This window comes from Leucobacter aridicollis (genome assembly GCF_013409595.1).
Taxonomy (GTDB): domain Bacteria; phylum Actinomycetota; class Actinomycetes; order Actinomycetales; family Microbacteriaceae; genus Leucobacter; species Leucobacter aridicollis.
On record NZ_JACCBD010000001.1, the window covers coordinates 1762800 to 1993485 of the forward strand.

A 230686-nucleotide genomic window follows, 5' to 3' on the forward strand; every position below is an offset into this window, starting at 1 on the left:
CGCCTGGCACCTGCAGCATGAGCGTCCTCACAACGTCTCCCCCAAGGCACGCCGCGCGTTCCCTAGCGGCAAGGCCCGCACCACAGACCGCGAGCATGAGGCTCGCGGTCTCCCCCGCCGACAGTGCTTCGGTGGCGTCCCTTCGGGGTGCATCGCGGATGGTGCGCATCCTCCCATCGTCGCCTGTGACCCACCCTGGCACCACCGCTGGGCGAGCCCACGCCCCATCTGGGGACGAGTGACCGCGCCCGAGGCCCTGTGGGCGGCGCTCCATAACGGCAATTCTCGCTCTGCCACGAGCGAACGACGGCGACGGTGCGCCAGCACCGCCCGAGACGCGGTACGATGGAAGGTATGGCAGAGGCGAAGCAGAAGTCCCCGGGTCGCATCAAGCAGATGGTGCAGGTGTACAAGAACACCCGCACCCAAGACAAGCTGCTGACCCCACTGATGCTGCTCTCGTTCGTCGGGCCGATCCTGATCGCCGTCCTCCTCGCCTGGCTGCTGCCAGGGAACTGGTTCAGCTGGATCCTGTGGCCCCTCACCGGCATCCTCGCCGGCCTGCTCATCGCCATGATCGTGCTCGGCCGCCGCGCCGAGGCTGTCGCGTACGCGCAGATCGAGGGCCGCCCGGGCGCCGTTGGCGCGATCGTGCAGAGCGCCCTGCGTCGCAGCTGGCGCGGCTCCGAGGTTCCCGTCGCGATGACCCGTCAGCAGGACGCCGTCTACCGCGTCATCGGTCGCGGCGGCGTCGTGCTCATCTCCGAGGGCTCGCGCCAGCGCACCCAGCGCATCGCGCACGACGAGGAGCGCAAACTGAAGCGCGCAATCTCGAACGTGCCGATCTCGCACCTCTACGTTGGCCCCGACGAGGGCGCCGTCGCGCTGCCGAAGCTCTCGAAGGAGCTGCAGAAGATGAAGCGCGTGCTCAACCGCAACGAGATCGCGGCGGTCTACAACCGACTCTCCTCGCTCCAGGCGAGCCCGGTCGGCATCCCGAAGGGCATCGACCCGAATCGCGTCCGCGCCCAGCGCCCGCGCTAAGCCATGTCCCAGAAGTTTGGTGACCTCGCCCCCAGCGAGTACCCCGGCGAGCGCCTCGGCCTCCCGGCGGACGGCCCGCGGTCAGTGGGTCGCGTCGGGCGACGGCTGGTCGCGATCTGCATCGACTGGGCGCTCGCGTCGCTCCCCGCGTACCTCCTGATCGGTGGCCCGCAGGCGATGTGGTGGCATTCGCTCATCTTTATGCTCATGCAGATCGTGTTCGTTCCGACAATCGGCGGATCGCTCGGGCATCGCATCGTCGGCCTGCAGGTCGTGCCGCTCGCCGGCGGTTGGGTCGGGATCTGGCGCCCCATCGTCCGCGCGGTCCTCGTGACGCTCGTGATCCCCGCGCTCGTGTGGGACAGCGACCAGCGCGGGTTCCACGACAAGATCGCAGGGACGGTGCTGATTCGCGCCTAGCGCGCAGTCGATTCATCATGCGAGAACTCGTTGTCACCGTCGACACCGGGGTTCGTCGCGCCGCAATACGTAACACGCCTGAAACACTGCTTCCACGCTCCCGAAATGCTGGAAGCATAGGCTTGACCTACGAAGCGGCAGACTGCCGCACCGAAAAGTGAGGATCCCGATGTTCAAGACTCCCCAGGAAGTCATCGACTATATCCGCGAAACCGACGTCAAGTTTCTTGACATCCGGTTCACCGATCTCCCCGGCGTGCAGCAGCACTTCAACATCCCGGCGAGCACGGTAGATCTCGATTTCTTCGAGGTCGGGCAGATGTTCGACGCCTCCTCGATCCGCGGCTTCGCGACGATCGCTGAGTCGGACATGCAGCTCATCCCCGATGTGACCACCGCGTACATCGACCAGTTCCGCGCCGAGCGCACGCTCATCATGGTGTTCGACATCTACAATCCGCGCACCGGCGAGATCTACTCGAAGGATCCGCGCCAGGTCGCGAAGAAGGCCGAGCAGTTCCTTGCCTCGACCGGCATCGCCGACACCGCGTTCTTCGCGCCCGAGGCCGAGTTCTACATCCTCGACTCGGTGCGCTACGAGACGACGCCGCGCCGCACGTTCTTCGAGATCGACTCGGAGGAGGCGCACTGGAACTCCGCCACCGACTACGAGGGCGGCAACCTCGGCAACACGACCCCGCTCAAGGGCGGCTACTTCCCCGTCTCGCCCGTCGACAAGCAGGCGGATCTGCGCGACGATATCTCGCTGCGCCTCATCGAGGCTGGCCTCCAGCTCGAGCGAGCCCACCACGAGGTTGGCGCGCCCGGCCAGGCCGAGATCAACTACCGGTTTGACACCATGGTCGCCGCCGCGGACGACGTGCTGAAGTTCAAGTACATCGTGAAGAACACCGCAGAGCTCTGGGGCAAGACTGCCACGTTCATGCCGAAGCCCGTGTTCGGCGATAACGGCTCGGGAATGCACACCCACATGTCCCTCTGGGCGAACGGCGAGCCGCTGTTCTACGACGAGAACGGCTACGCCGGCCTCTCGGACACCGCACGCTGGTACATCGGCGGCATCCTCAAGCACGCGGCCTCGCTGCTAGCGTTCACGAACCCGACGATCAACAGCTACCGTCGCCTCGTGAAGGGCTACGAGGCGCCCGTCAACCTCGCGTACTCGGCGGGCAACCGCTCGGCCGCGATCCGCATCCCGCTGACGGGTTCGAACCCGAAGGCGAAGCGCATCGAGTTCCGCGCCCCCGACGCGTCGGGCAACCCCTACCTGGCGTTCGCCGCGCAACTCATGGCGGGTATCGACGGTATTCGCAACCGTATCGAGCCGGGCGAGCCGATCGACAAGGATCTCTACGAGCTTCCCCCCGAGGAAGCCGCAAACATCCCGCAGGTGCCGGGCTCGCTCGGTGAGGCGCTCGCCGCGCTCGAGGCGGATCACGCGTACCTGCTCGAGGGCGGCGTCTTCACTGAGGAGCTGATCCAGACCTGGATCAACCTCAAGAACGAGACCGAGCTCCTGCCGATGGCGATTCGCCCGCACCCGTACGAGTTCGAGCTGTACTACGGCGTGTAGGCGCTTCGCACCATCACACACGAAACCGCCCAGCGAGCCGAGGAGGCCGCTGGGCGGTTTCGCGTCGTGGTGCGGTTAGGAGTTGATATCGTCCTCGATATCAGCATCCTCGCTCGAGAGGATGGCTTCGAGGAAGCTTGCCAGATAGTTCATGGTTGTCAGAGTACGCGGCAAGCGGCCCGCTGGCTAGACCCTGCACGGAACAGACATCGGGCGTTCACCGAAGCGACACAACGGACGCAGCGACGTCGCGGAAGCACCACCATGCCAGGGCGCGCGCTCGTCAGGCCTGCACCTCGGGAAACAGTTCGTCCTCGCGGTACCCGAAGAACTCGCGCTCGAACACGGCCCGCGCCCGTCGGCTGACGGTGTGCCAGCGCTCCACGAGTTCACTGGTGCGGTCGCGCGGCAACCCGAGCACACCGGCGATGCCCGCGAGGTCACGCCAGTCGCGTGGAAGCGAGTCGGTCCCCCTGCCGTTCCACAGTCGCATCGCCGAGCGCAACGTACTTGCGAGGCGCCAGGCGTCCTCGAGAGTCACCGCGTCGTCCGCGTCGATGAGTCCGAGCCGGGCAGCGCCGGACAGCGCGGCCAGCGTCGAGACGGTGCGCAGCTCCGGGTGCTCGGCACCGTGCTGGAGTTGGAGCAGCTGCACGAGCCACTCGACATCACTGATGCCGCCCGGCCCGAGCTTCAGATGCATCGCGGGGTCCTGCCCCTGCGGCAACCGCTCCCCTTCGACGCGAGCCTTCATGCGCCGCACGTCACGGAGCTGTTCCTCCCGGAACTCCGCCGGGTATCTGATCGGGTCCGCCATCGCGAAGAACTCCGCGCTCAGGCTCCCGTCGCCGGCGGCGTGGCGCGCGCGCAGCAACGCCTGCGCCTCCCAGGTGGCAGACCAGCGCTCGTAGTAGCTCCGGTACGAGTCGATGCTGCGGACGAGCGGGCCGTTCTTCCCCTCTGGGCGCAGGTCAAAGTCGAGGTCCACCGGGAACCGCGGGTCGGACACGAGGGTACGCAGTTCGGTGACGACCTTCGCGGCCGGCGAGACGGGTCCGGTGCCTGTCGCGCCGCCGCGAGCCACGGCGATGAGGTCGATGTCTGACGCGAATCCGAGTTCCCCGCCACCGAACCGGCCCATGCCGACGAGCGCGATCTCGGGCGCCTCGCTCTCTCCGCCCGCGTGCGCTCGGATCGCCGAGAGCAGTGCATCGAGCAGCGCCGTGTGTGCGCCGTCGAGCCCGCGCGCGACAGCGTCCTCGTCGAGCACGCCGACGACGCGCCCCATGGCGAGCCTGAGAATCTCCCGTCGGTGCACCCGGCGCAGCCGCTCCGCTGCGGACTGTGCTGAGGGCCTGCGAGATACGAGCGAGCGCATCTCGCTGAGCAGCGCCTCGGGCGCTGGCGGCTCGAGCAGCGCGTCCCGTTCGAGCCAGGCGACCCCCTCGGGATACCCCTCGAGGAGCCCGGCGGCGTACTTCGAGTTCGCGAGCAGCAGCGTGAGCCGTTCGGCAGCGAGCGAGCCGTCACGGAGCAGGCGCAGGTACCAGGACGCCTCCCGGTTCGCCTCGCTCACCTTGCGGAAGGCGAGCAGACCGAAATCAGGATCGGTGCCGAGCGCGAGCCACTGCAGCAGCACGGGAGTGAGATTGCGGAGAATCTTCGCGCTCCGGGAGGGGCCGCTGGTGAGTGCAGCAAGGTGCCGCGAGGCGCCATCAGGATCGAGGAAGCCAATACTCGACAGTCGTGCCTTCGCCTCAGCGGTCCCGAGCACGAACTCCTCGTCGGGCAGCGCAGCGACGGCGCTCAGGAGCGGCGCGTAGAAGATCTTCAGGTGGAGTTCCCGTACCTCACGGCGCACCCGGTCCCAGAGCGAGCTCAGCTCCTTGGCGTCGCGGGCGAGTCCCGACGCGCGCGCGAGCACACGTCGGCCCTCGTCGTCGCTCGGCATGAGCGCGGTGCGTCGCAGGTCGCGCAGCTGGAGCCTGTGCTCAAGCACGCGCAGTGTCCGGTAGTGCTCGCTGAGCCGCTCGCCGTCCGAGCGCGCAACGTAGCCGTCCTCGACGAGCGCGCGCAGCGCCGGCAGCGTGCCGCGCAGCTGGAGCTGTTCGTCGTGCTGGCCGTGCACGAGCTGCAGCAGCTGCACGCTGAACTCGATGTCGCGCAGGCCGCCGGGCCCGAGCTTGATCTGGAGTGGCAGCTCCTCCGGGGCGATATGCTCCGTGACCCGCTCGCGCATGCGCTGCACGGAGCCGACGAAGTCCTCACGGTTCGCGGACGCCCAGACGAGCGGCCTGGTTCCCGCGACGAACTCCTCGCCGAGTGCAAGATCGCCCGCGCACGCCCGCGCTTTGATGAGCGCCTGGAACTCCCACGCCTTCGCCCACCTGTCGTAGTAGCTCAGCATGGACGACAGCGTGCGCACGAGCGGCCCCTGCCGTCCCTCAGGGCGCAGGTTCGGATCGACCTGCCAGAGCGGGAGCTCAAGCGCGGGATCCTGAATCGCTCGCATCACCTCTCGCGCGAGCGCCGTCGCCGCGCGCTCGTCGCCCTCGGCGATAAACATGACGTCAACGTCCGAGACGACGTTCAATTCCTCGGCACCGCACTTCCCCATGGCGATCACCGCGAACCTGAGGTCTGTGAACTTCTCCGGAGCGACGCGCGGCGTTGCCCCCTCGGCGAGAAGCGTGGCCCGACCGACCGCGATCGCCGCTTCAAGCGCGGCGTCGGCGAGGCTCGACAGTGCCGCGGCGACCGCTTCGAATGCCGGGCGAGGGTCGGGAGCGGCCCCGTGGGCCCCGGCGCTCGTCAGGTCGAAGAGCGCGACACCGGCGAGCAGCGCGCGGTACCCGATCCTGAGCGCGTTCCAGCCGGCCTCCCCCGCGAGCGGCGTCCCGTCCGGAGTGACGGCGGCGAGCAGCTCGTCACGCGCCTCGTCGCCGCTCGGCAGGCGGCCGTCGCGCGCGACAATCCCATCGATGAGGTCCGGGTGCCGGTACAGGAATTCGCCGAGCGCCGGCGACGCGCCAACGAGCAGGCACAGTCGGCGCCACGCAAACGCGTCGAGGGCGGCGAGCCGCGGGCCCTCCTCCTCAGCGATGCGCGTCAGCACGGCAAGCGCGGTGTCGGGGTCCGCGGCGGCGCTCAGGCCGTCGAGCAGCGCCAGCTCGTCGGCCGTGCCGAGGGCGCGCGCCAGGTCAGCGAGGCCCTCGCGCGCGGCGGTGAGGTGCTGGAACCCTGCCCGCGCGTAGCCGCCGAGTTCGCCACGCCGGCCGGGTCGGGAGACTCCAGGCTCCGTCATCGTGGCCGCTAGATCGTGTCGAGCATCGACTTGAGCTCGAACGGCGTCACCTGGCTGCGGTACTCGTCCACCTCGCGGCGGCTGTCGCGAATGAGGTACGCGAACACCTGCTCGCCGAGCGTCTCAGCGACGAGCTCCGAACGTTCCATCACCGCGAGGGCGTGCTCGAGGCTCTGCGGGAGCGGGTCGAAGCCCATCGCGCGGCGCTCACCGTCGCTCAGCGCCCAGACGTTGTTCTCGGCCTCCGGCGGTAGCTCGTACTCCTCGCGGATGCCCTTGAGACCGGCCGCGAGCAGCACCGAGAACCCGAGGTACGGGTTCACCGCGCTGTCCATGCCGCGGTACTCGATCCGCGCAGCGCCGCCCTTCCCTGGCTTGTACATGGGGACGCGGACGAGCGCCGAGCGGTTGTTGTGGCCCCAGCTCACGAACGACGGCGCCTCGTCGCCACCCCACAGCCGCTTGTACGAGTTCACGTACTGATTCGTCACGGCGGTGAGCTCTGGCGCGTGCCTGAGCACGCCGGCGACGAAGCGGCGCGCGGTGACCGACATCTGGTATTTCGCGCTGGGGTCATAGAACGCGTTCTCCTCGCCCTCGAAGAGCGAGACGTGCGTGTGCATCCCCGAGCCGGGCTGGCCGGCGAGCGGCTTCGGCATGAATGTGGCGTGGACGCCCTGCGCGATCGCGACCTCCTTCACCACAGACCTGAAGGTCATGATGTTGTCGGCGGTCGCGAGAGCGTCGGCGTATCGGAGGTCGATCTCGTTCTGACCGGGGCCCGCCTCGTGGTGGCTGAACTCGACTGAGATGCCGAGCTCCTCGAGCATGTTCACGCTCTCGCGGCGGAAGTCGTGCGCCGTCCCGCCAGGAACGTTGTCGAAGTAGCCTGCGCGGTCAACGGGGATCGGGCCCTCGGGGCCGATCTCCTTCGACTTCAGCAGGTAGAACTCGATCTCTGGGTGGGTGTAGAACGAGAAGCCCATGTCTGCCGCCTGGGCGAGCGTGCGCTTGAGCACGTTCCGCGGATCGGACACTGCCGGCTCACCGTTGGGCGTGCGAATGTCGCAGAACATGCGCCCCGTCGGCTCGGTCTCCCCGCGCCACGGCAGGATCTGGAACGTCGATGGGTCTGGCACCGCGAGCAGGTCTGACTCGTACGCGCGCGTCAGGCCCTCGATCGCCGAACCGTCGAACCCGATGCCCTCGCTGAATGCGCCCTCGACCTCGGCGGGCGCGAGCGCAACCGATTTCAGCGCACCGGCGACGTCCGTGAACCAGAGGCGCACGAAGCGCACCCCCCGTTCTTCGATCGTACGAAGCACGAAATCTCTCTGCTTGCTCACGCTGCAGCTCCTTTCGGGGCGCGGTCTTGCACCGGGTCCGGTGCGACTTTCAGCCTACCGCCCCGGCGTCCTCCCCGCGGGATGCGGGGCCCCCACCGGCTAGTACTCTTCTTCGTCCTCTTCGTTCCACTCGCGGGCGCGCTCGGCAAGAAGCTTCGGCGCGCGCTGTGCCTCCTCGCGGGTCTTGAACGGACCGATTCGATAGATGGCGAGGGATTGCGGGCCCTCCTCCACCTCCCCAGTCTTGGAGTTGAACCAGTAGGTTTCCTCGGGATCGTTGATCCCCCAGTCCTTCTTGCTCATGAGCTTCCCTTCGTCGGCTTGCTCCTAGACTAGACCCATGCCTTTCGACGATCACGGCAATCTGATCCCCGGCGTTTTGCCAGCGCCGCTCACGGTTCCTCGCGAGATTGCGAGGCCACCATACGTCGGGCTGCAGGAGCCGCCGGCGTACACGGGCGACAACACGTACACCGAGGCCGAGGTCGCGAAGATCCGCGCAGCTGGGCGCATCGCGTCGCGCGCGCTCGACGCCGTCGGCGCAGCCGTTGCTCCGGGGGTCACGACCGCCGAGCTCGACCGCATCGGGCACGACGTCGTCGTGGCGGCCGGCGCGTATCCGTCGACGCTCGGATACCGCGGCTACCCTGCCTCGTCCTGCACCTCGGTCAACGAGGTCGTGTGTCACGGCATCCCCGACGACACGGTGCTGCGGGAGGGCGACATCGTCAACGTCGATATCACGGCGTACCTCGACGGCTTCCACGGCGACACAAACCGCACCTTCCGTGTCGGCGAGGTCTCGGAGGAGGTCGACCTGCTCGTCGAGCGCACCCACGAGGCAATGATGCGCGGCATCCGGGCGGCGAAGCCCGGGCGCGAGGTGAACGTGATCGGCAGGGTCATCGAAACGTACGCGAAGCGCTTCGGCTACGGCGTGATCCGCGACTTCACCGGGCACGGGGTGGGATCGTCGTTCCACACCGGCCTGATCATCCCGCACTACGACTCCGCGCCGCGGTTCAACGACCTCATCGTGCCTGGCATGGTGTTCACGGTCGAGCCGATGCTGACGCTCGGCACGCACGAGTGGGACATGTGGGCGGATAACTGGACGGTGACGACGAAGGACAAGTCGATCACTGCACAGTTCGAGCACACCATCGTGGTGCGCGAGGACGGCTTCGAGCTCCTCACCGTTTCGGAGTAGCGCCCGCCTCCGAGGCGCTCCCATCACCTCATTTTCGCGAGAACACATCAAACTTGGGCCCAATTAGGTGTGCGCTCGCGAATTAGGTGTGCGCTCGCGAGCTCGCGGTGTGGGCCCGGCGGCGAGAAGGGAATGGGCCGGCTGTACGCCGGGTTCTGTCCAGCCGGCCGAAACCGGCTTCGACGGTTATCTATCTCGGGACGCCGTTGCCGACGCCCTCTAGCAGCCCACCCGCAGACTCGGCGGGGCGCGTCATCGTCTGCTGTCTGGCCTTGCTCCGAACGAGGTTTACCTGGCCGCCCGTGTCACCACGGACGCCGGTGGGCTCTTACCCCACCCTTTCAGCCTTACCTGCGGCGGCGAACCACTGCAGGCGGTCTACTCTCTGTTGCACTTTCTCGCGGGTTGCCCCAGGTGGACGTTATCCACCGTTCTCCCCTGCGGAGCCCGGACGTTCCTCGGCCCGCTGTCGCACGCGACACGGGACGCAACCGTCCACCGGCCCATTCCGGGTCTCAGTCTAGCCTGTCGTGGGGCACTGCATCGGCCCGGGCCAGAGCATCGGCCGCTGTTAGGCCTCGATGACGCGCACGAGGATGGCGCCGGTCTCTGGGCAGAACACGACCTCGTCGTCTGCCGCGGCCTTGATCGTGGAGAGGTCGGCGGGGCTCAACGCCATGCCGCTCGCCTCTGAAACGCCGGCCCGGAGGCGTGCAGCCCCGATCCCGACCTGCGCGCGGGTCTTCTCGTAGAGCGCGAGCAGGTCGCCCTGCACCTCGGCGGCCTTGCCTGCGCGCTCCGTGTCGGCCGCAGCGCGGTCGCGCTCGGTCTCGGCCTCTGCCGCCGCGATGCGCGCGTTGATCGCGTCGCGGCGCTCGTCGACGCCTGCGAGGACCTGCTCTGCCTCGGCGAACACGGCCTCGGCGGCCTCGGCGACCTCCATGGCTTCGAGCTGACGCTCCTCGAGTTCACCCTTGCGGCGGCCGAGGGTGTCGAGTTCGCCCTGCAGCGCCTGAGCTTCCTTCGCCGAGGTGCTGGCCGCGAGGAGTTCGTGATCCCGCTGCTCGCGCTGCTCAACGACCGCGACGTCTGCCTCGATGCGCGAGAGCTCGAGTCGCCTGGCGTCGAGCTCGCGCTGCGCCTCCATGTAGCGGTTGCGGACCTCGTCGCGCTCCGCCTCGAGTGCGGTGAGCTCGGCGCGTTCCGGCAGCTGCTCGTTCCGCTTGCGGAGCCTCGCGAGGGTGTGGTCGAGCTGCTGGAGATCGAGCAGCAACAGCTGCTGGCGCGGGGTAGCCTTCATGACTCCAGCTTACTCTGCGCTGCGGCCGTCGCCCGGGCGCGCCCCGACCGAGAAGTTCCACGGGTCGGTGCGGAGGGTGCTGACGCGAAATTCGACGCCGGGCAGCCGAGCGGCGAGCTCCTCCGCCGCGCCCTCGAGCCACAGCGACTCGCTCGCCCAGTGCGCCACGTCGACGAGCGCGGGGCCGCCCGCGACGGCCGTGAGCTCAAGCGCCTCCTGGGCCGGATGGTGCCGGAGATCCGACGTGAGGTAGACGTCCGCGCCGCGCACCGCCGGGTGATCGAGCAGGCTGTCGCCCGCGCCGCCGAGCAGCGCGATCTCGCGAACGAGGCGATCAGGATCGCCCGCGACTCGCACGCCCGAGACTGTCGCCGGCATGACACCGGCCACGAGCTCGGCGAACGTCCTGAGCGAGACCGGCTCGGCGAGCGCTCCGATCCGCCCGATGCCGATCTCCGGCCGCGCAGCATGGGGCACGATCGGCAGGGACCCCATGAGGCCGAGGCGGCGCGCGATGACGTCGGACACTCCCCCGGCCGGCTGGTCGGCGTTCGTGTGGGCGGCAATGAGCGCGCACCCGCCGCGGATCAGCGAGGCGAGGAGCGCACCCTTCGCAGTGTCCTCCGCAACCGTGTGGATCCCGCGCAGCAGCAAGGGGTGGTGCGTGATGAGCGCGTCCGTCTCCCAGGCGAGCGCCTCCTCGACTGTCGCGCCGACGGCGTCCACCGCGAGCAGCACCCGCCGGATCGGGGCATCGCCGCGGCCAGTCACGAGGCCGACGCGATCCCACGACTCGGCCGTGTCTGCCGGCCACATCTCCTCGGCGACCCGCCGGAGGTCTGCAAGGGTCTGCGCCGCGGGCGCGGAGGGGTCGGGTGCGACAGCTGCGGTGTTCGTCATGCCTCGAGGCTAGCGCCTGAGGAGCTTCCGCGCCGTCACGTTGCCGACGAGCTGTGCAATCTGCACGATCACGACGATGATGAGCACTGACGCCCATGTGACCCACGGGTTCGACTGGCGATAGCCGTACTGCAGCGCGAAGTTACCGATACCGCCCGCGCCGATGATGCCCGCCATCGCGGACATGTCGACGATCGCCACGAATGCGAACGTGTACCCGAGCACGAGCGGGCCGAGGCCCTCTGGGATGAGGACAGTGAAGATGATCCGCAGCGGGCCGGCGCCCATCGCACGGGCCGCCTCAATCTGGCCGGGCGGCACGGTGAGCAGGTTCTGCTCGACGAGGCGGGAGATCCCGAACGCGGCAGCAACGACGAGCGAGAAAATGAGGGCGGGGCCGCCGATGCCCTTACCGGTGACCATGCGCGCCAGCGGTTGTAGGAGCATCAGGATCAGCACGAACGGGATCGGGCGGAAGAAGTTCACGAGCAGGTTCAGCACCCAGAACGTTGGCGTGCTCTGCAGGATGCCGCCGCGCCGGGTCGTCGTGAGGAGGACCCCGACGATGAGACCGATGAGGCCGCCGATCGTGATCGCGAAGGCGACATAGATGAGCGTCTCGACCGTCGCATCGCCGATCTTCGGGAGGAGTTCAATCAGGCGGTCCATTACGCGAGCACCTCCAGCTCGGTCTGCTGTGCGAGGGCTGCGATGGCGTGCTCGACCTGCACGCCCTCGCCAATGAGCTCGAGCGTGAGCTTGCCGAAGGTGCGGCCGCCGACGTCAGTGATGCCGCCGTGAACGATGTTCACGCCGACGCCGCGGTCGGCGAGGGTCTGGAACACGATCGGCTGATCTGCGCCGCCGTCGCGGAAGGTGAGTGCGATGAGCTTGCCGCGGTGCTTCTCGCGCAGCGCGCGGAGGTGTGCGGGGTCCGGCTCGGTCGGGAGCGCTGTCGAGACGAAGCGCCGCGTAGTGTCGGTCTTCGGGTTCGAGAACACCTCGAACACCTCGCCCTGCTCGACAGCCTTGCCGGCCTCCATGACGGTGACGCGGTGGGCGATCTCGCGCACCACGTCCATCTCATGCGTGATGAGCAGGATCGTGACGCCGAGGTCGCGGTTGATCTTCGTGAGCAGTGCAAGCACCTCACGGGAGGTCTCGGGATCGAGCGCGCTCGTGGCCTCGTCCGCGAGGATGAGGCCGGGGTTCGTCGCGAGCGCGCGAGCGATGCCGACGCGCTGCTTCTGGCCGCCGGACAGCTGCTCGATATGTGAGGCGGCGTAGTCCGAGAGCCCGACAAAGCTGAGGAGCTCGGCCACTCTGGCCTCGCGCTCCGGGCGTGGAGTACCCGCCACAACGAGCGGATACTCCACGTTTTTCGCGATGGTGCGCGAGTGGAACAGGTTGAACTGCTGGAATATCATGCCGATGCGTGACCGGACGCTTCGCAGCTTGGCTTCGGAAAGGGCGGTGATGTCGACGCCGTCCACGAGGATCGCGCCGCTCGTCGCCCGCTCCAGGCCGTTGACGAGCCGAAGCAGGGTCGACTTGCCTGCGCCCGAGTAACCAATCACGGCGTGGATCTCGCCAGATGCGATGTCGATGGAGACATCGTCGACGGCGACCACCTCGGTGCCGGACCGGCCGCGGGCTGGATACCGTTTGCCGACCCCCTGCAGTTCAACTTTCGTCATGAAGAACGAGCTTAGCCCTTGGTCGCGCGGTAGCTGTCCTCGGCGTCCGCGAGGAGCTTCGCGAGGTCGTCCTGCGAGAGCTTCACAGAGACGGCACCCTCACCGACGTAGTCCTTCAGCGCGGCCTGGAAGGTCTCGTTGTTTTGGTAGATGTCGACGAGCTTGAGGTAGGTCTCGTTGCCCTTGTCCTCGGCGCGCGCCGCGAAGATGTTCGTGTACGGCTCCACCGCAGCGTCGTCGGCGCTATCCGAGCCGAGCGAGTCCTTGAAGTCGAGCCCGCCGAGCTCAACGAAGTCGTTGTTCACGATGCCGCCGTCGACGTCGGGCAGCGAGGCCGGGATGATGTCCGCCGCGAGCTCGGTGACCTTCACGCGCGACTTGTCGGCGACGATGTCGTCGGGGGTCGAGGTTGCGCTGCCGCCGTCCTTGAGCTCGAGCAGGCCGAGCTTCTGGAGCACGAGCAGGGCGCGGGCGCGGTTCGACTCGTCGTTCGGGATCGCGATGGTGCCGCCCTCGGGGATGACCTTCACATCCGTGTACTTGCTCGAGAACAGGTTGAGCGGGTACACGACGGTCGAGCCGAGCGCGACGAGGTCGTCGTCGGCGTCAACGTTGTGGGTCGCGAGGTAGATGATGTGCTGGAACTGATTGAGGTCGAGGTCACCGGCCGAGACTGCCGGGTTCGGCTGCGGGTACTCGCTGAAGTCGACGATCTCGACCTCGATCCCCTCCTTCTCGGCCTCCTCAACGAAGGTCTCCCAGTAGGGCTGGCCGCCAGGGACGACGCCGATGCGCACCGGGCCCTCGGTCTGTGCGTCGTCGGCGCCGGGCGCCGAGTCGCTCGCGCAGCCGGTGAGTGCGGTTGCGGCGATGGCCAGTGCCGCGACCGATGCGGCGATGAGACTGCGCTTCTTCACAGACATGATGTTCCTTTTCGTTAGGTGTGCGGAGCGTGGGTCGGTGCGGTGGCGAGAATCTTGCGCAGTGGCAAGAATCACTATGCCCCGACCGGTACTAGACAATCCTCGCCGGAACGGCGCGAATCCCCCAATCGGAGCGTCACATTGCGTCATGCGCATGGGATACTGAGGTCGAACATTCAGCGAGTCGGGGCGGAAATCATCGGCACCCGAGTACATCGGAAGGATCCGTCGGTTCACATGAATCAGCCCACAACTGACCACCTCGAGGCCTGGAACACAAAGCAGGCACTGGCTGAGCGGATGATCCCGCTCATCGGTCAGCTTTACCGCGATCACGACATCGTCATGTCCGTCCACGGCCGCAGCCTGATCGGCCGCTCTGCCATCGACATCATTCGGGCCCACAGCTACGCGCGCAAGATCGACGACGTCGAGCTCGACATCGCCGAGACCTCAGCGATCGTCGAGGCGCTCACCGCGATCCAGCCCGGGCCCGTATCGATCGATCTCGCGCTGCTCGCGAACGGCTTCCGCGCCGCGGCGACCACCGATCTCGAGGCGTACCTGCGCACCGAGCTCGCACCGGCACTCGCGGCCCAGCCCGCAACCGGCCGCGACGTCGTGCTGTACGGCTTTGGCCGCATCGGCCGTCTCCTCGCTCGCATCATGATCGAGCACGCCGGCAGCCAGAACGGCCTGAACCTGCGCGCCATCGTCGTCCGTAAGAACGGCGAGAACGATCTCCAGAAGCGCGCGAACCTCCTGCGTCGCGACTCGGTGCACGGCCCGTTCAACGGCACCATCAAGGTGCTCGAGGACGAGAACGTCATCCTCGCGAACGGCGTCCGCATCCAGGTGATCTACTCGAGCGACCCGGCAGACGTCGATTACCCGTCGTACGGCATTGAGGACGCGATCCTCGTCGACAACACGGGCCGGTGGCGCGACGCCGAGGGCCTCGGCAAGCACCTCGAGAACTCGGGCATCTCCCGCGTCATCCTCACCGCCCCGGGCAAGGGCGACCTGCTGAACGTGGTCTACGGCGTGAACAACGACAAGATCAGCGACGCAGACGCGATCCTGAGCGCGGCCTCGTGCACCACGAACGCGATCACCCCCGTGCTCAAGGTCGTGAACGACACCTTCGGCGTGAAGCAGGGCCACGTCGAGACGGTCCACTCGTACACGAACGACCAGAACCTCATCGACAACTTCCATTCGGGAGACCGCCGCGGACGCTCGGCCGCACTGAACATGGTCCTCACCGAGACCGGCGCGGCGAAGGCCGTCGCCAAGGCGCTGCCCGAGTTCGAGGGCAAGCTCACCGGCAACGCGATCCGCGTTCCGACACCCAACGTCTCGATGGCCGTCCTCAACCTGCAGCTCGAGCGCGAGACGACCACCGAGGAGCTGAATGCCCTGCTCGAGCAGGTGTCGCTCACCGGGAGCCTGCGCACGCAGATCGACTACGTTGAGTCGCCCGAGATCGTCTCGACCGACTTCGTCGGCTCGAACCGTGCCGGCATCGTCGACGGCCTCGCGACCCTCGTCACCGGCTCGAGCGCAGTGCTCTACGTCTGGTACGACAACGAGTACGGCTACAGCTGCCAGGTTGTTCGCATTATCGAGCAGCTCGCGGGCGGACACCCCCTGCAGCTTCCCGCCCTGGCCAAGTAAGCTGAAGACACAGACACCCGTACAGGAAGGAACTCGTTATGTCCGAGAAGTACCTCATCGGAGTTGACGGATCAGATCACAGCCGCGCGGCCCTGAAGTGGGGCCTGGCACGAGCGACCGAGCGTGGCGCGTCCGTCGAGCTCATCCACGTCGCCGACGACTCCTTCCTGTCCGAGAGTGTTGCGTTCCTCTCCGAGGCACAGGCCGCATCCGAGCAGATGCTCGCGCACGAGATCGAGCGGGCCCGCACCGAGCTCGGCTTCACCGGCGAGATCGCCGGTAGCGCCGTCGTCGGCCACCCGATCGCCGAGGTCGAGGCCGCGTCGAAGCACGCGGACCTCCTGGTTCTCGGGGCGCACACGGGCGGTAAGTTCGCTGGCTCGGTCTTCGGCACCCGCGCCGTGAAGATCGCCGCCGTCGCGCACTGCCCAGTCGCCGTCATCCCCGCCGAGCAGGAGGACGCCGGAAGCGGCGTCGTCGTCGGCGTTGATGGGTCCGAGGCCTCGAAGCGCGCGATCGCGTTCGCTGCTGAAGAGGCGTCGTTCCGCGGCGTTCCCCTCGTCGCCGTCTACGCGTGGATGCCGCCGCTCACGCCAGGGCTCGAGTACCTCTGGAGCGAGGAGCTCGTGACCGCGCAGCAGGCCGCTGCCGAGGAGTCCATTGCCATCGGCACCGCGGGCCTCGCCGAGCGCTATCCCGACCTCGAGGTGCGCCGCGAGATCGTGCAGGCGCCGCCGGTGACCGCGCTGCTTCAGGTCGCCGAGACTGCTGAGATGGTCGTCGTCGGCAGCCGCGGACGGGGCGGCATCTCGCGCCTGTTGCTGGGGTCGGTCAGCCACGGCGTGCTCAACGCGCTGCCGTGCACGACCGTCGTAACGCGCGCGGAGTAATCATCTATGGCTGGCGATCTTCGCATCGAGCGCGTCGTCACCTTCGGGGTACTCGGGGCAGGCCGCCCCGGGTACCCGCCGGAGGGCGTTCCGCTCGATAACAACGTCTGGATCGTCGGAGACGACGACACCGCGCTGATCATTGACGCCGCCCACGACGCAGACGCGGTCGTGACGGCCGTTGGAGACCGTGATCCGCTCGGGATCCTGCTCACCCACGGGCACGAGGACCACGTGAACGCAGCGATCGCCCTCGCGGACGCGCTGGACACGCACCTCTACCTGCACCCCGCCGACCTCTTCCTGTGGGAGGACACGCACGGCAGCGACAGGCTCCCCGATTTCGAGCTCGCCGACGGCGCGACGTTCTCTGTCGCTGGCGCCGAGCTGGTGACCCTGCACACCCCGGGGCACACGCCGGGATCGGTGAGTTTCTACGCGGGCTCGCTCGGAACGCTGCTCTCCGGCGACACGCTCTTCGAGGGCGGCCCTGGCGCCACGCGCTGGGAGTACTCGAGCTTTCCGCAGCTCATCGAGTCGATCAGCGACCGGCTCCTCACGCTCCCCGCGGTCACGACAGTGCTCCCCGGGCACGGTTCGGCGACGACGATCGGCGCCGAGGCCCCGCAGATCGCCGCGTGGGCCGCGCAGACCAAATAGCTCGGGGCTAGAGCTGCTCGCCGAGGCGCCTGAACGTGCGGTCGATGTAGCTCATCGGTTCGGCGGCCTCTCCGAAGTGAGCGTCGAGCACGCCTGCGACGACGATCACTGACGATCCGACCTCGAGCTGGTGCAGCGAGCGGCACCGCAGGGCGACGCGCACATCGCGCAGCAGCGGCTCCCCTGTCGGCAACGTGTCCCAGCCCTGCTCCGGCGTGAAGCGCTCGGTCCCCGAGACGGCAAACGTCTGAGCAATCTCGGCGTGGCGGGCGTCGAGCAGATGCACCACGAACGAATCGGCGTGCAGCACTCCCCCGGCGCTGCCTGTCGCGCGCGTCACCGAGAAGGAGAGCGCCGGCGGGTCGACTGCCACGGAGGCGACGCTCGACACGGTGAGGCCGACTGGGCCGTCGGGCGTTTGCGCGGTGATCAGCCCGACACCAGCCGGGTGATCGCGGAACGCCCGCTTCAGTGCATCGCCAGCCTCAAACTCGTTCACCGATCGTCCTCCGCGGTTCTCTCACCATTCGTGGGTGCGGCCGGAACCCCGGCCGTCCCCCGGTCCAACCCGGAAGCGGCGGGGGCTATTCCCCGCGGTTCTGCGTAGGCCGCCAATGTGCGAACGTACACGGTGAGCCACGCGAACAGCAGGCTCGCGGCCATGAACTCGGTGCCCGTGAGGTTGTAGTACCCGAACGGGACCCACAGCAGCACGGCGACGACGATGCCGACAACGACAATGAGCGAGAACACGGCGAGCTCCCGAGGCACGTCCACGATTCGCCGGAGCGAAACGAACACCAGCACCGCAAACACCACCAGCATGCCGCTCGCAGCACCAACGTGCACGACGATGTTCTCGGCGTCGGGGACGGCCCCAGCGATTGCCATGCAGATGCCGATCGCCGCAAACAACCAGGAAAGCAGCCGGACAAGCTTCGGGTCGTCCGCGTCGCGCGCCACAAGCCCGCGGCGTACGTCGTTGCCGATGTAGTTCGAAAGCGCGATGAGCACGAATCCGGTGATGATGAGCGAGACGTTGAATCTGTACCCGCTCTGCCCAGCCTCGTTGCCGAGCTGCGAGAAGTGCAGCTGCCACCAGGACGCATCGGGCGAGCTCACCATGCTCGCCATCGTGCCAGTGAACAGTTGCAGCGTCGCGAGCAGCGCGATCGACTCCGACGTCACGCGGGACCCGACGAGTGCCCCGATGTAGGTCATCGCCGCGGCCGCAGCGCCTGCGAGCACTCCGCCGCCGACTGGGTCAACCGTCAGGCCTTGAAATCCAAGCTGGAACAGGCTCGCAATCGCCATGATCGCGAGGTAGGCGAGCATGCCCGTCGCGAGGGTGAGCGCGAACGCGTCGAAGATGCGCTTAGCGCGCGGCAGCTCGCCCCGCCAGCGGTGCAGCCCACGCTTCGTCTCGACGAGGTGCGCGAGCAGGTAGGCGAGCCCGGCGCCGGCGCCCGCACACCAGGCCGTGATGTTGCCGAGCGAGCCCTCGCCTGCGAGCGGAAGCCGGAGACCAGGCATGAGCAGAGTCGTCAGGATCGCTGCAACAACGAACGCCCCGACAGCGAGCTGCGTCGCGCGGGATTCAATGGCGGCCGAGCCGCTGCCTGCCGGCCGGAAACGCCAGCCCTGGGGCGTCCCGGGCATCGCCTCTCCGTCGCCTCGAGGGTGGCCGTCCGGCTCAGGCTGAGGCATAGCGTGTGTGGTCAACTGGGGTCCGTTCAATCGGCGCGACACGCGGTCCCATCGATTTCGGTTCTCGCGCGATTCCACACTAGACTGATCGAGTTCGCTTCGGCGAACGGAGGGCCTGTAGCTCAGCTGGTAGAGCGCCACGTTTACACCGTGGATGTCGTCGGTTCGATCCCGGCCGGGCCCACCACTCCACCCCCTTCCGGTTGTTCCGGAAGGGGGTGTTCTCGTTGCGGGGAGCCCGTGGAGCAGCCAGCACCCTCTCCAGGTCCGTCGAGCCCGTCCGCCTCGATCACTCCGTCTGGGATCTGCCATTCGTCTGCCAGGCTCGGCCACTTCGGGGATTAGTACCGCCGATCCCATACCGTGGCGGCGAGTATGCGGCGAGCATGCGGCGAGCATGCGCGCGTGTCGTGGCTCGGGCCCCGCCGGAGGCCAGCACTTCAGCCAGCGGCCGGTCTGTGCAAAGATAGTTCCCTGCATCGCAAGCACCAACGAACAGCACACTCACATCAGTCGCGCAGTGGGGAAGCGTCTCGATGGCTCCCCCTGTGTCTGCTGCGACGTGCACCACGACGGAGATGATTTCGTGAGCTCCACTGAGCGCACTCCCCCCGGCCACACGCCAGAGCCCGGCCACACGCCGCCCGAGCCGCAGCCCGGCGCCGTCCCCGAGCCGCAGGACATCGCTGCCGAGGCGGCGCCAGTTCAGGAGCCGCCCGCAACCACGGGCGCGCTGCTCCTCGAGCCCGGGGATCTCGACCTGCCCGACACCGTGCACCTGCACGAGGCAGTCCAGATTAACGACGACGACAGCGACGAGCGAATCACGGCGAAGCTGCGCACTCACGGGGTCCGGATCGGCAAGGGCATGATCTCTCCCCGCGTCTTCTGGCCGGCGCTCGTCATCATCCTCGTGCTCGTGGCGTACGCCGCCTTCTGGCCGAACTCGGCCGAGGCAACGTTCAGCTCGGTGCAGGGGTGGATCGTCGAGAACCTCGGCTGGTACTACATGCTCATCGTCGCGGCGTTCATCGCGATCGCTGCGACGCTCGGGTTCTCCCGGCTGGGCCGCATCCGGCTCGGCCGCGACGACGACGAACCTGAGTTCGGGCTGCTGTCGTGGTTCTCGATGCTGTTCGCCGCGGGCATGGGCATCGGCCTCGTCTTCTACGGCGTTGGCGAGCCCCTGACCTACGCCACCGTCGACCCAAAGCCCGGCTGGGAGGGCAGCCAGGCGGAGATCGCCGGCCTCGCCATGGCCCAGACCTTCGTGCACTGGGGCATCCACCCGTGGGCGATCTACGCGATCATCGGCCTGTCGATCGCCTACGCGATCCACCGCCGCGGGCGTCCGGTCTCAATTCGCTGGGCGCTTGAGCCGCTGTTCGGCGAGCGCGTGAAGGGCTGGACCGGCGACGTCATCGACGTGCTCGCGATCCTCGGCACCGTCTTCGGCGTCGCCACGTCGCTCGGGCTCGGCGTCCAACAGATCTCGGCGGGCATGCTCGAGATCGGCATCGTCGACCGCGTCGATAACACCACCCTTGTCGTGCTCATCATCGCGGTCACCCTCGTCGCCATGTTCTCGGTGATCAGCGGGATCGGCGCCGGCATGAAGTGGCTCTCGAACATCAACCTGTCGCTCGCGGGGGCGCTCCTCATCTCACTGCTGCTGCTCGGCCCGACGCTGTTCCTGTTCCAGAACCTCACCGAGTCACTCGGCTTCTATCTCGCAAACTTCATGCAGATGACGTTTGATGTCGGGGCGTTCCAGCGCGGCGAGGGCACGAGCTGGTTCGCGAACTGGACGATCTTCTACTGGGGCTGGTGGATCTCGTGGTCCCCCTTCGTCGGGATCTTTATCGCCCGCATCTCCCGCGGGCGCACCGTGCGCGAGTTCGTCGCCGGCGTCATGCTGGTTCCGACCTTCGTCGGCATTCTTTGGTTCTCCGTGCTCGGCGGGAGCGGCCTATTCCGGCAGTTCTTCGGCGCGGGCGATCTTGTCGAGGACGGCAAGCTCGACGTCGACAGTGTGCTGTTCAAGATCCTCGGTGACCTGCCGCTCGGCACGATGTTCTCGGTCGTCGGGATCCTGCTCGTCGCGATCTTCTTCATCACCTCGTCCGACTCTGGCTCGCTTGTCGTCGACATGCTCGCCTCCGGCGGCCACCCGAACCCGCCGACGTGGTCGCGCGTGCTCTGGTCCGTGATCGAGGGGCTCGTCGCGATCGCGCTGCTGCTCGCGGGCGGGCTGAAGTCGCTGCAGGCCGCGGCGCTCGCGACCGCGCTGCCGTTCAGCGTGATCCTGCTCCTCATGGCCTTCGCGACGGTGAAGGCGCTGCGCATCGACGACAGGGTCCTCGAACGGGCGGAGCGCACCGCAAGGATCGAGCGTCTCACCGAGCACATGACGACCCAGTTCGCCGAGAGGATCGGCGACAATCAGGCGATCGAAACCTATGTTGATGACCGCATCGATTACCGGATATCCCGCACCCGGGGCGCCTTCCCAGCGAGGCGAACGACCGCCGCCCAGCCCGCCAAGGCTGGAAAGCCCGCGAAATCCGGCAAGCCGGATCGGACGGACCGGCACGGCAAGCGCTAGCGTTCCCGCGGGCCCTGGGCCCCACACGCGGTGGCGGCCCGCACCGAGCATGCTCGGTGCGGGCCGCCGTTGCGTTCCGGTTGGCAGTCCTCGCTAGGCGATAGCGGCGATAGCCTCGCGGTACGCGCCGAAGTCGCGCGCCTCGCCGGGCGCGGTCTCGAACGAGGCGAGCACCGTGCGACCCTCCCCAATCACGAGGGTGGCGCGGGTCGCGATGCCGCGCTCCTCGATAAACACGCCGTACTCCTTGGACACGGCGCCGTGCGGCCAGAAGTCTGACAGGATCGAGAACTCGTAGCCCTCGGCCTGCGCCCACGCCTTCAAGGCGAAGACCGAGTCGACGGAAACGCCGACGAGGCGAACCTTGCTGTCCTCGAACACCTGCAGGTTGTCGCGGAGCTCGCACAGCTCGCCGGTGCAGATGCCCGAGAACGCGAGCGGGAAGAACACGAGCGCAACGGGGCCTTCGGCGACGAGCTCGCTGAGCGTGAGCTCCTCGCCGTGCTGGTCAGAAAGCGTGAAATCCGGGGCGATCGCGCCGACCTCTAGAACCATTGTCAAAAACCTTTCATGCGCCGCAGCGCCGCTTAGCGGATCTTGTATGCCCAAGACTAGTGGCGGCCCAGAAGAAATATTGTTCGGGATTCACACAGACACCACTTGGATTCTGCGTTTAGTCGTGGATGTTCGCTAGTCTGGAAGGTGCCCGCTAACCTTGCGGGGAGTTTTATGAGTTGCGTGCTCACCGGGGCTAAACCCATATGCCCATGGTTTGGCGCGTGGTGGCGAATGGAGCACTTTCCGTGGCTGTGAACACACAAGATCCTTACTCGCAGGATCACGAAGACATGGATCCCGCTGAGACCGCCGAATGGCGCGAGTCGCTTGACGGCGTCGTAGACACGCACGGCCCCGGCCGCGGTCGCGAGATCATGACGAGTCTGCTCGAGCGCTCGCGCGAGCTGCACCTCAGCGTGCCGATGGTTCCGACCACCGACTACGTGAATACGATCGCGTCAGAGAACGAGCCGAGCTTCCCAGGCGATCACGACACCGAGCGCCAGTACCGCTCGTGGATCCGTTGGAACGCGGCGATGACCGTGCACCGCGCGCAGCGGCCCGGCATCGGCGTCGGCGGCCACATCTCGACCTACGGATCGGCAGCGTCGCTCTACGAGGTCGGCTTCAACCACTTCTTCCGCGGGCAGGATCACCCCGGCGGCGGCGACCAGATCTTCGTGCAGGGCCACGCCTCCCCCGGCATCTACGCCCGCGCGTTCCTCGAGGGCCGGCTCAGCGCCGACCAGCTCGACGGGTTCCGCCAGGAGAAGTCGCACGCGCCCAACGCGCTGCCGAGCTACCCGCACCCGCGCCTCGCGCCCGAGTTCTGGCAGTTCCCGACGGTGTCGATGGGTCTCGGCCCGATCAACGCGATCTACCAGGCGCAGGTCAACAAGTACCTCCACAACCGCGGCATCAAGGACACGAGCGATCAGCACGTCTGGGCGTTCCTCGGTGACGGCGAGATGGACGAGGTCGAGAGCCGCGGCCAGCTGCAGGTCGCAGCGAACGAGGGCCTCGATAACCTCACGTTCGTCGTGAACTGCAACCTGCAGCGCCTCGACGGCCCTGTCCGCGGCAACGGCAAGATCATCCAGGAGCTCGAGAGCTACTTCCGCGGCGCCGGCTGGAACGTCATCAAGGTTGTCTGGGGCCGCGAGTGGGACGACCTGCTCGCCCGCGACTCGAGCGGCGCGCTGCTCAACCTCATGAACACCACGCCGGACGGCGACTTCCAGACCTACAAGGCCGAGAGCGGCCTGTTCGTGCGCGAACACTTCTTCGGTCGCGACGAGCGCGCGCTCGACCTCGTCAAGGACTACACGGACGACCAGATCTGGGGCCTGCGCCGCGGTGGCCACGACTACCGCAAGGTCTACGCCGCCTACCAGGCAGCCATGGCGCACAAGGGCCGCCCGACAGTGATCCTCGCGAAGACAATCAAGGGCTACGGTCTCGGACCGCACTTCGAGGGCCGCAACGCGACCCACCAGATGAAGAAGATGACGCTCGAGGATCTGAAGCTCTTCCGCGACACGATGCACATCCCGATCTCGGACGCGCAGCTCGAGGAAAACCCGTACCTCCCGCCGTACTACCACCCGGGCGAGAACGATCCGACGATCCAGTACATGCACGAGCGCCGGCGCGAGCTCGGCGGCTACCTCCCCGAGCGCCGGTCGACGCACATCGATCTCGCCGTGCCCGAGGAGAAGAGCTACGCGATCGCAGCGAAGGGTTCTGGCACGCAGGAGGCCGCGACCACGATGGTCTTCGTGCGGCTGCTCAAGGACCTCATGCGCGACAAGAACATGGGTGGCCGGTTCGTGCCGATCATCCCCGACGAGGCGCGCACGTTCGGTATGGACTCGTACTTCCCTACCTCGAAGATCTACAACCCGCACGGCCAGAACTACACCTCGGTCGACCGCGAGCTGCTGCTCGCCTACAAGGAGAGCCCGCAGGGCGTGCTCATCCACGTCGGCATCAACGAGGCAGGCGCCGCCGCCGCGTTCACTAACGTCGGCACCTCGTACGCCACGCACGGCGAGCCGCTGATCCCGATCTACATCTTCTACTCGATGTTCGGCTTCCAGCGCACCGGCGACGCGATCTGGGCGGCAGGCGATCAGATGGCCCGCGGCTTCATGATCGGCGCGACCGCCGGCCGCACCACCCTGACGGGTGAGGGGCTGCAGCACGCCGACGGCCACTCGCTGCTGCTCGCGCAGACGAACCCCGCGGTCGTCTCATACGACCCCGCCTACGGCTACGAGATCGGGCACATCATGCGCTCGGGCGTCGAGCGGATGTACGGCGGAACGCACTCGGATCCGAACGTCATGTACTACCTCACGGTGTACAACGAGCCGATCATCCACCCTGCCGAGCCGGCGGATGTGGACGTGGACGGCATCGTCCGCGGCATCCACCGCGTGAGCGCCGCGTCGGCGGGCACGCACAAGGCGCAGATCCTCGCCTCGGGCGTCGCTGTGCCGTGGGCGATCGAGGCGCAGGAGCTCCTAGCGACGGACTGGGATGTCGCCGCCGACGTGTGGAGCGTCACGAGCTGGGGCGAGCTCCAGCGCGACGGCCTGGCTGCCGACCAGCACAACTTCGAGAACTTCGGCGGCGAGCAGCGCACCGCGTACCTCACCGAGAAGCTCGCTGATGCTGAGGGCCCGAAGGTCGCCGTGAGCGACTGGACGCCCGAGGTCCCCGAGCAGATTCGTCCCTACGTGCCGGGCGACTACTCGGTGCTCGGCGCGAGCGGCTTCGGCTTCTCCGACACCCGCGCCGCGGCTCGCCGCTACTTCAAGATCGACCGCGAGTCGCTCGTCGTGAAGGTGCTGCAGCGCCTCGCGCTCGAGGGCAAGATCGACGCGAGCGTTCCCGTTGCCGCCGCTGAGAAGTACAAGCTCTCCGACGTCAACGCCGGAACCACGGGCGGCGCAGGCGGAGACGCCTAACGGGCGAACGGATGAGTCCCAACAAAGCTCAGGAACTCGCCTGGCTCCGCACGATCTCGGGCGAGCTGGCAACGCTGACGGTCACGCGGCTCGAGGACACGCTCCCCTGGTACGGGAGCATGCCCCCGAGCCGCCGATCGGCGGTCGGATTGGTCGCCCAGACCGGGATCAGTTCGTTCATCCAGTGGTACGAGAACCCGGGTTCGACGCCGTGGATCGCCTCTGACGTCTTCAGTTCCGCGCCGCGCGAGCTGTTGCGCTCGATCAGCCTGCAGGAGACCCTGCAGCTCATTCGCGTGGTCGTGACCGTCGTCGAGGAGCGGGTTGCGCCGCGGAGCGATTCGCTCCGCGAGGCGATCATGCACTACTCCCGCGACGTCGCCTTCGCCGCTGCCGACGTATACGCGCGGCAGGCGGAGGCCCGTGGCCTCTGGGACGCGCGCCTCGAGGCGCTCGTCGTCGATTCGATCCTCACGGGCGAGTCCGACGACGAGCTCCCCAGCAGGATCGCCGCGCTCGGCTGGCACGGCGATGGCGAGGCTGCGGTTCTCGTCGGCAGCGCCGAGCGTTCGGTGGACGTCGACCAGATGCGGCGGACGGCGCGACACGCCGGCGCCGATGTGCTGATCGGGCTGCAGGGCACCCGCCTCGTGCTCGTGCTCGGCCGCATGGCCCCGCCGCAACCGCAGGAGCCGGGCGCCGCACCCGAGGAGCCGCAGCGAACGTTCCTCGAGATCGCCGGCCGGCTCGCGGACGGCTTCGCGGACGGGCCGCTCGTGCTCGGTCCGACCGTGGACAACCTCATCGAGGCATCCCGCAGCGCCCGCGCTGCGCTCGCAGGCGTCGCCGTGGCCCGCGCCTGGCGCCACGCGCCGCGCCCGGTGCCAGCGGACGACCTCCTCCCGGAGCGAGCGCTCGCTGGGGACGGCCTTGCACGCAGAACCCTCATCGAGCAGATCTACGAACCGCTGCTCGCACACTCCGCTGAGCTCATGGAGACGCTCTGGTGCTACCTCGACAACGGCCGTTCCCTTGAGGCGACCGCACGCGAGCTCTTTGTGCACCCGAACACCGTGCGGTACCGGCTGAAGAAGGTGTCCGAGGTGATCGGCTGGAACGCCACCGGCGCGCGCGAGTCGCTGATTCTGCAGTCCGCGCTCATCGCCGGTTCGATCGCTCAGCAGGGCGGCCGACGGCAGCCGAAGCGCGGCTCCTAGCCCGTTTTGGCCGCCAAACGGCCGAGCCTTAGGCCCACATCTACAATGATTCTTCAAATTTATCGTCGGGTATATGCAGCCAGTTCGGCTCGCATCTGAGAAACTATTTGACGTGATTGTTATCGCTTGCCCGGGTCAGGGCTCCCAAACCCCCGGTTTCCTTACCGACTGGATCGCAGACGCCGAGTCCCGTAGCTTCCTCGAGGCGGCTTCGGAGGCCTCGGGCGTCGACCTGGTGCTGCACGGAACCGAGAGCGGCGCGGACACGATTCGCGCAACCGAGATCGCCCAGCCGCTCATCGTTGCCGCCTCGATCCTCTCGTGGCGCGCGCTCGCGTCGCGGCTTGAGCTCGCGGGCGTCGACACCGCTGCGCTCGGCGTCGCCGGCCATTCGGTCGGCGAGTTCGCCGCCGCGGCCGTCGCCGGCGTCCTGAGCGAGACCGACGCGGTTCGTCTCGTGGGCGTGCGCGGCCGCGCGATGGCTGAGGCGGCTGCAGCCGAGCAGACAGGCATGTCGGCCGTCGTCGGCGGTGTCGAGGCCGACGTGCTCGCCGCGATCGAGGCCGCAGGCCTCACCCCCGCGAACCGTAACGGGGGCGGGCAGATTGTCGCTGCTGGCACGCTCTCGGGCCTCGCCGCGCTCGGCGAGAACGCGCCGCGTGGCGCCCGCGTGATCCCGCTGCAGGTGGCTGGCGCGTTCCACACCGAGTTCATGGCTTCGGCGGTGCCCGTCCTCGCGGACGCGGCAGGCACGACCGACGTGAACGACCCGACGCGGAGTCTGTGGAGCAACGCTGACGGCGGGCTTGTCACCTCGGGCGCGAGCTTCCGTGATTCGCTCGTCTCGCAGATCGCGCACCCTGTGCGCTGGGACGCCTGCATGGAATCCTTCCAGGCTGCTGGCATCACCGGCCTCATCGAACTCACCCCTGCCGGTGCCCTCACCGGCATCGCGAAGCGCGGCCTGAAGGGAATCCCTTCGGTCGCCGTAAAGACCCCGGCTGACCTTGACGCTGCCGTGCAGCTCATCACCGACGCAGCCTGATCGAAAGGATCGACTCATGGCAACCCTCGTACAGCCAACGGGCCCGGCGCACACGCGCGTGCTCTCGGTCGGCGCCTCCCGCGGCGACCTCGACGTGCCCAACGATGACCTCGTAGGCCCGATTGATTCCTCCGACGAGTGGATCCGACAGCGCACCGGCATCGTGCAGCGTCGCCGCGCACGGAAGGGCCTGAACGCCGTTGACCTCGCGGTCGAGGCTGGCCAGGAGGCGATCGAGAAGTCTGGCCTCGAGCTCGCAGACATCGACGGCGTCATCATCTCGACGATTTCGAACGTCGCGGTGACCCCCTCGATGGCCGCGCTCGCAGCGCACCGGCTCGGGCTCACCCCCGCAGCAGCCTTCGACATCTCTGCGGCCTGCGCCGGCTACGTCTACGGCGTCGGCCAGGCGGATGCGCTCGTGCGCTCCGGGGTCTGCAAGAACGTGCTCGTCATCGGCGCGGAGAAGCTGTCAGACGTCGTCGATCCGACCGACCGCTCGATCTCGTTCCTGCTGGGCGACGGTGCGGGCGCTGTCGTCGTCGGCGCGAGCGACCACACCGGCATCGGCCCCACGGTCTGGGGTTCGGACGGCGAGAAGTGGGACACGATCAGCATGACGTCCACGTTCGAGGAGTACCGCGAGGCTCCCGGCGTTGTCGCGTGGCCGACGCTGCGGCAGGACGGCCAGACCGTGTTCCGCTGGGCCGTCTGGGAGATGGCGAAGGTTGCGCGGCAGACCCTCGAGGCCTCGGGCATCGAGCCGTCTGATCTTGCGGCCTTCATCCCGCACCAGGCAAACATGCGCATCATCGACGAGCTCGCGAAGCAGCTGAAGCTGCCCGAGACCGTCGCGATCGCACGCGACATCGAGATGCAGGGAAACACCTCTGCCGCGTCGATCCCGCTCGCGATGCACGCGCTCCTCGCGGAGCGACCGGAGCTCTCGGGGGGCCTCGCGCTCACCATCGGCTTCGGTGCGGGCCTCGTCTACGGCGCGCAGATCATCGAACTTCCGTAGCTTTTCGCTCAGGGACGCACCGCGCGCCCTGTCGACTTCCCGCGGGAAGTTGCGAGAAACTACTGCACGAGGTTTACTACAAACCCCCATTAAATAAGGAGAATCCAATGGCATTCAGCAACGAAGAGGTCCTCGCAGGTCTCGCCGAGCTCGTCAACGATGAGACCGGTATTGCGGCCGACGTTGTCGCCCTCGACAAGTCGTTCACCGACGACCTCGACATCGATTCGATCTCGATGATGACCATCGTCGTCAACGCAGAAGAGAAGTTCGACGTCAAGATCCCCGACGAAGAGGTCAAGAACCTCAAGACCGTCGGCGACGCCGTCGACTTCATCGTCAAGGCTCAGGCCTAAGCGAAGCTTTCGCGGCGGGATGGGCGGCGGCCGCTATCGGTCGCCCCATCCCAGCCGCTCGCTTCATCACACAGACTTTCGGGAGAACAGCCCCACAAGGGCGACTCCCCCAGAGCCACGCGGAGAGCGCAACACATGAGCAAGAAGATCGTCGTCACCGGTATCGGTGCGAGTTCGCCCCTGGGCGGTACCGCTAGCGAGAGCTGGGAGGCACTGCTCGCAGGCGAGTCGGGCGTGCGGACCATCGAAGCCGACTGGGTTGAGAAGTACGACCTTCCCGTCTCGTTCGCCGGTCAGGCCCGCGTGCAGCCCTCGGAGGTGCTTGAGCGCCCGGTCGCGAAGCGCCTCGATCCCTCGAGCCAGTTCGCCCTCGTCGCGGCGAAGGAAGCGTTTGCTGACGCTGGCTCCCCCGAGATCCCGTCGGAGCGCCTCGGCGTCGACTGGGCCACCGGCATCGGCGGCATCTGGTCGCTGCTGGACGCGTGGGACACCCTCCGCGAGAAGGGCCCGCGTCGCGTGATGCCCCTCACGGTGCCCATGCTCATGCCCAACGCGCCCTCGGCCGCGATCTCCATGCACTTCACCGCGCGCGCGTTCGCGCGCACCGTTGCCTCCGCGTGCGCGTCGAGCACCGAGTCGATCGCGAACGCGTACGAGCACCTCCAGCTCGGGCTCGCCGACATCGTCATCGCCGGCGGCTCAGAGGCCGCCATCCACCCGGTCACGCTCGCCTCGTTCTCGTCGATGCAGGCGCTGTCGCGCCGCAACGACTCCCCGGAGACGGCGTCACGGCCGTACAACACCGACCGCGACGGCTTCGTCATGGGCGAGGGCGCCGCGGCGCTCGTGCTCGAGACCGAGGAGCACGCACTCGCGCGCGGCGCCAAGATCTACGCCGAGATCGCCGGTGGCGGCGTGACCGCGGATTCATACCACATCACGGCGAACGACCCCGAGGGGCACGGCGCGATCCGCGCGATGAAGCTCGCGCTGTCACAGGCCGGCGCCCATCCGGAGGATGTCACGCACATCAACGCGCACGCAACCTCCACCCCGGTCGGCGACATCAACGAGTACACGGCGCTGCTCGGCGTCTTCGGTGATCGTGCCCGCGAGATCCCGGTCTCCGCGACGAAAGCCGCGACCGGTCACCTGCTGGGTGGCACCGGCGCACTCGAGGCGCTGTTCTCGGTGCTCGCGGTGCACAACCGCGTCGCTCCCCCGACGATCAACCTCGTCGATCAGGATCCCGAGATCCCGCTCCAGGTCTCGAGCGAGCCGCAGCCGCTCGCCGACGGCCCGCAGCTCGCGATCTCGAACTCGTTCGGCTTTGGCGGGCACAACGCCGTCGTCGCGATCCGCTCCTACGACGCGTAGCTCGCACATAGCCATAGGCAGCGCACCCGCGCCCGCACGCGATCGCCCCTCGAGCCGACAGGTTCGAGGGGCGATCGCCGTTCACCGCGCGAACGTTGTCGCCGCGCGGTCCCGGTGCACGGGCAGCACCCCGCATTCCACTACACTGGAGCGGTAGCGCACGGGGCGTTAGCTCAGTCGGTTAGAGCACTGGACTCATAATCCATCGGTCGCGGGTTCAAGTCCCGCACGCCCTACTTCACCACGGGCTGCAGCCGGACGAATCGTTCGGTTGCAGCCCGTCTCCGCATCGGCTTCCTCGACCGAATTCCCGACGCATCACGGAACGATTACGTTCGCCTGCGCGATCTCGCAAACCGAGTAGGGTTGCCTGCAGGGCTGCTGACAACGGCGTCGCCAGTCCGCCCTCTTCACAAGCATCCGCATCGCCGAGGCGGCACGCGGCCGGCAATACACAGCCGGCGCCACAGTCCCGGCGGACGTGACTCAGCAGGCCTCAGCTAGCGACGCGACCGGCCGCTACGCTCCGTCGTCAGGCGTGACCACCGGCAACTTGCCTGTGTGATCGAGCACCGATTGGCCAGACTGCGGGTGGAAGCGGGAGATGCCGATCACACCGATCATGGCGGTCGCCCCGGTGACCGCGAACGCGATCGCGACCCACAGTGGGGCGTCGGCGGCCTCCCCGAGAATGAGAATGCCGATAAGCACGGCAACCATCGGGTCGATGACAGTGAGACCCGCGACCACCAGGTCGGGCGGGCCCGACGAGTACGCGTTCTGCACGAACAGCATGCCGAGCAGGCCGCCAGCGGCGAGGGCGGCGACGCACGTCCACGTGAGCCACTCGAAGTCGCCCTGCTGGAGGCGCGAGATGACGACCTTCGCAAACGTCGCGACGAAGCCGTACAGCACGCCTGCGCCGACGATATAGATGAGGGCCACGCCGCGATGCCGGTAGAGCACGAACATCACGAGCGCAGCGACGAGCACGACGGCGAAGGTGATGAGGATCGCGATGAGCTTCGAATCGGTGACCACTTGGTCCGCGACGTTCGTCGCCGCGACAAACACAAACACCGCGATGCTCACGACAGCGAGCGCGATCGAGGCGGTCACCCGCTTGCCGAGCTTCACCCCGGAGATCCGCGAGTTGAGCACGGACGTGATGATGAGGCCGACGACGCCGATTGGCTGCACGATCGTGATCGGCGACAGCGACAGCGACCCGATCTGGAAGACGACCGCGAGCCCGAGCAGCACGGTTCCGACGACCCACGAGGGACGCTTCAGCAGCTTCAGCATGTGCCGGATCGAGAGCCCGGCGTGCGCGCTTTCGCCCGTGAGCCGCTCGACCTTGTTCAGCCCGCGCGATTGGTACTGCGCGCCGAACGCGAGCAGCGCCGCGCCGATGAGTGCGAGCGGGATTCCCCAGAACTGCCGGGGGTCAACGGCCATCGCCTCGGTCGCAACCGCGACGATACTGTCGAGCGCCTGCGGCAGCCCTGTTGGTGAGATCACCTAGAAAGCTTAGCCGTCGCCGCGCATGAGCTCAACGAGGCGTGCGGCGGCCGTCTCGACTTCGTCGTTCACAATGATCTCGTCGAACTCGTCTGCGGCGGCGAGCTCGATCTTCGCGGTCTCGAGCCGTCGTGCACGCTCCTCTTCGCCCTCGGTGCCGCGCCCGACGAGCCGGCGCACCAGCTCGTCCCAGCTCGGTGGCGCAAGGAACACGAGCCGCGCGTCAGGCATGCTCTGCCGCACCTGGCGTGCGCCCTGCAGGTCGATCTCGAGCAGCACGACCTCGCCCCGGGCGCTCGCCTCCATGACGGGGCCGCGCGGGGTCCCGTAGCGGTACTTGTTGTGGACGGTCGCCCACTCGAGCAGCTCATCGGCGGCGAGCATGCGGTCGAAGTCCTCGTCAGTGACGAAGAAGTAGTGCACGCCGTCAATCTCGCCGGGGCGGGGGGCGCGGGTCGTTGCCGAGACCGAGAGCTTCACGTCTGGGTGGTGGTCGCGCACGTACGTCGCGACGGTCCCCTTCCCCACCGCCGTCGGGCCGGCGAGCACCGTGAGCGGCGGGCGCTCACCGCGAGGCAGCGCGCCCGAGCGCTCGCGCACGAAGGTCTCCAGCCGGTCGCGCTGCAGTGCACCGAGGCCGCCGAGTCGCTTCCGTTCGGAGATCTGCAGGTCGTCACGGATGCGCTCCGCTTTCACCTGCCCGATGGACGGGAACGAGAGCAGGTAGTCGGTGATCCGCAGGGTCGCCGCCGCGTGGCCGGGCACCTTCGAATACTCGAGCACCTTGAGCGGCGAGATCTCGCCGCCGCGCAGCTTACGCTTGAGCTCGGCGCGGGCCTGACGCGCCGCGACGGCCGCCTTGTTCGCCGCGACCCGGTCTACCTCCGGCATTCCTGCCTGCTGCTTCGTCATGATCTCCCGTAGAGCGCCTCAGTAATACGATCGGCCCGGTCTCGGACGCGGGCCGCGAGGCCTTCGCCTCCACCACTAAGGATACTGCGCGATTCGTTCGCGAGCACAGCGTGGCCGATCCCACCAAAAATCTCTGCGGCGTCCTCGATCCGCGCGCCCTGGTGTCCGAAGCCTGGAGCGAGCACGGGCAGCGCCGGCGTGGCGCGTACGGTCGTGTCGATGCCGAAGTCGGCGAGCGTGAGCGTCGCGCCAAGCACAACGCCAACGGAGCCGACGCTGTCGGCGGGGTGCTCAGCCGTGTTGAACGCGTTCGCGCTCGCAACCATGGACGCGGCGAGCGTCTGGCCGTCGCCGCGAACCGCTGTCTGGACGTCGCGCGCTTCGGGGTTCGACGTCGCCGCGAGCACGAAGAGGCCCTTGCCGTGCGAGCGCACGTAGGGGAACGCGCCGGCAAGGGTGTCGAACCCCATGTACGGCGCGACGGTCATCGCGTCTGCTTCGAGCGGCGAGCCGGGCGCGAGCCACGCCTCGGCGTAGGCGGCGAAGGTCGAGCCGATGTCGCCGCGCTTCACGTCGGCGACGATGAGCAGGCCGGCGCCGCGCGCGTCGGCAAGGACGCGCTCGAGTGCGGCGAAGCCTGCTGACCCGAAGCGCTCGTAGAAGGAGATCTGCGGCTTCACGCACGCCGCGACGCCGGCGGCGGCCGCGACGACGTCGCGGCCCATCCGCTCGGCGCCAGCGGCGGAGTCGTCAAGGCCCCACTCGGCGAGCAGCGGCGCGTGGGGGTCGATCCCCGCGCACAGGTGCCGGCTCGCGGCGAACTCCGCCGCGAGCCTGGCACCGAAGCTCTGCATCACTCCGCAGCCGCGAGCGCGGCCTGGCGGTCTGCCTCGTACTCCTGCAGCGACTTCACATCGAAGCCCTGCTGCAGGGCCGACAGCGCGCCGACGGCGGCCGAGAGCTCCGAGACCGTCGTGAAGATCGGCTTGTCGGCCGCCACGGCAGCCGCGCGGATCTCGTAGCCGTCGGCGCGAGCCGAGCTGCCCGACGGGGTGTTGACGATCATGTCGATCTCGCCGCGGTTGATGAGATCGACGATCGTGTCGCCCTCGGCCTGCAGCGAGTGCTTGCGCGCGGTCTCCGACTCGATGCCGTTGCGCGCGAGCACGACCTGCGTGCCCTGCGTCGCGAGGATCCGGTATCCGAGCTCCTGCAGGCGCAGCGCGGGCAGCACGACCGAGCGCTTGTCGCGGTCGGCGACCGAGAGGAACACGGTGCCCGACTTCGGCAGCGAGCTGCCCGCGCCGGCCTGGCTCTTCGCGAACGCGGTCGGGAAGTCGCGGTCCATGCCCATGACCTCACCCGTCGAGCGCATCTCCGGTCCGAGCAGCGAGTCGACGACGAGGCCCTCGTTGGTGCGGAAGCGCTTGAACGGGAGCACCGCCTCCTTCACAGCGATGGGGGCGTCGATCGGGGCGCGCGAGCCGTCGCGCTCGGGCAGGAAGCCCTCGCCGATGAGCTCGGCGATGGTCTCCCCCGCCATGATCCGCGACGCAGCCTTCGCGAGCGGAATGCCAAGCGCCTTCGAAACGAACGGCACCGTGCGCGATGCGCGCGGGTTGGCCTCGAGCACGTAGAGCACGCCCTGGCCGATCGCGAACTGCACGTTGAGCAGCCCGCGCACGCCAATGCCCTCGGCGATCCCGAGCGTCGCCTCGCGCACCTGCGCGATCTGGTCGTGGCCGAGCGTCACGGGCGGCAGCGTGCAGCTCGAGTCGCCCGAGTGCACGCCGGCCTCCTCGATGTGCTCCATGACGCCGCCGACGTAGAGCTGGTCGCCGTCGTAGAGCGCGTCGACGTCGATCTCGATCGCGTCGTCGAGGAAGCGATCGACGAGCAGCGGGTGGCCGGGCCCGACGAGCGCGTGGCCCTCGATCCGCTCGAAGTAGCCGTGCAGCGACTCGGTGTCGTACACGATCTCCATGCCGCGGCCGCCGAGCACGAACGAGGGGCGGACGAGCACCGGGTAGCCGATCTCCTCCGCGATCCTGATCGCGCCCTCCTTGTCGATCGCGGTCCCGTTGCGCGGGGCGGTGAGGCCCGCGCGCTCGAGGATCTGGGCGAACGCGCCGCGCTCCTCGGCGAGGTCGATCGCCTCTGGCGTGGTGCCGAGGATCGGGATCCCGGCGTCCTTCAGCGGCTGCGCGAGCCCGAGGGCAGTCTGGCCGCCGAGCTGCACGACGACGCCGAGGAGCTCGCCCGACGCCTGCTCGGCGTGGATGACCTCGAGCACGTCCTCGAGCGTGAGCGGCTCGAAGTACAGGCGGTCGGACGTGTCGTAGTCGGTCGACACTGTCTCGGGGTTGCAGTTGATCATGATTGTCTCGTAGCCAGCGTCGCTCAGCGCGAACGAGGCGTGCACGCACGAGTAGTCGAACTCGACGCCCTGACCGATACGGTTCGGGCCGGAGCCGAGGATGACGACCTTCTTGCGGTCGCTCGGGGTGACCTCCGTCTCAAGGTCGTACGACGAGTAGTGGTACGGGGTGAGCGCGGGGAACTCGCCGGCGCAGGTGTCGACGGTCTTGAAGACCGGGCGCAGGCCGAGGCCGTGACGCAGGCCGCGGACCTCCGACTCCGAGATGCCGCGGATAGCCGCGAGCTGCGCGTCCGAGAAGCCGTGATCCTTCGCCTCGCGGAGCACGTCGAGCGAGAGCTGCGGCGCAGCCTTCACCATGTCGGCGACCTCGTTGATGAGCACGATCTGGTCGAGGAACCACGGGTCGATCGAGGTCGACTCGAAGACCTGCTCGATCGACGCGCCGAGGCGGAGCGCCTGCTGCACGTCGACGATGCGGCCGTCGGTCGGGCGCTTGATCGTCTCGAGCAGCTCGGCGACGCGGGCTGCGGCGTCGCCGTCGACAGCGTCCCAGTGGAACGAGGTGCCGCGCTTCTCGAGCGAGCGGAGCGACTTCTGCAGCGCGGTCGTGAAGTTGCGGCCGATCGCCATCGCCTCGCCGACCGACTTCATGGTCGTCGTGAGCGTGTCGTCAGCCGCGGGGAACTTCTCGAAGGCGAACCGCGGGGTCTTCACGACGATGTAGTCGATCGCGGGCTCGAACGAGGCCGGCGTCTTCTGCGTGATGTCGTTCGGGATCTCGTCGAGCGTGTAGCCGATCGCGAGCTTCGCCGCGATCTTCGCGATCGGGAAGCCCGTCGCCTTCGACGCGAGCGCCGAGGAGCGCGAGACGCGCGGGTTCATCTCGATGACGACGACGCGGCCGTCGGCCGGGTCGATCGCGAACTGGATGTTGCAGCCGCCCGTGTCAACGCCAACGCGGCGGATGATGTCGATCGAGATGTCGCGCAGGTTCTGATACTCGCGGTCGGTGAGCGTGAGCGCCGGTGCGACGGTGATCGAGTCGCCGGTGTGCACGCCAACGGCGTCGACGTTCTCGATCGAGCAGACGACGACCGCATTGTCCTTGGTGTCGCGCATGAGCTCGAGCTCGTACTCCTTCCACCCGAGGATCGACTCCTCGAGCAGCACCTCGGTGGTAGGGCTGTAGTGCAGACCGTCGGTGACGATGCGCACAAGCTCCTCCTCGGTGTACGCGAAGCCCGAGCCGAGGCCGCCCATGGTGAACGAGGGGCGGACGACGAGGGGGTAGCCGAGGTCCTGGGCGTACTCCTTCGCCTGCTCGAGCGTGTTCGCGACGTACGACTTCGCGACGCCCGCGCCGGCTGCGATCGCGATGTCCTTGAAGAGCTGGCGATCCTCGCCCTTCTGGATCGCGTCGACCTTCGCGCCGATGAGCTCGACGTTGTACTTCTCGAGGATCCCCTGCTCGTGCAGTTCCATGGCCGCATTCAGCGCGGTCTGGCCGCCGAGGGTCGGGAGGATCGCGTCGGGCTTCTCCTTCTGGATGATCGTCTCGATGACCTCGGCGGTGATCGGCTCGACGTACGTCGCGTCGGCGAAGTCGGGGTCGGTCATGATCGTGGCCGGGTTCGAGTTCACGAGGATGACGCGGACGCCCTCCTCGCGCAGCACGCGGCACGCCTGGGTTCCCGAGTAGTCGAACTCGCAGGCCTGACCGATGACGATCGGGCCGGAGCCGATGACGAGGACAGAGTTAATGTCTGAACGCTTGGGCATGTCTGGTTAAGCTCCCTGAGTGGTGGTGTCGGCGGCTGCGGCGCGGTCTTGGACCAGAGCGCGGAAGCGGTCGAACAGGTAGAAGGCGTCGTGCGGGCCGGCGGCCGCCTCGGGGTGGTACTGCACGGAGAACGCGGGGATGTCGAGGCATTCGAGGCCCTCGACGACCTGGTCGTTCAGGCTGTAGTGGCTGACCTGCACGCGGCCGAAGCCCGCGGGCGATTCGAACTCGCCGTCGATCGGGGCGTCGACCGCGAAACCGTGGTTCTGCGCGGTGATCTCGACGCGGCCGGTGCGCTTGTCGAGCACGGGCTGGTTGATGCCGCGGTGGCCGAACGGCAGCTTGTACGTGTCGAGGCCGAGCGCGCGGCCGAGCAGCTGGTTACCGAAGCAGATGCCGAAGTACGGCAGACCGTCGCGCAGCAGCTGCGCGAGCAGCTCGACCTGTGCGTCGCTCGCAGCGGGATCGCCAGGGCCGTTCGAGTAGAAGACCGAGTCGGGCGCGAGCTCGCGGATCTCCTCAAGCGTGGTCTGCGCGGGCAGCACGGTGACGTCGAAGCCGTGCTCCGAGAGGTACTGCACTGTCGCGCGCTTGATGCCGAGATCGAGGACGGCGATGGAGCCGACGCGCTCGACGCCCTCGGCCGATGCGACCTCGTAGCGCTCGGGGGTCGTGACCTCGGCGGACAGGTTCTTGCCTGCCATGCCGGCCTGGTCGCGAACGAGCGCGAGCTGCTCGTCGTCCGAGAGCTCGAGGTCGGCGCCCGAGAACACGCCGGCGCGCATCGCACCCGCCGAACGAATCTTGCGGGTCACGGCGCGGGTGTCGATGCCCGAGATGCCGACGACGCCGTCGTTCTTGAGGTCCTCGTCGAGCGAGCGCTCGGCGCGGAAGTTCGAGACGCGTCGCGCCGGATCGCGGACGATGAAGCCCTCAACCCAGATCTTGCGCGACTCCATGTCGGTGTCGTTCGCGCCGGTGTTGCCGATGTGCGGTGCGGTCATGAGCACGATCTGGCCCGCGTACGACGGGTCGGTGAGGGTCTCCTGGTACCCGGTCATACCCGTCGAGAACACGATCTCGCCGAGCGAGCGGCCCGTGGCGCCGTAAGCGCGGCCGGTGTATCGCGTACCATCCTCGATCACGAGCACTGCTGCTCCTGCGGGGAGTGCGGATGCTGGCGGCACCGTCACTTCATTCGTCGTCGTGGTCACGCGTCCTCCTGGCTCGTGTGGGTGGTGTGGCTCGGTGTAAAAGTCTGTGATTTGGGGGCGGCGGGGGCGATCTCGCCGACGGCCGCCGCGAATCGTCGCTGCTCGCCCGGGGTCTGGAAGCGGAAGCTCGACTCGACGGCGCGCCCGTCGGTTCCCTCCCAGCCGAGCAGGGCCAGGCCGTCGCGCTCGACGACCTTGCCGATGCGGCCGCCCGCCGAATCGGTGCCGCGCACGCTCGCCGCGGCGAGGTGCACCGGGCGTTCGCCGGTCACGGAGATCTCGACGCCGTCGCGGCGAACCGTGACGTCGGCCCAGCCCTTGTAGCGCAGGCCGGGGATCGCGAGCCGCTCGAGGGGGGCGCCCGCCGGCGTCGTCGACACGTAGCCGACGTGCTCGAATGTCTGCACAACGTCACCGGCGAGGCCGTGGTCGGGCAGAGCGAGCCCCGCGTCGCGCCGGTTGCGTGCGCGCCAGGCGAGTGCCATGAAGGTGAGGATCCCGGAGGCGATGACGAGCCAGAGGATCAGGAACATTGTGCGGCTCATGCGCTCGCTCCGTTCTGTGCGTTCAAGTTCTGTGCGTTCAGGTGCTGTGCGGCAGCGTTCCGTGCAGCAGCATTCCGTGCCGACGCGTGCTCGGCCACGAGCTCTGTGCCGCTGAGCTCGCCGTCGGCGAGCGTCAGGTAGCCCTGCCTGATGGTGTGCGCGACCCGGCCGGGCAGCTCCATCCCGAGGAACGGCGAGTTCGTGCTGAGGCCGTGCAGGCGTGCGGTGTCGAACACGCTGACGCCCTCGGGGTCGACGAGCACGATGTCGGCCGGCTGGCCGATGTCGAGGGCGCTCGGGTGCTCCCCGTCGGCGCCAACCGCGAGCCTGCCGATCTCGGCGGGCTTCTGCGACAGCAGCGCCTCGAGCTCGGCCCAGCTGGCGTGGCCGGGCTGGATGAGCGAGAGCAGCGCGATCGGGAAGGCCGATTCGAGGCCGACCATTCCGAACGCGGCCGAGTCCCACTCGCATTCCTTGGCTTCGACGGGGTGTGGCGCGTGGTCGGTGGCAACGATGTCGATGAGCCCGTCGGCGACGGCCTGCCTGAGTGCGTGGACGTCCTCCTCGCGCCTGAGCGGCGGGTTCACCTTGTAGCGCGCGTCGTAGCTGCGCGCGAGGTCCTCGGTGAGGATCAGGTGGTGTGGCGTCACCTCCGCGGTCACCTGGATGCCGCGGGCCTTCGCCCAGCGAATCACCTCGACCGACCCGGCCGTCGACAGGTGGCAGATGTGCAGCCTGGCGCCGACGTGCTCGGCGAGCAGCACGTCGCGGGCGATGATCGATTCCTCGGCGACCGCCGGCCACCCCTTCAGGCCGAGCTCGCTCGAGAGCGCGCCCTCGTTCATCTGCGAGCCCTCGGTGAGGCGGGGATCCTGCGCGTGCTGCGCGATCACGCCGTCAAACGTCTTCACGTATTCGAGGGCGCGGCGCATGAGCAGCGGATCGTGCACGCACTTGCCGTCGTCGGAGAAGACGCGCACCTGGGCGCGGGACTGGGCCATCGCGCCGATCTCGCTCAGCCGCTCACCCGCGAGGTCCTCTGTGACGGCGCCGATGGGGCGCACCGTCGCGTAGCCTGCCGCGTCGCCGAGGGCCTGGACCTGCTCGACGACTCCGGCTGTGTCTTGCACCGGCAGCGTGTTCGCCATCGCGAACACCGTCGTGAACCCGCCGGCCGCTGCGGCGCGGGTGCCGGTGAGCACGGTCTCCGACTGCTCGAAGCCCGGCTCGCGGAGGTGGGTGTGGAGGTCAACGAAGCCGGTGAACGCGACGAGGCCATCAGCCTCGATGACGCGTTCGCCGTCGCGCGGCTCGAGCCGGGGCTCCCCCGCGACTCCGCCGCGCTCGACGATACGGCCGTCCGCGACACGCAGGTCCACCTGCGGAGCGCCGGTGATGTCGGCGCCGCGCTCGACGAGGTCGGCCGCTAGTCGCGCGCCGCGGATCAGGATCCCGTGAGTCATGAGTTTCTCCTTCAACCTTCGGTTCGTTCGCTCTGGGGCCGCTCGCCTGACAGCAGCAGGAAGAGGCAGGCCATGCGCACCGAGACGCCGTTTGCGACCTGCTCGAGCACGGTCGACCGCGGCGAGTCGGCGGCGCCCGAGGAGATCTCGAGGCCGCGGTTCATCGGGCCGGGGTGCATCACGATCGCACGCTCGCTGAGGCGGGCGAGCCGGGCGTCGTCGAGCCCCCAGTTGCGGGCGTACTCGCGTTCGTTCGGGAAGAACGCCGCGTGCATGCGCTCCGTCTGGATTCGCAGCATCATGACGACGTCGGGCTGTTCAGCGGCCAGGGCATCATCGAGCGAGTGGTAGAGCGTCACCGGCCAGTCGCGTACGCCGAAGGGCAGGAGCGTCTCGGGCGCGACGAGGCTCACCTTCGCGCCGAGCGCGTGCAGCAGCCAGAGGTTCGAGCGCGCGACGCGCGAGTGGGCGATATCGCCAACGATGACGACGGAGACGCCGTCGAGGCCCCTGCCCCGGCTCGCATCGCCGTGCAGGCGGCGGCGCATCGTGAACGCGTCGAGGAGCGCCTGCGTCGGGTGCTCGTGCATGCCGTCGCCGGCGTTGAGCACCCCGGCGTCGATCCAGCCGCTCGAGGCAAGGCGCGCTGCGGCGCCGCTCGCGGGGTGGCGGATAATGACGCCGTCGGCTCCGATCGCCTGCAGGGTCTGGGCGGTGTCCTTCAGGGATTCCCCCTTGGACACCGAGCTGCCCTTCGCGCTGAAGTTGATGACGTCTGCGGAGAGCCGCTTCGCGGCGGCCTCGAACGAGATCCGGGTGCGCGTGGAGTCCTCGAAGAACAGGTTCACGACGGTCTTGCCGCGGAGCGTCGGGAGCTTCTTCATCTCCCGCTGCTGCGTCGCCGCCATGTCCTCGGCGGTGTCGAGGATCAGGATCGCGTCCTCGCGCCTCAGCGTGCGGGTATCGAGCAGGTGCCTCATGCGGTCTCCCCCGCGTCCCGTGCGCCGCCGCTGATCGTGACCGAGTCCTCGCCGTCGTGCTCCGTGAGCTTCACCGAGATCCGCTCGTCGCGCGAGCTTGGCAGGTTCTTGCCAATGTAGTCGGCGCGGATCGGGAGTTCACGGTGCCCCCGGTCGATGAGCGCGGCGAGCCGCACCGCCTTCGGCCGGCCGTGGTCGCCGAGCGCGTCGAGCGCGGCGCGAACGGTCCGGCCGGAGAACAGCACGTCGTCGACGAGCACGACGGTCACGCCGTCGACGCTCACCGGCATGTCGGTGGGGTGCGGTGCGCGGGTGGGGTGCTGCGCGAGGTCGTCGCGGTACATCGTCGTGTCGAGGCTGCCGACGGGCACGTCGACGCCCTCGATGCGGGAGATGTTGTCCGCGATCCGCCGCGCGAGCATCGACCCGCGAGTGGGGATGCCGACGAGCACGAGGTCAGCAACTCCCTTGTTTGCCTCGATGATTTCATGCGAGATTCGGGTCAAGGCCCGCGAAATCTCGGCTCCATCGAGAACCGTTCGCGTGGTCATTCACCGCCCCCCTTCTGCGCCTCACTGGACGCCATTAAAGAAAAGCTGTAGCTCGTTCAGTCTAGCGCACTGCCGAGCGCCTTCGCGCCTACGCCCCGGCGTGCTCCGCGATCTTGCCGAGCACGCCGTTCACGAAGCGACTCGAATCGTCGGTCGAGTATTCCTTCGCGAGCGCGACGGCCTCGTTGATGGCGACGGCGGCGGGAACCTCGGGGTTGTGGAGCATCTCCCACGATGCGATTCGCAGGATCGCGCGGTCGACGTTCGGCATCCGCTCGATCGTCCAACCCTGCGCGTAGCTTGCAATCAGCTCGTCGATCTCCTCGCGGTGGTCGTTCACGCCGTCGACGATCTCGCGAGCGTACAGCCAGGAGGCGACGCGGTCGGGTTCGCCGACCGCGCGCTTCGCCTCCGCGGCGACAACATCCATGACGGACGTGTGCATCACGTCGGCCTGGAAGAGCATGTCAAGCGCGCGCTTGCGCGCCTTCGTTCGAGCAGACACGCCTAGTCGTTGACGCGGCCGAGGTAGTCACCCGTGCGGGTGTCGATCTTGACCTTGGTGCCGGCCTCGAGGAAGAGGGGAACCTGGATCTCAGCGCCGGTCTCGACAGTCGCGGGCTTCGTGCCACCGGTCGAGCGGTCGCCCTGCAGGCCGGGCTCGGTGTAGGTGACCTCAAGCACGACCGACGCGGGAAGCTCAAGGTAGAGCGGCTCGCCCTCGTGGAGGCCGATCTGCACCTGCTGGTTCTCGAGCATGAACTTGTGGGCGTCGCCAACGACGACAGCGGGAACGGTGATCTGGTCGTAGTCCGACATGTCCATGAAGACGAAGTCGGCGCCGTCCTGGTAGAGGTACTGGAAGTCGCGACGGTCAACGGTGGCGGTCTCGATCTTCGTGCCCGCGTTGTAGGTCTTGTCGATGATCTTGCCCGAGACGACGTTCTTCTGCTTGGTGCGGACGAAGGCGCCGCCCTTGCCCGGCTTCACGTGCTGGAACTCGAGGACGCTCCAGAGCTGTCCCGCCTCCTTGATAACCGTGCCGTTCTTAATGTCGTTCGAGGTTGCCATGCGGTGTTCTCCAAAACCTGAGTGAAAGTTCGTGCGCCGTGCGCGCCGATCCATCTTACACCGTGCGCACGGAGCGAGGCTGATGGCGGCGTGCTGTCGGAGCGGCGCCGGGCCTACCCGTTTCGACCGGCGCGACGTAGCATGACGGCATGGCACTGCACTGGAAACTCATTATCGACTCCGCCAGGCCGCACGCGCTCGCGGACTTCTGGGCGGCGGCCCTCGAGTACGTCGTCGAGGACCCCGGCCTGCTCGTCGCCGAGCTCGTGCGGAACGGCGACCTTCCCGAGGCCGCGACGGTCGTGCACGCCGGCACGCCACGCTTCGCCGAACTCGCCGCGGTGCGCCACCCAGACGACCCGTTCGATCCGGTCTCCGGCGCGGGCCGCGGGCGCAGGCTGCTGTTCCAGGCGGTCCCCGAGCCGAAGAGCGTGAAGAACCGGCTCCACATCGACGTCCACGACGACGCGAGAACTCTCGAGGAGCTCGCGCACCGGCTCGAACTCCTCGGGGCCACGCGCGTCGAGCGCGTCGACCAGGGGCCTGCCGGGACGTGGTGGGTCATGCGCGACCCCGAGGGCAACGAGTTCTGCGCCGTTGGCGCGTAGCCGGGTTGTATATACCTGCCAAGGACGTGCACCCGGAGTTGGCTATCTTCTAGTATCGAGGGCATGCATATGCTCCCCCGCACGCTTTGGCACAGGTGGTTTGTCGGCCCGCGCGGACCGCGCCTCGACTTCGGCGCGGTGTCGCGCTCTGACTTCAGGGTCTGGCCGACGGACCTCGACATTCTCAGGCACATGAACAACGGCAAGTACCTGTCGCTGATGGACGTCGGCCGCTTCGACCTGATGCAGCGCAACGGCGTCCTCGACCTCTTCGCGCGCGAGGCCTGGTATCCGGTCGTCGTCGGCCAGACGATTTCGTACCGCAAGTCGCTCAACCCCTGGATGAAGTTCACGATCGAGTCGCGCATCCTCGGCATCGACGACCAGGCCGTCTACATGGAGCAGCGGTTTGTGCGCCCGGCGCCGCGCGGCACCGGGATCGCGGGCGAGCCGGAGGTCTACGCCAGGGCGATCGTGCGCGCCCGCATCCTGCGCCGCGCGGGCGGGGTCGTGCCGATCGACGAGATCCTCGAAAAGTCCGGCGCCGACCCGGCGACGCTTCACGTGCCTGACGAGTACCTCGAGTGGGGCGCCACCACGAAGCTGCCGTCGACGCGCGTCGATGCCCCGAGCGTGTGGGACGCGGTTCCCGGCTCGACCCGGTAGCCCGCGCGACGCGCTAGCGTATCCGTATGGACGCGCGGATCTGGCCAGGGCTCATCGCCATTCTGTTTGGCAGCCTGTTACTCTTCGTCATCATTGTGCCGCTCATCGCCGCGAACTATCGGCGATTCGGCAGGCTCTCGCCCGGCCGCATCGTCATCTGGGGAGCGTTCACCGTGTACGCGTGTGCGCTGCTCACCTACACGATGCTGCCACTGCCGGAGCCGGGAACCTACGAGTGCGTCGCCCCGCGGTTCGCGCCGGGGGCGTCAGTCGCCGACATTGCGGACTACGACACCTCCTCGGCGCGGGCCCTCATCACTAATCCCGCGGTGTTGCAGATCGCCTTCAACGTGCTGCTCTTCATGCCGCTCGGGTTCTTCACCCGGCTCCTGTGGGGACGCGGCGTGCTCGCGACGACCATCATCGGGCTCGGGATCTCGCTCTTCATCGAGACGTCGCAGCTCACCGGGCTCTGGGGCATCTACGACTGCGCTTACCGACTGTTCGATGTCGACGACATCATCGTGAACACGACCGGTGGGCTGATCGGCGCGCTGCTCGCCGCCATGCTCAGGCTGCGGCCGGTGACCCCGCGCGGCGAGCTCGGCCCGCGCCCGGTGACGTTCGGGCGCCGCTTCCTCGGAATGCTCGGTGACCTTGTCTCCGTGGGCTTCATCGCCGTCGTCGCCGAGATCTCTCGAAACCTCGTGCAGATCAGCGTGCTCGGCCAGGACCCGGCGGTCGTGGCCGAGACCCCGTCGCCGGCGTTCGGGTGGGCCGCGGCGCTCGTGATCCAGCTCGCGCTGGTCATGCTGACGGGCCGCACGATTGGCGACTTCATTGTCAATGTGAGGTACAAGCCTGGCGCCGTCCCCGCGCTGCTCGCACGGCCGCTCCGCTTCATCGGCGGCATCGGCGGCTACCAGCTGCTGTCGGCCCCGGCCCTGACGGACGCGGGCTTCGGGTGGGCGCCGGGGCTGTTCGCGCTCATCGTGCTGGTGTGGGCGATCGCGACGCGCGACCGCTCCGGTCTCGCGGGCAACATCTCGGGTCAGCGCGTCATCGATGCGTTCAGGGCGGCCCCGGAAGCGTAGTCGTCCCTCGTACCCCGGCGGTCCGGTCGGCTACCCGATCGGCGGGCGGGCGCCCAGGTGGGGGCCCTGGTTTCCGACCTCGCGGGTGTTCACCCTGACGCTGCGCTCGCTCGTGTCGAACAGTTCACGGGCGGCGAACCTGCCGCCGCTGAGCGTGCCATGGACCCATGTGAAGCTGCTCCCGTCGAGCAGCGGCTCGCCAGCGGCGACGTGCATGAGCTGCAGCATCAGGATCTCCGGCAGCGTGGGGTGCGGCCCGTGCGAGTGGCTGAGGCCGACGAGTGGCGGCTTCGGCGTTGCGGGCACCAGCCTGAGCGTCCAAGACACCCCGTCGGCACGCACCCCGCCGGCATGCACCCCACCGGCCCGCACCGCACCAGCCTGCACTCCGCCAGCCTGCACCGCGGCGACGCCACGGGGAACGGCGTCGAGGAGGTCGAACTCTGCGGTCACCTCGGGGGCGAGAATGAGCGGCGCGGCGAGCGACAACGGACTGCCCGGCTGGCGGGCTGCGGCCCGAAACAGGGCGACCCAGCCGTCGTGCCCGAGCCCATAGACGGTCGGCACGACGACAAGGGAGGCATCGGCCATGAGCGCGCGGGCGAGCGCGGCGTGATCAGCGCCTGCCGCCCAGAACTCCTCGGGCTCGGGCACGCGCAGGTCGCGCCAGCCGGCTACCGCGCCGGCGAGCTCGAAGCCGCGGGTGAAGCGCGCTGCTTCGAGGCCGTCGATGCCGGCGAATGCCGCCCGGCCAAGATCCCCCTGCCTGGCGGCCAGCGCGGCGGCGTCCAGCATCGCCTCGGCCCCGGGTGCTGGCGCGGTCCCGCCGGCGGCCCGGCGGCCCTCGGCGTACGCGCGGTCAAGCTCGTCGGCAAGGTCTGGAAACAGCAGCCTCGCGAGGCGAGCCTCGTTCCCCGACCCCGGTGCGCCCACATCTCCTGGCATAGTGTTCCCTCCGCCCCGAGCCTATCGGGGTTCGGTCGGTCGCGCGGACGCGCCGGCTAACGCCCGAGTCCGGCCCCGGTGACGAGGCGCTCGAGCACGGCAGGCAGCTCCTCGGCCGCGTCGAGCCGCATTCCGTCGGGCGCAAAGCGCGCGGCGAGGTCGTCGGTGGTGATCCCGATCCCAAACACAGTCACCCCGAGCGCGCGGAGCCGAGCGAGCTCGCGGGCCGCCGCCTCCGCGTCGTTCGTGCCACCGTCGCTGACGAGGATCGCGACGCGTCTGCGCGACACCGCGTCGACACCCGGCCCGCCGCCCACCCCGAACTCGGCGGCTGCCGCACGGAGCGCCGCTGCGTCGTTCGTGGAGCCCTGCGGAGCGTGAATGGCGGCGTCCAGCGCGACGCGTGCGGCGTCGTCGAGCGCGCCCGCGAGCGGCTTCACCGTGAGGGGCGTGGAATCGAACACGATGAGCGCGGTGCGCAGGCTCAGCTCGAGGTCGATTCCGAGCGCGCGTTCCTCGGCCGCGATGTCGCGTTCGACGCCCGCGAGCGCTTCGAGCATGATGAGCGCTGCGGTCGCGGCCGCCGAGGCGGCCGGGCCCTGCATTGACGCGGAGCGGTCGATGAGCAGCACATAGTCGGTGCTGCCCTCCCGCCTGCTGCGCTTCGGGCGTCGCTGGCGCCGCAGGAACGCGCGCGGTCGTTCGACTCCGGCTGCGACATCCGCGACGACGCGGACGAGCGATCCGCGGTCGAGCATGTCGCCTTCGGGCTCCGCCGTGCGGGAGAACCCGCGCTCGAGGTGCACCCGCTCGGAGACGATCTGCCGCCACACGTCGCGCACGCGCTCAATGCTGCGGGCGTGCTGCGTCACCCGATCCCGATAGCTCGACAGTGCCGCCGCACCACCGCCACCGCCCGGGGTGCCGAGGTCAGTCGCGCGGTCGGGACGGTCGCGGTCGGGATCGCGGTCGGCATCGTCTGGGCGCTCGAGTTCGGGGAGCTCCATCCCCTCGGCCCAGGATCCCGAGGCCGGGAGCGGCGTCGACAGCACGGTCTCCACGAAGCCAGCCTGCTCCGCGGCGAACAGGTCTGCGCCCTCGGCGCCGTCCTGGCGGTCGCCGGCGCGCGCCTGCTCGGTGTCGTCGTCGCTTGTCGCGGTGCCGCCCGGCGCCTCGTCGCCGTCGGTCTCGCCGTCGACCCCGTCGTCACCCGCACCATCCGCACCGGCACCGTCGTCACCGGCACCGTCGTCACCGGCACCGTCGTCACCGGCACTGTCGTCGCCCTGTTCGTCACCCGCACCGACGGAATTGTCGAACGCGTCCGCGCCGGGATCCTGATCCGCGGAAGCGCCGGCGCCCGCTCGACCGTCCTGCGGCCCGCGCCCCGCCAGGTCGAGCGCGAGCAGCCGAAGATAGGCCGGAGCGAACAGGCCGTAGGCGCGTTCGAACCGTTCGATTGGCGAGCGCCGGGGGTCCGGCGAGAGCGCGAGCAGCACCGCGCCCGAGGTCAGGCCTGTCGCCCCGTCGAGCGCCGCAAGCTCCCGCTGCACCTCGGGGGCGAGGGATTCACGGTAGGGCGCGTTCCCGGCTCCCCCGCTCGCCCAGCGCGCGGCGGCGGTGTCCAGCACGAGCGACACCCACTGGAGATGCCGCGGCAGCTCGGCTGGGTTCGCCCAGCCCGCGGCCACGAGCGTCCGCACGACGGGCAGCCGCAGGTTCGGGAGCGCGGCGAGCAGCTCTGCCGCCGCGAGGAGCCGGTCGAGTGCCGCGAGCAGCGGTTCAAGCTCGGGGCGCGCTCTGCTCAACGCGAGCCGCCGGCTGCGGCGCGCCGGTGCGACCCGCACCTCGCGCACCGACTCCCAGAGCAGGAGCAGCGCGCGGGCCACCACGTCGTCGGGGTCGCCCGACTGGGTAGCCCAGCCGAGCCCGACGTGCGCGACCCCATCCCGCACGCTCCAGGCATCGCCGTCGTGCACGACGACGGGGATGCCGAGGACGGCTGCGGCAGCCGCGAGCGCGCCGCGCGTCTCGGACTCGCCCCGCTCATGCTCCATGCGCACCACATTACCGAGAACGCCAGCTGGCGGCCTCGGCTCACCGCCTGATGGTACCGTGGCAGCATGCTCTCGTACGACGCAAATCCAGTGCTCGCCGAGGCCGCAGACGTCAGCCGGGAGCTTGCGCGCACCCGCCGCGTCGCCGCCGGGGGAACCTCGCCACGCGCAGCGCTCGCCGCAGACGCGCAGCAGGCGCTCGAGGGGCGCCTCCAGGCGCTCTACGACGACCCCGAGAGCAGGGAGATCATTGACCGCGCACTGACTGAGCGCGCGGCGACGCTGCGCGCCGCGGTGACCGCCTGGCGCGCGACCCTGGCGGCGCGCGAGCTGCGGCAGCAGGCGGCTGCGGTCGCCACGGACGCCGCGCGCGACGGGCGATCGCTGATCCAGGCCGAGGCGCTCCTCGTCGCGACCCTCCACGGACGCGCAGACAGAATTGAGGCGGACCGCGAGCTCGCGTTGCAGGATCGCCTGACGACGGAAGAGGCACGCGACGGGGCGCTCGCGGCGCTCGCCGCAATCCGCGTCCGCGAGGCCCGGGCACAGCTGCGTCGCGGGCTGCTCCTCACCGGCCAGATGCGCGCGATCATCGCTGAGGCAACGCCAGCGCTCACCCGCGGAGAGCCGTTGCTGCTGCTCGGTGAGACTGGCGGCGCGAAGACCGCGCTCGCCGAGTACCTCTCGCGCGTCGAGCTCGGCAGCGAGCCGGAGCTCGTCTCCGGGTACGGGGACATCACGAGCTCGCAGCTCATCGGCAGTCACGAGCTGCGCTCCGACGGTGGCGCCACCGTGAGCGTCTTCGTGCCCGGACCGCTGCTCCGCGCAATGACCGAGGGGCGACCCGTCATCCTCGACGAGGTGAACGCGATGCCCGCCGAGTTCCTCAAGCGGCTCAACCGCATCCTGCAGCTGCGGCCGGGGCAGTCGTTCGCCGTGCAGGAGAACAATGGCGAGGCGGTCGAGATCGCCCAGGGGTTCGCCATCCTCGCGACCGCGAATGAGCAGACGCCGCACAGGTACCGCGGCATCGACCGCATGAGCGCCGAGCTTGTGAACAGGTTCGGCGCGAACAGCTACCGCGTGCACTACCCCGACGCCGGCCTCGAGTACACGGATGCCCCGCGCGAGAACGCACTCCTCGCGGCCGCCGCCATCGCCGACGCGAGCGGAAACGTCCCGCTGCCCACCGACGATCTCGAGCGCGTCGCGCGCGCCGCGTTCATCAGCCAGCAGGTGTTTGCTGGTGCGCACGGGGAGGGCTTCGGTCGCTTCGTGTCGACGGAGCGCGAGATCGATGGCCGGCCGGGCCTGGAGGAGTCCGTGCTCGCGCCGCGGACGCTCGTCGCGATCGTCCAGAAGGTTGCCGGAAGCGCCGGGCAGGTCACCCTCGACCACGCGCTCAGCCGGTTCGTCGACGGCGTGATGCACGCGGAGGATCGCCAGGTACTCAGCCTCATCCTGCGCTCACAGGGATTCCTGGCCGCAGCCCGGGTCCCCGCCAACTGACCGTGGCCGTTCGTGTGCACATCGCACATGAGAGCGTCAACAAAGTGCAATGCGCCCACTGACGGGGTTGCCGCCCGAGCATAGCCTGGCGAGGACCCACTTCCATTCCTAGGCAAGGATGCTCATGGCAAGCAGCACGCACGGCGACGATTTCGCGCTCACGAGAGTGCCCCAGTCCTCACGCAAGCACTGGTTCGGGATCGCAGTGCAGCGATTCGGCCAGGTCTCTGCGCTCTCCCAGTTCCTGCTCGGCGCGACCCTCGGCTATGCGATGACCTTCGGCGACGCTGTGCTCGCGTTCCTGCTGGGTTCGCTGATCCTCGAAGTCGTCATCGTCTTCGTCGGGCTCATCGGCCAGCGCGAGGGCCTGAACACGTCGCTGCTCGCGAAGTGGACGGGCTTCGGCGAGGTCGGCGCCTCCCTCGTCGGGCTCGCGATCGGCATCAGCCTCATCGGCTGGTTCGGGATTCAGTCCGCAATCTCCGCCCAGTCGCTCGACAACCTCATGCCAGGCATCTTCCCGGTGTGGGTGTGGAGCCTGCTCTTCGGGCTCGCGGTCACCGCAATCGTCGCATTTGGGTTCAAGGGCATGCAGCTCCTCGCGAACGTCACGGTTCCGCTGTTCCTCATCCTCGTCGGCTGGTCCGTCATTAGCGAACTCTCACGGCACGACATCGGCGAGCTCATGACCGGGCCGCCGCCCGGGCCCGCGATGAGCGTGTGGGCCGGCACCGGCATCGTCGCCGGCGGCCTCATCGTCGGCGCGATCATCTCGGCCGACATGACGCGGTTCAACCGCACCGGGCCAGACGTCGTGAAGCAGACAGTCGTCGGCGTGACCCTCGGCGAGTTCGTCATCGGGCTCTCGGGCGTGCTGCTCGCGCACGCCACGGCGAGCGGCGACATCGTCGCCATCATCACCTCCTCGGTCGGTTTCGTCGGACTGCTCATCGTGATCACCGGGACGCTGAAGATCAACGACTGGAACCTCTACTCGTCGACGCTCGGCCTCGTGAACTTCATCTCGACGGCGTTCGGCAAGAACCTCAACCGAGTCACCACGACGGTCGTGCTCGGCGTCGTCGGCTCGGTCCTTGCCGCCGCAGGCATCCTCGGCCAGCTCACCGGGTTCCTCACCCTGCTGTCCGTCGCGTTCCCGCCGATCGCCGGCATCATGGTCGCCGAGTACTTCATCGTGAAGATCTGGCGCCCCGAGCTCGAGGCCTCGCGCGCGGAGGGCCGCCTCCCGGCCACGGCACCGCGGCTCGTCCCGGCGACGATCATCATCTGGCTCGTCTCCTCGGTCGCCGGCTACTTCATCACCTGGGGCATCCCCGCCGTGTTCTCGCTGCTCATCTCGATGGTGCTCTACATCGTCGCCGGAAAGCTCGGCTGGGTGCGCCCCGTCGGCACCGTGCAGACCCGCGAGCCCGAGTCTGCAGACGGCACGGCAGGCACGGCAGACACAGCTGGCACAGCAGACACAGCTGGCACGGCCTAGCCCACATGCGCGGCCGGTTTCCGGCCGCCCCACCTCTTCCCACACACAGCGAAAGCGAGAATCATGCATATCGGGATCGACGTCGGCGGCACCAACACCGACGCAGTGCTCATGAACGGCAGCGAGACGCTCGTCGGCATCAAGCACTCCACCACCCCTGACGTGACGGCGGGCATCATCCAGGCCATCCAGGGGCTCCGCGACAAGCACAGCTTCGAGGGGGCCGACATCACGGCGGTGATGATCGGCACCACGCACTTCATCAACGCCCTCGTGCAGGCCAAGCGCCTCGCCCCCACCGCGGCGCTCCGCCTCGGCCTGCCCGCGACCCAGGCGCTGCCGCCGCTCGTCGACTGGCCAGCGGAGCTCAAGGGCGCCATCGAGGCCCGCAGCTATCTCGCACACGGCGGCTACGAGTTCGACGGGCGACCGATCAGCCCGCTCGACCCCGAGGAACTCCGCGCCCACGCCGCGGACATGCGGGAGCACGGGATCCGCTCGGTCGCGATCTCGTCGGTGTTCAGCCCCGTCAACCACGACCTCGAGGTCGAGGCCGCGCGCATCGTCTCCGAGGTGCTCGGCGACGACGTCGCGGTGTCGCTGTCGCACGAGATCGGGCGGATCGGACTGCTCGAGCGCGAGAACGCAACTGTCATCAACGCCGCGCTGCGCGAGCTTGCGTCCGAGATCGTCGACGGCCTGACCGCCGCGGTCCGCGCCGAGGGTATCGAAGCCCCGATCTTCTTGAGCCAGAACGACGGCACCCTGATGGACGAGGACTACGTGCGCCGCTACCCCGTCGCAACCTTCGCGTCGGGCCCCACCAACTCGATGCGTGGCGCCGCGCTCACGAGCGGGCTTGAGACCTGCGCGGTCATCGACGTCGGCGGCACCACGGCCGACGTCGGGCTGCTCATCAACGGGTTCCCGCGCGAGACCGCGAACGAGGTGAAGGTCGCCGGCGTGCGCACGAACTTCCGGATGCCCGACGTGCTCTCGCTCGGCATCGGCGGCGGCAGCATCGTCGACACCGAGACCGCCGAGGTCGGGCCGGAGTCGGTTGGCTACCGGCTCTCCACCGATGCGCTCGTGTTCGGCGGCGACGTGCTCACGGCGACCGACATCGCGGTCGCTGCCGGCCGCGCGAACATCGGCGACGCGTCGAAGGTCACCCACCTCGATCCGGCGTTCGTGCAGCGCGTGCTCGACCGGATTGCGGAGCGCGTCGCCGAGGCCGTCGATCGGATGCGCACGTCGCCCGAGCCGATCCCGGTCGTCGCGGTCGGCGGTGGCTCCGTGCTGCTGCCCGACGTGCTCCCGATCTTCGGCGAGGTCTCTAAGCCCGAGAACTACGCCGTCGCGAACGCGATCGGCGCTTCGATTGCGCAGGTCGGCGGCGAGATCGACAAGGTGTATTCGATCGCGCCGGGCGAGCGCGAACAGACGATCGCCGAGGTGCGCGCCGAGGCCGTCGAAAAGGCGGTCGCGGCGGGCGCAAAGCCCGACACCGTCGCCATCATCGACTTCGATGAGGTACCCATCCCGTATCTGCCCGGCAACGCCACGCGCATCCGCGTGAAGGCGGTCGGCGACCTGAGCATGGAGGGCTAACCGTGAGCTGGACGATTTCCGTCGACGACATCGACGACCTCGCGCGCGGATCCGCCGTGCTCGGCACCGGCGGGGGTGGCGACCCGTACATTGGCGGCCTGCTCGCGAAGGAGGCGCTGCGGCGGCACGGTGACGTCACCGTCGTCACGCTCGACGAGCTTCCCGACGACGCGGTCGTCGCCTGCGTCTCGATGCTGGGCGCGCCGACCGTGATGGTCGAAAAGCTTCCGAGCCTCGACGAGGTCATGCGCCCGGTGACGGAGCTCAGCGAGCACTACGGCCGGCCGATCACGCACATCATGTGCATCGAGGTCGGCGGCGTGAACTCCACGATCCCGATCGCCGCGGCCGCCGCGACCGGTCTGCCCGTGCTGGACGCTGACGGCATGGGCCGCGCCTTCCCCGAGCTGCAGATGGTGCTCCCGACGCTGTACGGCGTCACCTCATCGCCACTCGCGTACTCCGACGAGAAGGGCAACGTCGGCGTGCTCCGCACCGTTGACAACGCGTGGGGCGAACGGATCATCCGCGTCGCGGCCGTCGAGATGGGCTGCTCGATCATGCTGTCGGGCTTCCACATGTCAGGCGCGACCGCGAAGAAGGCCCTCGTCGCCGACTCGCTCTCGCTCTGCGTAAACGTCGGCAAGGGCATCGTCGACGCACGCGCGGAGAAGGTCGACGCCGTCGAGCGGGCGACCGAGATCCTCGGGGGCCGCGTACTCTACGGCGGCAAGGTCACCGATGTCGAGCGCGCGACAACCGCGGGCTTTGCTCGCGGCCGCGCGACGATCGAGGAGGACGGCCGCACCCTCACCCTCCTCTTCCAGAACGAGCATCTCATCGCGGAGCTCGACGGCGAGGTGCTCGCCACCACCCCCGACCTCATCATGGTGCTCGACCACGAGACGGGCGAGCCCGTCACCACGGAGGGCCTCCGCTACGGCCAGCGCGTGCGCGTCATCGCGGCGCCCGCCGACGAGCGTTGGCACTCGCCGGCGGCCATCGAGATGGTCGGCCCGCGGTACTTCGGGTACGACCTGGAACCGCACCGATTCGACGGTTCGGTGCGCCCGGGCAGCCCGATCGCAGACGCCGCGACCACCGCTGCTCCGGGGGTGACGGCGTGAGCTGGACCCTCACCGCGGCCGACCTCCCGGACCTCGCCCGCGGCGCCACGCTGCTTGGCACGGGCGGCGGGGGCGACCCATACATTGGGCAGATGCTCGTCCAGCAGGTCCTCGGGGGCGGCGGGATCACGATCCTCGACCCCGACGAGCTCCCCGACGACATGTTCGTGATCCCGACCGCTCAGATGGGCGCCCCGACCGTGATGGTCGAGAAGATTCCCGCCGGCACCGAGCCGCTCGCGGCGCTCCGCACGTTGGAGGCGCATCTCGGGCGGACCGCGGAGGCCACCATGCCGATCGAGTGCGGCGGCGTGAACTCGATGATCCCGCTTATCGTGGCAGCCGAGTCCGGCCTCCCGGTTGTTGACGCTGATGGCATGGGGCGCGCGTTCCCGGAGCTCTCCATGGAGACGTTCGCCGTCTACGGCGTGCAGGGGTCGCCGCTCGCACTCGCCGGTGAACGCGGGGAGCACGTCATCATCGACACCGGCAGCGACAACCGCCAGATGGAATCGTTCGCCCGGGCGATCACGATCCGGCTCGGCGGCGTCGGCCACATCGCCGAGTACGCCATGACCGGAGCGGACGTACGCCGGACGGCGATCCCGCGCACCCTCTCGATGGCGCTCGCGCTCGGGCGGGCGATCAGGATCGCGCGCGAGGAGCACCGCTCCCCCTTCGCTGCGCTCACCGACGCGCTGTCGACGACGCTGTACTCCCACGTGCGCGAGCTGCACGTTGGCAAGGTTGTCGACGTCGAGCGCCGGACGACCGAGGGCTTCGCGCGCGGCAGAGCGGTCATCGAAGCGGTGGACGGCTCCGGCGAGCCCGTGGTGATCGCCTTCCAAAACGAGAACCTCACCGCGTACCGCGGGGAGGAGCTGCTGGCGATCGTTCCCGACCTCATCTGCATCGTCGACCACGAGACCGCCGAGCCGATTACGACGGAGGGGCTGCGCTACGGCCAGCGGGTTCGCGTGCTCGGTATCTCGACGCCCGACCTCATGCGTATCCCCGAGGCGCTCGACACGTTCGGCCCGAGCGCCTTCGGGCTGTCGGAATCGTTCGTGCCCGTCGAATCGCTCTCAGGCGCTGCGATCGCGGGAGCTCCGGACGCTGGGTCCGCGGACGGTTCCGGGACTCCCGTCCGGTAGCGGCCGGGTGCGGGGTGTGAGCGTGCGTTGCGTGACAGCGCGCGCCCACACCCCGCGGAGTTCCGCGCGCGGCAGCATCATCTACGCTTGATCACATGGCTCTCACCCTCACGGCGGCCGACCTCCCGCTGCTCTCGGCGGGGGCATCGTTCTGCGGCACCGGCGGCGGCGGCTCCCCCAAGCTCACCGAGCTCATGGTCCGCTCGGCATTCTCGGAGCCGATCGAGACGTTCCTCCCGGCCGACCTCCCGCCGGAGACTCAGTGCTTCGCGCCCGCGTTCGCCGGGTCGACGCTCCTGCTGAGCGAACGACTCCCCTCACACGACGACTTCGGCCAGCTCATCGCGGTCGCCGAGCGGTGGATCGGCGCGAGGCTTGAGGCGGCATGCTCGTTCGAGGCCGGCGGGATGAACGCGCTGACGCCCTTCCTCTTCGCCGGCGAACGCCTCATCATCGACGCCGACTGCAGCGGGCGTGCCGTCCCAACGCTTGACCGCACGAGCCTCTACATCGCGCGGCTTCCCGGCCTGTTCGCCGTGTGCTCGACGGGTGCCGGCGGCGTCGCCCTCATCACCTCCGAACGCGCGAAGGACGTTGACGGCCTCATGCGGGCGGCGATGATCCAGTCCGGTGGCGCGGGCGCCGTGCTGTTTGCCGGGTTCACCACCCGCGATCTCGAGACGGCCTCGCTCCACGGGCATCTCGCGCGCTCCCTCGAGTTCGGCCGGGCGCTCCTCGAGACCGCCAGCGCCCCGGTCTCCACGCTCGCCGACAGGCTCGGTGCCACGCTCGTTGGCGAAGGAAGAATCGTGAGCCTCACGCAGGATTCGCGCGACCCACACGTGCACGCCGCCGAGGTCGCCGGGAGAAACGGCTCCGTGATCCGGCTCGTGTCGCGCTCAGAACACCTCGCTGTACTCGTCGACGGCGAGACTGTCGCGGCCGCGCCCGAGTACATCGTCGCGGTCGACGTGCTCTCGCGTGAGCTCATCGAGGTGACCGATCTGCGGCTGCACCGGCACGTGGCGATCCTGACCCGCCCCGCCGACGATTGGTGGCGCGATTTCCCCCAGCGCGCGGCGAAACTCTTTCCGTCGTCGTACGGCCTGACCGGATTGGATCCCGAATGGTAACCACCCCGCGCACCCCACAGGCCACGCTCGACCTCGCGGGCCTGCTCGCACACCCCGACAGCGGCGGCCTCACCCACATCGCCGGCCCGTCGACAGGCACGTGGCAGAACCTCACCGTCGACGAGCCCGAGAGCGCCACCGAGGGGCTGCTCGTCCTCACCACCGCGCTGCCCAGCACGAGCTGGCAGCAGGACGCACTCGTGCGGCGCGTCCGCGACCGCGGGTTCGCAGCCCTCGCGCTGCCCGGGGCCGCGCTCGCGGGCCCCGGCGCACGAAAGCTCGCCGACAGGCTCGAGCTCACGCTGCTTGGCGTGGACCGTCCGATCGCGCTCGCCCGCGCCGGCTGGCAGCTTCAGCAAGCCAGGGACGCGCTGACCATCGACTACGTGCGCAAGGTCGCGCAGGCCTTCGAATACCCCGCGGCGGACCTCGCCGACCTGCTCGGGCACCTGTGCGCGGCCATCGGCCACGGGATCGCCCTCATCGATTCCGCGCGAACAGTGCAGCAGGCCGGTGGCGTGCTCTCTCCCGAGCTGCACGCCGAACTGTCCTTCACGCCCTGGATCAGCGTCGCGCGCGTCGGCGACGCGGCCGCGGCCTCGGTGCGGGTCGACAGCTCGACACGGCGCGGATTGCGGCTCGCCGTGTTTGATGCCGGGCTCAGCGACGTGCAGTTGCGCGCGCTCTCCACGGTTGCGGAGATCATGATGCCGGCCGTGGCGGCGCGGATCCTGATCGACGAGCTCGACACAGTGAACGACGCGTCCTCCTCAGCCGACCTGCTTCGCGCGTTCATTGAGCTCCGCGGCGTCCGCGACCCGGACGTCCACCAGCGTATGGCCGAACAGGGCTGGCGGACAGCGGGCTATCACCTGGGGTTCCAATTCACGGCCCGCACCCGCGTCGATCCAGTGGGGCTGCTGCGCGCGGTCTCGCACGAACTCGCCGCCGTCTCGGTCGAGTCGCGCGTGGCGCTCAGCGGAGGTGGCGTGCTGGGCTGGCTGACCTTCACTGACCCACCAGCCTCAAGCGAGGTGGAACGGTTCGCGGGCGCCCTCAACGGCGTTCACCAGCAGCTACGCCGCACACGCGACGTGGCGCTCGGCATCGGGTCGCTGCAGAGCGGCGAGACCGGGCTCGCCCGGACGCTCAACGAAGCCGGCGATGCGGCGAAGATCGCGACGTCGCGCTCAAGCTCCGGGTATCTGGTGCGTGTCGACAGCCTCGGGCTCGAGCAGCTCCTCCTCGCATGGACGGGCACTGACACCTTTCTGCCTGCCGCCGAGTCGCTGCTCGCTCCGCTCCTCACCGAAGCGCCAGAACTTCTCGACACCCTCGCCGCGTACCTCGACCACGAGTCGGGCATCCAAGCGACTGCCGCGGCCCTCGGTCTGCATCGCAATACGGTTTCGCAGCGCGTGCAGCGCGCGCAGGAACTCGTTGGCGCGGATCTGACCTCACCGGAGACGCGGCTCGCGCTACACCTCGCGTGTCGGGCGGTGCTCGCGCCGAGGGGTTAGGGGCGCGGTCGGTGCTGTGGGCGCTGTGGGTGCTGTGGGCGCGGTCGGTGCTGTGGGTGCGGTGGGTACGGCCACTGTGCTGAGTCCAGCGGGCACTGCAGTCGCGGCGAGTCCAGCGCTTGACTACGTGGGGGGACTGCGTGGGGCGACAGCGGGGAGTCCTGCGTGGGGAGACAGCGGGAGGTATTCCGGCCGAGCACCCCCGACGCTAGTCCGCTCGCTTGAACCGCACCCGACTCGCGGGAGTGTCTCGGTGAGTTCTGCCGGTCGGGCTGGTCCATACCATCGTGCCGTTGGGTTCCTGTTCGACGCGCCAGTCCGAGTGATGCTTCAGCATGTGGTGGCCGCGGCACAGGTGCGCAAGGTTCTCGACAGCCGTCGGCCCGCCATCCTCGGCCGCGACAGTGTGGTCGACGTCGCACCGGTGGGTCGGAACTCGACAGCCCGGGGCCCGACAGTGCTGGTCGCGCGCACCGAGATATCGTCTGATCGCCGGAGTTGGCCGGTATCGGTCGACGGATCGGAGATTGCCTGCGGAGTCGACCGCGAGCAGATCCCAGGCAGTCGCTTCCGCCGCAACGCGCCGGGCGACCCCCTCTGCGAGCGGCCCGTATCCGACGAGCTCGGCGACGCGTTCACCTTCGCCCCCAGCTTCTGAGCCTTCGTCGCTCTCGGGGCCGGACCGCGGTGGCCCAGTTTCATTGGCCTCCGACGCTTCGCCGATTCCTCCGGTCTCCCAGGTTTCCACGGTTTCTCCGACCTCCGAGGTCTCCCCGGCTTCCCCGTCGTCCCGGGCCCCAGCTCCGGCTCCTGACCGCGCGACCGCTCCTGCGAAAGGCGAACGAAGCCGGAGCACCGCTTCCGAGATGAGGACCTGCACGCGACCAGCCACCCCGTCGGCCGCCGTTGCGGTGTCGTCATTGGCTCCGAGTAGCAGGTCACGGTAGACATCAACCCGTACCGCGGCGATTGGGCGCCGCGCCACGTCGACTTGCCCTGAATCGGTGCGAGGCGGCGCCTCGACTCCATGCGCACCAGGGTGTGGCTGGCCAGCGGATGCAGGCTGTGCATTCGGGCCGCCTGACGCGTTCGTCACGGCACCGCCGATAACGCTTCCCCCGGCACCGCCGATAACGCTTCCCCCGGCACCGCCTGCCACGCTTCCCCCGGCGCCGCCCGCCCGCGCCGTCTTCTTCGCGATTCGGGCGACCCGATCGTAGATCGCATGCGCGTCCACTGCGGGCAGGTGGGCGATGAGGTCGGCCATTCCGTCCTCAGCTCCAACGAGACGCAGGCACCGCTGCGCCGCCGCGCGCTCGTGCTGCTCTTCGAGTGATTCTCGCTGTTCATGCGCGGCAAGCCTCCTGGCGACCGGGCGCAGACGATTCGGGGTTTCCTGCCGGGCGACCTCGAGTACGCGCCGCTCATAGCGCTCGCGCTTCTCTACCTCGAGCTCTCCATCGCCGACGGTGAGCGGGGCACCCTCGGACGTCACCACACGGAGGTGCCCCATGGAGATCTCGCCAGCGCCAAGCGCTTGGAGGGCGGCTGGAAAGGACCGCCGCGCGTCGTAGGCGGTCTGCAGAAGTCGCTCTGCCGTGTGCTCGCTCTCGTGCATCGCCGTAGCGAGTTCCATGCGGAGAGACCGGAAGCCAAGCTCTGCCCCGCCCGACGAGCCCCCGGGAACCACCGTGTCCGCGTCGAGGGCCTCGCCGAGCACCAGCAGCTGCTCGGCCTCGATCCTCCGCCGCTGCGACTCGAGCGCCTCAAATCGCGTGATCGCGGCGTCGATCGCCTCGAGCTGCGTCTGCGAGAAGTGAGCGTCTGTGGTCATGTGTAAATCTAAACACCAACCACCGACATTTAGGCTCATGGCCGAGCACGCACGTAGCTCGAGCCGCTAGCCGACTTCCCGATAGAGCCTGCCCGCGGCCTCAACAACCGCAGGGTGCTCAGCGCTCAATGCCTGAATCCCGACAGCCTTGAGACCAGCCGGAGGCACGCCGCCCTCGCCCCAGAGCAACACGGACGTCTCCGCAGGCATCTGCGACGACCACCAGCTGATGCCGCCACGGTCACCCGACCGCTCCTCGAACACTCGTTTAGCGAGCGCCTGCGTCACGCCGAGGTCTTGCACGACGACCGTGCTCGGGCGCACTCCGAGATCGAGCAGCACGCGCGCATCATCGAAGTCGACGAGCTCCGGACCAGCGTATTCGAGCTCCACGACCGCTCGCGGCTCGCCAGCCGGAGTGAGGAACACCTCAGGGATCCACCGTCGCTTGTTGTAGAAGCTCTCCGCTATCGCGCCGACGGCAGTCTTCGAGAAGTACCACGAGTCGTACAGGTCGGCGTTGTCCCACCTGCCGTGAAACTGCGGGCGCGGCACGAACGACCAGTGGCCAGGCTTGCCCTGGCGGGCGCCCGCCACCCGCGGATAGCAGCGAAAGAGTCGCAGTGGCTCCTGCGCGTGAGGCTCCTGCATGCGCTTACGCGTACGCGCCCTCGTCCTCGGCGTCGATCGCGCCGATCACCTCGGCGACGCGGCCCAGCTTGATGCACTCGCGCGGGGTCGACCCGCGCAGAAACTGGTTGGGCGAATCGAGCCAGATCGGCACGACCTTCGTGTGCATCGTCGATTCCGCTCGGGCAATGATGTACGCGAAGTCCATGATGGATCGGGCGGACTCGGGCGAGGGGACCTGCGAACCCTGCCGCCATCGAGTCACCTGCGAAGGCTTCACGCCAAGCAACTCGGCGAGCAGCGCGCCGTTGCCGGCGGCCCCGAGCAGCATGCGGAAACCGTCGGCGAAGCCGGGCTGGTGTGTCACTGCGATGCTCATGCACCCAGTCTACGCGCAATTCTAGGATTGCGCGAGTGTCGCTAGCTCGCGATCTCCTGGTAGGCGAACTGCAGCATCGACTCGTCGACCCCGGCAAGCACGCGCGGCTTCCCAATGTCGTCAAGCACGATAAAGCGCAGCATGCCGGCGCGAGCCTTCTTGTCGCGCTGCATCGCTGCCAGCAGCCCCGGCCAGCGCCCGGCCGGGTAGGACAGCGGCAGCCCGAGCAGCGTCAGGACATTCCGGTGCCGCTCGACCGCCGCGTCCGACAGCGCGCCCGACATCCTGCCGAGCTCGGCCGCGTACGACATCCCGATCGCGATCGCGACGCCGTGGCGCCACTGGTAGCGCTCCGCATGCTCGATCGCGTGACCGAGCGTGTGGCCGTAGTTCAGGATCTCTCGGAGCCCACCCTCCTTGAAGTCCTCAGAGACGACACGAGCTTTCACACCGATCGCGAGCTCGACGACGCGCTGGAACTCCGGCGTCGTCGGGTCCGTCGCCCGGTCGACGTCGGCCTCGATAATGTCGAGGATCTCGGGCTCAGCGATGAAGCCGCACTTAGCGACCTCCGCGAACCCGGCCAGGATCTCGTTCTTCGGGAGCGTGTCAAGAACCGCAAGGTCGCAGATCACCGCGGCCGGCGGGTAAAACGCCCCCACGAGGTTCTTGCCCTCGGCCGTGTTGATACCCGTCTTGCCACCGACGGCAGCGTCGACCATGCCGAGCACCGTGGTCGGCAGTTGGACGAGCCGAACCCCTCGCAGCCACGTCGCCGCGACGAAGCCAGCGAGATCGGTCACGGCGCCCCCGCCGAGGCCGATGATCGCGTCGCTGCGCGTAAAGTCTGCCTGGCCCAGAATCTGCCAGCAGAATGCGGCGACCTCAACACGCTTCGCCGACTCCGCGTCGGGAACCTCGGCGAGGATCACCTCACCGTAGTGCTGCTGCAGCGAGGTCCGCAGGTCGTCGGCGAGCCGACCAACCGTCGACGTGTGCACGATGAGCACCTTCGCAACGCGAGAGCCGAGCGCCTCCGGCACCCGCTCAAACAGGTCGCGGCCCACGGTGATCGTGTAGTTGGTCTCCCCGGTGACAGCGATCTCAGTCACCTGCGTCGAGTTGCTCAATCTTGGTCCTCTCCAACTCCATGTGTCTCGGCCTCTGCCGGAAGATTCGCACCGGGCTCACCCGGATGGTTCGTGTCGGCCTTCGCCGGAATGCTCGTGTCGGCCTCAGCCTGGACAGTCTCGGTACCTTCCGACGCGGCTGGGCCGCGTCCGCCTGGCTGCGCCGCGGCGTGCACCGCAGCGACCTGCGCGGCGGCGCGCTCGCGCCTGGCATAGGCGCGCGCCCATTCAACAACGCGGCGGGTGAGCTGTTCCTTCCCGGCACGGTCGGTGCGGAATGTCACGTCGGCGACCTCGAGGTAGAGCGGCTTGCGCTCAGCAAGGATTCGTCCCCACGCAGAGGGGTCATCCCGCAGCAGCGGGCGCCGAGAGATGTTCGCGGTGCGCAGCACAGCCTCCTGCGTCGTCATGAGCAGGATCGTTGGGTGGCGGCGCAGCAGCTCGCGCGTCGATTCCGAGAGCACGGCTCCCCCGCCAAGCGCGAGGATCCGCGTCCCTGGCTCGGCGAGCTCGGACGCGATGATCTCTGCTTCGATGCGACGAAACTCGGGCTCGCCGTGCGCCGCAAAGAAGTCCGTGATCGCGCCGTGCTTCCGCACGAACACGACGTCGCTGTCGACGAAGGGAATGCCGAGCTCCTTCGCGACGCGCCGCCCGAGGCTCGTCTTGCCTGCGGCCATCGGCCCCACGAACACGATCGTCCGCTCCGGCAGCCGGTTTCCACCGCCCCGGCGGCGGCGCCGCCGCTTCGCAGGCCGCCGCGGCTGAGTTGCATCGCCCGACGCCTCGGCTTCACCCTGCTGGCGTCGGCCGGAGTTCGTCGCCGCGCTGGCAGACTGCCCTTCATCTGCGGACTGGGCACCGGAGCGCTGCGGGCGGCGGCGGCGCGGGGGCCGCGGCCTGCCAGCGTCCTGGCCGCGCTGGCCCGCGGGCTGACCGGGACGCTCGCCCGCAGGCTGCCCCGACTGGTCGCCCGCACGTTGCCCCGACTGCTGGCCCAACGACTGCCCAGGCAGCTCGCCCGCAGACTCGCTCGACCGCTGGCCCGGTGGCGCGGGCTTCGGCGCGGCCGCGGGAGCCCCCGCGCGCCGACCGGCCCTGCGCGCGCCGCTCACGACTCTCGTGCGGTTGCGAGCTGCTCGGGGATCGCTGCCAGGTAGCTCTCGAGGTTCCGGCGGGTCTCAGCGAGGCTGTCGCCACCAAACTTCTCGACGACGGCCTCCGCGAGCACGAGGGCAACCATCGCCTCGGCGACGACGCCAGCCGCGGGGACTGCGGACACGTCGGAACGCTGGTGGTGCGCCTTCGCCTCCTCGCCCGTCGCGATGTCAATGGTCGGCAGCGCGTGCGGCACGGTCGCGATCGGCTTCATGCCCGCGCGCACGCGGAGCACCTGGCCGGTCGTCATGCCGCCCTCGATGCCGCCGGCGCGGCCGGTGTCGCGCACGATCTCGCCGTCTCGGAGATGCAGTTCGTCGTGGGCGACCGATCCGCGCCTACGCGTCGTCTCGAAGCCGTCGCCGACCTCGACTCCCTTGATCGCCTGGATGCCCATCAGCGCACCCGCGAGCCGGGAGTCCAGGCGCCGGTCCCAGTGCACGTAGGAGCCAAGCCCGGGCGGGAGACCGTAGGCGAGCACCTCGACGATGCCACCGATCGTGTCTCCCGACTTCTTGGTGTCGTCGACCTCTTCGACCATGCGCGCGCTCGTCGCCGCGTCAAAGCAGCGCAGCGGATCGGCGTCGAGCTGAGCGACGTCCTCGGGGCGCGGCAGCGCCGTGCCAGCGGGGGCGACGATATCGCCGATCGACACGGTGTGGCTCACGAGACGGATCCCGAGCTCTGCGAGGAAGGAGCGCGCGACCGCACCCAGCGCGACGCGGGCCGCGGTCTCGCGGGCACTCGCGCGCTCGAGCACCGGGCGCGCCTCGTCGAAACCGTACTTCTGCATGCCGACGAGGTCGGCGTGGCCCGGGCGCGGGCGCGTCAGCGCTGCGCCGCGGCCGCGGGACTTCTCGGACAGCTCGGACTTCTCGGAGCTCATCACCTCGGCCCACTTCGGCCATTCGGTGTTGCCGATACGGATGGCGACGGGGCCACCGATCGTGACGCCCTGCACGACGCCGCCCGAGACGTTGAGCTCGTCCTGCTCGAACTTCATGCGCGAGCCGCGGCCATAGCCGAGCTTGCGGCGCGCGAGGTCCTCTCGGATCGCATCGAGCGAGATCGGCACGCCGGCGGGCATGCCCTCGATGACAGCAATGAGTTCAGGGCCGTGGGATTCCCCGGCAGTAAGCCAACGAAGCATAAGTTCTATCTTTCCACACTCGCGGCGCGCATGGCCGCGAGCACTGTGTCCTCATCGGCGACCGGGGCGTCGGGGTCACCGTTCACAAAAATTCTGATCTGCACGAGCGCCTGCTCGACGAGCATGTCGAGCCCCGCGTGCGACTCCGTTCCGGCGGCATCCCACCTCAGCGCGAGCGGCGAAGGCCAGGGATCGTAGGCCACGTCGAACAGCGGAACGCTCAGCAGCTCGTCGGCGATTGCGACGGCGCCACTCGCCTGCCCGGGAAGCGTCGAGATGACGAGCGAGGGCGCGAAGCCGGGCGCGTCACCGAGCGCGAGCGCGTCGATGCCGCCGCCCAGACGCGTCGCGAGATCCTGCGCAGCTTCGGGGCGCCGCGCGGCAATCGCGATGCGCTCGGCGCCGAGCGAGCGCGCCGCGAGCACCGCCGACACCGCCGTCGCGCCAGCCCCGAGCACGACTGTCGCGCGCGCGTCCAGGCCCGCGTTCTGGATCGCGCGGGCGAGCCCCGCGACGTCCGTGTTGAAGCCGGCCCAGGCGGCGCCTGACTCCCCCGGCACAACTCGCACGAGCGTGTTCACGACCCCGCTTGCAGCGGCCACAGGATCCACCGTCGCGGCGAGTCGCGCGGCCTCTTCCTTGAGCGGCATGGTGAGCGAGAGTCCCCGCCACTCCGGCCCGAGGCCCGCGAGAAAAGGCTCGAGTCCCGCCGCGTCGAGCTCGGTCCTGCCGTACTGCCACGGCAAGCCGAGCACGCCGTACGCGGCGGCGTGAATCGCGGGCGACTTCGAGTGCGAGATCGGCGATCCCAGCACGCCGAGCTGGGCAGCGCCGGGCTGGCGCGGCGCTGCGTCAGATGGCTGAGGGTCGGTCATTGCCTAGTCACAGTACTTTCCGCCCTCGGCGCGGTGCGAGGTGCACCACTCGGCGAGCTTCTCGACGTTCTGCTGGTGCTGTTCGGCGGTCTCGGCGAACTCGGTCTCGCCGCTCGACAGGTCGACGGGCATGAAGTACAGCCACGGCCCGTCGGCCGGGTTCGTCGCCGCTTCGATCGCCGTGTCGCCTGGCAGCGAGATCGGACCAGCAGGCAGGCCGGGGTTCGCATATGTGTTGTACTTGTTCGACTTGTCGGCGCGCTCCTCGTCCGTGGTCCACACCGTGTGGGTGTTCCCCGTCCCGTAAGAGACTGTCGCATCGGACTGCAACAGCATGTCGATGTCGATCCTGTTGAGGAACACTCGGGCAACCTTCGGGAAGTCCTCGAGCCGCGAGCCGGCCTCGCGCTGCACCATCGCGGCGAGCGTGAGGACGCTCCAGGCGTCCTCGGCGGCCACGCCGTGCTGGTCGAGTGCTTGCCACATGCGGTCGACCATCTTCTGGATGATCGTCTGCGCGGTGTCGCCCGGCTCGAACGTGTAGGTCGCCGGGAAGAGGAAGCCCTCGATTGAGGGGAAGTCGGCCGGCACGCCGAAGGCTGCCGGATCGGCCGCGGCGGTCTTGAAGTCCTCAAACGGGATATCGACGACGCCCGCCGTGAGCTCGAGCGCGTCGAGCGCGGCCATGCCCTCGGGGATCGTGACTGTGAGTTCCATTCGGTTTGCATCGTCGGTGAGCGCGGCTAGCGCGGCCGCGGCGCTCATCTGCTGCTTCAGGCGGTACGTTCCGACCTGGAAGCTCACCTCTTCGCTCTGTTCGAGCAGCAGGTCGTAGAACGCCTCCGAGCTCTTCACGACGTCGGCCTGCGCGAGCGCCTCGGCCACGTCGGCGCCGTACTGGCCCTCCGTGATCGTAAGCAGCACCTCGCCGTGGCCCTCGCCCTCGTAGTCGTTCGTCGACCACCCGAGCGCGAGCGAGATCTTGTCGCCGTACGAGCTCCACACCCACGCAGCGCCGCCGCCGAGCAGCAGGAGCATGACGATCAGGATCGAGGAGATGACGATCCTCCCCCGCTTTCGCGCGCGCTTGTCCTCGTCGCTCAGCTCGCTCGCCCGCCGGCGCTCCCGGCGCGTTCCATGCTCACTCACGGCGTTTCCTCGTTTCTGGGTTGTTCTTCGGACGGGGCGACGACCTCACCTGGCGCCTCGTTCCTGCCGCGCTCGACGTCGAGCGCGTGCTGCAAAATGACGACGGCAGCGGCCTGGTCGATGATTGCCCGGCTCCCCTTGGACTTTCGCCCAGCTTGGCGAAGCTGCCCCTGGGCAGACACCGTCGACAACCGTTCGTCGACAAGTCGGACCTCCGCCGCGCCGGCGAGCCGGTCGGCGAGTGTCTGCGCAAAGCCTACGGCGTCTTCCGTGGAGAGTGTGGGTTCTCCCCGGAGATTCAGCGGAAGGCCGACGATAATCTCGAACGCTTCAATCTCGGCGACGAGCGCGACGATCCGCGCGACGTCCGCGCCAGGCGCGGCCTCGCGTTGCACAGTCTCGACCGGCGTGGCGAGCATGCCGTGCATGTCGGATCGGGCGACGCCAATGCGTGCCTTGCCGACGTCGATCCCGATCCGTACCCCCGTGCGCACCGGCTACGCCTCGAGCGTGCGCCGCATCTCGGCGAGCGCCGCAGCGATCTGCGAAGGATCGGTGCCACCGCCCTGCGCGAGATCAGGCTTGCCGCCACCGCCACCGCCGAGCACCTGAGCGCCGCGCTTGGCGAGATCGCCCGCCTTGACGCCCTGTTCGCGAGCCGCGGCGGTCGTCGCCGCGATCACGACGGGCTTGCCAGCGCCGTCGCCTGCCACGGTTCCCGCGAGCAGCACGACGCCAGCCTCCGATCCGAGCTTGTCGCGCAGCTGCAGGACGAGGCCCCGGAGGTCATCGGGCGAGCCGACAGTGCCCAGGTCGGCGGAAACGAGCGTGATGTCGCCAACACGCTCGGCCGCCGCGAACAGCTCGGGAACCCGCTCGGCGAGCTTCGCGGCCTCGAGCGCCGCAATCTTCTTCTCGGCAGCTCGCAGCTGCGCGCTGAGATCCTCAACGCGCGCGACAACCTCGCCGCGCGGCACGCGCAGCCCGCCGGCGAGCTGCTGCACGATGAGCCGCTCGGCGGCGAAGCTCTGGAAGGCTTCGAGGCCAACGAGGGACTCGACGCGGCGGTTCGTCGAACCGACCGAGCTCTCGGAGACCAGGTTGATCATGCCGACCTCAGCCGCGGTTGCGACGTGCGTGCCTGCGCACAGCTCGCGCGACCACTCGCCGCCGATGTCGACGACGCGGACACGCTCGCCATACTTTTCGCCGAAGAGGGCCATCGCGCCCATTGCCTTCGCCTCGTCGAGCGCCATCTCGCGCGTCACGACCGCGTAGTTGGAGCGAATGGCGAGGTTCGAGATCTCCTCGATCTCGCTCTTCGTTTGCGCGCTAAGCGCCTCCGAATGGGTGAAGTCGAGTCGCATGTAGCCGGCCTTGTTGTAGGAGCCAGCCTGGTGCGCGTTCGGGCCCAGCACGTCGCGCAGCGCCGCGTGGACGATGTGCGTCGCCGAATGCGCCTGCGTTGCGCCGCGGCGGTAGTCGGCGTCGACGCGCGTCTCAGCGCGCGCGTCAATTCCGATCGTGCCGATCGTCACCTTCACGGTGTGCACGATGAGACCCGGCACCGGCTTCTGCACGTCGAGCACCTCGGCCTCGAAGCCGTCGCCGACGATCACGCCGTTGTCGGAATCCTGACCGCCCGACTCCGCGAACAGTGCGGTCTCGGCGAGCACGAGCTCGGCGGTCTGGCCCTCGCGCGCCTCCACCGCTGGCGCACCGTCGACGACGATGCCGAGCACCTTGCTCTCGTGCACGAGCGAGTCGTAGCCAACGAACGCGGTCTCGCCGAGGCCGCGCAGCTCCTTGTAGACGGCGAGGTCGGCGCGCTGGCCCTTCTTCGCCTTCGCGTCAGCCTTTGCGCGGTCGCGCTGTTCCTGCATGAGCGTCGCGAACACGTCGCGGTCGACCGAGACGCCAGCTTCCTCGGCGATCTCGAGCGTCAGCTCCACGGGGAACCCGTGGGTGTCGTGGAGCAGGAACGCGGTATCTCCGTCAACGCTCGCCGCAGTGCCTGTCTTCGACTCGGCCACCGCGGCCTCGATCGCGCCGTCCAGGATCTGGATGCCGCTCGCGAGCGTGCGCAGGAAGGTCTTCTCCTCGGCGTACGCGACGCGCGAGATGAAGTCGAAGTTCTCGGCGACCTCGGGGTAGGCGTCCTGCATGGCGTCGCGCGACACTGGGAACAGCTCAGCAAAGCTTGGGCCGTTCACGCCGAGCAGGCGCATTGACAGCGTCACGCGCCGCAGCAGGCGACGCAGGATGTACCCGCGGCCCTCGTTGGACGGCGTCACGCCATCAGCGATCAGCATGAGCCCGCTGCGGACGTGATCGGCGATGACGCGCAGGCGCACGTCGTCGTCAATCACCGCGCCGTAGGTCTTACCGGCGAGTTCGGCGGCGCGATCGAGCACCGGGCGAACCTGGTCGATCTCGTACATGTTCTGCACGCCCTGCTTGATGAACGCGACGCGCTCGAGGCCCATGCCCGTATCGATGTTCTGCTTCGGCAGGTCGCCCACGATCGTGAAGTCGAGCTTCGACTTCACGTCGGCGATCTGGTACTGCATGAACACGAGGTTCCAGATCTCAACGTAGCGGTCGTCGTCGGTCGCCGGGCCGCCGTCGATGCCGTACTCGGGGCCGAGGTCGAAGAAGATCTCCGAACACGGGCCCGCCGGACCGGGCTGGCCGGTCGACCAGTAGTTCGTGTCCTTGCCAAGCCGCTGGATGCGGTCGTCGGGCAGCGACGAGTGCTGCTGCCACAGCGCGAACGCCTCGTCGTCTTCCTCGTAGACAGTGACCCAGAGGTCGTCAGGCGAGAATCCGAGGCCGCCGTCGGCCTCCGACGTGGTGAGGAGCTCCCAGGCGAACCTGATCGCGCCCTCCTTGAAGTAGTCGCCGAACGAGAAGTTGCCGCACATCTGGAAGAACGTGCCGTGGCGCGGGGTCTTGCCGACCTCTTCGATGTCGTTGGTGCGGATGCACTTCTGCACGCTCGTCGCACGGTCGTAGGGCGCGGGCACCAGGCCCGACAGGTACGGCACGAACGGCACCATGCCAGCCACAGTGAACATCAGGCTCGGGTCATCACTCACGAGCGAGGCCGAGGGCACAACCGTGTGGCCTCGCTGCTCGAAGAAGTTCAGCCAGCGGCGTTGAATCTCTGCGGTCTGCATGTTCGGTGCTTCGTTCCTTTGTGATGCGTCAGTGCCGGCGCTGGGCGCCGCCACCGGCAGTCACGTGACTGCCGGTATTCAAATCGTGTGGGCCGACTCGGCCAGCGTCGGACGCCGTCTCGGACGGCGGCGGCGCTAGGAGTCCTTACGGTCGAGGCCCCTGAGCGTCCGCTCAAGATCCTCGTCAAACTGCTCGCGTTCGGCGGCCTCGTAGCCACTCGAGAACGCGGTAGACAGCTCTGTAATCCCGCGGTTCAGGCGCTCAAAGAATCGCCGTCCGCTCGGGTTCTGGTTGACGAAGTGCGCGGCGACGAAGCCCGTGGCGACTCCGAAGACGAACAAGACTAGTTTCCGCACGTGTTCCACCCTCCTGCGGTCTCGCGGCGACACTCTGCGCGCCGCGGAACTTTACGGGTCAAGCTTAACCGGTAACCCATGCCGGATACGGCTGAGGGCGCTGGATTCCGTATGGATTCCAGCGCCCTCAAGCGTTCAGGCTTAGCGTCCCGAGTAGTACTCGACCACGAGCTGCACTTCACAGGTCACGGGGACCTCAGCGCGCTTCGGGCGACGGAGGAGGCGAGCCTCCAGCTTGTCGAGCGACACCTCGAGGTAGCCGGGAACTGCGGGCAGAACCTCAGCGTGGCCGCCTGCGGCTGCAACCTGGAACGGCTCGAGAGCCTCCGAGCGCTCCTTGACGTGGATGAGCTGGCCCGGCTTCACGCGGAACGACGGGCGGTCGACGAGCTTGCCGTCGACGAGGATGTGGCGGTGCACCACGAGCTGACGAGCCTGTGCGGTGGTGCGGGCGAAGCCTGCACGCAGCACGAGCGCGTCGAGACGCATCTCGAGGAGCTCGACGAGGTTCTCACCGGTCAGGCCGTCCTGACGACGAGCCTCGTTGAAGGTGATGACGAGCTGCTTCTCGCGGATGCCGTACTGAGCGCGAAGACGCTGCTTCTCGCGGAGGCGGACTGCGTAGTCGCTGTCGCTCTTACGCTTGGTGCGGCCGTGCTGGCCGGGGCCGTAGGGGCGCTTCTCGAGGTAACGAGCGGCCTTCGGGGTGAGGGCAATGCCCAGCGAACGCGACAGACGCGTCTGCGAACGGGTACGTGACGTAGTCGACACGGGTATCCTTTCGGGTTTCTGAGGGGCATGCGCGAGTGCGCAGCCCTATGTTCTCTCGGCCACGCTGCGCCCGCATTCACAAGCTTTCGCTCGCAATGCACGCGACACAGCAAACCGTTTTCGGTGAGGGAACGACCGTTGCAGAAACCCGGCTACAGGGCACCTGCCATACGCTTCCCGCTGCAGCCTGCCGCGGGAGCAATGTTGGCCAAGGATCAGCTTAGCAGATCATGACGCGCAACCACGAGTCGACCGCCGTGAGCCTGGCTACTCGCCACGCGTGATCCGGCGGATCTTCTCGAGCCGTTCCGATACCTCGCGCTCGTTGCCGTGCGTCGTCGGCGTGTAATACGTCGCGCCAGAGATCTCGTCGGGCAGGTACTGCTGCGTGAGCACACCGCGCGGGTCCGCGTGCGGGTAGCGATAGCCCTTGCCGTGACCGAGCTTCTTCGCGCCCGGATAATGTGCGTCACGAAGCGGCTTCGGCACCGGCCCAAACCTGCCGGCCTTCACGTCGGAGATCGCCGCGTCGATCGCCGAGATGACCGCGTTTGATTTCGGGGCAGTTGCGATGTAGATCGTCGCCTCGGCGAGCGGGATGCGTGCCTCCGGTAGGCCAATGAGCTGGGTGGCTTGCGCCGCAGCGACCGCGATCGTGAGCGCCTGCGGGTCCGCGAGTCCTACGTCCTCGGCAGCGTGCACCATGAGACGGCGAGCGATGAATCGCGGATCCTCCCCCGCTTCGATCATGCGGGCGAGGTAGTGAATCGCAGCATCAGGATCGGACCCACGCATCGACTTGATGAACGCGCTCACGACGTCATAGTGCTGGTCGCCGTCTTTGTCGTAGCGCAGCAGGGCACGGTCAACGGAAATCGAGACGACCTCCGCCGTGATCTGCGGGAGGGCGGCCTCATGCGCGTCGCCGTCGGCGCCTTCAGCGAGCGCAAGCGCTGACCCTGCGGCTGCCTCGAGCCCGGTGAGCGCTCGGCGCGCGTCGCCCGATGACAGCTGGACGAGGGCATCTCGCCCCTCAGCGGTCAGCTCGACGGCGCCGCCGAGCCCTCGCGGGTCAGCAGTCGCCCGGTCAAGCAGCTTGGCGATGTCGGCATCGCTCAGCGCTTCGAGGGTGAGCAGCAGCGAACGCGAAAGCAATGGGCTAATCACGGAGAACGACGGGTTCTCGGTGGTGGCCGCAATGAGCGTCACCCAGCCGTTCTCGACACCCGGCAGGAGCGCGTCTTGCTGCGCCTTCGTAAACCTATGAATCTCGTCGAGGAACAGCACCGTCGCGATGTCGTACAGGTCACGGTCGTTGAGCGCCCGTTCCATCACCGCGCGGACGTCCTTGATGCCGGCCGTCACCGCCGAGAGCTCGACGAATCTGCGGCCGCTGGTGTGCGCGATCGCTTGCGCCATCGTCGTCTTTCCGGTGCCTGGCGGGCCCCAGAGAATAACCGAGACTGCGGACCCCTCACTATCGCTCGCAATGACGCGAAGCGGCGAGCCCTGCCCCAGGAGGTGCTGCTGCCCGACGACCTCGTCGAGCGACTGCGGGCGCATCCGCACCGCCAACGGAGCCGTCGCGGCGGCCGGGCCTTGAATCTGGGTCACGACTCAATGCTAGCGACCACCCCCGACAATCATGCTCAGCGGGGCGCACTGTGGCATAGTGGAGGGGTCTATCTAGTAACGCGGTCGGTACAGCCGATCCCACACGACAGGTGAGCAACACGGTGAGTGAAGCGACGAACGAGCAGCCCTGGGGCAGGGTCGACGAAGATCGTACGGTCTACGTACGCGAGGGAGAGGGTGAGCGTGCCGTTGGCGCCTTCCCGGATGGTACCCCCGAAGAAGCCCTGGCCTACTTCGAGCGGAAGTTCGCTGACCTCGCCGGCGCAGTGACGCTGCTCGAGGCGCGGATTGCCCGCGGCACCGCCGACGCATCTGTCGCGGGAACCGTCAAGAAGCTCGAGGAGCAGCTCGTCGAGCCCGCCGCAGTCGGCGACATCGCGTCGCTGCGTGAGCGGGTCGCGAAGCTCTCGGAGAAGGCGGCCGCCTTCGGCGAGCAGCAGCAGCAGGAGCGCGAGGCAGCTCGCGAGGAGGCCGTCGCGAAGCGCGAGGCCATCGTCGCAGAGGCTGAGCAGCTCGCCGCGCAGCCCGAGGCTTCCATCCGCTGGAAGGACACGAGCGCCGCGTTCGAACGCCTGTTCACCGAGTGGCAGAACGCCCAGCGTTCGGGCCCGCACGTGCCGAAGCCGCAGGCAGACGCGATGTGGAAGCGGTTCCGCGCCGCGCGCCAGAGCTTCGACACTGCGCGCCGCGCGCACTTCTCGCAGATGGATGCGAACAACAAGGATGTGAAGGGGCGCAAGGAGAAGCTCATTGCCTCCGCTGAGGCGCTCGCAGACCGCGGCCTCGACGGCATCCCCGCGTACCGCAACCTGCTCGAGGACTGGAAGCAGGCTGGGCGCGCAAGCCGCAAGCTTGACGACCAGCTCTGGGCGCGGTTCAAGGCCGCTGGCGACGTGCTCTACCAGGCGAAGGCCGAGGAGGTCGCGCAGACCAACGAGGAGTACCAGGCAAACCTCGTCGCGAAGCAGGCCGTCATCGCCGACGCGACCCCGATCCTCGAGCTCAGCGAGCACACCGCGGCCCGCAAGCAGCTCACCGCGATCCAGCTGCGCTGGGACGAGATCGGCCGTGTGCCCCGCGAGGCACTGCGCGAGATCGAAGGCCAGCTGCGCCGCATCGAGGATCACGTGAAGGGCCTCGAGGACGAGCACTGGCGCAAGACCAACCCGGAGACGAAGGCACGCAGCGAGGGCCTCCGCGGCCAGCTCGAGTCGTCGATCGCTGAGCTCGAAGCCGAGATCGCCGGCGCGAAGGACGCGAAGGCAAAGGCATCGGCCGAAGAGAAGCTCGCGACCCAGAAGTCCTGGCTCGCAGCCCTCGGAGACTAAGTTTTCCACAGATGAACGCCCTGCCCTGGTATCCCCGGGGCAGGGCGTTCATGCTTGAGGCATGACCTCACGCGACCCGTCCCGATCCACACCACCCAGACCTCCGCCGCCCCGGGCACTCCCCTCGCCACCACGCGTCGACCATTGGCCGCCCGCGATCCGTTCGGCGGCGCTGCTCACCGGAACGCTCGTGCGCAGCGGTCCGGGCGTCAGGCCGGTGTCGTGGCCAGACACCGCGAAGACCCGTTGCGCGGCGCTCGGCGGACTGCTCACGGACCGCTACGCGGCGGCTGAGCAGACGGCGGCGTGGATCTGGGGCGCGAGCAGGTCCCCTGGGCGCGCCGTGCGACTCATCACGCTGCGGAGCCGCGCACCGGCCCAGTTCGAGCACCTCGAACTGCGCGGGCTCGCCGAGATCAGCCAGTTCCGGCTGCGCGACGGAGACATCGCTGAGATCGACGCGTACAGCGTGACGAGCCGCTCACGAACGGTCTATGACCTGCTGCGCTCCCCCGAGCCGCTCACCCAGGCTCGCCTCGTCGCGGCGCGGCTCCTCATGCTCACCGACCCCGGCATAGCGGCAGAGGCGGTGGAGCGGGCCAGCAGCGCGAGCCCGGGTGAGCGCACCCGGGTGGCGCAGCGTCTCCCGGCGCATGAGGACGATCCTCGGACGCCGCGGACCGCTCGAGGAGTTAGTTCGTGAGCCTGTACACGTCGTAGACGCCGTCGATGCGCCGGACTGCATTCAGCACGTGATCGAGGTGTGTGGCGTTCGCCATCTCGAAGAGGAACCGGCTAATCGCGAGGCGCGAGGTCGACGTGTTCACCGACGCGGAGAGAATGTTCACGTGATGCTCGGAGAGCGTGCGTGTCACATCGGACAGCAGCCCCGAACGGTCGAGGGCCTCGACCTGGATCTGCACGAGAAACACGCTCTTCGAGGTGGGCGCCCACTCCACGTCAACGACGCGCTCCTGCTGGGACTGCAGGCTCTTGAAGTTATGGCAGTCGGTGCGATGCACAGAGACGCCCTGCCCCTTCGTGACGAAGCCGCGGATCTCGTCCCCCGGCACCGGAGTGCAGCACTTTGCGAGCTTCGCGAGCACGTCGGTGGCGCCCTTCACGACGACACCGCTCGACGTGGCGCGCGTGGGCTGGGCGCGCGGCGTGTCGACCAGCGGCACGCTCAGCGCGGCCGGCTCAGTCGACGCCTGGTCGTCGAACAACAGCGCGGCGACCTTCTCGACGACGGACTGCGCGGAGACGTTGCCCTCGCCGATGGCCGCGTACAACGTGGTGACGTCGGCGTAGTTGAGCTGCAGGGCGACCTGCTGCAGGGCCTCGGAGTTCATGACCTGGTGCAGCGGGAGGCTCTGGCGCCGCAGCGCCTTGGTGAGCTCCTGCTTACCGGTCTCGGCGGCCTCCTCGCGGCGCTCCTTGGTGAACCACTGCCGAATCTTGTTCTGGGCCCGCTTGCTCTTCACGAAGTTGAGCCAGGACTTGTTCGGTCCAGCGTGCGGGTCCTTCGAGGTGAAGACCTCAACCACGTCGCCGTTCTGCAGCGCGGTCTCGAGCGGGACCAACCGCCCGTTCACGCGCGCTCCCATGGTGCGGTGGCCTACCTCGGTGTGCACCGCGTAGGCGAAGTCGACGGTCGTGCCGCCTGCCGGCAGTCCGATCACGCGCCCCTTCGGCGTGAAGACGTACACCTCCTTCGCACCGATCTCGAAGCGGAGGGCATCGAGGAACTCGCTCGGATCCTCGGTTTCGGCCTGCCAGTCCGAAATGTGCGCGAGCCAGGCCATGTCGTTCGACGCGGTCTGCTTATCGGCTCCGGGCTGGCGCTGCTTGTACTTCCAGTGCGCCGCGACGCCGTACTCGGCGCGCTGGTGCATCTCGACAGTGCGAATCTGAATCTCAACGGCGCGGCCGTCGGGTCCGATGACCGTCGTGTGGAGCGACTGGTACAAGTTGAACTTCGGCGTCGCGATGTAGTCCTTGAACCGGCCGGGGATCGGCGTCCAGCGCGCGTGCACGGCACCGAGCACGGCATAACAGTCGCGAATCGAGTTGACGAGCACGCGAATCCCGACGAGGTCGTAAATGTCGTCGAAGTCTCGGCCGCGAACGATCATCTTCTGATAGATCGAGTAGAGCTCCTTGGGGCGCCCGGTCACCTCGCCCTTGATGCGCGACTCGCGCAGGTCGGTCTCAATCGAGCCGATCACCTTACCGACGAGCTCGTCGCGCTGCGGGTTGCGCTGCTTCACGAGGTTGTCGATCTCGGCGTAGAGCTTCGGCTTGAGCACCGCGAACGAGAGATCCTCGAGCTCGGTCTTCATCGACTGGATACCGAGTCGGTGCGCGAGCGGCGCGTAAATCTCGAGCGTCTCTTGCGCCTTGCGCTTCGCGGAGTCGCCCGAGACGAAGCCCCAGGTGCGCGCGTTGTGCAGCCTGTCGGCAAGCTTGATGACGAGCACGCGAATGTCCTTCGACATCGCGACGACCATCTTGCGCACGGTTTCGGCCTGCGCCGAGTCGCCGTACTTCACTTTGTCGAGCTTCGTGACGCCGTCGACGAGCATCGCGATCTCTTCGCCGAAGTCTCGGGTCAGCTCTTCGAGCGAGTAGTCGGTGTCCTCGACGGTATCGTGCAGCAGCGCTGCAGCGATGGCGACCGGAGCGACGCCGAGGTCGGCGAGAATCTTCGAGACCGCAATCGGGTGCGTGATGTACGGCTCGCCGCTCTTGCGCTTCTGCCCGCGGTGCGCGCGTTCGGCGACGTCGTACGCCCGCGAGATCACCGAGAGATCGGCGCGCGGGTAGTTCGCGCGCACCGTGCGCATCACCTCTTCAATCGCGCCGTGGGTGGCGCCGCGGGAGAAAATTCGCGGCACCAACCGGCGCAGCGAAGTCGTACTCGCCTGTGTCGCGTCTGAACTCACCACCGCAGCCTCCTCAACTTCTTGAACGTTACACCAGGGTGTGCGCATTCCTTGAATCGTGTGTGCGACGCCGCGCGGTTTCTACGCAGAAAGGAGCCCCTCTCAGTAAGAAGGACTCCTCTCAACGGTGACGCTCGAAGCGACTGCGACCGCTAGCTCGCGGGCACCGCCTCGCCGACCTCGGCGGAGTCGAGCTCCGCCTGCTTCGCGCGCTGGCGCAGAATGCGCTCGTCGCGCTCCCGGATCTCCTTCTCGCCAACCCGCAGGTGCGCGTAGGCGGGCGACGCGACGAAGATCGTCGAGTACGCGCCGGCGAGAATACCGATGAAGAGTGCGAGCGAGATGTCGCGCAGAGTGCCCGCGCCCAGCAGGCCGGCACCAACGAACAGGATCGACGCGACCGGAAGCAGCGCGACCACGGAGGTGTTGATCGACCGCACGAGGGTCTGGTTCACCGCAAGGTTCACCGCCTCGCCGTAGGTGCGCGAATCGCTGAGCTCGCCCGGGCTCGTGTTCTCGCGGATCTTGTCGAACACCACGACGGTGTCGTACAGCGAGTAGCCGAGGATCGTCAGGAATCCGATCATCGCGGCGGGGGTGACCTCGAACCCGGCGAGGCCATACACGCCAGCGGTGATGATGAGGTCGTGGAACAACGCGAGCATCGCCGCGAGCGACATCTTCCACGTACGGAAGTAGATCGCCATCACGAGCGCCGCCAGCAGGATGAACACGACGAGGGCGATGATCGCCTGCTTCGTGATGTCCTGCCCCCACACCGGGCCGATGAACGAGTAGGTGACCTCGTCCGCGTCGACCCCGTAGCCCTTCGCGAGGGCCTCAGTGACGGCCTTGTTCTGGGCGTCGTCGAGGGCCTCGGTCTGCACGCGGACCTCGTTCTGGCCCAGCACCGAGATACGCGGCGCGCTGCCGGGCAGCGTCTCCGCGACAGCCTTCGCGGCGACGTCAGGATCGCGATCCTGACTGTTCGCGACGTGCACCTGGAACTGGCTTCCGCCAGTGAACTCGATGCCGAGCTGGAAGCCGCCGCGCAGGAAGGGGCCGACGACCGCGATGATCAGCAGGACTGCCGAGATCGTGTACCAGAGCTTGCGCCTGCCGACGAAGTCGATCGACTTCTCACCGGTGTAGAGAGCGTTGCCGAATTCGGCGAATGAGCGAGCCATCTCAGCTCTCCTTTCCTGCGCCGGCAGACTCAGCTGCCTTGCGCTCGGCGATCGTCTGGCGACGCTCTGCCTCACCGCGACTCCGCGCGACCTTCTTGCCGCCGCCCTTCGTGGCGACGACAGGCTCACGGAACTTCGCGCGACCCTGGTAGACGGCGCCAAGCTGGCGGGGATCGAGCCCCGAGAACTTGTAGCCGCCGCTGTACACGCGGGTCCGGGCGAGCAGGGTCATCATCGGGTGAGTGAAGAGCGCAACGACGAGCACGTCGACGATCGTCGTGAGGCCGAGCGTGAACGCGAAGCCCTTCACGTTTCCAACGGCGAGCACGAACAGCACGACTGCGGCAAGCAGGTTCACGCCGTCCGACGCGAGGATCGTGCGCAGCGCGCGCTTCCAGCCGCCCTCGACCGCCGCGTTGATGCCGAAGCCGTCACGCAGCTGATCTCGAATGCGCTCGAAGTAGACGATGAACGAGTCGGCCGTGAAGCCGATCGCCACGATGATGCCGGCGACGCCGGCGAGCGACAATCGGTACCCCTGACGCCACGAGAAGAACGTGAGCAGCAGGTAGGTGAGGATCGCAGCGATCGCGAGCGACGCGATCGTCAACGTGCCGAGGAGACGGTACTGGAACAGCGAGTACACGACCACGAGCCCGAGGCCGATGAGGCCGGCGAGCAGGCCGCCGAGGAGCTGGTTCGCGCCGAGCGTCGAGGAAATATCCTCCTGGCTCTGCACCGTGAAGCTCATCGGGAGTGCGCCGAACTTCAGCTGGTCGGCGAGCACCTGAGCGCTCTCCTTCGTGAAGTTGCCCGAGATCGCGGGGCGACCGTCGAGAATCTGTGCGTTCATCGTGGGCGCGGAGATGACCTTGCCGTCGAGCACGAACGCGAACTGATTGAGCGGGGGCTGCTTGCCGAAGAGGCGGGTCGAGACCTTGCCGAACTTCTGCGAGCCCTCCTTGTTCATCGTGATTGCGACTTCCCAGCGACCGGTGGTGCCGGTGCCGCCCTGAATCGACTGCTGCTGCGAGACCGCGTCGGTGATGACGTCTCCCGTGAGCTCGACCGGGCCGACGATGTACTTCATCAGGCCGGTGTCGTCACACGTGATCAGTGGCTTGTCATCGGGAGCGTTCGCTACCTCGAGCGCCGCGTCGGAGGTACACGTAAACGACGCGAACTCCTCGAGCAGCGCGGGGGTGAGCCACGCCTGATCGGCAGGATCTGTCGGAAGCGGGTCCGGGTACAGGTCGCCGGTGTCGGCGGTCCCAGCGTCGCCCTCAGCAGCATCGCCCTCGGCGGCCGTGTCCTCGGCTGCCGCGTCACCGGCTGCCGCGTCCTCTGTCGCGGCGTCGCCAGCGGCGGCCTCGCCGTCCGCGCCCTCGACGCTTTCGCCGTCTTCCTCGGGCTGCGCCGCACCGGCGGCCGCCTCGAGGAAGACGCCGCGGAAGTCGAGCGCGGCCGACGCCTGAATGCGCTGCAGCGTCGCGTCGTCGACCTTGCCGGGGATGGCGACGGAGATGTGGTTATTGCCCTGCGTGGTGATCTCGGCCTCGGAAACGCCCGAGGCGTTCACTCGCTGACGCAGGATCTCCACGGCCTGGTCGAGCTGCTCGCCAGTGACGGCCTTGCCGTCGTTCTGGTTTGCGGCAAGCAGAATCTGCGTGCCGCCCTGCAGGTCGAGCGCAAGCTTCGGGGTCCAGGTCGCATCACTGCGGAACACCCCGAGCGTGATGAGCCCGGTGAGTCCCACAATGATCGCGAGCAGGAAGATGAGCGAGCGACGTGCGCTCCGCACCGCAGGCGCGACGGATGATTTCGCCAAGACAGCTGTCTCGCTTTCAGATAACGGTGTGAAACATCACACCGGAGGGTCCTTACTCCTTGTCGGAGTTCTTGTCGTCGCGCTTCTCGGCCGCAGTTGCGCCGTCGAGGTCCGTTGCGGCGTCGGTCGCGGCGTCAACGGTCGAGTCGACGTTCGACTCTGCCTCGGCGGCAGCGTCCTCTACGGGGGCGAACCGCTCGCCGAACTCGGGGTCGTCGTCGGGAGCGAGCGTCGCTGCTTCGCTCTCCTCAACGGGTGCGTCTGCGGGGGTCACGACCTGGCCGACAGCGTTGCGGTGCACAACGAGGGTGCTGGTGCCGCTCTGCACGGTCACGCGGTTCTCTTCCTCGTCGACCGACACGATGGTGCCGTAGATCCCCGACTGAAGCATGACCTCTGCGCCCGGCTGCATGTTGTTCTGCATCTCGGCCATCTGCGCCTGGCGCTTCTTGCTGTTGCGGAACATGAAGAAAATGAGCACGGCGACGAGGCCAAGCATGATGAGTGTCATCGGATCCATGAGGCGGAGACCCTTCCAAAGTTAGTGAGCGCGCCCTTGAACACGCACGGACCGCACAAGTCTAGCGGGGTTTCCTGCGAGCGTCAGCACCCTACGGTGAAGGTGGGACAATCCCCAGATGCGCCCACCCGAGGGAGGTGGCGATGCGGCCGCGCGGCGATCGCGCGATGAGCCCCGCGCGCATGAGGAAGGGCTCGACGACGGACTCGATCGTCTCGGCCTCCTCGCCGACGGACGCAGCGAGCGTCGACAGGCCGACCGGTCCGCCGGCGAAGCGCTCAACGATAATGCGCAGCACCTCGCGGTCGAGCCGATCCAGCCCGTGTTCGTCGACGTCGTACAGCGAGAGCGCGGCCCGGACCGAACGTTCGTCTGGCTGCGTGCCGTGCACGAGCGTGTAATCGCGCACGCGACGCAGCAGCCGGTTTGCGATGCGCGGCGTTCCGCGCGAGCGGCCCGCGATCTCGACAACCCCAGCGTCGTGGAGCGGGAAATCAAGTAGTCCCGCGGCGCGACTCAGTACGCCCTCAAGCTCTGAGGTCGCGTAGTACTCGAGGTGCGCAGTAAACCCGAACCTGTCGCGAAGCGGGTTCGGCAGGAGGCCGGCGCGTGTCGTCGCGCCGACGAGCGTGAACGGCGCGAGTTCGAGCGGCACGGACGTAGCTCCCGCGCCCTTGCCGACCATGATGTCGACCTTGAAGTCCTCCATCGCGAGGTACAGCATCTCCTCGGCGCTGCGGGCCATGCGGTGGATCTCATCGATGAACAGCACCTCGCCCGGCGTGAGCGCGGAGAGCACGGCCGCGAGGTCGCCGGCGTGCTGGATCGCCGGGCCGGACGTCTGCTGGAGCGGCACCCCGAGCTCGGTCGCGACGATCATCGACAGCGTCGTCTTGCCGAGCCCTGGCGGCCCGGCAAGCAAGATATGGTCTGGCGTGCGGCCGTCGATCTGGGCCGCGCCGAGCAGCAGGCCGAGCTGCTCGCGCACCTTCTCCTGTCCAACGAACTCGGCGAGCGAACCGGGGCGGAGCGCGCCCTCGTAGCTCACCTCCGTTGGCAGCGCCTGCGGCGAGAGCTCCCCCGACATCGGCGCGCTCATCGGCGGCCTCGCTGCAGGAGCGTGAGCGCGGCGCGCAGGAGCTGCGCGTTGGTCATCTCGGCGCCGGCATCACGGGCATCGAGCACGGCCTGCCGGGCCTCGCCCTCGCTCCAGCCGAGCCCCTGCAGACCCTCCGTCACCGCCTCGGTGAGCGCCTCGTCCGGCGCGACGGCGGCAGGCTCGTCACCCGCCTCCGCGATCGCGAGCGCGCTGAGCTTGCCCGCGAGCGAGACCGTGATGAGCTTTGCGGTCTTCGGGCCGATCCCAGACACCTTGCGAAACGGCTTGTCGTCCTCGGCAGTGACCGCCCGAACGATCTCGCTGGGCGAGAGCTCGGACAGCACGCCAAGGCCGGAGCGGGGGCCGACGCCTGAGACGCCGATCAAGAAGCCGAACGTTGCAAGCTCCGCCTCGGTTTCGAACCCATAGAGCGTCAGCGAGTCCTCGCGGACAACGAGCGACGTGTGCAGGAAGAGCTGCTCCCCCGGCGTGCGCTGCGCCATGCGCCCGCTCGGCACCTCAACGCGCATGCCGACACCGCCGACACCAAGAACGACCCAACCGGCACCCGAGGCCAGCACCTCACCGCGTAACGAAGCAATCACACGCCAAGCCTATGGGGCATCACGCAAAAACCCCGCTGCGCCACACCGCAGATTCGAACATATGTGCGAATCGAGTGGGGCAGCGGGGCCTGGCGGCGTGCGCGCTAGGCGGAGACGGCCTCGCGCTGCGCCGCTGAGTTGCGGACGGAGCGGTTCACGGCCGAGACGATCGCCTTCAGCGTCGCGCGGCTCGTGTCGGGGTCGATACCGACGCCCCACAGGCGCTGCCCGTCAACCTCGAGATCGACGTAGGCAGCGGCAACCGCGTCGCCGCCCTCGCTCATTGCGTGTTCGACGTAGTCGAACAGCGTGACCGCGTGGCCGGAGGCGTTCAGCGAGTTGATGAAGGCGTCGACCGGGCCGTTGCCCTGCGACGTCTCCTCCCGCTGCTCGTCGCCGTCGCGGTATTCCACCGTGAGGTTCGTCACGCCGTCGCCGGCGCTGACGCTCGACGTGCGGAACAGCTCGTAGCGACCCCAGCGCTCGACGCCGTCGACGCCGGTCGAGGGGAGGTACTCATCCTGGAAGATCGTCCAGATTGCGTCGCTGGAGACCTCGCCACCCTCTGAGTCGGTGACGCCCTGCACGACTGCGCTGAACTCGATCTGCAGCCTGCGCGGCAGGTCGAGCGAGTGATCGGTCTTCAGCAGGTAGGCGACGCCGCCCTTGCCCGACTGCGAGTTCACGCGGATGACCGCCTCATACGACCGACCGAGATCCTTCGGGTCGACCGGCAGGTACGGGACCGCCCACTCGACGTCGTCGATCGAGACTCCGGCCGCGTCGGCGTCGGCCTGCATGCGCTCGAAGCCCTTCTTGATCGCGTCCTGGTGCGAGCCCGAGAAGGCGGTGTAGACGAGGTCGCCGGCCCACGGGCTCCGCTCAGGTACGCGGAGCTGGTTGCAGTACTCGGCGGTGCGCCGCACCTCGTCGAGGCGCGAGAAGTCGATCTGCGGATCGATCCCCTGCGTGAACATGTTGATGCCGAGCGCGACGAGGTCGACGTTGCCGGTGCGCTCGCCGTTGCCGAACAGGCAGCCCTCGATGCGGTCTGCGCCAGCCATGTAGCCGAGCTCAGCCGCCGCGACGGCGGTGCCGCGGTCGTTGTGCGGGTGCAGCGACAGGATCACGTTCTCGCGATGGTTGAGGTTGCGGCCCATCCACTCGATCGAGTCGGCGTAGACGTTGGGGGTCGCCATTTCGACGGTCGACGGCAGGTTGATGATGACCTTGCGCTCGGGGGTCGGCTCGAACACCTCGAGCACGGCATTGCACACCTCTGCGGCGTACTCGAGCTCGGTGCCAGTGTAGGACTCCGGGGAGTACTCGTAGTAGATGTCGGTGCCCTCGCAGATGTGCTCGGCCGCGCGGCAGAGCTTCGCTCCCTCGACGGCGATCTGCTTGATGCCCTCGCGGTCCGAGCGGAACACCACATCGCGCTGCAGGATCGAGGTCGAGTTGTACAGGTGCACGATCGCCTGCTTCGCGCCAACGAGCGACTCGTAGGTTCGAGTGATGAGGTGCTCGCGCGCCTGGGTGAGCACCTGGATCGTGACGTCGTCAGGGATCGCGTTCTCTTCGATGAGCTGGCGGACGAAGTCGAAGTCGGTCTGGCTCGCGGACGGGAAGCCGACCTCGATTTCCTTGTACCCCATCTGCACGAGCAGGTCGAACATGACGCGCTTGCGCTCGGGGCTCATCGGGTCGATGAGCGCTTGGTTGCCGTCGCGAAGGTCGACCGCGCACCAGCGGGGCGCCTCGGTAATCTGCTTCGTCGGCCACGTCCGATCGGGCAGTTCAACGGGAATGATCTCGCTGTAGGGGCGGTAGCGGTGGATCGGCATACCGGAGGGCTGCTGCATGTTCTTCATGACGTTTCCTTCTTCGTTTCGTTCGCTCAGCCAAACACAAACACCGCGACGAGGAAGGCCTGAGACTGAATTAGTTCGAAGTCGAGGACTCGTCGCGGCAGCTAAGAAGAAGCGAGCCGAACAGCATGGGATCAGTTTAGCGTACGCTCGACGATATGCGAAAATTTCTCCGGACAAGCTCGCTTCTGCTCGCCGCCACCGGGCTGCTCGTTGCCCCGGCGCTGGCGGCGACCCCCGCCCTCGCTGACGTCGACGACTTCACGTACGACGCATGGCACGTCGACGCCGAAGTTGGGGTGGACGATGCGGGCCGCGCGGTGGCAACGGTGACAGAAACCATCAGCCCGCGGTTCCCCGAGACCGACCAGAACCGTGGCATCGTGCGCGGGATCCCGATCGACTACCAGCGTGCCGGCACCGACCCGCGCGACTTTACCGTGACCGACGCCGGGGGCGCGCCCGTCCCGTTCGAGGTCGATGACGAAGACGGCTTCCGCATCGTGCTCGTCGGCGATGACAGCTACGTGCACGGCCCGCAGACGTACGTGTTGAGCTACACGATCTCCGACGTCGTCCTCCCCCGCGACGACGGCGCCGCCGACGAGTTCTACTGGGATCTCCTCGACTTCGAACACGTGCAGCCCGTCGCCAAGTTCACCGCTGAGGTGTCGTTTTCCGACGCCCTTGCGCCGAAGCTCGACGGCAACGCCACGTGCTACTTCGGAGCGCCCAAGAGCACAACTGAGTGCGCCATGACGGGGGCTGGCACCGAGACCGACCCGATCCGCATCGCCGACCTGCCGCTCGGACCCCGCGAGGGCGTCACCGTGGCCGTCGGTCTCACGCCGGGGGCTGTCGTCCAGCCGCCGCAGCGCCTGCCGAACTTCGCGCTCGACGGCATGCCCCTCATCATCGGTGGCGCTGGCCTGGCGACCGCGGCGGTCGGCGGCATTAGCGTCGCCCGGTTCCGGGGCAAGCGGTCGACGGGACGGGGCACCGTCGTCCCGCAGTACGATGTGCCGACGTCGCTGCCGCCCCTCCTCGCGGCGCCCATCTTCGGCGGCGGAACCGCTGCGCCGCAGGCCGCCGAGATCATCCACCTCGCAGTGCTCGGGGCGACCCGACTCGAGGAAGACGAAGAGTCGGGCAAGAAGAAGAAACGCAAGCGCACGCAGATCGTGCGGGTGCTCGATCCGAGCCGAGCCGTCGACGAGCTCGACGCACGCATGCTGCAGGCACTCGTGCCCGGGGCTGAGCCAGGCGCGGCGAAGGCGATCCCGAAGCAAAGCACGAAGTTTGCCGAGAAGATGACGAAGCTCACGGCGGCCGGCGCCGCGGCCGCGGTGGATCGCGGCTACCTCGAGAAGGCGTACGCGCCGGGTGGGCGCGCGTTCGGCTACACGACCCTTGCGATCAGCGCTGTGCTGTTCGTCCTCGGCATCGTCGGGCTCGCGACGCGCGGCTCAGCGCTGGGCGCGCTCTTCCTCTTCGGCGGCCTGCTACTGGCCGCAGTCGGCGTGTTTTCCGTCGTCAAGCACACGGTGCACACTCGTCTCGGGGCCGAGACGCGCGAGTACCTTGCAGGCGTTCGCCTCTTCATCACTGTCGCCGAGGAGGATCGCATCAAGACGCTGCAGTCAGCGAGCGGCGCGGAGCGACGCGAGGTTGACGGCATGTCCGTGATCCACCTGTACGAGCGCCTGCTCCCCTACGCCATGCTCTTCAACCTCGAGAAGGAGTGGACGAAGACACTGCAGGTGCACTACGAACAGCACCAGAACTACGTCCCGTACTGGTACCCGGCCCTCGCCGTGCACGGCCTGGGCAGCTTCCCGAGCACGCTCGCGAGCTACACCCAGTCGCTCTCGAGCGCGGTGAGCTACACCTCGTCAAGCTCGGGCGGGTCGACCGGTGGCGGGTTCGCTGGCGGCGGCGGCGGAGGCGGCTTCAGCGGCGGCCGCTAGTGGGCTCGCGGCTGGTACCGCGCGTCGCCCAGGCCAATGATGAAGTACCCGATGATCGGGAACATCCACAGCAGGAAGACGGAGAAGCCGCCCCCCTTGCCGAAGTTGGCGCCGAGGCGGAGCGCGACGAAGATTGCGAAGATGAAGCCCACGATCGGGATCAGGTACAGCAGCGACATCCACGCCGAATAGCCGGCGATCTTGACGACGAGGATCACGTTCACAATCGGAATGAACGCGAGAATTCCGGGGTACCCGGCCTTCGAGAACATCTTCCACGCCGCGATCGCGAAGACCACGTAGAAGGCAATGACGATGAGTGAGGTCGTGCCGGAGAAGATCGCGGCGACCGCCTCGTCCATTGGCGTATTCGATGGGTTCATGCGGACAAGTCTATGCGCCGAGGGCGCCGAGACAGCCGCACGCCCCCACCGCTAGAACCCGAGTCGTCCGAGGGCCTTCGGGTCGCGCTGCCACTCCTTCATGACCTTCACGCGAAGCGAGAGGTAGATCTTTCGCCCGAGCAGGGCCTCGATCTCGCGGCGGGCGTCCTCCCCGATCTGGCGCAGCCGTGAGCCGCCCTTGCCGATCACGATGCCCTTCTGGCTGTCGCGCTCGACGTAGAGCGAGGCGTACAGCTCGAGGAGGCCGAGCTCGCCCTCGGTCTCGGGCTCGCGCTCCTCGCGGTCGTCGACTGTCACGGCGAGCGAGTGCGGCAGCTCTTCGCGCGCCTCGCGGAGCGCCGCCTCCCGGATGAGTTCGGCGATCCGATCGTCCTCAGACTCGTCGGTCGAGGATTCGTCGTCGTAGAGCGGCGGTGACAGCGGCATGAGCTGCAGCAGCTCGTCGCTGAGAATGTCGAGCTGCTCGCGGGTCACCGAAGAGATCGGTACGACGGCGTCCCACTCACGCAGCTCGCCCAGGCGGACGAGCTGGTCGAAGATCTCCGACTTCGATGCCTCGTCGACCTTGGTGAGGATCGCAACCTTCTTCGCGCGGGGGAAGTCGTTCAGCCGGTCATTGATAAACCTGTCGCCCGGGCCAAGCTTCTCGTTTGCCGGGACGCAGAAGCCGATGACGTCGACGTCACCGAGCATCGATTCAACGAGGGCGTTCAGTCGCTCTCCGAGCAGCGTGCGCGGGCGGTGGATGCCCGGGGTATCGACGATAATGAGCTGGCCGTCTGGCCTGTGGGCGATACCGCGGATCGCCCGCCGGGTGGTCTGCGGCTTCGGGCTCGTGATCGCGATCTTCTCGCCGACAAGCGCGTTGGTGAGCGTCGACTTACCCACGTTCGGCCTGCCGACAAACGAGACGAAGCCCGCGCGGAAGCCTTCGCTCGCGGGCGCGGTGCCGATCGGGTGCTCCGCCGGATCTGGGGTGTGGGTGTCCGGTGCGTTCATGCCGTGTCCTCAGTGTGCTGTGCCGCGGGCTCCGCGGGTTCGTGGATCGCGCGGGCCCGCGCGGTAATCAGTCGTTTGCGTCGGCGTTCGGTGTCGATCGCCTCGAGTTCGATGCCCTCCCCGCTCACGCGGTCTCCGACCTCGGGAAGCCTGCCGAGCCACTTCGCGAAGAGCCCGCCGACGGTGTCGACCTCCTCGTCGTCGAGCTCGATCTCGAACAGCTCGCCCAGGTCATCGATTGGCAGCATGGCGCTCACGAGGAACAGGCCCGGGGCCTCCTCGACGACCTCCGGCGTCTCGCGGTCGTGCTCGTCGCTGATGTCGCCGAGCACCTCCTCGATGAGGTCTTCAAGCGTGACGAGCCCCGAGATGCCACCGTACTCGTCGACAACGAGCGCGAGGTGGTTCGACTCCTGCTGCATGCGGCGCAGCAGCTTGTCTGCGCGCTGCACCTCGGGGACGAACATCGCGGGCTTCATGATCCGGGTGACGTGCGCTTCCTCCGCCTCCTCCGGGCGTCGCAGCACAAAGCCGCTCGCGTCGCGGAGGTACATGACTCCGAGCACCTCGTCGACGTCGTCCCCGACGACGGGCACGCGGGAGTGGCGCGAGTTCAACAGCAGCTCGAGCCCATCTCGGATCGTGACCTCGGAGTCGACCGTCACCATGTCGGTGCGTGGCACCATGACCTCGCGAACGAGCGTGTCGCCGAACTCTACGATCGAGTGGATGTAGTCCCTGTCACCCTCCTCCAGGAGGTCGAGCTCGGTCGCCTGATCCACCATCGAGAGCAGCTGCTGCTCGTCGCGCACGCGGCCGCGGCCGAGCGCGACCCGCTCGGCGATCCGCCGAACGGCCGCGCTCGCGCGCTCGAACAGCGGAGGTAGATCGTCGTCGCTCACCGAGCTCAACGTTCTCGGGTGCTGAACGCGAGCACGAGGTCACGCTGCAGGCCGAACATCTCGGCTTCCTCATCGGGGGTGCCGTGATCGAATCCCAGCAGGTGCAGCATGCCGTGCGTGACGAGCACCGTCAGCTCCTGCTCGAGGGAGTGCCCGGCGTTGTCGGCCTGCACCATCGCGACCTGCGGGCACACGACGATGTCGCCGAGGAGCCCGGCGGGGGCCTGCGCGTCGGGGCGGCCAGGACGCAGCTCGTCCATGGGGAAACTCAGCACATCGGTAGGACCCGGCTCGTCCATCCACTGAACGTGGAGCTGCTCGATCGCAGCCTCGTCGACGAACATGAGACTGAGCTCGGTGTCCGGATGCACGTACATCGACTCGAGCACAAAGCTCACGAGTCGCTGCAGTCGGTCCTCGCCGACGGCGACCCCTGATTCATTGTTGATCTCGACGCTCATCGGTCGTGCTTCCCTTCGGTGCTGTCTTGGTCTGTGGTGTCGTGGCCGCGCGGTTGCGCGCCCGCTTGGGGCGTCCCGCCCGCCTGCCGCTCATCGTACGAGGCGTAGGCGTCGACGATCCTGCCGACAAGGCTGTGGCGCACGATGTCGTCCGCGGTGAGTTCGGCGAAGTGGATGTCCTCGACGTCGCGCAGAATGCGGGTGACGACGCGCAAGCCGCTCTGCTTGACGGGCAGGTCGACCTGGGTCATGTCGCCAGTGACGACCATCTTCGAGCCGTAGCCGAGCCGTGTGAGAAACATCTTCATCTGCTCGGGCGTCGTGTTCTGCGCCTCGTCAAGCACGACGAAGGCCTCGTTCAGCGTGCGACCGCGCATGTACGCGAGGGGCGCCACCTCGATGGTGCCGTTCGCGAGCAGCTTCGGGACGAGATCCTGGTCCATCATCGAGCCGACAGCGTCGAACAGTGGCCGCAGGTACGGATCGATCTTGTCTTCGAGGCTCCCCGGGAGATACCCGAGCCGTTCGCCGGCCTCGACGGCCGGCCGGGTGAGGACGATCTTGGACACCTCGCGCCGTTGCAGCGCCTGCACCGCCTTCGCCATCGCGAGATACGTCTTGCCAGTACCCGCGGGGCCGAGCCCGAACACGATTGTGTTCGCGTCGATCGCGTTCACGTACTCGCGCTGCCCCTGCGTCTGCGGGCGAACCGAGTTGCCGCGCACGGTCAGGATCGGCTCGCTCAGGGTGATGGCCGCGCGCGGGCCGTCGCCGTCGCGCACCATCCGCGCGATCGAACGCACGTCGGTGCTTGAGACGGTGCCGCTTCTCCTGGCGAGTTCGAGGATCTCGCGGACGAGCTGCTCCGCCGCACGGACGGCGCTCGTCTCGCCGCGGATCGAGAGCACGTCGTTGCGGGCGTTGAACTGCACGTTCGGGTGCTGGGCCTCGAGGTCTGCGAGCAGCTGGTCGCGGTGGCCAAGGAACGAGGCAAGCTCGACCCCGGTCAGCGTGACGGTGCGCTCAAGCTGCGGCTCGGGCCTGTGGCCGCCCGTCGCCGTACCGTCGGCGTCGTGATCGGCCCGGTCCGGCTCGTCGGCCGGTGAGATTGGTTCAGAACCCAAGGAGGGATCGCTCCTCAAGGTTCGCGATGAGGTGCGCGTGCACGTGGAAGACGGTCTGCCCCGCGCTCGAACCATTGTTGAAGATCAGCCGGTACTCGCCGTTCGCGTGCTCGTCTGCGAGCTGCTTCGCGACCGCGACCATCTCTGCGAGGAGTTCGGGGTCGCCAGCGGCGAGCTCGGTCACGTTCTGGTACTCGGTCGTCTTCGGGATGACGAGGATGTGCACCGGCGCCTGCGGGTTGATGTCGGGGAACGCGATGACGCGCTCGGTCTCAGCGAGCAGCTTCGCCGGAATCTCGCCCGAGATGATCTTGCCAAATACTGTGTCTTCAGCCATGCCTTCAGTCTACTGTCGGGATCGGTGGGGTCACCAGCGACCGAGCGCGGCGTTCAGCACGGCGAGGGCAGCGGGCCCGGCCGACGAGGTTCGGAGGACGGTGTCGCCGAGCAACACGATCCGGCGTTCCCGAGCGCCCGGGGCGGTGAGCGCGTCGAGCTCGGCGTCGCTCAGCCCGCCCTCGGGGCCGACGACGAGGTACACGTCACGATCGTCCGCGGGCGTCCACGCGCTGAGCCGCTCGTCGCCGCGCGGGTGCAGCGCGAGCAGATGCCCGTCGACACCGGCGAGCTCGGACGTCGTCACCGGCGGGAGCACCTCAGGGATCCAGGCGCGCATCGACTGCTTCGATGCCTCCCGCGCGATCCGCGACCACTTCGCGACGCCCTTCTCGGCCTTGTCGCCACTCCAGCGGGAGATTGAGCGCTCCGCCTGCCAGGGCAGGATCGCGTCGACGCCGAACTCGGTCGCCTGCTCGACGGCGCGCTCGTCGCGATCGCCCTTGGCGAGCGCCTGGACAAGCACGATCCGGCGGGCCGGCGCGGGCGCCTCGTCGACGCGCTCAACACCGATCGTGAAGCTGTCGCGGCCGAGCTCCTCGACGGCGCCGAACGCGCGAATCCCCCTGCCGTTGCCGACGATCGTCTGCTCGCCGACGCGGAGGCGGCTCACGCGTACGGCGTGCCGCCCCTCCTCGCCCGACACGGTGAGCCGCTCCCCCGGCGCCGTGCCGGAGAGGGTCTCGTCAAAGTACAGGTTCGCCACGACTACCCGAAGAAGCGGTCGCGCAGCTTGCCAAAGAAGCTCTGCTTGAACTCGCCGAAGTGCGGCGGGTCCTCCTTACGGAGCTTCGCGAGCTGCTCAACGAGCGACTTCTCCTTGTGCGAGAGCTTCGTCGGCGTCGCGACCTGCATCGCGATCTTCAGATCGCCGCGCGAGGTCGAGCGCAGGCCCTGGATGCCGCGACCGCGGACGGAGAGGAGGTCGCCGGACTGGGTACCAGCGGGGATCTCAACCTTCACGTTACCGTCGAGCGATTCGACCTCGACCTCCGTGCCGAGGATCGCGTCGGTCATGGAGACCTGCATCGTGCTCAACAGGTCGTTGCCGTCGCGGCTGAAGACGTCGTCGTGCTCGACGCGGAACTCGATGAACAGGTCGCCGTTCGGGCCGCCGAACGGACCGACCTCGCCGCCGCCGCGCATCTGCATGCGCGTGCCCGTGTCGATGCCCGAGGGAATGTCGACCTGCATGGTGCGCCGTTCGCGCAGTCGCCCCTTCCCCGCGCACTCGACACAGGGATTCTCGATGATGGTGCCGTAGCCCTGGCAGCTCCCGCAGGGGTGCATCGTGACGACGTTCCCGAAGAGCGAGCGCACCTCACGCTGCACCTGCCCCTGTCCGCGGCACACGTCGCAGGTGACGGGATGGGTGCCCGGCTGGCAGCCGTTGCCGCCGCACGTGTTGCAGAGCACGGCGGTGTTGACGGTGATGTCACGCTGCACGCCAAAGATGACCTCCGAGAGCTTGACGTCGACGCGAATGAGCGCGTCCTCGCCGCGCTCCTCGCGGGCGCGCGGGCCTCGTGAGCCACCACCAAAGCCACCGCCGAAGAAGGTCTCGAAGATGTCGCCGAACCCGCCCGCGCCGCCCTGCTGACCGCCCATATCGTAGCGCTGCCGCTGCTCGGGATCGCTGAGCACGTCGTAGGCGTGCGTCACGCTCTTGAACTGCTCGGCCGCTTCCTCGCTCGGGTTCACGTCCGGGTGCAGCTGGCGCGCCAGCTTGCGATACGCCTTCTTGATCTCTTCGAGGCTCGCTTCGCGAGAAACGCCGAGCGTCTCGTAGTGATCCGCCACTGTTGTACTCCTAGGTGTCGTGGATGGGGTGATGGTCGTGGGCTCGACGCGCCCTCGCGCGTCGCGCCGGCGGCACTCAGCGGTCTTCGCTCAAGAGCCTGTTGAGGTATCTGGCAACCGCGCGGACCGCCTGAATATTCCCGGCGTAGTCCATGCGGAGCGGGCCGAGCACGCCAAGCCTCGACGCCCCAGCCTGCTCATAGTTCGTCGCGATGATCGACGCGTCCGACAGGCCATACGCCTCGTTCTCGCGGCCGATCGAGGCAGCGATGTCGCGCTCGTCCTGGACGAGTTCGCCGAAGAGCCGGAGCAGGGTCACCTGCTCTTCGATCGCTTCAAGCACCGTCGGCAGCGACCCGGCGAACTCCCCCGGCCTGGTGAGGTTCGCCGCGCCGGCGACGGCAATGCGGTCGCTGCGGTTCGCCTGCAGCTGCTGCGAGACTGCGCCGAGCACGAGGAGCGCGAGCGGCGCGTCGGCCGGGTCCGCCCACTCGTGCACTGTCGCGGCGAGCTCGGTGACCGCGCGATCCGCCGCGTCGATGTCCTGCCCGACGACGTTCGCGGCGATCCGCTCGCGCACGGTGGTGAGCCACGGCTCGTTCGCGCGCTCAGCGGGAAGCATGGCCGTGTGCTGCTCGACCACGCCGTTGCCGAGGATCAGCACACAGAGCACACGGTTCTCGCCGAGCGCGACAAGGTCGATATGCCTGACGGCGACGGTGCGCAGCGAGGGGTACTGCACGACGGCGACCTGGTTCGTGAGCTGCGACAGCAGCCGCACCGTGCGGGCCATCACGTCGTCGAGATCACTCGACTCCCCGAGGAACCGCTCGATCGCCGAGCGCTGCGCGGCGGTCATCGGCCGGAGCTTCGCGAGCGTGTCGACGTACAGGCGGTAGCCCTTGTCGGTGGGCACGCGGCCGGACGAGGTGTGCGTCTGCGCGATAAGGTCGTCGTCCTCAAGCAGCGCCATGTCGTTGCGAATCGTCGCGGCAGACACGCCAAACGCGTGCCGCTCCACGATCGACTTCGAACCGACGGGCTCGTTGAGTGCGACGTAGTCGCTCACGATCGCGTGCAGCACGGCGAGACTGCGCTCCGGAACCATCACGCACCGCCTTTCTGGCACTCGAACAACCTGAGTGCCAGTCTACTACCGGAGAAGTTGTCCGACGACTGTGTCCGCCAGCAGCCGACCGCGGAGCGTCGGCACGATCCTGCGCTCGGCGCCGCCGACCCCAAGCGCCGCGCGGCCATCGACGAGGCCATCGGCGATGAGCCCCGGGACCGCGGCACGGCCCTGTTCGCTGAGAGCGTCGATCGCGAAGCCGTCTGCGATCCGGGTCTCGAGCAACACGCGCTCGCTGTAGCGCGCCTCGTCCGACAGCAGTTCGCGGGCGTGCGCCGGCGACAGCCCCTGCCCCATCCGCTCGGCGTACGCGCGCGGATGCTTGACGTTCCACCACCGCAGGCCGCCCATGTGGCTGTGCGCGCCGGGGCCGGCACCCCACCAATCCTCGCCCGTCCAATACGACAGGTTGTGGCGCGAGCGCGTCTCCCTGGTGCGCGACCAGTTGCTGATCTCGTACCAGTCATACCCGGCCGCGGCGAGCCGCGCGTCGAGCAGTTCGTACATCTCGGCGTGCAGGTCGTCGTCGGGCGCTGCGACCTCGCCGCGGCGGATCTGGCCGGCAAGCTTGGTGCCGGCCTCGACGATGAGGGCGTACGCCGACAGGTGGTCGGGCTCGTTCTCAAGCGCGGCATCGAGCGACCGCCCCCAGTCAGCGATCGACTCGCCTGGCGTGCCGTAGATGAGGTCCAGGCTCACCTGGAGCCCAGCCGCGCGGGCCGCCTGCACGACGACAGGCACCCGCTCGGGGCTGTGCGTGCGATCGAGCGTGCGGAGCACGTGCGGCACGGCGGACTGCATTCCGAAGCTCACCCGAGTGAAGCCCGCCTCCGCGAGCGTCTCGAGGTAGGCCGCGTCGACCGAGTCGGGGTTCGCCTCGGTCGTCACCTCCGCGCCGGGGGCGATGCCCCACTCGTCGCGGATGCGACCAAGCACCATCGCGAGGTCGGACGCGGGCAGCAGCGTCGGGGTGCCGCCCCCGAAGAACACCGTCGAGACCTCGCGCTCGGGCAGCCCCGCAGCGCGCATGACGCCGGCGCCGAAGCTCAGCTCCGTCGCGGCCTCCGCCGCGTATCCGGCCTGGCTCGCGCCGCCGCCGAGCTCGCTCGCCGTGTACGTGTTGAAGTCACAGTACCCGCAGCGCACCCGGCAGTAGGGCACGTGAACGTAGACGCCGAACGCGCGATCCGCTGCCCCGTCGAGCACGCTCGCCGGGAGCGCCCCGTCGGCGGGAGCCGGATCGCCTTCGGGGAGCACGCTCGGCATCGTCAGTCGTCCTGCGAGGCGTCGCCGTCGGTGTGCGCCGAAGCGTCGGGCTCGGCCGGAGCATCGGTGTCGGCGGGAACGACCCCACCGCGGATCGCAGCGCCGGGCGCGAGCGCGCCGACGAGCGCCTGCGCGAGTTCGATCACATCGCGCAGCTCGCCGCGCTGTTTGATGCCAGCCATGAGCCCCGAGCTTGTCAGGAATGTGAAGCCGCGCGCGACAGCCCAGACGGTGCCGTCGGCGCGCTGCTCAACAGTCAGGAGCTGCTCACCGAAGCCGGTGACCGCCTCGCGGTCGCCCCAGGCGAACCCGAGGCGCTGCGGCTCGTCGACGGTCGAAATCACGAGGATCGGACGCGGCTGCTTCGCCTTCTCGGACGAGAGCGTGGCGGTCGTTCCCGGAAGCACGTACGCCTCACCCTCGGGGCTAAACAGTTCCTCGGGCTCCTCGCCGAGCTCCGGCGTCCCGCCGTCGTCGAACTGCACCCCGACGTAGTCGGTCTGCTCGCCGACCTCGATGTCGCTGACAACGAAGCCGGCCGCGCGGTGCGCGCCCCACGTCATCAGCTGGTTCGCCGCGGCGAGGAAACGCTCCTGCCCGCTTCCCAGCTGCAACGCCTCCTCGTAGGGGGTGCTGCCCGCGGGCGGGAACCGCATGAGGTCGGGCGCGCCGGACGCGCCGATTGCCGCGTACGCGACGGGCATGGCTGTATAGCTTGATCTGCGGGGTGCGTTCACTTCTTCGACGATTCCTTACCCTCGACGTCGCCAGAGAGCGCGGCGATGAAGGCCTCCTGCGGCACCTCGACGCGGCCGACCATCTTCATACGCTTCTTGCCCTCCTTCTGCTTCTCCAGCAGCTTGCGCTTACGGCTGATGTCGCCGCCGTAGCACTTCGCGAGGACGTCCTTGCGGATCGCGCGGATGTTCTCGCGAGCGATCACGCGGGCGCCGATGGCGGCCTGGATCGGCACCTCGAACTGCTGGCGCGGGATGAGCTTGCGCAGGCGCTCAGTCATCATCGTGCCGTAGGAGTACGCGTTGTCGCGGTGCACGATCGCGGAGAACGCGTCGACGGCCTCGCCCTGGAGCAGGATGTCGACCTTGACGAGATCCGCCTCTTGCTCGCCGCTCGGCTCGTAGTCGAGGCTCGCGTAGCCCTGCGTGCGGCTCTTCAGATGGTCGAAGAAGTCGAACACGATCTCGCCCATCGGGATGTTGTAGCGCAGCTCGACGCGTTCGCCAAGATACTCCATGCCGAGCAGGCTGCCGCGCCGCGACTGGCACAGCTCCATGATCGCGCCGACGTAGTCCTTCGGCGCGAGGATGGCCGCGCGAACCATGGGCTCGCGCACGCTGGCGATCTTGCCGTCCGGGTACTCCGAGGGGTTGGTCACCGTCACCTCGGTGCCGTCTTCCTTGGTGACCTCGTAGATCACGCTCGGGGCGGTTGTAATGAGGTCGAGGTCGAACTCGCGGCGCAGCCGCTCGGTGATGATCTCGAGGTGCAGCAGCCCGAGGAAACCGCAGCGGAAGCCGAATCCGAGCGCGACCGAGGTCTCCGGCTCGTATTGCAGGGCCGCGTCAGAAAGCTTGAGCTTGTCGAGCGCCTCACGGAGCACCGGGTAGTCGGAGCCGTCGAGCGGGTAGAGGCCCGAGAACACCATCGGCTTCGGGTCCGTGTACCCGGGCAGCGCCTCGGTGGCGCCCTTGAGCTTGCTGGTGACAGTGTCGCCCACCTTCGACTGGCGCACGTCTTTCACGCCGGTGATGAGGTAGCCGACCTCGCCGACGGCGAGCCCCTTGGTCGGGGTCGGGCCGGGCGAGGAGACACCGATCTCAAGGGCCTCGTACTCGGCGCCCGTCGACATCATCTGGACCTTCTCGCGCGGCGTCAGCTTGCCGTCGACCATCCTGACGTAGGTGACGACGCCGCGGTAGGGGTCGTAGACCGAGTCGAAGATCATCGCGCGCGCCGGCGCGTCAGTCTTGCCCACGGGCGCGGGGATGCGGGCAACGACGACGTCGAGGAGCTCCTCGACACCCGCGCCGGTCTTGCCCGACACCTTCAGCACGTCGTCGGGGTTGCCGCCGATGAGGTCGGTGATCTCGCGGGCGACGCGCTCCGGGTCGGCAGCGGGAAGGTCGATCTTGTTCAGCACGGGAATGATCTCGAGATCGTTCTCCATGGCGAGGTACAGGTTCGCGAGGGTCTGGGCCTCGATGCCCTGAGCCGCGTCGACGAGCAGGATCGCGCCCTCGCAGGCCGCGAGCGAGCGGGAGACCTCGTACGAGAAGTCGACGTGGCCCGGGGTGTCGATCATGTTGAGGGCGAACTCGCCGCCCTCGGACTGCCAGTGCATGCGCACTGCCTGCGACTTGATCGTGATCCCGCGCTCGCGCTCGATATCCATGTTGTCGAGGTACTGAGCGCGCATGTCGCGATCGGACACCGTGCCGGTGACCTGGAGCATGCGGTCGGCAAGCGTCGACTTGCCGTGGTCGATGTGCGCGATGATGCAGAAGTTGCGGATCATCGTGGGGTCGGTCGACGCCGGCACCGGTGGTTTCAGACTGCGTGGAGACATTGCCAGCCATTATCTCACGCACCGGGCGCTCCCGGCACCACACCGCTGCGGGTCGTCGCGGCGGGCAGGGCGCTCCAAGCCGGGCACCGTAGGATGGCAGCGTGTCTGCTTCACAGTTCTTTCGACGCGTTCTCGCGCCGGGACGCCCCGAGCGGGCCGTCGTGCTCGCAGTCGCGCTCGGCGCCGCGACCCTCATCGACCCGGCAAAGCTCACGACGGGCAAGCGCGCCGCCTACCGGCTCGGCCTCGCCGGACTCACTGCCGCCGATATCGCGACCGACGTCCCGCCCGGCACGAGCGCGACGGCGCGTTCCGCCGCCGCGGTCGCCGCAGGTGGCGCCGTGCTCGGGCTCTCCGAGGCCGGTGAGGCGTTCGACGCGCGGCTCCAGCGTGCGCTCGTTCGGCGCGGCGTCTCGCGGCCGCGCCTCGTCCTCGCGGCGGCGGGAGTTGCGATCTCGCTCGCTGCCGAACTCCCCTCGGTCATTCGGGCGAGCAGGATCAGGCGCGCCCTCGCCGCGCGCGGCCTGGCCGGCGTCGATCTGGGCCCCGAAACCGACTCGGCGCTTGCGGAGCTCCCCGATGGCGCACGCGCCGTCATCGCCGGGATGCTCGACTACAGCGCAGAGCCCAGCGCCGGAGCGCTGCTCGCGCAACTCGATTCCGCCCGCGAGCAGCTCTGGGAGGGGGTCTCCGGCTCGTACGACGTCATCTCGATCGACGTCGCGGACGCCGAGACGCTGCCGCGCGCCGTCCCGCACGTGCAGCGGTTCCCGGTGTCGGCCACGTTCGCGGACCCGGTATCCGGGTCGACCCGCGTGCTCCGGCTGTTCGTCGAATCAGGGATGCTCGCCCAGCTCACGATCGAGGATGCGTCGGTCACAGATGAGTGGTCCGCGGGCGACGCCAACGCGAGCGCCCTCTGGCCCGCGCAATGGCCGCAGCTTGCGGAGATCACGTTCGCGCTCGACAGTGATGCGCCGACCGATCGCCGCGGCGCCCGGATCGCGCGCATGCGGCCCGGCATCGCGAGGCCAGACCGCGCGTGACACCTGTCACGTGCATTGCGTGACACTCTCCCCTCGTTGAGGGCGCTGCTCCCCCGACAAGCTTGGGGGTATGACACAGGAACAGTCCCCCACGCAGGCGCCGCAGGCGTCGCGACCCGCCTCGCCGCCGGCGATCGAGATAGTCGGCGTCGAGCGCCGCTTCGGATCAGGCGACGCGCTCGTCCGGGCCGTCGACGGCGTTGATCTCAGCATCCAGCGCGGCGAGGTCGTCGCCCTCCTCGGCCCGAACGGCGCGGGCAAGACCACGCTCGTCGACATGGTGCTCGGCCTCAGCGAACCCGACCGGGGTGCGGTGCGCGTGCTCGGCGCGGCACCCAGGGCAGCCGTCGCGCGCAGCACGCTCTCCGCGGTGCTCCAAACCGGCGGCCTGCTCGCCGACCTCACGGTCCGCGAGACCGTCGAGGTCATCGCAAGCTTTCACGGCGCTGGCCAGCGCGTCGCCGACGTGCTCGAGCGCGCGGACCTGACAGCCATCGCGGGGCGCAGGGTGAGCAAGTGCTCTGGCGGCGAGCAGCAGCGGGTGAAGTTCGCGCTCGCGCTCCTCCCCGACCCTGACGTGCTGATCCTCGACGAGCCGACCGCTGGCATGGACGTCACCGCGCGCCGCAAGTTCTGGGACGCGATGCGCGAGGACGCAGCCTCCGGGCGCACGATCGTGTTCGCCACCCACTACCTCGAGGAAGCTGAGCAGTTCGCGGGGCGCACCGTGGTCATGAACCACGGTCGCATCGTCGCCGACGGCGCGACCGCGACGCTGCGCGCGTCGCTCGGCGGCCGCACGCTCACGGCGACGCTGCCTGCGGGCGCAGACGCGCTGCTCGCCGAGCTGCGCGCCGACGTGACCGTCTCCGAGCTGTCCGCGAGCGCCGGCCGCGTGACGCTCCGCGCCGCACACTCTGACGCGGTCGCCGCTCGTCTCCTCGCAGCCGGCGCGAGCGATCTCGAGATCGCCGCGCCGACACTCGAAACCGCCTTCACCGCCCTCACGGAGGACTAACCCATGCTCTTCACCGCAACCTTCTTTCGCGTCGAGGTCATGCGCCAGTTCCGCAACCCGTACACGCTCGTCTTCACCCTCGGCATGCCGATCGCCATGTACCTGCTCTTCGGCGCAGCCGCCGAGTACGCGACGGCAAGCGCCGGCAACGGCAACGTCGCGTTCTACGTCATGGCGTCGATGGCCGCGTTCGGCGCCGCCACCGCGATGACCTCGCTGTGCTCGCTCGCCGCCTCCGAGGTCGGGCAGGGCTGGGGCCGCCAGATCGCGCTCACGCCGCTCTCGATCCCCGGGTACGCCGTGGTGAAGCTCGCGGTCGCGCTCGCCTTCTCCGCGGTCTCGGTCGCCGGGGTGTTCCTCGTCGGAGCGCTCACCGGCGCGCGCGCCGATTCGCCCTGGGCCTGGCCACTCGTGGCCGCCATCATCCTCGCGGGCGGGCTCATCTTCGGGCTGTTCGGCCTGGGCACGGGCCTCGCGTTCAACTCCGACACCGCGGCGTCGCTCGCGTCGATCGCGATCACCCTGTTCGGGTTCGTCGGCAACGTGTTCATGCCGCTCTCGGGCGCAATGCTGACCGTCGCGCACTTCACGCCGATGTACGGCTACGCCGCGCTCGTGCGCTGGCCGATCACCGAGGGCGTACTCATCTCAGGCGGGAGCGACTCGATCTGGGTGGTGCTCGCGAACGTCGCGGCCTGGACCATCCTGTTCGCGGCACTCGTGCGCTACGGCGTGCTCCGGTCGAGGCGCCGGCGCTAGGCTTGCTGCGATGAGCGAACCGAGTCACACAGAGCCGACGAACGCCTGGGCACGCTTTGGCTGGCTCATGGGCGGTATCTGGCTCGTGTTCCTCTACTTTCCCGCAACCGCTCTCCTTCGCTCCGAGGGGCCGGTGTTGGCGGTCGCGGTCGGGTGGTTCGGCGTTGCAGCGTTTGCGGCCACCTACCTCACGGGCTTCATCGTCGGGATGCGTGCGCCGCACGGCAGGGAACGGCCGGCCACAGTGTGGCTGTTCGTCGCAGCGATCGCGAGCGCGGCGCTCACGATCCCCGCGATCGGGTGGGGCGTCACGAGCTTCACGCCGTTCCTCATGTCGTACGCGTCGTACCTGCTCAACCGGCCGACGCACTGGGTCGCGAACACCGCGGGGCCCGCGCTGATCGTGTTCGAGATCGCGACCGCGCAGGCCCGCGGCGATGTCGAGCCGTGGCCGCTGCTCTGGATCACCGTGATGATCGCGGCGGTCAACACGATCAATTCGTGGCTGATCGCGCGCTCGACGGCGGCCGACGAGCTCCGCGTCGAGCTCGCGACGAGCGAGGGGCGCGAGGCCGTCGCACGGGACGTCCATGACCTCCTCGGCCACTCGCTGACCGTCGTGAAGCTGAAGGCGGAGCTCGCGTCCCGGCTGCTGGAGCGCGACCCGGCCGCCGCGCGCGCGGAGCTCGACGAGATCGTCAGGCTCACCGGCGAGGCCATCGATGGGGTGCGCGGCACCGTCACCGGCGTGCGCTCGGAGGGTCTCGCGGAGCAGCTTGCTGCGACCGCCGACGCGCTCGCGACGGCCGGGGTGGCGCTCGAGGTGCGCGGCAGCGCCAGCTCGCTGTCCCCAGCGCAGGCGATTCCCGCCGCCTGGATCCTGCGCGAGGCGACGACGAACATTCTGCGGCACGCCGACGCGAGCCGCGCGGTCGTGAGCATCTCCCCCGGCACGCTGAGCATCTCCGACAACGGCCGCGGGCTCGCGCCCGATCCCGGGCTCGGCGGCGACGCCGGCACGCCAGCCGCCGGGACGCACACCGCCGGCGCACAGTCCACCCGTGCCACGGGGCACGGGCTGCGCGGCATGAGCGAACGTGCGGCCGAGGCCGGCGCAGAACTGCGCGTGACGGGCGCGCTGGGTCACGGAACGAAGGTGAGTCTCACATGGTGATCAACACGGGAGCTGGCCCACGTAGCGCTGGTGCCGCGGGCGACGGGCGGATCCGGCTGCTACTCGCCGACGATCAGGCGCTCGTGCGGGGCGCGCTCGGCGCCCTGCTTGGCCTCGAAGCCGACCTCGAGGTCGTCGGGTACGCTGCAGACGGCGGCGAGGCCGCGACGCGCGCGGGCGAGCTCACGCCTGACGTGTGCCTCATGGACATCCAGATGCCCGGCATGGACGGCATTGCGGCGACTGACGCCGTGCGCGCCGCGAGCCCCCAGACCCGCGTGCTCATCGTCACGACGTTCGCGCGGCCGGGATATCTTCGCGCGGCACTCGAGGCGGGTGCCAGCGGCTTCGTCGTCAAGGACGCGCCGCCCGAGGAGCTCGCCGATGCCATCCGTCGTGTCCACCGCGGCCACCGCGTCGTGGACCCCGCGCTCGCCGAGGCGTCGCTGTTTGAGGGCGCGAACCCGCTCACCGAGCGCGAGCGCCAGGTACTCCGGCGTGCCAGCGAGGGACTCACGGCCCCGGCGATCGCCGCGGAGATCTTCCTGTCGGCTGGCACCGTGCGGAACCTCCTCTCCTCGGCAATCGGCAAGGTCGGCGCGGAGAATCGCACCTCGGCCGCCAGGCTGGCGTTCGAGAAGGGGTGGCTCTAGTGTCATCGGCCGCACGGGTCGGAGCGGCGCCGCCCGCCGTTGCCTGGGCGCGGCTCCTGTTCGGCGCCATCCTGCTCGCCGTGCTCGGCTACACCTATGTGCTCGGCGTCCCGTCCGACGGGCCGAACCCGTTCAACTTCTTCGGCTACTTCACCAACCTCACCAACCTCATCGCCGGGCTCACCTTCATCGTTTCTGGCGCGCTCGGCTGGCGTGGCGGAGCCCTCCCGCAGACGCTTCACCTGCTCCGCGGGGCCATCGTCGCCTGCCTGCTTGTCGTCGGGGTCATCTACAACACGCTCATCCCAGGCACCGGTACGGCTCCCGCGTGGGTGTCGCTCATCCTGCACGCCATCGCCCCGGCCGTGGCGTTCCTCGATTGGATGTTCGTCGGGGACCGCCACCGGCTTCCGTGGCGGTCGCTGTGGGTGATCTTCCCGTACCCGGTGACCTGGCTCGCCGTCGTGCTCGTGCGCGGCGTCACGGACGGCTGGGTACCCTACGGCTTCCTGCTGCCGAGCCACGGTGCGGCCTACGTGCTCGCGCACATCGCTGGCCTGCTCGCGACGCTCACCCTCGCCGGCGTGCTCGTCTGGCTCTGCGCCCGCCTCCCCGGCGCGGCAGCGCTGACTCGACGCTGATTCGATGCTGCTTCGATGCTGCTTCGATGCTGCTTCAATGCTCGCGTGACCACCTCGGCCCCGCCGGCCCGCACGCCGACCCGACACGGCATTCCCCGCGTGCTCTCAGGCGCGGGATCTGCTAAAGTAGGTTCTTGGCTTGCGTGTGGCTCACACCACACCCCCGTTAGGTGCCCTCTCTCACCGCGCGGATCAACCCGATTGACCTCTACTGAAGGAACCAACCCAACGTGGCAAATATTAAGTCGCAGATCAAGCGCATCAAGACCAACGCCAAGGCAACTGAGCGCAACAAGGCGTACAAGAGCGAGCTCCGCACCGTCATCCGCAAGACCCGCGAGGCAGTCATTGCAGGCGACAAGGCAGCAGCAGAGTCGTCGCTGAAGGTCGCAAGCCGCAAGCTCGACAAGGCCGTTTCGAAGGGCGTGATTCACAAGAATCAGGCAGCGAACCGCAAGTCGAAGCTCGCCGCTCAGGTCGCAAAGATCTAAGCACACAGACTTCGAAGCTCGGGTCCCACACTGTGGGGCCCGAGCTTTTTTGTGCCCACTCCACGCGCGACCGGGGCGCTGCCCCCGTGGTGCCCGACGTTCACAATGGGATCGACAGCATCAATGCGAGTTCGGGCCTGAACCGGGATACCTTCTGCAGATCCCAGGGATACTGCGGGGATGAACAGGCAGCGAGGGCCGGGCTGAGTCGGGAGGGGCTGAGCTGGGCCGGGCCGGGCTGAGCCGGGCAGAGTTGTACTGGGCCCCTAGGAATCGCGGCCGCGGAGCGCCACAAACGTGACGAATCGCTCGATCGCGTAGTCCGGGTCCCTGCTGCCGCCCTTGAGCTGCCACTCGGTCTCCGCCGCGAGGTCAATGGCGCGTGCAAGGTCTTCCTCGCGCCAGCCTCGGATGTCCTTCAACGCGCGATCGACCATCCACGGCGCCATGCCAAACTGCTTGGCGAGTTGCCCCGAGGAGCCGCGCGCGCCGAAGACCCGAGCCATGCCGCGAAGCTTCATGTTCAGCACCGCGAGAATCGGAATCGGCGACGTGCCACCCAGGAGCGCCTGTCGGAGGAGCAGGAGGGCGTCGGCTCGCTTGCCTGCGACCGCGGCGTCGGCGACCTTGAACCCGCTCGCCTCGACACGGCCCTCAGTTGCCCGGTTCACGTGGTCCTCGGTGATCTCGCGGCCGACATCAGACACGAGCTGCGCGCAGGCTCCGGCGAGCTCGGTGACGCTGCCAGAGGAGTAGGCCGCGGCGAGCATGCGCACAGCTCCGGGGGTCGCGCGGGCCTGCAGTCTGCGGAACTCGGCCTGCGCGAAGGCCAGGCGATCCTGATCTTTCTTCAGCTCTGGGCACAGCACCTCGATCGCGCCCTGCGTCTTGCGCACCGCGTCGAGTAGCGCCTTGCCGCGCTGGCCGGTGGTGTGCCGCAGCACGAGCGTCGTGTCTTCTGCCGGCTCCGCGATGTACCGCTTCGCGTCCTCGATGAACGCGTCGGAGCATTTCTCGACGCCGGTGACGCGGATGAGGCGCGGCTCCGCGAAGAGCGACGGGCTCGCAATCGTGAACAGCTCCCCCGCGCCGTAGCTCGCCGCGTCGACGTCGTGGACCTCCAGCTCGGCGTGCGCCTCACGGAGCAGCTCGCGGATGCGCTGCGAGGCGCGGTCGGCAAAGAACTCCTCGGGGCCGCTCACCAGCACCACGGGCGCCGGGGTGACGTCGGTCCATTCAACCTTGGAGATCTTTGCTGTAGCCACGCACCCAGACTACCGGCAGCCACCGACACCACGCCTCCGTGGCGCCGGGTCGTCGAGGGCGCCATAACGCATCGTGCGACCGGTGGCCGCAATACATCAGATTAATGTAAGGTAAACCTAACTCACCAGATTCGCGAGGAGATCATGACGCTGCTTGACCTTCGGCCCCCGGCGGCCCCCACGTTGCGCATGGACGACGCCCCGGCTCGCCTCTCCCGCCAACGCGAGGACCCGGACGCGCAGCGCTACGTCGCGGCGCCGTATCTCCTCACGACGAGCGTGCACCGTCCCGCCGAAGCCGTCACGTGGACGCCCCACAGCCACCCCGAGCACGAGCTGCTGTGGACTGACCGGGGCGTGGTCACCATGCTCGCCGACGGTAAGCAGTGGACTGTCACACCGGGCGTCGGCCTCTGGCTTCCCGCGGGCACGCTGCACGAGGGGTCATCTCGCGAGGACACCGAGGTGCGCACCACCTACTTCGATCCGGGACTGTGGCAGAAGTCGTGGGAACGCCCCGTCGCGGTGCGGCTGCAGCCCGCCGCACGCGAGCTCCTGCTCTACCTCAAGCGCGCCACGATGTCGGTAGAACAGCGCGTCCGCGCGCAGCAGGTGTGCGTCGACATGCTCGAACTCACCGAGGGCGTGCGGCTGGACATCCCGCTCCCCGAGGATCCGCGGCTCGCGCTCCTCGTTGAGATGATCCTCAGCGATCCCGCGGACGACCGTTCCCTCGAGCAGTGGGCCTCGATGCTCAACATGACCTCCCGCACGCTCACCCGGACCTTCAGCGCCGAGGTCGCCATGAGCTTCGCGCAGTGGCGCCGGCTCGTCCGCATGCGCGCCGCCCTCGGTCAACTCTCTGACGGCAGGACCGTGAAGTCGGTCGCCCGCAGGGTCGGCTACAGCACGACGAGCGCATTCGTCACCGCGTTCCGCAAGACCGTCGGCTGCACGCCAGGGGAACTCTCCGGGCGGCTGTAGCCGTATCGAGCCCGCGCTGTCCGGAACGCAACATGAGCTGTCCCCACGCGGCAGCACCGCCGAAATAGCCTCGATGAGGGGGATCCGCGACCACGCGACCCTGCCCAGCCGCGACCTTGGAGCTCCGTCGACAGCATGACAGTCACCGCACCGAGCGTGCGGGCCGCGCGATCCGCGAACGGCCTAGCACGCACCAACCTCTCCAGGACCCTGATCCTGATCGGCATCCTTGCCGCGCTCGCGCTGATCGCGCTCACGAGCATCGTCGTTGGTTCCCGCGAGATCCCGATCGGCGTCGTCTGGGACGCCGTCTTCGCGCCCGCCGATGTCGAGGATCACTTCGTCGTGCGCGATCTCAGGATCCCGCGCACCGTCGTCGCGATCGTCGTCGCGGCGGCCCTCGGCGTCGCGGGGGCGCTCATCCAGGCACTCACCCGCAACCCGCTCGCGGACCCCGGAATCCTCGGAGTGAACGCTGGGGCCTCGTTCGCCGTGGCGGTCGGCGTCGGGGTGTTCGGCGTCGCCTCGATCTCGCAGTACATCTGGTTCGCCTTCGCCGGCGCGCTTATCGTCACGATCGCGGTCTACGCGATTGGCGCCGCGGGGCGGGGCGGCGCCGATCCGCTCCGGCTCGTGCTCGCCGGCGTGGCGCTTGGCGCCGCCCTGAGCGGCCTGACGACGGCGCTCACGCTGCTCGACCCGCAGGCGTTCGACAAGATGCGCGGCTGGGGCGCGGGGACCGTCGTCGGCCGCGGCCTCGACGTCGTCATGCCGGTGCTCCCCTTCCTCGCGGTGGGCCTCGCGATCGCACTGGCGATGGCGCGACCGCTCAATGCGATCGCGCTCGGTGAGGATCTCGCGGCCACCCTCGGCGCGAACGTGCTCCGCACGCGGATCCTCGTGATCATCGCCGTGACCCTGCTCGCTGGCGGCGCGACCGCGATCGCGGGCCCGATCGGCTTCATCGGCCTGATGGTGCCGCACGTCGCTCGCTGGATCGTCGGACCGGACCAGCGCTGGATCCTTGCCTACACCGTCGCGCTCGCGCCGATCCTGCTCCTCGTCGCGGACATCGTCGGGCGACTCATCATGCGCCCCGCGGAGCTGCCCGTCGGCATCGTCACCGCGTTCGTTGGCGCCCCCGTACTGATCGTCTTGATCCGCAGAAGAAAGATGAGCGGCCTGTGATCGACAGCACCCCTCCGACGCGCCCGTCCCCGCCCCGCATCGACTTCGGGCGGGACGTCAGGCGACTGCGGATCTTCGGCCTCTGGCTTCGCGTCGACGTCCACCTGGTCGCGGTGTGCGCGCTGCTCGCAGCGGTCGCACTCGGGATCGGGATCGCCGCGCTCGCAAACGGCGAGTACCCGCTGAGCGTCGCCGAGGTCTGGCACACGCTCGTCGCAGGGACGAGCGATTTCACACACACCGTCGTCGTCGAGTGGCGGATGCCGCGCGCGCTCGCGGCAATCACCTTCGGTGCTGCGCTCGGCGCCAGCGGCGCGGTTTTCCAGTCGCTCACCCGCAATCCGCTCGCAAGCCCCGACATTCTCGGCTTCTCATCGGGCGCGTACACCGGAGCGATCATCGTGATGATCGTCTTCACGGGCAGCTACATCGACGTCGCGATCGGCGCGTTCGTTGGCGGACTCGCCAGCGCGGCAGTCGTCTATCTGCTCGCGTTCAAGGGCGGAGTACAGGGCTTCCGGCTCATCGTCTCGGGCATCGCGGTGTCGGCCATGCTCAGCTCGTTGAACACGTGGCTGACGCTCACCGCGGACCTCGACACGGCGCTCGTCGCGGCGGTGTGGGGCGCCGGGTCACTCAACGGAATGACCTGGTCGCAGACGGGGCTCGGCAGCCTGCTCGTGCTCGTGCTGCTCATCATCACGCTCGCGTTCGCGCGGCCCCTACGCCAGCTCGAGCTCGGCGACGACGCGGCGAAGGCCCTCGGCGTGCGGGTCGAGCCGGCGCGCCTCGCGCTCATGCTCGTCTCGGTCGGACTCATCGCCGTCGTCACCGCGGCGGCCGGCCCGATCTCATTCATCGCACTTGCTGCCCCGCAGATCGCCAGGCGGGTGACCCGCTCGGCAGGCGTCTCCGTCGTCTCCTCGGCGATGATGGGTGCCGTCCTGCTGTCGGCCTCCGATTTCGTCGCGCTCCACGCACTGCCAGCCATGCTTCCCGTTGGCACCGTCACCGTTGTTATCGGCGGCGGCTACCTGATCTGGCTCCTCATCCACGAGGCGCGCCGCCGCGGCTGATCGCCTCGGCCCATCCGCGCCAGTCGCACGCCCCTCATCCGAAAGCACTGCCATGACCACTCACACGCTCTCCCCCGCCGCCCTCCGCGTCGAGCACGCCACGATCGGCTACGACCAGAAGACGATCTCGACCGACCTCTCTATCGAGATCCCCGACGGCTCGTTCACCGTGATCGTCGGGCCCAACGCCTGCGGTAAGTCCACGCTGCTTCGGGCGCTCTCTCGGCTCCTCAAACCCACCGCCGGCCGCGTGCTCCTCGACGGGAAGAGCATCTCCTCGTACCGCGCGAAGGAGGTCGCGAAGCGCCTCGGACTGCTCCCCCAGACGTCGCTCGCTCCCGACGGGATCACCGTCGCAGATCTCGTGGCGCGCGGCCGCTACCCCCACCAGGGGCTCATCAGGCAATGGTCAGACGCCGACGAGCGCGCCGTGCTCGACGCGATGACCGCGACCGGCGTGACCGAACTGTCGACGCGGCTCGTCGACGAGCTCTCCGGCGGGCAACGCCAGCGCGTCTGGGTCGCGATGGTGCTCGCGCAGCAGACCGAGCTGCTGCTGCTCGACGAGCCCACAACGTTTCTCGACATCGCCCACCAGATCGAGCTGCTCGAGCTCTTTACCGATCTCAACCTCGCCGGGAACACGCTCGTTGCGGTGCTGCACGACCTGAATCAGGCCGCGCGCTACGGGACCCATCTCGTCGCCATGAAGGACGGCCGAATCGTGGCGCAGGGCGCCCCCGAAGAGATCGTCACCGAGCAGCTGGTGTCCGAGGTCTTCGGGCTCGCCTGCCGGGTGGTGCCGGACCCGGTGGCGGGCACCCCCACCGTCGTGCCGCTGGGGCGGGACCGGTCTCGCGGAGGTGCGGCGAGTCCCGAACGCGATGCAGCGCGTCCCCCTCGCGCATCGCTGCCTGAATACCGTTAATGCTGGGCCCTCCGGGCTCGCAACATGGGCCCTCCGGGCTCGATTCAACTCAGGCCCGTCTTTCCCGGGCCACCGTCTGTTAGCAAGGACACACATGCCACTCCCGTCCACACCCACGGCTCCCGTCACCCGCAGAGCGGCGCCTCGACGTCGCGCGTACGCGCTCCTCGCGGCGGCGGTATCGGTTGGCCTCCTCGCCGGCTGCGCGAGCGCCGCACCCGCCTCCGAGGAGGAGACCCCGGCGGCATCGTCGGAGACCATCAGCTTCGAATACGAGGGCTACTCCGCCGAGATCCCGGACGACCCGAAGCGGGTCGTCGTGCTCGATAGCCGGAGCGGCCTCGAAATGGCGCTGCTCGCCGACTACCCGCTCGTCGCGACCGCGTACGGCACCGACAGCCCGCTTTCCCCGCTCATCGATGACAACGTCGCGCACCTGAAGAACACCGCGTTCGACCTGAATCGCGAGGAGATCGCCTCGTACGACCCCGACCTCATCGTCGTCGGCGTCGGCTGGTGGAACTTCTACGAGGGCGAGGACTTCAAGCTCGGCGAGATCGCGCCCGTGCTCGCCGTCAACGACGGCCTCGACGTCGAGGGTGCCTCGGCCGACAACCCGTTCGAGGCGATGACCGCGCAGCTCACGCTCCTCGGCCGCGAGGACAAAGCTGAGGACGCCATCGCGGGCTACGAGAAGGCCGTCGCGGATGCCCGTGAGCGTATCGGGGCATACACGGACGGCAAGGTGGCATCGGTCATTCATTCGCCCGTCGACAACTTCACGGTGATCTCGGACGAGTCGATCTACGAGGTCGTGCTCCCGGAGCTCGGGTTCACCATCCTCGAGAGCGACGAGATCAACGCCGCACCGCCGAACCCGAACGGCATCGGCCACATGCTGAGCTACGAGAACGCGGTCGGAGTCTTCTCCGACACCGACATGCTGCTCGTGTACAAGGACAACGTCGCCGCGGATCTCGACCCGCTCCTCAAGCGCGTACCTGCGGTGGAGCGGGGCACCTGGATCGAGGGCAACCTCGCCGAACGCTTCGGCTTCGCGCTCACCTACACGAGCTTCGTGAACGGAATCGCTGACGCCGTCGAGGCATTCCCCGACTTCTCGAAGTAGCAAGCGCACGCAGCGCGCCACTGCTCCCCGCGAGGGGACGCGCCCCGGTCCGGTGAGGGGGTTCACGGGCTCGGGGCGCTCGCGCGTTTCGTGAGCGCGACGGTGCGCCAGCGCCCGCAGACCGGCCGGTCGCGCCAGCGACCCGGGATCGGTCGCCTGCCGCCCAGAAGGTGGGCTCGCCGCTGCCGTCGCCGTTAACGCCGGGTGCGCCGCCGCCGTTCCTGCCGCCGACGACAGCGATCGACCCGAGCGCATCGGTCCGCAGCACGTCCACCCCGGCGTCCGACAGCGTCGTGAGCAGCTCCGGGTTCGGGTGTCCGTAGCGGTTCTCGGCGCCAACCGAGATGAGCGCCGCGCGGGATCCGAGCGACTCGTAGAACCCCGGGGCCTGATTGCGGGAGCCGTGGTGGGCAACCTTCACGATGTCGGCCGTGAGGCGCGGGAACGCCCGCATGAGTGGCGCTTGCTCCGCTGCGCCGGTGTCTCCGAGGAGCAGCACGGCGAGCTCCCCGATCTCGACCCGCAGCACGAGGCTCGTCGCGTTCACGTCGGGGTAGGACGTTCGCGCGGGTGGCGAGAGCACCTCCCACCGGAGATCACTGACTTCCCGGCCGCTGCCGACTCCAGGCCGCGCGCCCGCCCCTGACGCGCCCGCCACGGCCTCCACTGCGCGGATACCAAGGGCGCTCACCCGATCGTGAATCCGCTGCCGCCCCAGCTCCTCGCCGCTGTCTGGCGGGAGCAGCGCGGCGTCCACCCGGTCGCCGATCTCCTCGAGGGCCCCGACGTGATCCCAGTGATCGTGGGTTACGACAAGCAGCCCGATCCGGTCGACGCCGAACAGGTCGAGGCACGCCGCAAGCCCGTCCGGGTCGTCGCCGGTGTCGATGAGGATCACCTCGTCACGACGGCTGGGGTCGCGCAGCAGCACGGCGTCCCCCTGCCCGACGTCGCAGGCGACGACCGCCCAGTCGCGCGGCACGCCGAACCGAAGCGTGAGCGGCGCGACAACCGCCACACCCGCAGCGATCCCGGCCGCCGTCGCACCCGCCGCCCATGCGGCGGCGGTCGGCCCGACGGCTGCGCGCACCGGCCCGACCCAACCTCGCCGGTCTCGCCGACGGGCTGGGCGCGGCGCCATCGCGACACGAGTCCCCCGCTGCACCACACCGTCGGTCGACGCCGCCGGAGCGCGCTGAGCGCGTCCGCGCAGCGCGAGCGCGAGCCCAGCGAGACAGTACACCCCTGTGAGCGCCGCCGCACCGCCCCAGCCGTCCGGCCAGAACAGCCGCGCTCCCGGAAGCGCGGTGCCGACCGCGCCCGCCGCCTCGATCCACCGGGCCGGCCAGGTCGCGAGCGCGAGAGTTGCGCCGCCCAGGCTTCCCTGGAGCGGGAGAACGAGGAGAGCGAGCAGTCCAGCGGCCGTGCCTGCGGGGGCCGCGGGAGCCGCGAGCAGGTTGGCAAGGATGCCGCCGACGGAGAACCCGGGCTGCAGGAGCAGCAGGAGCGGCGCGCAGCTGACCTGAGCCACCGCCGCGACGGCGAGCGGAAGGGCGATGAATCGCGGAATCCGGGCTCGCCGACGCAGCCAGGCCGTCACCGGGGTCGCTGCGAGGACTATCCCGCCGGCAGCAACGACGGAGAGCGCAAACCCTGGCTGGATCGCCTGCCACGGGTCCGCCCAGAGCAGCACGAGCACTGCCAGGCCGAGCGCGGGCAAAGAACGCCCCTGTTTCCCGCCGAAGTTCGACGCCAGCAGCACGCCCGCCATGATCGCCGCGCGCTGCACGCTCGCGTCGGGGCCAACGATGATCACGAAGCAGACGAGCGCGCCGCCGGCGATACACACCCTGACCCGCCGGCCGGCGCCGAGTGCACGCGCACCCGCGACGGCTGCGGCGATGACGAGGGCGCAGTTCGAGCCGGAGACTGATCGCTTCCCAGATGACACCGCGCATTGCTTACACAGAGCCAAAGTTGGGCGTCGAAAGGTGAGGAATGCGAAGTGAAGAGAAGCTCGTCTGTCGAGAGTATCTCAGGGTGTCGAAAGACCGCTACGGTACCGGTCGGTCGCCTGACGAGCAGCACGCCGACAACGTCGAAGCTGTGAAGCGTAATGGGTGGAGCATGCACCCGAACCCCTACCGCGATGACGACCGAAGCGCCTCGCGGTATGCCAAGAAGTCACGCGAGGGCTTCGAGCAGCTCATGCAGGATCTCGAAGAGAATTCCTTCGGTGCTGATGCGCTCGTACTCTGGGAATCGTCGCGCGGCTCGCGTCGCGCCGGCGAGTGGGTCGATCTCCTGGATCTGCTCGCAGAGCGCGGCGTGCGCGTGCTGGTCGTCACCCACCAACGCCTCTACGATCCGGCGAACGCGCGCGACCGGCGGTCGCTGCTTGAAGACGCGGTCGATTCGGAGTACGAGAGCGCCAAGACTTCCGAGCGTCTCCGCCGCAGCGCAAAGTCTCTAGCGGAGAAAGGCCAGGTGCATGGCAAGCACCTTTACGGCTACAAGCGGATCTATGACTCTGAAACCCGGCGGCTGCTCCGCATCGAGCCGCATACCGAGCAGGCACCGGTCGTGCGCGAAGTATTCCGGCGCGCATTGGCCGGGCAGTCATACAACGGCATCGCGAAGTGGCTGAACGAGTCTGGCATCCCGCCCCGCCGGCCGCAGCAGTTCAAGACCCCGCGCACCATCACCGGCTGGAACTCATCGTCGGTACGGCAGCTGCTGAACGCGGAGGCGTACACCGGTGTGAGACTCCACCACGGCCGCGTCGCATCAACCGAGGCAGTCTGGCCTCCGCTCGTCAGCCGCGAGGACTGGGACGCTCTGCAGCAGATCAACGCGGGCCGGGTGAGTTTTGGCAGCCCGAAAGATTCACGTGCGAAAAGGCTGCTTGTCGGGATCGCCCAGTGCGACGAGTGCAGCGCATGGATGGGGATTTTCCCGCAGAACCGCGGCTCAAAGAAACTCGATTCAGAGGGCAAGCCGATCCCCCGCGAGCGCTACTGGTCGTACATCTGCCAAGGTCTCCCCGGGGTCTCCGGTTTCCACGTCGCAATGAAGCAGGATCATTTGGATCACGCCATCACTGAGCTCATCATCGCCCGCCTGTCGCGCCCGGATTTCCTGGTTGTCGTAGGCCAGCAGGAGGCTGATACGCAGGCGGAGCGGGAGCAGCTCCGGCAGGAGATCGCCGGGCACCAGCACTGGCTAGAGGAGGTGCGGGTGAAAGCCGAGGAGACTCGTGATCTAACTCTCCTCTTTGACCAGGAGGCCCGGGTGCAGCCGAAGATCAAGGCTGCCCAAGAGCGGCTGGAGCGCCTCGCTGGCCTCGATCAGCAGGTGATGGATGTCGCCGGAGCTACAAGCGTACGCGAGGCGTGGGGGAAGCTCCCTCTGGAAGATCAGCGGCGGATTGTGCGCAGCCTGATGCGCATCCGCGTGAAGCGGGTTCCGGAAGGGATGAAGGGGCACCGGGGAGTCAATCTGGATCGCATCGAGGTCGTGTGGAAGTGAGCCGACTCGTCGAGGTCAATATCGAGAAATTCGACCGCAGCCTCGATTTTCTCTCTTCTCGCACCCGCGACACCCGGGCGGTACGACATCTCCGTGCTGACTACGCCGCCCTCGCTGTCGGCCTGCACGACGATCTACATGCGCTGCCGGCGATGGAAGCTGCCGCAGGCGGGTCGTTGGTGCTCGGCACGCTGCCGGTCGCGCTTGACCCGGTGCACATCGTTGAGCCGAAGGGCCTGCAGTGGGCGCGGAGCATGAGCTACGTCCACCGGTACCTCACAACGCATCACCGTCTCCCGCTCGTTAGCCAGCACCGCCACATGACCCCGAATCCGGCAGCGTGGCTCCTGCACCTCCGTCATGAGGAAGATCTCACGCCACGTCAGCGAGAGAACATCGACCGCTACGTCCCTTGCTGGCAGCTGACACCGCAGGAGGTCGAGTGGTGGCGGAACCTGCGGCGGGCACGTCGATTCGTTGAGCTAAACGGCCGGCTACCGATCGCTACTGAAGACGACGATCGCGGGCGCCCGGTGCTGGGGCCGTGGGTTCGAACGCATGTGCTCGCTGCAAACCTAGCGCAGCACACGCAGGAGCAGTGGGAGGTGGCGCAGCATGTGCTGTGGCGGGCCGGGCGGCTGTGAGTCAGTCAAAGTCCCCGAGAAGTTTGTCCACCACTTCGTCGGGGTTCTCAGCCGAGGAGTCAGCAAGCCGGAAGAGCTCAGAAAGTGCATTGTTCACTTTGAACGCCGATGGGTCTCCGACTTCAGTCGAAGACTTGACCATTTCAGCATACGGGCGTGCACCTTCACCCTTCCGATAAACATAGAACTCGTAAGGGGCCCCCATGATGAGTCCAGTTGAAATCTCGTACGTTGCGCTGGGAGCCTGCGCACGGAGGACATTCTTGCCCATTACTGTGCTCAGGATTGATCGACTAAAGCCCGCCATCCCGTAGGTGCCTGTAGCATTTCGGCGCTCCCAAACAAGCTTTCCTTCACGTGTCGCAGTGATCAGGCCTTGAATCAGCCGCTCCCAAGTTTCGTTGTCAAGCATTCTTCGCCTCCTCTGCGGGAATTTTTCCAGGGTCGTTACGCACCGAAACAGTGGTCGTCTTGATTTGGGTCACCAAGATCTGAAGGCTATCTACGTTGACTCTGACAAGTTCATCGACAGGTGTGTCAGGAGAACCGTAGAGGCTAGACCGGGCTTCAAGCGCCTTTGTGATCTCAGATTTCATGCTTTCAATTAGCGAAGAAAAACTAGTTGAACCTGATTCGAGAAGCGGGATTGCCTCAGCGAGCCGGTATGCAAATTTCTGAAACTGAGTAGAAAGCTCTTCCCGATTTCCAGTTCGAACTGCATCGTCAATTCGATCCATCAACTCCTCAAAACCTGGCAATACTGAGAGAAGTTGATTTTTGATTAGGGTCGCCCTAGTACGTTCAAGCTCTTCACGTGCTGCATTCAAAGCGCCCTTGCTTTTCATCAGCTGATAGATCGTGAACCCGATGCCTAGCCCACCAAGCACGAATCCTGCCCAATCGAGGGGTCCAGGGATCGCCGAAAGATCAATCCACTTCCAGCTGTTGAAGATCACATGATTATGCTATCCCAGCCTTGGCTGCGGGTCGGGTCGCCGGTATCCGAAGCCTTCAGGAATGCGGTTGATCTCTGGCGGCTTTACGCCGTGATCCTGGTGCGGGCAGAATCAGCACGTCCACCCGAGTCGCTCCGCCGGGTACGCCGGCTGCAGAATGTAGCCGTCCGGTAGTTGCCCGGTGCTGAGCCAGGTGATCGCTACGTCGAGCATCTCGACGGTTTTCAGAAGCTCCTCCGGACGGCACCGAGAGATGAAATACGCGGCATCCGGCGGGAATTCATGCCAACGCCCGTCCTGAATGCGATCGTGCGAGACAACGGTTGAGCGCATCGAAAGTATGAGCCTCAAGCATGACCTGATCTCGCCGGGCGTCGCCGAGAACCTGAGCTGTGAATCGCGGATACCCGGGGGTTTCTGGCTCCTCTCCTGTGTCAACTGCTACCCAAGCCCACGGATACTCCCCCGTCACCGATGCGAGCTGGCCGCGCGCCATCGTAACTGAAGGGCATGGCCGGGGTGATAGCTGCGTTTCGGTATTAGACCACCGCCACGGCAGTGCCGGCTGCGCCTGCGTTCGTAGCTCCGGTGCGTGCCGCAGATCGTCGCGCAGGTCGAGGATCGGGAGGTCAAGAGTGAGAGTCATAACGCACCCAATGCGCGGGCGATGTTCGGCCGAAGCTCCCGCGGCCGCCAATCGGTGCCTGTGATCTCCTCTAGGTACTCGAAGGCGGCATCACGGTAAGCCGGCGGGCATGGGCCGGAGAGGTAGTAAACGTCCGCGTCGGGCGCGATTCCCGCCTGCTCAACGCACGCTGCGATGGCCTCGAGTGCCGCCCATTTTCCGGGTAGCCCGGTGTTAAGCAGCGGTGCTGCCCAGCTGCTGTCTGCTTCGGTGATTGCGAACGTGGCTTGCTCAGGCACCGTGCCCGACTGGAAGACGGCCGCGTGGGTCAGCTCATGCACCGCCAGCGCCCGAAGAGCCCTCCTGGCCTCCCACGGGACGCCGCTCACGTACTCGCGGTCGAGCTGCACAACGTCCGGGTAATCGACTGAGACGAACCCCGCCAGCGACTGGTGCGCGCCGCTCGGAAGCTCACGCCCCTCGCTAAGATCTGTCAGCTCCAACTCCGCCCTGTCGCCGAACGGCAACCGTGGCCATTGCTCGATCAACCAAACCTCGGGATCCCACTCGGGTTCAGCCGGAACCGCCGGCGCTTCCGCAGCCTCAGGCTCTACTGCCTGCGCCGGGGCACCGATACCGAGCGCCAGCGCTGCCAGGACACCGGCTCCAAGCAGCGCCCGAATTCCCCCACGCTTCACTGCGAACCCCCGAGCCGCTGCACGGTCGCCTGGTGCTCCCGCGCCAGCACAGCAACCTCTCGCTCGGCCATCGCGAGCGCGTCAACCAGCGCGGAGTAACCCGCAGCCAGCGATGGATTCCCGGCATCCGATGCGGCCGCGGCACAAAGTACTGCCTCGGCACCACGGCGACCAAGTTCATCGCGAAGGTCGGTGGTCGCCTGGTGCGCAGCCTGCACGAGGGCCAGATCATTGTCTACGAATCCCGACATGTCTCTTCTCCTATATAGAGGACGGTTATGGGTGCGGGGCGAGGTCTTCCCCGCCCCGCAGTTGTTCAGCTACTCAGCCATCTCAGGCTCTGCCTCGGCGGGCGCTTCGACGATCTCGCCGTCGGGCGTATCTGTCTGCTCCGCTTCGGTGTCGGTGTTCTCCGGTGGGTGCTTCGCGGTGAGGGCAATACCTGCGTAAGCGACGATGGATCCGAGGGCCGCGACCACGTAAGCGGGCCAAGCGAGACCGGCAATTGCGGTGACACCAATGGTGGCGGCGGCGGTTGCGAGGCCTGCACCGATGGCTACTGGACTGCGGAGGCCAGCGATGAGAGCCTCCTGTGACTCGTGTGCATGCCCGCCGCGGAGACGAGCGGCGAAGACGTAAAGCGCAGCGACGCTGAGCAGGCCAGATGCGCCGGCGAGAATCGGAGGCCAGGTCCAAGCGAACGGCGCGGTCGCGGCGGCGAAGAGCGAGATGATGAGCGCTGCCGGCGCGGTGACGAAAGCAGTCGCAGTGCGAGCGATCCCGGAGGGCGTTGTCAGTGCGAGTCCGTGGGCACGGCGGACGACGAGGGCGGCGATGGCCAGGATGGCGGCGATGACTGAAAGGATCGAGCTGCTGACCATGGCCGGGAAGGTCAAGGTTCTTGAGGATTGCTTGGTCTCGGACGCCTTCTCCTTGGCTGCTGCGGTGAGGTTCTTGCTCTTCTCCTTGGTCGCGTCCCAGGCAGCGCCGGTCTTCTCCTTGACCTTGGCCCAGGTCTCGCTCGACTCATTCCCATCGTCAATCTTGATCGCAGGCTCACGAATCCAGCCCTCGTCAGAAAGCGCCCAACCTGCCGTGAACGAGGTCGCCTGGACGGTGTCGCCCGGGGCGAGTTCTCCCCCCGCCGAGGCGCCAGTCGGTGCGTCGTAGATCTGGTATCCCGCGCTAGGCACCTTGAAGGGGCGCTTCGAATCGCCCGCGCTAGCGAGCGGCACCAGGTACTCCTGGACCGACCAGAGCACGTCGCCCGATGCCGGATCGACGACGGGCTGCCAGGTCACCTCCCCTGCCAGACCAGCGGCACCCTGGGCAGTGAGCTGCGGATCGTTCGAGCTCAGGAAAGCCGTACCACTTGCGAGTCCGTCGGACACCGGGCCGGCGCTAAATGCGCCGGTTCCGGGCATCGCGAAGAGGCCGTCGGAGGCCGATCCGATCTTGTCCCAAACTCCCCCAGGCAGGTCATCCTCCGCGGCGATGGCGAAGTACTTGCCGCTCTTTTCAAGCTGTTCGGCGCTCACAGCGGGGTAGATTGTGACGTCGTACTGCTCGACGAACCCCTGCGTGTCGGGGCGAAACTCGACCTCATAGCTACCGGGGGCGGTCGTGAACTGGGGGTGTGGAATCAGCTGGCCGGTGACGGCGCAGAGCGGTGCCTGCATCTGACCGAGCGTTGCGCCCGACGCGTCTTTGACGGTCGCGGATTGCAGCGGGCCAGCGATGCGGCCGGACTCGCAGTCAAGATCGGCAGCGTGGGCTGCTGTAGGCGCGAGCAGTGCCGCGCAGGCGATTGCTGTTGTAGCGAGGGACGCGCTGAGACGGCGGATTGGTGCGGACATCTTATACCTCCTGTGGGTGAGGGTTGTGCTTACTGGTGTGGTGGGTGCTGGCGACGGCGCGCAAGCACTGTGCTGCGGGGTTCGTCTGGAGCACAGCGAAGATATTCAAAAGCTGAATCGTCAGACTTGCCCGACAGGGCGCGCCACGCACGGATCCTGATCGTCGGTAGCGGTAGCCCGGTCTCGCGGGCGAGCTGCGCCAGCGGTATCCAGCCGTCGAACGGTGAGTCTGGCGGGGTCGTGTTAGTCATCGGGTGCTCCTAACCGAAAAGGTCATCGAAATTTGGTTTTGCTGGGTTGCTTGTGATTACGAGCGGCGCGCGCTGCGCAGCGGCTTGCGCCGGCGTAGCGCCGATTGTCTCTGCAGCCCGCGCGGCAGGTACGGGCGGTAGCTCGCCGGGCGAGGCGGTGGTGAAGGCGGCGTCACCGAGGTCAAGGTCACCCAGGTCAAACTCGCCGAGGTCGGTGTCTGCCGTGTCCTGGTTCAGGATCTGCCCGAACGCGGGCACGATCTCCGGATTCTCGGCACCTACCTGCGGCGGCAACTGACCGGCGGCGCGCAGCTCACGGAACTCGCGATCCCAGCGGTCAAGCGTCGCGTCATCGGTGTATGGGAAGCGAACACGCTGCGGCTCGGGGAAGCCTTCGACGCGGACATAGCCGATGCCCGCGCTTCGGTAGCCGTTGCCCGGTGACGCCACGGGGATGAGATGCGCTTCTGCGCCAAAGTCCGTGGCACCGGTACCGAGGACGAGGTCCGTCTCTAGAGGCGTCTCGGTGCGCAGCGCAATACGCATCGGCAAGAACGGGCGGAGCTTGCCGACCATGTCCTTCTGTGGAGCCTGAACAGCACTCACAATCAGCACGTTCATTGAGCGCCCCTGGCTGGAAAGAAGCAGCAGGTTCGACATGACCTCGTTTGCTCGCTTTGAGTCAGTGTCGAGGGCTGTCAGTGCCGAAAGCTCGTCGATGAAGAGCACGATGAGTGGCTGCTCGCGGGTCACCGGCAGACTCCGCCCCTGCCCCTTACGCGCGTTCATTTTGTCGACCACGTCGGATACGAGGGCTGCCCAATCGTCAGGCGTGGTGGCCACCTGTTGGAACATCCCTCGCAGGCTTCCATCGTCAGCAATCGCTTCCGCACCTTTTGGGTCGATGGCGTAAATTTCGGCGAGCCCTTGGCGTGCTGACGGGAGCACGCCGGAGAGGATCGACCAGATGACCGAGCCTTTGCCTGAGCCGGTTTGACCGACAGTGAGTGTATGGAAGAGGCTGAACGGTACGGCCGCGCCGTCTTCGGTAATCGCGATTTCGAACGACTTCCAGCTAGTCGCCGGGTCCGTGTCGAGCGGGTGCTTCTCACGGAAGTCATCAAGCGTCAACATCGTCATCAACGGGTCACGGCGCTCGCGCATCGCGATCGACCCGGAAGTGTCGTCTACTGTGGTACGCCAAGAAAGATCCTTCTCCCGCGGAGCCACCGAAGCCTTGAGTTCAGCAGCAATCTTGCGGCGCGACACCCGGTCGGCGGCGAGTAGCTGGGGTGCGCTGAATTCGAGCATTCGGTGTCCGAGCATGTCAGTGGTCTGCTCGATACGAAGATCGTGCGGGTACGCCTTGAGCTGCGCGGCGATACGCTCGCGCACTGTGCGCAGGTCGTCGGCGAGCTTCGCAATGACCGCACGGCTCTCGAGCGGCAACCATTCGACCAGCGATGCCCCGTCGTGCTGGGTTGCCGCATACGCAGCGACAGCTTCAGCAGCGGAGGGTGAGGTGCCAGGTGCCAGCGTAAGCACGGTTGAGCTGTTCTCTCCCGATGTCTCATCGATGACGAGTCCGCCGGATAGCGCATCGAGGTGACGGCGGCTCTGGGTCGCGAGCGTCACTGGCTGGACGATGAGCGATCCATCAGCGATGACGACCTCGTAGCCGCTGTTTATCGCGGCGATGGTGCGATCAACCTGAGTTGGGTTAGCAGAGAGGCGTGCGCTTGCAGTCGCCGGCGTAGGGCGGATCGTAAAGGTGTCGCCCCTGTGTTGGATCCGCTCCGCCTCGCGGTCGTCAACGCCGAGTGCTTCCTTCAACAGGTCTGCGATCTCGCCACGCTTGGCTCGTTTGAATCCAGCGTGGCGAGCGGAGATCAGGAGAGCGACCCAGTACAGCACGCCTCCAACAGCAATCGCCGCTGCCGGCATCCACCACATGAGCGGAACTAAATCGGCGAGGAGGCTGCGGGTCGCTGGGATAACCGGGAGGAGGGCGACAGCGAATGCAAGCAGCGTCGGGATTAGAAGCGCCGGGATCTGCCAGAAGGCGGGGACGGTGAGCCTGGTCTGTGTGGCCTGGTCGAGGTATCGCAGGCGACGGCCGATGACAGTGACCGCAACGAAGGCGAGTGTGGCGATAACGATCAGCAGTGCTCCGAAATGAGCTGCGATGCTCGGAAGGAAAGCCCAGAGCGCCGCGCCAACAACCTGCCGGGCTTCTTGGGCAGAGGTGCGCGGGCGATGGCCGGTGGCTTTTTCGTAACGGGGGCTGTCGGCGAGCACCGTAACTGCGCCGGTGAGAAGGTAGGCAGCCCAGCGGATCGGCGTGAAGACCGCGCGGAAGATCGCGCTCACGGCGGAGCGCTTGGCCTGAGCTACGGCCATCTCGCGCATTGAGACTCCCACTGACTCCTCCTGACGTTGTTATCTACTGCTACACATACGGGTCATCTGATGGCGTCACGCCGCCAGCATCCGCTCCCCTGCCAACACATCGATCAGGTCAGGTCGGTATCCGCCCCACGCCTGCGCAAGCTCGCCGGACGCGTCACGCACGAGCACGAGCGGTGCCTGGATTACGGCCCCGAGCGCCATTGCCTGCGCCCGCAGTTCGTCGGACAGAGCGTCGGCTGGGCGGAGCTCATAGGCGAAGCCGAGTGAGGAGAGGAGCTTTTCGGTCAGGCGACACTGTATGCATGACGGACCGGCGGTGAAGATTGTGATTTGTTGTGTGGGCATGAAGATCTCCTTAGATAGGTGCGGGAAGGGGCCGGGGCGGAGGACACGACCACTCCGCCCCGGCGGTCTGGGGAGAGCTAGCGGACGACCAGCTCAGTGGTGCTCGACGGGGCGTACGGAAGCTGCTGCATCGCATCCGCACTCAGTCCAACGCTTGGATGAGCAACACCGCCTCCGATGGCGGGCGAGACGGTCAGCTCGCCGCGTTCATCGGTTACGACCTCGCGGACTTCCCTTGCCTCCGTCAGCATCTCCTTCTTCTCCTTGGAGAGCGCCTGCGAAGCCGCCCGGGATTCGGCAGCGAGAGGCGTAGCGTCGTATCGGGCCTGGATCTCGCGCATCTCAGTGCCCTGGGCGGGCATCGTGGCAAGCCACTGCTGTGCGGTGCCGCTGCCGTTGATGTAGGCCTGATACGCCTGATCGTAGGCCCGCTGTGCGGGGCGGTCCTGCGCGGCGAAGTAGGCAGCGGTTTCAGCCTGCGCGCGGTCATGGCGTGCTTGCGCCTGCTGGTAGCTCGAGGCTTCAGCGTTCGACGCGAAATCCGAGCCGCCAGGAAGCAGCTCGGGCCAGGCCGCGTCAACGAGTACGGTCTCGCCGGCTGCCTGCGCACCCGCCGCGGTTACGGTGATTGAGGCCTCAGTAGTCTGCGGGCCGATTCCGGCAGCATGGGCGGTGGACGGGATGAGAAGCGCGCCGAGAACGGCGGCTCCAGCGATGGCGGTAGCGCCGATGCGGCGCGTGATCTGGGGTTTTGTCTGGGTGGACATGTAGACTCTCCTAGTCTCTCTGCTGATGGGTGGAGGGTGAGGCCGGGACTCCGGTTGTGGGACTTGAGATCCCGGCCTCGTAGGACCGCGGGTGCTTGGGCCGAAAGAGGCTCCCCAGCCTGTGTTCCCTCGCGCCCGCGGTACTTTTTATGCGCTCCGGCGGCGGATGTGGCGCAGCAGCTGGCCACTCGCGAGCACGCCGCCAGCGGCAGCGAGGATCGCGCCGAGAGTGAGCGGGGCGGTGAGATCGGTGCCGGTCTGGATCAGCGGCGTCGGTGGCTCGATAGGGTCCTCAGGCTCCTCGACCGGCTCGTTCACGACCGTCACCGTCCAGCTGCCGTCATCGAGCTGCTCGGCGGTGTGCGGCGTCTCATCGAGCCGGAACCCGGCCGGGGCCTCAATCTCGGTTACGACGGGGGCGGTGATGTGAGCGATGTCCTGGGCTCCAGTCGCTCCATTGGTGCATGAGGCGTAGCCGACGACCTCGACGGCTGCCTGCCCATCCTCATCGGTAGTGACGGTGCTATGGGTCACCTGCTCGAAAGCGTCGATCCAGATTCTCTCGGTCGCGCGAGCGGCGGTAATGGCCGCCCGATCTGCGGCGTCGTACTCGGCTGCCGCATCTTTAGCGGCTGCAGTCGCGGCGGTCAGAGACGCGTGTGCATCCGCGATCTCGTCAGCACTCGGCCCGGCGGCGATCAGCGCATCGATCTCGGCGCGGATCTCTACGAGCACGGCCTCAGCGTCGGCGACAGCCTGAGTCGCGGTTTCGACCGCTGCCTGGGCGGCTGCGATCTCGACGGAGTCGCCGCCCCACTCGGCGGCAGTGAGGTGTTCCTGTGCTGTAGCGAGTACGTCCTGCGCCTCGCTGAGCGCGACGCTCTGCGAGGACTCCTGTTCGTAGAGGGCGGCGAGCTCAGGCGGCGACTGCGCACCTGCGTCAGCCAGCAGTTCGTCGAGGATCGCTTGAGCGTCAGCCCGAGCGGCCTGAGCGTCGTGGAGGACGGTACGGGCGTCGTCTGCCGCCTGGCGGGCTTCGTCAGAGGTGGTCTGAGCAGCGGAGAATTCGCCGTAGAGCGGGTTGGCTGCGAAGCCTGGCGAAAGCGGGGAGTTAACGTCCCAATGCTGGGCGTCAACCTGGAAGGTTGCATCGGCGAGAGGCCTGCCATCCAGATCGGTCTTCGCGATGAGGAGCGTCGTTGGGGCAGCGGTGCAGCCGCCAGCAGCAGCCTGCGCGGGGAGGGGCTGAGCGATGAGCGGGATGGTGATGGCAGTCGCTGCGACTGCGAGAGTCGCGAGACCAAAAGCGGTGCGGCGGGTGCGGGTGATGATTGACACGAGGTCCTCCTCTGCGGGTCGGGTGAGTTGGTAGCTGCCGTAGACCGTCAGAGGGTGAGTGTGAAATTTTCGATTGGTGGTAGCTGCGCATTGTAAGGTTGTTACCCCGGGCGCCGGCAGCTACCACACTTGACGGCGCGCCCGGGGTGATCTATCAGGGCGCCAGCGCTGGTGGGCTGAGCAGTGCCCCGTGCTCGCGGAGGTACGCGAAGAGCTCGTCGGCGATTCGTTTGGTCTCTGGATTCTCGACCTTCGCCTCCCTGCGACCGTAATCCGGGTGCCCGGCGAGCCACTGCTCGTAGGGGGTGCCATGCGGCGTCGAGCGGTCCCCTGACCAGCCCTGCGCCCAGTCCCGCTCGTTGATCGCGCGGGCGGCGGCCTGTTGCTCGTCGAGCTTCTCGTCTACGTAGGCGGCGACCGCCTCGTCAAGCGGGAGATCAGGGAAACGGTGCTCGGCGCGGGCACGGAGCTTGTCGATCTCGTGATCCCGCACGTAGGCGTACGGGGAGGCAACGTGTGGGAGGACGAGCACGCTCCAGCGCTCGTCAATCTCGGCTGCCTCGTAGAGATGTTCGGCGCGGGGCTGCGAGAGCTCGAAAGCGGCGGCGAGCTCCTCGATAATCTCGGCGGGAGTGTCGCGGTGGTCGCGCGGTGTGAGATTCATGTGCGTGCGTGTCATAGTGTCGTCTCTCCTGATCGTGCTGGTGACCTAGGCGGCTGCGGGCTCCGGAGGGGTGGTGCCAGCCTCGAGCAACTTGTTCACGTACCAGACAGGGATCATCCACCGACCACCGATCTTCGTAGCGGGAATACTGCCTTTGCGGCTCTTCTCGTAGATGGCAGTGCGCTCGAGGCCAAGAATGTCGGCCACGTCGTCCAGCGAGTACCACGCCCGCGGTAGCTCGGTAACCTTCTTAAGCATTTTCGCCAGTTCCTTCCAAGTTCTTTAAGTAATAGCATAGCGGACGTGCACACTAACGTCTAGTTTATTTCCACGAATTTCCGAGAATATTCCCGCTTGCCGTAATAAGCACGTCCTTGATCTGCACCGCCATTGCTCGTATAAGACGAGCAAGCACGTCGTCCGCAATTTCCTCCGGACAGACCGCTACGAGCTCATCGTGAATCGGTAGGACGAGGTAGTGACCGATCCCAGCTTCGAAAGCTCGGTCTATTCCGCCGACAAGCACGTCGCGCGCGCTTGATTGAATGGCATAATTTAGAGCGGTCGTAGCGACACGCTCTTTGTCTACCGGGATGCGGCGGCCGGAGGTCGGGACGTGCACGTATCCAAGGCGGGCAGCGTCGGCGCGGATCTGGTCGCCGTATGCCCTGATCTCTGGGTATGCGATGTCGAACTCGTCGAGGACCGAGTTCGCCTGCTCCACCTCGATGTCAGCCTGCTCCGCGAGGCGTTCCGCTCCGCCGCCATACACGGTCAGAAAATTCGCTGCCTTAGCGACCCGGCGCTGCTCCTCGCTCGGCTCGATTACGTTGAACAGGAGACAGGCTGTCTGCGTGTGCAGGTCGATCCCCTCGGCGATCGCCCGCTTCATCTGCCTCACGTCCGCGAGCGCGGCGAGCACTCGCAGTTCCACCTGGTCATAGTCCGCAGAGATGACGACCTCCCCAGGGCCGGCGACCAGGCAACGCCGAATTTCTGATCCGCCTCTCTTCGGAATTTGCTGCAGCGGAGGAGCCGACACGCTCATCCGTGCCGTCCGCGCTGCCTGCGGCCTGATGGTCGCGTGGATGCGGTCGTCGGTGCCGCGGTCGGAGAGTAGAGCTTTCGTATATGAGCGCGACTTTTCAGCGCGGCGGAAATGGACCACCGCCTCTGCTAGCTCATGTCCAGTGCTCTCCAGCGTGTCGTAGCTAAGACCGCCGCTCGGCACGTCAACGCCGATCGCATTGAGCACTGCGGAGACCTGTTGGTCGGAGCCCGGCGAGTGTACGCCCCACTGCTCACAAGTCGCGAGGGCCGCATCTGCCTCGGCGGCGAGCCGTTCATCCAGATTGGTTGCGTACTCTGCATCGACACGCATGCCTCGAAGGCTCATCTGCATGACCTGCAGCGCGAGACGGTGCTCGGTGCGGATCATCTCCTGACCACCAGGCAGTCGCAAGATCGCGCGCACCAGGTGACTCGAGAGCCAGAGCGCGGTCGTCGCGTTGACCCCGACCGTCGCCGCGGGCTTTTGGCCAGGGCGCGGCTCAATTTCCTGGCCGTCCGGGGTCACGGCCTCCACGGCCATCCCCTCAGCCATCGACTGGTGCAGCTCTGGGTCGCTCACCTCCATTCTGCGCACTGCGGCGCCAATCCAGTCTTCAGCCTTTGGGTAGCAAAGACTCGGACTGACGATACGCAGCAGCGTGAGCGAGTCGAGGACACGGTCCGCGAACTCTCCGGCTGGCACACCGAGGACGGCCCAGGCGGCTCGCACGAAAGAGTCAAGGTCGTGCACCGCAAGCTGCACGGACGGCGAGGTCAGTAGGGCTCGCGCTGTGTGCAGATTCTCGGTGACATCGAGGTCGAGATAGACCGGCGTCGAGGTACCGCGCACGACGATAACCGAGTACCAACCGGCCTCATTGATCTCCATGCCGATCCGCAGGCTCTCAGGGTTCTTGATCGCTTCGAAGAGTTCAATCGAGTTCATAACTATTCCTCTCACGCAGCCCAAGCAGCGAGGTCGAGGCCCGTCGATGCGGGCGGCTGGGTAGGTACCTCAACGCTCGAGGCCGGTTCAACGGTCGGCTGCAACTCGGGCGCTGAGACGGGCGCAGTTGCGGGTGCAACCAAGTGGCTCCGAAGGCCATAGAAATAATGAGTGCCGTTGCTGGGCCTGTCGACGAAACCGCGATTTCTGAGCTCCTTAAAGAAGTGGGTTTTCGACCACTTGTGGGGCTTACTCATACCCTCTTCTTCGAACCAGTTTTCGTATACCTTGTATGCGTCGGCTCGACTGATCCTGGAGTGTTCGTCGCGAATCAAGCGGTCTGAGAATAGCGGAGTGAGTGGGTCGAGATCCTCTCGAAGCGCCGCCGTGTCTGCCTTCACGGACTCCGGATGCTCCAAGTACCCGCGCGCTCGGTATCGGCGCGCGCCTTCGATCACCCAGGCGAGGATGCCGTCGCGCTCTTCGAGCAAGGCGTCTTTGAAACCCGGCGTAGTCGGGAAGGTCTCTGACCAGCGGACGTGCTTGAACCGGCGCCAAATGCCGTTCGACCGGTCCCCGAAATTTGGGACATCGTTGATGAATAGCTGAATGATGCCTTCGACCACGAACTCGCTCATCCGCTTCTCGTGGAGCGTGCGGGCTGAGATCGGGTCGCCGCCCGACGCACGCTTCATGAAAGCCTCATCCATGCGCGCGCCAGGCTTATTCTCTGACGCGAAGATCATCTTCGCGCCGCGCAACGCCATAAGTTGTGGGTTCGGCCCGCCCGGATTACCGTTCGGCTTGGCCTCAAAAAGCTCCATCGACGGGTTCGCTGTGTAATCGCCAAAAACGCTGGCTATGATCTCGAGCATCGTGCCCTTTCCGTTGCCGCCGGAACCGAAATGACCGATGATGACTTCCTCGCGGCCCATAGCGAAGAGGCTGGCACCGAGCACCTCCTGGAGATAGCCGGGGATCTCAGGGCGGGTGCGGTGCGCCTCAGCCAAGAATTTCTCCCACCCTGGGCACTTCGCCTCAGGGTCGTAAGACGCATCGACCTGACGCGTGAGACGCAGCTCGGGGTCGTGCGGAATCAAAGCGTCGCGCCGATAGTCATAGATCCCATTTCGGCAATTCAGGAGATGGGGGTGCGCGTCGAACGAGTCGGCGCGGGTGCCAGCGATGCGCGAGGCCATATTTACGAGCGCGCTCTGGCCGGCATCGGAGTTGAGGCGCTCGGAAATCTTGACGAGGCGCCGCGCGTCAGCCAGCTTCTCCTCGGCTTCGACGCGCTCCGGCGAGCCCTCGGGAAGTTTCGCGAGCTGCGCCGCGACGGCGTTCGCACCACGAGTCACGTCCCAGGTGAAATTCTCAACCACATCGGCAAGCTCGAGGCCCATGTGGCGAACGCGAACCGACTCATCGCGCTTCCAAACACCGGAAGCGTCAGAATAGGCGAGCCACTCACCGCTTTCCACGCACGCGAGGCGCTCCCCTCGGGACTCCGCATATGCGAGGAGCTGGCGGGCAGCGCCCTTCTCGTCGGGAGCCGCTTCGTTCATGTCCCAGCGGAAATCGAAGGCCTTCGTACCGCCTACAGCAAGGTCATTTAGGTTCTGGCTACCTGGTCGGACTACAAGAAGCTCACCCTGTGCAGCGACAAGGGCAGGCGGGGCAGGCGTCTGCGCGACCGCCACGGCTTCGGTCAGCCACGCACCGAAGAGCTCCGCGCCTTTTTCAGCGAACAGCTCGGACAGGTCATAGCCATCGGGCAGTACAAGCGCCGATGCGGTACCCGGGATCTTCGCGTTGAGCGCGGCAATCAGCCCGGCGGTCATCGACTGACCGGCGCGGTCTGCGTCTCCGGCGACAACGATCTTGCGACCGGCGGTCCAGTCGAGAATGTCGGCAATCAGAACGTCGGAGCGCTGGCCTGCGCCCGCCACCGAGATTGTGTCGAGTCCGCCCATGGTCGAGGCAGTCATGGCGTCGCCGGGGCCTTCAGCGACGATAACTGGAAGCCGGGCAGCGTTCGAGTTCGTGCCTGCCATCCAGGCGAGCGGTGACCATGACTCGGATTCAGAGGGCGAGGATGCGTTCAACCACTTCGCCTGCCCGTCGTACGAAGGATCGATGGCGCGCGCCTGGTAACCGCGCGCCACGCCTCGCGGCGTACGGAACGGCACAACGACGCGCGGCGATCCTGCCTTGCTCGGAAGCAGCCCAAGGCCAAGGTTGCGGGCGCGCTCAGCATCAACGCCAAAGCGGGACTCAACGTAGGCGAGCGCTTGCTGCGCGAGTGCGGTCGGTTCCGCGAGCTGGTCGGCGAAGAGGGAGAGTTCGACCTTAAGCTTAGCGACGCTCATGCCCCCGGCCGGTGTCTTCGAGGACGACTTACCGACGGTCGCAACGGTCTCAACAGGAACAAAGATCGACTTGAATTCGGCCATCGAGACCTTGATCGCCGAGAGAATCCGGCTCAGTCCGCAACCGTCCGTCTGGCACATCACGACGACGGGCTGGGTCGCGCCGAGCGATACGAGTAGCGAAGGCTTCGTATCCGCGTGGGCCGGGCAGAGAGCGGCCCAGCCACCCTTACGCTCCTCAACTTTCTCGAGTCGCGAGAGGAATTCCGTGATGTACACGAGCCCTGCCTTCCTAGTCCTTCACCCGGTTTAACCGAATAACACCAGCATAGACGATGTGCACACTTTCGTCTACTTTAGATGACGATCGCCGCGCATTGGTTCCGAGGGCAGAGAATGGTGCCCGGATAGGATCGAGTTCATGACTTCCACCCATCGCTCCGTAGATGCGCTCGTCGCCGCGCTTAATGAGCTGCGCGAGCTCGAAGAAGCCATCGAGCAGAAGCGCGACGACGTAGAAGCCGCGGTGCGCGCGGCCCGCTTCAAGGATCAGGTTCCGTGGGAGGCGCTCGTCGAGGCGACCGGCGAAAGTCGGCATCGCCTCCGCTGGTATGCGCATCGGAGCTCCGAGGCAACCAAGCGAGCGCAGAAGACCGCGGCCGAACGCCAACGTGCCCTTCGAGAGAAGGGTGCACCCGCGGTGGGCGTCGGAGCCAGCGAGGCCGCAGCGCTTCTCGGAATCGGCCGCGCGCGCCTCTACCAGCTCGTCGGCGATGCCGAATCCGGCGAAGTCCGCGGCCTCCGCTTCGAGTTGGTCAACGGGCGGAAGCGGTTCTTCCCGCAGGACTAGCACGCGGCGCTCCCCGCGAGCCAAGCCGCGCAGTCGGCGACCTCTGCCAGGACAACGAGGTCGTGCGCCGGATAGTCGGTGGGTGGCGCGTCGAGCCATGCGTCGAGCTCGCGTAGGTTCAGTCCGGTCTCGCTTGACCAGCGCTCGAGGGTCGCGGTCGCACCGAGGAGAGTAGCGGCCTGGCAGAGATTCAGCTCAGTGGATGTCATGCACTTGTTACGAGCGGCGACCGGCCAAAGCGGCCGTTTTCGTTGAATCCCGGGCGTGTCGTAAGTTCGTGGGTTGGCCGGCGGAACCGGACTCCGAAAACCCGAAAGTGTAAAAGTGCAGAACTTTTCCAACATCTTTTTCTATATAGCTTCAGGAGGGCCTTCCGGAGGCTCTATTTTTTCTAGAAAAGAATTTGGAAATAAAGTGCACTTTTACACTTTTGGGGAATAGAACCGCGGAATCATGCGGATTTTGCAGTGCAAAAGTCAGTGTAAAAGTCGCTTTCACTTTTGCACTTTTACACTGCCGAAAGGCGATTTTGAACTCCGGTGACCGTTATCGAGCCGACGCCACGCCCGTGGTCCGACGACGAGGGCGGTCAGCGACGAGCGAAAAGTGCACCTTTCAGCCTGAAAAGTGCACTTTATAGAGGGCCGAGTGTAAAAGTTGCACTGACTTTTGCACTGCCATATCCTGCGCAATCCGGCTATCTGGATGGACACCGACGCGATCGTTAAGACCTATTTTGAGAGCCAGCGAGCGACCGTCCTGGCAAAAGTGGGATGGAAGGCGTTATGAGGCTAGATCAGCTGTCCAGCACTGCGACATCTACCCCAACCCGCTGTTCGTGAACCGGAGCTCCTCGTTAGTGTATCTGTGGATGCGAGTAACCCTCAGGCGGTCAGCTGCAAACTCCAGAGCCTCACCCTCGACCCCCAAGTGCTGCACCATTAGCAACGTCACGATCACTGCCGTTGCGTCGCGCAGCGCCCTTAGCCCTAGACCGGTCATGAATGCCCGATGAGCAGCCCTCTGCTCAGACGAATGTGCGACCAGATTCCGATGCCGCTTCAGCGACTTGATCCATGACCCACGGTCGATTCGGAGTGTCTCCCAGACTTCGCTTGGGAGGAGCTCTGAGACTGCCACGACGCGAGGTTCAAATGGCACGGTATTCGTGATCTGAAACGAATCGGGGAGTTCAAGTTCGGAAAGGGCTCCTTGTACTGCCTGGAACTGCTCCTTGGTCAACAGGTTCGGAACATCTGCCCACTCGTCTCCAAGGCGATCTAGGACCGTCGCCAAGAAAACGAAATCTGATTCCACATACCCTGGCTGCGCGATAATACCGGCCACTGTCTGTGGTAGCGGCCGGAGCTTGTCACTCATCTCCCACCACTTGGTGATTGCGTTCTGGGTATTCTCGTTCCCGAGTCGGAGCGGGAAGTCTCGGTAATCACGCTTCGGCGCGTTTCCTGGCTTCATGAACTGGCGAGCGAAGATGCTCGATTCCGCCCCACTTTCTGTTCTCCCGGTCATCGACAGCTGCGCCACGGGACGCTGCGCCGCGAACGTCAAGAGCCTACGGAACGCCTCGAGCTGTATTTCGAAATGCTCGATTGGAGCTGGGGTTTCGACCGTCAGTTGCACGGAGTCGCCCTCGAAGATAAGGGACATCTCTGGCGCGCTCTCAAGAGCAGGAAGTTTCAGTGGCGTTCTCGGTGAACGTTGAGCCCCGTCGCGGTGATACCAGCTAGAAAGTTGCTTTGCATACTGATAGGTGCACCGTACCTCGACATAGCTTTCATCGGGGTGCGAGGTGCCGACCCGCAAGTCTTGCACTCGGATGTACTGACGGCCTCCTTTCCAGAAGTCCGGACCCTTCAAGTAGATCGGCGACGATCCGTAGAAACCTCGAAACTCTTTCAGTTGCGCAGCGCTACTCCCTGGTTGTGTGCCGCCTGACCAACTTGTTTCTGACTCAAACCAGTAGTCACCCTTCTCGTCCAAGGTGATCGCTCCGTCCAGAGGCGAATCATCAATTTCACCCGTGACTACAAGAGGGAACGTGATATTAGGAGGCGCATCAAGCATGTGTTTATCCTTCCATTCCCGCTGACCCGCCGAAGTCGCCACCGGCATTCAGCCATGCGGCGGCCTCGCTGATCATTGAGTCAGCCCTGGCGCTATGTGCGGGTAGCCCGCTCGCCGTAAGAAGCTACCCACCCGGCAGAGTACTCAACGCAAGTAGTGGGGTCAGCAAAAAGCTCGCCCAATCGATCCGGCGTGATTCTGCCAGTCGCAGCTCCTTCGAGGTAATAGCCAGGCTTGCTCACTCTCGTGGAGGCTTGCAGGTACTCTCTGCGCTCGAGTTGAGGCGAATACTTGCCGCTCGTCCTGACGCTTACACCGAAGTGCTGGATTGAGCTCATTCCGCCAGCCTATCTACGGCCTTGCCGATAAAGGAGTGCAGCCCTGGATCGCCTTCGGGGAAAGGGATTCAGGGCTGCACGGGGTGCCGTCTCATGATCGAAGGTGGGGTTGTCATGACCCTGGGAGAATTCGATCAGACGGCGTTGACACCACACCTGCGACGCGGGGAAGCTTCGCGCAAGGGGGGAGTTTGCGAAGATGCGCCGCTAGGTGTGGTGAGTCTGAGGGTTTGGCCGCGAAGATATCGCGACGAGGTGGGGTGCCAGCCCCGGATCAGCATGTGAGCTGAGCGCCGGGGCTGGCACTTCACCTGATGGAGGCTAGCTCAGCTGAGCGGTCGCCTCGGTTGTTACCGCGCGGCGCTTGCGCACCAGGAGCAGCACTCCGCCGGCAAGGAGCAGGCCGGCCGCGAGGAAGCCCACGGTACCGAAGCCCTGCCCGCCGGTGACAGCGAGGGCTCCGACGGTGATCTTCTCATCGTCATCTGCCTGCACTGGGTCTCCGCTGGGCGGGTTGCCGGTGGCGGTGGCGTGGTTGTCCACATACCCGCGATCACGGTCGGCGCTGGTGAGCTTGTAGCTCGCCGCAGCTGTCACCTGCTCACCCGGAGCCAGCACGCCGGCTTCGCCCGGCCAGGAGCCGTAGGTGATCTCCGACAGGCCCTTGAGCTCATCGGTGATCTCCACCCCGGTGAGGGTGACGTTGCCGGTGTTGGTGACAGTGAAGGTGTATGCGATCTGGTCGCCGTTCAGCTTCCCGGTCTTCACGAGGGTAATAGCCGGCGCCTGGGGCAGCGGTGTGTTCTCCTCGTCCGGATCCTCTACGGGGTCGCCCGTGGGAGGCGTGCCGGTGACGAGTGCGTGGTTATCGACACTACCAGCGTCCACGTCAGCCTGCGTCAGCGTGTAGCTCGCCGTCGCAGTCACCTGCTCACCCGGAGCGAGGACACCGACTTCACCCGGCCAGGTGTACACAATCTCCGACAGGCCTTCCAGCTCGTCAGTGATCGACACATCGGTCAAGGTGACGTTGCCGGTGTTCGTAGCGGTGAAGGTGTAGTTCACCTGATCGCCCGCGACGGACCCTGCACCCTGGGGAAGGCTGCTCGACTTCAGCAGATCGATTGCCGGACCAGGGGTCACAGGTACAGTCACGTCGTCCTCGTCCTCCACCGGGTCGCCCGTGGGCGGGTTGCCAGTGGTGGTCGCGATGTTGTCGACGCTTCCTGCGTTCACGTCTGCCTGCGTCAGCACGTAGCTTGCAGTCGCGGTGACCTGCTCACCCGGAGCGAGGACACCGGCAGCACCGGGCCACTCGCCGATCGTGATCTCCGACAGGCCTTCCAGGTCGTCGGTGATCGTGACGCCGGTCAGAGTGACGTTGCCGGTGTTGGTGACGGTGAACGTGTAGTTCACGGTGTCACCTGCTGCGCCTGCGCCGTCGAGGGTCCCGGTCTTCACCAGGTCGATGACGGGCAGCTGCGGGAGCGGCACGTCCTCTTCGTCGTCGTCCTCCACCGGGTCGCCCGTGGGCGGGTTGCCAGTGGTGGTCGCCGAGTTGTGGACGTTACCTGCATCGATATCGGCCTGCGTCAGAGCGTAGTTCGCGGTCGCAGTGACCTGCTCACCCGGTGCGAGGACACCAGCTTCGTTAGGCCAGGTGTAGACGATCTCCGACAGGCCTTCCAGCTCATCGCTGATCGTGACGCCCGTGAGGGTGACATTGCCAGTGTTGGTGGCAGTGAACTCGTACTCGATCAGGTCGCCCGGAACGACGGTTGCGCCGTCTTCAAGACCGCCGGTCTTCACCAGTTCGATGCCGGGTGCGGGATCCACGGGGATGATCTCAATGTCATCGTCCTCCACCGGGTCGCCGGTGGGCGGGTTGCCCGTGGTGGTCGCGGTGTTCTCAACCTGGCCTGCGTTCACATCAGCCTGGGTCAGAACGTAGCTTGCCGTAGCAGCGACCTGCTCGCCTGGCGCGAGGACACCGGTTTCGCCCGGCCACTCACCGTAGGTGACCTCGGACAGGCCTTCGAGCTCGTCCGTGATAGACACGTCCGTGAGGGTCACGTTCCCGGTGTTGGTTGCGGTGAACGTGTATTCGACAGTGTCGCCTGCCTGGCCGGTTGCGCCCTCTGCGAGCGCACCGGTCTTGACGAGGCTGATCGCGGCCGCCGGATCAACCGGAACCGTTACGTCGTCTTCGTCTTCCACCGGGTCGCCCGTGGGCGGGTTGCCGGTCGTGGTCGCGACGTTGTCAACGCCGCCTGCGTTCACATCTGCCTGAGTGAGGACGTAGCTCGCCGTAGCCGTGACCTGCTCTCCGGGCTGAAGCACGCCAGCCTCGCCGGGCCAAGTACCGAAGACGATCTCCGAGAGCCCTTCGAGCTCGTCAATAACGGTCACATCAGTGAGGACAACATCGCCGGTGTTCGTCACCGTGAACTCGTAGTCCACCGTGTCGCCCGCAACGCCCGAACCGCGGAGCGTGCCAGTCTTCACCAGATCAATTGCCGGGTTGTCGGGAAGGACAACTTCTGCATCGTCCTCATCGGTGACCGGAGGACCCGTGGGCGGGTTACCTGACACAGTCGCCGAGTTCTGGATGATCTTGTTGTCGACGTCCGATTCGATGATCGTGTACGTCGCGGTTGCAGTCACCTGCTGACCAGGCGCAAGCACGCCGGCTTCACCGGGCCACGAGTAGATGAGATCAGACAGGCCCGGCTTCGGGTCAGTGATCACGACATCCGTCAGCGTGAGAATACCTGTGTTAGTAGCGGTGAACGAGTATTCGACCGTATCGCCCGCTACACCAGCGTCGCCTTCGGCAAGAACCCCGGTCTTAACGAGGTTGATCGCGGGAGCTGCGGCGCAATTCTCAGCAATCAATTCCAGAAGAATATCGGAAAGGCCTTCGAAGTTGGACGTCAGATAGTCGCTGCCTTCTACCGGCCCCGAGACCTGCGACATATGCTCACGGAACTCGTCCATGTTGGAGATATTGTCCGTGAGCCCAACCCCAACGATTCGTGTGCCAGCTGCCTTGAGCGAGTTCGCACTCTCTACTGCAGCAGTGATGATCGGAACGTTGGTAAAGTCGATCTCCCCTGCAGGGTTACCTGCTTGAGTCGGGGAACCGTCAGTAACAAAGAGCAGCGCATCATACGATTCAGGGGTCGCTTCAACCGCAGCGAACGCCTGGTCCCAGTTCGTAGCACGTTGATCTGACGCGCCCCTCTGGAAACCTTGCAGCCAGTTCGACATACTGTCAATTCCAGCATCATCAAGAGCCGTCAAAGGCAGTGGCGCGTTCCTCGGATCATCGCTTGCCGGCGCGTTCGAGGCAAAATTGTGTAGCGACAGCCGCACCGGATAGTCACTAAGCGATTCGGCAAGCTCGGCAACGCCATCGCGCATCAACTGAAGCTGTGGGTCCTTGACTGAGCTAGACAGGTCAAGGCTCACTGCAAGGTCGAGCGCGCATTGCGCAGGCATTGCCGGGTTCGGAGCCGGGTCAATCTCCGACTGCACCGCCTGGGCAGCCGTAACGCTGCCGAATATCATCAGCGAGGAGACCAAAGCCACTGCAGCAGACTTCTTCACCCCGCGGCCTATACCGCGTCGACGCTCCTGAGTAGCCAATGTCACCTCCTCGGGAACTTCGGAGCTCGGCGAGCCCCTCAACAATCTGTCCTCCATGTGATTCCTTTTCGCTCGTGCCGCCGGCGAGAAAGTGCCGCCAGCGACGGTGATGGTACAAACGAGAAGAGCGCTCACGCCAAAAGGGCATGACTAAGAGAGGCCTCAGGGCGCGAGCCCCAGGATCCTCCGTGTGACCACTGCCCCAGCCGTCAAGCCAGGGACAGCGGTCCGCTCCCCCATTCCCAAAGCTAGGCGTCGCGATCGCAGGCCTTCCAGCATTCAGCCCATTTGACCCCCGCCGGGGGTCATTGCTCAGGGGTCAGCAGGTTCTTCACCCGACAGCGGCGAGGTACCCGTCGTCGGCGGCGGCTTTCGCTAGATCCAGTCGAGAGTTCAGTGGACGTTGCGCGGCGGCATACTTGTTCCTCACTCGTTGCAAGTATTTCTTCACGGTGTTCGTCTTGACGCCGATGGCTGCCGCAACTTCCTCGATCGATGACCCCGACGCGTACAGAGCGAGCGCACGTTCCTCTTGCTCGCTCAAAGCTGGCCGCTTCGGATCGTCCGCGATGAGCTCAGCAAGTTCAGGAGACACCCACCACTCACCGCTCAACACCGCTCTGACGGCTTGCAGGATGTTCGCTTCGCTGTCGCGCTTTCCAATGGCCCCGTGCACGCCGACCTGGATCATTCGCCTCGCGAGCGGCGGTGACGTGAGAGCAGAAAAGAGGACCACCTTGGGTCCCGGGTAGCGGTGATGTGCGATGAGCTTCGACGCCATTCGCGGGTCTGCGTGCGGGCGCCGGTCGACCATCAGATCGAGGAGCACGAGATCTGGAAGCATGTTCCGGTCTGCGGTCTCCATCCACTCCATAAGCTCAGGCAGCTCTTCACATGCATACACGACGCGGAAATCTGGTTGGTGGTCGAGGAGCGCTGTCACGTATTTGCGCTGCATAAGATGGTCCTCCACGACCACAACCTTGTGCACGCGCACATCCGACTCCTTGATGCTCCACGCCAGAGACCCTGATGCCCCCGAGACATTCGACTCCCCCGAACCATCGAACCCCGTATTTGTTCGACGCTTGATCCGACGCAGTGCGAATGACCCCCAGTGGGGGTCACGCAGAACGTATGCGCAGCAGGCACGGCTTTGAGGACCGGGAGTCCACCGGGGTCCGGCGATCAGCAGATGCGTCAACCCTCCGCGCTACGTACTACTCATGTACGTAGCGAACGCGATGAGTGTCTAGCCGCTCAGAGCGCATCCTTCGAAACTGGCGAGTACTCAATAGCCACCACGGACGAGGTCTTACGGACCGTACCCGCGTAGATACTCCCGCTGCGCTCGACCATGTTCTGACGCTCTTCAGCCCAGTAGACGAAAACAGCGCCCGCGTCAGGCCCTACGCGAGCGCTCCACGACACGAGCTCAAGCTCCTCGCCGTCGCCATGCAGCTCGATCCCTGGTATCCCGAACTCAGGATCAGCAGGCACCTCAGCTCGCCCGCGGATCATCGTCGCCGAGCCGTCACCGGCCACCGCTACCCAGTAGACGCTGCCACTCACTGTCGTCACCGTCCAAAGCCCCGGTGCTGCCTCGCAGCCCTCGACGACCTGAATTGTCTCCGTCTCACCCATCACCCACTCCTCCCGCCGCCAGACCGTCCGGCGGCATGAGTGACCAATGCGCGGCCCTCGATCACCCCATCACCTCGCTGTTGCCGGATACTCTGATTACCATGACCACGACCGCCTTTGTTCCCGAGCGCTCGGCCACTAAATTCTGGCTCTTCGCAGGCATCGGCATCCTGGTGATAGTGTTCGCCTGGTGCTGGTACGGTCTAGCTCAGCTTGAGGCGGAGACCGATCAGGGCAAGGCGCTGACCGCAGGTACGACGATGGATGGATTCGCGCTCACGTTCGGAGGCATCCCGCTGATCATGGCGCACGTCATCGGCCTCGCAATTCTCATGCCGCTTGGATGGCAGCGCTGGCGGCTGCCTGGCCTCGCGTACGGCTTGATCGCAGTAGTCGCGGCGAGCATCATCGGAATCGGCGCGGGGCAGCTTCTCTTTGGTGGGGAGCTTTTTGAAGTCGGGCTGCAGAGGTATTACAGCGAGTAAGCAGCTGCGATCACGCCGCCATCCGTTCCTCTCGCCGCGCGCCAGTCACTCGGTCTGCCGCGACCTGCGCACGCTCGTCAGCCATCCCCGCTCCGACGAGCACCCGCCGCACGGCCTCGCGCATTGCGGCCTTCTGCGCGAGCGTCGCCCGGTCACCGATACGCTCCCACGCATCCGCCACCTGGCCAAGCCAGACCCGCGCCTCGTCGAGATCAGCCGGGCGATCGCCCACCCGCTGCAGCATAGCTACCGCCGTCTCCTCCGGCGTGCGGTAGCTGCGACCCCCGCCGGTCGCCGCATCCGCCGCTCGCCGGTTGGCACGCCTGGCCGCTGCTGCCGCCGCCTTCCTCTCGTCCGCCGCAGCAGCAGCGCCGCTCTCCTCAGCCACCTCCGCCAGCCATTCGACCATCGGCCGGTCTGCCAGGCGTTCAGCCAGCCAGGAACGTGCGGCAGCGGGGCGCGCCGGAGCGCCAATCATCTTCGGCCAGGCCAGCAGTAGGTCGAGATCGCTGGCCAGCGCACGGCGGCGGCGGGTGGCCTCCTTGGGATCCCGCAGCTCTCGGGCGATCTGCCTGGCTTCTCTGGCGCGCGGGGTCATAGCGTCACGCACAGCCGTCAGCCAGGCACCATGAACCGCCGCATTTGGGTGCGTCCAGACCGGGGAGCCGGCAGAAGCCAGCACGTCGGCGAGACTGCCCGCGGTCGGCGCCTTGCCCTGCGTTACCCACGCCACGAGTTCGTCAGCGTCGCTCGCCCATGCCAGTTCGCCGGCGATGCGCTCCGGGCGGTAGAGACTGCGCAGCCGGTAGGCGCGGGTGCGGCCGTCGCGGAGCTTCTTCTCGCCGACGAGGATGCCTTCGCGCTTGAGGATGTTGATCACGTTCAGAGCATTCTGCTGCGACGTCCCGAGCTGACTCGCGAGCCACCTGCTACTCACAATCACGTGGGTCATCGTTTCGCGCCTCGCAGCCTCAGCGACCCAGGTCAGGCCGATGGCGACGATGGCTCTACGCACGATCTCCTGGCGTCTTTGTCCTACGCCGAGGTGCGGCACCACCGCGAGCGCCACCACACGCCGCGCCGCGCGGGCCAGGGCGGGGAGAGAGTGGACGGAGCCCCGCTCCGCGGCCAGCCGGGCGACAGCAGCCCTGACGCTAGATAGGGAGAACGCATCGTTCTTCAGAACGATTTTCTGCGCGTAGTACAGATCGACAGCAGAGAGGTCAGGCATCCGAGCGCCAGCCCAAGCACAGGCGGCGTAGAGCAGCGCCTCGCGAGTGGAGTAGCGGTGCGCAGCACCAGCGAGCCAGGTGCGAAACGGTGAAGTGTCCATCGGAAGCCTCCGGGATTAGGTAGTCGCAGTTGTCGAACTCACTTTTGGCGCGTGCGGAGCGGAGCGCCAAAAGGGTTTGTTCGTATTACGTGCGGCGCTCCGCGAACCGGGTGGCGCTGCCGGGGCACGCGAGCACCACGGTCGGCAGACCGATGATCGAGCTGACGGCGAGCTCCCGGGCTCCGCCCTCCCGCTGCGCCGCTAGCGGATCGACAGACAACGGGGCGTAGGGCACAGCGGCGAGGTAGCCGTAGCCGTGTCGGCGGGCAGACCGTAGACGAAGCGCTGGACAAGCTGTGGTGGTGATCTGCGAGGCCGGGGTGACCTTGGGCCGGCGGTGACGGCGCTGAATGGTTGCCGTAGGCGCAGCTGCAGGCGGCGGAGTGACGGACATCTCGATCATCTTTCTGTTCTTCAGATAGTTCACTACTCCCCACTTTTCCTCCACTCACTCACTAATTCACCCGCCGGTCGCCGATGCCACACGGCCGCCTCTCAGAACCGCCACGCGACGGCGTGGAACCTCGCGGGCGGCTGCGGCGTCCAATGGTCGTTCGCACTCACAAGCCCGCTACCGCCGGGGTTGTTCGACTCGACGATCCGCAGCGTGCCGTCGCCGTTCACCCCGGCCACCAACACGGTGTGCACGCCGACCGCCCATGCGCCTTCAGCCCCGTCGGCGTGATACTGGATCACATCGCCAGGCACGGCCTCACCAACGCTGTGCCGCGTCGCTCCGGCGTAGTTGTCGAGGACGCTGCCTCCGCCAGTCCAGCCCCCACCACCGGCATTCACCCACCGCCTGGCACTCTCGATGCACTCGCCCGGCGCAGCCCACCCGGTAGGTCGCGACGTACCAACTTCGACGTACGCCATCTCCACTGCCGCCCGCCAGTCGTAGCTCGGCTCGACCACCGCCACGGTGGGTGCGGACAGCGGCACGCGGGCAGGCTCGGCGTCGGCCGTCACGAGAGTCTGCGGAGGCTGAATATCAAGGCATTCGATCTCGTACCGAGGGGTCGCCGCCTGCGCCGCTTCGGCCACACCGGCCACCGGCAGGAGTACGCCAGCCACGAGGGCTGCGATTGCGGGGACGGTTCTCACGAGTGCTGTTCCTCCGGTACGTCGTGCCGATGGCCGATGGCTTACGCCGCCAGCGCTGGCTGGTCGGTCTCAGTCGCAGCGCGCTGCTTGAGCCGGGTTTCGAGCTTCGACCGAGTCGTACCCGCCAGCTCGGCAGCCTTGCGTTGCCCAAAACCGTGCTCGACGTGGAGCCGAACGGCGTAGTCGAGGTCAGTCTCGTCTGCCAGCCGTTCCGGCAGATCAGCGGGTGGCTCGGGACGCGGCTTCGGTGCAGCCCCGGGCTTCGCACCGGCGGGCTTTGGTGCCTTCGCCGACGCGCTGGCCTGCGCTGCGGATGCGGGCTTCACGGCTGCGGGAGCGGTGCGGCGGCCGGCGCGCTTCGCCTTCTGGCGGGGTGGGGTCAGTGTTCTAATCGCGGCGTGGCTGGCGAGCAGGACGATCACCGGGGCGCTACCGAGGGCGGCTGCGATGATCACGGTACGTGGCTCCCACACGCCGCCTTCGATCTGCCACGCATGCACGACCTGCGCGCACACGGACACGACGACAGTGAGCAGCAGGAGCGCGGTCTCCAGAGTCGCGCGCTGACCACGGGTGTGACGCACGATTGCAGCCAGCGCCGCCGCTACTGCACCAGCATCGAGCACCACAGGCAACAGCGCAGCCACGCCGGTCGGGAGGCCCGCCCACTCTTTCGCAATTGAAATCAGCGGGAGCGCGCCGAGGACGAAAGCGCTCACGGCGACGATCATCAGCGCGACAGTCAGTGCGACCTGCACGCCACGACCGGCCTGGTCGAGCGAGAGGGTCTCGGCGGGCGGGGTGCTGCTCATATCTGACTCCTCAAACTCTGAGATATTGCAAGCGGTTACTTGCAATAATAGACCACTCCTGATTTAATTGCAAGTAAGCGCTTACTATTCCAATGGGCGCACGATCGAAAGGCATATTATGAGCACCGTCACCCGGCACGATTGCCACCCCGATTACGAGGTATACGACACAGAATCGGAAGCCGAGGCCTCAATCGTCGAGGCGCTGAGCGAGCAAGCCGACGGCCCCGATTTCGGTGCGGATTTCGACGCCGACGATCTCGACGAGCACGACCTCACCCTGTATGACGTGGTGAGCACCGCATGGGATCTTCCCTCCCTCTACGCCGACGCCATTGTCGAGCTTGAATGCGACTGCCTTGATGAGGGTGACGAGGAGTCAGTGCGCGGTGAGGAGCACGGCACGTTTTACGGCATTTTCTCCGACCTATTTCACGAGACCGAAAGCCGTCATTTCTCTCACGTACCGACCCTTGAGGAGCTGATCTGACCATGAGCACCGCCACCCACCAGACCGCGCGCGACCAGGTCGTCGATCTGCAGTGCGCCCTCGCAGACCTAATCAGCCACGAGTCGGACATCCCGGCCACCGTCGCCCGCGAGACTCTCCCCGACGCATCCACGCTTGAGACGTGGCTCCGCGACCGCGATCAGCACCCGCTCGACGAGGCGACGGCCGAGGTTTGGCTCGACCGGATCGCCGAGGCCGGGCTTATGCCGTAGAGATACACCCACCGGCACCCTCGCCGATTCACTCCGAGGTCGCCAAAACCAGAAAGCCTCCGACAGCTCGGGGGCTTTCGCAATGATGAATGACAGCCGCGGGCTACTTGTCTGACTTCGCGCGCCGGCCGCGCCTCGGGGCGAGCGCCCGAAATTCATCCTTGATGGCCCGAATTTCATCACCCCGCCAGACGAGCGAGCGGAGAAGCATCCCTATAGGGGCCGGGAGCAGCCGGGCGCGATCGGACAGCGGTAGCTTCTGTTCCCACTCACCATCGGCCCGCTTCTCCCCATAGCCGCGCCCGCCGTGAGTTTGCTCGTGCGTCAGCACATTGAGGGCGGATCGCGTGATTTCGAGCTCCCTGCAGACATCCTCGGTCGAGAGGTAATTGCCCCCAGTGAGATCACTGAGCGACATCACGAGATACTCGCGCGATTCGCCGCCGGGCGCAATTCGGGCAGGGGTGGTCATGGTGAGAGTTTCGCAGATTTACAAAACAATTACAAGCCCACGGTTGCAATTAGCAACGGGACCTGGTTGAATTTATTTACAAGCAAACGCTTACAGTTTCGCTGACACGACACCAGGAGTCACCATGAGCACCGTCACCCTCGCCGAGATTCGCCAGGCCTTCCGCTACTACGCAGGCCACCGCGTCACCCGCGGCATCACCTACGCCGCATCCGCCTCGCTGATCGCGACCGCTACCATCGGCATCCCGCAGGTTATCGACGCTCACGCCACGCAGACTAACCGCGTCGCCACAGCACACCGGCTGATCGACGGCCAGCTCGACATCACCGAGACCACCCGGTCGGAGCTGGTAGAGCAGATCACGGCAGCGGAGAAGGTGGCAGAGCAGGCGGGAGCAGAGGGTGCGCTGCCTGCAGAGAATTCACTCGCCAAACTTACCGACGCAATCGCCGGCGCTAGGACTCAGCTCGCGGCGCTCGACACTCAGACCGCAGCGACCAAGAAGGCCAACGCCTCCGATGACGTTCACAGCTGGCTCCCCCACGCGATTGGCGAGCAGGCGGACGACCTCGGCGAAAGCTTCAACGAACTACGCATTGAGACCGTGGCTGCGGGCAAGCTCGACCTCGCGGAGGCCACTGCCACCGTGGGTGCGGAGATGGATGCGAAGGCCGCTGCCGACAAGAAGGCCGCAGACGAGAAGGCAGCCGCACTGGCAGCCGAGGAGGCTGCTGCAGCCTCAGAGCAAGCGGCCAGCCAGACCACCTACTCCCCCAGCGTCGCGCCCCAGCAGCAGTCGCAGGGCACCTCCGCCCCGGCTACCGGCGGCAGCTGCCGTGCACAGGCTGAGGCACTGGTCGCATCGCTATCCGGGGCACAAGTCGTCTGGGCGGACTTGTTCGGCGTTCGCGGACAGACCACCGCAGGGATTGTCGAACTCGGAGGAACACGCGGAGTTGTTAGCCTCAGCTCCGGCTCGGATGTCAGTGCGTGGTGCACCCCCAGCGCCGGCTACACGGCGGCACATGAAAGCGCCCATTCCCGGCATAACGACCGATACAGCGCTATCGCAGACACTCACGGCTACGAGTGGCAGATCGCCCACGCCGAGAGCGCTGCCGACTGCATCGCTAACCAGTGGGGCTACGCAGGCTCCGTCTACGGCTGCACCGCAGAAGGCCAGGAGCTGGCTCGCCTGATCCTCGGCTAACGCCGATTCCCAGACCATCATCACCGCGCATTCATACATAGGAGGTATCCATGAAGACCAGAACGCTGCTGGCCGTCGCCGTAACCGGTGCGCTCATCACCGGGGCGACGGCTGGTGGCGTGATCTTCCATCAGCATGCGCAGGGCGTCGCCGCTTTCGATGAGGCGCGCGACAAGCTCGCCGCGAAGATCGAAACCATCGAGACCGCACGCGGCACCGCTGTCGCAGACCTCGCGGAGGCACAACATATCCTTGACCTCGCCAGCCAGCCCGGTGCGCTCGCCCGCACCCCTGCCCTTACCGACCTCGACGCTGCGGTCAGCCGCGCCACGGAGCGCATGTCTGCGTACGACGAACTGCTCGCCGGGCCACAGACGGCGCTGGCCGAAGCTGATTCGGAGCGCGATAGTCTCTTCTGGCGCTCAGACTTCGCCGAGGCCACCGCGGCCATGCTTTCGCAGGTCAACCTAGGCAGTGCCGCCGGGGTGCCGGAGCTTCAGCTAGAGGCGGTCGCCGCGGCCGTAGAGGAGCTAGAGCGGACCACCGAAATCGTCGCTACTGAGAAGCGGATCACCGGCACCCCCGCAGCACAAGACAGCTCCGGATCATACCGGCCCGCCGTCGAGAAGCTCATATCTGACGCCGGTTTTCACGTCCGCCGTACGACCACCGAAGCCGCAGCTTGCGGCGATCAACCGATACGCGGAGCAGCGGCCGCCTTCGTTTGCCCGGGCTCAGACGACGTTTGGATCGTCACTGGAACCATCCCCGACGACGACCTGTACCTCGACGCGGCGGTGCGCCACGAGCTCGCCCACCAGATGATTTTCAAGCGTTGCGGAACTCCGGACCCCGCCGAAGCCGGCAACCAGAGCGAGGCTGTCACCAGCTCGTACGCCGTCCTCTACCTGGGTGCTGACCGCGCTGAGCTGGCTCGCCCCGGCGAGGTGGATCCCGCTTATGCCATGACCCCCGAATCCGACGCCGCCGCCCGCGCCATTCACGACCAGGGCTGCGCAGCCTAACTGACGAGAGGACTCACTATGTGCCAAAGCAAGAAAGACGGCGGCAGACGTTGCACGCCCCACACCGCTGGCGCAGTCACCACCGCCATCTCAGCGATCCACGCGGCCATCGCTAGAGATACCGGCAGTCTCGCGCAGCGCGGTGCGGCACTCGATGCAGCCCTTGTCCGTGGGCGACTTGCCCACCGGGCGATGGCAGACCGAGAGGCGGAGATTGCAGGAGAGCTGGGTAACCTCGCGGATGCTAGCCCGGACGCAGAGCTCACGGCGCGGCAGCAAATGCTGCGCCGTCACCGCCAACTGCTCCGCGATGCGCAGGAGCCATACGAGGAGGCCGTGCGCAAGGCCGAGACTCAGTACGCGCTGCTCGTGGCACAAGCTCCGGGCGGAAAGCGGTACAACCTGCGGGATTTCTCGACTGGCATCACCGCACGGGAGGCACTGGCGCAGCGGCTGCTTGAGGAGCACCCGGAGTGGTCGAGGCCTGGCGCTAAGCCCGCGCCAAAGGTTCGCGCTGCGCAGGAGGCGGATCGGATCGCTCACGAGCGGGCGATGGCAATTGCGCCGCTCGTAAATCCTGCGAATCTGGAGGCTTTGTCCGCCGCTCTTGCCGATGCGGGAATGGTCGCTGCCGAGACCGCACCGCATGACCGCGGGATGTGGCTCCACCGGCAGACCATTGCGGCCGAGGCTGAGATCGCAAAGAGGGGCAAGCGCACGAACCATGTCGGCGCGACGTTCGTTGTTCGCCCGCCGAACGGCCAAGGCACGGTGACCCTGATCCGCAGGCCGAGCGGTTGGGCGCTCTGCGACTACTCCGCTGAATATGACTCACGCGCGCCAATCCCCGGCCTCCACCCCGCGCCGCGGTTTGAGCACCCCACGAGGGCGGAGGTGCCTGCACCCGGCTTCTTCGAGCAGCTTTTCGCCACCTAGACAAACCCCCTACAGAGAGGAGACATCTTGTCTCGATCACCCCGTCACCTACTTCCCGCAGCGGCACTCGCAGCCGGAGCCGCACTCCTGCTCGCTGGTTGCTCGTCAGCAGAAGAACCGTCCACACCACAGCCGACGGGCACGGTCAAACCGACCGAACCCTCGTCGACACCGCCCGCGCATCCCCAGGGAACCTCCGGGCGCACACTCCACACGCTCACAGCAGACGACATCGCCGCCATCGATGCCGCCGTAGCCGCGAAATTCGAGGAGTGCGGCGGCGCGTTCGACTTTGCTGGCCCCGTCGAATTCAACATCGACTGCGCTGCCGTTCCTTCGGCTGCCGATTTCGCCGCCACTCTGGCCGATGCGCCCGTTGTCACCGATGCTGGGGATGGCTCCGACGAATACTTCTCGGTTGCCCCTACCCGTGAAGCCGGCACTGAGCTTTACCTCCTAGAGCCGGATGTTGTGGGCTGGAAGGGCGGAATCTTCCTCTCGGGTGCCGGTCAGAGCGGGGAGGCAGCCGGCCTCGTAGATCTGGAATCGGGCGAACTCATCAACATTGCACTCAACTACTGAGCTTTTTCTTCCCGCATGAACCCCGCAGCTCCTCTTAAGTTGCGGGGTTCGCTGCTTCAGACCGCGGTACGGCAGGAACGCGTCATAGCGCGTGAAAGCTCTCGGCCACAGCTCCGGCTCATTACCCCAGCTAGGCTTATAGACATGATGAGTCCGTTCCTTGCTGAGGCAAGTTGTGCCCGCTGACGAGAGAATCGAGCGCGCGCTCGGCCTGCTCGCAGGTACTGTCGCAGCGGTTGCCGTGTTCCTCGCGAGCTTCTTCACCCTGTTCGGCAATGAGGCACCATCGGGCATGTTTCCGGTGTTCGTGACCGTTACCGTGCTCGTCGCATCGATCCCCGGCATCACCGCCGCCGTGCGGCTCGCAAAGGGTGTCAGCGCAGCAGAAGGAACACTCTTGGACGGGCTCGACACGTCCGCAGTTGTCACCCGGTCTGTATGGAGTGGCATCATCATCAACGCCGTTTTCGCGGGCCTCGGCATGGTCGCGTCGATGGGCATGCTCATTGTCTTCCTTTTGCCATATCTTCTCGTAGGTTCAGCGATCGTCGCTGCGGTGGCGGCGCTCCTGGGGTGGTGTGCGACACGCGCAACAGCCCGAAAGCTCGCACGCTAGCAAGAGAAGGTTGGCGAATGCGGTCGCAACGGTATTCATCGCCGGGACCGCGTTTTTGGGCGCCTGATACGGTTGATCTGTTGTTCGTGCCGGTGGTTTGAGACTTTTCTCCTACTCAGCGACGACTTTGGCGGCTGGAAACGATGTGCGTATCGTGCCCTGTGTTGCCGATCCGCTTGGCCTGAGATAGGTCCGTTCTGCCCGAAGCGAGCAACAAGCTACGAGATGAACTGAGTGAGGAATATTACTTGAGCGAAAAACAGAGAGTAGCAATTATTGGGGCCGGCCCGAGCGGTATGGCTCAGCTCCGCGCGTTTGAATCTGCGGAGCAGGCTGGCGCTGAGATCCCGGAGATCGTGTGCTTTGAGAAGCAGTCAGACTGGGGCGGCCAGTGGAACTACACCTGGCGCACCGGCCTCGACGAGCACGGCGAACCCGTGCACTCCAGCATGTACCGCAACCTGTGGTCGAACGGCCCAAAGGAGGGACTCGAGTTCGCGGACTACTCGTTCGACGAGCACTTCGGCCGACCGATCTCCTCATACCCTCCGCGCCCGGTGCTGTGGGATTACATTGCCGGCCGTCTTGAGCGCACCGACGTGCGCAAGTACGTGCGCTTCGAAACCGTGGTTCGCATGGTCACGTTCGACGAAGGCACCGCAATGTTCACGCTGATCAGCGAGCACCTGCCAACGAAAGCCACCACCACTGAAACCTTCAACCAGGTGATCGTGGCGAGTGGGCACTTCTCTTACCCGAACACTCCTGAAGTGTCGGGCATCGAAACGTTCCCGGGCGCGATCATGCACGCACACGATTTCCGCGGTGCTGAGAGCTTGAAGGATCGGAACGTGCTTGTTATCGGTTCCAGCTACTCCGCTGAGGACATCGGTAGCCAGGCCTACAAGATGGGTGCCGCGTCTGTCACCGCGTCCTACCGCACCGCACCGATGGGGTACGACTGGCCGGAAGGCTTCGAGGAACGTCCAGGCATTGACCATTTCAACGGCAGCACTGTCGTTTTCGCAGACGGTTCATCCAAGGACATCGACGCGGTCATCTTCTGCACCGGCTACCAGCACAAGTATCCTTACCTCCCGGAGAATCTCGCGCTCAGCGGGCCGAACACCGTCTACCCGGAAGGCCTCTACCGTGGCGTCGTCTGGCAGGACAACCCGTCACTGTTCTACGTAGGTGCGCAGGATCAGTGGTTCACCTTCAACATGTTCGATGTGCAGGCATGGTACGTTCGCGACCTCATCCTCGGCACCGCCCCGCTCCCCAATGCAGCGGAACGTGAGGCCTCGATCGCAGCGTGGCACGAACGGTTCCTCGCGATCCCCGATGCTGAGGCCGAGATCGCGTTCCAGGGCGACTACGTGCTCGACCTGCTGCGTCAGACCGACTACCCGGAGTTCGATGTCGCCGAGGTAGTGAACATCTTCATAGCATGGAAGCACGACAAGCAGCAGGACATCATGGGCTACCGTGACCGCTGCTACCGCTCCGTCATGACCGGCACGCTCGCCGTGCAGCACCACACTCCTTGGATCGAGGAACTCGACGACAGCCTGGAACGATACCTCTCCGAGGATGTGACTCCTACTCCAACAGCCACATCACTCTGACGGACCGCTGAGTTCTCATATCGGCAGGGCCGGTCGGCATATCTGCTGATCGGTTACGTCCGACGGGCGCTGTCTCAGTGAGTACAGCTGGGACAGCGTCCGTTAAGGCGGCGGGACGTGGGCCGCAGGACTAAGGTCGAGGTTGGAGTAGTTGAGGCGGTTCGCGACAGGTTGGAGCATCCGATGAGTTTTCGAGAAGCAAAGGGATTTGCGTTGTTCGCTGGCTCAGGTCTTGCTGCGGTTTGCCTTGGACTCGTTGCCTTCGGCGCGCTCCCGACTGGCATAAATGACCCTTCGAACAGTGCAGAGGCCTCTTCAGCCCAGGAGCAGAACCCCTGGGATTCTCCGGCTGAACCCTGCGCAAATGCATCGGTCAAGACCGCCGCGCAGGAACTCAGAGCGGCCGGGTTTGAGAGTCTCGACAACTCGACCCTGGCCCACCCCGATGAGGTATCGAGCGAGCAGAGGACCTATCAACAGGAGGCCTGGCGCTCGCTCCAACCCCACGAACGCGAGGTACAGCACTGTCTCGCCGCGCTCGGAGCAGAGGAGTAAGCGACTCGCCCCGGGTGCGGACTATGATGAGGCCATGAGGATCCGTTCAACACTTGTCGCGGTCGCCGCTATTTCGCTGTTTGCTACTCCGAGCTGCGCTGCCGCTTCTGATACGCAGCAATCGGTGGACGTGCAGCCGCGAGAGGTTGATGCGTTGATGCCGATCCTCGAAGAGAGCACAACCAACTTTGATGTTGATTCGGCTCGCCTCGTCTGGGAGGGTGCCGACGCCTCCTTCTATACAGCCACGGACGCCGATAATCCCGACTTCACTTGCCTGATCCCGGTCTCGCCCGTGGGGCAGGACATCATTGGCGGCTGCTCTACGGACACGTACTTCGCGGTCAGTATTGGTGACCGGTTCTATGCTTACGGCACTAAGCCAGACTTCGATGGCGAGGGCTGGGAAGAAGTCGCCGCAGATTTCTGGCTTCGCGACGCTTGACCAGCTCAGGTCATGACGTTGATTAAGGTTCCCGCGGCGCTCACAGCGTGCGTCCTGGCCGTTGTTGCGCTCTCGGGTTGCGCTCCTGAACCCGGAACCTCGGTTTCTTACGGCAGCGCTCAGCACCAGTCGCCGGAAAAGACCAGCTCAGTCACACCAGTGGCAGAGAACCGCACAGCAACTGGCATTCTCACCTCTGTTGATGGGCAGACGACGGGAAGGGTTAAGGTGCAGCTCGAGGATTTCACCGATGACTTCGGGATTACGACCCCGCTTGCGACGGTGGAATTCTTCGATCTCGTCACGCCATACGATCATCTGACGCCCGGCGGTGCCCTCGCTCCCCGAGGCGACGATCCTTGCTTTGACACCGGGGGCCGGTCAGGCGGTGGAATGATCACGCCAGATGAGAACGGCTTCGCGACCGCCACCATGCCTGCAGCGGACAGCGGCCATTTCCTTCACGAGATCGTGCTGCATCTCGACTGGACCCAAATCGATGCCGAGACTGAGGCGTGCATGCAGCCGGTCGTGGCCCGCGCTCCGCTAACCTGGGCTGAGTAGTCAGCCAGGAACAACTGACCGGTTTCCGCCGCAGGCGAGATTGGTACAGTACCGAGATGCGTGAGCAATTAGATTTCGTCGAGACGACGGTTGAGCGCCGGTCTTTTAGTCGGTCGAAAGTGTTGATTACCGTTGCTCTTTCAGTCGCCGCGATCCTCGCTCTGATCGGGGCGGGGAGCCTGGCCTGGAATTTCGTCGTGTATCAGCCGACCGATCGAGGTTCATGCCTCTCTTTCAACTCGCACGACTGCAAGAGCCTCACTCGTGCGGCCATCGAGGACATGGGCCAGGTCTCATTGCCCGAGGATGCGCGGGTACTTCGATCAGGTTCGGGTAAGACGCTGAAATCGGCGAGCTCGTACGCCGTCGTCGAGCTTCCCGGTGACTCGGAGCTGATCTTGAATAGCAACTATCGAGAGACCAAATCGGATGGCACCGCTCCTGCGTACGTTCGCGATGCGGGCCTTGTCTCCGTAGATACTGCTGCCGCGTTCACGGAGAGTTCGAATGTCATCCGCAAGGTGTTTGTCGGCAGCGGCGAGGGCGGGGAACGACTGGCCTACATCGAGGAATGGCGAGACTTCTGATTCTGCATGGCACCACACTCACCGAGGCGCAGTCGAGGTGTCGCGCCTCTCCGCGGGAAAATTGGCAGTCCTCTGCCCGAGCAAGTCTGGCACGCTGATCACCGAAGGAGACCTGATGACTGATCTGCCTGACGTTACCCGTCTGCCGGTGAAGCATTTGCTGCGCCTGGAGGCCAGCATCGTGACCGAACTGCGGCGCCGCGACCTCGTGCGCACCAACAATAAGCCCCTCGGAGACATCGCTGAGCACGTCGTCTGGTTGGCACGCGGCGGAGTGCTCGAGCCCAACTCTACGAAGTCGCATGACATCACGTCCGCGGCAGGTCAGCGCATACAAGTCAAAGCAATGGCCAACCGGGCAGCCGGAGCCGGGGCGCGGTTCAGCCCGTTCCGTAGCGCGGACTACCACACGGCCGTGTTCCTAGTCTTCGACGCGGAGTTCGAGATAGTAGAGGCCTACGAGGTCGTGGCTGACCACATCGAGCAGCACGTCAGGTTCGTGCCTCACGTTGCTGGACGGCAGCCAAGCCTGACGCAAGTCCGATCCCTGGGGACGGACGTAACCGCCGAGATGCATGCAGCCTATGCGCGTATCGATGGAGCATCACCCCAGCTGAACTCCCCCGCGCTGTGACGTTGACTTCACAGCTCTCTCTACTGCTTCGACGCCCGTAATCGGCACCTCACCTATGATCGCCGCCGTCACGTGCGGCAGCGTACTCCCGGTGCTCCGCCCCGCTAACCATTTCTGAGCCTGCGGCGAGCGCAGCATCTTGACCAACGCTGCCGGATCGACACCATCCCTCGGCCGAATTCGGATCACCGATGTCCCGTAGATAGCGCCTGCGTGCTTTTCGCCGACGACGGCCACCCGGTGCAGCCTCCCCCGCCGAGCGATCATCACATCCCCTTGTACGACCCGATACTTCGCTAGTCGTTCCGCATCTTCAGCAGATACCCGGCGCATCTCTCCTATAACCAGGCCGTCAAGGTTGCGTGCCTCCACGACGGCCACGCCTTCCTCGCTCTCCGGTAGCCAGTGCCGCGACCCCAGAATCTCGCCGCTCGGTGACGGCTGTACGTCCGCTACGTCGCGCAGCACCTGCTCCGCCGGTGTGTCACCCGAGTACGTTGCCGGATTCAGCTGCCATCCGCGTCCGCCGATCTCCTCAGCGCTCACAAGCACACCAGCGGGTAGCACTCCGCCTTCCCAGTTGCGCGCGTCGACCATCAGCACGCCGTCCGCCGGGACAGCGGGTTCGATCATCCAGATCACGCCAGGCGCTGCGGTGCCCCTGAATTGGTCTCGCGGGAGAGCAACGACTTGGCGGAGCAGTCCCGATGTAATGAGTTGCTTGCGATAATTTGTCCAGCCCCCCCTGCTGATCGGTGCACACGCTGGCTGGCAGCAGAAGCACCGCTCGGCCGTCGGCGGTGAGCGCAGAGAGGCAGTGCTCGACCCACGCCCTGTTCGTCAATCGTTTCCACGGCGGGTTCGCCAGCACCAGGTCCGCTGCGAGCGCTGGATGCTGCGGCTCAGAGAGAGTGTCACCTGGACGCCCGAGGTTGATCTCTATGCCTGCGAGTTCGGCGTTGATCGCAGCACACGCGTGACTCACCGGGTCGATCTCCTGCCCAACGAGGGTCACGCCGGGGTTCCGCGCGGCGGCCGCGAGCAGCAGGGCTCCGGTTCCAGCCGCAGGGTCGTACACGGTTCCTGTGACATCACCCGCGAGGTCGAGCATGAGCCGGACGAGCGCGGGCGGCGTCTGATGGGTGGTCCTATGCGCGCGCCTGCCTTCGAGAGCTTCGATCACCCAGCCCAGCGGGTCGTCGTGGGCGGCGAGCGGGTGCCGGTCGAACAGGGCGTCGAATTCTGAGCGGCAGGCTGTGGAGAGCTGCTCTGGGTGCAGGGCTGCCAACGCCGCTGGCACCGGTGCACCGAGGTCTCGAGCGAGCCGCTCAGCCACCGCGCCGATGATCTGCGCACGGGGTGCCCTATGCCGCTCAGCGAGCAGATAGAGCTTTCGCGCGGGAGACGGGGCGGGCATCTGGCCAGCGTATCGAGGGACCGCGCATTGGGTACGGCATGACACGAAAACGACGTACCCCTCACTTCACCCCGGTTAATACCAACGCCCCGCGGGAACCGCGCACCGCACCCCACGGACGACTCACCCTCGTCTCCGACGGTGGCGCAGACGTGGTGCGGTCATTCGATGACTGGCCACCGGATTACGAGCGCCTTGGTTTTGACCCAGAGGAGGTCGTACCGCCGCCGGAGCGCGCGCAGATCGTGCGCGAAGTCGTGGGTGACGACGACACAGCGTACTTCGAGGCTATGCGCGGCTGGCGCGACGACGGATGGCGGCGAGGTGATGCGCCGTTCTGAGAGTAGACACGCCCGAGAAGACCTTACGGGATAGGCCAAGATAGGAGGTATGGCCGTTTCTTTTGTCTCCACCGACGATGCTTCGAGCAATGACGCTCCGGCAACTTCCCCCGCTCGCCCGCAGGTCACGCTGTGGGATCTTCTCGACAGTATGTATTTCAGCGCGACGAGCGAGCGCGACAAAGGGACGAAGTTCGAGCGGTTCCTGAAGAGCTACCTTCAGACCGAGCCGAAGTACGTCGATCTCTTCTCTGACGTGTGGATGTGGCAGGAATGGCCCGACCGCGCCGGGCGCCCCGACACCGGCATCGACCTCGTAGCCCGCGACCGCTACACCGGCGAGCTGACGGCGATTCAGGCGAAGTTCTACGATCCGGCCGCGTCACTCCCGAAGCAAGAGATTGACTCCTTCTTCACGGAGCTGGGCAAGGAGCCTTTTGCCAACGGCATGATCGTCACCACCGCGCGCAACTGGTCCCGACACGCGGAAGCGGCACTCAATGACCAGACGAAGCCGGTGCAGCGCGTCGATCTCAACAACCTAGCCGAGTCACGCATCGACTGGTCGCTCTTCAACCCGGCGGAGCCTGAGAATCTAGTGCGCACCGCAGGCAAGGAGCCGCGCAAATACCAACGCGAGGCCATCAACGATGTGATCACCGGATTCCGAACCGGAGACCGGGGCAAGCTCATCATGGCGTGCGGCACCGGCAAGACGTTCACGTCGCTGAAGCTCGTCGAAGAGTACGTGCCTGTCGGCGGCAGCGTGCTGTTCTTGGTGCCATCTATTGCACTGCTGCAGCAGACCCTGAATGAGTGGACAGCGCAGGCTGACCAGCCGATCCGCCCGTTCGCGGTGTGCTCAGATAAGTCTGTGGGGCGTAAAGAGAACGAGGACGTGTCGATGCACGACCTCGGGTTCCCCGCGACCACCGACCCGGCGAAGCTGTTCCATCGCTTCCAGATTTCGACCGGCGCGGAAACGATCTCCGTCGTGTTCTCGACGTACCAGTCAATCGACGTGATCCATCAGGCGCAGGAGCTTGGCCTGCCGGAGTTTGATCTCATCATCTGCGACGAAGCGCACCGCACCACCGGTATCTCGCAGCCCGGAAGCGATGACAGTGCGTTCGTGCGCGTGCACGACAACAGCTATCTTGCGGCGAAGAAGCGCCTGTACATGACAGCGACCCCGCGCGTGTACGTCGAGGATTCGAAGAACAAGGCAGCCAAGGACGGCATCCTCACCTATTCGATGGATGACGAGGGGCAGTACGGCCCCGAGTTCCACCACCTCGGGTTCGGCCGCGCTGTGGAGATGGGGCACCTCTCCGACTACAAGGTGCTCATCCTCGCGGTCGATGAAGAATCCGTCGCATCCTCGTTCCAGTCACTGCTGGCGAGAGAAGGCGACATGAACCTTGACGACGTGGCTCGCATCGTCGGCTGCTGGAACGGTCTCTCCAAGCGCGGCGTCAACGGCGAACAGCTCTCCATCACCGACACCGCACCCATGCAGCGCGCGGTCGCGTTCGCCCGCAACATCAAGGAATCGAAGGCCATCGCGAACCAGCTCGACGTGATCGGGCAGGAGCTGCTGATGAACGCCAAGGAAGGCGCATCAGCTCTCCGCATGCAGGCCAAACACGTCGACGGCACATTCAACGTGCTCGAGCGCTCCGCCCGCCTCGACTGGCTGCAGGCCGGCGCAGCAGCTGACGAATGCCGCATCCTCACGAACGCGAAGTGCCTCACCGAGGGCGTGGACGTACCCAGTCTCGACGCGGTGCTGTTCCTGAACCCTCGCAACTCGCAGGTAGATGTTGTGCAGGCGGTCGGCCGCGTCATGCGCCGCGCTGAAGGCAAGGAGTACGGCTACATCATCCTGCCCATCGCCGTGCCCGCGTCGCAGGATCCCGAGACCGCGCTCAACGACAACAAGAAGTACAAGGTCGTGTGGGACGTGCTGCAGGCACTCCGCGCACACGACGACCGGTTCGAGGCCATGATCAACAAGATCGACCTCGACAAGAAAGCCAACGACCGCATCGACGTGATCGGCATTGGCGGCGGTACTGACGAGCGCGGCGGGAACACGACCGCTGCCTCCGACAAGGACACCAGCCAGGCGCTGTTCTCAATGGCGAACGCCGCCGAATGGCAGGATGCGATCTTCGCCCGCATGGTGAAGAAGGTCGGTGACCGGCGCTACTGGGAAGACTGGGCGGCAGATGTTAAGGAAATCGCCGAGCGCCAGACAATTCGCATCAAAACGATCTTGGACAGCGCTCCCGCCGCCGCGACCGAGTTCGAAGACTTCCACGAAGCGCTGCAAGCGAACCTGAACGACGGCATCACCCGCGACGACGCCGTGGACATGCTCGTACAGCACCTGATTACGAAGCCGGTATTCGACGCACTGTTCGAGGACTACGAGTTCTCTCAGCGCAACCCAGTCTCACGGGTCATGGACCGCATGCTCACCCAGATGGACAGCTACAACCTGGACTCCGAGACCGCCGGCCTCGACGAGTTCTACCGCAGCGTCCGAGTGCGCGCCGAAGGCATCACCGACGCGGCAGGTAAGCAGAAGATCATCACCGAGCTGTACGAGCGCTTCTTCAAGCTCGCGTTCCCCCGCGTCGCCGAGAGCATGGGCATCGTCTACACCCCGATGGAGGTCGTGGACTTCATTTTGCGCGCCGTTGATGACGCGCTGCGACTGCATTTCGACGCCCGCCTCAGCGACGAGGGCGTGCACGTGCTCGACCCGTTCACCGGCACCGGCACATTCATCGTGCGCCTCCTGCAGTCCGGGCTCATCGACCCGCAGGATCTGCTCCGCAAATACACCGAAGAACTCCACGCCAACGAAATCCTGCTCATGGCGTACTACATCGCCGCGATCAACATCGAGGCCACGTTCCACGGGCTCCAGAAAGAGCACGCCGGCGACGCAGAGTACCAACCGTTCGGCGGCATCGTCCTCACCGACACGTTCCAGAGCTCCGAGGCTGACGATGTCATCGACGACCGCATGTTCACCGGTAACAACGAGCGCCTCACAGAACAGAACGCCCTCGACATACGCGTCATCGTCGGCAACCCGCCGTACTCCGTCGGGCAGCGGAACGAGAATGATGATAACGCTAATCTAAACTACCCGTCCCTTGACCGCAGCATCCGAAACACCTACGTTGAAGCCTCTTCCGGCACAAGCCCGCGATCCCTATATGACTCGTATGTCAGGGCAATTCGATGGGCCTCAAATCGAATCCTGAATTCAAGCCAAGGTGGCATCGTTTGCTATGTGTCCAACGGTGGATACATTGATTCGACTTCTGCAGATGGCCTGAGAAAATCACTGAGCAGCGAGTTCCATGACATCTATGTCTACAACCTGCGAGGGAACCAACGCACTGCAGGTGAGCAGAGTCGCAAAGAAGGCGGCAAAATCTTCGACTCTGGCTCACGCAACACCGTGGCCGTGTTACTGCTCATCAAACGGCCCGGTACGGTTACCGTAGGTACTCTGCATTACAAAGACATAGGTGATTACCTCAGTCGCGATGAGAAATTGCGAATCATTGATGAGGCTACAATTCAGGGGCTCAAATGGGAACGCGTGGAACCGAATGCGAACGGTGACTGGATCAATCAAAGGTCAGACGCATTTCAGCAGTACGACCCCCTTGTAGCCACTGCTAGAGGGGTGTCCGAGGCCAACACCCTTTTTAAGCTTTCTTCCATTGGCCTGACATCAAACCGAGACGCCTGGGTCTACGGGAGCAGCGAGAGCTCGGTCAGTCAGAAGGCAGCCACGATGGCGCGCAACTTTAACGAGCTAATCAACAGCGGGTCTAAAGACCCGAATTCGCTGAGTGCCGATGAGATCAGCTGGTCAGCGAACCTGAAGAAGAGACTTACGGCTGGCCGGTCACTTAGCACCGGTGAGCCAGACATCAGGCTCGCCGCATATCGCCCTTTCAACAAGCAATACTTAAATCTAAATCCTGAGACAATCGAGCGGATCAGGAGTATGCCCTCGCTGTTCCCTCCCAACCAGTCAAACCATGGTTTTTATCTCGTCGGTGCGGGCAACGATAAGGAGTTCTCAGTGCTCGAAACCGCTCAGATTCCTGATCTCTCGTTCTGGGGCTCTGGCCAGGGCCAGTTCTTCGCCCGTTACTCGTACACTCGGCCGGACGCGAACTCGCTGTTCGATCAGCCGGAGCGCGTCGACAACATCACCGACTGGGCGTTAGGGCAGTACCAGAGTGAGTACGGACCGCAGGTCACGAAAGACGACATTTTCTTCTACGTCTACGGCCTGCTGCATTCACCGGATTACCGAGAGCGATACGCCGCCGACCTGAAGAAGCAGCTCCCACGCATCCCGTTGGTTCCCGGCACAGATCGCTTCACCGCGTTCGCCGGTGCCGGACGCAAGCTCAGCAAGCTCCACATCGGCTACGAGGACGTGGAGCCGTACCCGCTAACCGAGGTCGTCTCCGCCGCGGCGCCGGCAGAGGAGTACGACCGGTTCGCCGTGAAGAAGATGAAGTACGGCGGCAAGCCCGGTGCCTACGATAAGACCCGCATCCGTTACAACGACTTCATCGACATCGACGGCATCCCCGAGGACGCGCAGCGCTATATGCTCGGCAGCCGGTCGGCGCTCGACTGGATCGTTGAACGGTACCAGGTGAAGACCGACAAGGCCTCCGGCATCGTCAACGACCCGAACGACTGGTCACGCGAGCACAGGCAGCCCCGGTACATCATCGACCTGCTCGGCCGCATCACCGCGGTAAGCCTCGAAACGATGAAGATCGTGGACGGTTTGCCGGAGCTGGGCATTTAGATGACCGAAGGCGAGAGGACGCAGCCACTCGGCATCACTGATGATGAACAGGGCTGGGTTTCGCGCATCAACGAGACCGCAAAGACGGTTCGAATGTGGCGTGACTGGGCCAAGTCCGCTCAAAGAGCGCAGGTCGGTAGCGACCTTGACCTAGACAGGTTGGTAGGGCTAGACGTTGAGTCAGCTGCCTGGAACTCCATCGCGTCATCCATCGAACATTTAGGTTTCTTTGCTGATGTCATTCATGCGACTGGAGCCATGTACCCAACCGCCTACATGACCGTAGCCAGGACTGCATTCATGGGTGCGGTGAACGCTCACTACCTTCTCGCTCCGGAGAAGCGAACGAAGCGACAGGAGCGAGCCTTGAATATGCGGGCACAGGAACTCAAAGATCAAGTCAACAAGATCAAGGAGCTATCACGGATGCCAGCGGGCGTCACATTGAACACCCAAGGTGCTCTAGATCATGCGACCAAACAGATCGAGCTGCTGCGCGGCCCGGCGCAAACTCTCGGTAAAGCAGACCCCGTTTACCTCAGCTTCAACCAGACAAACGCTGTCACAGCTGTTGCGACCTATATGCGCAAACTGTCAAACAGCGACACCTTAGAATTAGCTCTTGCGTCAATCTGGCGCGATGGAAGCGCAGCCGCGCATGCGCAACAGCAGTATCTGTTCTCGCGTTCCAAGCAGGGCACGGTCATCGCAAGTGATCCCAGAGGCACCGTCGTCAGTATGCGCGGAGAACTTGGCGCAGATGCCGGGCCAGCATTCCTCGGATCGTTTGCCGTACTGAATGATGCCCTGCGCCTCTACAACCTACGCCGACTAAAGCACTGACCCGATCTTATCCACAGCCCCCCTCAACCTCTTGACACCCCAGAGCAGCAGCATGAGACCATCGCTCATGCCCTCCACCACCGATGCTGACCTGCTGCAGATGCACCTCGGTGCCCTCGCAACCCAGCTCGCATGGTGCATGGTCCCGCACGAACCGCCGCCCACCGACCTCACGCTGCTCGCGCGCGCCATGCTCGCCGGCGCCGCATCAGCGTTCGACGTACCGGCCGAGGAACTGCCTACGGCCTCAGACCTCATCGTCGCCGCCCAGGCTCGGGTGGTTTGGCGAGGCGATGTTGATGCCTCTGAGCTCGCTGAATGGCAGGTGGAACGGATTCAGGAGGCGTGGGGCGAACTGCTCGCGTACCGGGAGCTAGCGGAGCGGGAGTAAGACCGCGCATTGCTCACCTGGACGCGCTGAACGACGCTGCGAGCAGGAGGAGCAATCATGGCGACACGACCGACACCCGAGCAGCTGGACGCGTTAATGACCCCTAGGATCCAAGAATTGCGGCGTGACCCTCGTGGCTGGGCGTTTGATATCTCCGGCGGCTGGTATCAAATCGTCGCCGACCTCGACCGCGAGCTTGAGCCGCATGCGATGTGGTTCCGTTATGCGCAGATCAAAGAAAAATTCGGCGAGTTCCGGGTCTATCTCGACTACGCCGCGCACACCCCCGGCGCCGTGCTCGCGCAGATCCAAGCCGCGACTGCGAGGCCAAGCGTACCGCCCGCCGGTGTCAGCAGTGAGCGCCTGGCTGGGTGGCGCTCGCGGTATTCCAGCAGGGTGGCACCAGCTCGCCGAGGAGCTCGACCGCGAGCTGCTGGCGATTGCGGGCCGCACTCAGGAAAGCGGACGCATTTACACACTCTGCGAGCCCTGCGCCGCACCGCGTTCAGATCGGAACATCAAATGAGCGACAACGCCGTCCGCATAGCGTCCCGCCACCGGTCAATTCAGCGGACTACCTATACGGACACCGCACCGCGAGTCACCGGCTCAACCACATCGGCACTCCCCCATCGTCCGTTTGGCGATCGGCTTACGGACGGGGGCGAAGCATGTTGATCGGCTACGCCCGCGTCTCGACCGCTGACCAGGATCTGACGGCCCAGCGTGAAGCGCTGTTGCAGCTCGGCGTAGCTGAGGAGCACATTCACGTCGACCACGGGCTCACCGGCACGAACCGCGAACGTCCCGGTCTCGCCAAAGCGCTGGCTGCGGTGCGCGCCGGTGACACTCTGGTCGTGACCAAGCTCGACCGCTTGGCCAGATCGGTTCGCGACGCTTCCGACATCGCCGCCGAACTCGGCGGGCGAGGAGTTTCGCTATCGCTCGGTAGCGCGGTGCACGACCCGAGCGATCCCATCGGCAAACTGCTGTTCAGCGTGCTTGCCATGGTCGCTGAGTTCGAGGCCGACCTGATTCGCCAGCGCACCCGTGAGGGCATGGCGGTCGCCCGCGCGAAAGGCAAACTCCGCGGGAAGCAGACGAAACTCACTACGGCACAGGACAGACACATCGCTGAGCTGCGCGCCGGCGGGATGTCCATCACCGACGTGGCTGGGCTGTTCGGGATCGGACGGGCCTCCGTCTACAGGGCTATCGAACGAGCGGAGGCAGCAGAATGAGCACCAGCGGACGTGTCGGGGTGACCGGCGTACACCGCGCTGCTGCGGTCGCTGAGATCCTGCTGGCAACCGGGGTTCCGGCTGACGGCGTGCGCACTGGAATGGGCATCACCCACGAGCAGTTCGACCACCTACGCGAGGTTTGCGACCGGGAGACCGAGCTGGTGCAGGCTGCGCATAGGCAGCTCACCGGTGAAGAGTGACGGGAGGTAGCAGGGTGGAACAGGGCAATCGCGCTGGAGTCGGCCGAGCTTACTAATCTGCCAAAATAGAAAAGCAAAACCCCGGCCGTTTGATCGGCCCTCCGAGAAGGAGGACTACAGGGACGGTTCCGGGGTGTTCGAAGCCATACTACAAGATCGTGAGCAAGATGAGCAACTCTGAGACCTGGGGCCTCTTTCAGAGCCATTTCGGACATGCACGTCTGCGGCACTATCTCGACGAGTACGATGGCGACACAAATCAAGCAATGCAACTATACGAATGGAACGCAGAGCTGTCTGCAGCCTTCTGGGAACCTCTTGGCCACCTTGAAGTTGCTCTTCGGAACACAATCGACTGCCAGATGAGTGCGCGACACAACGCTCTGGGCCGCGCCGGGCATTGGATCTACGATGATGCACAAGAGCTCGGAAGAGATCGTGGTCGCGGGAAGCACAAGCATAAGTACCCTTATGTGGACATCAATACTGCAATCGCTCGCGTCAGGAAGAACAACAAGCCGCTCAACCCTGGGCAGGTAATCTCTGAAGTCTCTTTCGGCTTTTGGCACCAGATGGTATCGAAGTCGCAGATGTTCCTCTGGCCAGACATTGCTTCAGGGTTTCCGTATATGAAAGGCCGAAGTCAAGCGCCCGTGCGCGACATCGTTTCGTCTCTCCGAGAGTTCCGAAATCGAGTAGGGCACCATCACCGGATCTGGGCTCTCGATGTATCTCAGAAGTACGATCAAATAGTTGCGCTCGCAGGGTACATCGATCCCGCTCTTGCTGCCTGGATCGAACAGCAAAGCCGCGTTCGTGAGGTCGTCGCCCGCCGACCAAAGACATCGAGTTAGTCCGCCGGTTTATCGACACGTACTACGAGCCCAAGCAGACATCTCGCACAGACAGCTTGCTGGCGAGAATGAGTATAGGGACACTGTCATGAAGAAAATCACCATCCGCGACGCCGGTGAAGTAATCGGCTGGGTGGTTGAGGGTGGCACCTGGATTGACGCGCCAGGACATCGCTCCACCGACATCCTGCTGCGCGGCGGCACCTATGAGCAGATCGAACGCTTCTTTTATCAGCGGTCACAGTACCGGAGGCCAGCAGAGTCCGACGGGCGCACGTACCAGGACGAGTACTCGTTCCACTTCAGCAATGCTTAGCGGGGGCGGGGGCATCCAGAGGGGGCACCCGGTGATGATCTTCACCAGGTGCCCCCTCTTGCTGAGCACTTACGCCGCAAGCAGCGGCTGCAGGCCGTGCTTCTCACAGAGTTCCCGGCGCACGCGGACGAAGCGGTCGACACGGGCGGAGTCCAAGTCGAACGCCTCCAATGCGCTCTTCCAGTGCTCCGGCTCGCAGTCCACACCATCATCCACGTGGTCTACTACGTCATCGATACCGTCATAGCAGGGCACTTCGAGGTCTCGCCACTCAAGCTGGCCTCGCATTTCATCGAGCTTCTCGGATACGTTGGTGAGTTCCTCGTCAGTCATCTGAGCCACCGGGCAGTCGAAGTCGAAATCGTTCCCGCGCCCATTCTCAAGAATGACGCCGATGGCTACATCGCTGATGAGGTTACGGAGATAGTCGATGCCGCCAAAGATGTCGGTCTTAGAAGGGGTGTTGGCGTTCATGTCGAACTCCTGTCGTGTCGTGTCTGGGGCTTCGGCTCGTCCTCGGCCCTCGCCATGGCACATACGGGTCTTTTGGGGTCACCTGAGACGCCAAGCTGATAGTTACCTGTGAGGTCATCTCACATCATCCGAAGCGGCGTGACGTGGAGCCAAACCGCACCGCGCATTCGTCATCCATGAAGACAACAATTAGCCCCGCGGAAGAACCTTCGGTCGATGAGTTCCTCGCCCAAGTGCTCCCCGACTCCCCCGAGCAGGCGCTCCCGCTCGACCCGGAGACTTTCATCCTCGACCCTGTAGAGCGGTGGGCTGTGCAGCAGGCTGCCGCAGCGCCGCCGCTCCCTGCGTCCGCCGAGCGTACGGTGGTCGGGCTCATGCGCCAGCACCTCTAACCCGTCGGCCTGCTAACCTCGCTTTTGGCTGATGCAGGGTAATTCCTTGACTCATCTGTTTGGCGGTTAGTCTCCCCAGAGACTGCGGTGAGGTGCGTCAGGTTCGACTCCAGCATCAGGCGGTCGAGCGAGCTCGACACGAGGCTGGTGTCCCCGACTGCCAGTCCGGGGACGAGCTCTGCGCCGGCAACGTGCCCGGCAGCAGAGCGCAGCCCCGAGCGCAGGCTCGCGGCGGTCTCCCCCAGGCGCCCGGGCACGCCCGTCGCCGATCCTGGGCCGCCGACAGTGGACACCGAGATCTCGAATGCCGACAGCCCCTCCGGCGGCCCGCGCCCGATCGCGCCCGTCAGGCAGACCGTCGCCCCCGGATACCAGCGCTCAGGCGGTGGGCCGTCGAGCCAGAGGATCGCCGACGCGGACACCGGCGCGACGGGCCCGGGCACCGTGAGCGCCGTGGGCGGCGAGGCCTCCGCGGGCGCCGGTCCGGACCCCGGTTCATCACCGCCGCACGCCAGGGAGACTCTCTCCGCGCTGGTGGCGCCGCCGGAAGCGGCTGCCAGCGCGACGATCCGCCCGCGCACCCAGCTGCGCTCGGCGTTGTCGCCGCCGACACCCGCGGCGGGCGCCGGGAAGCCTCCGACGACGACGGTCGCAGCGACGTTCGTGCCAGCCCCGAGTACAGAGACGGTCTCACCCACCACGTCCCGGCCCTGCTCGACCGTGGCGATCCGGGCGGTCACGGCGAGCAACGCGGCGATGTACACAATCCCAACGCTCCCGGCCCAGCGGTATCGCCGGAGGCCGGGCGCGCCATGCGGGCGACGCGCGGCAATGAGGGCCGCGCCGAGACCGATCCCGAGCCCGAGCCCGAGGGCTGCGAGTACGACTGCTAGCCAGCGCGCCGCGTCTGGCACGTGCACGAGCACGGCGGCGACCGCCCAGCACCCGAGCGCCGGGGCGAGGAGCCGCCACTGGCCGTGGCGGGGCGCCCCCTCCGGCACGGTCTCCGCCGCCGACGCCGGTCGCGCGGTCCCGGCATCCGCCGTCACACCGCGACCCTGTCGCGGAACTTGTCGAGCGTCTTGCTGCCGATCCCGCTGACCTCGAGGAGCTGGTCGACGTCGGCGAACCTCCCGTTTGCCTCGCGCCAATCGATGATGCGCTGAGCGATCGCCGGCCCGACACCGGGTAGCTGGGTCAGCTCATCCGCGCCCGCGGTGTTCACGTTGATAGGTGCACCGCCAGGCGGCGTGCTGCCTGCAGCGCCACCCGGGGCTGCGCCCGCGCCCGGAGCCCCGCTTCCGAGTCGCTCGGCTCCCTCGGCGTCGACGACGAGAATCTGCTCGCCGTCCGCGACCGGCCGGGCGAGGTTGAGAGCCGCGAGCTCCGCCTTCTCGGTCGGCCCGCCGGCGGCGGTGAGCGCATCGAGCACTCGGGACCCCGGATCGAGTTCGATCACCCCTGGCGTGACGACCTCACCAACGACGTGGACCACGAGCGACTCGCCCTGGCCACCGGCACCCGCGGCACCCGCGTCCGCCGCAGCACCCGCGCCGCTCCCCCCGCCGTCGCCGGCGTCGGCCGCGGCGTCCTCCCTCGCTGGGTCGCTCTCGACCTCGGCCCCAGCCAGCGGCGGTGACGTGAACGTGCCAGTGCCGCCCAGCCCCCGGATCAGCACGGCCGCAGTGATCCCGATCGCCACGACGAACACGCCGACCGACGCGAGCACCGGCATACTCAGCGCCCGTTTCAGGCGCGCCGCCACCGACTCCGCCGCCTCCCAGCGGAGGGGCTCGGATCCGGGACGATCCCCGGGTTCCTCCCGCCAGCGGCCCGCCGCCGGTTCCTCCCACTGGTGGTCGCGCGATACTTCCAGGCGCGGTGCATCCTGGCGCGCAGCCTCCCCGCCCCGGGCAGGTTCCGGGGCGGGAGCGACGGGGTGGCGCCGGAGCGGGCCGCGGGGCGGTGGCGGGACGGGCACGGGACGAGTGTCGGGGGTCATGCCCCCACTCTTCGCTACGCCACGGCGCCGTGGAACTGCCAGCAGGAGGCTGTGGACGAGTCGGCCCGAACCACACGCACGCGGCAGGCTGTGCGCGACGGAATAGCGAGCCGGCTCACCGCAGCGGTAGTCCGCGGCGTCAGGCGATCGGCAGGCCCCGTCGCGTCTTGCTCAGACGGTGCCCGGGCGCCAGTCAGGGTTCGCGGCGCGAACGCCAGCGAAGGCGAGTTCGACGGGCAGCTGCTCCCCGTAGTGGGTCGACGCGACCCAGACGTCGCCTTCGAAGCCAAACCAGTTCGTCTGTTCCATCACTCCGTCGTTCACGGTGTGATGGAACAGCGTGATCCCCTGCGACTCGGTCTCAACGTAGTCCGAGCTCCGCAGGTCGTCGACGAGGGCGACGCGGCTCGCCGTCGGCAGCTTGGCAACGAACAGGTTCGTCGTGTGGTCTGACAGCGGGACTCCCCAGTAGCAGGGTTGCACGGCGGTCGCCGCGTCGAAGGCCGTCACCGCTGACGGACCGAGCGATGCGGTCAGATGGTCCGTGTCCTCGGGCCCCTCCCACGGCTCAAAGTTGGCCCCGAGCTTCGCCTGGACCTGCGCGAGCGGGATGATCTCGTCGCACCCGGGAATCGATACGGATTCCCCGGCCTCGCTCGGGGCTTCAGCCTCTCCCGTCGCGCCGCCGTCGGTGGCGCCGGGCGCCGGCGCGCTCTCGGAGGCTGTGGGCGCGGGATCCGGCGCGGCAGGTGCACACCCGGACAGCGTGAGCGCGATACCCGCGAACGCCGCGATCGCGAGCGCCGCGCCCGGGATCGCGGGCGTGCGCCGCGCGGTCACCCGCGCGCTCCGAGCGCCCGCTCGCCCTGCCAGGCGCTCGCCCAGCCGTGCTCCACCGTCAGCCATACGCTCAACATAGCAGCGCCCCGGCCCTCCGTGGAAGGTCGGGGCACTGCACCGACGCGGCTTGCGCGTGACGGGCTGCGGCTACGCCGCGGGCTTCGTCGCGATCGAGACGATCTTCGGCGCGCGCGCGATCACCTTCACGATCTCGCGATCGCCGATCGCGCGCTGAGCGTTCGCCGACGCGCGAGCGGCTGTCTCTGCCTCTTCGTTGGTGATCGACGCTGAGACGGTGATCTTGTCGCGGACCTTGCCGTCGACCTGCACGATCATGAGGACCTCGTCGACGACGGTGAGCGACGCGTCACCCTTCGGCCATTCGGCGAGGGCGACGGTGGCCTCGTGGCCGAGCATCGCCCACATGTCCTCAGCGGCATACGGCGCGTACATCGAGAGGATGACGGCGATCGCCTCGGCGGATTCGCGCACTGCGGGATCGGCGACGCCGACGCCCGAGTCGATTGCCTTACGGGTGACGTTCACCTGCTCCATGAGCCGCGCGACGATCACGTTGAACTTGTAGGACTCGGCGAGCTGGGGCGCGTCGATGAGCAGCTGGTGCGTGCTGCGGCGCAGCGCCTTGTCGCCGGTCGAGACGTCGGCCCCGACGGGGGCTCCGCCGACCTCGACGTCGTGCGCGATGCGCCAGGCGCGGGCGAGGAACTTCGCCGAGCCCTGCACGGAGACGTCAGCCCAGTCGATGTCGTCCTCCGGCGGGCCGGCGAACGCGAGCGTCACGCGCAGCGCGTCCGCGCCGTGCTCCTCAAGCTCCGACGCGAACTCGACAAGGTTGCCCTTCGACTTCGACATCTTCGCGCCGTCCAAGAGCACCATGCCCTGGTTGAGCATGTCCAGGAACGGCTCTTCGAAGTCGATGTACCCGAGGTCGAACATCACCTTCGTGATGAAGCGCGAGTAGAGCAGGTGCAGGATCGCGTGCTCGACCCCGCCGACGTACTGATCGACGGGCGCCCACTTCTTCGCCTCTGCGGGGTCGAACGCCTGCGTCGGATCGTTCGCCGACAGGAAGCGGAAGTAGTACCACGAGCTGTCGACGAACGTGTCCATCGTGTCGGGATCGCGGGTGAGGGTCTCGCCCGTGTCAGGGTCGACGACGGTCGACCACTCGGTCGCGGCGCCGAGCGGCGACGATCCCTTCGGCTTGAGGTCGAGGCCCGCGGCGGCAGGAAGCTCGACGGGGAGGGATGCCTCGGACACCGGGCGCATCGAGCCGTCCTCGGAGTAGAGGATCGGGATCGGGGTGCCCCAGTAGCGCTGGCGGGAGATGAGCCAGTCGCGCAGGCGGTACGTCGTGGTGGCGCGGCCGGTGCCGCGCTCCTCGAGGATCTCGATCGCCTTCGCGATCGCCGAGACCTTGTCGAGACCGTCGAGCTCGCCGGAGTTCACGACCTTGCCCTCGCCCGACGTCGCGACGCCGGACTCGCTCGGGTCGGCAAGGATCTCGCCGTCCTCGTCGCGGACCTCAACGACGACCCGCACGGGCAGGTCGAACTTCAGGGCGAAGTCGAGGTCACGCTGGTCGTGCGCGGGGACGGCCATGATCGCGCCGTGCCCGTAGTCCGCGAGCACGTAGTCGGATGCCCATACGGGAATGCGCTCGCCGTTCACGGGGTTCACCGCGAAGTGATCGAGGAAGACGCCGGTCTTCTCGCGATCCGTGCTCTGGCGCTCGATCTCGGTCTGCTTCTGCGTCGCCTCCAGGTATGCCTGGAACTGCATCCGCACCTCGGCGGACGCGCCGACCGCGAGCTCCGCCGCGAGATCGGAGTCAGGAGCGACGACCATGAAGGTCGCGCCGTGCAGCGTGTCGGGGCGGGTCGTGAAGACGGGGACCTTCGCCGAACGGCCCTCGATCTCGAACTCAACCTCGGCGCCCCTCGAGCGACCGATCCAGTTGCGCTGCATGTTCAGCACCTTGGCCGGCCAGCGGCCCTCGAGCGCGTCGAGGTCGTCGAGCAGCCGGTCCGCGTAGTCGGTGATGCGGAAGTACCACTGCGTCAGCTTCTTCTTGACGACCATCGCGCCCGAGCGCTCGGAGGTCCCGTCGGCGAGCACCTGCTCGTTCGCGAGCACGGTCTGGTCTACCGGGTCCCAGTTCACCCAGCTCGCCTTGCGGTACGCGAGACCCTTCTCGTACATCTTCAGGAAGATCCACTGGTTCCACTTGTAGTACTCGGGGTCGCTCGTATGGAGCACGCGGCTCCAGTCAAACGACGGCGCGTACACGCGGAACGAGGCCTTCTGCTGCGCGATGTTCGCGTAGGTCCACTCGCGCGGGTCAACACCGCGCTTAATCGCGGCGTTCTCGGCGGGGAGCCCGAACGAGTCCCACCCGATCGGGTGCAGCACGTCGTATCCCTGGCCGCGCCAATAGCGCGCCATGATGTCGCCGAAGCAGAACGCCTCTGCGTGGCCCATGTGCAGGTCGCCCGAGGGGTACGGGAACATGTCGAGGACGTACTTCCGCGGCCGATCTGTGTCAAGCCCTGCGGGCACCTCGAACGGCTTCAGATCCTCCCAGACGGGCAACCACCGGTCCTGAATCGCCTTGAAGTCATAGCCCTGCTCAGCATCCTGCTGGCCGGTTCCCTGCTCGCTCACTCGCACCTCAACACTCGTCGATCACTTCGGGCCGCTACGGGCCACACACATTCAGCCAGTTTATCCCGCTCAGCGTCAAAGAATTGCCAGCATCGCGGCGGCCTTCAGATCCCGCTCACGAACCTCGGCTCCGGGATCCGAATCGATCGTGATCCCGCCACCGGCGCCGACGAGCGCGACGCGTGGCGCGCGCTCGCTTCTGGCGTCCCCGGAGGGCTGGTCGGTGAGGCCCGGCCCTCGCAGCTCGACACCGCGGATTGTCATCGCGAGCTCGGCGTTCCCCGAGTCGTCGACCCAGCCGAAGCATCCCGAGTACAGCCCACGCGGCCCAGCCTCGAGCGCACCGAGAATTTCCACCGCGCTCCGCTTCGGCGCGCCCGTCATGGACCCGCCGGGAAAGCAGCTCTGGATCGCGTCGAACACGTCGCGGGCGGGCGACAGCTCCCCCGCGACGGTGCTGACGAGCTGGTGCACGCGCGGGTGGCTCTCGACCGTGAGGAACCGTTCGACCCGAACGCTCCCGGGCTCGCAAACGCGGGTGAGGTCGTTCCGCATGAGATCGACGATCATGAGGTTCTCGGCGCGCTCCTTCGGGTCGGCGGCGAGCTCTTCGGCGAGAGCCCGATCCTCAGCCGCGTCTTCCCCGCGGGGCCGGGTGCCCTTGATCGGGTGCGTGCGCACCGTCCCGTCCGCCACCGACAGGTACCGTTCGGGGCTCGCGCTCACGAGCGCGCGGTCGGCGGTGACGACGAGGCCGCCCCGCATCGCTCCGCCGCGCATCCGCGCGTAGAGCTCAAGCGGCAGCGCGTCGGTCTCCGCCTCTGCGGTGTCAGTGAGGCACAGCACGTAGGCGTCACCGCGCCGGATCGCAGCCCGGCACTCGTCGACGCGTGCAGAATAGGCTGTCCCCCGCCACGAACCAGGGCTCGCGACGCGCGACGCGTCCGTCGTGGTGGTGGCCGCGCGAGCCGATCCTGCTCCCGCAGCGAGGACCGCACGAAGCCGAGCTGCCGCGGCGGTCTCCCCGCGCACCGTGGCGGTGTCGGCGTCGTGGTCGACGACAAGCACGGCGTCGCACCGCAGCGCGAATCCTGGCGCCGCCGCGTCTGGCGCGGCCTCGGCCCCGAGCAGCCCGACGCCGAACTCGTAGCCGAGCGCGACGATCCACCCGGTGGTGAGACCGGCGCCGTGCGCCAGATCCCCGTCCGCGCGAACGCCGCATGAGCGCTCCCGGAGCGCCGCGAGGAAGGCGCGCTCGTGCCCGCGTTCGGCCGTGAGCGTGTCGGCAGCGATCCCGAGGTAGCTGACGCGCCGTTCGCCTGGCGCCGCCGCGTCGCCGTCGAGCCAGAACCACGGGCATCCGCTGCCCGCAAGTGCCTGGGCCGCCGCCATCGCGGTCGCCGCCGCTCCCCCGTGTTCCACCCTCACATCGTAGTGCTACGCTCACGCCATGAACACTCTGGACGGCGCCCCCGCTCTGCTCGTCGCGGACTCGTTTCGCGTTCGGGTGCGCGACGGCGCCGCCGAGGTGCGCGGGTTCTCCCGGCACCTTGAGCGGTTTGCGCATTCGGTCGGTGCGGCGCTCTGCACCGGCGTCGCCTCGGACCGGAACGCCGAGCTCACCGCGTTTTTCGCCGACGCACGGCGTCGCATCGCGGCGTTCGGGGAAGGGTTTCCTCGCCTCGAGCTCTGGCGCGACCCAGACGGCGCCATGCGGTACGGGTGTGCGCTTCGGCCGCTCCCCGAGCTCCGCCCCACCATCGCGCTCGCAAGCGTCTCGGTTCCGCCGCTGCCTGGCGCGCGGATCAAGGGCCCCAACATCGGCGCCTACGCCGCGCTGAATCGAGGCCTCGACGCGGAGGCGCTGCTCGTCGATCCCGATGGCCGGGTGCGCGAGGGCGCAACGACGAGCCTGCTGTTCTGGCGCGACGAGCGCGACGACAGCGGCCATGTCGTCGTTGACAGCGAGCGGGTCGCGTCGGTCACCGAAGCGATCCTGATCGCGGCCGCGCAACAGCGCCTCGTCGGCGACAAGCCGCACCGCGCGCGCGATGGAGCGCTGCGCGCGGCGCCTGCGACCGTCGCCGAACTGCAACGGTGCGAGGTGTGGGCCGTGAACGCGCTCCACGGGATCCGGCCGGTGACTCACATCGACGGCACCGAGCTGCCTCGGTTCAACGCGGCACGCCTCCGCTGGTTCGAGGACGCCCTCGACCGCGCGTGGGAGCCCGTCCTGCCGTAGCGGCGGCGCCGCCCGGCGGGACCGCCAGGCCGCGCCCCGCTACAGCGCGATCCGCGCGGAAATGGGCACGCCCTCGGGCACCGCGGTGTGCGTGATGAGGATCACCGCACGGTCCTCCGGAATCGCGCCGAGGAGGTCCCGCAACAGCCTGTCGGCGACGAGCTGGTCGACGCCCGCGGTCGGTTCGTCGAGGATCACGACGGGGAAGTCGGCGAGGATCACGCGAGCGAGCGAGATCCGCTGCATCTGGCCGCCGGAGACGAGCGCGCCGCGCTCGCCCACCAGCGCGTCGAGGCCGCCGCGCTCGCGCACCCACTCCCCAAGGCCGACGCGCTCGAGCACCGCGAGCAGTTCCTCGTCGGTGGCGTCCTCCTTCGCGAACTTCAGGTTCTGCCGGAGGTCAGTGTTGAAGAGGTGGGGCTGTTGCTCGCAGAGCCCGACGAAGCCGCGCACCGCGGCACCGCTGAATTCGCGGGCCTCGACGCCTCCGAGGCGGTAGCTGCCGCCGTAGTCGAGGAACCGGCTCAGGGCGAGGGCGAGCGTGGACTTCCCGCTGCCACTGTCCCCCGTAATGACAAGCAGCTCGGCTGGGCCGAGCGCGAACGACAGGCCCGAGATGACGGCGCGCCCGCCCGGGTGCGCGACCGAGAGATCGGTCACCTCGACGAGCGGTGCCCCTGCGACGGCAGCCGGGACCTTGGTGGCGTCGATCGCGGGATCGTCGACGGGGATCTCGCGCGGCAGCTCGCCCTCGGTGAGCTTCGCCACCCGCCGGGCACTCGTCTCGACGGTGCGGCGCGCGGTGAGCGCGGCAAACACCTGCGCAAAGACGTCAAAGACGGCGGCAGGGACGACGACGATCGCGGCGAACACGGGCACCGAGAACGACGTTCCGGCGCCGGGGGCGATGGCGAGCAGGATCGAGACCGAGGCGACCCCGGCGCCGAGCGCGACGAGCGCCCCGGTGAGGCCGGCGGCCCGCGTGCGGGTGAGCTGGACGCGGGCGAGCCGCGCCTCCGCGGCTTCGATGCGGGCGCGCTGCGTGTCGAGTGCGCCGAACGCCGCGAGCACGCTCGCCGAGCCGAAGCGATCGAGCAGGGCGTCGGTGAGCGCCGAGCGGGCGTCGGCGAGCTCGCGGTCGCTGCGCCCGGCGATCCGCTTCGAGAGCGTCGCCCCGACGATGAGGGCAACAAGGAGCACGGCCGTCAGGATCGCGGCGGCGACGGGCGACGCGATTGCGATGATCGCGATCGTGAGCACCGTCACGGTGATACTCACGATGAGCGGCTGGCGGACCCGTAGCGGGTGATCCTGAAGCTGGTCGACGTCATCAACGAACGTCGCGAGAACCTCGCCGCGGCGGGAGGACTCGATCGCGCCCGGCACGCGCGGCACGAGCGCGGTGAACGTCGAGGCGCGCAGCTGCGCCAGCTGGTGCAGCGCGGCGTCGTGGCTCGAGAGCCGCTCAACGTAGCGGAAGGCGGCGCGACCGATCGCGAGGGCGCGGACGCCGACGATCGCGAAGGTGAGGTGCAGGATCGGCGGCTGCGCCCCCGACCGCGTGATGAGCCACAGGCTGAGGGCGAGCAGCCCGACCGCTGCGCCGTCCGAGAGGATCCCGAGGAGCTGCCCTGGGAGCGCGGCCCGGCGGCTCGGGGTCGCGCGCTGCAGCACGGTTTCGACGCTCACAGCTGGGCCTCACTTTCGGTCTTCGCTGCGCGCACCGCTGGGGCTTCGCCCGGTGGCAATGCCCCCTCGGGGCGCGCGACTGTCACAATCCGATCCGCCGCGTCGAGCAGGGCGGGGCGGTGGCTCACGACGAGTACCGCGCGGCCAGCCGCCGCCTCGGCTCGCGCCGCCTCGATGACGAGGCGCTCGCTGCCCGCGTCGAGCGCGGAGCTCGGCTCGTCGAGCAGCAGCACGCCGGCGTCGAGCGCTGCGGCCCGATACAGTGCGCGTGCGAGCGAGACGCGCTGCGCCTGGCCGCCGGAGAGCCCCGAGCCGAGGGCGCCCAGCTCCCGGTCCAGCGGGAGACCAGCGAGGCCGAGCCTGTCGAGCGCGCCGCGCGCGAGCGCGGGGTCAGGATCGGCTGAGCCGAGCGCGACGTTGTCGAGGATTGAGCCCTGCACGAGGCCCGGCTGTTGGCCGGCCCAGGAGACCTCGCCGCCGACGCTGATCCGTCCGGCCGCGGGCTGGAGGAAGCCGAGAACGGCGGCGAGCAGCGACGTCTTGCCAGCTCCCGAGGGTCCGGCGAGCGCGACGAACTCGCCCGGGGCGACGTCGAAGCTCAGCGGCCCGGCGACGATCCTGTCGCCGCGCGCGATCTCGACGCCGTCGACAGCGAGCCCGCCCCCAGCAACGGTGGCGACCCGCGTCGCGGCTGCGTCGGTCTCGCCCTGGCCCTGGTGGCGCTCGCCCTCGCCCTCGATGAGCGCGAACACGTCGGCGGAGGCCGCGAGCCCCTCCGTCGAGTCATGGAACGCGGCGCCGACCTGCCGGATCGGCACGAACACCTCGGGAAGTACGAGCAACACAAACAGGCCGAGCGCGAGCGGGAACTCGCCGGCGACGAGGCGCGTGCCGACGGTCACGGCGACGAGCGCGATGGAGAAGGTACCGGCGAGATCAAGGACGAAGCCGGAGAGGAAGGTCACCCGCAGCACCTTCATGGTGCGCGAGCGGTACTCCTCGGTTTCGGCGGTGATGCGCGCCGCCTGGCGCTCCTCCCGCCGGAAGATTTTGAGCGTCGGGAGCCCCTCGACGACATCGAGGAACGACGCGGATAGCCGCTGCAGCTGATCCCACTGCTTGCCCTGCACGGACTGGGTCGCGAGGCCGATCAGCACCATGAAGAGCGGGATGACCGGGAACACGATGAGCACGGTCACGCCGCTGAGCAGGTCGGAGAAGAGGACTGTCGCGACGAGGATCGGGGTGGCAACGACCGCAAGAATGAACTGGGGCACGTAGCCCGAGAAGTACCCGTCGAGGGCGTCGAGACCGCGGCCGAGCACCGTCGCGAGCTTCGCGTCGGAGACTGCCGAGGTGGCCTCGGGGCTGCGCCCGTCGAGCGCGTCGAGCGCGGCGGCCCGAAGCTGGGTCTTCACTTTCACCGCGCCGCGTGCGGCGACGACGTCCATGCCCCACGTGCTCAGGGCGCGAACGATCGCGGCTGCGAGTGCGCCGGCCGCGAGCCAGGGCAGGCTGCTCTGGGCGTACACGCCCTCGGCAACCCGCCCGGCTCCGGCGGCGTCCCACAGCCCCTCGAACACCGGAATAGCGACAGCCGCTATCGCCTGCGCAAGGAACCAGCTCCAGGCGATGATCGCGACGGTGCGCACTACTCCGAGTAGCGCACCGAGCGCGAACACCGTGCGGGCTGCACCCGCAAAACGCAACAGGCGTGGATCGAGGGGCTTCATCAGGGACCGGGCCGCCTAGGCGGTGGCCTCGGCGGGCTGCTCGACCGGAATCATCTCGTGCGTGAGGCGCTTCCGGAAGACCCAGTACGTCCACGCCTGGTAGGCGAGCACGAGCGGCAGCGTGAACACTGCGACCCAGGTCATGAGCTCGAGCGTCTTCGGGGAGCTTGCGGCCCCCACGACGCTCATGGTGTGTTCGTCGCCGAGCGTCGAGATCATCAGGTTCGGGAAGAGCGCCGAGAAGATCGTGAGCAGCGCGAACGCGATGGTCACGGTGTTTCCGACGAACGCCCAGCCCTCACGGCCGGCAAGGTTCGCGGCCCAGCCGCCGATGAGTGCGACCGCTGCGATCGCGGCGCACGCGATGATGAGGCCGATGTTCGGGTTCGAGAGGTTCATCACGATGGTCCACACGAGGAAGGCCGCCGCGAGCACGATCGTCACGATGCCGACGTTCTTCGCGAGCTTCCGCGCGTTGTCGCGCATCTCACCGACGGTCTTCAGCGCCACGAACACGAGCCCATGGGTGAAGCAGAGCAGCATCACGACAATGCCGCCAAGCAGGCCGTACGGGTTCAGCAGCGTGAGCAGCGTTCCCTCGTAGAGCCAGCCGCCGGTCTCAACGGCGCGGATCGGTACACCCTGCACGAGGTTCGCGAACGCGACGCCCCAGAGCAGCGGCGGGAGCACTGAGCCCCAGAAGATGAACTGGTCGAACCAGCGGGTCCACTTCACGCCCTTGCGCTGGTGCCGGAACTCGAACGACACACCGCGGAGGATGAGCGCGATCAGGATCAGCAGGAGTGCAAGGTAGAAGCCGGAGAACATCGTCGCATACCACTCAGGGAATGCGGCGAACAGCGAGGCGCCGGCGACAATCAGCCACGTCTCATTGAGATCCCAGACCGGGCCGATCGTGTTGATCAGCACGCGGCGGTCGGTGTTGGTCTTTCCGAGGAAAGGCAACGACATGCCTACACCGAAGTCGAAACCGTCGAGCACGAAGTACCCGATCAGCATGACGCCGACGATGAGGAACCATACGGTAGTCAATTCCATGATTCGTCTCCTTCCCTAGTAGACAGTCGCAAGCTGGTTCTTGTCGACGGTGCCGGAACCGTCGGTCCCGTCGCCGTCGTCCGTCCGCGCGATCTCGGGCGGACCGGCCTTCACGGCCTTCACAATGAGCCCGAACTCGACAACCGCGAGCGCACCGTAGACGATCGTGAACGCGGCGAGCGAGACGAGCACGGCCCAGCCGGGCACGCCCGGCGAGATGCCTTGTTCTGTCGTCATCACTCCGAACACGATCCAGGGCTGGCGGCCCATCTCGGTGAAGACCCAGCCAACGAGCGACGCGAGCATCGGCAGCGGCGCGGTCCAGATAGCGACGGTCCACGTCCACTTGGGGAGCTTGAAGTTGTCCTTGCGGGTGAGCCAGAGGCCCACGACCGACACGAGCGCTGCAAGCGCGCCGAGCCCGATCATCCAGCGGAATGCCCAGTAGGTCACCCAGACGATCGGCACGAAGGAGCCGTCAGTCGGGCAGGTGAGCAGCGAATCTGCGCCGCCACAGTAGAGCTCCGTGTACTCCGCCTGGAGGTCGTTGATGCCCTCGACGGTGCCGTCAAGCGAGTTCGTCGCGAGGAAGGATGCCAGGTACGGAATACGAACCGAGAAGATCTCGTGTGCGCCATCCGGGGTGCCGAGGCTGAAGAGCGAGAACGATGCGTCTCGACCCGACGAGGTGTTGTACATCGCCTCAGCGGCTGCCATCTTCATGGGCTGCGTCTCGGTCATCACGAGACCGAGCGAGTGCCCGCTCAGGCCGACCGCGAGGAACGAGATGATGTTCGTCCACGCGCCGAAGCGAAGCGTGGTGCGCATCTCGTCGACGAACTGGCCACGCTTGAGGTGCCACGCCGCAACCGACACGAGCACGACGCCCGCGAACATGAGCGACGCGAAGATCGTGTGCGGGAACTGGGTCAGCGCGACCGGGTTCAGCAGCACGTCACCGATGCTCTCGAGCTCGGCGCGGCCACGCTCCTCGTTCAGCACGAACCCCTCGGGGTTCTGCATGAACGCGTTCGCCGCGAGAATGAAGTACGCGGAGAGGACCGTACCGATCCAGGTGAACCAGATCGTCATCAGGTGAATCTTCTTGGGGAGCTTGTCCCAGCCGAAGATCCACAGGCCAATAAACGTCGCCTCGAAGAAGAAGGCGATGAGGCCCTCCATCGCGAGCGGTGCACCGAAGATGTCGCCGACGAAGCGCGAATAGTTGGACCAGTTCATACCGAACTGGAACTCCTGCACGATGCCGGTCACGACGCCCATCGCGAAGTTGATCAGAAAGACCTTTCCGAACAGCTTGGTGAGGCGCAGGTACTTGTCCTTGCCAGTCCGCACCCATGCCGTCTGGAGAATGGCAACGAGCAGCGCCATTCCGATCGTCAGCGGTACGAAAATGAAGTGATACAGGGTGGTCAACCCAAATTGCCAGCGCGCGAGCGCTACCGGGTCGAGGAACTCATTCATTTGTTCTCCTATAACCAGGAGAGGAGCGCTCACCACGCGGGGGCGCATTACTCCCGTAGGAATTCCCTACGGGCGGGGGTACCCGCGGGGGGCTGGCTAAACTGCCAACTGTAGCCAGTATATTCAAGCTGGGAGTTACCTGCGAATCAATTTTGACGTCAAGATTCTTTGCTTCCGGGCGGCGCGCGATGCCCCAGGTGATTCGTCATACACTGGCTTAGTGACTTCGCCTGACGACATGCCTGACAGCCGCCCTCGGTTCGCGGCGCGGTTTGAGGATCGCATGCATCGCCGCCGCGCGAAGCAGGCAATCAAGCGGGGCAAGACGCCCTCGGTCATCCCCTACATCGGATACGGGACGACCGAGTGGGTGCGGGTGCTCGGCCGGGTGCTGTACCTCCGCCCCGACACGAGTGAGCACTCGCGCTTCCGGCCCGACGTCCAGGAGGTCTCGCGCGTGCGGGGCTGGCGCACGTTCACGAGCGTGTACGTCCCCTATCAGCGGATCACGGTGCTCGTTGACGGCGTCCCAACGGCGGAGGTCGTCGCGGACCGGGGCGGCGTGATCGACTCGATCGTGCGCGTCTCGCTCGCCCCGGGGTGGCACACGGTCACGCTGCAGGTGAGCGAGGACGAGGCCGCGCACGCCCCCGTGAAGGTGATGGACTCCGCCTCGCAGCTCGGCGTGCTCTCGGACGTGGACGACACGGTGCTCATCACGGCGCTGCCGAAGCCGTTTGTCGCGGCCTGGAACAGCTTCGTGCTCGACGAGACTGCCAGGCGGGCGACGCCGGGCATGCCCGTGCTCTACGACAGGCTCGCGCGACGCCACAAGGGCTCGCCGTTCATCTATCTCTCGACGGGCGCCTGGAACGCGGCGCCCGCGCTGAGCCGGTTCCTCGCCCGCAACCTCTACCCGATGGGCCCGCTGCTGCTCACCGATTGGGGCCCGACGCACGATCGCTGGTTCCGGAGCGGTCGCGAGCACAAGCAGCGTGAGCTCAAGCGGCTCGCGCGCGAGTTTCCCGACGTGCGCTGGATCATGTTTGGCGACGACGGTCAGCACGATGAGGCGCTGTACGCGGAGTTCGCGCGGGATCACCCGGAGAACGTCGCCGCCGTCGCGATTCGGCAGCTGTCCGTCGGACAGGCGGTGCTCGCCGGTGGCCGATCGAAGGCGAAGCAGCAGAAAGACGCGAGCGGCGTGCCGTGGGTGTACGGCCCGGACGGCGCGACGCTCAGCGAGGAACTCACGAAGCTCGGCCTGCTATGACGCACGACGCCGCACCCTGGTGGCGGCGCGCCGAGCAGCGCGTCACCGGCAGGTTCACGGTTGCGGCCAGGCCGTCGGCGCTGCAGCTCGCGAAGGCCGGTGGCGCCGCGGTGCTCAGCTGGTTCGTCTGCCTCATCTTCTTCCCGGACTCGCTGCCGATGTTCGGCGCCATCGCGGCGCTGATCGTCGTGCAGGAGAGCGTCGATCAGTCGCTCACCAAGGGCATCGAGCGCGTCGTCGGGGTGCTGTTCGGGGTGTCCGTCGCGCTCGGCGCCGGCGCGCTCTTCGGCACGAACTCGTGGCTGTTTATCGCCGCGATCGTCGTCTCGATGGGCGTGGGCTGGCTGCTCCGGATGAGCGCGACGTCGACGAACCAGATCGCCATCTCCGCGATGCTGATGATCGCGCTCGGCGGCTCCGAGATTGGGTACGGGGTCGAGCGCCTCGTCGAGACCGCGATCGGCGCCGCCATCGGCGTAGCGGTCAACGCTGTCATCGCCGCGCCGGTGCGTACCGGGCTCATGCACGACGAGATCACCTCGCTGACGGGGAACGCGGCGGCGGCGCTCGACCGGCTCGCAGATGCGCTCGACACCCCGCGGGATGACGCCTGGCTCGAGGACATGCTGGAGTCGGCGAGGGAGCTGCATGAGGAGCGCGCGCAGGTGCACGCCGAGCTCAGACGCGCCCGCGAAAGCCTGCGCCTCAACCCGCGGAGCCGGCGCCACATGCGGCAGCTGCTCGAGGACGACGCGCTGTTTCAGCGGGTGCAGCCGATCGTCACCCAGGTGATCGGCATGTCGCGCGCGCTCTACGATCTCTACGACCCCGAGCTCGTCGAGGATCCCTCCGTGATCGGCATGCGCCAGGAGATCCGGCGCGCCGCCCACGACCTCGCGCTCCTCGGCACCGCGCCGCAGGACACGGGAACGGCCCCGGAACCGCCGGCGCTGACTGCGCCATACACGATTCCGAGGCCGCCTCCGAGGCACTGGGTGCTCATCGGTTCGCTCATGGAGGATCTCCGCCGCGTGCGCGGCAGGATCACCGGTGAACTCGACTAGTTGACGAGCGCAGCCTGCACGTCGATGGTGATGGTGACGTCGTCACCGAGCAGGAAGCCGCCCTTCTCGAGGGGAGCGTTCCAGGTGAGGCCGAAGTCCTCGCGCTTGACGACCGACTTCGCCGTGAAGCCTGCCTTGTAGTTGCCGTACGGATCCTCGCCGAAGCCACCGAACTCGAAGTCGAAGGTGACGGGCTTGGTGATGCCGCGCATGGTGAGCTCGCCGTCGACCTTGAAGTCGCCGTCGACGACGCGGACGCCGTTCGACGCGAACGTGAGCTGCGGGAACTGCTCGGCCTCGAAGAAGTCGCCGGTGCGGAGGTGCCCGTCGCGGTTCTTCTCGTTCGTGTTGACCGAGGCGACCTCTGCGGTGGCGGTGACGCTCGAGTCGAGCGGGTTCTCGCCGGTGACGAAGGTCGCGTCGAAGTCCTCGAACTTGCCCTTGACCTTGCTGATCGCAAGGTGGCGGATCGAGAAACCGACCTCAGAGTGCGTGGCGTCGATCTTCCAGGTGCCTGCGCGGTAGCCGGGGATCTGATCTGCGGTGAGGGTCATAAGGATTTACCTTTCAAAACTTGTCCAGCGCCAAATGCGTGTCACTGAATTGGCTGTCCGGGATCTTGCGGACATAGAGAACAACTTACATGCAGACGCATCTATTCCCGCATTCCTGAAAATCTTTTCGGCGGGCGTGTTCGAGCGTGCCGGGCTAGCGGGGGCGGCGCTTCGCGCTCGCGCGCGCCCGCTCCGCGGTGTCGTCGACGCCGGCGCGCGGCTCGAACGAGCCGTACCGGCGCTCGGCGGCGGTACGAATGAGGAAGTCGCTGATCGCCGGGTTCTTCGGCAGGAGCGACCCGTGCAGGTAGCTGCCGAGGACGTTGCCTGTGCGGGCGCCCTCCGTGCCGTCGGTGGGGTTATTGCCCGCACCCTGCACGACGCGACCGAGCGGCTGCGATCCCTCGCCGAGCACCGTGAAGCCACTGTGGTTCTCGTAGCCGATGATCTCGCCGAACTCGTCGGATTCGACGACGACGTTGCCGATCATGCGTTCCGCGCCGCCCGTGGTCTCGACGTCGAGCACGCCGATCCCCGAGAGCGTCTGGCCGGAATGCGTGAGAAAGTGATGCCCGAACAACTGGTACAGGCCGCAGATGACGAGCATCGGTGTCCCGTCGGACGCGAGCTCACGGAACTCGTCGGCACGCCCGGCGAGATCGACCGCGACCCTCCCCTGGCCCGAGTCCTGCCCGCCGCCGCCGATCACAATGTCGACGCGTTCGGGGAGCGGATCCCCGACGTTCATGTCGATGACGCGCGGCTCATAGCCGTGCGCGCGGGCCCGGCGGGTGAGCGAGAGCAGGTTGCCCCGGTCGCCATAGATGTTCATGTCGCGCGGGTACAGCGACACGATGACGAGTTCACGCTTGTCTGGCATCAGATTTCCTCAACGTCGGTGATCTCGGACAGTCGCTTGCGCAGTCCCAGCATCGCTGTGTACGTGCAGTAGATGCGGCGCGGCCTCCCCTGGGTGCGCGATCGGAAACCTGCGAGGGCCACCCCGAGGTCCTCCTCGACGGCGCCGATCGGCACGTCATCGTGTTCGAGCCGGAGCGCCATGTCCCACGCGCGCGTGCCGGTGACGGTGTCGACGCCGCCATCGCGCAGCGTCTCAAAGTCGACGTCCCAGAGCCACGACATATCGCGGCCGTCGGCGTACTGGTCGTTCACCGCGATCATCACGGCGACGCCCTCGGCGTCGAACGAGGCGAGCCCGAGCCGGAAGCCAGCCGGGTTCTTCACGAGCACGAGTTCGAGCGGCTGACCGTCAAGCTCGAGCTTCTCGCCACGGCCGAACGCGGGGCGCACCGTTGAGAGCGCCTCAAGCACCTCGGTCGTGCGGGCGCTGGTATCCGCGCCCTCCGCAACCGCACGTTCGAGCACGGCACGGACGGTCACGAGCGCGGCGGCAGCGTTGTACGTGTTGTACAGGCCCTCGAGCTGGAGCGGCGTCGAGCGCGGTTCCACGTCGATGAGGAAGGTCGCCTCGTTCTTGCCGAGCTCCAGCAGCGTGACGTCGGCGGGCTCGCGAGTGTCCGTGGCTGCGTCGGCGGCAGCGTGGCCGGGCACGACGTGGAAGTCGTCGTCGCCGGGAAAGGTGCTCAGGAGCGCCGGGGCGAGCCCAAACTCGCGCACCTCTGGCCCACCGTCGGCGGCCCGCGCGCGGGTGCGCTCACCGATCTCGGCGATGAGGCGGTCCTCGCGGTTCACGACGAGCACGTCGGTCGTCGCATCGGCGATGCGCTGCAGGTAGCGGGCGGTCGTGTCGATCTCGCCGAACCTGTCGAGCTGATCGCGCAGCACGTTCAGCAGCAGCGTGAAGCGGGGCTTCACCCGCTCGATGAAGTACATGGCGTGAGCCTCGTCGAGCTCAAGCACCGCGACGTCGGCGTCGAGCTTGCCGCCAGCGGTGCTCTCCTGCACCATCGCGGCGACCACGCCGCGGGAAAAGTTTGATCCCGTGCGGTTCGTGAACACGGTGAGCCCCTGCGCCTCAAGCATCTCGACGATCATCTTCGTGGTCGTCGTCTTGCCGTTGGTGCCGCTCACCGCGATCACCCCGAGCGGCAGCCGCGCGAGCCCGCGGGCCATGAACCCGGGATCCAGCCGCTCGACGACCAGGCCGGGCAGCGCCGAACCTCCCCCGCGAAGACGCGCTACCGCTCGTACCGCTTTGCCGGCGCCAGCCGAGAAAAAATCACGCATGGATCAAGATTAGTCGCCAAGCAGGTCCGGCCGGACACGCCTCGTCCGTTCGACGCTCTGTTCGTGCCGCCAAGCGTCAATCGCGGCGTGGTTTCCAGACAGCAGCACGTCGGGGACGCGGCGGCCGCGCCATTCGGCTGGCTTCGTGTAGCTCGGGTACTCGAGCAGGCCCGACTCGTGCGACTCCTCGACAAGGCTGTCGGGGTTTCCGACGACGCCCGGGAGCAGCCGACCGATTGCCTCGATCATCGCGATCGACGCGACCTCTCCCCCGTTCAGCACGTAGTCGCCGATGCTCACGAGCCGCACGCGGCCACGCTCGGCGTACTCGTCGAACACGCGCTGGTCGATGCCCTCGTAGCGACCGCAGCCGAACACGAGGTGGTCCTCGGTGGCGAGCTCGCGGGCCATCGCCTGGGTGAACACGTCGCCCGCGGGCGACGGGAAGATGATGAGCGGCTCGGCCGCGGGCGCCGATTGCGCATCCGCGAGGATGCCGTCAATAGCCTGCCCCCAGGGCTCGGGCTTCATCACCATCCCGGCGCCGCCGCCAGTCGGCGTGTCGTCGACGGTGCGATGCTTGTCGTGGGCCGACTCGCGAAGGTCGTGCACGTGCAGGTCGATGAGGCCGCGGTCGCGTGCCTTCCCCATGAGCGAGAGCTCAAGTGCGTCAAAGTAGCCGGGGAAGATCGTGACGACGTCGATCCTCACGCGCCCGCCCCCGGGTTCTGGGTGCCGTCCTCGATCGCGCCGTCCCCGAACAGGCCTGCGGGCGGCGTCATCGTGACAATACCGGCCTCGAGGTCAACCGACGGCACAATCGCCTCGACGAAGGGGACGAGTACGACGCCGTTCGGGGTCTGCACAGCGAGCAGATCCTGGGCCGGGAAGTGCTGCACCTCGGCGACGGTCCCGAGTTTCTCGGTGCCGCCGTCCTCGCGGGGCTGCACGACGTCGAGGCCGACGAGCTCGTGGGCGTACCACGCGTTCTCTTCAGAGCCTGCGGCGACGGCGTCCTCATCGATCCAGAGGATTGCACGAACGATGCTTTCGACCGCGGTGCGATCGGGCAGCTCCACGAAGAACCCAACGGGCATGCTGTTGAACCAGCGCAGCTCGCGCAGCTCAATCGTCTGCCCGAACCAGGGAGAATCTTCGGGGACCTGCAGGTGAAACTTCGCGCCGGGAACAAACCGGAGATCCGGGTTGTCCGTGAACATCTCAAGTTTCACACCGCCCTTGAGCCCGTGGGGCTTCGTCAGGCGTCCGACACGCAAACTCCCCGCCCCGCTAGCGGGACGGGGAGCCTGCGCACGCTTTGGAGCGTCTGCCATATCAGCCGGCCTCAGGTGCGTCGGTGTCGACGATATCCACCCTGACGCGCTCGCCCGAAGCGAGTGCGGAGATCACCGTGCGAAGCGCCTGGGCGGTGCGGCCGCTGCGGCCGATCACACGCCCAAGGTCCTCGGGATGCACGCGGATCTCAAGGGTCTCGCCACGGTTTCCCGCGCGCTGGGTGATGCGCACCTCGTCCGGGTGGTCAACGACCCCGCGGACGAGATGCTCAAGCGCATCAGCGAGCACCATCTCAGCCAAGAGCCTTAGGCCTCGGTCGACTCAGCAGCGGCCTCTTCGGCCGGTGCCTCGGTCTCGGCGGGAGCCTCTGCGGCCTCCTCGGCGGGAGCCTCTGCGGGCTTCTCAGCCTTCGGGCGAACGACGGACTTCTTCTTCGCGTCAGCCTCGAAGACTTCCTTCGCCTCAGGTGCGAGCACCTTCGACTCGGTCGAGCCCTCGCCGGTGAACTTGCCCCAGTCGCCGGTCAGCTTGAGCAGCGCGGTGACCTGCTCGGTCGGCTGTGCGCCAACGCTGAGCCAGTACTGCGCGCGATCCGAATCGACCTCGATGAACGAGGGGTTCTCGGTCGGGTGGTACTTGCCGATCTCCTCGATGACGCGGCCGTCGCGCTTGGTGCGCGAGTCGGCAACGACGATACGGTAGAACGGTGCGCGGATCTTGCCGAGGCGCTTGAGGCGAATCTTTACTGCCATGTGCTGGCTCCTTCAGGTTGGGTTACATGTGACGCCGCGCTCCCAGTGGGACCGAAACGGTCTCTGGCGCGGAAGCCTGGCACGCATTACGCGAACTAGCCAAGTTTGCCACACGACGGCCGGAATTGCAATTTTTGATGGGATCAGGGGTTTTGCAGCAATGATCTCTGGGCAGGCCGCAGCCGCGGCCCGTTAGCGGGCCGTGATCCCCCGCATCCACGCCTCGACGCCGGCCGCGTCGATGGGCAGCGCGTCCGAGATCACCTCGTTGCCGGTTTCGGTGACGACGAGGTCGTCCTCGAGCCGCACTCCGATGCCGCGCAGCTCGGGCGGCACGGTCTCGTCCCACGCGTGGAAGTAGAGGCCCGGCTCCACGGTGAGGGCCATCCCGGTCTGCACGGTGCCGCCAAGGTACGTCTCGTACCGCGACGAATCGCAGTCGTGCACGTCGAGGCCGAGGTGGTGGCCGACCCCGCAGACAATGTAGCGGCGGTGGTGCTGACCGTCGGCGGAGAGCGCCTCGTCGACCGAGACGGGCAGCATCCCCCAGTCGTGGAGCCCCTCGGCGAGCACTTCCATGCAGGCCGCGTGGAAGTCCGCCCAGAGCCGGCCAGGCTGGACCGCCGCGAGGCCCGCGCGGTGCGACCGCTCAACGAGGTCGTGCACCTGGCGCTGCGCCTCCGAGAAGGTGCCGCTCGCCGGCAGCGTGCGGGTGACGTCCGCGGTGTAGCCGGAGCGCATCTCGACGCCCATGTCGAGCAGCAGCAGCTCGGCCGGGTCGACCTCGCCGTCGGCGCGCACCCAGTGCAGGATCGGCGCGTGCGCGCCGGAGCCGACGATCGTCGCGTAGCCGGGGGCCTGGCCCACCGTGCGCGCGTGGCGGTCGAACGTGCCCTGCAGCCAGCGCTCGCCCCCCGCCGCGATAGCGTTCGGGATCTCGCGGGCGACGGCGGCGAAGCCGTCGATCGTAGCGAGGTTCGCGGCGCGGAGCTGCCCGATCTCCCAGGCGTCCTTGATCTGGCGGAGCTCGGAGAGCACCGTCGCCAGCCGCGCCGAGCGCGCCCGGCCCGCGAGCGCGGCGCCCGCGCCGCGAGCGACAACCGCCGCCCCAGCAATGAGCGCATCGTCGGCGATCCCCGCGTCCGCGAGCTCCCCGATCGGGCGCACGGCGACGTCGAGCGCCGAGGCGACCTCGGCGACGCCGGCGAGCGGACCGACCCAGAGCTCGCCGTGGTTCGCGTCGGCGTGGAATGCCTTGCTCCCCGGGCGCGCCGGCGGCGTGATGTACAGCGTCGCGTCGTGGCCGCCTGCGACGGGGCGCATCACGAGCACGGCGTCCTCGATGCCGGTGCCGACGGTCCACAGGAAGTCGCTGTCGGCGCGGAACTCGAAGTAGGTATCGTTCGCGCGCAGCTGCGAGCGGCCCGCCGCGATAACGAGGGTCTCCCCCGCGAGCTCGGCGGAGAGCCTCGCGCGGTGGTCAGCGGCAGCGGCGGCCGCCCCGGGCTCGACGGCGAGCTCGCGCGCGGCGTCGCCCCACCCCTCGGCCATCCACGTCGTGAAGCCAGCGGCCTCACTGAGCAGCGGCATGCGCGGGTCGCGGCGGGTGGCGCGGGAGTTCGGCATGCCGGATTCCCAGTCGACGACGGTGACGGTGAGGCCGAGGCCGCTGAGCGAGGGGCCATCGTGGTGGTGCGTCATGTGCATTCCTTTCGGGGAGCATGGGCGGGGCCGGCCAGTCGCGACGCGACGTGCCGGCCCCGCGTGAGGAGGTTAGTCGCGGCTGCGGGCGGTGCTTCCGAGGCGCTGCTCGAGCGCGGTGAACAACCGTTGGGCGACGTTTCCGAGCCGCAGCCCGTCGTGCTCGAACTCGTTCGTCACCCAGGCGTGAACGCCGGCGACGCGGGACGCGGTATCGAGCGAGAGCTGCGCGTCGACGTACATGTCGTCGTAGTAGACGGCGGCCTCGACGGGCACCTCGTTGCGGGCGAGCCGCTCGTGGTCGTACGTCGCGATCGGCTGCTCGTGCGCGGCGAGGTGTTCGACCGCGGCCTGGAAGGCGCGGAGCCCCGAGATCTCCTCGAACATCCACGGAAAGACAGTCTCGCCGGTGAAGTTCAGCGGCCTGGCAGACTCGGCGAACTCGGGGCGCGCGTCGCGCTCGCGTTGCGCGGCCCACGAGCTCGGGCCCGGCCCGTAGATCGCCTCCTGCAGCGCGATGAACAGCGGGTTCGTGTGGAACCCCGTCTCCGCTTCGACGGTGGCGAGGAACGTGTCGGACAGCCGGGTCTCTGCCTCGTCCGCGAACGCCTCGTCGAAGATCCAGTGCACGCGATCGAATCCCGGCTTCATGCCGAAGTCAAGGCCGAGCGTCTGCAGCCTGCGCACGGTGAGCCTGTCGCCGCCCGGGAGCCGCACGTCCTCGCGCTCGAGTAGGTCGGCGACGCGCGCGATCCTGTCCACGAGGTGCGGGTGACGCTCGCGGAAGACGCGGTTCTTCTCGGCGATGCGCGGGAACGTGCGCGAGTAGACAACCGCGGGGTCAGGATCGATGCTCGGCAGCCCGCCGGTGATCGCCGACGCGACGACCGACTCCGGGAAGTGCGAGAGGTACTGCAGCGTGAGGAACCCGCCGTAGCTCTGCCCCAGGGTCCACCACTGGCGCCCCGTGAAGTGCTGCTCGCGCAGCGCCTCGAAGTCGCGCACGATCGAGTCCTGGCGATGCAGTGCGAGCAGGCGCGCCCCCGCGGCCGCGTCGCGGCCCGCGAAGTCGGCAGCGCCGAGTGGGGTCGACCGGCCGGTGCCGCGCTGGTCGGGCAGGATGACGCGGAAGCGGGTCACCGCGTCGCCGATCCAGCCGTCGGCGTCGAGCGGCCTGGGCGACTTCCCGCCGGGCCCGCCCTGCAGGAACACGAGCAGCGGCAGATCCGCGTCGCGGTTCGCGGCGCTTACGACCTCGCGCGCGAACACGCGGATCGTCTCGCCATCAGGCTCGTTCCAGTCGAGCGGCACCGTGACCCACAGGTCGCGGCCGGTGAGGCGATCTCCGATGGGATACCAGTCGGTCATTTCCGGGCAGTCCTTACTCTCGAATCCAGCAGTGCGTACAGGGTGTCGACGATGAGGTTCGACAGCACGACGAACAGCCCGCCGAGCAGCACGATCGCAATCACGACCGGGCGATCCTGCATCGCGACGCTTGTCACGGCGAGCGAACCGACTCCGGGGAGCCCGAACACCTGCTCGATGACAATCACGCCTGCGAGGAGCATACCGATGTCGATGCCGAGCTGCGTGACGAGCGGCGGCATGGCGGAGCGGAACGCGTGCACGTAGGTCACGCGCTGCTCGGTGATGCCCTTGGCGCGGGCGGTGCGAATGTAGTCCTGGCCGAGCACGTCAAGCATCTGGCCGCGCGTGAGCCGCGCGTACACCGCGGCGGTGACGAGCGCGAGGGTGACCCACGGGAGCACGAGGTGCCACGCCCACTGCCCCGGGTTCTCGCTGAACGGCACGTACCCTGACGGCGGGAAGAGCGTGACCCCCATCTTCGTCGGCAGGAAGTAGAGCGTGTACAGCGCGATCATGCCGAGCACGAACGTCGGGAAGCTGATCCCGATGATCGCGAACCCCTGACCGACGCGGTCGCGCACGGTGCCGGGGTGCTTCGCCGAGCCGATACCGATCGGGATGCCGATCGCGAGCCAGACGATAACCGCGCCGAACACGAGCGACATCGTCACCGGGATGCGCCGCACGAGCAGGTCCCAGACCGGCAGGTTCGAGCGGTACGAGAAGCCGAGGTCACCCTGCAGCAGGTTCCCGAGGAACATGAAGTACTGCTGGATCATCGGCTTGTCGAGACCGAGGTTCACGCGGATCTGCTCCATGAGCGCCTCGGTCGCCTTATCGCCGGCGATGATGCGCGCGGGATCCGAGGGCGAGACGTAGAACAGCACGAACACGAAGACGCTGAGCAGGAACAACACGAGCGCGCCGAAGCCTACCCGTGAAAGGAAATAGCGGATCATGCTTTCTTCCCCTTCGTGGAAGTCGGATCGAGTGCGTCGCGCAGCCCGTCGCCGAGCAGGTTGAACGCGAGGGTGAGCGCGAGCAGGGCGAGGCCAGGGACGAGCACCATCCAGGGCGCGACCATGTACATCGAGCCGTTCGCGGCGTCGGCGAGCATGTTGCCCCAGCTCGGGGTCGGCGGCACGATGCCGAGCCCGAGGAACGACAGCGTCGCTTCAAAGACGACCGCGGCGGGGATGCCGAGCGTCGTGTACACGATGATCGGCACGACGAGGTTCGGCAGGACGTCGCGGAACATCATCGAGAACCGCGATTCGCCGAGCGAGCGGGCCGCCTCGATGTACTCGCGTTCCCGGATCGCGAGCACCTGTCCGCGGATCACGCGGGCGAGGCCGGCCCAGCTGAAGAACACGATCACGACGATCGAGAGGCCGAGGCTCGGGCCGAGCACCGCGACGAGCGCGATCGCGACGAGTAGGAACGGGACGCTCATGACGAGGTCGATGATCCGGCTGAGCAGCGTGTCGACCCAGCCGCCAAAGAACCCGGCGGTGGCGCCGATCACGACGCCGATCGCGGAGGCGATGAGGGAGGCGACGACGCCAACAAGCAGCGACACCCTGGCGCCGTAGGCGAGCCGCACGAACACGTCGCGACCGAGCTGGTCGGTGCCGAGCAGGAACTCTGCCGACGGCCCGACGGGGATGCCGGCGGCCGAGAGTCCGGTCTCGCGGAACTGCTCGGTCGGTCCATGTCCCGTCCACTGCGCGATGAGCGGCGCGCAGATCGCAAACGCGACGATGGCGAGGATCACGATCGCCGAGACGACGCTCGCCGGGTCGCGAACCAGCCGGGCCATCGTGAGCTGGGCCGAGCTCTTCGCCTGGATGTCGGCGGCTTTCTGCGCCGCGTAGCCCGGGGTCGTGATGAGCTTCGTGTCTTTCGAGAATACGCCGGTCACAGTGCGCCTCCAGCCGCTGAAATCAGGACCCGCTCGCGCTCGACGCGCGGGATCTCGGGTGCGGCGGCCGACAGCAGCTTCTTCGTGAAGGCCTGCTGCGGCTGCCCGTAGACGGTCTCCGCGGAGCCCAGTTCGATGATCTTCCCGCCGTCCATGACCGCGATCCGGTCGCAGACGTGGCGCACGACGGCGAGGTCGTGCGAGATGAACAGGTAGGTGAGCCCGAGCTCGCGCTGGAGTTCGTCGAGCAGGTTCAGCACCTGCGCCTGGATCGACACGTCCAGCGCCGACACCGGCTCGTCGAGGATGACGAGCTCCGGCTTCAGGGCAATCGCGCGCGCGATGCCGATGCGCTGCCGCTGGCCGCCGGAGAACTGCGAGGGGAACCGGTTGTAGTGCTCGGGGTTGAGCCCCACGATCTCCATGAGTTCCTGCACGCGGGCGAGCCTGTCGGCGCCGCTCGCGACCTTGTGAATCCTGAACGGGTCGCCGATGATCGATCCGACGCGGCGCTTCGGGTTCAGCGAGCCGAACGGGTCCTGGAACACCACCTGGACCTTGCGGCGCATCTGGCGCCACTCGGCGTCGGTGAGGGCGGCCGTGTCCGCGCCATCGAACCTGATGACGCCCGCAGTCGGGGCGTTCAGGCCGGCGATCGTGCGCGCGAGCGTGGTCTTGCCGCAGCCCGACTCCCCCACGAGCCCGAGGGTTTCGCCGCGCCTGACCTGGAGCGAGATGTCCTCGAGCACGGTTCGCGCCTCGCCGCGGCGCTGCGGGAACGCGACCGACAGGCGCTCGACCTCGACGATGGCATCGTCGCTCGAGGCAACGATCTCCGCGGGCGGCAGCTCGGGCGCTGGCGGCTCGATCGGCGGCGTCGTGAGCCAGCAGAGCGACTCGGTGCCGTCGTCGTACTTCTGGAGCGGCGGGGCCTCGCCGCAGATGTCCATCGCGTTCGGGCAGCGGTCGCGGAACACGCAGCCGGCCGGCGGGCTGAGCAGGCTCGGAGGCCGGCCGCCGATCGGGATGAGCGGCGTTCCCGGCGCGCGGTTGAAGGAGGAGGATCGCAGCAGCCCCGCCGTGTACGGGTGGGCTGGGTTGCCGAGCACATTCTCGCTCGTGCCGACCTCGAGCTTCCGACCGCCGTACATGACCATGACGCGGTCAGCGACGCGCGAGAGGATCCCGAGGTCGTGGGAGATCATGAGCACCGTCGCCCCGAAGTCTTCGCGCATCTCGGCGAGGAGGTCGAGGATCTGGGCCTGGACGGTGGAGTCGAGCGCCGTCGTCGGCTCGTCGGCAATGATGAGCGCGGGGTTCAGGGACAGGCTCATCGCGATCATGACCCGCTGGCGCATGCCGCCCGAGAACTGGTGCGGGTAGGCGTCGAAGCGCGCCTGCGCGTCGGGGATCCTGACCTTCTCGAGGAGCTCGATCGCGCGCGCCTTCGCCGCCTGCTTCGAGACGTTCTCGTGCGCGCGGATCTGCTCGACGATCTGCCAGCCGATCGTGTACTGCGGGTGCAGGCTGGAGAGCGGGTCCTGGAAGATCATGCTGATCTCGGCGCCCCGCTTCTTGCGGAGGCCCTCCGGCGAGAGGGAGAGCAGGTCCTCCCCCTTGAAGAGCACCTCGCCCGAGCGCTTTGCCTGCGGGATGAGGCCCATCACCGACTGCACGAGCACAGACTTGCCCGAGCCGGATTCGCCGACGATGCCGAAGAACTCGCCCTCGCCAACTGTAAATGAAACGTCCTGCACGGCATGCACCGCGCCGTCTTCTGTCGGAATGTCGATCACGAGATTCCGCACATCGAGTATTGCCACTCGTACTCCCAGGTTGTGGTGTGCAAAGAAGGTGTGGGGAGGGCCGCGGAGCGTCCGCCGCCCTCCCCCGTTGTGCTCCCTACTGCTTGAGCCAGACGTTGGCCCAGTCACCGTTCTGCGCGAGCGCGTAGATCTCGAAGTTCTGGACGCGATCCGAGTGGTAGTTCGCCTTCTTGCGCGAGACGATGCTCACGATGGGCGACTCCGCCATGACGGTCTTGTCGACCTCGTGCCAGAGCTTGCCTGCCTCCTCGGGCGTCGCAGCAGCGAGCGCCTGGTCGGCGAGCTCGTTCGCCTTGTCGCTGTTGAAGTCGACGTAGTTGTACGCCTGCGGCGTGCCGTCGAACGAGAACTGCGGCTGGAACACGGAGCGCGCCGCCCCGCCAACCCAGTCCGGCGACCAGCCGACGAGCGCCACATCCCACTTGCCGCCCGACGCGTTCTCGCGGTTCGTCATGAAGTTCGCGTAGTAGTCGGTCGGCGGGACCGGGAACAGCTCGACGGTGATGCCCGCGGCCTCGAGGCTCGCCTGCACGGTCTGCGCGATGTCGGGCTGCGTGCCAACGTTGCGGTACGGGAACTTCAGGGTGAGGTTCTCGACGCCCGCCTCCTTGAGCAGCTCCTTCGCCTTCTCGGGGTCGGCCTTGCCGCTCTCGTCACCGTAGAGGCTGAAGTCCTCGTAGCCGTTGATGCCGGGGCCGAAGATGCCGTTCGTCACCGAGGCGATGTCCTCGCCGCCCATGACCTGCACGACGGCGGGCTTGTCGATCGCGTACTGGATCGCCTGGCGGACCTCGAGCTTCTGCAGCGCGCCGCCGTTGTTGTCCGACGCGGTGTTGAACCACATGAACTGGTCGATGCCGCCGTTCTCCATCGTGGTGAACTTCTCGTCGTTGGCCGCGGTGAGCTGCTGGATGTTCGCGGGGCTCGGGCTGAGGTCGAAGAGCATGTCGGCCGAGCCAGCCTGGAGCTGCTGCATCGCCGCGTCACCCTCGACGCCCATGGTCATCTCGATCGTGTCGACGTACGCCTTGCGGAGCGGATCGCTGTCAGCGTTCCACGACTCGTTGCGCACGAACTCCCATTTCACGTCGGGGGTGTACGACGCCACCGTATAGGGGCCGGACGCGACGAAGTTCTCGCGGTACTCCGGCGAGTCGGGCAGGTAGTCGAGCACCTCGACGGGGGCCGGGTTCGCCGTCGGCAGGCTCAGCATGGAGGTGAAGTCCGAGGCCGGCTCGACGAGGGTGAAGACGACCGTCTGGTCGTCGGGGGTCGCGATACCGGAGATGTCGTTGGACTCGATGTAGTCCTTCATCGCGGCGGGCTCCGCAGCCACCCCGGCGAAGCCCTCGCAGTACTCGGCCATGCCGTCGATGAGGTTGATGAAGTAGCCGCCGAGCGCCGCACCGATGTGCGGGTTGCAGATGCGCTCGATGCCGCGGGCGACGTCGCCGGCGACGATCGGGCGAGCGCCGTCTGGCGCGTCCCAGGTGACGCCGTCGCGCAGCTTGATCTCGTAGGTGAGGCCGTCCTCGGAGGCGGTGGGGACCTCGGTCGCGAGGTCGCCAGTGAGTTCGATGCGCTCGTCGACGTCGTTCGAGGAGACGTAGCTAAGCAGCGAGCGAGAGATGGAGCGCACGACGCTGTTCACCGGCACATAGGCCGTGAGCTGCGGGTCGAGCCTGTCGACGTCGCCCTGCGCGAGGACCTTCAGCGTGCCGCCGGTCTGGGCTTCGCCGCCGCCCGCACCGCCGTCCCCGCTGCCGCCGCCGCTTGCGCACCCGCTGAGCACCAGCATCGCGGCGGCGCCGAGCGCGACGCCTGAGAGTATCTGTTTCCGAGCCATAAGAGTCACCTTTGAATCGCTGAGAGGCTAACGATGCGCCCGGCGGGCGCACAGGACACGAATCGCATCCCGTGTGACATTGTACATGTCATCGTGTGCATGTCACCTGAATGTGCGCATGTTGCACGTATATATACGCAGCACAACGCCAGCCGTACCGACCCGAGCGGCGGAACCTCGCGCTCGGCGCGGCGCGGCGCTTGGCCCGGGCTCGACACGACGGAGCGCGCCAGGCGCGGCGGACGAGCACGCCCGGCGTGACCGGCTACCGGTCGAGCCACCACCCGAGCACGAACGGGTACGTGAACATGAACACGACGCCGACTCCGATGAGCACGCCGCTCCACACGCCCGAGCGCCGGCGGAGCCTGCGGCCCTGCGGCGCGACCTGCATGCGCGGTTTCGAGGCGCGCGGGTCCGAGTACGTCTTCGCCTGGTGCCCGAGCTCCTCCCCGATCAGCTCGGCGAAGTACAGCAGCGCAGTGGTTTCCCGCCGGTCGGACGCCGCGCGAAGGCGGGTCGACGCGAGCTGCAGGGTATCGTCGATGACCTCGATGTCCCAGCGTCGACCGTGGTCGATGAGGCAGGCCATGACGTCAGGCGTCAGCAGCTCGAGCGCGTCGCGCTCATAGCCCTCGGGAACGTACACCGTGAAGTACCTGTCAAAGTCGCCCTCGAGCGAGACCCGCTGCGATCCAGGCAGGAGCGAGCGCAGACTCCCGTTGCCGCGCGCGTCGATCACCAGGTGCGGCAGCGCGCGCGGCAACCGCAGCGACAGGTAGCGGAAGCCATTGCGCGGGCCCTTGGGGTCGCTCTTGTCGCCCTGAAACGAGGCCTTCCCGAGCTGCAGCTTCGGTTCGAGCCCGTTGCGCCCCGACCAGAGCACGAACTCGGTGCGGAACAGCGGTTTTGGTGGCGTCGCCCCGACGGGCGGCCGCACCCTGGCCGGGTCCGTGCGGCCCGGTAAGCGCTCGGCGAAGAAGATGCCGAGCGTCGGTGACGCGAAGCCGAACCGCGAATAGGTCAGCCCGACACGCGCCGCAAAGTCCGAGAACGCGATCCCGCGCTTCGTGTCGAGCGGCATGGAGATCATGATCCAGCCGAACAGCCAGAGCAGGATCGCGACGAAGAAGCACACGACGGTCGACAGCGGGCGTACCCACTCGATCCAGCTCGGCAGTTCGATCGGCGCGGGCCACTCAAGGTTCAGCGCGGCCCAGAGCAGCGTGACGGGCACCGCGAGCACGACGAGGCCCGCGCCCTGCGCAGCCTGCCGGAAGACGCGCGGATCCTCCTCGCGCACGCGCGCCCAGGAGACGCGTCCCGGCCACAGCGACTCGAGCTGCGCGAGTCGCCCGCCGCGGTCGACCGCGCCAGGGCGCTCCGTCACCTAGCGGAGCCCACCGCCGAGCATCTGCTGCAGCTTCTCCATCTCCTCGGGGCTCGGCGCGCTCGCGGCGCCGCCCTTCCCGAGACCGAAGCCTGAGCCGCCCTGCGGTGCGGGAGCCTCGGCCGGCGTGAGCGCACGCTTCGCGGGGTTGCCCGAGCGCTTCGCGCCCTTGCCCTTCTGCTGCTGCTTCTTCTTGCCGCCGTGCCCGCCCATGCCAGGGATCGGCCCCATACCGGGGATCTGCGGCATGCCGCCGCGGGCGACGGTCTTCATCATCTTCGCGGCCTGCTCGAAGCGCTGCACGAGCGAGTTCACGTCCGTGACAGTCATGCCAGAGCCCTTGGCGATACGCAGCCTGCGCGAGCCGTTCAAAATCTTCGGGTTCTGGCGCTCCTCCATCGTCATCGACTGGATGATCGCCTCGGTGCGCACGATCTCGCGCTCGTCGAAGTTGTCGAGCTGGTCCTTCATCTTGCCCATGCCCGGGAGCATGCCCATCATCTTCTTGATGGAGCCCGCGCCGCGCAGCTGCTGCATCTGGCCGAGGAAGTCGTCGAGGGTGAACGCGTCCTTCGCGATCTTCTCGGCGACCTTCTTCGCCTCGTCCTCATCGAACGCGGTCTGCGCCTGCTCGATGAGGGTGAGGATGTCGCCGAGGTCGAGGATGCGGCTCGCCATCCGGTCGGGATGGAAGGGCTCGAAGTCGTCGAGGCCCTCGCCGGTCGACGCGAACAGGATCGGGCGACCCGTCACGCCGCGGATCGAGAGCGCGGCGCCGCCGCGCTGGTCGCCGTCGAGCTTCGTAAGCACGACGCCAGTGAAGTCGACGCCCTCCTGGAAGGCCTGCGCGGTCGCGACCGCGTCCTGGCCGATGAGCGAGTCAATGACGAACAGGACCTCGTCGGGATCGATCGCCTTGCGGATGTCGCGCGCCTGCTTCATGAGCTCGGCGTCGACGCCGAGACGGCCGGCGGTATCGACGATGACGAAGTCGTGCTGCGCGCGTTTCGCCTCGGCGACGCCGTTCTTCGCGACCTTCACTGGATCGCCGACGCCGTTACCCGGCTCCGGTGCGAAGATCGCGACGCCGGCCTGCTCGGCGACAACACCGAGCTGCGTGACGGCGTTCGGGCGCTGCAGGTCACACGCGACGAGCAGCGGCGTGTGCCCCTGGTTCTTCAGCCACTTCGCGAGCTTGCCGGCGAGCGTGGTCTTGCCGGCGCCCTGGAGGCCAGCGAGCATGATCACCGTCGGCGGGTTCTTCGCGAACTGCAGTCGACGCTGGTCGCCGCCGAGCACCTCGACGAGCTCCTCGTTGACGATCTGGACGACCTGCTGGGCCGGGTTGAGTGCGCGGTTCACCTCGTCGCCGAGGGCGCGCTCGCGCACCTTCCCGGTGAAGTCCTTCACCACGTCGAGCGAGACGTCGGCCTCGAGCAGGGCGCGACGGATCTCGCGGACCGTGCCGTCAACGTCAGCCGCTGAGAGCTTGCCCTTCGACCGGAGGTTCTTGAAGGTGTCGGTAAGCCGCGAGGAGAGGGTGCCGAAAGTAGCCATAGTGCGAACAGTCTACCGCGCCGCGACTCTCACAGCGCCCTCCCCCTCGCAGGATTACTTGTATTCGTAGAAGCCGCGCCCCGAGCCCTTACCCAGGTAGCCCTTGTCGATGTAGTCGCGCTTGATGATCTCGGCGAATTCGCGCTTGATCGGGTCGTCGCTGCTGGCGTTGAGGTAGTACGGGGTCATCATGCCGACGACGTCGAAGATCTGGAACGGCCCGGAGGGTGCCCCGGTCGCGATCCGCCACGTGTTGTCGATGTCCTCGGGGCTCGCGATGCCCTTCACGAAGAGCTGCGCTGCGGCGTCGAGGAACGGCACGAGCAGCGAGTTCAGCACGTAGCCCGGCTGCTCCTTGTGGATCCGCACGGGGACCATGCCGATCTCGGCAGCGAACGCCGCGACAGCCTCGAACACCTCGGGATCGGTGCCCTCGTGGCCCATCACCTCACCGACGTTGAACTTCCACACCTCGTTCGCGAAGTGCAGGGCGAGGAACTTCTCGGGACGGCCGGTGAACGGCGCGATGTCGCTCGGAAGGAGCGTCGACGAGTTCGTCGCAAAGATCGTGTCCGCTGGCGCCACGGCGGCGACGGCCTCCCACGTCTGCTGCTTGATGTCGAGGCGCTCGGGCACGGCCTCGATCACGATGTCCGCGTCCTTCATCGCGTCGGCGAGGTCGGCCGTCGCGCGAATGCGGGCGACCGCAGCGTCGAGTTTCTCGTCGGTCGCGTCGGCGAGGTCGCGGCGGTAGGCGTCCTTCAGGTACTCCCACCGCTCCGGGAGCTTCGCCAGAATCTCATCGTTGATGTCGTACGCGACGACGTCCTTGCCCATGTACGCAGACTGGAAAATGATCTGCGAACCGAGGACGCCCGTACCGAGGACGGTGAGATGTTGCATAGCAGTAGCCTTTCTCGAGAGGCACCCCGCTCATCCGGGGCGCATTCCGGTCCGGCGGCCGCGTGAACTGGCCGGCCGTCAGGCCTTACTCATAAGCGTAACAAAGCTCCCTCCCCGGCAGGCGGGGTTTCGCTCCGAGCACAGTGAGGCCCTCGGGCGCCCTAGGGAACGAGCTGCGCCGCGAACACGTGCGGCGTGAAGCCAGTCAAATCGCCGATGCCCTCGCCCTGGCCGACGAGCTTGATCGGCAGCTTCGTGTGCTCCTGCACGGCGAGCACAAAGCCACCCTTCGCGGAGCCGTCGAGCTTCGTCAGCACGAGCCCGGTGACTCCGGCGTGCTCGATGAACGCCTGCGCCTGCGCGAGCCCGTTCTGGCCCGTCGTCGCGTCGAGCACGAGCAGCACCTCGGACACGGGCGCGAGCTTCTCGATCACGCGCCGGATCTTGCCGAGCTCGTCCATGAGCCCGCCCTTCGTCTGCAGCCTGCCCGCGGTGTCGATGATCGCGATGTCGAGATCCTCATCGATCGCCCGCTGCACGGTCTGGAACGCGACGGACGCGGGATCCTGACCCTGCTGTTGCGGCTTCACGATCGCGACGCCGGCGCGCTCCGCCCAGGTCGCGAGCTGCTCGACGGCCGCCGCGCGGAACGTATCCGCCGCGCCGACGATGATCTTCTTGTCGAATCGCGTGAGGTAGTTCGAGAGCTTGCCGATGGTCGTGGTCTTGCCGACCCCGTTCACACCGACGACGAGGATCACCGCCGGGCGGTCGGTGAGCTTCAGGGTCGGATCGAACGCGGCGAGGCGCTCCTCGAGCACCTCGCGCAGGATCCGCTTGAGCTCCTTGACCTCGCTCACGCGGTGCCGCTCGACGGACTCGCGCACCTCCTCGAGGATCGAGTCCGCGATCTCCGGCCCGAAGTCCGCCGTGATGAGCGCGGTCTCGATGTCATCCCAGGTGTCGTCGGTGATCGTCTCCGACCCGCCGCCGAACACATTCCGAAACGCGCGCGAGAACGACCATGCCTTTTCTGCCATGCCTCAAGACTAGCGACAAGATCTCGCTCGGTTCGCGGTCGCGCGATGTTGCGTATCGGCAACGATGGCTCCGCAACGCCGCGAAACTCGCGCCCGAGCTCCCCCACCCTTGTATATTCAGGGTGACAGCAACGACGCTTGAATGAACGCGCAGGTGGCAACGCGCGGACCAATGGAGGTCAAGTGAACCACGGAATAATTCGCAGAGGCATGCTTTGGCGTGCCCCAGCTATCGCTCTCCTCGCCCTCATCCTGGGCTTTGTCGGACTGTCGCTGCAGGCGCTACCCGCGCACGCGGCGACGTGTGTCCCCGACGCGACGACCGGCTGCGTGCAGGGAATCGTGAAGACGAGCGCCGGCGATCCGGCGAGCGGCGTCGGGCTCACGCTCACCGGCAAGGGAGCGAGCGAAGACACCACAACCGACGAGAACGGCCGCTGGTCGTTCCCCATCACACAGGAGGGCACCTACGAGGTCGCGCTCGACACGGCGACGCTCCCCGAGGGCCAATTCCCGCGGGCGACAGACACCCGCTCCGTCGAGGTCGCGCTCTTCGAATCGGCGAGCGCACTCTTCCCCCTCACCGACGATCCAGACGCGGCGGCGACGCCGACCGCGCCCGGCTCCGGCGAGACTGCCGGGTCAGGATCGGGTGAGGCGACGCCCGGCGACGACGAGGCGACCACCACGACGAAGCCGAGCGCGACGAACGCGTTCTCGTGGCCGCGCTTCTGGCAACAGGCCGCGTCCGGGCTCCGAATGGGCCTGCTGCTCGCGCTCGGCGCGGTCGGGCTCTCGCTCGTGTTCGGCACGACCGGGCTCTCGAACTTCGCGCACGCGGAGATGCTCTCGATGGGCGGCATCCTTGCCTTCCTCGCGATGCAGCTCACCGGCAACATCTGGCTCTCGGGCGCCCTCGTCGTGGTCGTGATGGCCGCGTTCGGCTGGGTGCAGGACGCGGTGCTCTGGAAACCGTTGCGAAAACGCAGACTCAGTCTGACCCAGATGATGATCGTCTCGATCGGCTTCTCGATCGTGCTGCAGAACATCTTCCAGTTCTTCTTCGGCGCGAACATCCTGCGGATCGACCCCTCAACGCCGAAAACCGTGACACTGGCCGGCATCACGCTCACCGTGCAGTCCTACGTCGCCATGGGAATCGCGCTCGTCGCGATCATCGCCGTCGCGCTCGTCATGAAGTACACGCGCTTCGGTCGCGCAACCCGCGCCGTGGCCGACAATCGGCCGCTCGCTGAGGCCTCTGGCATCGATGTGGATCGCGTGATCCGCTCCGTCTGGACCGTCGGAGTCGCCCTCGCAGGCCTCTCGGGCGTGCTACTCGGCCTCGTGCTCAACGGCATCGCGTGGAACACCGGATGGCACTACCTGCTGCTCCTGTTTGCCGCGGTCATCCTCGGCGGCATCGGCACGACCTTCGGTGCCATCGTCGGCGCACTCATCATCGGCCTCGTCATCGAGATGGCCAACATCTGGCTGCCCGGCGACCTCAAGCACGCCGCCGCGCTGCTCATCCTCATCGTGGTGCTGCTGGTGAGGCCGCAGGGCCTCTTCGGGCGCAAGGAACGGATCGGATAACCTCATGGAATTTTGGACCGGACTCCTGCAGGCAATGCTGCAGACTGCGCTCTCCCCCGTCACCGCGGCGTTCGTTATCGCCGCGATCGGGTTGAACATCCACTTCGGATTCACCGGGCTCATGAACATCGGGCAGGCGGGCTTCATGCTCGTCGGCGGATACGGCTTCGTGATCTCGGTCATGAACGGGGTGGGACTGTTCCCAGCGATCCTGATCTCGATGGCGGCTTCGGCGCTGTTCGCGTTACTGCTCGGCATCCCGACCGTGAAACTCCGCGGGGACTACCTCGCGATCGTGACGATTGGCGCGGCGGAGATCCTCCGCATGACCGCGCGGCTCGCGAACATCAGCCACATTACGGGCGGCCCGAGCGGCATCCAGAGCACGCGCTTCCGCGAGCAGTTCAACGCCCTCTCCCCACTGCCCGAGGGGCGCACCTCGTTCCTCGGCCTGAACTACTTCAACACTGGCGTCGACGACTGGTGGTCACGCATCGTCGCATGGGCGCTCGTCGCTCTCTTCCTGCTCATTACGTGGCTGCTCATCCGCAGCCCGTGGGGTCGTGTCTTGAAGGGCATCCGTGAGGATGAGGACGCGGTGCGCAGCCTCGGCAAGAGCCCGTTCTCATACAAGCTGCAGGCGCTGATGATCGGCGGCGTGATGGGCGGCTTCGGCGGCATCGTGATGTCGCTGCCCGCAACAATCAACCCCGACGGAATGTCGCGCGCGACCACGTTCAACCTGTGGATGATCCTGCTGCTCGGCGGCGCCGCGACGATCCTCGGTCCGCTCCTCGGCGCGATCCTCTTCTTCGTCGTGCGCCTCGTCATCACGAGCGTCGCCTCGGAATTCGTGCCGGCGAGCGTGCTCAACGCGCAGCAGGCCGAGATCCTGGCATGGATCCTCATCGGGTTCATGCTCATGCTGCTCGTGATATTCAGACCGCAAGGCATACTCGGAAACAAGAAGGAGTTGGCCTTCAATGACTAGTTACCCATACGACCGCGCGGAACTCCGCGCGAGCCTGGCCCAGATCGAGCAGCGGCCCGGGGCGCCGAAGCCGGACCCGATCCTCGTCGCCGACAACGTCGTCCGCCGGTTCGGCGGAATGACGGCCGTCGACGTCGACCACGTCGAGGTGCAGCGTGGCGCGATCACCGCGCTCATCGGGCCCAACGGAGCGGGCAAGACCACCTTCTTCAACCTCCTCACCGGGTTCGACAAGCCGACACCGGCGACTGGCCGCGACAAGGCCAGCTGGTCGTTCAACGGCAAGTCGTTCACCACGACGAGCGCGACGAAGGTGGCGCGATCCGGGATGATCCGGACGTTCCAGCTCACCAAGGCGCTCACCAGGATGACTGTGCTCGAAAACATGCTCATCGGGGCGGCGAACCAGCCCGGCGAGAATCTGTTCGTCGGGCTCGTGAAGCCGCTCTGGGCGAAGCGCGAACGCGAGAACGTTGAGCGCGCAGAGGAGCTCCTCAAGCGGTTCAAGCTCGACGCAAAGCGCAACGATATGGCAGGCGGGCTCTCGGGCGGCCAGAAGAAGCTCCTGGAGATGGCGCGCGCGCTGATGTCGAATCCCTCGATGATCATGCTCGATGAGCCGATGGCTGGCGTGAATCCCGCGCTGACGCAGAGCCTGCTCGAGCACATTGAGCAGCTCCGCGACGACGGCACCACCGTCCTGTTCGTCGAGCACGACATGCACATGGTCCGGCACATTTCCGACTGGGTTGTGGTGATGGCCCAGGGCAGGATCATTGCTGAGGGACTGCCGGAAGACGTCATGACAAGCCCAGCCGTGATCGACGCGTACCTTGGCGCGCACCACGACCAGGATCTCGGCGACGTCATCAACACGCAAATGATGCGCGCCATCGAGGACGAGATCAAGGAGGAAGCGCGATGACTGACACACTCGCTACACCCGAGCCGCCCACTGCAAGCGCACACACTGGCGGCGTGAGCGTTCCGTCGGAGGAGCTCGTCCTCGAGGCGACCAATCTCGTCGCGGGCTACCTCCCGGGCATCAACATCCTCAACGGCTGCAATATCTCCGCCCACAAGGGCGAACTCGTCGGGATCATTGGGCCCAACGGATCGGGCAAGTCAACGCTGTTGAAGTCGCTGTTCGGGCTCGTTGACATCCGTGACGGGTCCGTGGCACTGAACGGTGAGGACGTCACCAAGTCCAAGACAACGGAACTCGTGCGCAAGGGGGTCGGCTTCGTCCCGCAGACCAACAACGTGTTCCAGACGCTGTCGATCGAGGAAAACCTGCAGATGGGCCTCTTCCTGAACCCGAAGCGGTTCGCGAGTCGCGTGGCCGAGATCTGGGACCTGTTTCCGATGCTCGCCGACCGGCGCAAGCAGCTCGCCGGCTCACTATCTGGCGGCGAACGCCAGTCCGTCGCGATGGCGCGGGCCCTCATGACCGAGCCCAGCGTGCTGCTGCTGGATGAGCCGAGCGCTGGGCTCTCCCCCGTCCGACAGGATGAGACCTTCATTCGGACGCGGCAGATCAATCAGACCGGCGTGACGATCGTGATGGTCGAGCAGAATGCGCGCCGTTGCCTGCAGATTTGCGATCGCGCGTACGTGCTGGATCAGGGAACAAACGCGCACCAGGGCACGGGTCGCGAACTCGCGAATGATCCAAAGGTGATCGAGTTGTATCTCGGCACACTCGCCACCGACGTCGACGCGAAGCGCGCGGAGACGGGTGCGATTCCGGTCAACGGTGTGGACGGGGATCGATAGCCGACGCCCCGAACAGCGTACCTGTACGCCCAAGTAGGCCGGCGCGACGACAAGACACGTGTCCGTTGCGCCGGCCAGGGGCGGCTTCCTCGCGTTCCTTTAGGAGTCCTCCGCCAACCATGACCGCCAGAGCGGCACGGCCATGAACTGATATTCACTCATCGCCCTGATGAGCTCTACCCGCGCCCTGCCGGGCATCAACTGCTCGGGCAGCACTGGGTCTTGCAGGATCAACGAGATCGTGTCTCTGCCCAACAATAACGTCTCCCGAACCGCATCGTCTCGCGTCAGCATCCCAACTGCCGCAGCACTCCGGGAAAGATCGACGCGACGAGCGTCCAACTCGTCGGCGATACCTACTGGATCCCAGAGTTGTGATGCCCTGGCGTGCAATAACTCAGCGAACGGCGCAGCTAGGAAAACCGAGGCAGCGGGCGCAAGCCCCAGTCCAATGAGCTGCCTGGTAGCCCCGTCTAGACCATTTGGACGATTGTTTGGGCGTATCTGAAGCCCTTTTCCCAGAGACCGAAACCCAGACAACTGAAGTGCCCTCTGGTGTGTGCGCCAAACTGCCTTGTCAGACCGCAACACGTCCCCGTCGTGCACGACGACCCAGTCGCGCCGCCACGCAACTAGCTCTTGGCCATGCCGCCTCCATGCAGCAACTCGTTTGGACAGCTCTGATGGATCCTCCGGCGGTGCGTACACGCCACGCCGCACTCGGCGAATCTTTCCTTCCTCGACCAGCCGAGTGAGCGTCACCCGGACTGTCGTTTGACCAACACCGAACACTTCCCCAGCCCGGCACAGTCCTGACACGGTCACTTCCCCTCCATGTGTTCCGATCAGGTCGAGTAGCAGTGATGGCGTGGAGACTGTCATCCCTATTTGTTACATGAAGTGGCGACAATTGCGCAACATTTGAACGATGAGTACCGTGCAAGGACCACCCTCTAACGCAGCCGCGCTGTTCCTGGCATGACTGCAATCGATTTGCCACCGCAAGGAGCCCGCATGGATTTCATTCGCATAACGAACGAAGGACCCGTCCGAATTCTCACGTTCAACCGCCCCGACGTGCGGAACGCAGTGCACCGGCCGATGGCTTCGGAGATCACGACGGCTGTTAACGAATTTGAGGCTGACGACTCCGCTCGGGTCCTGATCCTCACCGGCACCGACGGCACGTTCTGCGCGGGAGCCGACCTCGCCGCAATAGAGAACCCAACTCTCCGAAACGAGGTTACTTCCGCGGGCGACGGCCCCGGCCCCATGGGGCATACTCGCCTGCCTATACACAAACCAGCCATTGCCGCGATCGAAGGACACGCGGTAGCGGGTGGGCTTGAGCTCGCACTACTGGCCGACCTTCGCATCATGGCCGAAGATGCGATACTCGGGGTGTTTTGCCGGAGATTCGGCGTACCTTTGATCGATGGCGGCACGGTTCGCCTGCCGCGCATCATCGGTCTTGGCAGGGCGCTAGACCTTATTCTTACCGGCCGCCCAGTCGGCGCCGAAGAAGCACACAACATCGGACTTGCAAACCGTGTCACCAAACGAGGTGAGAGCCTCCGCGCGGCACTTGAGCTCGCGCATACTCTCGCGGCGTTTCCACAAGAATGCATGCTTACCGATCGAGCATCCACGTACGACGGGCTGGATCAACCTCTTTCGACAGCACTCCGGAACGAAGGCCGCCTGGGCGCAGGAATTGCGTCCGGTGAGGGCGTTGAAGGGGCTCGACGCTTCCTGTCGGGAGAAGGCCGCCACGGAGTATTCCCTTTTGCAGACACCGTCAACCAAACCTAGCCAAAACCGCAGAATCCGCCGGGCCCAAGAATGCGCCTTTAGCGGAGCTGTCCCTTTTCATACAGATAGGACCTCAAAATGCCAGCACTCGGAGGCGCAATGGCGCGCCAGCCACTGACCGTCGAACTCATCGCACGCGGCGCTCTGCACCATGCAGACAGAGTAGCGGTTACGTTCGGCACAGAATCACTCACAGTCAAACAAGTGGACGCCGCAAGTTGGCAGTTGGCACGCGCCATGCTCACGACACCAGGAATCGCCGCGGGAACGCCCGTTGGGCTCCTCCTCGACAACGGACTTGCTAGCGTCCCAATGGACTTTGCCTGCGCTCGGGCTGGCATCAACCGTGTACCGCTCAACTCTCGGCTTTCGGTCACAGAACACGCACAGATGCTCGACGAGGTGCAAGTACGTCACATTGTCGTCGGCCCCGGGCTAGAGGAACACGCGCTGCAACTTACCGAACACCTCCCCGACCTGAAATTGATGAGCCTAGGAAGCTCGATGCCGAAAGCTGTTCCACTCGGAGAAGCCGCCGCCAAAGAGTCGGTCGCTCCCTTTGAGCGTTCTGTGGATCCAGATGAAGTCATCCTCACTCTGTTTACCTCGGGCACTACCGGAACGTTGAAGGCAGCGCGCCATACGCAGGCCAGCTACGCATCTGTTGCTCGCAACGTCATGCTCAACCTCCTCGACCCGAACCCCGAGGACGCCATGCTGCACGCGGCATCGCTCATTCACGCGAGTGGTGTTTTTGTGCTTCCATTCTGGTTGCGGGGTGCGCGAACCGTGATCCATTCAGGCTTTGATCCGGAGGCTTTCCTCAACGCGCTGATGGCGGAGCGCATCACGGCGATAAATCTTGTTCCCACTATGCTCGCCGCGTTACTTGACCATCCTAATTTTCAGTCAACCGACGTGAGCTCGCTGCGCAACGTCATCTATGGCGCTTCTCCAATGCCCCCGAAGCTTCTTGAACGCGCCATGGATGCATGGGGCAGCCATCGATTCTGGCAGTACTACGGTCAAACTGAGGCCCCGCTCTGCATCGCCGTATTGCGACCGGAGGACCAGCGTCTCGCGCTATCAGGTGTGGCCGGAGTGCCTTGTCCCGACGTGGAACTGCGGATTCTCACGGCTGATGGTGACACTGCTCCGAATGGTGTGGTCGGGGAGATCGCTGTGCGCACTGCATCCGCGGTCGATGGCTATCACGATGCGCCCACGCTCACCGCTTCGACGTTTGCGGCCGACGGCTGGGTACGAACTCGCGACATCGGTGTCCTTGACGAGCGAGGTTTCTTGACGTTGAAAGACCGGACCTCGGACATGATCGTCACGGGCGGGTACAACGTGTATCCACTTGAGGTGGAGAACGCACTATCGGCGCACCCGCAGGTGCGAGAGTGTTGCGTGGTGGGAATTCCCGATGACCGGTGGGTCGAGGCCGTCGTTGCCGCAGTGGTTCTCCGAGGGGACGGCGACACCACAGAAGCAGAGTTGCAAGAATTTGTTGGCACCACCCTCGCGAGCTATAAGAAACCCAAGCGGATCGTATTTGTTTCGACGATACCCAAAACCGCAGTCGGCAAATTGAACAGACGCGTCTTGCGGGAAGAGTTGGGTGCCGTCCGCTAGCGGATACCGCGAGCGTCTACAGGCCATCCGCTGGAAACCCTCAGAACGCGTCTGGCTCCTCGTCGCGGGCTGTTCTGAATCGAACTCGGCTCGGCGGGCGCTCGATGTGCTCGGTCCCCGTCGGGCTGACCCATTTCAATACGCCGCCCGGCTGCTGCTCCACTTTCCAAGGTGAGTTATGTTTCAGCGTGTGGTGCCCCCGACAGAGGTGCGCGAGGTTGTCCGTGCGAGTCTCGCCGCCAATGACCGCCGCCTTCGTGTGGTCGAGGTCGCACTTACTCGCGCGAATCCTGCATCCAGGGGCGCGACAGTGTAGGTCGCGGGCGGCGAGCAGGCGGCGTATCTCTGCGCTCGGGCGGTAGCGGTCGACGCTGAGCACTGCACCATCAGGATCGACGGACACCGCGTCCCAAACGCGCTCTCCCCCGGCGAGTTCTCGGGCAGCGGTGCTCCCGATCGGGCCATATCCCACGAGCTCGGGAATCCCATCCGTGCGTCTGGCTTCTCCGCGTTCGCCGAGGGTGTGCGCTGGGATGATCACCTGGATATGCGCGCTCACTCCGATCCCGAGTGCGGGGCGGAGTTCGCCCGCAGCGCTGCCAGGTGAGCCTCCGATTGGCTCGTCACCGTCCGCAGGGTCGGGGGTGGCGCCAGCATCGGTTACGCCGCGCAAGAGTAAGTCGGCCATCACGTCGGCTTCAACCTGTGGCCGCTTGCGCGGTCGGGGGTCTTGCGCCTTCTCTGGGACGGCTGGACCACTCTTCGCTTCCAACAGCACCACGGACTTCGCGATCTGCCGGATCCGATCCCGAATGCCGTACGCCACCGCTGCAGGGAGATACGCTCGGAGTTCGGCCATGCCGTCGGGGAGGTCCGAAACGCACACGGATCGCCGAGCGGCGGCCTCTTCGTTGCGCGCGTCTTCGTTGAGTTCAGAGAATTCGAGCGCCAGTCGGCGCGCGATCGGGCGAAGTCTGTTGGATGGTTCGATCCGTGCGTGGTCGAGCACCGCCGTCTCGTACCGAGACCGTTTGATCGCGAGCGGACCGCTCGGCTCGAGGCCGAACGGCGCGCCTTCCTCAACAACGACACGCAGATTTGTCGAGTTGATCTCTCCAGCAAGGAGCACATTGACGGCGGAGCGGAAGAGCGTTCCCGCCAGGTGTGCAATGTTGAGCAGGCGTGCGGCCGCATACTCGCTGAGTTTGTAGCGGGCTGAGACCTCAAGGCGCAGGGAGCGGAAGGCAAACTCAAGGTCGCGGGACGGCGGGCCCGCAGGCGGCCCACACGTGCGTTCCATGAGGCGGCCAAGGGCGAGCAACTGCAGTCCCTCTGCCCGACGGGCAGAACCCACCGCGGAGTCGAGCGCTTGGAAGTCGCGGCGGTCTTTCGCGAGCGACGCGCGCCGCTGCAGTTCGTAGCCGGGCGTGACAAATGCGTCGTCGTCGCGGCTGGCAGACGGCTCAGGGGTACGGTCAGGCTCGTCGGCGTCTGGTGCGGGGTCGTTCATGGGACCAATGGCACAGCATCGTTCTGAGGCGTGAGCGGGTTCTCCACAGCTCAGCGAGGATCGCCGCGCAGACGTTGTTCCTGTCCCGCTGTGAGCGAAACAACGTCTGGTACCCGTACAAACGGCCGGTGGCCCCAACCCGAAACGGGTTGGGGCCACCGGAGCCGGAACGAAGGTGAATTAACCCTCGATCTCACCGACCGCGTTCGGCTTGTTCGCCTCGTCGTACCGGTAAATACCGATCAGCGCCGAGGAGGGCTCGTTCTTGTCAGTGAGCGGTCCGCCACCGGCGCGACCCTCATAGTGGATGTCCTTGTCATCCTCGAGCAGCGCGAGGCAGTCCTTGTAAGTGCTGCACTTTTCGCCACCGTCGGCACCGGAAACGGCCTGGAGGTTGTCACGGATCGCTGCCGGATCCGTGCTGCCAGCCTTCTGTGCTGCGAGCGCGACCAGCACAACCGCGTCGTACGACTCGGGTGCGAAGTTCGTGCTCTGCGTTGCAGTCTCGTCGGCGGCGACGAGCGCGTCGAGGAACTCTCCCTCGGAGGCACGGCCCGGCGTGGTGCCCTGAGCGCCCTTCAGCAGGCCTGCGTCGAACTCCTCGTACGGGACCGTGTTGCCGTCAACAAGGTACAGCTTCGACAGGTCGAAGCCCTGGGCTGCGAGCTCAGGGATAATCTGCTTCGCCTCCTCGTAGCTCACGATGGCAATCGCGTCAGGCTTCTTCGACAGCGCTGCCGTCACCTCTGAGGTGAACGTCGTCTGCCCCTCCGGGAACTCCTCGCCCGATCCCTTCGCGCCGTACACGAGCTCCGCGCCTGCCTCTTCCAGCGTCTCCTGGAAGTTGTCGCGGAGGCCGATGCCGTAGTCGTTGTTCTGCGCCAGCATCGCGACGGTCGAGTGGCCGTCCTGCAGCACGAGGTTGCCAAGTGCGCGTCCCTGAATGATGTCCGATGCGATCGTTCGGAAGTACAGGGGGTTGATGCCCGACATCGCGATGCCGGTGTTCGAGGGCGACCCCATGAGGATGCCAGCCTCGGTGAGCCTCGGCATTGCCGCGTTGGAGTTACCGGTGCCCATCGCGCCGAGCACAAACGACGGGTTGGCCTTGATGATCTCGTCGACGCTCTTATTGATGATCGTCGGGTCGGACGCATCATGCTCGTTGCCTTCGACGACGAGCTCGACGTCGGAGCCCAGCACGCCACCGGCAGCATTGATGTCTTCCATCGCCAGCTTCACCGCCGCGCGGGGCCCGAAGATCAGGTGCGCGAGCGTGCCGGTCTGGGGAAGCAGGGTGCCGATCTTCAGCGCGCCCGAGTCCCCCGAGGGTGTAGACGTGTTCTCTTCGGCAGGCTTGTCGGTACTCGATGTGCAGCCCGAGAGAGCGAGTGCTGCGCCGGCAACCAGAGCGATCGCGGCTGCAGTCTTCTTGGAGTAAACCTTCATTGGCTACGCCTTTCCATACGGTTTGGTACGTCCCCCCATTGGAACGGTACGTTCGTAGCGTATCGCCGCGTGACCGCGTTGTGTGGTTCTCCAGCCGCGCTGAGACAATTTTGTTAGATTCCGTCAATCACGCCGGGCGTAGCCAGCCCACTATGTGAACCTCACATCGTCAAGTGCTGCTCAGATGCGCTCAGACTTCAGCGCCGAGCCGCTGCCCAACGACCGCGGAAATCCCATCGCGGCGCATCGACACTCCGTACAGAGCATCGGCGATCTCCATCGTCCGCTTTTGGTGGGTAATAACGATGAGCTGCGAGGTCTCCCGCAGCCGCTCGAACACCTGCAGCAAGCGACCGAGGTTCGCGTCGTCAAGCGCGGCCTCGACCTCATCCATGATGTAGAACGGGCTCGGCCTGGCCTGGAAGATCGCCACGAGCAGCGCGACCGCAGCGAGCGAGCGCTCTCCGCCAGACAGGAGCGACAGCCGCTCGACCTTCTTCCCAGCGGGACGCACGGCGATGTCGATGCCGGTCGTCAGGAGCTCGTCGGGGTTCGTGAGTGAGATCTCTCCGGAGCCGCCGGGGAACAGGATCGGGAACACCTCGGCAAACGCTGCGCGCGTGTCCTCGAAGGCGGCCGCGAAGATTCCCTGCATGTGCTCGTCGAGTTCCTCGATGATCTGGCGCAGATCGGCACGCGTCTTCGTCAGATCCGCAAGCTGGTCGACGAGGAACTTGTGCCGCTGCTCAAGCGCGGCGAACTCCTCGAGCGCGAGCGGGTTGATCCTGCCGAGCTCGCTGAGGCGTCGCTCCGCCTTCGCAAGCCGGCGCTCCTGCTCAACGCGCACGAATGGGACCGTCTGCTGGGCGCGCTGCGAGTCCGCGATGCGTTGCGGCGTTGCACCCGCGTCGTCGTCAGCGTCCGCGCGGTCAGCATCAGCGTCCACGCCGCTTCCGTCAGCATCTTCAGTGTCGCCGTCGCCGCCGTCCGCCGCGCCAGTCGCCGTCAGTCCGAGCTCAATCGCGAGCTGTTCCTCGAGCGACAGCTCGCCGCGGGCCTCCGACGCGGCGGCCAGGGTCTCGGGCCGCCGCGATGCAGGCGCTGCCACGTCGTCCTCCCCCGCCACCGGGATCCCGATTTCCGGCCCGTACTCGGCGACAAGCACATCTTCGACAAGCCCGAGCTCGTTCCCGGCGCGTTCGAGTAGCGACGACAGCTGCAGCTTGCGCTCGTAGCTCTTCAGCTCGGCGCCGTGGACAAGCTCGGTGATGGACTGCAGTTTGCCGCGTGCCTCGGACTCCTCGGAGCGCAGCAGCGTGAGCTCCTGGCTGTTCCTGGCACGTTCCTGCTCCGCTACCTGCTGCGCCGTGCGGGCCTCGGAGAGTGACCGATCACACGCGTCGAGAATCCCCGGCAGCGCCTCGGCGACGTGCTCGGCGCGGGCGACCTGACGCGAGCGGAGCACGGCCCTGCGCGCCGCCTCCTCCGCTGCCCGGCGCTCGGCCTCGAATTGGTTGGCAAGGGCGACGCTGCGTTCCTCGGCGGCTCGCGCGCGCTCCTTCGCGGTCTCGAACGCGAGTCGCGCCTCGATCTCGACCGACCGCGCACGGTCGACATCAGCGAGCAGCGCGTCGCGCTGGCTGGCGTCGAGGATCGGGCGCGGCTTTGCAGCCGCCTCCTCAAGCGCACGCGTCGCCTGGATCACGAGGTCTGCGGCTTCGTCTTCCGAACCCGTCACCCCGGCGAGCGCCGTCGCGGCGCGTTCAGCTTCGGAGCGTGTCGCCTCGGCGCGCACGACGAGCTGCTGGCGCCGGCGCGCGTGTTCAGCGAGGCGAGCGTCAGCCTCACGGAGCTCGGCGTATGCGGCCTTGCTCTCGGCTTTGAGCCGCGCGACCTGCTCCCGCTGATCGGCGAGTGCCGCAGCGGCGGTCTCGATCTCTGCGGCGATGTCGGCGAGTCGGCCCTCGGCTTCGGCGAGGTCGGCCGTGAGTTCGATCCTCGATGGGGCGAGCCCCGATCCGCCAGCGAGGGTGTGTTCGGTGACCACGTCCCCCTCCGCCGTCACGATCGTGAAGCCACCGCCGGGCAGCTTCGCTCGCAGGATCGTTGCGCCGGCGATGGCCTGCGCCGCGTCGTCGGCGACATAGCTTCTGCTGAGCAGCCCGCGCACACCGTCTGGCGCCTCGACGAGCACGGTAGCGATCGGGAGCAGACCAGGCACGTCAAGGTCTGGTCCGGTGGAGTCGGCTGCGTTCGCGATGACGGCGCGCAGGCGACCGATGTCGCGGTGCCGCGCATCGGAGACGGCGCGCTGTGCGATGTCCGCGGACTCCACGAGGAGCGCGTCGGCGAACAGGCCGAGCGCCGCGCCGACCGCGGCCTCGTAGCCGTCCCGCACCTTGACGTGGTCCGCGACGCGGCCGCGCACGCCCTCGGGCTGTTCGGCAAGCAGCGCCCCAGACGCGTCACGCTGATCCAGCGAGCGCGCGAGCGCGGAGACTCGGGCTTCGAGCCCCGCGGCCTCCTGCTCGAGCGCGTGCAGGGCCGAGCGCTGCTCGTCGACGAGCTTCTCGGCCGCGTTCTCGCGCTCCTGCGCCGCACGATATGCGCCGTCGAGGCCCCCTTCCGGAAGCTCCGCCCCGTCGGCCTCGGCCTCGAATGCCTCGAGTTCGGCCTGCGCGTCGGTCGCGCGAGTCTCGGCTTGCGTGAGCGCCTGCGTTCGCCGCTCGAGCTCCGCGGCGATGGTTTCGCGCTTCTGTTCGGCGGCTTCGAGGCGCCCACGGAGCGCCGAAAGCTCGAGGTCGTGACGGGAGACGAGCTCGGCCTGCGCCTGGATCTGCTCGTCGATCGCGTCGAGCGTCTGCTGCGCCTTGCGTGTCGCCTGCTCGGTCGCCCGCCAGCGGTCTTCGTGTTCAGGAATTCGGGCGGCGAGCTCATGCGCTTCCTCGCGCGACTCGTCGACGGCGGCGCGGCTCGTGAGCGAAACCTGTTCGGGCGACTCGGACTGGGTCGCGAGGAAAGTCAGGCGCTGCTGCGCTTGCGCGTATAGGCCGCGCAGCTTGGACTGGGCGCTCTCGAGCCCGAACGTCACGCGCCGCGCAGCGTCGAGCTCGTCACCCTGCTGCTCCTGCTCGAGCCGCTCGATGCGCAGTTGCTTCTGCTCGACCTGCTCCTGCAGCACGATCCGTTCGGAGTGGCGCTCTGATTCGTCCTTCGCGAGGCTCGCGAGCTCGGCGCGCAGCCGGGTCACGTCGTCGGCGAGCAGGCGCGCCTTCGCGTCTCTCACCTCAGCGGCGATCGTCTGGGCCTGCCGCGCAACCTCGGCCTGCCTCCCGAGCGGCTTGAGCTGCCGCCGAATCTCGCCTGCAAGATCGTTCAGCCGCGTGAGGTTCGTCTCCATGGCGTCGAGCTTGCGCAGGGTGCGCTCTTTGCGCCGCCGGTGCTTGAGGATGCCGGCGGCTTCCTCGATGAACCCGCGTCGGTCCTCCGGGGTCGCGCGCAGCACAGTGTCGAGCTGGCCCTGACCGACGATGACGTGCATCTCGCGGCCGAGGCCCGAGTCGCTGAGCAGCTCCTGCACGTCGAGCAGGCGGCACGACTCGCCGTTGATTGCGTACTCGCTCGACCCGTTCCGGAACAGAATCCGGCTGATCGTCACTTCCGTGTATTCGATCGGCAGCGCGCCATCGCTGTTATCGATGGTCAGTCTCACCTCGGCGCGGCCGAGAGGTCCGCGGGTCGAGGTGCCGGCGAAGATAACGTCTTCCATCTTGCCGCCGCGGAGCGTCTTCGCGCCCTGCTCTCCCATCACCCAGGCGAGGGCGTCAACGACGTTGGACTTGCCTGAGCCGTTCGGCCCCACAATCGCAGTGACCCCGGGCTCGAACTGGAAGGTTGTCGGCTGCGCGAACGACTTGAAGCCGCGGAGGGTCAGGCTCTTCAGGTGCACGCCGTATCCTTCCGATCGCTTCGAAACTCGCGCAGACTATTCCCAAACACTACCGGGTGGCTGGCCTGTGGCCCCATATCCCCCGCCGATCAGCGGCGCGATCGCTGTCACCGCGACGGCTACCGCGACGAGGAGGGTCGCAGCGAGCGCTCCGACGAAGACCTGAGTGCCGCGGGCCGTCACCGAGGCGAGGGCGAGCCCGTAGCCGATCCCGGCGATCAGGATCGCGGGGAGAAACATGAATGCGGCGACGCCGATATCGAACCAGACCCCTGGCGCGCAGGCGTCTCCCGGCGAGCAAGGCTGCGCGCCGATTGCTGCGACAAGCGACAGGATCGCGGCGGCGAGCACGGCGGCGACATAGGTCGCGCCACCGAATAGCAGCGACTGCGTGAAGGGCACGAACTGGGTGAGCCAGCGTTGCAGCGCGGCCGCCACCACGGCGATGAATACCGGCGGCACGGCGAGCACCGCGAGCGCGAAACCCGGCGACGAGATCACCCAGAATCCCTGGCCAGGACCGAGCAGGATCAGGCTCACGCCGATCCAGATCGCCCACACGCAGAGCGTGTACGCGGCGACCCGGGCGGCACGTGACAGGCGCCCCGTGGAGAGCCACGGGTGCTCGCGAGGCTCAGCGGCCGGCCCGCGCGCCGGCTCCGCGCCCCCGCCAGTAGCCAAACCGGTCACGTCAGCGCGGTCACCGCGAAGACGACCGTAACGACCAGCGCGAGCGCCAACACCCCGACGAATGCCCACCGCCCCCGGGCCGTAACCGAAACATGCGCGATCGCGTATGCGATCGCTCCGAGCACGATGGCCGGGAGGAGAATGAGGGCCGCAAACGCCGCCGTCTGCCAGAAGCCGGTAATGCACGGCTCTCCGGCGAGGCAGCCGATCCCGCCGTCGGCCCAGGCGAGCTGGGCAACCGCGCTGATGAGCACGGCCGCGACGTACGCGGCGATCCCAACGAGCAGCGACTGCGTTGGCACGGCGAGCCGGGCCAACCACGGCTGGAGCGCAACCGCGAGCAGCGCGCAGCCCACGGGCGGCAGTACGAGGAGCGCGACCGCGCCGGGGACGCTCGACGCGAAGTATTCAAGGCGTCCATCAGCGAAGGCGAGGACGGACACCAGCAGCGCGAGGAGCCACACGGCGAGCGCACTGAAGAAGACGCGCAGCGCCCGCCCCCACGTCGATGTCGCGAGCCACGGATGCGTCACATCCCGCCGGTTCACCCCGACCGGGGTTGCCCGGCCGAGCGCGTTCTCGCCGCTGCGGCCCGGGTCTCCGCTCAGCCCTTCCGGGCGCGGGACGAGTGGGCCAACGCCCTGGAAGCCGCCGAGGTATCCGCCATCGCTCATGGCGTCACTCTACTCAGCATCGCGCAGTTTGGCGATACTGCGGCGAGCATGCCTTCTACTGCTTTCGCCGAGCGGGGCGCTTGACTGTGCCGCGACGGCACGGTCTTCGATGGGACCATGACTCGACACACACTCGCGTATTTTGGCGCGTATAGCCTCTCGCTGCTGGGTAACGGCATCGCCTCCGTCCTGTTTCCGCTACTCGTGCTCGCGAAGACTGGCGACGTGCTCGCAGCCGGCATCGTTGCCACCGCCACGACGGGCGTCGGCGCGGTCGTCGGCGTCTTCGCGGGAGCAGTGGTGGATCGGTTCAACCGCCGCACTGTGTCCGTCGTCAGCGATGTGCTCTCCGCTGCCTCGGTCGCGGCGCTTCCCATCGTCGACGCACTTTGGGGGCTGCACCTCACCTGGTTTATCGTCCTCGGCGTGATTGGGGCGTTCGGGGATGTTCCGGGGCTCACCGCGCGCGAGAGCCTGCTGCCGCGGCTCGTCGCTCGGCAGCGCTCGGCGCCGCACGCGCTCGATCGGCTCGTCGGGATTCGCGAAGGGGTGAGCGGGGTGCTGTTGATCGCAGGGCCCGGGCTCGGCGGGCTCATCGTCTGGCTGTTCGGGGTGAGCGCGACGGCGATGTGGGTTACCGCCGCGACCAGCCTCGCGGCGGCCATCGTCTCGCTCACGCTGCCACGTGACATCGGCGCCATCAACACCACCGACACCGACATCGACAGCGGCGGGACCGACGCCTACACCGGCACCGGCACGGCGCGTATCCTCCGCGATCTGCTCGACGGGTGGAAGTTCCTCTTCGGTCACCGCCTGGTGCTCGGGGCCGCGCTCGTGTCGGCGCTCTCGGTCGCCGTGCTCACCGCGCTCCAGGTCGTGATCCTTCCCGCCTATTTCACCGATGTGGATCTCCCGGGCCTCACGGGCCTCGTCATCTTCGGTATCGCGCTCGGGAGCATCGTCGGCGCGGGGCTCTACAGCGCGACGATCGGCCGCGTCTCGCGACGCACCTGGTTCGTGGTCGCCGTGTGCGGCTCGGCGATCGGGTTCCTGGCCCTCGGCAGTCTCGCCGCCCCGTGGGTGGTGCTCATCGCCACGGTCTGGATCGGCCTGACGAACGGCCCGTTCTCCGCGCTCATCGGCGTGGTGACGATTGAGGCGATCCCGGACCGGCTGCGCGGCAGGGTGCTTGGCGCGCAGAACGCGGTCCTGCTCGCGGCCCCCGCCCTGCTCGTCACGCCCATCGCCGCGTTTGCCGCGGGATTCGGGCTCGCTGCGGCTGGCCTGGCTGTCGGAGCGCTCGTGACCGTCGTGATGCTCGCCGCACTGGTGTCCCCCGCTTTCCGAGGCCTCGACGCGCCGGCGCAGGATAGGCTCCCGGTAGCGTTCGACGCGACGCCGGATGCGGGGCGGCCCCCGGGCGCTCCGCACTCCCCGACCCCGGAGGTGTAGTCCCATGTCCTGGAGCACACGGGAGCTCGCAGCGCTCGCGGGGGTGAGCGTCCGCGCGATCCGCCACTGGCATGACCTGGGCCTCCTTCCCGAGCCCGATCGCCGCGCAAACGGGTACAAGCAGTACATCGGCCAGCACCTCGTCCTCGTGCTGCGCATCAAGCGCCTCACCGGCCTCGGGTTTACGCTCGACCGGGTCGGCGAGCTGCTCGACCATACGCCGGCGGGCGCCGCAGCTGCCGGCCCCGGAACCCCTGCTGGCCCCGGAACCCCTGCCGACGCCAGAGCCGCTGACGACACCGGTGGCCCGGCCCAGCTCATGGCCCTGCGCGGCGAGCTCGACGCGCGCATCGCCGAGTTGCAGCGGGTGCGCGCAGACGTCGACGCGCTGCTGCGGGAGGGCGGGCCGCTCGACCTCACCCCGGCCGCGGCCCTGGTGTACGCCGCCCTCGCGGGCGGATCCGGGCCGACCGACAGCGCGCCCGCGACCGGTGCGATCCAGGACCGGGACGCGACCGCCCAACGAGCAAGCCGGGACATCGCGATCGTGCTCGGCCACCTCGCCCCGAACCGCCAGGTCACCGCAATCGCCGACGTGGTTGCCGGCATCCCCCACCAGCTCCGGCGCCTCGACCGCGACGTCATGCGGCTGCCCGCGGACGCGAGCGCCGCCGAGATCGCGGGCCTCGCTGACGACGTCGCGGCTGCAATGCGCAGCTTCATCGCCGATTCGTCGGACCATGCCGCGCTTGCCGAACTCGACGCACATTCAACGTTGGACACGTCCCTCGTCACCGAGTTCGCGTTCGAGGGGCTGAACGCGGCGCAGCGGCAGGTCATGACGCGCGTGCTGGCCGCGCTCACCGACCCCGCGTAGGGTGCGCAGGAACGCGACGCCTCCCCGGTGCGCGTCGGCGCTCCGGGGAGGCGTCGCAGTCAACGCCCTCGCGGCTACGGCCTGCGACCGCCGTCGCTTCCGGCAACGCCGTCACTATCGTCGAGGCCGAGTACCTCGGTGAGCGCTCGGGTGTCGTCGTCCGGGCCCGGGACCGCGGCGTCCTGGGCCGCGGCCCCGGGTGCCGCCCCGCCGGACGCCGCCGCGTCGGACGCGGCCGCGTCTCCGTTCGCCGCCACCGAGCCAGCCTGCGCCGCCTCACCGGCGGCGCCGGCGCGCGCCGCACGCTTGGCGGCGCGCTTCGCGAGCTTCCGCTCACGCCTGCGCTCGACCAGCGTGTACAGCACCGGCACGAGAATGAGGGTGAGCAGCGTCGACGAGACGAGCCCGCCGATGACGACGATCGCGAGCGGCCGCGAGATGAACACGCCGCCCCCGGTGAGGCCGAGCGCCATGGGCACGAGGGCGAAGATCGTCGCGGCGGCGGTCATCAGGATCGGGCGTAGCCGAAGTCGCGTGCCGTGTTCGACGGCCTCGTCGAGGGAGGCGCCGGCGTCGCGCAACCGGTTGATGAGGTCCATGAGCACGATCGCGTTCGTCACGACAATACCGATGAGCATGAGCAGTCCGATGAGCGCCGGCAGCCCCAGCGGCACCCCGGTGATCAGCAGGCCGAGGATCGCGCCGGTCGCGGCGAACGGGATCGAGATCAGGAGCACGAGCGGGCCACGGAAGCTGCGGAACGTCGCGACCATCACCAGCAGCACGAGCATGATCGCGGCGAGCATCGCCACGCCGAGCTGCCCGAAGGCCTCGTCCTGCTCCGCGCTCACGCCGCCAAGCTCAAAGCTGACACCTGCCGGCAGGTCGGTCGTCGCGATCGCCTGCTCGACGGCCCGGTTCGCCGCGTCGAGCTGCCCAGTCTTCGGCATCACGGAGAGCACGACCTGGCGTTCGCCGTCAGCGCGGGTGATCACGGGCGCCGTCAGTTCCTCCTCGACCGAGGCGACCTCGGAGAGCTTGAGCGGCGCACCGGTCACCTCGGTCGCGGCCTTGGCCTCAGCCTCGGCGGCCTGCTGGTCGACGAGCGCCTGGGCGGCGTCGGCCTGACTCTGCCTGAGCGCCTCGATCTGTTCGTCGATCCCGGCGATCCCGCTCTGGGCCCCCTCGATCGCGCCCTGCAGGCCCGCGAGCTGTTCGGCTCGTTCCTGGGCGGCCTGCTGCTTGCCGACTTCCTTCGGGTCGAGCGGTGGGTACGGCGTGACGGGCGCCGCGGTGAGCGCGGCGAGCTGCGCGTTAAGCTCGCCGAGCTGCTGCACGAGCTCCGCGCGCTGGTTGCCGGCCTCCCAGATCTGGTCGCTGAGCTCTGCGTTGGCTTGCAGGCGCTGATCTTCGGCCTCCGCGTCTGCCTTCTCCTGGAGCGCGTCGCTCGCGGCCTTCTGCGCGATCGCCGTCTGCTGCGGCGTGACCGGCAGCAGCAGGTCGCCGACTGTCGCCGCCGTGTAGTCGGTGCCGGGGGTGCGCAGCACGATGTCGCGCTCGGCCCCCGCGAGCATCAGGCTGCCGATGGTCTCCCCCGACATCGCATCCTGGATGGCCTTCGCGACGGCCGCGCGGTCGAACCCGAGGCGGGTCGCCTTCGCGTCGTCGAGCGTCACGCGCATCACGGGCTGCTCGCCCCTGATATCGCTCACGACGCTCTGCACGCCCGCGGCCTCGGCGAGCTCCTTCTCGAGCATCTCGCTCGCTTCGCGGAGCGCGGTGTGGTCGGTGCCACGGATCTGCAACGCGATCCCGCCTCCGCCGGCATCGCCGACGAACGCGTCCTGGGTCTGGAGCCGGAGCTCCCCGGCGTCCTCGAGCGAGTCGAGCGCGCCCTGCACCGCGTCGGTCACCTGGGCGACGTCCGCACCGTCGGCGAGCTGCAGGTCGTAAGAGATCGTCGGTTCCCCCTCGGCTCCGACGGGGATCGACGTCATGACGTCACGGACCCCGTCGACCTTTGCGAGCGCCCGCTCGACAGGCTCGGCCTCGGCGACGAGGTCGGTCGCCCCCTCTTTCGCGGTCTGCGTGAGCTGCAGGCTCTCCTGCCCCGACGATCCGAGGAAGTCGGTCTTCAGAAACGCCGTCATCCCGAGGGTGAGCACGAGGATGAGTCCCGAGCTCACGAGCGTGATCACCGGGTGCCTGCGGGTCGCGGAGAGCGCGGGCATGAACGCCTTCTGGAGACGGTCCGGCGCGGTGTGGATCTCGTCGAGTTCGGACGGCACGTGGTCGGGATCGGCGTGCTCGTCAGCCACGCCGTGGCCACGCTTCGGCGGCTTCTGCATGAACCAGTACGCGAGCACGGGCACGATGGTGAGCGCGACGACGAGCGACGCGACGAGGGCGATCGACACGGTGATCGCGAACGGCCGGAACAGCTGACCGGCCATGCCGGAGACGAACGCGATCGGCAGGAATACTGCGACGGTCGTGAGCGTCGACGCGGTAATCGCGCCAGCGACCTGGCGCACCGAGGCGACGACGCCCTCGATCGTCAGCGGCCCGGTCCCCCGTCTGCGGCTGATGTTCTCAATCACGACGATCGAGTCGTCGACGACGCGGCCGATGGCGATCGTGAGCGCGCCGAGCGTGAGGATGTTCAGCGTGTTGTCGCTCCACTGCAACCCGATCAGGGTGATGAGGAGCGAGAGCGGGATCGAGACCGCCGCGATGATCGTCGACCGCCACGACGCGAGGAACGCGAGGATCACGAGCACGGCGAAACCGAGCCCGAGGCCACCCTCGACGGCGAGGTCGTGGATCGACTGCTCGATGAACGGGGCCTGGTCGAAGATCGTCACGAACTCGGCCTTCAGCCCGGGCGCCTGCCGGTCGAGCTCGGCGGTGACCGCGTGCGAGATCTGCACGACGTTGGCGCCGCGCGATGGCATGATTTGGAGCGTGAGCGCCGGCTTCCCGTTGACCCGCGAGATCGTCTCGGCTGGAATCGTCTCGGTGCGGACGTCGGCGAAGTCGGAGACGCGCACGACGCCGTCCTCGGTCGCGATGGGCAGCGCCGCAATCTCCTCGACGGTGGCGAGTGGGGTGCCAACCGCGATCGGGATCGATCCGGCGTCGCCATCGACCTGGCCCGCGGGCAGCGTCGCGCCGTTCGCCTGCAGCGCCGCCTGCACGGCGGCGGGCTCGACCTTCAGCTTGGTAACGTCGCCCGGGCGCAGGTCGATGACGATCCGCTGATCCTCTCGCCCCGACAGGGTCGCCTTCTGCACACCGGGGAGCGCCTGCAGCGCGGGAACGACGCGCTGCTCGAGCGCGTCACCGAACTCGGCCGCATCGCCGCTCGTGCCGGCGCTGAGCATCATCGCGGGCATGTCGTCGGCGCCGCCGGAGAAGACCTCGGCCTCGGCGCCGCCGGGGAAGCTCGGCTTCAGCGCATCGAGCGTCGCGCGAATGGTGCGGACGGTCTCGTCAGCGTCCTCGTCGAACGGCCACTCCACCATGATCATCGCGTAGCCGCTCGAGGTGTCCGAGTTGACGCTCGTGATGCCGGGGACCGACTTCAACGCCTGCTCGACTGGCTCGGTCACCGCCGTCACCAGCTCCTCGGGGGCGAGCCCGTCGGCCTGGACCGACACGTACGCCATCGGCACCTTCATCGACGGCATGAGCTCTTGCTTGAGCGCCCCCATCGAGATGATGCCGAGCACCGCAACCCCAAGGGTCACGAGGCCAACGATCAGGCGGTTCTTCAGGCTGAGTCGGGTGAGCGGGGTCATAGCGCCTTTCAGGCAGGGTCGGACTCACGTACCGATCCAGTCTGTCCGCACCACAATTCGCACCGCGTCGTACCCAGGTACGACGTCCATCCACCCACGGGATGATCTTCGCCGCGTTCGCAGGGTGGACTGCAGGCGACCGCTATTGGCTGCCTATGGGACAGCGTGCCTATGCGACCGGGATGATGCTGCCGTCGGCGTCGCGCCGCCCGAACCCGAACGCGCGGTCCGCCGCGATGTGCACAAACCAGGCGAGGCCAGCCAGGCCGATCGCCCAGATCCCCCCGTCCATGCCGCCAGTGAGCATGAACACGGCGAACCCTGCGACGAGGACACCGACCGCGATGAGCGCGTTGTGCATCGTGTTGTAGAAGGCCACCCGCTCGGGCTTCAGCTTGCCCTGACTCGCGAACGCGCCGACGAGGGCGATGTCGGGCAGGATCGCGAAGATCACGGCGACGAGCGTCGCCGGCCACCCAAACCACACGCACCACAGGACGGTGATGATCAGCCAGAGCAGGGCGCTCATGCCCCAAACCACACGCGAATAACCCATGGGTCAATGCTATGGGGTCAGGCTATCCCTTCGTGACTGAGACGACGACAGGGGTCGGGTTCGCGAACAGGTCGTACACGGGGCAGTTGATGTCGACGGCGTCGCGGAGCTGCTCGTAGCGCTCCTGCGTCTCTGGTCCGGTGAGTTCGACGTTGAGGCGCACGCCGCTGAAGCCAGGCCGCACCGAGTCGTCCTTACCGAGCAGGCGGGCGGCGTCGAGGTCGCCCTCGGCGGTGACGTGAATGTCGTCGACCTGGATCCCGAGCGCCTGCGCGTACAGCCGGTAGACGACGACCTGGCAGCCGACGAGCGCGCCGAGCGCGTAGTCGACAGGGCTGGCCGCGACGTCGTCGCCCGCAAGCGCGGCCGGCTCGTCGATGACGAACTCGTGCTTGCCTGCGCGCACGCGCGTCGCCACTCCGCCCTCGGCGATGCCCTCCACCCGGTAGGTGAGCTTCGCGGAGTCGCGGTTCTGGTCGATGCGCTTCCCCCAGGCGGCGCCAGCGTCGCCGAGGCGTTCGGCGCGTTCTGCCGCTGAGATGGCGGGGATCGCGATGGTGGTGGGGCGTTCGGGGGCGAGAGTCTGCGTAGTCATGGCGGTCACGCTACCGGCGCGTGTCGCGCAGCGCAGCAGCCGTCGACACAGTCCGACACATCGCGAAACACGCCGCAACAGTACGTCGCGCGGCGTCACACACGCCACCCCATGCCCAGGGCCTGCCGCTGTTATGCTTCGGGAATATGAACACTATGATTTCGGGATCCGGATCAGACGTGCTCTTCCTGCACGGCGGCGGCGTCTCGGGCTGGATGTGGCAGCCGGTCGTGGCGCAACTCGCGGGCACTGTCCGCTCGATCGTGCCCGATCTCCCCGGGCACGGCACGAGCAGTTCGGTCGAGTACACGTCGCACGACGACGCCGTCGACAGGCTCGTCGCGCTCATTCGGGATCGCGCCCAGGGCGGCGTAACCGTCGTTGGGTTCTCGCTCGGCGCCCAGCTCGCCCTCCGCTTGGCCGCGGACCACCCGAGCCTCATCCGCGCGGCGCTGATCATCAGCGGGGAAACCGTGCCGGCGCCGGCGCAGGCTGCGACGCTCGCGCTCCTCCGGGCCTCCGCCCCGCTGGCGCGGCGAGAATGGTTCGCGCGGCTCCAAGCGAAGCAGCTCGGGGTGCCCGAGACACTGCTCGAGCGCTACATCGAGGACAGCCGCACGATGACCACGGACACGCTCGTGGCCAGCGTGCGGGAGAATATCGGGTTCACGCTCCCGGAGGGCTGGCGCCACTTCGCCGGACCCGCGACCGTCGTCGTCGGCGCGCGGGAGCGCGGCCTCATGCGGAAGTCAGCAGACCACACGCACGAGGCGCTGCCACACAGCTCGCTCGTGGTCGTGCCGGATGCCGCGCACGACGCCCCGCTCACCAGGCCAGACCGCATCGCGGACGAGGTTCGCGGGCTGCTCGCCCAGGTGGAAGCCGGGCGGACCGGACCAGACGCGTCGTGAGCGCATCCCTCCCCGCGACGCACGTCTTCTTCGACTTCTTCGGAACCCTCGTCGACTACGACCCGTCGGTGCACCCCGCGGTGCGGAACGCACCGCACGAGTTCGCGATGCGGGCGGGCGCTGGCCTCGACGCGAGCGCCGCGAGCGACCTCTGGGACCGCGCCTGGCGCGAGCTCGACGACGCCGCGCGCGCCTCCGGCAGGGAGTGCTCGATGCTGGAGATCGCTGGCCGCTACGCCGAGCTTGTGCGCGCCCCGGGCCAGGCCGCCGGCGAGCACGAGCTCGAGCGCCTCGTCGACGACTACCTCGCGGCCTGGGTCGCGAACGTTCGGCTCGCGGACGCCGCGGCCGAGTGCCTCGCCGATCTCGCCCGCGACCACACGCTCGCGGTGGTGAGCAACACGCACCATCCCACGCTCGTGCAGCGTCAACTCGACAGGTTCGGTATCGGCGGGTACTTCGCTGACGTCGTGACGTCGATCGAAACCGGGTGGCGCAAGCCGCACCCGCGGATCTACGAGATCGCGCTTGAGCGGACCGGCGGCGCCGCCCGGCAGACACTCTTCGTCGGCGACACCTGGGACGCGGATGTTGCCGGCCCACGCGCCGTCGGAATGCGGGGGGCCTACGTCGGCGCACCCGGCCCGGGCCGCAGCCCGGTCGCGCTCGCAGAGCTCCCCGCGCTCGTGCGCGCCGCCGCACTCCCCTAGGCTGGGTCGATGACGACGACGCGAGAGCCACACGGGACGCAGCCGATTCGACTCAGGGAGTTTCGCGCATCCGACACCGAGCCCGCGGTCGCGCTGTGGGAGACGTGCGGGCTCACGCGCCCGTGGAACGACCCGCGGGCGGATATCGCCCGGAGCCTCGGGGCGCAGCCCGAACTCTTCCTCGTCGCGGAACGCGAACCGGCGGGCGACGCCCGCGACGGCGCCGCGCTCGTCGGGACGGTGATGGCCGGGTTCGACGGCCACCGCGGCTGGATGTATTACCTCGCGACAGCTCCCGAGGTGCGCGGTGCAGGCGTCGGCCGAGCGCTCGTCTCGGAAGTGGAGCGTCGACTCGCCGCGATCGGCTGCCCGAAGGCGCAGCTCATGGTGCGCTCCGAGAACTCCGCGGCGGTCGGGTTCTACACCGCGCTGGGCTACGAAACGAACGACGTGCTCGTCCTCGGCAAGCGCCTCATCGACGACGCGAAATAGCCGCCCGAGCGGCCCCTGCTGCCCGCCTCTCCTGGGCACCCACCCTGTATCGTCGACCCTCGATCATTTACGCAAGAACTGTTGCGCAATACTCGTTGTGGGATATGCTCGCTGCATGGCCACCGAACCGAACCTCCACCGGGCGTCGCACATGCGCGCCCTCGCGCACCCGACCAGACTGCAGCTCCTCGCGCTCCTCCGCGAGCACGGCCCGCAGACCGCGGCACACCTCGCGGAATTCGTCGACGAGGCTCCCGGCTCGTTGAGCTACCACCTGCGCACGCTCGCCGCGGCCGGGTTCATCGAGGAGGCGGAGGGGCAGGGCACCGACCGCCGCCAGCGCTGGTGGCGCGCTACCCACGAGACGACGGTGTGGGACACCGCCGAGTTCGCGCGCGAGCCCGAACGGCTCGCCGCACAGCGGGACATGTTCAGGTCCCTCGGCCAGGCCTACGCGTCGCGGCTCACGGACTACATCGACTCCGCCGCGGACCTCGCGCCCGAGTGGGTCGAGGCCGGGTTCACGACGGACCGCGCGCTTCGGCTCACCCCAGCCCAGCTCGCCGCACTCGGCGGCGAGATCGAGGCGCTCCAGGAACGCTGGCTCGCCGAGAGCGCGCGCAACGCTGGCAACGAGAGCGCCGCCACGGTCTTCTTCCTCGCGCAGGGCTACAAACAGCCATGAGCGGGTGGCGGCACGGCGCCCTGCCGCTCCAGGCGCTGCTCGCCAGCCATGCGCTGTCCCGGACGGGCAACGTGGTCACCGTCTTTGCAGTCCCCTTCGCGATCCTCGGCGCCGGCGGGAGCGCCCTCGAGGTCGGCCTCGCGGCCGCCGCCACCACGGCGCCGGTCGTCATCGGCGGGACGTTTGGCGGAGCGATTATCGACAGGATCGGCCACGTGCGATCTGCCGCGCTCGCCGACGTGATCAGCGGCGCCACGCTCGCCCTCATCCCGCTCCTCGCCGGGGCGGGCGCGCTGCCGTTTCCCGCCCTCATCGCGCTCGTCTTCCTCGGCGGGCTCTTCGACTCCCCCGGCGAGACCGCGAGGCGGGTCCTCCTGCCGCCCCTGTCGGAGCGGGCGGGCCTGCCCATCGAGCGCTCCATCGGCTTCCTCGACGGCACGAGCCGCCTGTCCTCGCTGCTCGGGGCACCGCTCGCTGGGATCCTGGTCGCCGCGGTCGGTCCGTACCCGGCGCTGTATGTGACGGCGGCGGCGTTTGCGGCCTCGGCGATCCTGACGGCGACCCTCGTCCGCCTCCCCGCGACCGCCGTCCCAGCCTCGAGCGCGCAGAGCTACTGGCGGGACCTGCGAGACGGCTTCCGCTTCGTCACCCGCGACCCGCTCCTCGTGCGCATCGTCGGCCTCGTGCTCCTCACCAACGCGCTCGACGCCGCGCGCTCCGGCACACTCATGCCGCTGTACGCCGCCGAGGAACTGGGCGGGGCAGCGCCGCTCGGGATCATCGTCGGAGCCTTCGGCGCGGCCGCGCTCGCGGGCACCGTCGGCTTCGGTTTCGTCGCGCACCGGCTCCCCCGCCGCGTGCCGTTCGCCCTGTGCTTCACCGTCGCCGGCGCGTTCGCGCTCGCCCCGGCCCTGGGCTTCCAGGTTCCCGGGATGGTCGCGACCGCCGTCGTCTGCGGGCTCGCTGCCGGCGCGATCAACCCGATCCTCGGCGCCGCCCAGTTCGAGCGGATCCCGACGGAGCTTCGCGGCCGGGTGCTCGGGCTCGTCACCGCCGGCGCGTGGGCGGGCATGCCGTTGGGGAGCCTGCTTGGCGGCGTTGGGGCCGAACTCATCGGCGTGCGGGCGAGCTTCGCCGTGATCGGTGTCGTCTATGTGGGCGCCACGCTGACGCCGCTCTTCGACCGCGGCTGGCGCCGCATGGAACGCGGGACGGCCTAGGCGGGCGTAACCGGCTGGCGCAGCAGGGTGCGCATGCGCTCCGGCGCCACCTTGCGCGGGTCGCTGAAGTAGACCTCGTGGTGGATCCCGCGCAGTGCGAGCCCCCGGCCCGGAATGACGACGTCGTGCATCTCGGCGAGCACCGGCGCCTCGTCGTCGTACGAGCCGACATGCAGAGTCTGCACGCACAGGCCCTCGGCGAGTGTGTCGAATCGCACGTCGCCAAGCCGAGCGGGAGCGTCCTTCTCGCCGGCGAGCGCGACCGCCCGCTCGAACGCCGCGCGATCGAGCCAGTCCGGGACCATGAGCATCATCGTCCAGTCCCACTGCGACTTGTCGCGCCCGACGGTGAACGCCTCCATGTCGGCGGCCCACCAGAGCCCCTCGAGCGGCGGCACGACGTAGTCTCGTGCGAGCTCTCGCTTGCTCGCGAACTTCAGCTTGTACGCGACCGGGTAGAGCGCCGCGAGCGCCGCCGCATACTCGGGGCTCGTGTTCGGGTCGCCGTGACCGTCAATCATGAGGTACTGGAGCTCGGGCACGTCGACCACGCGGAACTCGCCACGCTTGGCCTGGTAGCTGTTGAGCGTCTTCTTGAAGTCGACCTTCTCGGTCATGGCTGGCTCCTCGGGGGTGCGGACGAAGGATCAACGTGCGGCGGCAATGAGCCGGGAGATCCCGACGCCGGTTGCCGCGAGTGTGGCGACTATGCACAGCATAATCGGGACGCCCATATTCATCGCGCTTGTCGAGGACAGTACGAGGAGCGGAAAGAAGACGGCGATCGCGAGCGTCACCCACACCATCATGCGTTCGCTCTCGCGATAGAGTGCCTGCGCATTCTCGGGCCGTATAGCAACGGGATAGTTGAACAGCTGCGGCGCCCGAGACAGCCCTGCCGTCCCGACGGTGAGCCCGGTCAGCACCCCGCCGAGCGCCAGCAGTGATCGCTTCGGCCCCCAGCCGTCGACGGTGCCCGACATCGCGAAGTGCGTCGGAACTTCGTCTGGCAGCGCGCGGTAGCTCACGAGCAACCCGATCCACGTGAGCACTACCACCGCGAGTGCGGCGCGGCGAAGCCAGCGCGTCACCGACCCTGTCTCGAAGTCACGGCCTGGCCGACGACGCGCCGCGCTGCGCACGGGATCGGAGGCGGCGGGATCTGCTGGCATCTTCCGACCATACCACCGGGCACCACACACCTGTCGCGCAAATCGCCCGTTGCGCGGCGCACGAGATACACTGCGAGTGTGGGCATCACTCATAGCGCGGGCGCTCCCGGCATCGCGAGCACGGCCGTCGCGACGCCACGCGAAGACGAACGGCTCGGCCCCGGCGGCGGGGCGTCACCACTCGATGCGGCCCTGTTCGCCTCGCACTCGACGTTCGAGGCTGAGCGCCCCGCTGCGGCCGACGAAGACGTGCACATGATCGCCGCAATCGTCAACCACATCATCGAGCGCTGCACCGCGCCGGACGACCTCGTCATCGACCCGTTTGCCGGGTTCGGCACGACGCTAGCCCGCGCGGCGGCGCTCGGGCGGCGCGCGTTCGGGGTTGAACTGCTCCCCGAGCGCGTCGAGCACGTGCGCCGCGCCTCCCCCGCCGTCACCGTCGTAGAGGGCGACGCGCGCGAACTCCTGCGTCTCGCTCGCACAACGACACCCACCGTCTCCGACGGCTCGGCCGCGCTGATTCTCACCTCCCCGCCGTACATGACGGCGAACGACCACGACGCCGACCCGCTGACCGCGTACGAGCGCGACGGGGGCGACTACGAGCGGTACCTCACCGAGCTCGGGCTCGTCGCCGCGCAGTGCGCGCGGCTCGTGCGCCCCGGCGGATACGTCGTCTGGAACGTCGCCGACATCCGCCACGGCGGCTCGACAACGCCGCTCATCGCAGATTGCACGCGTGCACTGAACCGTCATCTCGCCCACGCGGGAACGACTGAGATCCGGTGGGACACGTACCCGCACGATCTCGTCGCCGACGCCCTGCTGGTGTTTCGCAGGGCGTAGCCGCTCGCGGCGGCACGCCGCAGCTGACCGAGCCGCCGGCTGCCCCTTGACCGGCGTTCGTCGCAGCGAGACGATACACGTATGTCACGGACCCTTCGCTTCGATCACATTGGCATCACGGTGCGGCAGCTGGAGCCAGCGATCGCCTTCTTCGAATCCCTCGGGTTGGCGGTCGAGGGCCGCACGGTCGTCGAGGGCGATTTCATCGGCACAGTCACTGGCATCCCGAATTCGCGTTCAGAGATCGTCATGCTCTCGATTCCTGGGCGCCCAAGCGGCGGTGCGTTCACCGCGATCGAGCTGTCGAGCTTTACGCGCCCGGAGCACATGATCGGGTCCGTCGCGCCCATGGCCAACGAGGTCGGCCTCCGCAGTGTCTCGTTCGAGGTCTCTGATCTGGATGCGCGTGTGAGCGAGCTGGCGGCCGACGGCTACGGTCTTGTCGGCGGCATCGGGGAATACGACGGCGGCTGGCGCATGGCCTATGTGCGAGGGCCAGAACACATCATTGTTGCGCTTGCCGAGCGCGAGTCGGGCACGCCCGCGCACTGAACACGCGCGGCCCTGACTCGCGTCGAACAGCTGCGCGCGAGGGCGCGCAGCCGGACTACCGAGCCTCGAAAGCCTGGTCGCCCATCCCGGCGACGTACGTTGCTTGGGCGACGTGTTCGAGGGCGTCGGCCGAGATGCTCACGAGGCGCACCCCGAGCGTCACCACCGGATCCCAGCGCTCGTCGATGATGCGCGCAAGGTCAGTCTCGCTGAGTGACGCAATGAACGCGACCTGCGCCTCGACGACGGCGCTCAGATGGTCAATGAGGAGATCGCCATCATGGACGACGATGGCCCGCGCCTGCTCCGGCGTGTGCCCGTACCCGAGATCCCCCGGCTCGACGTCAAGTCCGAACTTTTCGGCGTAGCCCTCCGCGACCCACACCGATTCGTTTCCGGTGAGCGCGGCGAGCTGCACGTCGATCTCTCGGGCGGCGTGCCACAGGAGCCAGGCGATCGAGTTGTCGTGGTGCGGGTGCGCGTTGAGGAGTTCGGGTTCCAGCTTCCCGCGAAGCATTTCTGCTGCCTCCTGTGGGCGACGGGCGAGGTTGATCAGTACCGCTGTTGCATCCATGTACGCCACCATATGCCCGTCGGCAGACATCCGAAAGGGCAGCGAGACCGTCAGCCGGTAAGCGTGCAGCCGCTGTCTTCGAGGACGAGTCGCATCGTCGGGTTGAGCTCGTTCATTTGGCTCGCCACCGAACAGAAGTCTGTCGCTTCGATCTCGGTGTGACCGAGTGGAACCTCTTCAAGCGCGATTGTCGTTCCGCTGTCGAGCGTCAGCGTCTCGTAGATCTCACCGTTGGCACGAACGGTGATGTCGATGGGCTTCCCTGCAATGTCTTCCGGGAGGCTCCTCACCTCGACTGTCACCGTCCCTGTCGGGACCGTGGAGCAACCAACGAGCGCGAGCGCGGGCACTGCCGCCAAGGCAGCTGCAATGAGTTTCCGGTGCATAGCCTCAGTATTCCATGGCGCTGGGCATCGGTGTCGGCGGACCCGATCGGGTCCACGCATCTGCCGGACAACACACACGGGGGTCCGGCGTAAGCCGAACCCCCGTGTGCGGGAAATTTGTTCGTCTGTGCGGGCGTCAGCCCGGGAGACGGATTAGAACTGGTTCATCGTGTTGTCTTTACCACCCGCCTTCAGCGCTGCGTCACCTGCAAAGTACTCCTTGTGGTTGTCGCCGATGTCGCTGCCGGCCATGTTCTGGTGCTTCACCGTCGCGATGCCCTGGCGGATCTCCTCGCGCTGAACGTCGCGAACGTAGGTGAGCATGCCCTCGTCACCGAAGTAGCCCTTCGCGAGGTTGTCGGTCGACAGCGCCGCGGTGTGGTAGGTCGGGAGGGTGATGAGGTGGTGGAAGATGCCGGCGCGTGCCGAGCCGTCCTTCTGGAACGTGCGGATCTTCTCGTCGGCCAGTTCAGCCAGCTCGGTTCCGTCGTATTCGACAGCCATGAGCTTGTCGCGGTCGTACGCCGAGACGTCCTTGCCCTCCGCCTCGAGCTGATCGAACGCCTGCTGGCGGAAGTTCAGCGTCCAGTTGAACGACGGGCTGTTGTTGTAGACGAGCTTCGCGTTCGGGATGACCTCGCGGATGCGGTCAACCATGCCAGCGATCTGCTCGACGTGCGGCTTCTCGGTCTCGATCCAGAGGAGGTCAGCGCCGTTCTGCAGCGAGGTGATGCAGTCAAGCACGCAGCGGTCCTCGCCGGTGCCCTTCCGGAACTGGTACAGGTTCGACGCGAGGCGCTTCGGGCGGAGCAGCTTGCCGTCGCGCTTGATGACGACGTCGCCGTTGCCGAGCTGGTCTTCCGAGATCTCCTCGACGTCGAGGAACGCGTTGTACTGGTCGCCGAGGTCGCCCGGGGTGTTCGTGACGGCGAGCTTCTGCGTGAGGCCTGCGCCGAGCGAGTCGGTGCGGGCAACGATCACGCCGTTATCGATGCCGAGCTCGAGGAACGCGTAGCGGACCGCATTGATCTTCGCGAGGAAGTCCTCGTGCGGGACGGTGACCTTGCCGTCCTGGTGGCCGCACTGCTTCTCGTCGGATACCTGGTTCTCGATCTGGATGGCGCAGGCGCCGGCCTCGATCATCTTCTTCGCGAGCAGGTAGGTCGCCTCGGGGTTACCGAAGCCCGCGTCGATGTCGGCGATGATCGGCACGACGTGAGTCTCGAAGTTGTCGATCTGCGACTGCACGAACTCGACCGCGGTCTCGTCGCCGGCGACGCGAGCATCGTCGAGCTGGGTGAAGAGGAGGTCGAGCTCGCGGGCGTCGGCCTGGCGCAGGAAGGTGTAGAGCTCCTCGATGAGGGCCGGCACCGAGGTCTTCTCGTGCATCGACTGGTCGGGCAGCGGGCCGAACTCGGAGCGGAGAGCGGCGACCATCCAGCCCGAGAGGTACAGGTAGCGCTTGTTCGTCGTCTTCAGGTGCTTCTTGATCGAGATGAGTTTCTGCTGGCCGATGAAGCCGTGCCAGACGCCGAGCGACTGGGTGTAGACCGACGAGTCGGCGTCGTACTCGCCCATGTCCTTGCGCATGATGTCGGCGGTGTACTGCGCGATCTCGAGACCGGTCTTGAACCGGTTCTGGGCGCGCATTCGAGCAACGTACTCAGGATTGATCTGCTCCCAGCCGGCGCCGTGCTCGGCCTTGAGTGCCTCTACTGCCTCGAGATCGTCTTTGAATGCAGTCATCGTGACTCCTTTGTAGTGATTGCTAGATCTGTGGTGAATGCCAGATCACTTTTCGGTGATCGTTGCGGGCTACTTCTCACTCTGCACCCCCGCAACCGGCCGAGATGCACATTCCGGGGGTGAAATATGCGGGTATTTCTACTCGCTAGAAGAATCGGCGCGTGCGGCGCAGACGATAGCCACATGACCACGCTGACGCATGCTGCCCCTCGACCTCCGAGGAGTATCCGGTGAAAGTGCCGAGGCGAGCTGAGAACGTACGCGGTCCGCTCGCGCTTTTCGCCACCTGGGCCCTGCACGACGTCGAAGAGGCGCTGGCATTCCCGGCAACCTGTGACACCCACATCGCAGCTTCCCTCGCGCAGCGTCGCTACACGGCGGGAGCCGCGACCGCGGTGCCGATCATGTTGCCCGGGGCCGTTGCTGCCCGCCGCGAGCTCAAAGGTGCAGGCGAGCCGCTACGTTCCCCCGACTATGCTCGTGGAACCGCGATCCTTCTCCCTGCCGCGCTCCTCAGCCAGGCCCTGGCGCGAATCCTCCCGCTGAGGTAGCGCTGAGGTAGCGCTGGCTGAGACTCGGCTACTCTGGATCAGCCTCATCCCGCCCGCTCGCCTGGGCGCGCCGAAGCATCGGCCAGAACGGTGCGAAGTAACAGGCCACGCCAAGCGCTCCAGCCCACCCGAACGACGCTGCTCCCAACCCGATGAGCTGGAAGCCTGCCTGCGCAACCCAGAAGACGCCTAAGGCGACGGGTGCCGGCCAAGTCCAGGAGAAGCCGGTTCTACTCGCAACAAACACTGTGATGAAATGTCCCATCACGAACGTTACGACGGCGGCAACGAGGGCGAACCCAAAGGGGCCAAGCGACCAGCCTGGGGTACCGTCAATGTCCCAGTGCATCACGATCCCCTCGGCGGGAATAACAAGCCAGCTGCCCCAGGCCGCGACGAGTGCGATCACCGCTTCGACCACGACTGGGTTCGCACTGGGCTGCTGCTTGGCGGGCTCCGGTGGCTGCTCATTGGCTTGCATCGCTGCCAGCCTAGCAACGCCCCGGAATTCGCCGGGGACAGCGCGCACACGCCGCGCTAGGCCCGCCCAGCGGCTCCGCGCACGGCCTCCAGCCGCGGGTCGATCGAGTCGGCAAACAGTGAGATCTCCTGCTCACGAACTCCGTTCCTCCGCGCGCGCTCTCGCCAGTCGGCGATCGCATCGGCGACTGCCCGCATGCGTGCCCGAGCTTCCGCAATGGTCAGGCTGCAGGAGGCCGCCAGGTCAAGCAATGCGTCGGCCTCGTTCTCGATGCTATCAGCGCCCATAATCGACGTTGAACGCCGCTGCCAGAGGTCGGGGTTGGGGTTGACATCGAACGCAGGGCTGAGCGCCCAGAAACGACGGGCGGCGAGGAATCCGTGGTTCCTCAGGTGATCGTCGGTATTGCCGAGCGCTACCGAGGCCACCACCCGGCCGAACAGTTCGTGGTGATCGCCGACGAGGTCATCCGAGAGATCTCGCATGGCATCTGCGAGCTCGCCATAGTCGCGATGCTCGCCGTCCGCAGCTCCAAGCGCGGTCATCGCGCTGATGTATCCGATGCGTCCGCCCGCAGCTGCGCGATCGAAGCGGCGAAGCAGCAGCACGCTTCGCTCTCCGACTGCGGTCAGCCGTCGGCTGGGGGTGCGTAGACCGGCATCGCCCAACAGATCGAGCGCTGTCGCCTCCCAGGCCATGACATCCCACCTGTCGCTCCCGTGCGGGAACTTCGCGATCGCGAGCGCGCCGTCTTCGAGCCGCACGGAAGCCTTTGGCCGTGCCCCTCCGAGCCCCGTCGTGCCGGTATCGAGAAGCTGCTTGATCGCCCCACGCGGATCCTCATCCGCCACGAGCGCGTCAGAGGCGCGAAGCAGCTCCGGGAGGGAAACCAGTTGTGGAACGGTCGATGGCGGGCCACTAAAGCCCGTTTCGCCGGCGAGGCGAAATCGCAGCGCACCCTGACGGGTGTCGTCGCTCACGCCCAGGAGAAAGTCGAGGTCGTCAAGGCCGCGCGGTGATCGACCCTCCGAGCGCGCACGCGACCGCTCTGCCTTTTCGATGAGGTTTCTACCCCAGCGATCAGGAGCGCTGTCCGCGAAGGCGCGCACAAGCCCCGGCTGGTATTGCGCTCCTGTCACGAGCGGAAGCGCAGGATCAATGCTCGCCGCACCGCCCGCAAGGTACCCCGGGGCGTAGAGGAACGTTGTCGAGACCTGGCCGCGTTGCCGCGTGACGTGCGCCTGCCCGACGATTGCGGGGCCTCCCTCGCGATCAACGAACACCTCAATGGTGGTCATCGCGCACGCTTCTTTTCAAGATTTCCGGCACGCAGCCTGCCGATGTCGCTGTTCAGCGGATCGGCGGCGCTCACGACCTGATCAAGCACACCAAGCGCACGCAAGACCTGAGCGACGTTCCCAAATCCTGCGCCCGATTCGCCATTCTCAATTTTGCGCAGCGTCGATCGCGTGATCCCGGCGCGCTCGGCGACCTGCTGCGCGGTCAACCCAAGCACCATCCGCCAGCCCCGGATGTGTTCGCCGAACTCCCTAAGTTCCCGGTCGATCCGATAGCCACTCATGCAAGGCACCTCCAATGGCTATTATTCTATTCACATATACCCAATATGGCTAGCATAATCACCATTACTGAGAGCCGCGATCCTGATCATCGAGCGCCCCAGCTCACCGCCGCAACGCCGCCCGTGCCCCGCGCTACCCGCGCGCGCTGAGCGAGGTCGCCGAGGCGGGCGGCGCGCCGATCTCCTCGACGGTGTGCCCGGCGCACGCCTCCGTGGTGGCGCGCGCACTCACGATGCGGGAGATGAGAAACCAGCGCATCGCGTCGCGCAGTCGGCACCACCCGATGAGATACCAGCGGCCGCCAGTCGAGGCGAAGATCACGGGCTCGACGTCTCGGACGGTCTCGTCGCCGGCGGCCGAGCGGTACCGGATCCGCGCGACGCGCTGCTCCGCCAGCGCCTCCTCGAGCGCGGAACGCACCGGACGCGAAGTGGCGCCGTCCCCACTCACCCAGATGCGCTGGGCGAGGTCGTCCGCCCGGGCACGCGTGCCGGGGTCGAGCACGTCGAGGATCTTGCGCACCCCCGCAGAGGCGAGGTCAGCGTAGGGCGCATCGGGCGCCGCGGATACGGCGGCGAGCAGCGCGACGGCTTGTGCCGGGCTCAGGCTGATGGGCGGGAGATTTCCCTGCGGCAGCATGCCATACCCTCCGCCCGGGCCGGGGCGCGCCCAGATCGGCAGCCCGCTGTTCTCAAGGGCGTCGATGTCGCGCTTCACCGTGCGCAGGGACAC

213 protein-coding genes, 2 tRNA genes, 1 other RNA gene and 1 pseudogene (2 of these 217 only partly in view) are annotated in these 230686 nt (G+C 67.1%); 86 read left to right on the forward strand and 131 right to left on the reverse strand.

All coding sequences use genetic code 11. The features are described from left to right. On the reverse strand, window positions 1-169 hold the 5' end (the start) of the coding sequence (locus tag BJ960_RS08115; protein ID WP_185986908.1) for a hypothetical protein. Its footprint begins 401 nt before the window's first position; only the first 169 of its 570 coding nucleotides appear in the window; its start codon is at window positions 167-169; the stop codon falls past the left edge of the window. Window positions 170-354: 185 nt separating this feature from the next. On the opposite strand from BJ960_RS08115, the gene BJ960_RS08120 reads away from it, so the two are divergent. The 3 genes from BJ960_RS08120 to glnA (BJ960_RS08130) all read left to right on the forward strand — a co-directional run bounded on the left by BJ960_RS08120 (window position 355) and on the right by glnA (BJ960_RS08130) (window position 3058). Further along, the gene (locus BJ960_RS08120) at window positions 355-1044 is read left to right on the forward strand and encodes a DUF4191 domain-containing protein (RefSeq protein ID WP_121072115.1); all 690 of its coding nucleotides are present in this window, start codon (window positions 355-357) and stop codon (window positions 1042-1044) included. A 3-nt stretch (window positions 1045-1047) separates the two neighbouring features. Further along, the gene (locus tag BJ960_RS08125; protein ID WP_121072117.1) at window positions 1048-1464 is read left to right on the forward strand and encodes an RDD family protein; all 417 of its coding nucleotides are present in this window, start codon (window positions 1048-1050) and stop codon (window positions 1462-1464) included. A 169-nt stretch (window positions 1465-1633) separates the two neighbouring features. After that, window positions 1634-3058: a type I glutamate--ammonia ligase gene (glnA, locus tag BJ960_RS08130; RefSeq protein ID WP_185986909.1), complete on the forward strand. Its 1425-nt coding sequence runs from the start codon at window positions 1634-1636 to the stop codon at window positions 3056-3058. A 283-nt stretch (window positions 3059-3341) separates the two neighbouring features. Here the strand turns inward: glnA (BJ960_RS08130) and BJ960_RS08135 are convergent, their stop codons facing one another. The 3 genes from BJ960_RS08135 to BJ960_RS08145 all read right to left on the reverse strand — a co-directional run bounded on the left by BJ960_RS08135 (window position 3342) and on the right by BJ960_RS08145 (window position 8011). Beyond that, window positions 3342-6362: a bifunctional [glutamine synthetase] adenylyltransferase/[glutamine synthetase]-adenylyl-L-tyrosine phosphorylase gene (locus BJ960_RS08135; protein WP_185986910.1), complete on the reverse strand. Its 3021-nt coding sequence runs from the start codon at window positions 6360-6362 to the stop codon at window positions 3342-3344. 8 nt (window positions 6363-6370) lie between these two features. After that, entirely contained in the window at window positions 6371-7708 is a 1338-nt protein-coding gene (gene glnA, locus BJ960_RS08140) for a type I glutamate--ammonia ligase (RefSeq protein WP_185986911.1), read from the reverse strand. A 99-nt stretch (window positions 7709-7807) separates the two neighbouring features. Continuing rightward, the gene (locus tag BJ960_RS08145) at window positions 7808-8011 is read right to left on the reverse strand and encodes a methionine aminopeptidase (RefSeq protein WP_183075207.1); all 204 of its coding nucleotides are present in this window, start codon (window positions 8009-8011) and stop codon (window positions 7808-7810) included. Between the two features lie 37 nt (window positions 8012-8048). On the opposite strand from BJ960_RS08145, the gene map reads away from it, so the two are divergent. Continuing rightward, window positions 8049-8918, forward strand: coding sequence for a type I methionyl aminopeptidase (gene map / locus BJ960_RS08150; protein ID WP_121072125.1), 870 nt, complete (start codon window positions 8049-8051; stop codon window positions 8916-8918). 128 nt (window positions 8919-9046) lie between these two features. Here map and rnpB read toward each other — a convergent pair. From rnpB to BJ960_RS08180, 6 genes are all read right to left on the reverse strand, one after another. Beyond that, window positions 9047-9425: RNase P RNA component class A (rnpB, locus tag BJ960_RS08155), an RNA gene on the reverse strand. 64 nt (window positions 9426-9489) lie between these two features. Further along, the gene (locus BJ960_RS08160) at window positions 9490-10218 is read right to left on the reverse strand and encodes a zinc ribbon domain-containing protein (RefSeq protein ID WP_185986912.1); all 729 of its coding nucleotides are present in this window, start codon (window positions 10216-10218) and stop codon (window positions 9490-9492) included. A gap of 9 nt (window positions 10219-10227) precedes the next feature. After that, window positions 10228-11118 (reverse strand): Nif3-like dinuclear metal center hexameric protein, encoded by an 891-nt coding sequence (locus BJ960_RS08165; RefSeq protein ID WP_185986913.1) that lies wholly within the window; start codon window positions 11116-11118, stop codon window positions 10228-10230. A gap of 9 nt (window positions 11119-11127) precedes the next feature. Then, window positions 11128-11787, reverse strand: a complete 660-nt coding sequence (locus BJ960_RS08170) for a methionine ABC transporter permease (protein ID WP_185986914.1) — start codon at window positions 11785-11787, stop codon at window positions 11128-11130. Beyond that, window positions 11787-12815: a methionine ABC transporter ATP-binding protein gene (locus BJ960_RS08175; RefSeq protein WP_121072133.1), complete on the reverse strand. Its 1029-nt coding sequence runs from the start codon at window positions 12813-12815 to the stop codon at window positions 11787-11789. The genes BJ960_RS08170 and BJ960_RS08175 overlap by 1 nt, the downstream gene beginning before the upstream one ends. A gap of 11 nt (window positions 12816-12826) precedes the next feature. Then, window positions 12827-13738 carry a MetQ/NlpA family ABC transporter substrate-binding protein gene (locus BJ960_RS08180; protein ID WP_185986915.1) on the reverse strand — a complete coding sequence of 304 codons (912 nt, stop codon included), beginning with the start codon at window positions 13736-13738 and terminating at the stop codon, window positions 12827-12829. 237 nt (window positions 13739-13975) lie between these two features. On the opposite strand from BJ960_RS08180, the gene BJ960_RS08185 reads away from it, so the two are divergent. From BJ960_RS08185 to BJ960_RS08195, 3 genes are read left to right on the forward strand one after another with little or no spacing between them, the layout of a single operon-like run. Next, the gene (locus BJ960_RS08185) at window positions 13976-15415 is read left to right on the forward strand and encodes a glyceraldehyde-3-phosphate dehydrogenase (RefSeq protein WP_121072137.1); all 1440 of its coding nucleotides are present in this window, start codon (window positions 13976-13978) and stop codon (window positions 15413-15415) included. A gap of 38 nt (window positions 15416-15453) precedes the next feature. Next, window positions 15454-16305, forward strand: coding sequence for a universal stress protein (locus BJ960_RS08190; protein ID WP_185986916.1), 852 nt, complete (start codon window positions 15454-15456; stop codon window positions 16303-16305). 6 nt (window positions 16306-16311) lie between these two features. Continuing rightward, window positions 16312-16965: an MBL fold metallo-hydrolase gene (locus BJ960_RS08195; protein WP_121072141.1), complete on the forward strand. Its 654-nt coding sequence runs from the start codon at window positions 16312-16314 to the stop codon at window positions 16963-16965. A gap of 7 nt (window positions 16966-16972) precedes the next feature. On the opposite strand, the gene BJ960_RS08200 is transcribed toward BJ960_RS08195, so the two are convergent. Next, window positions 16973-17464, reverse strand: a complete 492-nt coding sequence (locus tag BJ960_RS08200) for a flavin reductase family protein (protein WP_185986917.1) — start codon at window positions 17462-17464, stop codon at window positions 16973-16975. Continuing rightward, a complete protein-coding gene (locus tag BJ960_RS08205; protein ID WP_185986918.1) occupies window positions 17461-18624 on the reverse strand; it encodes a DUF998 domain-containing protein in 1164 nt (387 codons plus the stop codon). The genes BJ960_RS08200 and BJ960_RS08205 overlap by 4 nt, the downstream gene beginning before the upstream one ends. 159 nt (window positions 18625-18783) lie before the next feature. On the opposite strand from BJ960_RS08205, the gene BJ960_RS08210 reads away from it, so the two are divergent. Then, window positions 18784-18859 (forward strand) — tRNA-Val (locus BJ960_RS08210). Window positions 18860-19258: 399 nt separating this feature from the next. Continuing rightward, a complete protein-coding gene (locus BJ960_RS08215) occupies window positions 19259-21277 on the forward strand; it encodes a BCCT family transporter (protein WP_372430585.1) in 2019 nt (672 codons plus the stop codon). Between the two features lie 93 nt (window positions 21278-21370). Here the strand turns inward: BJ960_RS08215 and BJ960_RS08220 are convergent, their stop codons facing one another. Continuing rightward, complete coding sequence (locus BJ960_RS08220) at window positions 21371-21832, reverse strand: peroxiredoxin (protein WP_185986920.1); 462 nt, start codon at window positions 21830-21832, stop codon at window positions 21371-21373. A gap of 248 nt (window positions 21833-22080) precedes the next feature. Here BJ960_RS08220 and aceE point away from each other — a divergent pair, with 248 nt between their 5' ends. From aceE to BJ960_RS08255, 7 genes are all read left to right on the forward strand, one after another. Beyond that, on the forward strand, window positions 22081-24807 hold the full coding sequence (aceE, locus tag BJ960_RS08225) for a pyruvate dehydrogenase (acetyl-transferring), homodimeric type (RefSeq protein ID WP_121072147.1): 2727 nt from the start codon (window positions 22081-22083) through the stop codon (window positions 24805-24807). An 11-nt stretch (window positions 24808-24818) separates the two neighbouring features. After that, complete coding sequence (locus tag BJ960_RS08230; protein ID WP_121072149.1) at window positions 24819-26024, forward strand: PucR family transcriptional regulator; 1206 nt, start codon at window positions 24819-24821, stop codon at window positions 26022-26024. 112 nt (window positions 26025-26136) lie between these two features. Continuing rightward, window positions 26137-27069 carry an ACP S-malonyltransferase gene (locus tag BJ960_RS08235; RefSeq protein WP_185986921.1) on the forward strand — a complete coding sequence of 311 codons (933 nt, stop codon included), beginning with the start codon at window positions 26137-26139 and terminating at the stop codon, window positions 27067-27069. Between the two features lie 16 nt (window positions 27070-27085). Further along, entirely contained in the window at window positions 27086-28090 is a 1005-nt protein-coding gene (locus BJ960_RS08240; protein ID WP_119283864.1) for a beta-ketoacyl-ACP synthase III, read from the forward strand. Window positions 28091-28197: 107 nt separating this feature from the next. Continuing rightward, window positions 28198-28446: an acyl carrier protein gene (locus BJ960_RS08245; RefSeq protein ID WP_010157098.1), complete on the forward strand. Its 249-nt coding sequence runs from the start codon at window positions 28198-28200 to the stop codon at window positions 28444-28446. A 135-nt stretch (window positions 28447-28581) separates the two neighbouring features. After that, window positions 28582-29823 (forward strand): beta-ketoacyl-[acyl-carrier-protein] synthase family protein, encoded by a 1242-nt coding sequence (locus BJ960_RS08250; protein ID WP_121072153.1) that lies wholly within the window; start codon window positions 28582-28584, stop codon window positions 29821-29823. 162 nt (window positions 29824-29985) lie between these two features. Then, window positions 29986-30059 (forward strand) — tRNA-Ile (locus tag BJ960_RS08255). Between the two features lie 283 nt (window positions 30060-30342). Here the strand turns inward: BJ960_RS08255 and BJ960_RS08260 are convergent. The 11 genes from BJ960_RS08260 to efp form a co-directional block, all read right to left on the reverse strand. Continuing rightward, window positions 30343-31344 carry a DMT family transporter gene (locus BJ960_RS08260; RefSeq protein ID WP_307814631.1) on the reverse strand — a complete coding sequence of 334 codons (1002 nt, stop codon included), beginning with the start codon at window positions 31342-31344 and terminating at the stop codon, window positions 30343-30345. A 9-nt stretch (window positions 31345-31353) separates the two neighbouring features. Continuing rightward, a complete protein-coding gene (gene gmk / locus BJ960_RS08265; protein WP_185986922.1) occupies window positions 31354-32256 on the reverse strand; it encodes a guanylate kinase in 903 nt (300 codons plus the stop codon). Further along, the gene (gene pyrF / locus BJ960_RS08270) at window positions 32253-33110 is read right to left on the reverse strand and encodes an orotidine-5'-phosphate decarboxylase (protein WP_185986923.1); all 858 of its coding nucleotides are present in this window, start codon (window positions 33108-33110) and stop codon (window positions 32253-32255) included. The genes gmk and pyrF overlap by 4 nt, the downstream gene beginning before the upstream one ends. After that, window positions 33110-36415, reverse strand: a complete 3306-nt coding sequence (carB, locus tag BJ960_RS08275) for a carbamoyl-phosphate synthase large subunit (protein ID WP_185986924.1) — start codon at window positions 36413-36415, stop codon at window positions 33110-33112. The genes pyrF and carB overlap by 1 nt, the downstream gene beginning before the upstream one ends. 6 nt (window positions 36416-36421) lie before the next feature. Then, on the reverse strand, window positions 36422-37630 hold the full coding sequence (gene carA, locus BJ960_RS08280) for a glutamine-hydrolyzing carbamoyl-phosphate synthase small subunit (protein ID WP_183075210.1): 1209 nt from the start codon (window positions 37628-37630) through the stop codon (window positions 36422-36424). After that, window positions 37627-38175: a PH-like domain-containing protein gene (locus BJ960_RS08285; RefSeq protein WP_185986925.1), complete on the reverse strand. Its 549-nt coding sequence runs from the start codon at window positions 38173-38175 to the stop codon at window positions 37627-37629. Before BJ960_RS08285 ends, carA begins: the two co-directional genes overlap by 4 nt. Further along, window positions 38172-39638, reverse strand: coding sequence for a dihydroorotase (locus BJ960_RS08290; protein ID WP_185986926.1), 1467 nt, complete (start codon window positions 39636-39638; stop codon window positions 38172-38174). Before BJ960_RS08290 ends, BJ960_RS08285 begins: the two co-directional genes overlap by 4 nt. Before the next feature lie 11 nt (window positions 39639-39649). Beyond that, complete coding sequence (locus BJ960_RS08295) at window positions 39650-40618, reverse strand: aspartate carbamoyltransferase catalytic subunit (RefSeq protein ID WP_185986927.1); 969 nt, start codon at window positions 40616-40618, stop codon at window positions 39650-39652. Beyond that, window positions 40615-41169 (reverse strand): bifunctional pyr operon transcriptional regulator/uracil phosphoribosyltransferase PyrR, encoded by a 555-nt coding sequence (gene pyrR / locus BJ960_RS08300; RefSeq protein WP_121072164.1) that lies wholly within the window; start codon window positions 41167-41169, stop codon window positions 40615-40617. The genes BJ960_RS08295 and pyrR overlap by 4 nt, the downstream gene beginning before the upstream one ends. Window positions 41170-41257: 88 nt before the next feature. Further along, window positions 41258-41674, reverse strand: a complete 417-nt coding sequence (gene nusB / locus BJ960_RS08305; RefSeq protein WP_121072166.1) for a transcription antitermination factor NusB — start codon at window positions 41672-41674, stop codon at window positions 41258-41260. 2 nt (window positions 41675-41676) lie between these two features. Continuing rightward, entirely contained in the window at window positions 41677-42240 is a 564-nt protein-coding gene (gene efp / locus BJ960_RS08310; RefSeq protein WP_121072168.1) for an elongation factor P, read from the reverse strand. 149 nt (window positions 42241-42389) lie between these two features. Here efp and BJ960_RS08315 point away from each other — a divergent pair, with 149 nt between their 5' ends. The 3 genes from BJ960_RS08315 (at window position 42390) to BJ960_RS08325 (ending at window position 44608) form a co-directional block, all read left to right on the forward strand. Further along, window positions 42390-42848, forward strand: coding sequence for a VOC family protein (locus tag BJ960_RS08315; protein ID WP_185986928.1), 459 nt, complete (start codon window positions 42390-42392; stop codon window positions 42846-42848). Window positions 42849-42911: 63 nt separating this feature from the next. Beyond that, a complete protein-coding gene (locus BJ960_RS08320; protein WP_185986929.1) occupies window positions 42912-43514 on the forward strand; it encodes a thioesterase family protein in 603 nt (200 codons plus the stop codon). Between the two features lie 26 nt (window positions 43515-43540). Beyond that, on the forward strand, window positions 43541-44608 hold the full coding sequence (locus tag BJ960_RS08325) for a VanZ family protein (protein WP_185986930.1): 1068 nt from the start codon (window positions 43541-43543) through the stop codon (window positions 44606-44608). Window positions 44609-44638: 30 nt separating this feature from the next. On the opposite strand, the gene BJ960_RS08330 is transcribed toward BJ960_RS08325, so the two are convergent. Both BJ960_RS08330 and BJ960_RS08335 read right to left on the reverse strand, forming a co-directional pair. Beyond that, window positions 44639-45553: a hypothetical protein gene (locus BJ960_RS08330; protein WP_221936292.1), complete on the reverse strand. Its 915-nt coding sequence runs from the start codon at window positions 45551-45553 to the stop codon at window positions 44639-44641. A gap of 56 nt (window positions 45554-45609) precedes the next feature. Further along, window positions 45610-47610 (reverse strand): vWA domain-containing protein, encoded by a 2001-nt coding sequence (locus tag BJ960_RS08335; RefSeq protein ID WP_185986931.1) that lies wholly within the window; start codon window positions 47608-47610, stop codon window positions 45610-45612. 66 nt (window positions 47611-47676) lie between these two features. Here BJ960_RS08335 and BJ960_RS08340 point away from each other — a divergent pair, with 66 nt between their 5' ends. The 7 genes from BJ960_RS08340 (at window position 47677) to BJ960_RS08370 (ending at window position 57165) form a co-directional block, all read left to right on the forward strand. After that, window positions 47677-49119 (forward strand): AAA family ATPase, encoded by a 1443-nt coding sequence (locus BJ960_RS08340; protein WP_185986932.1) that lies wholly within the window; start codon window positions 47677-47679, stop codon window positions 49117-49119. Between the two features lie 124 nt (window positions 49120-49243). Beyond that, complete coding sequence (locus tag BJ960_RS08345) at window positions 49244-50620, forward strand: purine-cytosine permease family protein (protein ID WP_185986933.1); 1377 nt, start codon at window positions 49244-49246, stop codon at window positions 50618-50620. 63 nt (window positions 50621-50683) lie between these two features. Next, complete coding sequence (locus BJ960_RS08350) at window positions 50684-52231, forward strand: hydantoinase/oxoprolinase N-terminal domain-containing protein (protein WP_185986934.1); 1548 nt, start codon at window positions 50684-50686, stop codon at window positions 52229-52231. A 2-nt stretch (window positions 52232-52233) separates the two neighbouring features. Further along, the gene (locus BJ960_RS08355; RefSeq protein ID WP_185986935.1) at window positions 52234-53358 is read left to right on the forward strand and encodes an S-methyl thiohydantoin desulfurase family protein; all 1125 of its coding nucleotides are present in this window, start codon (window positions 52234-52236) and stop codon (window positions 53356-53358) included. After that, entirely contained in the window at window positions 53355-54512 is a 1158-nt protein-coding gene (locus BJ960_RS08360) for an S-methyl thiohydantoin desulfurase family protein (RefSeq protein WP_185986936.1), read from the forward strand. Before BJ960_RS08355 ends, BJ960_RS08360 begins: the two co-directional genes overlap by 4 nt. 95 nt (window positions 54513-54607) lie before the next feature. Then, window positions 54608-55645, forward strand: a complete 1038-nt coding sequence (locus BJ960_RS08365) for a DUF917 domain-containing protein (RefSeq protein WP_185986937.1) — start codon at window positions 54608-54610, stop codon at window positions 55643-55645. Continuing rightward, complete coding sequence (locus BJ960_RS08370; protein ID WP_185986938.1) at window positions 55639-57165, forward strand: PucR family transcriptional regulator; 1527 nt, start codon at window positions 55639-55641, stop codon at window positions 57163-57165. The genes BJ960_RS08365 and BJ960_RS08370 overlap by 7 nt, the downstream gene beginning before the upstream one ends. A 208-nt stretch (window positions 57166-57373) precedes the next feature. Here the strand turns inward: BJ960_RS08370 and BJ960_RS08375 are convergent, their stop codons facing one another. The 13 genes from BJ960_RS08375 to BJ960_RS08435 all read right to left on the reverse strand — a co-directional run bounded on the left by BJ960_RS08375 (window position 57374) and on the right by BJ960_RS08435 (window position 71340). After that, complete coding sequence (locus BJ960_RS08375) at window positions 57374-58999, reverse strand: HNH endonuclease signature motif containing protein (protein WP_185986939.1); 1626 nt, start codon at window positions 58997-58999, stop codon at window positions 57374-57376. Window positions 59000-59065: 66 nt separating this feature from the next. After that, window positions 59066-59650: an RES family NAD+ phosphorylase gene (locus tag BJ960_RS08380; RefSeq protein WP_185986940.1), complete on the reverse strand. Its 585-nt coding sequence runs from the start codon at window positions 59648-59650 to the stop codon at window positions 59066-59068. 4 nt (window positions 59651-59654) lie between these two features. After that, on the reverse strand, window positions 59655-60008 hold the full coding sequence (locus BJ960_RS08385; protein WP_119283892.1) for a helix-turn-helix domain-containing protein: 354 nt from the start codon (window positions 60006-60008) through the stop codon (window positions 59655-59657). 41 nt (window positions 60009-60049) lie between these two features. Then, window positions 60050-61138 (reverse strand): 3-dehydroquinate synthase, encoded by a 1089-nt coding sequence (gene aroB, locus BJ960_RS08390; RefSeq protein WP_185986941.1) that lies wholly within the window; start codon window positions 61136-61138, stop codon window positions 60050-60052. Further along, window positions 61135-62253 carry a shikimate kinase gene (locus BJ960_RS17185; protein ID WP_307814630.1) on the reverse strand — a complete coding sequence of 373 codons (1119 nt, stop codon included), beginning with the start codon at window positions 62251-62253 and terminating at the stop codon, window positions 61135-61137. Before BJ960_RS17185 ends, aroB begins: the two co-directional genes overlap by 4 nt. Next, entirely contained in the window at window positions 62250-63446 is a 1197-nt protein-coding gene (gene aroC, locus BJ960_RS08400) for a chorismate synthase (RefSeq protein ID WP_121072202.1), read from the reverse strand. The genes BJ960_RS17185 and aroC overlap by 4 nt, the downstream gene beginning before the upstream one ends. A 5-nt stretch (window positions 63447-63451) precedes the next feature. Continuing rightward, a complete protein-coding gene (locus tag BJ960_RS08405) occupies window positions 63452-64321 on the reverse strand; it encodes a shikimate dehydrogenase family protein (protein WP_185986942.1) in 870 nt (289 codons plus the stop codon). A gap of 3 nt (window positions 64322-64324) precedes the next feature. Next, the gene (gene mltG, locus BJ960_RS08410) at window positions 64325-65470 is read right to left on the reverse strand and encodes an endolytic transglycosylase MltG (protein WP_307814629.1); all 1146 of its coding nucleotides are present in this window, start codon (window positions 65468-65470) and stop codon (window positions 64325-64327) included. Next, a complete protein-coding gene (gene ruvX, locus BJ960_RS08415; protein WP_185986943.1) occupies window positions 65467-65964 on the reverse strand; it encodes a Holliday junction resolvase RuvX in 498 nt (165 codons plus the stop codon). Before ruvX ends, mltG begins: the two co-directional genes overlap by 4 nt. A gap of 3 nt (window positions 65965-65967) precedes the next feature. Further along, window positions 65968-68649, reverse strand: coding sequence for an alanine--tRNA ligase (gene alaS, locus BJ960_RS08420; RefSeq protein WP_185986944.1), 2682 nt, complete (start codon window positions 68647-68649; stop codon window positions 65968-65970). Between the two features lie 135 nt (window positions 68650-68784). Beyond that, window positions 68785-69006 carry a hypothetical protein gene (locus BJ960_RS08425; RefSeq protein WP_121073413.1) on the reverse strand — a complete coding sequence of 74 codons (222 nt, stop codon included), beginning with the start codon at window positions 69004-69006 and terminating at the stop codon, window positions 68785-68787. 141 nt (window positions 69007-69147) lie between these two features. Continuing rightward, window positions 69148-69777 carry a 30S ribosomal protein S4 gene (gene rpsD, locus BJ960_RS08430; protein WP_121072210.1) on the reverse strand — a complete coding sequence of 210 codons (630 nt, stop codon included), beginning with the start codon at window positions 69775-69777 and terminating at the stop codon, window positions 69148-69150. A 267-nt stretch (window positions 69778-70044) separates the two neighbouring features. After that, window positions 70045-71340 carry a replication-associated recombination protein A gene (locus BJ960_RS08435; protein ID WP_185988220.1) on the reverse strand — a complete coding sequence of 432 codons (1296 nt, stop codon included), beginning with the start codon at window positions 71338-71340 and terminating at the stop codon, window positions 70045-70047. Window positions 71341-71513: 173 nt separating this feature from the next. On the opposite strand from BJ960_RS08435, the gene BJ960_RS08440 reads away from it, so the two are divergent. Continuing rightward, window positions 71514-72740 carry a DUF349 domain-containing protein gene (locus tag BJ960_RS08440; RefSeq protein ID WP_121073416.1) on the forward strand — a complete coding sequence of 409 codons (1227 nt, stop codon included), beginning with the start codon at window positions 71514-71516 and terminating at the stop codon, window positions 72738-72740. A 61-nt stretch (window positions 72741-72801) separates the two neighbouring features. Continuing rightward, window positions 72802-73443: a hypothetical protein gene (locus tag BJ960_RS08445; RefSeq protein ID WP_185986945.1), complete on the forward strand. Its 642-nt coding sequence runs from the start codon at window positions 72802-72804 to the stop codon at window positions 73441-73443. On the opposite strand, the gene BJ960_RS08450 is transcribed toward BJ960_RS08445, so the two are convergent. The 7 genes from BJ960_RS08450 to leuA form a co-directional block, all read right to left on the reverse strand. Then, the gene (locus tag BJ960_RS08450; RefSeq protein ID WP_307814641.1) at window positions 73433-75637 is read right to left on the reverse strand and encodes a RelA/SpoT family protein; all 2205 of its coding nucleotides are present in this window, start codon (window positions 75635-75637) and stop codon (window positions 73433-73435) included. The two genes, BJ960_RS08445 and BJ960_RS08450, sit on opposite strands and share 11 nt — an antisense overlap. A gap of 200 nt (window positions 75638-75837) precedes the next feature. Then, on the reverse strand, window positions 75838-76872 hold the full coding sequence (gene secF, locus BJ960_RS08455) for a protein translocase subunit SecF (protein ID WP_185986947.1): 1035 nt from the start codon (window positions 76870-76872) through the stop codon (window positions 75838-75840). A gap of 1 nt (window position 76873) precedes the next feature. Then, window positions 76874-78700 (reverse strand): protein translocase subunit SecD, encoded by a 1827-nt coding sequence (secD, locus tag BJ960_RS08460; RefSeq protein ID WP_221936293.1) that lies wholly within the window; start codon window positions 78698-78700, stop codon window positions 76874-76876. A gap of 52 nt (window positions 78701-78752) precedes the next feature. Continuing rightward, window positions 78753-79220 carry a preprotein translocase subunit YajC gene (yajC, locus tag BJ960_RS08465; RefSeq protein WP_185986948.1) on the reverse strand — a complete coding sequence of 156 codons (468 nt, stop codon included), beginning with the start codon at window positions 79218-79220 and terminating at the stop codon, window positions 78753-78755. Between the two features lie 91 nt (window positions 79221-79311). Beyond that, a complete protein-coding gene (gene ruvB, locus BJ960_RS08470; protein ID WP_121073418.1) occupies window positions 79312-80307 on the reverse strand; it encodes a Holliday junction branch migration DNA helicase RuvB in 996 nt (331 codons plus the stop codon). A gap of 8 nt (window positions 80308-80315) precedes the next feature. After that, a complete protein-coding gene (gene ruvA / locus BJ960_RS17190; protein ID WP_185986949.1) occupies window positions 80316-80924 on the reverse strand; it encodes a Holliday junction branch migration protein RuvA in 609 nt (202 codons plus the stop codon). A gap of 104 nt (window positions 80925-81028) precedes the next feature. Beyond that, complete coding sequence (gene leuA / locus BJ960_RS08480) at window positions 81029-82795, reverse strand: 2-isopropylmalate synthase (protein WP_185986950.1); 1767 nt, start codon at window positions 82793-82795, stop codon at window positions 81029-81031. Window positions 82796-82950: 155 nt separating this feature from the next. Here leuA and BJ960_RS08485 point away from each other — a divergent pair, with 155 nt between their 5' ends. Continuing rightward, window positions 82951-84759 carry a DUF2207 domain-containing protein gene (locus BJ960_RS08485; protein WP_185986951.1) on the forward strand — a complete coding sequence of 603 codons (1809 nt, stop codon included), beginning with the start codon at window positions 82951-82953 and terminating at the stop codon, window positions 84757-84759. Here the strand turns inward: BJ960_RS08485 and BJ960_RS08490 are convergent. The 12 genes from BJ960_RS08490 to lepA form a co-directional block, all read right to left on the reverse strand. Then, entirely contained in the window at window positions 84756-85142 is a 387-nt protein-coding gene (locus tag BJ960_RS08490) for a DUF5684 domain-containing protein (protein WP_185986952.1), read from the reverse strand. The two genes, BJ960_RS08485 and BJ960_RS08490, sit on opposite strands and share 4 nt — an antisense overlap. 51 nt (window positions 85143-85193) lie before the next feature. After that, window positions 85194-86162: a GTPase Era gene (gene era, locus BJ960_RS08495; RefSeq protein ID WP_121072234.1), complete on the reverse strand. Its 969-nt coding sequence runs from the start codon at window positions 86160-86162 to the stop codon at window positions 85194-85196. Further along, window positions 86159-87064: a hemolysin family protein gene (locus tag BJ960_RS08500; RefSeq protein ID WP_307814628.1), complete on the reverse strand. Its 906-nt coding sequence runs from the start codon at window positions 87062-87064 to the stop codon at window positions 86159-86161. The genes era and BJ960_RS08500 overlap by 4 nt, the downstream gene beginning before the upstream one ends. A 5-nt stretch (window positions 87065-87069) precedes the next feature. Next, complete coding sequence (gene ybeY, locus BJ960_RS08505; protein WP_121072236.1) at window positions 87070-87525, reverse strand: rRNA maturation RNase YbeY; 456 nt, start codon at window positions 87523-87525, stop codon at window positions 87070-87072. Then, window positions 87522-88649: a PhoH family protein gene (locus BJ960_RS08510; protein ID WP_372430582.1), complete on the reverse strand. Its 1128-nt coding sequence runs from the start codon at window positions 88647-88649 to the stop codon at window positions 87522-87524. Before BJ960_RS08510 ends, ybeY begins: the two co-directional genes overlap by 4 nt. Next, a complete protein-coding gene (locus BJ960_RS08515) occupies window positions 88639-88986 on the reverse strand; it encodes a histidine triad nucleotide-binding protein (protein ID WP_185986954.1) in 348 nt (115 codons plus the stop codon). The genes BJ960_RS08510 and BJ960_RS08515 overlap by 11 nt, the downstream gene beginning before the upstream one ends. Before the next feature lie 30 nt (window positions 88987-89016). Continuing rightward, entirely contained in the window at window positions 89017-89751 is a 735-nt protein-coding gene (locus BJ960_RS08520; protein ID WP_185986955.1) for a 16S rRNA (uracil(1498)-N(3))-methyltransferase, read from the reverse strand. A 2-nt stretch (window positions 89752-89753) separates the two neighbouring features. Next, window positions 89754-90845, reverse strand: coding sequence for a molecular chaperone DnaJ (gene dnaJ / locus BJ960_RS08525; protein ID WP_121072244.1), 1092 nt, complete (start codon window positions 90843-90845; stop codon window positions 89754-89756). 76 nt (window positions 90846-90921) lie between these two features. Continuing rightward, a complete protein-coding gene (gene hrcA / locus BJ960_RS08530) occupies window positions 90922-91953 on the reverse strand; it encodes a heat-inducible transcriptional repressor HrcA (protein ID WP_185986956.1) in 1032 nt (343 codons plus the stop codon). A gap of 45 nt (window positions 91954-91998) precedes the next feature. After that, window positions 91999-93240 carry a radical SAM family heme chaperone HemW gene (gene hemW, locus BJ960_RS08535; RefSeq protein WP_185986957.1) on the reverse strand — a complete coding sequence of 414 codons (1242 nt, stop codon included), beginning with the start codon at window positions 93238-93240 and terminating at the stop codon, window positions 91999-92001. Window positions 93241-93242: 2 nt separating this feature from the next. Continuing rightward, complete coding sequence (locus BJ960_RS08540) at window positions 93243-93977, reverse strand: DUF1990 family protein (RefSeq protein ID WP_185986958.1); 735 nt, start codon at window positions 93975-93977, stop codon at window positions 93243-93245. Then, window positions 93974-95827 carry a translation elongation factor 4 gene (gene lepA, locus BJ960_RS08545; RefSeq protein WP_185986959.1) on the reverse strand — a complete coding sequence of 618 codons (1854 nt, stop codon included), beginning with the start codon at window positions 95825-95827 and terminating at the stop codon, window positions 93974-93976. Before lepA ends, BJ960_RS08540 begins: the two co-directional genes overlap by 4 nt. Before the next feature lie 101 nt (window positions 95828-95928). Here lepA and BJ960_RS08550 point away from each other — a divergent pair, with 101 nt between their 5' ends. The 7 genes from BJ960_RS08550 (at window position 95929) to rpsT (ending at window position 101609) form a co-directional block, all read left to right on the forward strand. Then, window positions 95929-96873, forward strand: coding sequence for a hypothetical protein (locus BJ960_RS08550; protein WP_185986960.1), 945 nt, complete (start codon window positions 95929-95931; stop codon window positions 96871-96873). Window positions 96874-96943: 70 nt separating this feature from the next. After that, complete coding sequence (locus tag BJ960_RS08555; RefSeq protein WP_185986961.1) at window positions 96944-97891, forward strand: ABC transporter ATP-binding protein; 948 nt, start codon at window positions 96944-96946, stop codon at window positions 97889-97891. A 3-nt stretch (window positions 97892-97894) separates the two neighbouring features. After that, window positions 97895-98650, forward strand: a complete 756-nt coding sequence (locus tag BJ960_RS08560; protein ID WP_185986962.1) for an ABC transporter permease — start codon at window positions 97895-97897, stop codon at window positions 98648-98650. A gap of 10 nt (window positions 98651-98660) precedes the next feature. After that, window positions 98661-99824, forward strand: a complete 1164-nt coding sequence (locus tag BJ960_RS08565) for a sensor histidine kinase (protein WP_185986963.1) — start codon at window positions 98661-98663, stop codon at window positions 99822-99824. After that, window positions 99818-100477 carry a response regulator transcription factor gene (locus BJ960_RS08570; RefSeq protein WP_185986964.1) on the forward strand — a complete coding sequence of 220 codons (660 nt, stop codon included), beginning with the start codon at window positions 99818-99820 and terminating at the stop codon, window positions 100475-100477. Before BJ960_RS08565 ends, BJ960_RS08570 begins: the two co-directional genes overlap by 7 nt. Then, the gene (locus BJ960_RS08575) at window positions 100477-101118 is read left to right on the forward strand and encodes a Pr6Pr family membrane protein (RefSeq protein WP_185986965.1); all 642 of its coding nucleotides are present in this window, start codon (window positions 100477-100479) and stop codon (window positions 101116-101118) included. Before BJ960_RS08570 ends, BJ960_RS08575 begins: the two co-directional genes overlap by 1 nt. Before the next feature lie 230 nt (window positions 101119-101348). Further along, window positions 101349-101609, forward strand: a complete 261-nt coding sequence (gene rpsT / locus BJ960_RS08580) for a 30S ribosomal protein S20 (RefSeq protein ID WP_121072264.1) — start codon at window positions 101349-101351, stop codon at window positions 101607-101609. Window positions 101610-101875: 266 nt separating this feature from the next. On the opposite strand, the gene holA is transcribed toward rpsT, so the two are convergent. Further along, window positions 101876-102874, reverse strand: a complete 999-nt coding sequence (gene holA, locus BJ960_RS08585) for a DNA polymerase III subunit delta (protein WP_185986966.1) — start codon at window positions 102872-102874, stop codon at window positions 101876-101878. 144 nt (window positions 102875-103018) lie between these two features. On the opposite strand from holA, the gene BJ960_RS08590 reads away from it, so the two are divergent. From BJ960_RS08590 to BJ960_RS08610, 5 genes are all read left to right on the forward strand, one after another. Beyond that, complete coding sequence (locus tag BJ960_RS08590) at window positions 103019-103858, forward strand: helix-turn-helix transcriptional regulator (protein ID WP_185986967.1); 840 nt, start codon at window positions 103019-103021, stop codon at window positions 103856-103858. A 135-nt stretch (window positions 103859-103993) separates the two neighbouring features. After that, complete coding sequence (locus BJ960_RS08595; RefSeq protein ID WP_185986968.1) at window positions 103994-105046, forward strand: FecCD family ABC transporter permease; 1053 nt, start codon at window positions 103994-103996, stop codon at window positions 105044-105046. Next, window positions 105043-106122: a FecCD family ABC transporter permease gene (locus BJ960_RS08600; RefSeq protein WP_202229149.1), complete on the forward strand. Its 1080-nt coding sequence runs from the start codon at window positions 105043-105045 to the stop codon at window positions 106120-106122. The genes BJ960_RS08595 and BJ960_RS08600 overlap by 4 nt, the downstream gene beginning before the upstream one ends. A 52-nt stretch (window positions 106123-106174) precedes the next feature. Continuing rightward, window positions 106175-107050 carry an ABC transporter ATP-binding protein gene (locus BJ960_RS08605; protein ID WP_185986969.1) on the forward strand — a complete coding sequence of 292 codons (876 nt, stop codon included), beginning with the start codon at window positions 106175-106177 and terminating at the stop codon, window positions 107048-107050. A gap of 94 nt (window positions 107051-107144) precedes the next feature. After that, window positions 107145-108179: an ABC transporter substrate-binding protein gene (locus tag BJ960_RS08610; protein ID WP_185986970.1), complete on the forward strand. Its 1035-nt coding sequence runs from the start codon at window positions 107145-107147 to the stop codon at window positions 108177-108179. Here the strand turns inward: BJ960_RS08610 and BJ960_RS08615 are convergent. Then, entirely contained in the window at window positions 108112-110130 is a 2019-nt protein-coding gene (locus BJ960_RS08615; RefSeq protein WP_185986971.1) for a ComEC/Rec2 family competence protein, read from the reverse strand. The two genes, BJ960_RS08610 and BJ960_RS08615, sit on opposite strands and share 68 nt — an antisense overlap. 47 nt (window positions 110131-110177) lie before the next feature. Here BJ960_RS08615 and BJ960_RS08620 point away from each other — a divergent pair, with 47 nt between their 5' ends. Further along, complete coding sequence (locus BJ960_RS08620) at window positions 110178-111707, forward strand: recombinase family protein (protein WP_185986972.1); 1530 nt, start codon at window positions 110178-110180, stop codon at window positions 111705-111707. Further along, entirely contained in the window at window positions 111698-112351 is a 654-nt protein-coding gene (locus BJ960_RS08625; RefSeq protein WP_185986973.1) for a hypothetical protein, read from the forward strand. Before BJ960_RS08620 ends, BJ960_RS08625 begins: the two co-directional genes overlap by 10 nt. Window position 112352: 1 nt before the next feature. Here BJ960_RS08625 and BJ960_RS08630 read toward each other — a convergent pair whose 3' ends face one another. The 14 genes from BJ960_RS08630 to BJ960_RS08695 all read right to left on the reverse strand — a co-directional run bounded on the left by BJ960_RS08630 (window position 112353) and on the right by BJ960_RS08695 (window position 126904). Further along, complete coding sequence (locus tag BJ960_RS08630) at window positions 112353-112763, reverse strand: hypothetical protein (protein ID WP_185986974.1); 411 nt, start codon at window positions 112761-112763, stop codon at window positions 112353-112355. After that, window positions 112756-113307 (reverse strand): hypothetical protein, encoded by a 552-nt coding sequence (locus BJ960_RS08635; RefSeq protein WP_185986975.1) that lies wholly within the window; start codon window positions 113305-113307, stop codon window positions 112756-112758. Before BJ960_RS08635 ends, BJ960_RS08630 begins: the two co-directional genes overlap by 8 nt. Window positions 113308-113949: 642 nt before the next feature. Beyond that, window positions 113950-114630, reverse strand: coding sequence for a hypothetical protein (locus tag BJ960_RS08640; protein ID WP_185986976.1), 681 nt, complete (start codon window positions 114628-114630; stop codon window positions 113950-113952). After that, the gene (locus BJ960_RS08645) at window positions 114627-114881 is read right to left on the reverse strand and encodes a hypothetical protein (protein ID WP_185986977.1); all 255 of its coding nucleotides are present in this window, start codon (window positions 114879-114881) and stop codon (window positions 114627-114629) included. The genes BJ960_RS08640 and BJ960_RS08645 overlap by 4 nt, the downstream gene beginning before the upstream one ends. A 69-nt stretch (window positions 114882-114950) precedes the next feature. Continuing rightward, a complete protein-coding gene (locus tag BJ960_RS08650) occupies window positions 114951-116486 on the reverse strand; it encodes a hypothetical protein (RefSeq protein WP_185986978.1) in 1536 nt (511 codons plus the stop codon). Between the two features lie 29 nt (window positions 116487-116515). Further along, window positions 116516-116737 carry a hypothetical protein gene (locus BJ960_RS08655; protein ID WP_185986979.1) on the reverse strand — a complete coding sequence of 74 codons (222 nt, stop codon included), beginning with the start codon at window positions 116735-116737 and terminating at the stop codon, window positions 116516-116518. Window positions 116738-116746: 9 nt separating this feature from the next. Further along, complete coding sequence (locus BJ960_RS08660) at window positions 116747-119158, reverse strand: FtsK/SpoIIIE domain-containing protein (protein WP_185986980.1); 2412 nt, start codon at window positions 119156-119158, stop codon at window positions 116747-116749. A 54-nt stretch (window positions 119159-119212) separates the two neighbouring features. Next, complete coding sequence (locus tag BJ960_RS08665; RefSeq protein ID WP_185986981.1) at window positions 119213-119491, reverse strand: glutaredoxin family protein; 279 nt, start codon at window positions 119489-119491, stop codon at window positions 119213-119215. 77 nt (window positions 119492-119568) lie between these two features. Then, window positions 119569-120258 carry a hypothetical protein gene (locus BJ960_RS08670; protein WP_185986982.1) on the reverse strand — a complete coding sequence of 230 codons (690 nt, stop codon included), beginning with the start codon at window positions 120256-120258 and terminating at the stop codon, window positions 119569-119571. A gap of 147 nt (window positions 120259-120405) precedes the next feature. Then, window positions 120406-121596 carry a prealbumin-like fold domain-containing protein gene (locus BJ960_RS08675; protein WP_185986983.1) on the reverse strand — a complete coding sequence of 397 codons (1191 nt, stop codon included), beginning with the start codon at window positions 121594-121596 and terminating at the stop codon, window positions 120406-120408. A gap of 154 nt (window positions 121597-121750) precedes the next feature. After that, window positions 121751-122275, reverse strand: a complete 525-nt coding sequence (locus BJ960_RS08680) for a hypothetical protein (RefSeq protein WP_185986984.1) — start codon at window positions 122273-122275, stop codon at window positions 121751-121753. Between the two features lie 30 nt (window positions 122276-122305). Beyond that, window positions 122306-122518, reverse strand: a complete 213-nt coding sequence (locus BJ960_RS08685; RefSeq protein ID WP_185986985.1) for a helix-turn-helix domain-containing protein — start codon at window positions 122516-122518, stop codon at window positions 122306-122308. A gap of 64 nt (window positions 122519-122582) precedes the next feature. Then, the gene (locus BJ960_RS08690; protein WP_185986986.1) at window positions 122583-124256 is read right to left on the reverse strand and encodes a DNA polymerase A family protein; all 1674 of its coding nucleotides are present in this window, start codon (window positions 124254-124256) and stop codon (window positions 122583-122585) included. 11 nt (window positions 124257-124267) lie between these two features. Beyond that, window positions 124268-126904 (reverse strand): phage/plasmid primase, P4 family, encoded by a 2637-nt coding sequence (locus BJ960_RS08695; protein WP_185986987.1) that lies wholly within the window; start codon window positions 126902-126904, stop codon window positions 124268-124270. A gap of 142 nt (window positions 126905-127046) precedes the next feature. On the opposite strand from BJ960_RS08695, the gene BJ960_RS08700 reads away from it, so the two are divergent. Then, the gene (locus BJ960_RS08700; RefSeq protein WP_185986988.1) at window positions 127047-127475 is read left to right on the forward strand and encodes a hypothetical protein; all 429 of its coding nucleotides are present in this window, start codon (window positions 127047-127049) and stop codon (window positions 127473-127475) included. Here BJ960_RS08700 and BJ960_RS08705 read toward each other — a convergent pair. The 5 genes from BJ960_RS08705 to BJ960_RS08725 all read right to left on the reverse strand — a co-directional run bounded on the left by BJ960_RS08705 (window position 127472) and on the right by BJ960_RS08725 (window position 135190). Continuing rightward, window positions 127472-127684 carry a hypothetical protein gene (locus tag BJ960_RS08705; RefSeq protein ID WP_185986989.1) on the reverse strand — a complete coding sequence of 71 codons (213 nt, stop codon included), beginning with the start codon at window positions 127682-127684 and terminating at the stop codon, window positions 127472-127474. The genes BJ960_RS08700 and BJ960_RS08705 overlap by 4 nt on opposite strands. 610 nt (window positions 127685-128294) lie before the next feature. Next, window positions 128295-129560 (reverse strand): hypothetical protein, encoded by a 1266-nt coding sequence (locus tag BJ960_RS08710; RefSeq protein WP_185986990.1) that lies wholly within the window; start codon window positions 129558-129560, stop codon window positions 128295-128297. A 659-nt stretch (window positions 129561-130219) separates the two neighbouring features. Next, window positions 130220-132793 carry a DUF7507 domain-containing protein gene (locus BJ960_RS08715; RefSeq protein ID WP_185986991.1) on the reverse strand — a complete coding sequence of 858 codons (2574 nt, stop codon included), beginning with the start codon at window positions 132791-132793 and terminating at the stop codon, window positions 130220-130222. A gap of 1084 nt (window positions 132794-133877) precedes the next feature. Beyond that, window positions 133878-134519: a response regulator gene (locus BJ960_RS08720; protein WP_185986992.1), complete on the reverse strand. Its 642-nt coding sequence runs from the start codon at window positions 134517-134519 to the stop codon at window positions 133878-133880. Window positions 134520-134806: 287 nt separating this feature from the next. Further along, window positions 134807-135190 carry a hypothetical protein gene (locus tag BJ960_RS08725; protein ID WP_185986993.1) on the reverse strand — a complete coding sequence of 128 codons (384 nt, stop codon included), beginning with the start codon at window positions 135188-135190 and terminating at the stop codon, window positions 134807-134809. A gap of 101 nt (window positions 135191-135291) precedes the next feature. Between BJ960_RS08725 and BJ960_RS08730 the strand changes: the two genes are divergently transcribed. Next, window positions 135292-135675 carry a hypothetical protein gene (locus tag BJ960_RS08730; protein WP_185986994.1) on the forward strand — a complete coding sequence of 128 codons (384 nt, stop codon included), beginning with the start codon at window positions 135292-135294 and terminating at the stop codon, window positions 135673-135675. A 10-nt stretch (window positions 135676-135685) separates the two neighbouring features. Here the strand turns inward: BJ960_RS08730 and BJ960_RS08735 are convergent, their stop codons facing one another. The 4 genes from BJ960_RS08735 to BJ960_RS08750 all read right to left on the reverse strand — a co-directional run bounded on the left by BJ960_RS08735 (window position 135686) and on the right by BJ960_RS08750 (window position 138924). Then, on the reverse strand, window positions 135686-137008 hold the full coding sequence (locus BJ960_RS08735; RefSeq protein ID WP_185986995.1) for a helix-turn-helix domain-containing protein: 1323 nt from the start codon (window positions 137006-137008) through the stop codon (window positions 135686-135688). An 85-nt stretch (window positions 137009-137093) separates the two neighbouring features. Further along, a complete protein-coding gene (locus tag BJ960_RS08740) occupies window positions 137094-137411 on the reverse strand; it encodes a hypothetical protein (RefSeq protein WP_185986996.1) in 318 nt (105 codons plus the stop codon). 92 nt (window positions 137412-137503) lie between these two features. Then, window positions 137504-138112, reverse strand: a complete 609-nt coding sequence (locus tag BJ960_RS08745; protein ID WP_307814626.1) for a lipase — start codon at window positions 138110-138112, stop codon at window positions 137504-137506. Window positions 138113-138153: 41 nt separating this feature from the next. Further along, entirely contained in the window at window positions 138154-138924 is a 771-nt protein-coding gene (locus tag BJ960_RS08750; RefSeq protein WP_185986997.1) for a hypothetical protein, read from the reverse strand. A 118-nt stretch (window positions 138925-139042) separates the two neighbouring features. Here BJ960_RS08750 and BJ960_RS08755 point away from each other — a divergent pair, with 118 nt between their 5' ends. Together BJ960_RS08755 and BJ960_RS08760 are read left to right on the forward strand one after the other, a co-directional pair. Next, complete coding sequence (locus BJ960_RS08755) at window positions 139043-139414, forward strand: hypothetical protein (RefSeq protein ID WP_185986998.1); 372 nt, start codon at window positions 139043-139045, stop codon at window positions 139412-139414. 2 nt (window positions 139415-139416) lie between these two features. Next, on the forward strand, window positions 139417-139647 hold the full coding sequence (locus BJ960_RS08760) for a hypothetical protein (protein WP_185986999.1): 231 nt from the start codon (window positions 139417-139419) through the stop codon (window positions 139645-139647). Window positions 139648-139750: 103 nt separating this feature from the next. Here BJ960_RS08760 and BJ960_RS08765 read toward each other — a convergent pair whose 3' ends face one another. Further along, on the reverse strand, window positions 139751-140119 hold the full coding sequence (locus BJ960_RS08765; protein ID WP_185987000.1) for a hypothetical protein: 369 nt from the start codon (window positions 140117-140119) through the stop codon (window positions 139751-139753). Window positions 140120-140243: 124 nt separating this feature from the next. Between BJ960_RS08765 and BJ960_RS08770 the strand changes: the two genes are divergently transcribed. The 11 genes from BJ960_RS08770 to BJ960_RS08820 all read left to right on the forward strand — a co-directional run bounded on the left by BJ960_RS08770 (window position 140244) and on the right by BJ960_RS08820 (window position 148904). Beyond that, window positions 140244-141332 (forward strand): hypothetical protein, encoded by a 1089-nt coding sequence (locus BJ960_RS08770; protein ID WP_185987001.1) that lies wholly within the window; start codon window positions 140244-140246, stop codon window positions 141330-141332. 50 nt (window positions 141333-141382) lie between these two features. Further along, on the forward strand, window positions 141383-142357 hold the full coding sequence (locus tag BJ960_RS08775) for a hypothetical protein (RefSeq protein ID WP_185987002.1): 975 nt from the start codon (window positions 141383-141385) through the stop codon (window positions 142355-142357). 18 nt (window positions 142358-142375) lie between these two features. After that, window positions 142376-143293 carry a hypothetical protein gene (locus tag BJ960_RS08780; RefSeq protein WP_185987003.1) on the forward strand — a complete coding sequence of 306 codons (918 nt, stop codon included), beginning with the start codon at window positions 142376-142378 and terminating at the stop codon, window positions 143291-143293. A 27-nt stretch (window positions 143294-143320) separates the two neighbouring features. Beyond that, window positions 143321-143875, forward strand: a complete 555-nt coding sequence (locus BJ960_RS08785) for a hypothetical protein (RefSeq protein WP_185987004.1) — start codon at window positions 143321-143323, stop codon at window positions 143873-143875. A 175-nt stretch (window positions 143876-144050) separates the two neighbouring features. Continuing rightward, a complete protein-coding gene (locus BJ960_RS08790) occupies window positions 144051-144491 on the forward strand; it encodes a hypothetical protein (protein ID WP_185987005.1) in 441 nt (146 codons plus the stop codon). Between the two features lie 248 nt (window positions 144492-144739). Beyond that, window positions 144740-146119, forward strand: a complete 1380-nt coding sequence (locus BJ960_RS08795) for an NAD(P)-binding domain-containing protein (RefSeq protein ID WP_185987006.1) — start codon at window positions 144740-144742, stop codon at window positions 146117-146119. Window positions 146120-146236: 117 nt separating this feature from the next. After that, entirely contained in the window at window positions 146237-146674 is a 438-nt protein-coding gene (locus tag BJ960_RS08800; protein WP_185987007.1) for a hypothetical protein, read from the forward strand. A 34-nt stretch (window positions 146675-146708) separates the two neighbouring features. Beyond that, window positions 146709-147119 carry a hypothetical protein gene (locus BJ960_RS08805; protein ID WP_185987008.1) on the forward strand — a complete coding sequence of 137 codons (411 nt, stop codon included), beginning with the start codon at window positions 146709-146711 and terminating at the stop codon, window positions 147117-147119. A 159-nt stretch (window positions 147120-147278) separates the two neighbouring features. Beyond that, a complete protein-coding gene (locus BJ960_RS08810; RefSeq protein WP_221936294.1) occupies window positions 147279-147683 on the forward strand; it encodes a hypothetical protein in 405 nt (134 codons plus the stop codon). A gap of 56 nt (window positions 147684-147739) precedes the next feature. After that, entirely contained in the window at window positions 147740-148270 is a 531-nt protein-coding gene (locus BJ960_RS08815; protein WP_185987010.1) for a hypothetical protein, read from the forward strand. Between the two features lie 115 nt (window positions 148271-148385). After that, entirely contained in the window at window positions 148386-148904 is a 519-nt protein-coding gene (locus tag BJ960_RS08820; RefSeq protein WP_185987011.1) for a DUF6998 domain-containing protein, read from the forward strand. On the opposite strand, the gene BJ960_RS08825 is transcribed toward BJ960_RS08820, so the two are convergent. After that, window positions 148875-149714, reverse strand: coding sequence for an N-6 DNA methylase (locus BJ960_RS08825; protein WP_272928787.1), 840 nt, complete (start codon window positions 149712-149714; stop codon window positions 148875-148877). The genes BJ960_RS08820 and BJ960_RS08825 overlap by 30 nt on opposite strands. An 85-nt stretch (window positions 149715-149799) precedes the next feature. Next, window positions 149800-150321 (reverse strand): annotated as a pseudogene (locus BJ960_RS17365) (N-6 DNA methylase); the annotation flags it as partial. A gap of 38 nt (window positions 150322-150359) precedes the next feature. Here BJ960_RS17365 and BJ960_RS08835 point away from each other — a divergent pair. The 8 genes from BJ960_RS08835 (at window position 150360) to BJ960_RS08870 (ending at window position 159374) form a co-directional block, all read left to right on the forward strand. Beyond that, on the forward strand, window positions 150360-150662 hold the full coding sequence (locus tag BJ960_RS08835; protein WP_185987013.1) for a hypothetical protein: 303 nt from the start codon (window positions 150360-150362) through the stop codon (window positions 150660-150662). A gap of 49 nt (window positions 150663-150711) precedes the next feature. Then, window positions 150712-155526 (forward strand): DEAD/DEAH box helicase, encoded by a 4815-nt coding sequence (locus BJ960_RS08840; protein ID WP_185987014.1) that lies wholly within the window; start codon window positions 150712-150714, stop codon window positions 155524-155526. Next, window positions 155527-156369 (forward strand): hypothetical protein, encoded by an 843-nt coding sequence (locus BJ960_RS08845; RefSeq protein WP_185987015.1) that lies wholly within the window; start codon window positions 155527-155529, stop codon window positions 156367-156369. It abuts the gene before it with no gap. Between the two features lie 67 nt (window positions 156370-156436). Further along, the gene (locus BJ960_RS08850; protein WP_185987016.1) at window positions 156437-156760 is read left to right on the forward strand and encodes a hypothetical protein; all 324 of its coding nucleotides are present in this window, start codon (window positions 156437-156439) and stop codon (window positions 156758-156760) included. A gap of 671 nt (window positions 156761-157431) precedes the next feature. Continuing rightward, window positions 157432-158001, forward strand: a complete 570-nt coding sequence (locus tag BJ960_RS08855; RefSeq protein WP_185987017.1) for a recombinase family protein — start codon at window positions 157432-157434, stop codon at window positions 157999-158001. Beyond that, window positions 157998-158204, forward strand: a complete 207-nt coding sequence (locus tag BJ960_RS08860) for a hypothetical protein (protein ID WP_185987018.1) — start codon at window positions 157998-158000, stop codon at window positions 158202-158204. Before BJ960_RS08855 ends, BJ960_RS08860 begins: the two co-directional genes overlap by 4 nt. Window positions 158205-158371: 167 nt before the next feature. Continuing rightward, on the forward strand, window positions 158372-159058 hold the full coding sequence (locus BJ960_RS08865) for an Abi family protein (RefSeq protein WP_237463587.1): 687 nt from the start codon (window positions 158372-158374) through the stop codon (window positions 159056-159058). 88 nt (window positions 159059-159146) lie between these two features. Further along, window positions 159147-159374: a hypothetical protein gene (locus BJ960_RS08870; protein ID WP_185987020.1), complete on the forward strand. Its 228-nt coding sequence runs from the start codon at window positions 159147-159149 to the stop codon at window positions 159372-159374. A 69-nt stretch (window positions 159375-159443) separates the two neighbouring features. On the opposite strand, the gene BJ960_RS08875 is transcribed toward BJ960_RS08870, so the two are convergent. Further along, entirely contained in the window at window positions 159444-159848 is a 405-nt protein-coding gene (locus BJ960_RS08875; RefSeq protein WP_185987021.1) for a hypothetical protein, read from the reverse strand. 176 nt (window positions 159849-160024) lie between these two features. Here BJ960_RS08875 and BJ960_RS08880 point away from each other — a divergent pair, with 176 nt between their 5' ends. Beyond that, complete coding sequence (locus BJ960_RS08880; protein WP_185987022.1) at window positions 160025-160240, forward strand: hypothetical protein; 216 nt, start codon at window positions 160025-160027, stop codon at window positions 160238-160240. Here BJ960_RS08880 and BJ960_RS08885 read toward each other — a convergent pair. The 5 genes from BJ960_RS08885 to BJ960_RS08905 all read right to left on the reverse strand — a co-directional run bounded on the left by BJ960_RS08885 (window position 160237) and on the right by BJ960_RS08905 (window position 167189). Beyond that, the gene (locus tag BJ960_RS08885; RefSeq protein ID WP_185987023.1) at window positions 160237-161289 is read right to left on the reverse strand and encodes a hypothetical protein; all 1053 of its coding nucleotides are present in this window, start codon (window positions 161287-161289) and stop codon (window positions 160237-160239) included. The genes BJ960_RS08880 and BJ960_RS08885 overlap by 4 nt on opposite strands. Next, window positions 161286-162242, reverse strand: a complete 957-nt coding sequence (locus tag BJ960_RS08890; protein ID WP_237463471.1) for a ComEA family DNA-binding protein — start codon at window positions 162240-162242, stop codon at window positions 161286-161288. Before BJ960_RS08890 ends, BJ960_RS08885 begins: the two co-directional genes overlap by 4 nt. Before the next feature lie 171 nt (window positions 162243-162413). Continuing rightward, the gene (locus tag BJ960_RS08895) at window positions 162414-163148 is read right to left on the reverse strand and encodes a hypothetical protein (RefSeq protein ID WP_185987024.1); all 735 of its coding nucleotides are present in this window, start codon (window positions 163146-163148) and stop codon (window positions 162414-162416) included. An 81-nt stretch (window positions 163149-163229) separates the two neighbouring features. Further along, complete coding sequence (gene leuS / locus BJ960_RS08900; protein WP_185987025.1) at window positions 163230-165767, reverse strand: leucine--tRNA ligase; 2538 nt, start codon at window positions 165765-165767, stop codon at window positions 163230-163232. Window positions 165768-165842: 75 nt separating this feature from the next. Beyond that, on the reverse strand, window positions 165843-167189 hold the full coding sequence (locus BJ960_RS08905) for an anthranilate synthase component I family protein (RefSeq protein WP_307814625.1): 1347 nt from the start codon (window positions 167187-167189) through the stop codon (window positions 165843-165845). A gap of 28 nt (window positions 167190-167217) precedes the next feature. Between BJ960_RS08905 and BJ960_RS08910 the strand changes: the two genes are divergently transcribed. Then, on the forward strand, window positions 167218-168009 hold the full coding sequence (locus tag BJ960_RS08910; RefSeq protein WP_185987026.1) for an aminotransferase class IV: 792 nt from the start codon (window positions 167218-167220) through the stop codon (window positions 168007-168009). A gap of 39 nt (window positions 168010-168048) precedes the next feature. Here the strand turns inward: BJ960_RS08910 and cydC are convergent, their stop codons facing one another. Genes cydC through BJ960_RS08930 form a run of 4 tightly spaced genes read right to left on the reverse strand, consistent with a single transcriptional unit; the run spans window position 168049 to window position 173972 of the window. After that, window positions 168049-169698 (reverse strand): thiol reductant ABC exporter subunit CydC, encoded by a 1650-nt coding sequence (gene cydC / locus BJ960_RS08915; RefSeq protein WP_185987027.1) that lies wholly within the window; start codon window positions 169696-169698, stop codon window positions 168049-168051. Further along, complete coding sequence (gene cydD / locus BJ960_RS08920) at window positions 169695-171431, reverse strand: thiol reductant ABC exporter subunit CydD (protein WP_185987028.1); 1737 nt, start codon at window positions 171429-171431, stop codon at window positions 169695-169697. Before cydD ends, cydC begins: the two co-directional genes overlap by 4 nt. Window positions 171432-171446: 15 nt before the next feature. Next, complete coding sequence (gene cydB / locus BJ960_RS08925) at window positions 171447-172490, reverse strand: cytochrome d ubiquinol oxidase subunit II (RefSeq protein ID WP_185987029.1); 1044 nt, start codon at window positions 172488-172490, stop codon at window positions 171447-171449. A gap of 15 nt (window positions 172491-172505) precedes the next feature. After that, window positions 172506-173972, reverse strand: a complete 1467-nt coding sequence (locus BJ960_RS08930; RefSeq protein WP_121072286.1) for a cytochrome ubiquinol oxidase subunit I — start codon at window positions 173970-173972, stop codon at window positions 172506-172508. A 220-nt stretch (window positions 173973-174192) separates the two neighbouring features. Between BJ960_RS08930 and BJ960_RS08935 the strand changes: the two genes are divergently transcribed. Both BJ960_RS08935 and BJ960_RS08940 read left to right on the forward strand, forming a co-directional pair. Beyond that, on the forward strand, window positions 174193-175245 hold the full coding sequence (locus BJ960_RS08935; RefSeq protein ID WP_220663242.1) for an App1 family protein phosphatidate phosphatase: 1053 nt from the start codon (window positions 174193-174195) through the stop codon (window positions 175243-175245). Beyond that, window positions 175242-176309, forward strand: coding sequence for an FUSC family protein (locus BJ960_RS08940; RefSeq protein ID WP_185987030.1), 1068 nt, complete (start codon window positions 175242-175244; stop codon window positions 176307-176309). The genes BJ960_RS08935 and BJ960_RS08940 overlap by 4 nt, the downstream gene beginning before the upstream one ends. Here BJ960_RS08940 and BJ960_RS08945 read toward each other — a convergent pair. The 17 genes from BJ960_RS08945 to ftsY all read right to left on the reverse strand — a co-directional run bounded on the left by BJ960_RS08945 (window position 176306) and on the right by ftsY (window position 194674). Next, complete coding sequence (locus tag BJ960_RS08945; protein WP_185987031.1) at window positions 176306-176863, reverse strand: YceI family protein; 558 nt, start codon at window positions 176861-176863, stop codon at window positions 176306-176308. The two genes, BJ960_RS08940 and BJ960_RS08945, sit on opposite strands and share 4 nt — an antisense overlap. 154 nt (window positions 176864-177017) lie before the next feature. Next, window positions 177018-177743, reverse strand: a complete 726-nt coding sequence (locus BJ960_RS08950) for a type 1 glutamine amidotransferase (protein WP_185987032.1) — start codon at window positions 177741-177743, stop codon at window positions 177018-177020. Continuing rightward, window positions 177743-179071, reverse strand: a complete 1329-nt coding sequence (locus BJ960_RS08955; protein ID WP_185987033.1) for a Mur ligase family protein — start codon at window positions 179069-179071, stop codon at window positions 177743-177745. Before BJ960_RS08955 ends, BJ960_RS08950 begins: the two co-directional genes overlap by 1 nt. A 9-nt stretch (window positions 179072-179080) precedes the next feature. After that, complete coding sequence (gene trmD / locus BJ960_RS08960; protein ID WP_185987034.1) at window positions 179081-179782, reverse strand: tRNA (guanosine(37)-N1)-methyltransferase TrmD; 702 nt, start codon at window positions 179780-179782, stop codon at window positions 179081-179083. Further along, the gene (gene rimM / locus BJ960_RS08965; RefSeq protein WP_121072301.1) at window positions 179779-180405 is read right to left on the reverse strand and encodes a ribosome maturation factor RimM; all 627 of its coding nucleotides are present in this window, start codon (window positions 180403-180405) and stop codon (window positions 179779-179781) included. The genes trmD and rimM overlap by 4 nt, the downstream gene beginning before the upstream one ends. A gap of 1 nt (window position 180406) precedes the next feature. Beyond that, on the reverse strand, window positions 180407-180655 hold the full coding sequence (locus tag BJ960_RS08970; protein WP_121073434.1) for an RNA-binding protein: 249 nt from the start codon (window positions 180653-180655) through the stop codon (window positions 180407-180409). Between the two features lie 17 nt (window positions 180656-180672). Continuing rightward, window positions 180673-181119, reverse strand: a complete 447-nt coding sequence (gene rpsP, locus BJ960_RS08975; protein WP_119283949.1) for a 30S ribosomal protein S16 — start codon at window positions 181117-181119, stop codon at window positions 180673-180675. Window positions 181120-181311: 192 nt separating this feature from the next. After that, window positions 181312-182820, reverse strand: a complete 1509-nt coding sequence (locus BJ960_RS08980) for an aminopeptidase P family protein (RefSeq protein WP_237463470.1) — start codon at window positions 182818-182820, stop codon at window positions 181312-181314. Window positions 182821-182892: 72 nt separating this feature from the next. Further along, a complete protein-coding gene (locus BJ960_RS08985) occupies window positions 182893-184188 on the reverse strand; it encodes an alpha/beta fold hydrolase (RefSeq protein ID WP_185987035.1) in 1296 nt (431 codons plus the stop codon). Beyond that, entirely contained in the window at window positions 184185-185150 is a 966-nt protein-coding gene (locus BJ960_RS08990) for an ABC transporter permease (RefSeq protein ID WP_185987036.1), read from the reverse strand. The genes BJ960_RS08985 and BJ960_RS08990 overlap by 4 nt, the downstream gene beginning before the upstream one ends. Further along, window positions 185147-186112, reverse strand: coding sequence for an ABC transporter permease (locus BJ960_RS08995; RefSeq protein WP_220663247.1), 966 nt, complete (start codon window positions 186110-186112; stop codon window positions 185147-185149). Before BJ960_RS08995 ends, BJ960_RS08990 begins: the two co-directional genes overlap by 4 nt. Continuing rightward, window positions 186109-187935: an ABC transporter ATP-binding protein gene (locus BJ960_RS09000; RefSeq protein ID WP_185987037.1), complete on the reverse strand. Its 1827-nt coding sequence runs from the start codon at window positions 187933-187935 to the stop codon at window positions 186109-186111. The genes BJ960_RS08995 and BJ960_RS09000 overlap by 4 nt, the downstream gene beginning before the upstream one ends. A gap of 79 nt (window positions 187936-188014) precedes the next feature. Next, the gene (locus tag BJ960_RS09005; RefSeq protein ID WP_185987038.1) at window positions 188015-189784 is read right to left on the reverse strand and encodes an ABC transporter substrate-binding protein; all 1770 of its coding nucleotides are present in this window, start codon (window positions 189782-189784) and stop codon (window positions 188015-188017) included. 265 nt (window positions 189785-190049) lie between these two features. After that, entirely contained in the window at window positions 190050-191174 is a 1125-nt protein-coding gene (locus tag BJ960_RS09010; RefSeq protein ID WP_185987039.1) for a hypothetical protein, read from the reverse strand. Next, complete coding sequence (ffh, locus tag BJ960_RS09015) at window positions 191175-192731, reverse strand: signal recognition particle protein (protein ID WP_185987040.1); 1557 nt, start codon at window positions 192729-192731, stop codon at window positions 191175-191177. Window positions 192732-192785: 54 nt separating this feature from the next. Then, the gene (locus BJ960_RS09020; protein WP_185987041.1) at window positions 192786-193634 is read right to left on the reverse strand and encodes a 3-hydroxyacyl-CoA dehydrogenase; all 849 of its coding nucleotides are present in this window, start codon (window positions 193632-193634) and stop codon (window positions 192786-192788) included. 161 nt (window positions 193635-193795) lie between these two features. Beyond that, complete coding sequence (gene ftsY / locus BJ960_RS09025; RefSeq protein WP_121072317.1) at window positions 193796-194674, reverse strand: signal recognition particle-docking protein FtsY; 879 nt, start codon at window positions 194672-194674, stop codon at window positions 193796-193798. 210 nt (window positions 194675-194884) lie between these two features. Between ftsY and BJ960_RS09030 the strand changes: the two genes are divergently transcribed. Genes BJ960_RS09030 through BJ960_RS09045 form a run of 4 tightly spaced genes read left to right on the forward strand, consistent with a single transcriptional unit; the run spans window position 194885 to window position 199037 of the window. After that, entirely contained in the window at window positions 194885-196270 is a 1386-nt protein-coding gene (locus tag BJ960_RS09030; RefSeq protein WP_185987042.1) for a branched-chain amino acid ABC transporter permease, read from the forward strand. A gap of 4 nt (window positions 196271-196274) precedes the next feature. Continuing rightward, window positions 196275-197261 (forward strand): branched-chain amino acid ABC transporter permease, encoded by a 987-nt coding sequence (locus BJ960_RS09035; RefSeq protein WP_119283959.1) that lies wholly within the window; start codon window positions 196275-196277, stop codon window positions 197259-197261. After that, the gene (locus tag BJ960_RS09040; RefSeq protein ID WP_121072321.1) at window positions 197254-198186 is read left to right on the forward strand and encodes an ABC transporter ATP-binding protein; all 933 of its coding nucleotides are present in this window, start codon (window positions 197254-197256) and stop codon (window positions 198184-198186) included. The genes BJ960_RS09035 and BJ960_RS09040 overlap by 8 nt, the downstream gene beginning before the upstream one ends. After that, window positions 198183-199037, forward strand: a complete 855-nt coding sequence (locus tag BJ960_RS09045; RefSeq protein WP_185987043.1) for an ABC transporter ATP-binding protein — start codon at window positions 198183-198185, stop codon at window positions 199035-199037. The genes BJ960_RS09040 and BJ960_RS09045 overlap by 4 nt, the downstream gene beginning before the upstream one ends. Window positions 199038-199136: 99 nt before the next feature. Here the strand turns inward: BJ960_RS09045 and BJ960_RS17370 are convergent, their stop codons facing one another. Further along, window positions 199137-199919: a type IV toxin-antitoxin system AbiEi family antitoxin domain-containing protein gene (locus BJ960_RS17370; protein ID WP_185987044.1), complete on the reverse strand. Its 783-nt coding sequence runs from the start codon at window positions 199917-199919 to the stop codon at window positions 199137-199139. A gap of 132 nt (window positions 199920-200051) precedes the next feature. Here BJ960_RS17370 and BJ960_RS09055 point away from each other — a divergent pair, with 132 nt between their 5' ends. Together BJ960_RS09055 and BJ960_RS09060 are read left to right on the forward strand one after the other, a co-directional pair. Continuing rightward, complete coding sequence (locus BJ960_RS09055) at window positions 200052-200849, forward strand: crotonase/enoyl-CoA hydratase family protein (protein ID WP_185987045.1); 798 nt, start codon at window positions 200052-200054, stop codon at window positions 200847-200849. Between the two features lie 78 nt (window positions 200850-200927). Beyond that, entirely contained in the window at window positions 200928-202487 is a 1560-nt protein-coding gene (locus tag BJ960_RS09060; RefSeq protein ID WP_185987046.1) for a class I adenylate-forming enzyme family protein, read from the forward strand. Between the two features lie 40 nt (window positions 202488-202527). On the opposite strand, the gene BJ960_RS09065 is transcribed toward BJ960_RS09060, so the two are convergent. The 5 genes from BJ960_RS09065 to BJ960_RS09085 all read right to left on the reverse strand — a co-directional run bounded on the left by BJ960_RS09065 (window position 202528) and on the right by BJ960_RS09085 (window position 210759). Next, complete coding sequence (locus tag BJ960_RS09065) at window positions 202528-203997, reverse strand: HNH endonuclease signature motif containing protein (RefSeq protein WP_185987047.1); 1470 nt, start codon at window positions 203995-203997, stop codon at window positions 202528-202530. A gap of 180 nt (window positions 203998-204177) precedes the next feature. Beyond that, on the reverse strand, window positions 204178-205446 hold the full coding sequence (locus BJ960_RS09070; protein ID WP_121072327.1) for an ABC transporter substrate-binding protein: 1269 nt from the start codon (window positions 205444-205446) through the stop codon (window positions 204178-204180). A gap of 190 nt (window positions 205447-205636) precedes the next feature. After that, on the reverse strand, window positions 205637-209395 hold the full coding sequence (locus BJ960_RS09075; RefSeq protein WP_185987048.1) for an AAA family ATPase: 3759 nt from the start codon (window positions 209393-209395) through the stop codon (window positions 205637-205639). A gap of 36 nt (window positions 209396-209431) precedes the next feature. After that, on the reverse strand, window positions 209432-210076 hold the full coding sequence (locus tag BJ960_RS09080; protein WP_185987049.1) for a hypothetical protein: 645 nt from the start codon (window positions 210074-210076) through the stop codon (window positions 209432-209434). A gap of 5 nt (window positions 210077-210081) precedes the next feature. Next, window positions 210082-210759: a hypothetical protein gene (locus BJ960_RS09085; RefSeq protein ID WP_185987050.1), complete on the reverse strand. Its 678-nt coding sequence runs from the start codon at window positions 210757-210759 to the stop codon at window positions 210082-210084. A gap of 117 nt (window positions 210760-210876) precedes the next feature. Here BJ960_RS09085 and BJ960_RS09090 point away from each other — a divergent pair, with 117 nt between their 5' ends. Next, a complete protein-coding gene (locus tag BJ960_RS09090) occupies window positions 210877-212214 on the forward strand; it encodes an MFS transporter (RefSeq protein ID WP_185987051.1) in 1338 nt (445 codons plus the stop codon). A gap of 4 nt (window positions 212215-212218) precedes the next feature. Next, window positions 212219-213091: a MerR family transcriptional regulator gene (locus BJ960_RS09095; protein ID WP_185987052.1), complete on the forward strand. Its 873-nt coding sequence runs from the start codon at window positions 212219-212221 to the stop codon at window positions 213089-213091. A 74-nt stretch (window positions 213092-213165) separates the two neighbouring features. On the opposite strand, the gene BJ960_RS09100 is transcribed toward BJ960_RS09095, so the two are convergent. The 3 genes from BJ960_RS09100 to BJ960_RS09110 all read right to left on the reverse strand — a co-directional run bounded on the left by BJ960_RS09100 (window position 213166) and on the right by BJ960_RS09110 (window position 218042). Beyond that, window positions 213166-216891, reverse strand: coding sequence for an efflux RND transporter permease subunit (locus BJ960_RS09100; protein ID WP_185987053.1), 3726 nt, complete (start codon window positions 216889-216891; stop codon window positions 213166-213168). Window positions 216892-217060: 169 nt separating this feature from the next. Beyond that, window positions 217061-217447: a DUF4260 family protein gene (locus tag BJ960_RS09105; protein ID WP_121072341.1), complete on the reverse strand. Its 387-nt coding sequence runs from the start codon at window positions 217445-217447 to the stop codon at window positions 217061-217063. 22 nt (window positions 217448-217469) lie between these two features. Continuing rightward, a complete protein-coding gene (locus BJ960_RS09110) occupies window positions 217470-218042 on the reverse strand; it encodes an OsmC family protein (protein ID WP_185987054.1) in 573 nt (190 codons plus the stop codon). A 146-nt stretch (window positions 218043-218188) separates the two neighbouring features. Between BJ960_RS09110 and BJ960_RS09115 the strand changes: the two genes are divergently transcribed. The 5 genes from BJ960_RS09115 (at window position 218189) to BJ960_RS09135 (ending at window position 222060) form a co-directional block, all read left to right on the forward strand. Continuing rightward, window positions 218189-218953: an alpha/beta fold hydrolase gene (locus tag BJ960_RS09115; RefSeq protein ID WP_185987055.1), complete on the forward strand. Its 765-nt coding sequence runs from the start codon at window positions 218189-218191 to the stop codon at window positions 218951-218953. Beyond that, the gene (locus tag BJ960_RS09120; protein ID WP_185987056.1) at window positions 218950-219663 is read left to right on the forward strand and encodes an HAD family hydrolase; all 714 of its coding nucleotides are present in this window, start codon (window positions 218950-218952) and stop codon (window positions 219661-219663) included. Before BJ960_RS09115 ends, BJ960_RS09120 begins: the two co-directional genes overlap by 4 nt. Window positions 219664-219672: 9 nt before the next feature. After that, a complete protein-coding gene (locus tag BJ960_RS09125; protein ID WP_185987057.1) occupies window positions 219673-220155 on the forward strand; it encodes a GNAT family acetyltransferase in 483 nt (160 codons plus the stop codon). A 115-nt stretch (window positions 220156-220270) separates the two neighbouring features. Then, entirely contained in the window at window positions 220271-220840 is a 570-nt protein-coding gene (locus tag BJ960_RS09130; protein ID WP_185987058.1) for an ArsR/SmtB family transcription factor, read from the forward strand. Next, window positions 220837-222060 carry an MFS transporter gene (locus tag BJ960_RS09135; protein WP_185987059.1) on the forward strand — a complete coding sequence of 408 codons (1224 nt, stop codon included), beginning with the start codon at window positions 220837-220839 and terminating at the stop codon, window positions 222058-222060. The genes BJ960_RS09130 and BJ960_RS09135 overlap by 4 nt, the downstream gene beginning before the upstream one ends. Here the strand turns inward: BJ960_RS09135 and BJ960_RS09140 are convergent. Together BJ960_RS09140 and BJ960_RS09145 are read right to left on the reverse strand one after the other, a co-directional pair. After that, window positions 222057-222677, reverse strand: coding sequence for a GyrI-like domain-containing protein (locus BJ960_RS09140; RefSeq protein ID WP_185987060.1), 621 nt, complete (start codon window positions 222675-222677; stop codon window positions 222057-222059). The genes BJ960_RS09135 and BJ960_RS09140 overlap by 4 nt on opposite strands. A 30-nt stretch (window positions 222678-222707) precedes the next feature. Continuing rightward, the gene (locus BJ960_RS09145; protein WP_185987061.1) at window positions 222708-223232 is read right to left on the reverse strand and encodes a DUF1648 domain-containing protein; all 525 of its coding nucleotides are present in this window, start codon (window positions 223230-223232) and stop codon (window positions 222708-222710) included. Between the two features lie 78 nt (window positions 223233-223310). On the opposite strand from BJ960_RS09145, the gene BJ960_RS09150 reads away from it, so the two are divergent. Together BJ960_RS09150 and BJ960_RS09155 are read left to right on the forward strand one after the other, a co-directional pair. Then, window positions 223311-224081 (forward strand): DNA methyltransferase, encoded by a 771-nt coding sequence (locus BJ960_RS09150; protein ID WP_307814624.1) that lies wholly within the window; start codon window positions 223311-223313, stop codon window positions 224079-224081. An 81-nt stretch (window positions 224082-224162) separates the two neighbouring features. Continuing rightward, entirely contained in the window at window positions 224163-224633 is a 471-nt protein-coding gene (locus tag BJ960_RS09155) for a VOC family protein (protein ID WP_185987062.1), read from the forward strand. A gap of 55 nt (window positions 224634-224688) precedes the next feature. On the opposite strand, the gene BJ960_RS09160 is transcribed toward BJ960_RS09155, so the two are convergent. From BJ960_RS09160 to BJ960_RS09170, 3 genes are all read right to left on the reverse strand, one after another. Continuing rightward, window positions 224689-225207, reverse strand: coding sequence for a mycothiol transferase (locus BJ960_RS09160; RefSeq protein WP_185987063.1), 519 nt, complete (start codon window positions 225205-225207; stop codon window positions 224689-224691). Window positions 225208-225257: 50 nt separating this feature from the next. After that, on the reverse strand, window positions 225258-225593 hold the full coding sequence (locus BJ960_RS09165) for a hypothetical protein (protein WP_185987064.1): 336 nt from the start codon (window positions 225591-225593) through the stop codon (window positions 225258-225260). Window positions 225594-225746: 153 nt separating this feature from the next. Further along, window positions 225747-227339 carry an isocitrate lyase gene (locus BJ960_RS09170; protein ID WP_185987065.1) on the reverse strand — a complete coding sequence of 531 codons (1593 nt, stop codon included), beginning with the start codon at window positions 227337-227339 and terminating at the stop codon, window positions 225747-225749. Window positions 227340-227569: 230 nt separating this feature from the next. Between BJ960_RS09170 and BJ960_RS09175 the strand changes: the two genes are divergently transcribed. Then, window positions 227570-227890 (forward strand): hypothetical protein, encoded by a 321-nt coding sequence (locus tag BJ960_RS09175; RefSeq protein WP_185987066.1) that lies wholly within the window; start codon window positions 227570-227572, stop codon window positions 227888-227890. A 28-nt stretch (window positions 227891-227918) separates the two neighbouring features. Here the strand turns inward: BJ960_RS09175 and BJ960_RS09180 are convergent, their stop codons facing one another. The 4 genes from BJ960_RS09180 to BJ960_RS09195 form a co-directional block, all read right to left on the reverse strand. Beyond that, entirely contained in the window at window positions 227919-228371 is a 453-nt protein-coding gene (locus tag BJ960_RS09180) for a hypothetical protein (RefSeq protein ID WP_185987067.1), read from the reverse strand. A 56-nt stretch (window positions 228372-228427) separates the two neighbouring features. Further along, window positions 228428-229669: a type II toxin-antitoxin system HipA family toxin gene (locus BJ960_RS09185; protein ID WP_185987068.1), complete on the reverse strand. Its 1242-nt coding sequence runs from the start codon at window positions 229667-229669 to the stop codon at window positions 228428-228430. After that, the gene (locus BJ960_RS09190; protein WP_185987069.1) at window positions 229666-229953 is read right to left on the reverse strand and encodes a helix-turn-helix domain-containing protein; all 288 of its coding nucleotides are present in this window, start codon (window positions 229951-229953) and stop codon (window positions 229666-229668) included. The genes BJ960_RS09185 and BJ960_RS09190 overlap by 4 nt, the downstream gene beginning before the upstream one ends. Window positions 229954-230086: 133 nt before the next feature. Next, window positions 230087-230686: the 3' portion of a helix-turn-helix transcriptional regulator gene (locus BJ960_RS09195; RefSeq protein ID WP_185987070.1), read on the reverse strand. It continues 96 nt past the right edge of the window; only the last 600 of its 696 coding nucleotides appear in the window; its start codon lies beyond the right edge, outside the window — the gene reads right to left on this strand; its stop codon occupies window positions 230087-230089.

Excerpts from the sequence above, each read along its gene's own strand:
- BJ960_RS08120 (WP_121072115.1), top strand. The coding sequence starts at position 355 with ATGGCAGAGGCGAAGCAGAAGTCCCCGGGTCGCATCAAGCAGATGGTG.
- BJ960_RS08125 (WP_121072117.1), top strand. The coding sequence starts at position 1,048 with ATGTCCCAGAAGTTTGGTGACCTCGCCCCCAGCGAGTACCCCGGCGAG.
- glnA (WP_185986909.1), top strand. The coding sequence starts at position 1,634 with ATGTTCAAGACTCCCCAGGAAGTCATCGACTATATCCGCGAAACCGAC.
- BJ960_RS08135 (WP_185986910.1), bottom strand. The coding sequence starts at position 6,362 with ATGACGGAGCCTGGAGTCTCCCGACCCGGCCGGCGTGGCGAACTCGGC.
- BJ960_RS08145 (WP_183075207.1), bottom strand. The coding sequence starts at position 8,011 with ATGAGCAAGAAGGACTGGGGGATCAACGATCCCGAGGAAACCTACTGG.
- map (WP_121072125.1), top strand. The coding sequence starts at position 8,049 with ATGCCTTTCGACGATCACGGCAATCTGATCCCCGGCGTTTTGCCAGCG.
- BJ960_RS08160 (WP_185986912.1), bottom strand. The coding sequence starts at position 10,218 with ATGAAGGCTACCCCGCGCCAGCAGCTGTTGCTGCTCGATCTCCAGCAG.
- BJ960_RS08165 (WP_185986913.1), bottom strand. The coding sequence starts at position 11,118 with ATGACGAACACCGCAGCTGTCGCACCCGACCCCTCCGCGCCCGCGGCG.
- BJ960_RS08170 (WP_185986914.1), bottom strand. The coding sequence starts at position 11,787 with ATGGACCGCCTGATTGAACTCCTCCCGAAGATCGGCGATGCGACGGTC.
- BJ960_RS08175 (WP_121072133.1), bottom strand. The coding sequence starts at position 12,815 with ATGACGAAAGTTGAACTGCAGGGGGTCGGCAAACGGTATCCAGCCCGC.
- BJ960_RS08180 (WP_185986915.1), bottom strand. The coding sequence starts at position 13,738 with ATGTCTGTGAAGAAGCGCAGTCTCATCGCCGCATCGGTCGCGGCACTG.
- BJ960_RS08185 (WP_121072137.1), top strand. The coding sequence starts at position 13,976 with ATGAATCAGCCCACAACTGACCACCTCGAGGCCTGGAACACAAAGCAG.
- BJ960_RS08190 (WP_185986916.1), top strand. The coding sequence starts at position 15,454 with ATGTCCGAGAAGTACCTCATCGGAGTTGACGGATCAGATCACAGCCGC.
- BJ960_RS08195 (WP_121072141.1), top strand. The coding sequence starts at position 16,312 with ATGGCTGGCGATCTTCGCATCGAGCGCGTCGTCACCTTCGGGGTACTC.
- BJ960_RS08205 (WP_185986918.1), bottom strand. The coding sequence starts at position 18,624 with ATGCCCGGGACGCCCCAGGGCTGGCGTTTCCGGCCGGCAGGCAGCGGC.
- BJ960_RS08220 (WP_185986920.1), bottom strand. The coding sequence starts at position 21,832 with ATGGTTCTAGAGGTCGGCGCGATCGCCCCGGATTTCACGCTTTCTGAC.
- BJ960_RS08230 (WP_121072149.1), top strand. The coding sequence starts at position 24,819 with ATGAGTCCCAACAAAGCTCAGGAACTCGCCTGGCTCCGCACGATCTCG.
- BJ960_RS08240 (WP_119283864.1), top strand. The coding sequence starts at position 27,086 with ATGGCAACCCTCGTACAGCCAACGGGCCCGGCGCACACGCGCGTGCTC.
- BJ960_RS08245 (WP_010157098.1), top strand. The coding sequence starts at position 28,198 with ATGGCATTCAGCAACGAAGAGGTCCTCGCAGGTCTCGCCGAGCTCGTC.
- BJ960_RS08250 (WP_121072153.1), top strand. The coding sequence starts at position 28,582 with ATGAGCAAGAAGATCGTCGTCACCGGTATCGGTGCGAGTTCGCCCCTG.
- gmk (WP_185986922.1), bottom strand. The coding sequence starts at position 32,256 with ATGACGAAGCAGCAGGCAGGAATGCCGGAGGTAGACCGGGTCGCGGCG.
- pyrF (WP_185986923.1), bottom strand. The coding sequence starts at position 33,110 with ATGCAGAGCTTCGGTGCCAGGCTCGCGGCGGAGTTCGCCGCGAGCCGG.
- carB (WP_185986924.1), bottom strand. The coding sequence starts at position 36,415 with ATGCCCAAGCGTTCAGACATTAACTCTGTCCTCGTCATCGGCTCCGGC.
- BJ960_RS08285 (WP_185986925.1), bottom strand. The coding sequence starts at position 38,175 with ATGAGCCGCACAATGTTCCTGATCCTCTGGCTCGTCATCGCCTCCGGG.
- BJ960_RS08290 (WP_185986926.1), bottom strand. The coding sequence starts at position 39,638 with ATGACTCACGGGATCCTGATCCGCGGCGCGCGACTAGCGGCCGACCTC.
- BJ960_RS08295 (WP_185986927.1), bottom strand. The coding sequence starts at position 40,618 with ATGAGGCACCTGCTCGATACCCGCACGCTGAGGCGCGAGGACGCGATC.
- pyrR (WP_121072164.1), bottom strand. The coding sequence starts at position 41,169 with ATGACCACGCGAACGGTTCTCGATGGAGCCGAGATTTCGCGGGCCTTG.
- efp (WP_121072168.1), bottom strand. The coding sequence starts at position 42,240 with ATGGCAACCTCGAACGACATTAAGAACGGCACGGTTATCAAGGAGGCG.
- BJ960_RS08315 (WP_185986928.1), top strand. The coding sequence starts at position 42,390 with ATGGCACTGCACTGGAAACTCATTATCGACTCCGCCAGGCCGCACGCG.
- BJ960_RS08320 (WP_185986929.1), top strand. The coding sequence starts at position 42,912 with ATGCATATGCTCCCCCGCACGCTTTGGCACAGGTGGTTTGTCGGCCCG.
- BJ960_RS08325 (WP_185986930.1), top strand. The coding sequence starts at position 43,541 with ATGGACGCGCGGATCTGGCCAGGGCTCATCGCCATTCTGTTTGGCAGC.
- BJ960_RS08330 (WP_221936292.1), bottom strand. The coding sequence starts at position 45,553 with ATGCCAGGAGATGTGGGCGCACCGGGGTCGGGGAACGAGGCTCGCCTC.
- BJ960_RS08335 (WP_185986931.1), bottom strand. The coding sequence starts at position 47,610 with ATGGAGCATGAGCGGGGCGAGTCCGAGACGCGCGGCGCGCTCGCGGCT.
- BJ960_RS08340 (WP_185986932.1), top strand. The coding sequence starts at position 47,677 with ATGCTCTCGTACGACGCAAATCCAGTGCTCGCCGAGGCCGCAGACGTC.
- BJ960_RS08345 (WP_185986933.1), top strand. The coding sequence starts at position 49,244 with ATGGCAAGCAGCACGCACGGCGACGATTTCGCGCTCACGAGAGTGCCC.
- BJ960_RS08350 (WP_185986934.1), top strand. The coding sequence starts at position 50,684 with ATGCATATCGGGATCGACGTCGGCGGCACCAACACCGACGCAGTGCTC.
- BJ960_RS08365 (WP_185986937.1), top strand. The coding sequence starts at position 54,608 with ATGGCTCTCACCCTCACGGCGGCCGACCTCCCGCTGCTCTCGGCGGGG.
- BJ960_RS08370 (WP_185986938.1), top strand. The coding sequence starts at position 55,639 with ATGGTAACCACCCCGCGCACCCCACAGGCCACGCTCGACCTCGCGGGC.
- BJ960_RS08375 (WP_185986939.1), bottom strand. The coding sequence starts at position 58,999 with ATGACCACAGACGCTCACTTCTCGCAGACGCAGCTCGAGGCGATCGAC.
- BJ960_RS08380 (WP_185986940.1), bottom strand. The coding sequence starts at position 59,650 with ATGCAGGAGCCTCACGCGCAGGAGCCACTGCGACTCTTTCGCTGCTAT.
- BJ960_RS08385 (WP_119283892.1), bottom strand. The coding sequence starts at position 60,008 with ATGAGCATCGCAGTGACACACCAGCCCGGCTTCGCCGACGGTTTCCGC.
- aroC (WP_121072202.1), bottom strand. The coding sequence starts at position 63,446 with ATGCTTCGTTGGCTTACTGCCGGGGAATCCCACGGCCCTGAACTCATT.
- BJ960_RS08405 (WP_185986942.1), bottom strand. The coding sequence starts at position 64,321 with ATGACCGACCCTCAGCCATCTGACGCAGCGCCGCGCCAGCCCGGCGCT.
- alaS (WP_185986944.1), bottom strand. The coding sequence starts at position 68,649 with ATGCAGACCGCAGAGATTCAACGCCGCTGGCTGAACTTCTTCGAGCAG.
- BJ960_RS08435 (WP_185988220.1), bottom strand. The coding sequence starts at position 71,340 with ATGCGCCCGCAGTCGCTCGACGAGGTCGTCGGGCAGCAGCACCTCCTG.
- BJ960_RS08445 (WP_185986945.1), top strand. The coding sequence starts at position 72,802 with ATGACCTCACGCGACCCGTCCCGATCCACACCACCCAGACCTCCGCCG.
- secF (WP_185986947.1), bottom strand. The coding sequence starts at position 76,872 with ATGGCTCGCTCATTCGCCGAATTCGGCAACGCTCTCTACACCGGTGAG.
- yajC (WP_185986948.1), bottom strand. The coding sequence starts at position 79,220 with ATGGATCCGATGACACTCATCATGCTTGGCCTCGTCGCCGTGCTCATT.
- ruvB (WP_121073418.1), bottom strand. The coding sequence starts at position 80,307 with ATGTCGGGGGAGCTCTCGCCGCAGGCGCTGCCAACGGAGGTGAGCTAC.
- leuA (WP_185986950.1), bottom strand. The coding sequence starts at position 82,795 with ATGAAGAACATGCAGCAGCCCTCCGGTATGCCGATCCACCGCTACCGC.
- BJ960_RS08485 (WP_185986951.1), top strand. The coding sequence starts at position 82,951 with ATGCGAAAATTTCTCCGGACAAGCTCGCTTCTGCTCGCCGCCACCGGG.
- BJ960_RS08490 (WP_185986952.1), bottom strand. The coding sequence starts at position 85,142 with ATGAACCCATCGAATACGCCAATGGACGAGGCGGTCGCCGCGATCTTC.
- era (WP_121072234.1), bottom strand. The coding sequence starts at position 86,162 with ATGAACGCACCGGACACCCACACCCCAGATCCGGCGGAGCACCCGATC.
- ybeY (WP_121072236.1), bottom strand. The coding sequence starts at position 87,525 with ATGAGCGTCGAGATCAACAATGAATCAGGGGTCGCCGTCGGCGAGGAC.
- BJ960_RS08515 (WP_185986954.1), bottom strand. The coding sequence starts at position 88,986 with ATGGCTGAAGACACAGTATTTGGCAAGATCATCTCGGGCGAGATTCCG.
- hrcA (WP_185986956.1), bottom strand. The coding sequence starts at position 91,953 with ATGGTTCCGGAGCGCAGTCTCGCCGTGCTGCACGCGATCGTGAGCGAC.
- hemW (WP_185986957.1), bottom strand. The coding sequence starts at position 93,240 with ATGCCGAGCGTGCTCCCCGAAGGCGATCCGGCTCCCGCCGACGGGGCG.
- lepA (WP_185986959.1), bottom strand. The coding sequence starts at position 95,827 with ATGTCTCCACGCAGTCTGAAACCACCGGTGCCGGCGTCGACCGACCCC.
- BJ960_RS08555 (WP_185986961.1), top strand. The coding sequence starts at position 96,944 with ATGACACAGGAACAGTCCCCCACGCAGGCGCCGCAGGCGTCGCGACCC.
- BJ960_RS08560 (WP_185986962.1), top strand. The coding sequence starts at position 97,895 with ATGCTCTTCACCGCAACCTTCTTTCGCGTCGAGGTCATGCGCCAGTTC.
- BJ960_RS08565 (WP_185986963.1), top strand. The coding sequence starts at position 98,661 with ATGAGCGAACCGAGTCACACAGAGCCGACGAACGCCTGGGCACGCTTT.
- BJ960_RS08570 (WP_185986964.1), top strand. The coding sequence starts at position 99,818 with ATGGTGATCAACACGGGAGCTGGCCCACGTAGCGCTGGTGCCGCGGGC.
- BJ960_RS08590 (WP_185986967.1), top strand. The coding sequence starts at position 103,019 with ATGACGCTGCTTGACCTTCGGCCCCCGGCGGCCCCCACGTTGCGCATG.
- BJ960_RS08595 (WP_185986968.1), top strand. The coding sequence starts at position 103,994 with ATGACAGTCACCGCACCGAGCGTGCGGGCCGCGCGATCCGCGAACGGC.
- BJ960_RS08605 (WP_185986969.1), top strand. The coding sequence starts at position 106,175 with ATGACCACTCACACGCTCTCCCCCGCCGCCCTCCGCGTCGAGCACGCC.
- BJ960_RS08610 (WP_185986970.1), top strand. The coding sequence starts at position 107,145 with ATGCCACTCCCGTCCACACCCACGGCTCCCGTCACCCGCAGAGCGGCG.
- BJ960_RS08620 (WP_185986972.1), top strand. The coding sequence starts at position 110,178 with ATGCGAAGTGAAGAGAAGCTCGTCTGTCGAGAGTATCTCAGGGTGTCG.
- BJ960_RS08630 (WP_185986974.1), bottom strand. The coding sequence starts at position 112,763 with ATGCTTGACAACGAAACTTGGGAGCGGCTGATTCAAGGCCTGATCACT.
- BJ960_RS08645 (WP_185986977.1), bottom strand. The coding sequence starts at position 114,881 with ATGTCGGGATTCGTAGACAATGATCTGGCCCTCGTGCAGGCTGCGCAC.
- BJ960_RS08650 (WP_185986978.1), bottom strand. The coding sequence starts at position 116,486 with ATGTCCGCACCAATCCGCCGTCTCAGCGCGTCCCTCGCTACAACAGCA.
- BJ960_RS08655 (WP_185986979.1), bottom strand. The coding sequence starts at position 116,737 with ATGACTAACACGACCCCGCCAGACTCACCGTTCGACGGCTGGATACCG.
- BJ960_RS08665 (WP_185986981.1), bottom strand. The coding sequence starts at position 119,491 with ATGCCCACACAACAAATCACAATCTTCACCGCCGGTCCGTCATGCATA.
- BJ960_RS08670 (WP_185986982.1), bottom strand. The coding sequence starts at position 120,258 with ATGTCCACCCAGACAAAACCCCAGATCACGCGCCGCATCGGCGCTACC.
- BJ960_RS08680 (WP_185986984.1), bottom strand. The coding sequence starts at position 122,275 with ATGACACGCACGCACATGAATCTCACACCGCGCGACCACCGCGACACT.
- BJ960_RS08685 (WP_185986985.1), bottom strand. The coding sequence starts at position 122,518 with ATGCTTAAGAAGGTTACCGAGCTACCGCGGGCGTGGTACTCGCTGGAC.
- BJ960_RS08690 (WP_185986986.1), bottom strand. The coding sequence starts at position 124,256 with ATGAACTCGATTGAACTCTTCGAAGCGATCAAGAACCCTGAGAGCCTG.
- BJ960_RS08700 (WP_185986988.1), top strand. The coding sequence starts at position 127,047 with ATGACTTCCACCCATCGCTCCGTAGATGCGCTCGTCGCCGCGCTTAAT.
- BJ960_RS08705 (WP_185986989.1), bottom strand. The coding sequence starts at position 127,684 with ATGACATCCACTGAGCTGAATCTCTGCCAGGCCGCTACTCTCCTCGGT.
- BJ960_RS08710 (WP_185986990.1), bottom strand. The coding sequence starts at position 129,560 with ATGCTTGATGCGCCTCCTAATATCACGTTCCCTCTTGTAGTCACGGGT.
- BJ960_RS08725 (WP_185986993.1), bottom strand. The coding sequence starts at position 135,190 with ATGGGTGAGACGGAGACAATTCAGGTCGTCGAGGGCTGCGAGGCAGCA.
- BJ960_RS08730 (WP_185986994.1), top strand. The coding sequence starts at position 135,292 with ATGACCACGACCGCCTTTGTTCCCGAGCGCTCGGCCACTAAATTCTGG.
- BJ960_RS08735 (WP_185986995.1), bottom strand. The coding sequence starts at position 137,008 with ATGGACACTTCACCGTTTCGCACCTGGCTCGCTGGTGCTGCGCACCGC.
- BJ960_RS08740 (WP_185986996.1), bottom strand. The coding sequence starts at position 137,411 with ATGATCGAGATGTCCGTCACTCCGCCGCCTGCAGCTGCGCCTACGGCA.
- BJ960_RS08750 (WP_185986997.1), bottom strand. The coding sequence starts at position 138,924 with ATGAGCAGCACCCCGCCCGCCGAGACCCTCTCGCTCGACCAGGCCGGT.
- BJ960_RS08755 (WP_185986998.1), top strand. The coding sequence starts at position 139,043 with ATGAGCACCGTCACCCGGCACGATTGCCACCCCGATTACGAGGTATAC.
- BJ960_RS08760 (WP_185986999.1), top strand. The coding sequence starts at position 139,417 with ATGAGCACCGCCACCCACCAGACCGCGCGCGACCAGGTCGTCGATCTG.
- BJ960_RS08765 (WP_185987000.1), bottom strand. The coding sequence starts at position 140,119 with ATGACCACCCCTGCCCGAATTGCGCCCGGCGGCGAATCGCGCGAGTAT.
- BJ960_RS08770 (WP_185987001.1), top strand. The coding sequence starts at position 140,244 with ATGAGCACCGTCACCCTCGCCGAGATTCGCCAGGCCTTCCGCTACTAC.
- BJ960_RS08775 (WP_185987002.1), top strand. The coding sequence starts at position 141,383 with ATGAAGACCAGAACGCTGCTGGCCGTCGCCGTAACCGGTGCGCTCATC.
- BJ960_RS08780 (WP_185987003.1), top strand. The coding sequence starts at position 142,376 with ATGTGCCAAAGCAAGAAAGACGGCGGCAGACGTTGCACGCCCCACACC.
- BJ960_RS08805 (WP_185987008.1), top strand. The coding sequence starts at position 146,709 with ATGAGGATCCGTTCAACACTTGTCGCGGTCGCCGCTATTTCGCTGTTT.
- BJ960_RS08815 (WP_185987010.1), top strand. The coding sequence starts at position 147,740 with ATGCGTGAGCAATTAGATTTCGTCGAGACGACGGTTGAGCGCCGGTCT.
- BJ960_RS08820 (WP_185987011.1), top strand. The coding sequence starts at position 148,386 with ATGACTGATCTGCCTGACGTTACCCGTCTGCCGGTGAAGCATTTGCTG.
- BJ960_RS08835 (WP_185987013.1), top strand. The coding sequence starts at position 150,360 with ATGACACGAAAACGACGTACCCCTCACTTCACCCCGGTTAATACCAAC.
- BJ960_RS08840 (WP_185987014.1), top strand. The coding sequence starts at position 150,712 with ATGGCCGTTTCTTTTGTCTCCACCGACGATGCTTCGAGCAATGACGCT.
- BJ960_RS08845 (WP_185987015.1), top strand. The coding sequence starts at position 155,527 with ATGACCGAAGGCGAGAGGACGCAGCCACTCGGCATCACTGATGATGAA.
- BJ960_RS08850 (WP_185987016.1), top strand. The coding sequence starts at position 156,437 with ATGCCCTCCACCACCGATGCTGACCTGCTGCAGATGCACCTCGGTGCC.
- BJ960_RS08855 (WP_185987017.1), top strand. The coding sequence starts at position 157,432 with ATGTTGATCGGCTACGCCCGCGTCTCGACCGCTGACCAGGATCTGACG.
- BJ960_RS08860 (WP_185987018.1), top strand. The coding sequence starts at position 157,998 with ATGAGCACCAGCGGACGTGTCGGGGTGACCGGCGTACACCGCGCTGCT.
- BJ960_RS08865 (WP_237463587.1), top strand. The coding sequence starts at position 158,372 with ATGAGCAACTCTGAGACCTGGGGCCTCTTTCAGAGCCATTTCGGACAT.
- BJ960_RS08870 (WP_185987020.1), top strand. The coding sequence starts at position 159,147 with ATGAAGAAAATCACCATCCGCGACGCCGGTGAAGTAATCGGCTGGGTG.
- BJ960_RS08875 (WP_185987021.1), bottom strand. The coding sequence starts at position 159,848 with ATGAACGCCAACACCCCTTCTAAGACCGACATCTTTGGCGGCATCGAC.
- BJ960_RS08880 (WP_185987022.1), top strand. The coding sequence starts at position 160,025 with ATGAAGACAACAATTAGCCCCGCGGAAGAACCTTCGGTCGATGAGTTC.
- BJ960_RS08890 (WP_237463471.1), bottom strand. The coding sequence starts at position 162,242 with ATGACCCCCGACACTCGTCCCGTGCCCGTCCCGCCACCGCCCCGCGGC.
- BJ960_RS08895 (WP_185987024.1), bottom strand. The coding sequence starts at position 163,148 with ATGGCTGACGGTGGAGCACGGCTGGGCGAGCGCCTGGCAGGGCGAGCG.
- BJ960_RS08910 (WP_185987026.1), top strand. The coding sequence starts at position 167,218 with ATGAACACTCTGGACGGCGCCCCCGCTCTGCTCGTCGCGGACTCGTTT.
- cydD (WP_185987028.1), bottom strand. The coding sequence starts at position 171,431 with ATGAAGCCCCTCGATCCACGCCTGTTGCGTTTTGCGGGTGCAGCCCGC.
- cydB (WP_185987029.1), bottom strand. The coding sequence starts at position 172,490 with ATGGAATTGACTACCGTATGGTTCCTCATCGTCGGCGTCATGCTGATC.
- BJ960_RS08930 (WP_121072286.1), bottom strand. The coding sequence starts at position 173,972 with ATGAATGAGTTCCTCGACCCGGTAGCGCTCGCGCGCTGGCAATTTGGG.
- BJ960_RS08940 (WP_185987030.1), top strand. The coding sequence starts at position 175,242 with ATGACGCACGACGCCGCACCCTGGTGGCGGCGCGCCGAGCAGCGCGTC.
- BJ960_RS08945 (WP_185987031.1), bottom strand. The coding sequence starts at position 176,863 with ATGACCCTCACCGCAGATCAGATCCCCGGCTACCGCGCAGGCACCTGG.
- BJ960_RS08950 (WP_185987032.1), bottom strand. The coding sequence starts at position 177,743 with ATGCCAGACAAGCGTGAACTCGTCATCGTGTCGCTGTACCCGCGCGAC.
- BJ960_RS08955 (WP_185987033.1), bottom strand. The coding sequence starts at position 179,071 with ATGCGTGATTTTTTCTCGGCTGGCGCCGGCAAAGCGGTACGAGCGGTA.
- rimM (WP_121072301.1), bottom strand. The coding sequence starts at position 180,405 with ATGGCAGACGCTCCAAAGCGTGCGCAGGCTCCCCGTCCCGCTAGCGGG.
- rpsP (WP_119283949.1), bottom strand. The coding sequence starts at position 181,119 with ATGGCAGTAAAGATTCGCCTCAAGCGCCTCGGCAAGATCCGCGCACCG.
- BJ960_RS08980 (WP_237463470.1), bottom strand. The coding sequence starts at position 182,820 with ATGACGCACCACCACGATGGCCCCTCGCTCAGCGGCCTCGGCCTCACC.
- BJ960_RS08985 (WP_185987035.1), bottom strand. The coding sequence starts at position 184,188 with ATGACCGACTGGTATCCCATCGGAGATCGCCTCACCGGCCGCGACCTG.
- BJ960_RS08990 (WP_185987036.1), bottom strand. The coding sequence starts at position 185,150 with ATGATCCGCTATTTCCTTTCACGGGTAGGCTTCGGCGCGCTCGTGTTG.
- BJ960_RS09005 (WP_185987038.1), bottom strand. The coding sequence starts at position 189,784 with ATGGCTCGGAAACAGATACTCTCAGGCGTCGCGCTCGGCGCCGCCGCG.
- ffh (WP_185987040.1), bottom strand. The coding sequence starts at position 192,731 with ATGGCTACTTTCGGCACCCTCTCCTCGCGGCTTACCGACACCTTCAAG.
- BJ960_RS09020 (WP_185987041.1), bottom strand. The coding sequence starts at position 193,634 with ATGCAACATCTCACCGTCCTCGGTACGGGCGTCCTCGGTTCGCAGATC.
- ftsY (WP_121072317.1), bottom strand. The coding sequence starts at position 194,674 with ATGGCAGAAAAGGCATGGTCGTTCTCGCGCGCGTTTCGGAATGTGTTC.
- BJ960_RS09030 (WP_185987042.1), top strand. The coding sequence starts at position 194,885 with ATGCTTTGGCGTGCCCCAGCTATCGCTCTCCTCGCCCTCATCCTGGGC.
- BJ960_RS09035 (WP_119283959.1), top strand. The coding sequence starts at position 196,275 with ATGGAATTTTGGACCGGACTCCTGCAGGCAATGCTGCAGACTGCGCTC.
- BJ960_RS09040 (WP_121072321.1), top strand. The coding sequence starts at position 197,254 with ATGACTAGTTACCCATACGACCGCGCGGAACTCCGCGCGAGCCTGGCC.
- BJ960_RS09045 (WP_185987043.1), top strand. The coding sequence starts at position 198,183 with ATGACTGACACACTCGCTACACCCGAGCCGCCCACTGCAAGCGCACAC.
- BJ960_RS17370 (WP_185987044.1), bottom strand. The coding sequence starts at position 199,919 with ATGACAGTCTCCACGCCATCACTGCTACTCGACCTGATCGGAACACAT.
- BJ960_RS09055 (WP_185987045.1), top strand. The coding sequence starts at position 200,052 with ATGGATTTCATTCGCATAACGAACGAAGGACCCGTCCGAATTCTCACG.
- BJ960_RS09060 (WP_185987046.1), top strand. The coding sequence starts at position 200,928 with ATGCCAGCACTCGGAGGCGCAATGGCGCGCCAGCCACTGACCGTCGAA.
- BJ960_RS09065 (WP_185987047.1), bottom strand. The coding sequence starts at position 203,997 with ATGAACGACCCCGCACCAGACGCCGACGAGCCTGACCGTACCCCTGAG.
- BJ960_RS09070 (WP_121072327.1), bottom strand. The coding sequence starts at position 205,446 with ATGAAGGTTTACTCCAAGAAGACTGCAGCCGCGATCGCTCTGGTTGCC.
- BJ960_RS09085 (WP_185987050.1), bottom strand. The coding sequence starts at position 210,759 with ATGAGCGATGGCGGATACCTCGGCGGCTTCCAGGGCGTTGGCCCACTC.
- BJ960_RS09090 (WP_185987051.1), top strand. The coding sequence starts at position 210,877 with ATGACTCGACACACACTCGCGTATTTTGGCGCGTATAGCCTCTCGCTG.
- BJ960_RS09095 (WP_185987052.1), top strand. The coding sequence starts at position 212,219 with ATGTCCTGGAGCACACGGGAGCTCGCAGCGCTCGCGGGGGTGAGCGTC.
- BJ960_RS09100 (WP_185987053.1), bottom strand. The coding sequence starts at position 216,891 with ATGACCCCGCTCACCCGACTCAGCCTGAAGAACCGCCTGATCGTTGGC.
- BJ960_RS09105 (WP_121072341.1), bottom strand. The coding sequence starts at position 217,447 with ATGGGTTATTCGCGTGTGGTTTGGGGCATGAGCGCCCTGCTCTGGCTG.
- BJ960_RS09110 (WP_185987054.1), bottom strand. The coding sequence starts at position 218,042 with ATGACTACGCAGACTCTCGCCCCCGAACGCCCCACCACCATCGCGATC.
- BJ960_RS09115 (WP_185987055.1), top strand. The coding sequence starts at position 218,189 with ATGAACACTATGATTTCGGGATCCGGATCAGACGTGCTCTTCCTGCAC.
- BJ960_RS09125 (WP_185987057.1), top strand. The coding sequence starts at position 219,673 with ATGACGACGACGCGAGAGCCACACGGGACGCAGCCGATTCGACTCAGG.
- BJ960_RS09130 (WP_185987058.1), top strand. The coding sequence starts at position 220,271 with ATGGCCACCGAACCGAACCTCCACCGGGCGTCGCACATGCGCGCCCTC.
- BJ960_RS09135 (WP_185987059.1), top strand. The coding sequence starts at position 220,837 with ATGAGCGGGTGGCGGCACGGCGCCCTGCCGCTCCAGGCGCTGCTCGCC.
- BJ960_RS09140 (WP_185987060.1), bottom strand. The coding sequence starts at position 222,677 with ATGACCGAGAAGGTCGACTTCAAGAAGACGCTCAACAGCTACCAGGCC.
- BJ960_RS09145 (WP_185987061.1), bottom strand. The coding sequence starts at position 223,232 with ATGCCAGCAGATCCCGCCGCCTCCGATCCCGTGCGCAGCGCGGCGCGT.
- BJ960_RS09155 (WP_185987062.1), top strand. The coding sequence starts at position 224,163 with ATGTCACGGACCCTTCGCTTCGATCACATTGGCATCACGGTGCGGCAG.
- BJ960_RS09160 (WP_185987063.1), bottom strand. The coding sequence starts at position 225,207 with ATGGATGCAACAGCGGTACTGATCAACCTCGCCCGTCGCCCACAGGAG.
- BJ960_RS09165 (WP_185987064.1), bottom strand. The coding sequence starts at position 225,593 with ATGCACCGGAAACTCATTGCAGCTGCCTTGGCGGCAGTGCCCGCGCTC.
- BJ960_RS09170 (WP_185987065.1), bottom strand. The coding sequence starts at position 227,339 with ATGACTGCATTCAAAGACGATCTCGAGGCAGTAGAGGCACTCAAGGCC.
- BJ960_RS09180 (WP_185987067.1), bottom strand. The coding sequence starts at position 228,371 with ATGCAAGCCAATGAGCAGCCACCGGAGCCCGCCAAGCAGCAGCCCAGT.
- BJ960_RS09185 (WP_185987068.1), bottom strand. The coding sequence starts at position 229,669 with ATGACCACCATTGAGGTGTTCGTTGATCGCGAGGGAGGCCCCGCAATC.
- BJ960_RS09190 (WP_185987069.1), bottom strand. The coding sequence starts at position 229,953 with ATGAGTGGCTATCGGATCGACCGGGAACTTAGGGAGTTCGGCGAACAC.